Source organism: Micromonospora xinjiangensis (genome assembly GCF_056150165.1).
Genome location: NZ_JAXCFO010000009.1, coordinates 1 through 192185, shown reverse-complemented (window position 1 = coordinate 192185; position 192185 = coordinate 1). Strand labels below are relative to the sequence as shown.

At 73.9% G+C, this 192185-nt stretch carries 182 protein-coding genes, 2 pseudogenes and 1 riboswitch; of the genes and pseudogenes, 45 read left to right on the top strand and 139 right to left on the bottom strand.

The genetic code is table 11. The features are described 5' to 3' along the window. Nucleotides 1-156 precede the first annotated feature (156 nt). Nucleotides 157-1440 carry a tyrosine--tRNA ligase gene (gene tyrS, locus SM573_RS27050; RefSeq protein ID WP_474615096.1) on the bottom strand — a complete coding sequence of 428 codons (1284 nt, stop codon included), beginning with the start codon at nucleotides 1438-1440 and terminating at the stop codon, nucleotides 157-159. A 101-nt stretch (nucleotides 1441-1541) separates the two neighbouring features. Between tyrS and SM573_RS27045 the strand changes: the two genes are divergently transcribed. Next, on the top strand, nucleotides 1542-1928 hold the full coding sequence (locus SM573_RS27045) for a PaaI family thioesterase (RefSeq protein ID WP_474615095.1): 387 nt from the start codon (nucleotides 1542-1544) through the stop codon (nucleotides 1926-1928). A 20-nt stretch (nucleotides 1929-1948) separates the two neighbouring features. On the opposite strand, the gene SM573_RS27040 is transcribed toward SM573_RS27045, so the two are convergent. The 3 genes from SM573_RS27040 to SM573_RS27030 form a co-directional block, all read right to left on the bottom strand. After that, a complete protein-coding gene (locus tag SM573_RS27040; RefSeq protein WP_474615094.1) occupies nucleotides 1949-3274 on the bottom strand; it encodes a hemolysin family protein in 1326 nt (441 codons plus the stop codon). A 133-nt stretch (nucleotides 3275-3407) separates the two neighbouring features. Beyond that, complete coding sequence (locus SM573_RS27035; protein WP_474615093.1) at nucleotides 3408-4064, bottom strand: hypothetical protein; 657 nt, start codon at nucleotides 4062-4064, stop codon at nucleotides 3408-3410. Between the two features lie 128 nt (nucleotides 4065-4192). After that, a complete protein-coding gene (locus SM573_RS27030; RefSeq protein ID WP_474615092.1) occupies nucleotides 4193-4672 on the bottom strand; it encodes a GNAT family N-acetyltransferase in 480 nt (159 codons plus the stop codon). 75 nt (nucleotides 4673-4747) lie between these two features. Between SM573_RS27030 and SM573_RS27025 the strand changes: the two genes are divergently transcribed. Next, nucleotides 4748-5041: a hypothetical protein gene (locus SM573_RS27025; protein ID WP_474617333.1), complete on the top strand. Its 294-nt coding sequence runs from the start codon at nucleotides 4748-4750 to the stop codon at nucleotides 5039-5041. Here the strand turns inward: SM573_RS27025 and SM573_RS27020 are convergent. Beyond that, entirely contained in the window at nucleotides 5011-5487 is a 477-nt protein-coding gene (locus SM573_RS27020; protein WP_474617332.1) for a cyclic nucleotide-binding domain-containing protein, read from the bottom strand. The genes SM573_RS27025 and SM573_RS27020 overlap by 31 nt on opposite strands. 327 nt (nucleotides 5488-5814) lie before the next feature. Here SM573_RS27020 and SM573_RS27015 point away from each other — a divergent pair, with 327 nt between their 5' ends. Together SM573_RS27015 and SM573_RS27010 are read left to right on the top strand one after the other, a co-directional pair. Then, nucleotides 5815-6699 (top strand): universal stress protein, encoded by an 885-nt coding sequence (locus tag SM573_RS27015; protein ID WP_474615089.1) that lies wholly within the window; start codon nucleotides 5815-5817, stop codon nucleotides 6697-6699. A 125-nt stretch (nucleotides 6700-6824) separates the two neighbouring features. Beyond that, nucleotides 6825-7706: a universal stress protein gene (locus tag SM573_RS27010; RefSeq protein WP_474614859.1), complete on the top strand. Its 882-nt coding sequence runs from the start codon at nucleotides 6825-6827 to the stop codon at nucleotides 7704-7706. Nucleotides 7707-7759: 53 nt separating this feature from the next. Here the strand turns inward: SM573_RS27010 and SM573_RS27005 are convergent, their stop codons facing one another. The 5 genes from SM573_RS27005 to SM573_RS26985 form a co-directional block, all read right to left on the bottom strand. Continuing rightward, nucleotides 7760-8383: an FMN reductase gene (locus SM573_RS27005; protein WP_474614858.1), complete on the bottom strand. Its 624-nt coding sequence runs from the start codon at nucleotides 8381-8383 to the stop codon at nucleotides 7760-7762. Next, nucleotides 8380-9519 carry an LLM class flavin-dependent oxidoreductase gene (locus SM573_RS27000; RefSeq protein WP_474614857.1) on the bottom strand — a complete coding sequence of 380 codons (1140 nt, stop codon included), beginning with the start codon at nucleotides 9517-9519 and terminating at the stop codon, nucleotides 8380-8382. The genes SM573_RS27005 and SM573_RS27000 overlap by 4 nt, the downstream gene beginning before the upstream one ends. 161 nt (nucleotides 9520-9680) lie before the next feature. Continuing rightward, complete coding sequence (locus SM573_RS26995; RefSeq protein ID WP_474614856.1) at nucleotides 9681-9947, bottom strand: MoaD/ThiS family protein; 267 nt, start codon at nucleotides 9945-9947, stop codon at nucleotides 9681-9683. A gap of 10 nt (nucleotides 9948-9957) precedes the next feature. Further along, nucleotides 9958-11043, bottom strand: coding sequence for a WD40/YVTN/BNR-like repeat-containing protein (locus tag SM573_RS26990; protein ID WP_474614855.1), 1086 nt, complete (start codon nucleotides 11041-11043; stop codon nucleotides 9958-9960). Between the two features lie 93 nt (nucleotides 11044-11136). Continuing rightward, on the bottom strand, nucleotides 11137-11778 hold the full coding sequence (locus tag SM573_RS26985; protein WP_474614854.1) for a DNA-3-methyladenine glycosylase: 642 nt from the start codon (nucleotides 11776-11778) through the stop codon (nucleotides 11137-11139). A 118-nt stretch (nucleotides 11779-11896) separates the two neighbouring features. Between SM573_RS26985 and SM573_RS26980 the strand changes: the two genes are divergently transcribed. Both SM573_RS26980 and SM573_RS26975 read left to right on the top strand, forming a co-directional pair. Further along, nucleotides 11897-12313: a DNA-binding protein gene (locus SM573_RS26980; RefSeq protein ID WP_474614853.1), complete on the top strand. Its 417-nt coding sequence runs from the start codon at nucleotides 11897-11899 to the stop codon at nucleotides 12311-12313. Nucleotides 12314-12420: 107 nt separating this feature from the next. Next, a complete protein-coding gene (locus tag SM573_RS26975) occupies nucleotides 12421-12774 on the top strand; it encodes an MmcQ/YjbR family DNA-binding protein (RefSeq protein ID WP_474614868.1) in 354 nt (117 codons plus the stop codon). Between the two features lie 74 nt (nucleotides 12775-12848). Here SM573_RS26975 and argH read toward each other — a convergent pair whose 3' ends face one another. The 8 genes from argH to argC all read right to left on the bottom strand — a co-directional run bounded on the left by argH (nucleotide 12849) and on the right by argC (nucleotide 21554). Then, nucleotides 12849-14312 (bottom strand): argininosuccinate lyase, encoded by a 1464-nt coding sequence (gene argH, locus SM573_RS26970; protein ID WP_474614867.1) that lies wholly within the window; start codon nucleotides 14310-14312, stop codon nucleotides 12849-12851. A gap of 213 nt (nucleotides 14313-14525) precedes the next feature. Further along, nucleotides 14526-15728 (bottom strand): argininosuccinate synthase, encoded by a 1203-nt coding sequence (locus SM573_RS26965; protein ID WP_474614852.1) that lies wholly within the window; start codon nucleotides 15726-15728, stop codon nucleotides 14526-14528. Beyond that, complete coding sequence (locus tag SM573_RS26960; protein WP_474614851.1) at nucleotides 15725-16240, bottom strand: arginine repressor; 516 nt, start codon at nucleotides 16238-16240, stop codon at nucleotides 15725-15727. The genes SM573_RS26965 and SM573_RS26960 overlap by 4 nt, the downstream gene beginning before the upstream one ends. Continuing rightward, entirely contained in the window at nucleotides 16237-17214 is a 978-nt protein-coding gene (gene argF, locus SM573_RS26955) for an ornithine carbamoyltransferase (protein WP_474614850.1), read from the bottom strand. Before argF ends, SM573_RS26960 begins: the two co-directional genes overlap by 4 nt. Continuing rightward, the gene (locus tag SM573_RS26950) at nucleotides 17211-18449 is read right to left on the bottom strand and encodes an acetylornithine transaminase (protein ID WP_474614849.1); all 1239 of its coding nucleotides are present in this window, start codon (nucleotides 18447-18449) and stop codon (nucleotides 17211-17213) included. The genes argF and SM573_RS26950 overlap by 4 nt, the downstream gene beginning before the upstream one ends. After that, nucleotides 18446-19387: an acetylglutamate kinase gene (gene argB / locus SM573_RS26945; protein WP_474617331.1), complete on the bottom strand. Its 942-nt coding sequence runs from the start codon at nucleotides 19385-19387 to the stop codon at nucleotides 18446-18448. Before argB ends, SM573_RS26950 begins: the two co-directional genes overlap by 4 nt. Next, complete coding sequence (gene argJ, locus SM573_RS26940; protein ID WP_474614848.1) at nucleotides 19384-20556, bottom strand: bifunctional glutamate N-acetyltransferase/amino-acid acetyltransferase ArgJ; 1173 nt, start codon at nucleotides 20554-20556, stop codon at nucleotides 19384-19386. The genes argB and argJ overlap by 4 nt, the downstream gene beginning before the upstream one ends. Continuing rightward, nucleotides 20553-21554: an N-acetyl-gamma-glutamyl-phosphate reductase gene (gene argC, locus SM573_RS26935; protein ID WP_474617336.1), complete on the bottom strand. Its 1002-nt coding sequence runs from the start codon at nucleotides 21552-21554 to the stop codon at nucleotides 20553-20555. Before argC ends, argJ begins: the two co-directional genes overlap by 4 nt. Before the next feature lie 204 nt (nucleotides 21555-21758). Here argC and SM573_RS26930 point away from each other — a divergent pair, with 204 nt between their 5' ends. After that, on the top strand, nucleotides 21759-23579 hold the full coding sequence (locus SM573_RS26930) for an AfsR/SARP family transcriptional regulator (protein ID WP_474617330.1): 1821 nt from the start codon (nucleotides 21759-21761) through the stop codon (nucleotides 23577-23579). A gap of 167 nt (nucleotides 23580-23746) precedes the next feature. Here the strand turns inward: SM573_RS26930 and SM573_RS26925 are convergent, their stop codons facing one another. From SM573_RS26925 to SM573_RS26915, 3 genes are read right to left on the bottom strand one after another with little or no spacing between them, the layout of a single operon-like run. Further along, the gene (locus SM573_RS26925; protein WP_474617329.1) at nucleotides 23747-25585 is read right to left on the bottom strand and encodes an ABC transporter ATP-binding protein; all 1839 of its coding nucleotides are present in this window, start codon (nucleotides 25583-25585) and stop codon (nucleotides 23747-23749) included. Continuing rightward, the gene (locus SM573_RS26920; protein ID WP_474614845.1) at nucleotides 25582-26121 is read right to left on the bottom strand and encodes a TlpA family protein disulfide reductase; all 540 of its coding nucleotides are present in this window, start codon (nucleotides 26119-26121) and stop codon (nucleotides 25582-25584) included. The genes SM573_RS26925 and SM573_RS26920 overlap by 4 nt, the downstream gene beginning before the upstream one ends. A 26-nt stretch (nucleotides 26122-26147) precedes the next feature. Beyond that, nucleotides 26148-26699 carry a MauE/DoxX family redox-associated membrane protein gene (locus tag SM573_RS26915; RefSeq protein WP_474614844.1) on the bottom strand — a complete coding sequence of 184 codons (552 nt, stop codon included), beginning with the start codon at nucleotides 26697-26699 and terminating at the stop codon, nucleotides 26148-26150. Between the two features lie 162 nt (nucleotides 26700-26861). Between SM573_RS26915 and SM573_RS26910 the strand changes: the two genes are divergently transcribed. Next, nucleotides 26862-27077, top strand: a complete 216-nt coding sequence (locus SM573_RS26910) for a hypothetical protein (RefSeq protein WP_474614843.1) — start codon at nucleotides 26862-26864, stop codon at nucleotides 27075-27077. 102 nt (nucleotides 27078-27179) lie between these two features. On the opposite strand, the gene SM573_RS26905 is transcribed toward SM573_RS26910, so the two are convergent. The 18 genes from SM573_RS26905 to rpe all read right to left on the bottom strand — a co-directional run bounded on the left by SM573_RS26905 (nucleotide 27180) and on the right by rpe (nucleotide 43868). Beyond that, the gene (locus tag SM573_RS26905; protein ID WP_474617328.1) at nucleotides 27180-27641 is read right to left on the bottom strand and encodes a S26 family signal peptidase; all 462 of its coding nucleotides are present in this window, start codon (nucleotides 27639-27641) and stop codon (nucleotides 27180-27182) included. 9 nt (nucleotides 27642-27650) lie between these two features. Next, nucleotides 27651-30230 (bottom strand): phenylalanine--tRNA ligase subunit beta, encoded by a 2580-nt coding sequence (pheT, locus tag SM573_RS26900; protein ID WP_474617327.1) that lies wholly within the window; start codon nucleotides 30228-30230, stop codon nucleotides 27651-27653. A gap of 39 nt (nucleotides 30231-30269) precedes the next feature. Continuing rightward, nucleotides 30270-31340, bottom strand: a complete 1071-nt coding sequence (gene pheS, locus SM573_RS26895) for a phenylalanine--tRNA ligase subunit alpha (RefSeq protein WP_474614840.1) — start codon at nucleotides 31338-31340, stop codon at nucleotides 30270-30272. A gap of 212 nt (nucleotides 31341-31552) precedes the next feature. Beyond that, nucleotides 31553-32356, bottom strand: coding sequence for a TrmH family RNA methyltransferase (locus SM573_RS26890; protein WP_474614839.1), 804 nt, complete (start codon nucleotides 32354-32356; stop codon nucleotides 31553-31555). Nucleotides 32357-32428: 72 nt separating this feature from the next. Beyond that, nucleotides 32429-32821, bottom strand: coding sequence for a 50S ribosomal protein L20 (gene rplT / locus SM573_RS26885; protein WP_474614838.1), 393 nt, complete (start codon nucleotides 32819-32821; stop codon nucleotides 32429-32431). A 32-nt stretch (nucleotides 32822-32853) separates the two neighbouring features. Further along, nucleotides 32854-33048 carry a 50S ribosomal protein L35 gene (gene rpmI, locus SM573_RS26880; RefSeq protein WP_007458415.1) on the bottom strand — a complete coding sequence of 65 codons (195 nt, stop codon included), beginning with the start codon at nucleotides 33046-33048 and terminating at the stop codon, nucleotides 32854-32856. 20 nt (nucleotides 33049-33068) lie between these two features. Next, nucleotides 33069-33671, bottom strand: a complete 603-nt coding sequence (gene infC, locus SM573_RS26875) for a translation initiation factor IF-3 (protein ID WP_358179198.1) — start codon at nucleotides 33669-33671, stop codon at nucleotides 33069-33071. Between the two features lie 715 nt (nucleotides 33672-34386). After that, nucleotides 34387-34860 carry a PH domain-containing protein gene (locus SM573_RS26870; RefSeq protein ID WP_474614837.1) on the bottom strand — a complete coding sequence of 158 codons (474 nt, stop codon included), beginning with the start codon at nucleotides 34858-34860 and terminating at the stop codon, nucleotides 34387-34389. Nucleotides 34861-35002: 142 nt separating this feature from the next. Next, complete coding sequence (locus tag SM573_RS26865; RefSeq protein WP_474614836.1) at nucleotides 35003-36028, bottom strand: DMT family transporter; 1026 nt, start codon at nucleotides 36026-36028, stop codon at nucleotides 35003-35005. A gap of 164 nt (nucleotides 36029-36192) precedes the next feature. Next, nucleotides 36193-37038: an ATP phosphoribosyltransferase gene (gene hisG / locus SM573_RS26860; protein WP_474614835.1), complete on the bottom strand. Its 846-nt coding sequence runs from the start codon at nucleotides 37036-37038 to the stop codon at nucleotides 36193-36195. 47 nt (nucleotides 37039-37085) lie between these two features. Further along, complete coding sequence (locus SM573_RS26855) at nucleotides 37086-37349, bottom strand: phosphoribosyl-ATP diphosphatase (protein WP_120331238.1); 264 nt, start codon at nucleotides 37347-37349, stop codon at nucleotides 37086-37088. Nucleotides 37350-37563: 214 nt separating this feature from the next. Continuing rightward, on the bottom strand, nucleotides 37564-38064 hold the full coding sequence (ribH, locus tag SM573_RS26850) for a 6,7-dimethyl-8-ribityllumazine synthase (protein ID WP_474614834.1): 501 nt from the start codon (nucleotides 38062-38064) through the stop codon (nucleotides 37564-37566). Nucleotides 38065-38066: 2 nt separating this feature from the next. Beyond that, nucleotides 38067-39332: a bifunctional 3,4-dihydroxy-2-butanone-4-phosphate synthase/GTP cyclohydrolase II gene (locus tag SM573_RS26845; protein ID WP_474614833.1), complete on the bottom strand. Its 1266-nt coding sequence runs from the start codon at nucleotides 39330-39332 to the stop codon at nucleotides 38067-38069. Beyond that, the gene (gene pnuC, locus SM573_RS26840) at nucleotides 39329-40027 is read right to left on the bottom strand and encodes a nicotinamide riboside transporter PnuC (protein ID WP_474617326.1); all 699 of its coding nucleotides are present in this window, start codon (nucleotides 40025-40027) and stop codon (nucleotides 39329-39331) included. Before pnuC ends, SM573_RS26845 begins: the two co-directional genes overlap by 4 nt. Next, nucleotides 40027-40746 (bottom strand): riboflavin synthase, encoded by a 720-nt coding sequence (locus SM573_RS26835; RefSeq protein WP_474614831.1) that lies wholly within the window; start codon nucleotides 40744-40746, stop codon nucleotides 40027-40029. The genes pnuC and SM573_RS26835 overlap by 1 nt, the downstream gene beginning before the upstream one ends. 1 nt (nucleotide 40747) lies before the next feature. Further along, nucleotides 40748-41809 (bottom strand): bifunctional diaminohydroxyphosphoribosylaminopyrimidine deaminase/5-amino-6-(5-phosphoribosylamino)uracil reductase RibD, encoded by a 1062-nt coding sequence (ribD, locus tag SM573_RS26830; protein WP_474614830.1) that lies wholly within the window; start codon nucleotides 41807-41809, stop codon nucleotides 40748-40750. 166 nt (nucleotides 41810-41975) lie between these two features. Then, nucleotides 41976-42149, bottom strand: a riboswitch (FMN riboswitch). Nucleotides 42150-42229: 80 nt separating this feature from the next. Beyond that, complete coding sequence (locus tag SM573_RS26825) at nucleotides 42230-43186, bottom strand: response regulator (RefSeq protein WP_474614829.1); 957 nt, start codon at nucleotides 43184-43186, stop codon at nucleotides 42230-42232. Nucleotide 43187: 1 nt separating this feature from the next. After that, the gene (gene rpe / locus SM573_RS26820; protein ID WP_474614828.1) at nucleotides 43188-43868 is read right to left on the bottom strand and encodes a ribulose-phosphate 3-epimerase; all 681 of its coding nucleotides are present in this window, start codon (nucleotides 43866-43868) and stop codon (nucleotides 43188-43190) included. 252 nt (nucleotides 43869-44120) lie between these two features. Here rpe and SM573_RS26815 point away from each other — a divergent pair, with 252 nt between their 5' ends. Together SM573_RS26815 and SM573_RS26810 are read left to right on the top strand one after the other, a co-directional pair. Beyond that, a complete protein-coding gene (locus tag SM573_RS26815) occupies nucleotides 44121-45005 on the top strand; it encodes a septum formation family protein (RefSeq protein WP_474614827.1) in 885 nt (294 codons plus the stop codon). 87 nt (nucleotides 45006-45092) lie between these two features. After that, nucleotides 45093-45980, top strand: a complete 888-nt coding sequence (locus SM573_RS26810) for a septum formation family protein (protein WP_474614826.1) — start codon at nucleotides 45093-45095, stop codon at nucleotides 45978-45980. Between the two features lie 74 nt (nucleotides 45981-46054). Here the strand turns inward: SM573_RS26810 and SM573_RS26805 are convergent, their stop codons facing one another. The 17 genes from SM573_RS26805 to pyrR all read right to left on the bottom strand — a co-directional run bounded on the left by SM573_RS26805 (nucleotide 46055) and on the right by pyrR (nucleotide 66685). Beyond that, nucleotides 46055-47629, bottom strand: a complete 1575-nt coding sequence (locus tag SM573_RS26805; protein ID WP_474614825.1) for an RsmB/NOP family class I SAM-dependent RNA methyltransferase — start codon at nucleotides 47627-47629, stop codon at nucleotides 46055-46057. After that, entirely contained in the window at nucleotides 47626-48552 is a 927-nt protein-coding gene (gene fmt / locus SM573_RS26800; protein ID WP_474614824.1) for a methionyl-tRNA formyltransferase, read from the bottom strand. The genes SM573_RS26805 and fmt overlap by 4 nt, the downstream gene beginning before the upstream one ends. Before the next feature lie 7 nt (nucleotides 48553-48559). Further along, the gene (def, locus tag SM573_RS26795; RefSeq protein ID WP_474614823.1) at nucleotides 48560-49123 is read right to left on the bottom strand and encodes a peptide deformylase; all 564 of its coding nucleotides are present in this window, start codon (nucleotides 49121-49123) and stop codon (nucleotides 48560-48562) included. Nucleotides 49124-49436: 313 nt separating this feature from the next. Beyond that, nucleotides 49437-50420, bottom strand: a complete 984-nt coding sequence (locus SM573_RS26790; RefSeq protein WP_474614822.1) for an AAA family ATPase — start codon at nucleotides 50418-50420, stop codon at nucleotides 49437-49439. A 184-nt stretch (nucleotides 50421-50604) separates the two neighbouring features. Continuing rightward, nucleotides 50605-52764, bottom strand: a complete 2160-nt coding sequence (locus tag SM573_RS26785) for a primosomal protein N' (RefSeq protein WP_474614865.1) — start codon at nucleotides 52762-52764, stop codon at nucleotides 50605-50607. 71 nt (nucleotides 52765-52835) lie between these two features. Further along, nucleotides 52836-54029, bottom strand: a complete 1194-nt coding sequence (gene metK, locus SM573_RS26780; RefSeq protein ID WP_474614821.1) for a methionine adenosyltransferase — start codon at nucleotides 54027-54029, stop codon at nucleotides 52836-52838. A gap of 90 nt (nucleotides 54030-54119) precedes the next feature. Next, on the bottom strand, nucleotides 54120-55325 hold the full coding sequence (coaBC, locus tag SM573_RS26775) for a bifunctional phosphopantothenoylcysteine decarboxylase/phosphopantothenate--cysteine ligase CoaBC (RefSeq protein ID WP_474614820.1): 1206 nt from the start codon (nucleotides 55323-55325) through the stop codon (nucleotides 54120-54122). Nucleotides 55326-55339: 14 nt separating this feature from the next. Then, entirely contained in the window at nucleotides 55340-55606 is a 267-nt protein-coding gene (gene rpoZ, locus SM573_RS26770; RefSeq protein ID WP_013285517.1) for a DNA-directed RNA polymerase subunit omega, read from the bottom strand. A 110-nt stretch (nucleotides 55607-55716) separates the two neighbouring features. Next, entirely contained in the window at nucleotides 55717-56250 is a 534-nt protein-coding gene (locus tag SM573_RS26765; RefSeq protein ID WP_474614819.1) for a nucleoside/nucleotide kinase family protein, read from the bottom strand. A gap of 25 nt (nucleotides 56251-56275) precedes the next feature. Beyond that, nucleotides 56276-56593, bottom strand: coding sequence for an integration host factor, actinobacterial type (gene mihF / locus SM573_RS26760; RefSeq protein WP_007458370.1), 318 nt, complete (start codon nucleotides 56591-56593; stop codon nucleotides 56276-56278). A 174-nt stretch (nucleotides 56594-56767) separates the two neighbouring features. Continuing rightward, the gene (pyrF, locus tag SM573_RS26755; protein WP_474614818.1) at nucleotides 56768-57607 is read right to left on the bottom strand and encodes an orotidine-5'-phosphate decarboxylase; all 840 of its coding nucleotides are present in this window, start codon (nucleotides 57605-57607) and stop codon (nucleotides 56768-56770) included. A 514-nt stretch (nucleotides 57608-58121) separates the two neighbouring features. After that, nucleotides 58122-59141: a quinone-dependent dihydroorotate dehydrogenase gene (locus SM573_RS26750; RefSeq protein ID WP_474614817.1), complete on the bottom strand. Its 1020-nt coding sequence runs from the start codon at nucleotides 59139-59141 to the stop codon at nucleotides 58122-58124. Between the two features lie 103 nt (nucleotides 59142-59244). After that, nucleotides 59245-62616, bottom strand: coding sequence for a carbamoyl-phosphate synthase large subunit (carB, locus tag SM573_RS26745; protein ID WP_474617325.1), 3372 nt, complete (start codon nucleotides 62614-62616; stop codon nucleotides 59245-59247). Then, nucleotides 62616-63788, bottom strand: a complete 1173-nt coding sequence (gene carA, locus SM573_RS26740; protein ID WP_474614815.1) for a glutamine-hydrolyzing carbamoyl-phosphate synthase small subunit — start codon at nucleotides 63786-63788, stop codon at nucleotides 62616-62618. The genes carB and carA overlap by 1 nt, the downstream gene beginning before the upstream one ends. A 55-nt stretch (nucleotides 63789-63843) precedes the next feature. Next, nucleotides 63844-65121 carry a dihydroorotase gene (locus SM573_RS26735; protein ID WP_474614814.1) on the bottom strand — a complete coding sequence of 426 codons (1278 nt, stop codon included), beginning with the start codon at nucleotides 65119-65121 and terminating at the stop codon, nucleotides 63844-63846. Beyond that, the gene (locus SM573_RS26730) at nucleotides 65118-66044 is read right to left on the bottom strand and encodes an aspartate carbamoyltransferase catalytic subunit (RefSeq protein ID WP_474614864.1); all 927 of its coding nucleotides are present in this window, start codon (nucleotides 66042-66044) and stop codon (nucleotides 65118-65120) included. Before SM573_RS26730 ends, SM573_RS26735 begins: the two co-directional genes overlap by 4 nt. Before the next feature lie 59 nt (nucleotides 66045-66103). Then, complete coding sequence (pyrR, locus tag SM573_RS26725) at nucleotides 66104-66685, bottom strand: bifunctional pyr operon transcriptional regulator/uracil phosphoribosyltransferase PyrR (protein ID WP_474614813.1); 582 nt, start codon at nucleotides 66683-66685, stop codon at nucleotides 66104-66106. A gap of 289 nt (nucleotides 66686-66974) precedes the next feature. Between pyrR and bldD the strand changes: the two genes are divergently transcribed. Continuing rightward, nucleotides 66975-67463 (top strand): transcriptional regulator BldD, encoded by a 489-nt coding sequence (bldD, locus tag SM573_RS26720; RefSeq protein WP_013285505.1) that lies wholly within the window; start codon nucleotides 66975-66977, stop codon nucleotides 67461-67463. Nucleotides 67464-67537: 74 nt separating this feature from the next. Here bldD and nusB read toward each other — a convergent pair whose 3' ends face one another. From nusB to SM573_RS26590, 26 genes are all read right to left on the bottom strand, one after another. Next, entirely contained in the window at nucleotides 67538-67948 is a 411-nt protein-coding gene (gene nusB / locus SM573_RS26715; RefSeq protein WP_474614863.1) for a transcription antitermination factor NusB, read from the bottom strand. Nucleotides 67949-67971: 23 nt separating this feature from the next. Further along, nucleotides 67972-68529, bottom strand: coding sequence for an elongation factor P (efp, locus tag SM573_RS26710; protein ID WP_474614812.1), 558 nt, complete (start codon nucleotides 68527-68529; stop codon nucleotides 67972-67974). A 482-nt stretch (nucleotides 68530-69011) separates the two neighbouring features. Then, nucleotides 69012-69449 (bottom strand): type II 3-dehydroquinate dehydratase, encoded by a 438-nt coding sequence (aroQ, locus tag SM573_RS26705; protein WP_474614811.1) that lies wholly within the window; start codon nucleotides 69447-69449, stop codon nucleotides 69012-69014. Continuing rightward, nucleotides 69446-70522, bottom strand: coding sequence for a 3-dehydroquinate synthase (gene aroB, locus SM573_RS26700; RefSeq protein WP_474617324.1), 1077 nt, complete (start codon nucleotides 70520-70522; stop codon nucleotides 69446-69448). The genes aroQ and aroB overlap by 4 nt, the downstream gene beginning before the upstream one ends. 83 nt (nucleotides 70523-70605) lie before the next feature. After that, nucleotides 70606-71133: a shikimate kinase gene (locus SM573_RS26695; protein WP_474614809.1), complete on the bottom strand. Its 528-nt coding sequence runs from the start codon at nucleotides 71131-71133 to the stop codon at nucleotides 70606-70608. Continuing rightward, complete coding sequence (aroC, locus tag SM573_RS26690; RefSeq protein WP_474614808.1) at nucleotides 71130-72308, bottom strand: chorismate synthase; 1179 nt, start codon at nucleotides 72306-72308, stop codon at nucleotides 71130-71132. Before aroC ends, SM573_RS26695 begins: the two co-directional genes overlap by 4 nt. A gap of 118 nt (nucleotides 72309-72426) precedes the next feature. Further along, nucleotides 72427-73347 carry a glycosyltransferase family 2 protein gene (locus SM573_RS26685; RefSeq protein ID WP_474614807.1) on the bottom strand — a complete coding sequence of 307 codons (921 nt, stop codon included), beginning with the start codon at nucleotides 73345-73347 and terminating at the stop codon, nucleotides 72427-72429. Then, nucleotides 73344-73955 carry a glycosyltransferase gene (locus SM573_RS26680; protein ID WP_474614862.1) on the bottom strand — a complete coding sequence of 204 codons (612 nt, stop codon included), beginning with the start codon at nucleotides 73953-73955 and terminating at the stop codon, nucleotides 73344-73346. The genes SM573_RS26685 and SM573_RS26680 overlap by 4 nt, the downstream gene beginning before the upstream one ends. 170 nt (nucleotides 73956-74125) lie before the next feature. Continuing rightward, nucleotides 74126-74605 carry a UDP-N-acetylglucosamine--LPS N-acetylglucosamine transferase gene (locus SM573_RS26675; RefSeq protein WP_474614806.1) on the bottom strand — a complete coding sequence of 160 codons (480 nt, stop codon included), beginning with the start codon at nucleotides 74603-74605 and terminating at the stop codon, nucleotides 74126-74128. 224 nt (nucleotides 74606-74829) lie between these two features. Then, nucleotides 74830-76089, bottom strand: coding sequence for a hypothetical protein (locus tag SM573_RS26670; protein WP_474614805.1), 1260 nt, complete (start codon nucleotides 76087-76089; stop codon nucleotides 74830-74832). Continuing rightward, the gene (locus tag SM573_RS26665; RefSeq protein WP_474614804.1) at nucleotides 76086-76988 is read right to left on the bottom strand and encodes a sulfotransferase domain-containing protein; all 903 of its coding nucleotides are present in this window, start codon (nucleotides 76986-76988) and stop codon (nucleotides 76086-76088) included. The genes SM573_RS26670 and SM573_RS26665 overlap by 4 nt, the downstream gene beginning before the upstream one ends. 7 nt (nucleotides 76989-76995) lie before the next feature. After that, nucleotides 76996-78582, bottom strand: a complete 1587-nt coding sequence (locus SM573_RS26660) for a lipopolysaccharide biosynthesis protein (protein WP_474614803.1) — start codon at nucleotides 78580-78582, stop codon at nucleotides 76996-76998. Beyond that, nucleotides 78579-79946 carry an O-antigen ligase family protein gene (locus SM573_RS26655; RefSeq protein ID WP_474614802.1) on the bottom strand — a complete coding sequence of 456 codons (1368 nt, stop codon included), beginning with the start codon at nucleotides 79944-79946 and terminating at the stop codon, nucleotides 78579-78581. The genes SM573_RS26660 and SM573_RS26655 overlap by 4 nt, the downstream gene beginning before the upstream one ends. 2 nt (nucleotides 79947-79948) lie before the next feature. Then, nucleotides 79949-81559 carry a P-loop NTPase family protein gene (locus SM573_RS26650; RefSeq protein WP_474614801.1) on the bottom strand — a complete coding sequence of 537 codons (1611 nt, stop codon included), beginning with the start codon at nucleotides 81557-81559 and terminating at the stop codon, nucleotides 79949-79951. Then, entirely contained in the window at nucleotides 81552-82118 is a 567-nt protein-coding gene (locus SM573_RS26645; protein ID WP_474614800.1) for an acyltransferase, read from the bottom strand. Before SM573_RS26645 ends, SM573_RS26650 begins: the two co-directional genes overlap by 8 nt. An 82-nt stretch (nucleotides 82119-82200) precedes the next feature. After that, on the bottom strand, nucleotides 82201-84129 hold the full coding sequence (locus tag SM573_RS26640) for a delta-60 repeat domain-containing protein (protein WP_474614861.1): 1929 nt from the start codon (nucleotides 84127-84129) through the stop codon (nucleotides 82201-82203). Nucleotides 84130-84345: 216 nt separating this feature from the next. Further along, complete coding sequence (locus tag SM573_RS26635; protein WP_474617323.1) at nucleotides 84346-86067, bottom strand: glycoside hydrolase; 1722 nt, start codon at nucleotides 86065-86067, stop codon at nucleotides 84346-84348. 133 nt (nucleotides 86068-86200) lie between these two features. After that, complete coding sequence (locus SM573_RS26630; RefSeq protein WP_474614798.1) at nucleotides 86201-87025, bottom strand: shikimate dehydrogenase; 825 nt, start codon at nucleotides 87023-87025, stop codon at nucleotides 86201-86203. Continuing rightward, complete coding sequence (gene mltG, locus SM573_RS26625; protein WP_474614797.1) at nucleotides 87025-88221, bottom strand: endolytic transglycosylase MltG; 1197 nt, start codon at nucleotides 88219-88221, stop codon at nucleotides 87025-87027. Before mltG ends, SM573_RS26630 begins: the two co-directional genes overlap by 1 nt. Continuing rightward, a complete protein-coding gene (ruvX, locus tag SM573_RS26620; protein WP_474614796.1) occupies nucleotides 88221-88679 on the bottom strand; it encodes a Holliday junction resolvase RuvX in 459 nt (152 codons plus the stop codon). Before ruvX ends, mltG begins: the two co-directional genes overlap by 1 nt. Before the next feature lie 73 nt (nucleotides 88680-88752). Then, complete coding sequence (alaS, locus tag SM573_RS26615) at nucleotides 88753-91431, bottom strand: alanine--tRNA ligase (RefSeq protein WP_474614795.1); 2679 nt, start codon at nucleotides 91429-91431, stop codon at nucleotides 88753-88755. Next, a complete protein-coding gene (locus SM573_RS26610) occupies nucleotides 91428-91733 on the bottom strand; it encodes a hypothetical protein (protein WP_474614794.1) in 306 nt (101 codons plus the stop codon). The genes alaS and SM573_RS26610 overlap by 4 nt, the downstream gene beginning before the upstream one ends. A 34-nt stretch (nucleotides 91734-91767) precedes the next feature. After that, the gene (locus SM573_RS26605) at nucleotides 91768-92229 is read right to left on the bottom strand and encodes a DUF948 domain-containing protein (RefSeq protein ID WP_474614793.1); all 462 of its coding nucleotides are present in this window, start codon (nucleotides 92227-92229) and stop codon (nucleotides 91768-91770) included. A 150-nt stretch (nucleotides 92230-92379) separates the two neighbouring features. Then, on the bottom strand, nucleotides 92380-93003 hold the full coding sequence (locus SM573_RS26600) for a hypothetical protein (protein ID WP_474614860.1): 624 nt from the start codon (nucleotides 93001-93003) through the stop codon (nucleotides 92380-92382). 2579 nt (nucleotides 93004-95582) lie between these two features. Then, complete coding sequence (locus SM573_RS26595; RefSeq protein ID WP_474615086.1) at nucleotides 95583-97178, bottom strand: replication-associated recombination protein A; 1596 nt, start codon at nucleotides 97176-97178, stop codon at nucleotides 95583-95585. 74 nt (nucleotides 97179-97252) lie between these two features. Beyond that, nucleotides 97253-97465, bottom strand: coding sequence for a hypothetical protein (locus SM573_RS26590; RefSeq protein ID WP_328853458.1), 213 nt, complete (start codon nucleotides 97463-97465; stop codon nucleotides 97253-97255). Nucleotides 97466-97605: 140 nt separating this feature from the next. Between SM573_RS26590 and SM573_RS26585 the strand changes: the two genes are divergently transcribed. After that, entirely contained in the window at nucleotides 97606-98346 is a 741-nt protein-coding gene (locus SM573_RS26585) for a GNAT family N-acetyltransferase (protein ID WP_474615085.1), read from the top strand. Between the two features lie 118 nt (nucleotides 98347-98464). On the opposite strand, the gene SM573_RS26580 is transcribed toward SM573_RS26585, so the two are convergent. The 4 genes from SM573_RS26580 to aspS form a co-directional block, all read right to left on the bottom strand. After that, the gene (locus SM573_RS26580) at nucleotides 98465-99793 is read right to left on the bottom strand and encodes an MFS transporter (RefSeq protein ID WP_474615084.1); all 1329 of its coding nucleotides are present in this window, start codon (nucleotides 99791-99793) and stop codon (nucleotides 98465-98467) included. Then, a complete protein-coding gene (locus SM573_RS26575) occupies nucleotides 99790-100383 on the bottom strand; it encodes a helix-turn-helix domain-containing protein (protein WP_474617322.1) in 594 nt (197 codons plus the stop codon). The genes SM573_RS26580 and SM573_RS26575 overlap by 4 nt, the downstream gene beginning before the upstream one ends. 85 nt (nucleotides 100384-100468) lie before the next feature. Further along, a complete protein-coding gene (locus SM573_RS26570; RefSeq protein WP_474615082.1) occupies nucleotides 100469-101281 on the bottom strand; it encodes an SDR family oxidoreductase in 813 nt (270 codons plus the stop codon). Nucleotides 101282-101378: 97 nt separating this feature from the next. Next, nucleotides 101379-103184 carry an aspartate--tRNA ligase gene (gene aspS, locus SM573_RS26565; RefSeq protein WP_474615088.1) on the bottom strand — a complete coding sequence of 602 codons (1806 nt, stop codon included), beginning with the start codon at nucleotides 103182-103184 and terminating at the stop codon, nucleotides 101379-101381. Nucleotides 103185-103337: 153 nt separating this feature from the next. Between aspS and SM573_RS26560 the strand changes: the two genes are divergently transcribed. Then, nucleotides 103338-104051, top strand: a complete 714-nt coding sequence (locus SM573_RS26560) for a DUF998 domain-containing protein (RefSeq protein WP_474615081.1) — start codon at nucleotides 103338-103340, stop codon at nucleotides 104049-104051. 83 nt (nucleotides 104052-104134) lie between these two features. On the opposite strand, the gene SM573_RS26555 is transcribed toward SM573_RS26560, so the two are convergent. After that, nucleotides 104135-105181 (bottom strand): S1 family peptidase, encoded by a 1047-nt coding sequence (locus SM573_RS26555; RefSeq protein ID WP_474615080.1) that lies wholly within the window; start codon nucleotides 105179-105181, stop codon nucleotides 104135-104137. A 252-nt stretch (nucleotides 105182-105433) separates the two neighbouring features. Between SM573_RS26555 and SM573_RS26550 the strand changes: the two genes are divergently transcribed. Continuing rightward, nucleotides 105434-106264, top strand: coding sequence for a GDSL-type esterase/lipase family protein (locus tag SM573_RS26550; protein ID WP_474615079.1), 831 nt, complete (start codon nucleotides 105434-105436; stop codon nucleotides 106262-106264). A gap of 44 nt (nucleotides 106265-106308) precedes the next feature. Here SM573_RS26550 and SM573_RS26545 read toward each other — a convergent pair whose 3' ends face one another. Continuing rightward, nucleotides 106309-106785: a winged helix-turn-helix transcriptional regulator gene (locus tag SM573_RS26545; RefSeq protein ID WP_474615078.1), complete on the bottom strand. Its 477-nt coding sequence runs from the start codon at nucleotides 106783-106785 to the stop codon at nucleotides 106309-106311. Between the two features lie 56 nt (nucleotides 106786-106841). Here SM573_RS26545 and SM573_RS26540 point away from each other — a divergent pair, with 56 nt between their 5' ends. Continuing rightward, nucleotides 106842-107357: a PaaI family thioesterase gene (locus SM573_RS26540; protein WP_474615077.1), complete on the top strand. Its 516-nt coding sequence runs from the start codon at nucleotides 106842-106844 to the stop codon at nucleotides 107355-107357. A gap of 85 nt (nucleotides 107358-107442) precedes the next feature. On the opposite strand, the gene hisS is transcribed toward SM573_RS26540, so the two are convergent. Together hisS and SM573_RS26530 are read right to left on the bottom strand one after the other, a co-directional pair. Continuing rightward, on the bottom strand, nucleotides 107443-108771 hold the full coding sequence (gene hisS, locus SM573_RS26535; protein WP_474615076.1) for a histidine--tRNA ligase: 1329 nt from the start codon (nucleotides 108769-108771) through the stop codon (nucleotides 107443-107445). Nucleotides 108772-108826: 55 nt separating this feature from the next. Continuing rightward, the gene (locus tag SM573_RS26530) at nucleotides 108827-109546 is read right to left on the bottom strand and encodes an MBL fold metallo-hydrolase (RefSeq protein ID WP_474615075.1); all 720 of its coding nucleotides are present in this window, start codon (nucleotides 109544-109546) and stop codon (nucleotides 108827-108829) included. A 262-nt stretch (nucleotides 109547-109808) separates the two neighbouring features. On the opposite strand from SM573_RS26530, the gene SM573_RS26525 reads away from it, so the two are divergent. Together SM573_RS26525 and SM573_RS26520 are read left to right on the top strand one after the other, a co-directional pair. After that, on the top strand, nucleotides 109809-110690 hold the full coding sequence (locus tag SM573_RS26525; RefSeq protein ID WP_474615074.1) for a peptidylprolyl isomerase: 882 nt from the start codon (nucleotides 109809-109811) through the stop codon (nucleotides 110688-110690). A 63-nt stretch (nucleotides 110691-110753) separates the two neighbouring features. Next, complete coding sequence (locus SM573_RS26520) at nucleotides 110754-111593, top strand: peptidylprolyl isomerase (protein WP_474615073.1); 840 nt, start codon at nucleotides 110754-110756, stop codon at nucleotides 111591-111593. A 158-nt stretch (nucleotides 111594-111751) separates the two neighbouring features. On the opposite strand, the gene SM573_RS26515 is transcribed toward SM573_RS26520, so the two are convergent. The 9 genes from SM573_RS26515 to SM573_RS26475 form a co-directional block, all read right to left on the bottom strand. After that, nucleotides 111752-114223: a RelA/SpoT family protein gene (locus tag SM573_RS26515; protein ID WP_474615072.1), complete on the bottom strand. Its 2472-nt coding sequence runs from the start codon at nucleotides 114221-114223 to the stop codon at nucleotides 111752-111754. Between the two features lie 192 nt (nucleotides 114224-114415). Next, on the bottom strand, nucleotides 114416-114982 hold the full coding sequence (locus SM573_RS26510; protein WP_474615071.1) for an adenine phosphoribosyltransferase: 567 nt from the start codon (nucleotides 114980-114982) through the stop codon (nucleotides 114416-114418). A 107-nt stretch (nucleotides 114983-115089) separates the two neighbouring features. Further along, entirely contained in the window at nucleotides 115090-116274 is a 1185-nt protein-coding gene (gene secF / locus SM573_RS26505; protein WP_474617321.1) for a protein translocase subunit SecF, read from the bottom strand. A 1-nt stretch (nucleotide 116275) separates the two neighbouring features. Beyond that, nucleotides 116276-118201: a protein translocase subunit SecD gene (secD, locus tag SM573_RS26500; RefSeq protein ID WP_474617320.1), complete on the bottom strand. Its 1926-nt coding sequence runs from the start codon at nucleotides 118199-118201 to the stop codon at nucleotides 116276-116278. 245 nt (nucleotides 118202-118446) lie between these two features. After that, complete coding sequence (gene yajC / locus SM573_RS26495; protein WP_474615068.1) at nucleotides 118447-118785, bottom strand: preprotein translocase subunit YajC; 339 nt, start codon at nucleotides 118783-118785, stop codon at nucleotides 118447-118449. A 136-nt stretch (nucleotides 118786-118921) separates the two neighbouring features. Next, entirely contained in the window at nucleotides 118922-119995 is a 1074-nt protein-coding gene (gene ruvB / locus SM573_RS26490; protein WP_474615067.1) for a Holliday junction branch migration DNA helicase RuvB, read from the bottom strand. After that, nucleotides 119992-120594, bottom strand: coding sequence for a Holliday junction branch migration protein RuvA (gene ruvA / locus SM573_RS26485; protein ID WP_474615066.1), 603 nt, complete (start codon nucleotides 120592-120594; stop codon nucleotides 119992-119994). The genes ruvB and ruvA overlap by 4 nt, the downstream gene beginning before the upstream one ends. Beyond that, nucleotides 120591-121118, bottom strand: a complete 528-nt coding sequence (gene ruvC, locus SM573_RS26480; RefSeq protein WP_474615065.1) for a crossover junction endodeoxyribonuclease RuvC — start codon at nucleotides 121116-121118, stop codon at nucleotides 120591-120593. Before ruvC ends, ruvA begins: the two co-directional genes overlap by 4 nt. 145 nt (nucleotides 121119-121263) lie before the next feature. Then, a complete protein-coding gene (locus SM573_RS26475) occupies nucleotides 121264-121920 on the bottom strand; it encodes a DUF1905 domain-containing protein (RefSeq protein ID WP_474617319.1) in 657 nt (218 codons plus the stop codon). Here SM573_RS26475 and SM573_RS26470 point away from each other — a divergent pair. Continuing rightward, nucleotides 121919-122701 (top strand): 3-hydroxybutyrate dehydrogenase, encoded by a 783-nt coding sequence (locus SM573_RS26470; RefSeq protein WP_474617318.1) that lies wholly within the window; start codon nucleotides 121919-121921, stop codon nucleotides 122699-122701. The two genes, SM573_RS26475 and SM573_RS26470, sit on opposite strands and share 2 nt — an antisense overlap. A 14-nt stretch (nucleotides 122702-122715) precedes the next feature. Continuing rightward, nucleotides 122716-124635 carry a helix-turn-helix domain-containing protein gene (locus tag SM573_RS26465; RefSeq protein WP_474615087.1) on the top strand — a complete coding sequence of 640 codons (1920 nt, stop codon included), beginning with the start codon at nucleotides 122716-122718 and terminating at the stop codon, nucleotides 124633-124635. 128 nt (nucleotides 124636-124763) lie between these two features. Here the strand turns inward: SM573_RS26465 and SM573_RS26460 are convergent, their stop codons facing one another. Together SM573_RS26460 and SM573_RS26455 are read right to left on the bottom strand one after the other, a co-directional pair. After that, nucleotides 124764-125372 (bottom strand): TetR/AcrR family transcriptional regulator, encoded by a 609-nt coding sequence (locus tag SM573_RS26460; protein WP_474617317.1) that lies wholly within the window; start codon nucleotides 125370-125372, stop codon nucleotides 124764-124766. A gap of 11 nt (nucleotides 125373-125383) precedes the next feature. Further along, a complete protein-coding gene (locus tag SM573_RS26455; RefSeq protein WP_474615061.1) occupies nucleotides 125384-126949 on the bottom strand; it encodes an MFS transporter in 1566 nt (521 codons plus the stop codon). A 735-nt stretch (nucleotides 126950-127684) separates the two neighbouring features. On the opposite strand from SM573_RS26455, the gene SM573_RS26450 reads away from it, so the two are divergent. Then, nucleotides 127685-128278, top strand: a complete 594-nt coding sequence (locus tag SM573_RS26450) for a hypothetical protein (RefSeq protein WP_474617316.1) — start codon at nucleotides 127685-127687, stop codon at nucleotides 128276-128278. Nucleotides 128279-128506: 228 nt separating this feature from the next. Here SM573_RS26450 and SM573_RS26445 read toward each other — a convergent pair whose 3' ends face one another. From SM573_RS26445 to dnaE, 9 genes are all read right to left on the bottom strand, one after another. Continuing rightward, nucleotides 128507-129679, bottom strand: a complete 1173-nt coding sequence (locus SM573_RS26445) for an acyltransferase family protein (RefSeq protein WP_474617315.1) — start codon at nucleotides 129677-129679, stop codon at nucleotides 128507-128509. A gap of 55 nt (nucleotides 129680-129734) precedes the next feature. Beyond that, complete coding sequence (locus tag SM573_RS26440; protein WP_474615056.1) at nucleotides 129735-131048, bottom strand: glycosyltransferase 87 family protein; 1314 nt, start codon at nucleotides 131046-131048, stop codon at nucleotides 129735-129737. Between the two features lie 181 nt (nucleotides 131049-131229). Continuing rightward, nucleotides 131230-132243: a branched-chain amino acid ABC transporter permease gene (locus SM573_RS26435; protein WP_474615055.1), complete on the bottom strand. Its 1014-nt coding sequence runs from the start codon at nucleotides 132241-132243 to the stop codon at nucleotides 131230-131232. Then, nucleotides 132240-133121 (bottom strand): branched-chain amino acid ABC transporter permease, encoded by an 882-nt coding sequence (locus SM573_RS26430; protein WP_474615054.1) that lies wholly within the window; start codon nucleotides 133119-133121, stop codon nucleotides 132240-132242. The genes SM573_RS26435 and SM573_RS26430 overlap by 4 nt, the downstream gene beginning before the upstream one ends. After that, nucleotides 133118-134368, bottom strand: coding sequence for an ABC transporter substrate-binding protein (locus tag SM573_RS26425; RefSeq protein WP_474615053.1), 1251 nt, complete (start codon nucleotides 134366-134368; stop codon nucleotides 133118-133120). Before SM573_RS26425 ends, SM573_RS26430 begins: the two co-directional genes overlap by 4 nt. 45 nt (nucleotides 134369-134413) lie before the next feature. Continuing rightward, a complete protein-coding gene (locus tag SM573_RS26420; protein WP_474615052.1) occupies nucleotides 134414-135106 on the bottom strand; it encodes an ABC transporter ATP-binding protein in 693 nt (230 codons plus the stop codon). Further along, a complete protein-coding gene (locus SM573_RS26415; protein ID WP_474615051.1) occupies nucleotides 135093-135854 on the bottom strand; it encodes an ABC transporter ATP-binding protein in 762 nt (253 codons plus the stop codon). The genes SM573_RS26420 and SM573_RS26415 overlap by 14 nt, the downstream gene beginning before the upstream one ends. 280 nt (nucleotides 135855-136134) lie before the next feature. Beyond that, a complete protein-coding gene (locus SM573_RS26410; RefSeq protein WP_474615050.1) occupies nucleotides 136135-137175 on the bottom strand; it encodes an aminotransferase class V-fold PLP-dependent enzyme in 1041 nt (346 codons plus the stop codon). Nucleotides 137176-137386: 211 nt separating this feature from the next. Further along, entirely contained in the window at nucleotides 137387-140920 is a 3534-nt protein-coding gene (gene dnaE, locus SM573_RS26405; protein WP_474615049.1) for a DNA polymerase III subunit alpha, read from the bottom strand. Nucleotides 140921-141358: 438 nt separating this feature from the next. Here dnaE and SM573_RS26400 point away from each other — a divergent pair, with 438 nt between their 5' ends. Both SM573_RS26400 and SM573_RS26395 read left to right on the top strand, forming a co-directional pair. Beyond that, complete coding sequence (locus tag SM573_RS26400; protein WP_474617314.1) at nucleotides 141359-142234, top strand: alpha/beta fold hydrolase; 876 nt, start codon at nucleotides 141359-141361, stop codon at nucleotides 142232-142234. Beyond that, entirely contained in the window at nucleotides 142231-143097 is an 867-nt protein-coding gene (locus tag SM573_RS26395) for a sugar phosphate isomerase/epimerase family protein (protein WP_474615047.1), read from the top strand. The genes SM573_RS26400 and SM573_RS26395 overlap by 4 nt, the downstream gene beginning before the upstream one ends. Nucleotides 143098-143486: 389 nt before the next feature. Here the strand turns inward: SM573_RS26395 and SM573_RS26390 are convergent. Next, a pseudogene (locus SM573_RS26390) lies at nucleotides 143487-144337 on the bottom strand (IS5 family transposase). Nucleotides 144338-144601: 264 nt separating this feature from the next. On the opposite strand from SM573_RS26390, the gene SM573_RS26385 reads away from it, so the two are divergent. From SM573_RS26385 to SM573_RS26355, 7 genes are all read left to right on the top strand, one after another. Continuing rightward, nucleotides 144602-144943: a PadR family transcriptional regulator gene (locus tag SM573_RS26385; RefSeq protein WP_474615046.1), complete on the top strand. Its 342-nt coding sequence runs from the start codon at nucleotides 144602-144604 to the stop codon at nucleotides 144941-144943. Beyond that, nucleotides 144940-145890: a permease prefix domain 1-containing protein gene (locus SM573_RS26380; RefSeq protein WP_474617313.1), complete on the top strand. Its 951-nt coding sequence runs from the start codon at nucleotides 144940-144942 to the stop codon at nucleotides 145888-145890. The genes SM573_RS26385 and SM573_RS26380 overlap by 4 nt, the downstream gene beginning before the upstream one ends. 229 nt (nucleotides 145891-146119) lie before the next feature. Then, nucleotides 146120-146515 (top strand): DoxX family protein, encoded by a 396-nt coding sequence (locus SM573_RS26375; protein WP_474617312.1) that lies wholly within the window; start codon nucleotides 146120-146122, stop codon nucleotides 146513-146515. A 91-nt stretch (nucleotides 146516-146606) separates the two neighbouring features. Further along, nucleotides 146607-147890: a sensor histidine kinase gene (locus SM573_RS26370; protein WP_474615043.1), complete on the top strand. Its 1284-nt coding sequence runs from the start codon at nucleotides 146607-146609 to the stop codon at nucleotides 147888-147890. Further along, nucleotides 147887-148621, top strand: coding sequence for a response regulator (locus SM573_RS26365; RefSeq protein ID WP_474615042.1), 735 nt, complete (start codon nucleotides 147887-147889; stop codon nucleotides 148619-148621). The genes SM573_RS26370 and SM573_RS26365 overlap by 4 nt, the downstream gene beginning before the upstream one ends. Nucleotides 148622-148702: 81 nt before the next feature. Continuing rightward, nucleotides 148703-149596 (top strand): ABC transporter ATP-binding protein, encoded by an 894-nt coding sequence (locus SM573_RS26360; protein ID WP_474615041.1) that lies wholly within the window; start codon nucleotides 148703-148705, stop codon nucleotides 149594-149596. Further along, nucleotides 149593-150654 (top strand): ABC transporter permease, encoded by a 1062-nt coding sequence (locus SM573_RS26355; RefSeq protein WP_474617311.1) that lies wholly within the window; start codon nucleotides 149593-149595, stop codon nucleotides 150652-150654. The genes SM573_RS26360 and SM573_RS26355 overlap by 4 nt, the downstream gene beginning before the upstream one ends. A gap of 66 nt (nucleotides 150655-150720) precedes the next feature. On the opposite strand, the gene SM573_RS26350 is transcribed toward SM573_RS26355, so the two are convergent. The 7 genes from SM573_RS26350 to pgsA form a co-directional block, all read right to left on the bottom strand. After that, complete coding sequence (locus SM573_RS26350; protein WP_474615039.1) at nucleotides 150721-151470, bottom strand: YebC/PmpR family DNA-binding transcriptional regulator; 750 nt, start codon at nucleotides 151468-151470, stop codon at nucleotides 150721-150723. A gap of 322 nt (nucleotides 151471-151792) precedes the next feature. Further along, nucleotides 151793-152401 (bottom strand): pyridoxal 5'-phosphate synthase glutaminase subunit PdxT, encoded by a 609-nt coding sequence (gene pdxT, locus SM573_RS26345; RefSeq protein WP_474615038.1) that lies wholly within the window; start codon nucleotides 152399-152401, stop codon nucleotides 151793-151795. Nucleotides 152402-152465: 64 nt separating this feature from the next. Continuing rightward, the gene (gene pdxS / locus SM573_RS26340; protein ID WP_474617310.1) at nucleotides 152466-153383 is read right to left on the bottom strand and encodes a pyridoxal 5'-phosphate synthase lyase subunit PdxS; all 918 of its coding nucleotides are present in this window, start codon (nucleotides 153381-153383) and stop codon (nucleotides 152466-152468) included. Between the two features lie 200 nt (nucleotides 153384-153583). Then, nucleotides 153584-154087 (bottom strand): hypothetical protein, encoded by a 504-nt coding sequence (locus tag SM573_RS26335; RefSeq protein ID WP_474617309.1) that lies wholly within the window; start codon nucleotides 154085-154087, stop codon nucleotides 153584-153586. A gap of 108 nt (nucleotides 154088-154195) precedes the next feature. After that, nucleotides 154196-155356, bottom strand: a complete 1161-nt coding sequence (locus SM573_RS26330) for a glycosyltransferase family 4 protein (protein ID WP_474617308.1) — start codon at nucleotides 155354-155356, stop codon at nucleotides 154196-154198. A gap of 70 nt (nucleotides 155357-155426) precedes the next feature. Then, on the bottom strand, nucleotides 155427-156359 hold the full coding sequence (locus SM573_RS26325; RefSeq protein ID WP_474615034.1) for a phosphatidylinositol mannoside acyltransferase: 933 nt from the start codon (nucleotides 156357-156359) through the stop codon (nucleotides 155427-155429). Next, nucleotides 156356-156988: a phosphatidylinositol phosphate synthase gene (gene pgsA / locus SM573_RS26320; RefSeq protein ID WP_474615033.1), complete on the bottom strand. Its 633-nt coding sequence runs from the start codon at nucleotides 156986-156988 to the stop codon at nucleotides 156356-156358. Before pgsA ends, SM573_RS26325 begins: the two co-directional genes overlap by 4 nt. 251 nt (nucleotides 156989-157239) lie before the next feature. Here pgsA and SM573_RS26315 point away from each other — a divergent pair, with 251 nt between their 5' ends. After that, on the top strand, nucleotides 157240-159396 hold the full coding sequence (locus SM573_RS26315) for an elongation factor G-like protein EF-G2 (protein WP_474617307.1): 2157 nt from the start codon (nucleotides 157240-157242) through the stop codon (nucleotides 159394-159396). A 108-nt stretch (nucleotides 159397-159504) separates the two neighbouring features. Here SM573_RS26315 and SM573_RS26310 read toward each other — a convergent pair whose 3' ends face one another. Next, nucleotides 159505-160563, bottom strand: a complete 1059-nt coding sequence (locus tag SM573_RS26310; RefSeq protein WP_474617306.1) for an aldo/keto reductase — start codon at nucleotides 160561-160563, stop codon at nucleotides 159505-159507. Between the two features lie 175 nt (nucleotides 160564-160738). On the opposite strand from SM573_RS26310, the gene SM573_RS26305 reads away from it, so the two are divergent. Further along, nucleotides 160739-161266 carry a hypothetical protein gene (locus tag SM573_RS26305; protein ID WP_474617305.1) on the top strand — a complete coding sequence of 176 codons (528 nt, stop codon included), beginning with the start codon at nucleotides 160739-160741 and terminating at the stop codon, nucleotides 161264-161266. Between the two features lie 97 nt (nucleotides 161267-161363). Here SM573_RS26305 and SM573_RS26300 read toward each other — a convergent pair whose 3' ends face one another. Further along, on the bottom strand, nucleotides 161364-161876 hold the full coding sequence (locus tag SM573_RS26300) for an HIT family protein (protein WP_474615060.1): 513 nt from the start codon (nucleotides 161874-161876) through the stop codon (nucleotides 161364-161366). A 211-nt stretch (nucleotides 161877-162087) separates the two neighbouring features. On the opposite strand from SM573_RS26300, the gene SM573_RS26295 reads away from it, so the two are divergent. After that, nucleotides 162088-162825 (top strand): D-Ala-D-Ala carboxypeptidase family metallohydrolase, encoded by a 738-nt coding sequence (locus SM573_RS26295; RefSeq protein WP_474615029.1) that lies wholly within the window; start codon nucleotides 162088-162090, stop codon nucleotides 162823-162825. A gap of 45 nt (nucleotides 162826-162870) precedes the next feature. Here SM573_RS26295 and thrS read toward each other — a convergent pair whose 3' ends face one another. After that, nucleotides 162871-164877 (bottom strand): threonine--tRNA ligase, encoded by a 2007-nt coding sequence (thrS, locus tag SM573_RS26290; RefSeq protein ID WP_474617304.1) that lies wholly within the window; start codon nucleotides 164875-164877, stop codon nucleotides 162871-162873. Between the two features lie 204 nt (nucleotides 164878-165081). On the opposite strand from thrS, the gene SM573_RS26285 reads away from it, so the two are divergent. Beyond that, the gene (locus SM573_RS26285; RefSeq protein WP_474617303.1) at nucleotides 165082-166065 is read left to right on the top strand and encodes a YcnI family protein; all 984 of its coding nucleotides are present in this window, start codon (nucleotides 165082-165084) and stop codon (nucleotides 166063-166065) included. Nucleotides 166066-166149: 84 nt separating this feature from the next. Here SM573_RS26285 and SM573_RS26280 read toward each other — a convergent pair whose 3' ends face one another. After that, nucleotides 166150-167070 carry an ADP-ribosylglycohydrolase family protein gene (locus SM573_RS26280; protein ID WP_474617302.1) on the bottom strand — a complete coding sequence of 307 codons (921 nt, stop codon included), beginning with the start codon at nucleotides 167068-167070 and terminating at the stop codon, nucleotides 166150-166152. A gap of 73 nt (nucleotides 167071-167143) precedes the next feature. Between SM573_RS26280 and SM573_RS26275 the strand changes: the two genes are divergently transcribed. Together SM573_RS26275 and SM573_RS26270 are read left to right on the top strand one after the other, a co-directional pair. Further along, nucleotides 167144-167833 (top strand): response regulator transcription factor, encoded by a 690-nt coding sequence (locus SM573_RS26275; protein WP_474615025.1) that lies wholly within the window; start codon nucleotides 167144-167146, stop codon nucleotides 167831-167833. A 29-nt stretch (nucleotides 167834-167862) separates the two neighbouring features. Continuing rightward, nucleotides 167863-169266 carry a HAMP domain-containing sensor histidine kinase gene (locus tag SM573_RS26270; protein WP_474617301.1) on the top strand — a complete coding sequence of 468 codons (1404 nt, stop codon included), beginning with the start codon at nucleotides 167863-167865 and terminating at the stop codon, nucleotides 169264-169266. A gap of 221 nt (nucleotides 169267-169487) precedes the next feature. On the opposite strand, the gene SM573_RS26265 is transcribed toward SM573_RS26270, so the two are convergent. Together SM573_RS26265 and SM573_RS26260 are read right to left on the bottom strand one after the other, a co-directional pair. Continuing rightward, complete coding sequence (locus SM573_RS26265) at nucleotides 169488-170513, bottom strand: adenosine deaminase (RefSeq protein ID WP_474615023.1); 1026 nt, start codon at nucleotides 170511-170513, stop codon at nucleotides 169488-169490. Then, entirely contained in the window at nucleotides 170510-171304 is a 795-nt protein-coding gene (locus tag SM573_RS26260) for a trans-aconitate 2-methyltransferase (protein ID WP_474617300.1), read from the bottom strand. The genes SM573_RS26265 and SM573_RS26260 overlap by 4 nt, the downstream gene beginning before the upstream one ends. A gap of 86 nt (nucleotides 171305-171390) precedes the next feature. Between SM573_RS26260 and SM573_RS26255 the strand changes: the two genes are divergently transcribed. Both SM573_RS26255 and SM573_RS26250 read left to right on the top strand, forming a co-directional pair. Further along, entirely contained in the window at nucleotides 171391-172374 is a 984-nt protein-coding gene (locus tag SM573_RS26255; protein ID WP_474617299.1) for an aldo/keto reductase, read from the top strand. A gap of 109 nt (nucleotides 172375-172483) precedes the next feature. After that, nucleotides 172484-172681, top strand: a complete 198-nt coding sequence (locus SM573_RS26250) for a hypothetical protein (protein ID WP_474615020.1) — start codon at nucleotides 172484-172486, stop codon at nucleotides 172679-172681. Nucleotides 172682-172830: 149 nt separating this feature from the next. On the opposite strand, the gene SM573_RS26245 is transcribed toward SM573_RS26250, so the two are convergent. The 7 genes from SM573_RS26245 to SM573_RS26215 all read right to left on the bottom strand — a co-directional run bounded on the left by SM573_RS26245 (nucleotide 172831) and on the right by SM573_RS26215 (nucleotide 177163). Then, nucleotides 172831-173034: a cold-shock protein gene (locus SM573_RS26245; protein ID WP_011905669.1), complete on the bottom strand. Its 204-nt coding sequence runs from the start codon at nucleotides 173032-173034 to the stop codon at nucleotides 172831-172833. Nucleotides 173035-173326: 292 nt separating this feature from the next. Continuing rightward, the gene (locus SM573_RS26240) at nucleotides 173327-173587 is read right to left on the bottom strand and encodes a DUF4235 domain-containing protein (protein WP_474617335.1); all 261 of its coding nucleotides are present in this window, start codon (nucleotides 173585-173587) and stop codon (nucleotides 173327-173329) included. Nucleotides 173588-173595: 8 nt separating this feature from the next. Beyond that, on the bottom strand, nucleotides 173596-173937 hold the full coding sequence (locus SM573_RS26235) for a DUF3618 domain-containing protein (protein ID WP_474615019.1): 342 nt from the start codon (nucleotides 173935-173937) through the stop codon (nucleotides 173596-173598). Beyond that, nucleotides 173934-174368 (bottom strand): phage holin family protein, encoded by a 435-nt coding sequence (locus SM573_RS26230; protein ID WP_474615018.1) that lies wholly within the window; start codon nucleotides 174366-174368, stop codon nucleotides 173934-173936. Before SM573_RS26230 ends, SM573_RS26235 begins: the two co-directional genes overlap by 4 nt. A gap of 270 nt (nucleotides 174369-174638) precedes the next feature. Beyond that, entirely contained in the window at nucleotides 174639-175835 is a 1197-nt protein-coding gene (locus SM573_RS26225; protein ID WP_474615017.1) for a mechanosensitive ion channel family protein, read from the bottom strand. A gap of 79 nt (nucleotides 175836-175914) precedes the next feature. Next, nucleotides 175915-176736, bottom strand: a complete 822-nt coding sequence (locus SM573_RS26220; protein ID WP_474615016.1) for a DUF1206 domain-containing protein — start codon at nucleotides 176734-176736, stop codon at nucleotides 175915-175917. 61 nt (nucleotides 176737-176797) lie between these two features. Beyond that, complete coding sequence (locus SM573_RS26215) at nucleotides 176798-177163, bottom strand: hypothetical protein (RefSeq protein ID WP_474615015.1); 366 nt, start codon at nucleotides 177161-177163, stop codon at nucleotides 176798-176800. A gap of 66 nt (nucleotides 177164-177229) precedes the next feature. On the opposite strand from SM573_RS26215, the gene SM573_RS26210 reads away from it, so the two are divergent. Together SM573_RS26210 and SM573_RS26205 are read left to right on the top strand one after the other, a co-directional pair. Then, nucleotides 177230-178456 carry a cysteine desulfurase-like protein gene (locus SM573_RS26210; RefSeq protein WP_474617298.1) on the top strand — a complete coding sequence of 409 codons (1227 nt, stop codon included), beginning with the start codon at nucleotides 177230-177232 and terminating at the stop codon, nucleotides 178454-178456. Continuing rightward, nucleotides 178453-178743: a GNAT family N-acetyltransferase gene (locus tag SM573_RS26205; protein WP_474617297.1), complete on the top strand. Its 291-nt coding sequence runs from the start codon at nucleotides 178453-178455 to the stop codon at nucleotides 178741-178743. The genes SM573_RS26210 and SM573_RS26205 overlap by 4 nt, the downstream gene beginning before the upstream one ends. A gap of 51 nt (nucleotides 178744-178794) precedes the next feature. Here SM573_RS26205 and SM573_RS26200 read toward each other — a convergent pair whose 3' ends face one another. Together SM573_RS26200 and SM573_RS26195 are read right to left on the bottom strand one after the other, a co-directional pair. Continuing rightward, nucleotides 178795-180294: a glycoside hydrolase family 3 protein gene (locus tag SM573_RS26200; protein WP_474615012.1), complete on the bottom strand. Its 1500-nt coding sequence runs from the start codon at nucleotides 180292-180294 to the stop codon at nucleotides 178795-178797. Continuing rightward, complete coding sequence (locus tag SM573_RS26195; RefSeq protein ID WP_474615011.1) at nucleotides 180291-180437, bottom strand: hypothetical protein; 147 nt, start codon at nucleotides 180435-180437, stop codon at nucleotides 180291-180293. Before SM573_RS26195 ends, SM573_RS26200 begins: the two co-directional genes overlap by 4 nt. A gap of 75 nt (nucleotides 180438-180512) precedes the next feature. On the opposite strand from SM573_RS26195, the gene SM573_RS26190 reads away from it, so the two are divergent. The 4 genes from SM573_RS26190 to SM573_RS26175 all read left to right on the top strand — a co-directional run bounded on the left by SM573_RS26190 (nucleotide 180513) and on the right by SM573_RS26175 (nucleotide 184058). Next, nucleotides 180513-180638, top strand: a complete 126-nt coding sequence (locus SM573_RS26190; RefSeq protein ID WP_474617296.1) for a hypothetical protein — start codon at nucleotides 180513-180515, stop codon at nucleotides 180636-180638. A gap of 89 nt (nucleotides 180639-180727) precedes the next feature. After that, nucleotides 180728-181678 (top strand): TIGR03557 family F420-dependent LLM class oxidoreductase, encoded by a 951-nt coding sequence (locus SM573_RS26185; RefSeq protein WP_474615009.1) that lies wholly within the window; start codon nucleotides 180728-180730, stop codon nucleotides 181676-181678. 177 nt (nucleotides 181679-181855) lie between these two features. Continuing rightward, entirely contained in the window at nucleotides 181856-183487 is a 1632-nt protein-coding gene (locus tag SM573_RS26180; RefSeq protein ID WP_474617295.1) for a RecQ family ATP-dependent DNA helicase, read from the top strand. Between the two features lie 67 nt (nucleotides 183488-183554). Further along, the gene (locus SM573_RS26175) at nucleotides 183555-184058 is read left to right on the top strand and encodes a hypothetical protein (RefSeq protein WP_474617294.1); all 504 of its coding nucleotides are present in this window, start codon (nucleotides 183555-183557) and stop codon (nucleotides 184056-184058) included. Nucleotides 184059-184157: 99 nt separating this feature from the next. On the opposite strand, the gene SM573_RS26170 is transcribed toward SM573_RS26175, so the two are convergent. Next, complete coding sequence (locus tag SM573_RS26170) at nucleotides 184158-185714, bottom strand: MFS transporter (RefSeq protein WP_474615006.1); 1557 nt, start codon at nucleotides 185712-185714, stop codon at nucleotides 184158-184160. A 79-nt stretch (nucleotides 185715-185793) separates the two neighbouring features. On the opposite strand from SM573_RS26170, the gene SM573_RS26165 reads away from it, so the two are divergent. Next, on the top strand, nucleotides 185794-186549 hold the full coding sequence (locus SM573_RS26165; protein WP_474615005.1) for a TetR/AcrR family transcriptional regulator: 756 nt from the start codon (nucleotides 185794-185796) through the stop codon (nucleotides 186547-186549). Between the two features lie 38 nt (nucleotides 186550-186587). Continuing rightward, nucleotides 186588-187571 (top strand): AraC-like ligand-binding domain-containing protein, encoded by a 984-nt coding sequence (locus tag SM573_RS26160; protein ID WP_474617293.1) that lies wholly within the window; start codon nucleotides 186588-186590, stop codon nucleotides 187569-187571. A gap of 241 nt (nucleotides 187572-187812) precedes the next feature. Here the strand turns inward: SM573_RS26160 and SM573_RS26155 are convergent, their stop codons facing one another. The 5 genes and pseudogenes from SM573_RS26155 to SM573_RS26135 all read right to left on the bottom strand — a co-directional run. After that, the gene (locus tag SM573_RS26155) at nucleotides 187813-188796 is read right to left on the bottom strand and encodes a DNA topoisomerase IB (RefSeq protein ID WP_474615003.1); all 984 of its coding nucleotides are present in this window, start codon (nucleotides 188794-188796) and stop codon (nucleotides 187813-187815) included. Next, the gene (locus SM573_RS26150; RefSeq protein ID WP_474615002.1) at nucleotides 188780-189733 is read right to left on the bottom strand and encodes a glycosyltransferase family 9 protein; all 954 of its coding nucleotides are present in this window, start codon (nucleotides 189731-189733) and stop codon (nucleotides 188780-188782) included. Before SM573_RS26150 ends, SM573_RS26155 begins: the two co-directional genes overlap by 17 nt. Continuing rightward, on the bottom strand, nucleotides 189730-190428 hold the full coding sequence (locus tag SM573_RS26145; protein ID WP_474617292.1) for an SDR family oxidoreductase: 699 nt from the start codon (nucleotides 190426-190428) through the stop codon (nucleotides 189730-189732). Before SM573_RS26145 ends, SM573_RS26150 begins: the two co-directional genes overlap by 4 nt. Then, nucleotides 190425-191915: a PfkB family carbohydrate kinase gene (locus SM573_RS26140; protein ID WP_474617334.1), complete on the bottom strand. Its 1491-nt coding sequence runs from the start codon at nucleotides 191913-191915 to the stop codon at nucleotides 190425-190427. The genes SM573_RS26145 and SM573_RS26140 overlap by 4 nt, the downstream gene beginning before the upstream one ends. Before the next feature lie 26 nt (nucleotides 191916-191941). Next, a pseudogene (locus tag SM573_RS26135) lies at nucleotides 191942-192185 on the bottom strand (phosphoheptose isomerase); the annotation flags it as partial.

The following is a 192185-nucleotide window of genomic DNA, read 5'->3' as shown; positions in this document are numbered from 1 at the left end:
CAACCCCTCCGACCCGACGGTCATTCCCGCGCTCCGGCCTCCCAGGACCTTCGCCCCGTTTCGTCCGTTCCGCGCTGGCAGAGAGAAAGTTACGCGTCCCGCGGATCGATCGTCAAATCCGCGGGACGCGTCCCGCGTCACACCGTCGACGGACGGCTATCCGCGCAGCTCGACGCCGGCGAACGAGCGCTTGCCGCGGCGCAGCACCAGGTACCGGCCGTGCAGCAGGTCGCTCGTGGACACCGTCGCGTCCACGTCCGCCACCCGGTTGTTGTTGACGTACGCCCCGCCCTCGGCGATCACCCGCCGCGCCTCCTTGAGGCTGGGCACCAGGCCGGAGTCCCGCAGCAGCCCGGCCACGTCGGGCAACTCGTCCAGCTGCACCAGCCCGGCCTCGGTGAGCGCGGCACGCAGCGTCGCCAGGCTCAGCTCGTCGAGCGAGCCCCGCCCGAACAGCGCCTGGCTCGCGGCCACCGCCTGCGCCATCTCCCGCTCGCCGTGCACGAGCGTGGTCAGCTCCTCGGCGAGGGCCCGCTGGGCGAGCCGCGCCGCCGGCCGCTCGGCCGTCGCCTTCGCCAGCTCCTCCAGCTCCTCACGGGAGCGGAAGCTGAAGAAGCGCAGGTAGCGGTCGACGTCCCGGTCATCCACGTTGACCCAGAACTGGTAGAAGGCGTACGGGCTGGTCATCGCCGGGTCGAGCCAGATCGAGCCGCCCTCGGTCTTGCCGAACTTCGTCCCGTCGGACTTCGTCACCAGCGGCGTGGTGAACGCCTGCACCGGGCCGGCGCCGCGACGGCGGATGTAGTCCACACCCGCGGTGATGTTGCCCCACTGGTCGGAGCCGCCGAACTGGAGCTGGCAGCCGTGCCGACGGTGCAGCTCGAAGAAGTCGTTGGCCTGCAACAACTGGTAGCTGAACTCCGTGAAGCTGATCCCGGTCTCGAGGCGCGCCTTCACCACCTCACGGGCCAGCATCCGGTTGACGGGGAAGTGCTTGCCCACGTCCCGCAGGAACTCGACCACCGACATCTCGCCGGTCCAGTCCAGATTGTTGACCAGCTGCGCGGCGTTCTCACCGGTGTACGAGACGAACGGGGCCAGCTGGTCACGGATGCGCTCGACCCAGCCGGCCACCACCTCCGGCGGGTTGAGCGTGCGCTCCGCGCTCTCCTTGGGGTCGCCGATCTGGCCGGTCGCCCCGCCCACGAGCAGCAGCGGCCGGTGCCCGGCGAGCTGGAGGCGGCGGGCGGTCAGGACCTGCATGAGGTGGCCGACGTGCAGGCTCGGGGCGGTCGGGTCGAAGCCGACGTAGAACGCGGCGCTCCCGCCGTCCAGCAGTGCGCGCAGCTCGTCGGGGTCGGTCGAGTCCTGGACCAGACCCCGCCAGAGCAGGTCATCGGTGAGAGAGTCCCGCCGCGGCGGGTGGCTGCTGTCGGTCACGGTCCCCGATTCTCCCCCATGCGGGGCGACGGACCCTACCGGGTTTGCGGGAACACCCCGCTAGGCTGGCCCCACTCAAGATCGAGGAGGCGTACGCACCGATGCCCGAACTGACCGGAGGCTTCGTCAACCTGCTCGGCCTGAAGATCGACGAGGCGACCGCCGACCGGGTGGTCATCCGCTGGCAGGTCCGTCCCGAGCTGCACCAGCCGTTCGGCATCCAGCACGGCGGCGTCTACTGCTCGGTGGTGGAGACCGCGGCCAGCGTGGGCGCCTCGCTCTGGCTGGCCGACCGGGGCACCGTCGTGGGCGTGTCGAACCAGACCGACTTCCTGCGCGCCGTCCGGGACGGCGAGCTGACGGCGGTGGGCACGCCGATTCACCGTGGCCGCAGCCAGCAGCTCTGGCAGGTGGAGATCACCGACGGCGACGAACGGCTGGTCGCCCGCGGCCAGGTCCGCCTGCAGAACCTCTCGCCGGCCGCCTGACCAGACCCCGCGCCCGCGGGTCAGCCGCGCGCCCCGTCGAGGAGCGGCTCGGCCTCGGGGGCGTCCGGCGCCGGGTCGGTGCGGCGGGACAGCCGTACCTCGGCGATGGCCCGCTGGTCGATCCGGGCGACCTCCAGCTGCCAGCCGTCGACGGTGACGTCCTCCCCCGCGACGGTCGGGATGTGCCCGAGGCAGGCGAGCACCAGGCCGGCGATGGTGGTGTAGTCGCCGGCCGGGCGTCCCGGCAGCTCGACGCCCACGGCGGGCAGGTCGTGCACCGGGAAGGTGCCGGGCAGGCGTAGCGAGCCGTCCGGGTCGGTGCGTACCGCCCGCACGTCGCGGTCCGTCTCGTCGTAGATCTCCCCGACGATCTCCTCCAGGATGTCCTCCAGGGTGACGATCCCGTCGACGGCGCCGCGCTCGTCCACGACCAGCGCGATGTGCTGCCGCTCGGCCTTGAACTGACGCAGCGCGTCCACGACGGGCAGCGAGTCGGGCAGCAGCATCGGCGGGCGCACGCACTCGTCGACCGGGCGGTCGTGCGGCACGCCGACGAGGTCCCGCAGGTGGATCACGCCGACCGCGTCGTCCAGGCCGCCGTGGCGGACCACCGGCGCCCGGGAGTGCCCGGTGGCGGCCAGCACCAGCCGGGCGGCCTCGGCGGTCGTCCCGCTGTCGAGGCAGAAGACCTGCAGCCGGGGCACCAGGACGGCCCGCAGCCGCCGGTCGGCGATCTCCACGGCGCCGGCGATGATGGTCTGCTGTTCCTTGGTGAACCCGTGGTTTCCGGAGACGATGTCACGCAGCTCGTCCGGGCTGATCTCGTCGCGCTGCGGGCTCGGGTCGAGTCCCACGAGGCGTACGACGAGGTCGCTGGTGGCGCCGAGCGCCCACACGGCCGGGCGGGTGAGGCCGGCGAGCACGTCCAGCGGCCGGGCCACCAGCAGCGCCCACCGTTCGGCGGACTGCATGGCGATCCGCTTCGGGGCCAGTTCGCCGAAGACGAGAGTGACGAAGGTCAGCGCCAGGGTGACCGCCACGATGGCGACCGGCTCGGCGGCGCCGCCGAGCGCCCCGAGCAGCGGGACCAGCGGCTGGGCGAGCGAGACCGCCGCGGCCGCCGAGGCGAGGAAGCCGGCGAGGGTGATCCCGATCTGGATCGTGGCGAGGAAGCGGTTCGGGTCCTGCGCCAGCCGGGCGAGCACCCGCCCGGATCGGCCGGTGCGCTCCAGCCGCTGGATCTGGCTGTCCCGCAGTGAGACCAGCGCCATCTCGCTGCCGGCGAACACGGCGTTGAGCACGACCAGGACCCCGACCAAGGCCAGTTGGCCCCAGTAGCTCTGCACGCCCGGCTCTCCCTCGCGACCGCGCCGGACGGCCGCCGGCGCCGCCGTCCGGAGGTCCCGGCCGGCGTAGGGCCATCTGTGCCCAGCGATCGGCGCGGCGAATCCTCCGCCCACCGACGAAGGTGAGGCGGTCTCAGGCCGGGTGGGCGACCGGCGGGCTCGGGAGGTCCAGGGCGTACGCGTCGCCCTCGCGGCGGAAGCCGAGCCGGTGGTAGTACGGGGCGACCATGCCGGGCGGGCTGACGACCCGGCGGAAGCCCCGGTCGGTGAAGAGGCGGCTGCGCCGGTAGACGAACTCGCCCGGCGTGAAGTCACGGAACCGCTGGGTCACGTAGTCGAGGTCGATCTGGGCGACGCCGTGCGCCTCGGCGTGCGCGAGCACCACGCCCACCACCTCGTCGGCGCGGACCACGAGGAACGCGGAGCGGTCGGGTGCGTCGGCGGGCGGCACGTCGGGGGGCCAGCGGAAGCCGGGGTTGAACCGGGCGATGTCGGCGGCGTGCACCCGCAGGGTGTGGGCCAGGAACTGGTCGTGCACCCCCACCTCGACCACCTGGTAGGTCTCCTCGTCGTGCCGGGTGACGAGCATCCGGCGCAGGTACCAGATGTTGATCACCGCGAGGACGACGTTCAGGCCGACCATGGGCCAGACCCCCACGGCGCCGTTGTAGCCGATGAGGATCAGGCAGCCGAGCAGGTTCAGCGCGCGCAGCCGCAGGATGCGGGTCTGCAGCAGGGACCAGACCAGCACCCCGGAGCCGACCCAGCCGACGATTTCAAGCCAGTTCACCCCGCGAGGGTAGTGCGCGAGCCGGCCGAGTGCGATCTGCGGGCGGGCGGCGGGCCGCTCGGGTGACGCCCGGGCTTGCCCGCAGCGCCGGCTCCGGCGGCACCGCCCGCCGAGCGCCCGGCGGACCGTCAGGCGGGCAGCTCCAGGACGTACTCCTCGACGTCACGACCGCGGCCGTTCGCGTAGCCGTGGTCCTCACCCCGGATCAGGAAGCCGCACTTGCGCAGCACCGCGAGGGAGCCGAGGTTGTCCTTCGCGGCCCGGGCGTGGACCGGGCGCTGCGGCAGCTCCCCCAGCAGGGCGCCGAGGGCGCGGGTGGCGTAGCCGCGGCCCCAATGCCGCCGGTCGATCCAGTAGCTCACCTCCGTCCGCTCGCCGACCGGGAAGGCGAGCACGTAGCCGACCAGTTGCCCGTCGACGGTCACCGCCCGGGAGACGATGCCGGGGTCGGTGCGGACGCGCCGCCAGTGGTCGGCGAACTCGCGCCGGTCGGCGGGATCCTCGGCGGTGAAGGCGGCCATCCGGATCGCCTCCGGGTCGAGCTGGTGACGGTAGAACTCCGGCAGGTCGTCGTCGCGCACCTCACGCAGGCGCAGCTCAGGGCTCACGCGCCGAGGATAGGCCGAGGGACCGACACTCGGCGGTCGCCGGCGGCCCGGCGCGGCGCGGCCCACAATGAGCGGGTGGGACACGGACGGAAGAAGGCGCCCCGGGGCGGGGCGACGGCGGCCGGGGCGGTCGCCGTGGGCGCGCGGGCGGTGGGTGCCACGGCCCTCGGCGCGCTGGCGGTGTCGGTGCTGGCCGGTGGGGCGGTCGCGGTGGGCGCGTTGGCTGTCGGCCGCCTCGTGATCCGCCGCGCCGTGCTGCGGGAGCTGCGCGTCGGCCGGATCGAGGTCGACGAGCTGGTGATCCACGGGCGGGGGGCGCAGGTGGCGCCCGGGGCGCGTCAGCCGGCCAGCGGCGGGGCCGTCGGGTAGCCGTACGCCTCGAGGAGCCGCCCCCGGGCGGCGTGCAGCCGGTCCACCACCACGCTCATGAACCGGGTGGTGAGCTGGCGGCCGAACGCGTCGTCGGTCTCCATCAGCCGGCGTACGCCCGCCGCCTGGAACTCGACGGCGGTGCTGCGCTCCCCCGCCACCGCGCCGAACTGCCAGCGGTAGGGCGGGAAGAGCCAGGACCAGCCCACCACCCCGCCGGGGCCGATCGCCTCCATCTCCACGTCGCCGCGGCCGGGCACCGCGAAGTCGAGCGTGACGCGTCCGCCGCGGACGAGCCAGAAGCGGTCCGCCGGCTGCTCGGCGCGGAACAGCCGGTGACCGGGGTGCCACACCACGGGCCGGGCGTAGCCGGCGAGCCGTGGCAGCCACGGCTCGGGCAGGCCGGTGAGGAAGGGGTGGGCGCGGAGCACGTCGAGGGTCGTCATCGCGGGGTCCCCCCTCCCTCGCGGCGGCCGCCGGCCGGGATGGCCGGTCCGGCCCGACGCGGGTGCGTTTCCCTCCATTCGACCGCACCGACCGGTGCCGGCGGTAGGGCCGTTGGACCCGGGTCACACGTGAGCGGCGCCGCTGCCCCGGGCGCGGGGTGCGGCGTACGGTCACGCCGTCGCGGCGTGCCGCGACGGCGGACGCGCAGACGCGTGAGGAGACGGGCCGCCGGGACATCCGGGACCAACGGCCCGGGATCCGGGACGGGCGACCCTGACCGGCCGGCGGCCGGCGGGGAAGGCTCGAACCGGACGAAGGAGGTAGTCATGACCATCAACACCGGTGCCCCCGTCGTGGTGGGTGTGGACGGATCCGCCGGCGCCCTGGACGCGGTCCGCGTGGCCGCGCGGGAGGCCGCGTTCCGGCAGCGTCCGCTGCGGATCGTCCACGCGTTCACCTGGCCGTTCACCGGTTCGGCGCTGGTCGCCGCGCCGATCGAGGGGCTGCGGGAGCAGACGGAGGAGTTCGTCACCGAGGCGGTCGCCGAGGCCGGCAAGGTCGCCCCGGAGGTCGCGGTCAGCGGCGTGGTCGTCGACGGCCCCGCGACCCCGGTGCTGGTCGAGGCGTCCCGTGACGCGGCGCTCGTCGTGCTCGGTCACCGCGGCCTGGGCGGCTTCGCCGGGCTGCTGATCGGCTCGGTGACGGTGCAGGTGTCCGCCCGCGCGGAGTGCCCGGTGCTCGTCGTCCGGGGCGAGCCGCGCGCCGACGGCCCGGTCGTGGTGGGCGTGGACGGCTCCGAGCTGTCGATCGAGGCGGTTGGCTTCGCCTACGAGGAGGCGGCCCGCCGGGGCACCTCCCTGGTGGCGGTGCACGCCTGGCTGGACCCGGTGGCGATGCTTCCCGGGGAGGTGCCGGCGGTCGTGGCCGACCTGACGGCGCTCGCCGAGGACGAGCAGCGGGTGCTCGCCGAGTCGGTGGCCGGCTGGGCCGAGCGGTACCCGGAGGTGACGGTGCGGCACAAGCTGGTCCACGGCTCCCCCGCCCCGGCGCTGGTCGAGGAGTCGCGCGACGCCCAGCTGGTGGTGGTCGGCGCGCACGGACGCGGCGCGCTCGGCGGGCTGCTGCTCGGCTCGGTCAGCCACGCCGTCCTGCACCACGCGTCCTCGCCGCTGGCGATCGTCCGGCACCGGCCCACCGCGGACGGTTCCTGACCTGCTGTCCGGCCGTGCCGCCGGCCGGCGGCACGGCCGGACAGCGCCCCCGACCGGCGGGGAACTCCGGCGGACGGGCGCGGACACGTCGACAATGACCTGATCGACCCGTTGGGAGGGCTGGGATGGACCGACCCGTCGTGGTGGGGGTGGACGGATCCGAGGCGAGCCTCGCCGCCGCCGAGGAGGCGGCCCGCACGGCGGTGCAGCGGGACCGCCCGCTGCACCTGGTGCACGGATACCTGCACCCGCTCGGGTACGGCGTGCCGCTCAACCCGTACGACCTGGGCCTGCCGGCGCCGACGGACGCCGCGCAGAAGATGCTGGAGAAGACGGCGGGTGAGCTGGCCGACCGGTGGCCGGGGCTGCGCGTGCAGGTGCGGCAGGTGGCCGGGGGCCCGGCCGCCACGCTCGTCGAGGAGTCACGCCGCGCGGAGCTGGTCGTGGTGGGCAGCCGCGGCCACGGCGGCTTCGCCGGCCTGCTGCTCGGTTCGGTCGGCGCCCAGGTCGCCGCGCACGCGCACTGCCCGGTGCTGGTGGTGCGCCCGGCGCCGCGGCCGGCGCCCGCGCACGGTGCCGTGCTGGTCGGCGTGGACGGCTCGGAATCGGCCGACCTGGCCGTCGGGTACGCCGCCGAGGAGGCGGCCCGACGCGACGTGGAGCTGGTGCTCGTCCGGGTGGCGACCGGACCGGGAACGGACGGCGGCGGGCGGCCCGCCGGGGACGCGGCGACGGCCCCGGGCGACGAGCCGGGGGCACTGCTCGACGCCGCGGTCGCCGCGACCCGGGGCAGCCACCCCGGCCTGACCGTCACCGGTCGGACCGTCCGGGCGGCCTCGGCCGGGCAGGCGCTCGTCGAGGCGAGCCGCGACGCCGGCCTCGTGGTGGTCGGCACCCGTGGGCGGGGCGGCTTCGCCGGCATGCTGCTCGGCTCGGTGAGCCAGGCGCTGGTGCAGCACGCCCACTGCCCGGTGCTCGTCGCCCACCGGTACGACCGGGAGACCTGACCAGGGCCGCACGGCGGGTCGGCCCGGCGGGTCACCGGCGGGCCGACCCGGCGTCACGACTCGCGACCGCCGAGCAGCTCCTCGAAGTTGGTGGTCAGCGCGAACGGGTCGGCGGGCCCGGTGGATGGCGGTCGCCGGTGGACCTGCTCGGCGAGCTCGGCGGCGGCCCGGTCGATCCGGGTGCGCAGACCGGTGTCGGCGGCGCCGCTCGCCCAGTCCTCCGGGGCGGCGAAGACCGAGGTCGGCACCACCACCGCGTGCAGGTACGCGAAGAGCGGCCGCACCGCGTGCTCCAGGGCCAGCGAGTGCCGGGCGGTGCCGCCGGTGGCCGCGATCAGCACCGGCCGGTCCGTCAGGGCGTCCGCCTCGACGAGGTCGAAGAAGGACTTGAACAGCCCGCTGTAGGACGCGTTGAAGATCGGTGTCACCGCGATGATCCCGTCCGCGCCGGTCACCGTGTCGAGCACGGTGCGCAGCGACTCGGGCGCGAAGCCGGTGAGCATGTGGTTCACCACGTCGTGGGCGTGCTCGCGCAGCTCGACGACGCGCAGCTCGACGGTCTCGCCCCGGCCGGCCAGCTCGCCGCTCGTGGCGGCGGCGAGCTGGTCGGCGAGCAGCCGGGTGGACGACGGCTGGCTGAGGCCGGCCGACACCACGGCGAGGGTGCGCGCGGTCATCGGGCACCCTCCGGCGCCCGCCCCGTCACGTCGTCGACGGCGTGGACGGTGCTGTCCGCGCCGCCGCCCGCGGCGGCGACCAGCGAGGCGTGGGTCGGCGCCTCGGGCACGTGCGCCGGGCGGAGCCTGTCGAACTCCTTGCGCAGCACGGGGACGACCTCCTCGCCGAGGATGTCGAGCTGCTCCAGCACGGTCTTCAACGGCAGGCCCGCGTGGTCCATGAGGAACAGCTGCCGCTGGTAGTCGCCGACGTAGTCGCGGAAGCCCAACGTGCGGTCGATGACCTGCTGCGGGCTGCCCACGGTCAGCGGGGTCTCCCGCGTGAACTCCTCCAGCGACGGCCCGTGCCCGTAGACCGGGGCGTTGTCGAAGTACGGCCGGAACTCGCGGACCGCGTCCTGTGAGTTCTTCCGCATGAACACCTGCCCGCCGAGGCCCACGATGGCCTGGTCGGCCGAGCCGTGGCCGTAGTGCTCGAAGCGCTGCCGGTAGAGGCCGATCATCCGCTGCGTGTGCTCCTTGGGCCAGAAGATGTGGTTGGCGAAGAAGCCGTCGCCGTAGTAGGCGGCCTGCTCGGCGATCTCCGGGCTGCGGATCGAGCCGTGCCACACGAATGGCGGGACGCCGTCGAGCGGACGCGGGGTCGAGGTGAACGACTGCAGCGGGGTGCGGAAGCGCCCCTTCCAGTCGACCACGTCCTCACGCCACAGCCGGCGCAGCAGGTCGTAGTTCTCGATGGCCAGCGGGATGCCGTTGCGGATGTCCTGCCCGAACCACGGGTAGACCGGGCCGGTGTTGCCGCGCCCCATCATGAGGTCGACCCGACCGTCGGCCAGGTGCTGCAGCATCGCGTAGTCCTCCGCGATCTTCACCGGGTCGTTGGTCGTGATCAACGTGGTCGACGTGGACAGCAGCAGCCGCTGCGTACGCGCCGCGATGTAGCCGAGCATGGTCGTCGGCGACGAGGGCACGAACGGCGGGTTGTGGTGCTCGCCCGTGGCGAAGACGTCGAGCCCGACCTCCTCGGCCTTGAGCGCGATGGTCACCATCGCCTTGATCCGCTCATGCTCGGTCGGCTCCCGACCGTTGGTGGGGTCGACCGTGACGTCGCCGACGGTGAAGATTCCGAACTGCATGACAGCTCCTCGGGTTGTTGGCCGCGGCCCTGGCGGCCGTACGCCCCCGACAACATATTTGACGAGTCAATAATTCCACACGCACAGGTCTCGGTCGTGGCGGCCGTCACTGCCCCCGACGACCCACACCCGGCCGGGCCATCGTCGCGTTGTCGCCCCGATCAACCACCCGCGACCGAGGGGAGCACCTGCACCTCGGCGCCCTCGGGCACCGGCGCGTCGAGCCCGCCGACATGCCGGCAGTCTTCCCCGTCGACGTAGACATTCACGTAGCGGCGCAACTCGCCCCGCTCGTCGCGGATCCGGCGGGCCAGCCGCGGCCACGACTCGCCGACCGCGTCGAGGACGGCGCGCAGCGAGCCGGCGACGGGCACGGTCAGCCGGCTCTCGCCACCGACCTCGCCCCGCAGCGGCCCGGGAACCAGCACCGTGACCACCTCAGACCTCCGCGGCCCGGACGCAGAGCACGTCGGGCAGGTGCGCGGCGACCGGTGACCACGAGTCGCCCTCGTCCCGGCTGGCGTAGACCTCGCCGGAGCGGGTGCCGAAGTAGACACCGCCGCTCTCGGCGTCGTCGGCGCACATCGCGTCGCGCAGCACCGCGGGGAAGAACGGCGCGGTGGGCAGACCGGCGGTGAGCGGCTCCCAACTGCTCCCCGCGTCGGCCGAGCGGTAGACCCGGCACCGGTGGTCCACCGGCCAGCGCTCGCTGTCGGCGGCCAGCGGGAAGGTGTAGACCGTGCCGGGCCGACCGGGCAGCGTCACGATCGGGAAGCCGAAGTCGCTGGGCAGCCCCTCGGCGATGGACGACCAGGTGCGCCCGTCGTCGTCGGAGCGGTAGACACCGTGGTGGTTCTGCGCGTAGAGCCGGTCGGGATCGCCCGCGTCCCGGGCCACCTTGTGCACGCACTGGCCGAACTCCGGCCACTCGTCGGGCAGGAAGTAGGCGCGGATGCCGGTGTTGCCGGGCGCCCAGGAGGCGCCGCCGTCCTCCGAGCGGTAGACACCACCCGTCGACATGGCGACCACGATCCGGTCGGGGTCGCTCGGGTGCGGCAGCACGGTGTGCACCGCCTGGCCGCCGAAACCGGCGCCCCACTCCGGGCGGTGGGGGTGATCCCAGAGCGGGCGAACCAGCTGGAAGCGGCGTCCGCCGTCGTCGGAGCGCCAGAGCGCGGACGGCTCGCTGCCGGCCCAGACCACGTCCGGCTGGTCGGGGCCCGCGGGGGTGAGCTGCCACACCCGGCCCAGGCTCGCCTCGGTGTCGGCCGGGAAGGCCACCGGGGCCTGCTCCGGCTCCTGCCAGGTGGCCCCCAGATCGTCGCTGGTGGCGACGCTCGGCCCGTAGTGCGAGCTGGTGGTGCTCGCGAGCAGCCGGGGCGTGCTCCGCCGCTTGTCGATGGCGACCGCGTAGACGCCGGTCATCGGGAAGTGCGGGCCGTCGACCCGCCAGGTGCGCCGGCCGTCGGCGCTGGTGGCGAGGAAGAGCCCCTTGTTGGTGCCGATCGCGAGCAACGTGGTCATGTGACCGCCCTCCGGTCGCGGTTGGGTCGGCGTGATTATGGCCACAGCCACCGACAAGATGGCACCCCGCGTGTCGTGGACGGCGTGCCGGGGTCAGCGCCGGGTGCGGGGTACGTGCCGTCGGTAGGCGCTGACCGTGGGGTCACCGACGATCCAGAAACGCCAGGGGACGTCGTGCGCTCCCGTCACCCCGACCCGAGGGCCGGCCGTGACCGTCGACGGTGGCACCGGCTCGGCGGGCGGGCGCAACCGCACCGGCCCGTCGCCGAGCAGGTAGCGCCCGTACACCGTCCGATCGATGCCGAGCGCCGCGCAGAGTCGGGCGGGTCCGCGGGCGAGATCGACGTCCCGGCGTACGGCGGTGCGCCGGGAACGGGCAACGTCGAGGCCCTCGACCACCTCACCGGCCCGCAGCAGCACCGCCGAGGCCTCCCCCTCCGGCCCGGTCACCACGTTCATGCACCAGTGCATGCCGTAGGTGAAGTAGACGTAGGCGTGCCCCGCGGGGCCGAACATGACGCTGTTGCGCGGGGTACGCCCACGGTGCGCGTGCGACGCGGGATCACCGGCAGTGCCGGCGTACGCCTCGACCTCGGTGATCCGCACCGTGACCCCACCGGCGGAGAGCCGGCACCCGAGCAGGCCGCGCGCGGCGGGAACCACGGGACCGGCGAGCAACGCGGCCAGGGCGACCAGGTCGGGATCGGCGGTGTGATCGCCCGCGAGCAGGTCCATGACCTCGACGGTACCCAGAACGTGGCAGGACTCCCCGACCTGCGCACGCCGCGCGCACCCGTCCGGGGGCTTTCAATATTCTGTTGACAACGATCCGTTGAGGCGCTGGGATCGGGGTATGACCCAGCCCGACACGTTCACCACACCCGACCCGGCCCAGGCCCGGGCCCACCGCACGCACGCGGCCCTCGCGCGGATCGCGGAACGGCACGCCGGCACCGACGCCCGCCGGCGCCGCTACGCCCACCCCTACGTGACCGACCCCTGGGAGGCGGTGGCCCTCGTCGCCAGCCTCGCCGCCGGTGGCGCGCAGCTCGAGGACGGGGAGGAGCCGGTCGACGCCGCCGACCTCACCGCCGCCCTCACGCTGCTGCCGCACGTCCGCGCCGAACTCGACGCGCTCGAGGCGGGGCTGCTGACCCTGGCCCGTGACCGGGGGCTCACCTGGCAGGCGATCGCGTTCGGGCTCGGCCTCGGCAGCGCGCAGGCCGCGCAGCAGCGCTTCGACCGGCTCACCGCGCGCGCCGCGGACTGACTGGCCCCGCTCCGCACCCGGGGCCACGCCGACGCCGGTGCGCGTGACGCGCCACCGGCCGGCGTGCGGGGCAGACTGACCGGGAGCCGATGCGACGGGAGGGCATGATGCGGCGCGAGGAGATGCTGGCGTACTGCCTGGCGAAGCCGGGCGCCTGGCTGGACCAGCCGTGGGAGGGCGACGAGGTGGTCAAGGTCGGCAGCCGCATCTTCGCGTTCCTCGGCTCCCCCGACAGCACCCCGACGGTGGGCGTCAAGTGCGGCCCCGACCGGGAGGTCGCCGACGAGTGGCTGCACCGCCACCCGGGCGACGCCGCGGTGATGCCCTACATCGGACGGTCCGGGTGGAACACCCTGCGCCTGGACGGGGGCATCGACGACGACGAGCTGACCGAGGCGGTCGACGCGTCGTACGACGCGGTGGTGGCGAAGCTGCCGAAGCGCGAGCGGCCGGCGGGCTGAGCCGCCCCGCGCCCCGACGAGGGGGCGAACCGGCGACCCGCGCGGCGCCTCCGCGGCGCCGCGCGGGTGCGAGGTCAGCGGGGTACGACCCGCTCGGCGGCCCACTCCCGCCAGCCGGTCAGCTTGTCCGCCGCGGCGGCGAGCTGGTCGGCGACCGGGCCGGGCCCGGTGGAGCCGGGCGTGGTCCGGGCGGCCAGCGCGGAACGGACCGAGAGCACGTCCCGCACCGACGGGTCGAGGTGCGGGCTGACCGCCGCCAGGTCGGCGTCGGAGACCTCGTCCAGGGCGCAGTCACGGGCCACGCAGAGCGCCACCAACCGGCCGGTGATCTCGTGCGCCTCGCGGAACGGGACGCCCCGGCGCACCAGCCAGTCCGCCACCTCGGTGGCCAGCGAGTAACCGACCGGCGCGGCGGCGACGAGGCGGTCGGCGCGTACCGTCATCGTGGAGATCATCCCCGCCAGGGCCGGCAGCAGCAGCTCCAGGGTGTCGACCGCGTCGAAGGCCGGCTCCTTGTCCTCCTGCATGTCCCGGTCGTAGGTCATGGGCAGGCCCTTGAGCATGGTGAGCACGCTCACCAGCCCGCCCACCAGGCGACCGGACTTGCCCCGGGCCAGCTCGGCGATGTCCGCGTTCTTCTTCTGCGGCATGATCGACGAACCGGTGGCGAAGGCGTCGTCCAGCTCCACCCAGCCGAACTCCTGCGACGTCCAGAGCACCACCTCCTCGCCGAGGCGGGACAGGTGCACCCCGACCATCGCGGTGACGAAGAGGAACTCCGCCACGAAGTCCCGGTCGGCGACCGCGTCCATCGAGTTGGCGAACGACGTCCGGAAGCCGAGCTCCTTGGAGACCGCCACCGGATCCAGCGGCAGACCCGACCCGGCGAGCGCACCCGCGCCGAGCGGGCTGATCGCCGCCCGCTCGTCCCAGTCACGCAGCCGCTCCAGGTCCCGCAGCAGCGGCTGCACGTGGGCGAGCAGCCAGTGGCCGAACGTGACCGGCTGCGCGTGCTGCAGGTGGGTCATGCCCGGGGCGGCCGTCTCCACGTGCCGCTCGGCCTGCTCGACCAGCGCCTCGGCCAGCTCGACCAGCCGCGCGGCGACGCCCCGGGCGTGGTCCCGCAGGTACAGCCGCAGGTCCGTCGCCACCTGGTCGTTGCGCGACCGCCCGGCCCGCAGCTTCCCGCCGAGCGTGCCGAGCCGCTCCAGCAGGCCACGCTCCAGCGCCGTGTGCACGTCCTCGTCGTCGACCGTCGGCCGGAACTGCCCGGAGGCGCAGGCCGCCTCCAGGTCGTCCAGCGCGGCGAGGATCTTCCCCAGCTCCTCCGGGTCGAGCAGGCCGGCGCCGGCCAGGACCCGGGCGTGCGCCCGGGAACCGGCGATGTCGTACGGCGCCAGCCGCCAGTCGAACTGCACGCTCACCGACAGCCGCGCGAGGGCCTCCGCGGGACCGCCCGCGAACCGGCCGCCCCACAGGCTCGTCCGGTTGGTGGCGGCGCTGTTCTCGGTCAGGCTCTTGTCGTCCACCGGGCCCATTGTGGCAGTGCTCACCTTTCACTCCCGACTGCGGGGCTCACTCGCTGCGCTCGCTCACTCCTCGCGCTCGCAGTGCTCACCTTTCACTCCCGACTGCGGGGCTCACTCGCTGCGCTCGCTCACTCCTCGCGCTCGCAGTGCTCACCTTTCACTCCCGACTGCGGGGCTCACTCGCTGCGCTCGCTCACTCCTCGCGCTCGCAGTGCTCACCCGTCAGCCGCCCAGCCGGGCGTCCCGCGCCGCCGCCATCTTGCTCGGCAGGCCCCACAGCTGCACGAACCCCTTGGCCAGCGACTGGTCGAAGGTGTCGCCGGTGTCGTAGGTGGCCATGCCGAAGTCGTAGAGGCTCGCCTCGGAGCGCCGCCCGGTGACGGTGGCCCGCCCGCCGTGCAGGGTCAGCCGCACCTCACCGCTGACGTGCTGCTGCGCGTCGTCGATGAACGCGTCCAGCGACCGCTTCAGCGGCGAGAACCACAGGCCGTCGTAGACCAGCTCGCCCCAGCGCTGGTCCACGCCGCGCTTGAACCGGGCCAGGTCCCGCTCCACGGTGACGTTCTCCAGCTCCTGGTGGGCGGTGATGAGCGCGATCGCGCCCGGCGCCTCGTACACCTCGCGGCTCTTGATGCCCACGAGGCGGTCCTCGACCATGTCGAGCCGGCCCACGCCCTGCGCGCCCGCCCGCCGGTTCAGCTCCAGGATCGCCTGGTACGGGGTGACGGTCTCCCCGTCGATCGCGACCGGCACGCCGGCGTCGAAGGTGATGACGACCTCGTCGGCGTCCCGGGGCTCGCTCGGGTCGGACGTGTAGGAGTAGAGGTCCTCGATCGGCCCGTTCCAGATGTCCTCGAGGAAGCCGGTCTCCACCGCGCGGCCCCACAGGTTCTGGTCGATGGAGTACGGGGACTTCGCCGACACGTCGATCGGCAGCCCCTTCTCCTCGGCGAAGGCGATCGCCTTGTCCCGGGTCCAGGCGTAGTCCCGCGCCGGAGCGATGATCTTCAGCTCGGGCGCGAGCGCGCCCAGGCCGACCTCGAACCGCACCTGGTCGTTGCCCTTGCCGGTGCAGCCGTGCGACACGATCGTGCCGCCGTGCTTCTTCGCGGCCGCCACCAGGTGCTTGACGATCAGGGGCCGGGACAGCGCGGAGACCAGCGGGTACCGGTCCATGTAGAGGGCGTTGGCGCGGATCGCCGGCAGGCAGTACTCGGCGGCGAACTCGTCGCGCGCGTCGACCACCTCCGACTCCACGGCGCCGCAGTCGAGCGCGCGCTGCCGGATGGCGTCCAGGTCCTCGCCGCCCTGCCCGACGTCGACCGCGACCGCGATCACCTCGGCGCCGGTCTGCTCGGCCAGGTACGGGATGGCGACGGAGGTGTCCAGCCCTCCGGAGTACGCAAGGACGACCCGCTCGGTCATGGTGTGGTGCTCCCTTCAACGTTCTCTTCCCGGCGGGCCCAGCCGGCGAGCTTCTCGCCGAGCGCGGCCCCGCCGTCGGCCTCGCGGGCCACGACGAGGATGGTGTCGTCGCCGGCGATCGTGCCGACGACCTCGGGCAGGCCCGCTCGGTCCAACGCGCTGGCCAGGTAGTGCGCTGCGCCCGGCGGGGTGCGCAGCACGGCGATGTTGCCGCTGGAGTCGACCCCGTTGAGCAGTTCGTGCAGCAGCCGGACCAGCCGGGCCGGTGCCGCCTCGGCGTCCCGCAGCGGCCGGTGGCCGTCCTCGGGAATCAGGTAGACGCCGCGCCCGTCGCCGCCGCGCACGGTCACCGCGCCGAGCTCCTTCAGGTCCCGGGAGAGGGTGGCCTGGGTGACCTGGATGCCGTCACCGGCGAGCAGGTCGGCGAGTTCGGTCTGCGAGTGGATCGCCTTGTCCCGGATCAGCTCGACGATGCGGGCGTGCCGGGCGGCGCGGGTCAGCGGGGCGGTCATGTGGTCTCCCTGGTCGCGGTGGCGCCCGGCGCCGCCGCGTCCGGGGCCGCGGTGGCGGCCTCGAGGAGGAAGGTGAGCAGCGCCTTCTGGGCGTGCAGCCGATTCTCCGCCTGGTCGAACACCGCGCTCCGCGGGCCGTCGAGCACCTCGTCGGTGATCTCCTCGCCCCGGTGCGCGGGCAGGCAGTGCAGCACGATCGCGTGCGGCGCCGCCTGTGCGAGCAGCTCGGCGTTGACCTGGTACGGCAGGAACGGGGTGAGCCGGTCCAGCCCGTCCTCCTCCTGGCCCATCGACGTCCAGGTGTCCGTGGCCACCACGTCGGCGTCCTTGACCGCCTCGACCGGGTCGGTCAGCACGTTCACCGAGCCGCCGGTGCCCGCGGCGATCTCGGCGGCGCGGGACACCACCGCCGGGTCGGGGCCGAATCCGGCCGGCCCGGCCACCCGCACGTGCATGCCGGCGGTCGCCCCGCCCACCAGGTAGGAGTGGGCCATGTTGTTTGCCGCGTCGCCGACGTACGCGAGGGTGCGGCCGGCGGCCCCGCCGAAGCGCTCCCGGACGGTCAGCAGGTCGGCCAGGATCTGGCAGGGGTGGAAGCCGTCGGTGAGCGCGTTGACCACCGGCACGGTCGCCCCCGTGGCCACCTCGGCGATGCGGTCGTCGCCGTAGGTGCGCAGCACGATCGCCGCCACGTAGCGCGAGAGCACCCGCCCGGCGTCGGCGAGGGTCTCGCCCCGGCCGAAGTGGGTGACCTGGGTGTCCACGACCAGCGGGTGACCACCCAGCTCGGCGATGCCCGCGTCGAAGGAGATCCGGGTGCGCAGGCTCTGCTTGTCGAAGAGCACCGCCACCGACCTCGGCCCGGCCAGCGGCCGGTAGGCGAACCGGTCGGCCTTCATCCGGGCGGCGAGATCCAGCACGGTCGCCTGCTCGGCCGGGGTCAGGTCGTCGTCACGCAGGAAGTGCCGGGTCATCGGGTGGTCTCCGCGGTGGGCGAGGTGGTGGTCGGGGTCGGTGTGGCGGTGCTGGCGGGCGCGGCGGCCGGCGTCGTGGCGTCGAGCGCGCCGGGGAGGGCCGCCAGGAACGCGTCGACCTGCTCGGCCGTGAGGATCAGCGGCGGCGCGAGGCGCACCACGCCCGGCTGCACCGGGTTGGTGAGGAAACCGGCCTCCCGCAACGCCTCGGCGAGCACCGGCGCGACCGGGGCGGTCAGCACCACGCCCAGCAGCAGGCCGGCTCCCCGTACGCCCGCCACCAGCGGGTGCCCGAGCGCCTCGATACCGCGCCGCAGCCGTTCACCGACCCGCTTGACGTGGTCCAGCAGACCCTCGTGGGCGATGGTGCCCACCACCGCGAGCGCCGCGGCGCAGCTGACCGGGTTGCCCCCGAAGGTCGTGCCGTGGGAACCGGGCGTCAGCAGCTCGGCCGCCCGCCCGAAGGCGAGCGTCGCGCCGAGCGGCAGCCCACCGCCGAGCCCCTTGGCCAGCGTGACCACGTCCGGCTCGACGCCCTCCGCCTGGTGGGCGAACCAGTGCCCGGTGCGGCCGATGCCGGTCTGCACCTCGTCGAGCACCAGCAGGGCGCCGTGCCGGTCGGTGACGCGCCGGGCCGCGGCGAGGTAGCCGGCCGGCGGCACGACGACGCCGTTCTCACCCTGGATTGGCTCGAGGATCACCATGGCGGTCGCGTCGGTGACGGCGGCCTCCAGCGCGCTCACGTCGCCGTACTCGACGTGGGTGACCTCGCCGGGCAGCGGGCGGAACGGGTCCGCCTTGGCGGGCTGCCCGGTGAGCGCGAGGGCGCCCATCGTGCGGCCGTGGAAGCCGCCCTTCGTGGCGACCACCCGCGTGCGGCCGGTCAGCCGGGAGAGCTTGAACGCGGCCTCGTTCGCCTCCGCCCCCGAGTTGGCGAAGAAGACCCGGCCGGGGCGCCCGGCCAGGGCGAGCAGCAGCTCGGCCAGGGCCACCGGCGGCTCGGCGACGTACAGGTTGGAGACGTGCCCGAGCGTGGCGACCTGCTGGGACACGGCGGCCACCACGGCCGGGTGGGCGTGCCCGAGGGCGTTGACCGCGATCCCGCCGACGAGGTCGACGTACTCCCGGCCCGCCTCGTCGACCACGACGGCGCCGGAGCCGGAGACCAGCGCCAGCGGCGGGGTGCCGTAGTTGTCCATCATGGACTGGCTCCAGCGCTGCACGAGCGTGCTCACGAGGGCATCACGCCTTCCTTGTTCGCGGCTGCCGGGCTCGCAGGCTCACTCCTCGCGCTCACGACCATGGTGCCGAAGCCGTCCGAGGTGAACACCTCCAGCAGCGTGGAGTGGGCCACCCGGCCGTCGACGACGTGCGCGGCGGGCACTCCCCCGCGCACCGCCCGCAGGCAGGCCTCCATCTTGGGCACCATCCCCGACTCGAGGCGGGGCAGCAGCTTCGCCAGGTCGTCCGCGTCGATCTCGGAGATGAGGCTGGTCGTGTCCGGCCAGTCGGCGTAGAGGCCGGCGACGTCGGTCAGCACCACCAGCTTGCGGGCCTCCAGCGCGACCGCGAGCGCGGCGGCGGCGGTGTCCGCGTTGAGGTTGTGCAGCACCCCGTCGGCGTCCGGCGCGACCGTCGAGATCACCGGGATCCGGCCGGCGGCGATGAGGTCCGTGACCGCCGAGACGTCCACCGACTCCACGTCGCCGACCTGACCGACGTCGACCGGCTCGCCGTCGACGTACGCCGGGCGGCGCACCGCGGTGAACAGCCCGGCGTCCTCGCCGGAGAGACCGACCGCGAACGGGCCGTGCGCGTTGATCAGCCCCACCAGCTCCCGGCCGACCTGACCGACCAGCACCATCCGGACCACGTCCATCGCCTCGGGCGTGGTGACCCGCAGGCCACCCCGGAACTCGCTGGCGATGCCGAGCCGGCCCAGCATGGCCGAGATCTGCGGCCCGCCGCCGTGCACGACGACCGGCTTCAGACCGACGTAGCGCAGGAAGACCATGTCGGCCGCGAACGCGCGCTGCAGCTCGGGATCGACCATGGCGTTGCCGCCGTACTTGACGACGACGGTCGCGCCGGAGAACCGGGCCAGCCACGGCAGCGCCTCGATGAGCGTGGCGGCCTTGGCCTGGGAGCGGGTGAGATCGGCGGAGAGGGTCATGTCGAGTAGGCCGAGTTCTCGTGGACGTACGCGTGGGACAGGTCGTTGGTCCAGACGGTGGCCTCGGCGGAGCCGGCGTGCAGGTCGATCCGGATCGTCACGTCCCGCCCGGACAGGTCGACCTTCGACCGGTCCTCGGCGGCGGCGCCGGAGCGGCACACCCACACCCCGTTCACCGCGACGTCCACGGCGTCGGGATCGAAGGCGGCGGCCGTGGTGCCGACGGCGGCGAGGATGCGCCCCCAGTTCGGGTCGTTGCCGAACAGCGCCGTCTTGACGAGGTTGTTCCGGGCCACGGCGCGACCCACCTCGACCGCGTCGTCCTCGCCGGCCGCGCCGGCCACCTCGATGGCGATCTGCTTCGTGGCGCCCTCCGCGTCGGCGATCAGCTGCTGGGCCAGGTCGTGGCAGGCGGCGGTGACCGCGGCGGTCAGCTCGGCGGGCGTCGGCGTGACGCCGGACGCGCCGCTGGCCAGCAGCAGCACCGTGTCGTTGGTGGACATGCAGCCGTCGGAGTCGATCCGGTCGAAGGTGACCCGGCACGCCTCGCGCAGCGCGGCGTCCAGCGTCTCGGGCCCGGCCACCGCGTCGGTGGTCACCACGCAGAGCATGGTCGCCAGCGCCGGGGCGAGCATGCCCGCGCCCTTGGCCATGCCGCCCACGGTCCAGCCGGCGCCCCGCGTCACTGTCGTCTTCGGCCGGGTGTCCGTCGTCATGATCGCCTCGGCGGCGGGGGCGCCGCCGGAGGGAGACAGCCGGCGTACGGCATCGTCCACGCCGGCTAGCAGCGCGGGCATGGGCAGCCGCTCGCCGATCAGCCCCGTCGAGCAGACCGCCACCTCGCCGGCCCCGATCTCGGAGCCGGGCGCGGCGGCGCTGAGCACGGCGGCGACGTGCTCCGCCGTCGCGTGGGTGTCCTGGAAACCGGCCGGACCGGTGCAGGCGTTCGCGCCGCCGGAGTTGAGCACGACGGCGCGGACCGCGCCGCCCCGGACGACCTGCTGCGTCCAGAGCACCGGCGCCGCCTTCACCCGGTTGGCGGTGAAGACACCGGCCACCGCGGCGTCCGGGCCGTCGTTGACCACCAGGGCCACGTCGGCCGCGCCGCTGGCCTTCAACCCGGCCGCGACACCCGCGGCCCGGAATCCGCGAGGGACGGTGACACTCACGGGGCCACTCCGTACACCGACAGGCCGGTCGTCTCCGGCAGGCCGAACATGAGGTTCGCGTTCTGCACGGCCTGGCCCGCCGCGCCCTTGCCGAGGTTGTCCAACGCGCTGACGACGATCAGCCGGCGGGAGTCGACGTCCACCGTGGCCTGAAGGTGGCAGGAGTTGGAGCCCAGCGTGGCGGCGGTGTGCGGCCAGCGCCCCTCGGGAAGCACGTGCACGAACGGCGCTCCCGCGTACGCCTCGGCGAGCACCGCCTGTGGGTCGACACCGCGCGCCGGCACCGCGGTGACCGTGGCGAGGATCCCGCGCGGCATCGGAGCGAGCACCGGGGTGAAGGAGAGGCTGGTGGCGCCGGTCGCCTGCTTGATCTCGGGGACGTGCTGGTGGGTGCCGACCCGGTAGGGCGACAGGTCCCCCATCACCTCGCTTGCCAGCAGGTGCGCCTTGGGGCCGCGGCCCGCGCCGGAGGTGCCGGAGGCGGCGACCACGACCACGTCGGCCGCGTCGGCGGCGCCGGCGGCGATCAGCGGGGCGAGCGCCAGCGTGATGGCCGCCGCGTAGCAGCCGGTGTTCGCCACGCGGGTGGAGGAGGCGATCAACTCCCGCTGCCCGGGCAGCTCCGGCAGGCCGTAGGTCCACTGCCCGGCGTGGGTGCCGCCGTAGTACTGCGCCCAGTCGTACGGGTCGGCGAGCCGGTGGTCGGCTCCCAGGTCCACGACCCGCACCTCGGGCGGCAGCTGGGCGGCGAGCGCGGCCGACTCGCCGTGCGGCAGCGCGAGGAAGACCAGGTCCGCGTCGGCCAGGGCGTCCGGCCCGGCGGCGCCGAGCACCATGTCCAGCCCGGCGAGCTGCGGGTGCACCACGTCGACGCGGTGCCCGGCCTGGCTGTGCGCGGTGGCGGCGACCAGGTCGAACTCCGGGTGCCCGGCGACCAGGCGCACCAGCTCGCCACCGGCGTAGCCGCTCGCACCCGCGACCGCGACTCGGATCCCCATACTCACCTCCGCATGATTATGCAGTCAGGCTAACAGGGATGATCTCCGTTCGCAAGTTCATGCAGTCCATTGCATGAGAATTAGACATCTCCCGCCACGATGTCACCAGCAGCCCCGGACATCACATGCATCGACTGGCATAATTGGCCGGGCGTGGTGTGGGGCCGCAGGACGGCCGTGGGGGGGCACACAACGGAGGTCGCGTTGGGGCTGACGTTCCAGATCCTCGGCCCGGTGCGTGCGCTGCGCGACGATCGCCCGCTGCGACTTCCCGGCGGCCGCCCGACCGCCCTCCTGGTCACCCTGCTCCTGCACGCGGGAATGGCGGTACCGGTCGAGCGCCTGCGCCAGGAACTATGGGGCGGGCACGCTCCCGCCTCGGCCGTGGCGAACCTCCGTACCCACGCCAGCCAGCTGCGACACCTGCTCACCGGCCCCGACGAACCGGCCCGGCTGCACGCCGAGAACGGCGGCTACCTGCTCCGCGTGGCCCCGGGCGAGGTGGACGCCGCCGAATTCGAGCGGCTGGCCACCGAGGGGCAGGCGGCACACGCCGACGGCTGCCCCGCCGCCGCGGCGCCCCTGCTGGAGCGGGCGCTGGCACTCTGGTCGCCGGTGGAGCCGCCCCCGGCGTACGGGCCGGCGACCGCCGCCGCCTTTGACCGGCTGCGCGAGCGGCGGGCCGCGGTCCGCGAGGCGTACGCGGCCTGCCGGCTCGATCTCGGCGACCGGGGCAGCCCCGCACTGCTCGCCCTGCTCCGGCGGCACCTGACGGAGAACCCGCTGCGCGAGCCGGCGTGGGCGCTGCTGATGACGGCGCAATGCCGGGCCGGCGACCAGGCCGCCGCCGTGACGACCTACCGGGCCGCGTGCCGGGCGCTCGACGGTGAGCTGGGAGTCCCACCCGGGCCGGAACTCACCGAGCTGTACCGGGCCGTCCGGCGGCACGACCCCCGCCTGCTGGGGAGCCGGCCCGCGGCGCGCACGCGGGACCGGCAGGGCGAGGCACCACCGGCACCGGTGCCACACGAGCTGCCCTGCCCCGTGGCGCCCTTCGTCGGCCGCCGTGCCGAGCTGGCGCACCTGCGCGCCGCCCTCGCCGCGGCCCGCGAACACCCCGTCACCGTGGCCGTCTACGGCATGGCCGGCGCCGGCAAGTCCGCTCTCGCCCTGCACGCCGCGGCCCGGGAACTGGAGGCCTTCCCCGACGGCCAGCTCCACCTCGACCTCGGCGGGTCGATCGCCGGGACGCCCCCGACGCCGCTCGAGGTCACGACCCGGGTGCTCCGGTCGTTGCGGGCCACCGCGGGAGTGCCGCCGCCGGCCGGCCTGGCCGAGGCGCGGGCGCGGGTGCGGTCCCTGCTGTTCGACCGTCGGGTGCTGCTGGTGCTCGACAACGTCGCCGACCCCGCCCAGGTCGACGCCCTGCTGCCGGCACGCGGCGGCAGCGCCGTACTGGCCACCAGCCGCTGCCCCGTGCCCGACACCCACGGCCGCCCGCTGCGACTCGCCCCGCTGCCGCCCGCCGACGGGCTCGCGCTGCTGCGGGCCACCGCCGGCGACCGTCGGGTGGACGAGGAGCCGGAAGCCGCCGCGGCCGTCGTCGCGCTCTGCGAGGGCCTGCCGCTGGCGCTGCGGACCGCCGCCCGCCGGCTCGCCGAGTGCCCGCACTGGTCGGTGGCCCGGCTGGCGCGGCTGCTCTCCGACGAGCGCCACCGGCTGGCGGTGACCGGGCTGCGTCCCCGGCTGACGGCCAGCTACCGGCGGCTCGGCTTCGCGGCGCCGGTCTTCCGCCGCCTCGGCGAGGCTCCCACCGGGCCGGTCACCCCGGAGCTGGCCGCCGCGCTCGCCGATGCCCCGACCGACGAGGCGACCCGGGCGTTGGACCGGCTCGTCGCCGACCAGCTCGCCGAACCCGCCGGGCCGGGCCGGTACCGCATCGGGGAGCTGGTCCGGCTCTACGCCGCCGAGGTGGGCGCCGACCCTCCACCGCAGGCCGACGGACCCGCCCGAGCCGGCGGCTGACCCCTTTTCCCCGGCGCCGCCGGAACGCCGGCCGACCGCGCGGGACGACGCCGGATCGCGCCCCGGCGAGCGGAGACAAGCGACGACAAGCGGCGACGAGCGGCGAGAATGACGGGGACCCCGACCGGGCCGGAGCCGCGAGCGCCGGCCGGCCGGGTGCCACGCGCTCACACCGCTGCCGGGCTGTCCCGGTAGCCGCGGGCCTGAAGGGTGAACAGCCGTGCGTACCCGCCACCGGCGGCGAGCAGGTCGTCGTGCGGGCCGGCCTCGGTGACCCGGCCGTCGGCCAGCACCACGATCCTGTCGGCGTCGCGGACCGCGTTCAGCCGGTGGGAGATGAGCAGGCTGGTGCGGCCGCGACGCAGCTCGCGCAGCCGGGTGTGCAGGTCGTGCTCGGCCTCGGCGTCCAGCCCCGAGCTGGGCTCGTCGAGGATGAGCAGGTCCCGCTCGGCCCGCAGGAACCCACGCGCCAGCGCCACCCGCTGCCACTGACCGCCGGAGAGCACCACGCCGGCCTGCGGGTCGTCCCGGTCCGGGCCGTCGAAGAAGATCCGGGTGAGCAGGGTCTCGTAGCCGCGGGGCAGCGCGGTCAGGGTCTCGTGCACACCGGCCTGCCGCGCCGCGGTCCGCAACCGGTCGGGGTCGTCGCGGGCGGCGAGGTCGCCCACCGCGATGTTCTCCGCCGCGGTCAGGTCGTACGGCATGAAGTCCTGGAACACCGCGCCCAGCCGCTCGCGCAGCGCCGCCGGGTCGAACTCGCGCAGGTCGGTCCCGTCCCACCGGATCGTGCCGCGCTCCGGGTCGTAGAACCGGCAGAGCAGCTTGACCAGCGTGCTCTTCCCCGCGCCGTTCAGGCCGACCAGCGCGGTGGTCGAACCGGCCGGCAGGAACAGGTCCACCCCGCGCAGCACCCACGGATGCCGCGGTGAGTAGCGGAACCAGACGTCGCGCAGCTCGATGCCGTGCCGCAACGGCGGGACCGACCGGGCGGTCGCCGGCACCGGCAGGTCGGGCTCCGCCCGGACGACCTGGTCGTAGTGATCGAAGAGGAGCAGCGCCCGGTGGATCGCGCCCAGCTGGCCGACCAGGCTGCCCAGCGCGCCCTGCACACCGGGCACGGCGGCCAGGTAGATCACCACGTCGCCGGGGGTGAGCCGGCCGGCGGCGGCCGAGGCGACGACGTACACCACGCCGGTGCCGGCCACCGCGGCGCCGAGCAGCCCGAGCAGGCCCTGGGCGCGCAGCTCCCGACGGTCCAGCCGCTGCTCCACCCGGTGCATGCCCCGCAGCTCGTCGAGCATCCGGTCGCCGAAGAACCGGCCGAGCCCGAAGAGCCGGACCTCCTTCGCGGCCGGCACACCGACCAGCAGCTGGGCGAAGAACAGATCGCGCCGCTGGAAGTGCTCCAGGTGCAGCACCATCGCGGCCCGCGCGCGGTTGAGCCGCACCTGCAACCAGAGCGTGGGCAACGCGGCGGCCAGCACCAGCAGACCGACCACCGGGCTGAGCGCCAGCAGCACGCCGAGGAAGCCGCTCATGGCGAGCAGACTCTGCACCGCCCCCAGCGCGTTCCCGGTGAGCTGGGTGGGGCCGAGGTGCCCGGTCTGCTGGGCGGCCTGGAGGCGGTCCTGGAACACCGGGTCCTCCAGCCGGACCAGGCCGACGAGACGCAGCACCGCGTCGTGCAGCCGGCGTCGCACCAGCCGGCTGACCGCCCGGTTCCGCTCCTTCTCCACGTACGTCCGCAGGTGGGGCAGGACCACACCGACCGCCGCGGCGACCGCGAGCCCGACCCCGAGCAGCGCCAGCGAGGAGGTGGGCCGCCCACCGGTCAGCCCGTCCAGGACCAGCTTCGTCAGCGCGGCCACGACCACCGGCGTCACCCCGGCGAGGACCGCCAGCAGCAGGTCGGTCGTGGTGCCCGCGGGCGCCGCCCGGCAGGTGAGCCCGAGGGCCGCCCGGGCGTGCCGAGCGGCCCGGCGCGGCGCCAGCCGAGGGCCGGTCACGAGGCCACCGGCAGATCCAACCGGGCGATGCCGAACGCGGTCGACGCCACGATCCCGCGCTCGTCGAGCAGGCCGAAGGCGGGGTATCCCTTGACCCCGAAGGCGAGCGGCAGCGGACCGCTGCCCGGCTCGACGAAGACCGTGGCCAGCCCGGCGAACTGCGCGGCGTACGGCTCGGTGTCCGGGCCCTTCCCGACCACCACGATCCAGACGTGCGCGGGCCCGCCCGGCATCGTCCGCGCCCGGTCGATCAGCAGCGGGATCTGTTCCGCGCAGTGCTCGCAGGCCGGCGAGAGGAACGCCACCAGCGTCATCGGCGGAATGTCGGCACGGGTCCGCAGCTGCCCGTCCACCGTGGACGACACGAAGTCCCCCGGAATCGAACCCACCTCCAGCATCACCTCCGGTGGCTGCGCCTGCCGCTCGCCGAGCAGGTCGGTGTGCTCGCGCAGCCGGCGGATCACACCGAGCAGCAGCACCAGGTTGAGCAGGCCGAGCGCGGCGACGAGGACGACGGCGACGGTCAACAGCGCCATGAGGGTCTCCTTCGGGATGCGGTGGGTCAGCGGCGCCCGGTCGGGCGGGACGCCCGGGCCGGTCCGGGGGCGAAGAGGGTGACCAGGTCGTCGAGGCGCACCACCACGGCGGCGAGCGGGACAGCCGCGCCGGCGGCGACCAGGCCGGCGGCCGGCGAGGGCGGCGCACCGGCGCCGGCCCAGCCGAGCAGGCCGAGCAGCGCCACCCCGATAAGGAAGCCGTTGCGTGCCACGTGCCGCGCACCGACCGGGGCGTCGGCGGCGCCGAAGCAGCGGCAGGCCGGGCGGGCGCCACGGCGCAGCGCGCGGACGATGGCGGCGGTGAGCACGGCGAGCAGCCCGGCGGCGAGCAGTAACCCGGCGGGCGCCGTGCCCGGGACCGCGAGCAGGACGACGACGGCCGCCTCCACGGCGACCGCCAGCCGGGCGATCGGGGGCGCCCAGCGGGCCGGCACGCCGAACTGGCCGACGGAGCCGACGAACCCGGTGAAGGCCGCCCGGGAACGCAGCTTGCCGGCGACCGCGGCGAGGAACACCAGCGCCAGCAGCAGCCGGGCGGCCAACTCCAGCACACGCATCCGTCCGCACCTCCTCGCCGTGGGGAGGCCCACGGTAGGAGCGGGGGATACAGCGCGGATACATCGCCGTCCGCGGGCGTCGCGGTCGGCTGTAGGTGCGGTGTACGGGGCGGCCGTAGCGTCCCGGCATCGATCGACGTCTGTCGGAAGGGAGGTGAACGGATGTTCCGTCGACTGGAGGGGCTCGGCGAGCGCCTGCTCGGTGTGTTCGTGCCGAAGGTGACCGCCGCCGCCGGCTGTCCGCCGGACCCGTGGTGCGCGGTGTGCGGCACGTGCTACTTCAAGCGGTGCAGCTACAGCGGGTCGTGCGCGGTCAACTGTGGCTCGTGCGGCTACTACTGCTCGGCCGGGGCCAGCAGCGTGAGTTCGTTGTGCTGATCCCGCCCGGGCGTGCCGCGCGGCCGGTGACGGCCGCGCGGCGCGTCCGCACGGCGGGCGGCGACGGGCGCGGGGCGGCCGGCGACGGGCGCGCCAGCCGGATCAGGGCCGCAGACGCGGCCGGACGACCACCCCGAGCACGTCCCGTTCGGGGATGTAGCCGCACTCCCGCGAGTCGTAGCTGAACGGCGGGTTGTCGCCGAGGACGACCAGGTGCCCCGCCGGGACCTCCCGCTCCGGCCGCTGCCGCAGCAGCGGCACCCGGTCCACCGGCACCGGATCGCCGGGCACGGCGTGCGCGCGCTTGATGAGCAGGCCCGGCCCGTCGTCGCCGGGCGCAGTGGGGTGGCCGGCGGTCATCGCCGCCGGGGCCACGACCACGACCACGTCGCCGGAGCGGATCCCGGCCAGCGGCACCCGCCGGGCCAGCACCCGGTCACCGGGGCGCAGCGTCGGTTCCATGCTGCGACCCACCACCGACACCAGCATCAGGTGCCGGCGGGCCCAGAGCAGGCCGGCGGCGGCCGCCACGAGCACGGCGGCCACCACCAGCCATCCGAACACCGGCACCGGTCAGGCGCCGCGCAGGGTCGCGCCGAACCGCTCGGCGGCCACGGCGACCGCGGCGTCGCGGGCCGCCACCGCCTCCTCGACCGTGAGCGTCCGGTCCGGCGCGCGGAAGGTCAGCTTGTACGCCAGCGACTTGCGCCCGGCGCCGAGCTGCTCCGAGGTGTAGACGTCGAACAGCCGCACGTCCTCCAGCAGCTCACCCGCCCCCTCGGTGAGCGCACGCTGCACCTGGGCCGCCGGCACGCCCTCGTCCACCACCAGCGCCACGTCGATCAGCGCCGGCGGGAAACCGGAGACCGCCGGAGCCGGCAGCACCGGCGGGGCGGGCAGCAGGTCCAGGTTCAGCTCCATGGCGCTCGTGCGACGGGGCAGCTCCAGCGCGGCGACGACCGTCGGGTGCAGCTCGCCGGCGTGCCCGACCACGGTGCCGTCGACCAACAGCTCGGCGCAGCGGCCGGGGTGCCACGGCGCGTGCGCGGCAGCCCGCACCTCGACCCGGCCCTGCGGGATGCCCGCGGCGGCGAGCACCGACCGGCCGGCCTCGACCGCGTCCGCCCAGCCGGCCGCGCGACCCGCACCCCACCAGCCGGAGAGCTCGATCTCACCGGCCAGCACCGCGGCGACGTGCCGCGGCTGGTCGGGCACCACCGCGTCCGCCGCCGCGAACTCCGCGTCCGTCGGCCGCCGGTCCACGCCCATCGCGGGCGGGCTGCCCGCCCCGGGGCGCGGGTGGAAGACCGCCCCGATCTCGTAGAGCGCGAGGTCGCGGTGGCCCCGGCCGAGGTTGCGCTTGAGCACGCCGAGCAGCGGGCCGAGCAGCGTGGTGCGCAGCAGCGGCTCCTCGTCGGAGAGCGGGTTGGCCAACCGCACGGCGGGCCGGCGCGGGTCGTCGGCCGGCAGCCCCAGCAGGTCGGGCAGCTCGGGCGAGACGAACGGGTGCGCCAGCACCTCGACGTAACCCCGGTCGGCCAACGCCTGCGCGACCGTGCGGCGCCGGCGCTGCTGCCACGTCAGACCACGGCCGGCCGGTGCCGTCGGCAGCACCGACGGCACCCGGTCGTACCCGTCGAGCCGGACCACCTCCTCGACCAGGTCGGCCGGGTCGGTGAGGTCGGGACGCCAGCTCGGCGGTGTGACGGTGAGCGCCACACCCGCGCCGGCCGCCACGGCCACCGACCCCGGGTCCTCGGCGAGCCGGTCGACGCCCTGGGCCACCGTGCAGCCCACCTGCTCCAGCAGGGCGACCACCCGCGCGGGCGGGTAGTCGACGCCGATCCGCCGGGTCGGCAGGTCCGCCGGCAGGGTGATCGGCGTACGCGGCCGGACGTGGTCGATGTCGAGGATCTCCTCGCCCGCGCTGCCGCCGCCGTACTCGGTGAGCAGCCGCACCGCCCGCTCCAGCGCGACCAGCGGCAGGGCCGGGTCGACGCCCCGCTCCCAGCGCTTGGCCGCCTCGCTGAACAGCTTGTGCCGGCGGGCCGTACGCCCCACCATCACCGGGTCCCAGTGGGCGGCCTCGAAGAGGACGTTCGTCGTCCCGGCGACCACCTCGCTGGTCTCGCCACCCATCACGGCGGCGAGCGAGATCGGGATGCCGGCGCCCTCGCCCGCCACAGGGTTCGACAGCCCCGCGTCGCAGATCACCATGTCCTCCGGAGCGAGAACGCGGGTCACGCCGTCCAGTGTGGTCAGCTTCTCCCCCGCCTCGGCCCGGCGGACCACCAGCGCGCCGGCGATCCGGTCGGCGTCGAAGGCGTGCATGGGTTGGCCCAGTTCGAGCATCACGTAGTTGGTGATGTCGACCGGCAGCGAGATGCTGCGGATGCCGGCCGTGGTGAGCCGCCGCTGCATCCACGCGGGCGTGGCCGCGGCCGGATCGACGCCGCGCACCAGGCGGGCGGCGAAGCGGTCGCAGCCCACCGTGTCCCGCACCTCGACCGGGTACGCGGGTTCCGGCGTACCGACGGGGGCGGGCGCGAGACCCGGGTCACGGAACGGCACGCCGAACGCGTGTGACAGCTCCCGGGCCAGGCCGCGCAGGCTCAGCGCGTACCCCCGGTCCGGGGTGATGTCCAGTTCGAGCACGACCTCGTCGAGGCCGACCACCGGCCGGGCGTCGTCACCCGGCTTGGCCGGGCTCTCCTCGGGCAGCACCAGGATGCCGGCGTGGTCGTCACCGATGCCCAGCTCCCGGGCCGAACAGATCATGCCGTTGGAGTTGCGCCCGTACGTCTTGCGCGCGCCGATGGCGAACCCGCCGGGCAGCACACCGCCGGGGAGGATCACGACGACCCGGTCCCCGACGGCGAAGTTGCGGGCCCCGCAGACGATCTCCTGCGGCTCGCCGGTGCCGTTCGCGGCTCCCACGTCGACCCGGACGAACCGGATCGGCTTCTTGAAGCCGGTGAGCTCCTCGATCTCCAGCACCTCACCGACGACCAGCGACCCGGTGACGTTCTCCCGCAGGTCGGCCACCGAGTCGACCTCGATGCCCAGGTCGACCAGGGCCTGCGCCAGGTCGTCGCTGGGCAGGTCGGCGGGGAGGTCGACGTACTCCCGCAGCCAGCTGACAGAAACTCGCATGACTCAGACCACCGTCTCCGTAACTCGTGCCCGCATCGCCTACGCCCCGGCCCCGAGCGCCCGGCTGAACCGGACGTCGCCCTCGAAGAGGTGGCGGATGTCGCTGACCCCGTGCTGGATCATGAGGGTGCGGTCGATGCCCATGCCGAACGCGAAGCCGGAGTAGACCTCCGGGTCGATCCCGCAGGCGCGCAGCACCCGCGGGTTCACCATCCCGCAGCCGCCCCACTCGACCCACTGTGGCCCGTCGCGGTGCTCGGGGAACCACACGTCGAACTCGGCGGACGGCTCGGTGAACGGGAAGTAGTGCGGCCGCCAGCGGGTCTTCGCGCCGGGGCCGAAAATCGCCCGGGCGAAGTGGTCGAGGGTGCCGCGCAGGTGCGCCATCGTGATGCCCTTGTCGACCACCAGGCCCTCCGCCTGGTGGAAGACCGGACTGTGGGTCGCGTCCACCTCGTCGGTCCGGTAGACCCGGCCCGGGCAGATCACGTAGATCGGCGGCTTCCGGCGGAGCATCGTGCGGGTCTGCACGTTCGACGTGTGCGTACGCAGCACCAGGCCGGAGGAGTCCGCCGGCGCCACGTGGAAGGTGTCCATCAGCCCGCGCGCCGGGTGGTCGGCGGGGATGTTCAGCGCGTCGAAGTTGGCCCACTCCAGCTCGGCCTCGGGGCCCTCGGCCACCTCGTAACCCATCCCGATGAACAGGTCGCTGATCTGCTCCATCAGCGTGCTCAGCGGGTGGCGCGCGCCCCGCGGCCGCCGGTCGTACGGCAGCGTCACGTCGACACGTTCGGCGACCAGCACCCGCTCGGCGTGCTCACGCTCCAGCACCTCGGCGCGCGCCGCGTAGGCGGCCTCGATGGCGCGACGGGCCTCGTTGACCCGCTTGCCGGCGTCGGACTTGGCGGCCGGCGGCAGCGCGCCGATCTCCCGGCGCGCCAGCGACACGGGCGCCCGGTCACCCAGGTGGGCGGGGCGCACCGCGGTCAGCGCGTCCGGGTCGGTGGCGGCGGCGAACGCCCTCTCGGCGTCGGCCACGGCCTCGGCCAGTGCGGCCGGGTCGAGCAGGGCGACCTGCTTCGGGTCGTACGGATCGTTGCGGTAGGTCATGGCGTACGGGCACTCCCTCACGGCGGCGCCGGCCCTCACGGGCGGCGAAGCGAGTCTACGGACGCGCGGCTTCGCCGCAGCCCGCCGGTGGGAGGTACGCAGGGAGCAGGGTCAGGCCCGCCGCCCGCCGACACCGGCGGGCTGGCTAAACGAACGCCGTGGCGCGTTCATGGACGGCTGTTCTCCCCGGTCGTGACGTCCGCGCGACCGTCTCACGGTCGGCGCTGTGCTTTCGCTGAAGCGTACAGGCACACGGCCGCGGCCGCAGCCAGGTTCAGGCTCTCGGCGCGTCCGTGCAGCGGCACCCGCACCCGGGCGTCGGCGGCCTCGGTGAGCGCCGGCGGCAGCCCGTGCGCCTCCGAGCCGAACAGCCACGCGGTGGGCGCGGCGAGCCGGCCCGCGTCGGCGAGGTCGTCGAGATCCTCCTCGCCGTAGCCGGTCGTGGCGAGCACCGCGAACCCGGCGGCGCGCAGCGCGGTGACCACCCCGGACGGGTCGACGGCACGGACCACGTCGACGTGGAAGAGGCTGCCGGCGGACGCCCGTACGCACTTGCCGTTGTACGGGTCCACGGCCTCCCCCGCGAAGACGACCGCACCGGCGCCCGCCGCGTCGGCGGTGCGCAGCACGGTGCCGGCGTTGCCCGGGTCGCGGATCTCGGCGAGCACCGCCACCAGCCGGGGCCCGCGGGCGAGCGCCCGCTCCAGCGGCACGTCGAGGTGGCGGCACACCGCCACCAGCCCCTGCGGGGCGACGGTCTCGGCGAGCGCCGCGAGCGCGTCGTCGGTCACCTCGGAGACCGGCACGTCACCGCCGGCGGCCAGGGCGGCCAGCTCGGCGTGACGGTCGAGCGCGGCCGGGGTGCCGAACAGCTCGGTGACCACGCCGGGACGGGCCAGCGCCTCGCGTACGGCCTGCGGGCCCTCGGCGAGGAAACGGCCGCTGGTGTCGCGGTCCCGGCGGCGGTGCAGCCGGCGGGCGGCGACCACCCGGGGCGTACGCGGGGTGAAGAGCATGGTCTCCTCGAGACATGCGCGAGGCGCCCCCCGTCGGGGTCGACGAGGGGCGCCTCGTTCAGGCGCAGGGGATCAGGCGGCCTGGGCGGCAGCGCCGCCGGTGCCCTGGGCCGCGACCGCGGCGCGGGCCACCTCGACGATCGCCGCGAAGGCGGCGGCGTCGTTGACGGCCAGATCGGCCAGGATCTTCCGGTCGACCTCGACACCGGCCAGCTTGAGGCCCTGGATCAGGCGGTTGTAGGTCATCCCGTTGGCGCGGGCGCCCGCGTTGATCCGCTGGATCCAGAGCTGCCGGAAGTCGCCCTTGCGGTCGCGACGGTCCCGGTAGGCGTACTGCATCGAGTGCAGCACCTGCTCCTTGGCCTTGCGGTAGAGCCGGGAGCGCTGACCGCGGTAGCCGCTCGCGGTCTCCAGCAGGGTACGGCGCTTCTTCTGGGCGTTCACAGCCCGCTTGACGCGTGCCATCTCAACTCCTTCTTACGTCAGGGTGGCGCGCGTCAGCGGCCGAGCAGCTTCTTGATGCGCTTCACGTCGGCCTTGGCCAGCACGACGGTGCCGGTCAGCCGGCGGGTCTGGGTGGAGGGCTTCTTCTCCAGGTTGTGGCGGAGGCCGGCCTGCTGGGCAACGATCTTGCCCTTGCCGGTCACCTTGACCCGCTTGCCCATACCCGTGTGGCTCTTCATCTTCGGCATGTGGAACGTCTTCTCCCCTGTTACTCGCCGGTGGTCCCGGCGGGCCCGGCCGCCTCGGCCGGCGGCGCCTCGGCGCCCGTCTCACGCTCGCGCGGTGCGCCGCCGCGGGCCGCCGTGGCGGCCGCCTTGGTGGCGCGGTGCGGCGCGAGCACCATGATCATGTTGCGGCCGTCCTGCTTCGGAGCGGCCTCGACGTACCCCAGCTCCGAGATCTCCGACTCGAGCCGACGGAGGAGCCGGTAGCCCAGCTCCGGTCGACTCTGCTCGCGACCGCGGAACATGATCGTCACCTTGACCTTGTCGCCGGCCTTGAGGAACCGCACCACGTGACCCTTCTTGGTCTCGTAGTCGTGCGGATCGATCTTCGGCCGGAGCTTCATCTCCTTGATGACGGTCTGCTGCTGGTTACGCCGCGCTTCGCGCGCCTTCAGTGCGCTCTCGTACTTGAACTTGCCGAAGTCCATGAGCTTGCACACCGGCGGGCGCGCCATCGGCGCAACCTCGACCAGGTCCAGATCGACGTCCGCGGCCAGCTGAAGGGCGCGCTCCAGCGGGACGATGCCCACCTGCTCACCCTCGGGGCCGACCAGTCGGACCTCACGTGCCCGGATCTGCTCGTTCACGCGTGGTTCGACGCTGATGGGGCCTCCTCGAGTCGAGTTTCTGCTGTGCGCCGACCCCGCGGTTCCCGGGTGGGAACCGATCCGGAAAGCAGAAGGCCCCGGCGCATGCCAGGGCCCGCTCGACCGGTCGGCACGATCACATGATCGCGCATCCGGAGCCGGGGCGTGCCCGGAACCGGGGACCGGACCCGGCCACCGTCGCGGCGACTCGGGTGGGAGCAGGCGCTCCACTTTCATGGCCGCCGCGCACACGCGGACAGCCTGGTCGACTCGACAACACTACACCCTCGGACGACCCACCCCCAAACCGGGACACCCGGGACCAGGCCCCCGGCCGCCGGACCGCCCCGCCGGGGACGCCGGACGGGCGCCCGGGCCGCGCACCACAGGCCCGGGACACCGCGCGGCGCCGCGCCGAGATCCGCGCGGTCTCCAGGAAGTGCGCAGTTTCCACGAAGTTGTCGCTCCCGCCGACGGGAGGCGACAACTTCCCAGATGTTGTGTGGATCTTGGAGGGCATCCAGGAGGTACGGGCGGAGGCGCCGCGGGCGGGGCGGACGAGGCCAGGTCGGGCCCTGGCCCCGGGTCGGTCGCCGGGGCCAGCGGTCCGGGGCCGGTCGCCGGGGTCAGCGGCCCGAGTCGGTCGGTCGCCGGGGTCGGCGGCCCGGGTCGGTCGGTCGCCGGGTCGGCGGCCCGGGTCGGTCGGCCGCCGGGGTCAGCGGCCGGGGGCGTTCTCGGTGAGGCGGGACAGGTGGGCCTGGTGCAGCCGGCGCAGCGCGCGCACTCCCTCGACGGCCAGCTCCTTGTCGGCGGCCTGCAGGGCCACCATCGGCAGCAGGTCGTCGTCGTGCAGCTCCAGACTGGCCCAGGGCGCGCCCCGGTCGAAGCGGACGCCGCGCACGACCTCCCACGGCAGGTCGTACGAGCCGATGATGTTGCGCACCCGGACGCCCCGCGCGTCCGCCTCCACCCGGGGCCGGGTGAAGAGCAGGAAGCCGAGCGCGCCGAAGATGCCGAGGCCGACCATGGCGAGCTGGTCGCCGCGCTGGAAGGTGCCGTAGCCGTCGCCGGTGGCGCCGTGCAGCGAGGTGGCCACCAGGCTGAACACCACCAGCAGCACGATCGCCGACGTCCAGCAGACCACCCGGATGCGCCGGGGGCGGAGACGGATCAGCTCGGGTTCGCTCACCCCACCAGTCTGCCACCCGCCCGGAGCGGGCTCGCCGCCGCCACGCTGCCCGCGCCGTCACCACCCGGCCGGGCCACCGGCGACGAACCGGCGAGGCGCTTGCTCTCCCGCTCGGGCGGCCGGGGCGCCCCGCGTCACGTCGTCATCGGCGGCGGGGGCGACCGCCCGCGACGACGACCGCCGCGAGGGTCAGCGCCGCCCCGGCGAGCACCGCGGGCCGGGCACCCGCCCCGCCCGGCAGCAGCGAGTCCAGCAGCAGCGCCCCGCCGAGCTGGCCGGCCACCAGTGCCAGCCCGGTGCGCAGGACACCCGCCGACCGGACCCCGACCACGAGCCCGGCCACGATGGCCACGCCGAGCACCCCGCCCGTGTAGAGGTACCAGTCGGTCGGCCAGGCCGGGACCGGCCCGGTGAGCGCCCCGGCGAGCGCCGCGACGAGCAGCACCGCCGGGGTGCTGACCGCGAAGTTCACCGCGACGCCGGCGGCGGCGGAGCCGGCCGCGGAGACGCGGCCGTTGAGGGCGGACTGGAGCGCCACGCCGACGCCACCCGCCACGGCGAGCAGGACCAGGCCCACCGCGAGGTCCCCGACCGGCTGGCCGAGCTGGGCCAGGGCCACGGCGGCCACGCCGAGTAGCCCGCCGGCGACCCGGGGGCCGGTGAGGGCGAGCCGGCCGACCGGCGCGAGGCCGGCGCGGTCCACCGCCAGGCCACCGATGCTGCCCCCGGCCACCTGCGCGATGGTGAAGACGGCGACCCCGAGCGCCGGCACCACGTACGCGCCGAGCACCACGATCGCGGCCCCGCCCAGCCCGCCCAGGTAGCTCCACCAGGGCAGGCGAGCGTGGCGCAGCAGCGCGAGCCCGTGGCGCATCGACGGCAGCACGGCGAGCCCGAGCACGACCAGCAGGGTGCCGCCGAGGTTGTTGACCACGGCGGCCAGGGTCGGCTCACCGACCCGGACGCCCAGCTCCCCGTTGGTCGCGCCCTGCGCGGCGGAGGCGACGCCGGCCAGGGCGACGACGGTGAGCGCCGCCCACACCGGCAGCGGCCCGCGCGCCGGACGCGGCGGCGTCGCGGTGACGTCCAACGGCGCGACGGCGGGCGCGGCGGATGGTCCGACCGGCTCCCGACCGTGCACCGCGGCCGCCGACGTCTGGACGGGCACCTCCGGATCCCGGCCGAACCGGGCACCGGGACCCGACGTCGAGGGAGCGGGCCCGGACGGCGACGGCGCCGGACCAGGTCCCGACGGCGAGGACGCCGGACCGGGTACCGACGGCGACGGCGCCGGACCAGGCCCTGCCGGCTCCGGCGCCGCGGGGGACGCCGTCACAGGCGGCAGGCGTGGATGTTGGTGACCAGGATGGCCCGGGCGCCCAGCTCGTACAGCTCGTCCATGATCCGGTGCACGTCGTCGCGGAGCACCATGGCCTGCACCGCGACCCAGCCCTCCCGGTGCAGCGGCGACACGGTGGGCGACTCGATGCCCGGGGTGAGCGAGCTAGCCCGGTCCAGCAGGCCGGCCGGCACGTCGTACGCGAGCATCACGTAGCGGCGGGCCACCAGCACCCCGTGCAACCGGCGGAGCAGCTGCGCGGCCTGCGGGTGGGTGGGCGCGTCGGCGCGGCGTACGAGCACCGCCGACGAGCGCAGCAGCGGCTCGCCGAACACCACCAGGCCGGCCTGGCGCAGGGTGGCGCCGGTCTCGACCACGTCCGCGACCACGTCGGCGACGCCGAGGCGTACGGCGTTCTCGACCGCGCCGTCGAGGCGGATCACGTCCGCCTTCACGCCGAGCTCCGCGAGGTGGCGCTCGACGAGCCCGGGGTACGCGGTGGCGATCCGGTGCCCGCCGAGCCCCGCCACGGAGTCGATGTCGTCCGGGCGGGCGGCGAAGCGGAAGGTGGCCCGGCCGAAGGAGAGGTCGACGACCTCCTCGGCGGGCGCGCCCGAGTCGATCAGGAGGTCGCGGCCGGTGATGCCCAGGTCGAGGTCACCGGAGCCGACGTAGGTGGCGATGTCCTTCGGGCGCAGGTAGAAGAATTCGACGTCGTTGGGCTCGTCCCGGCAGACCAGGTCCTTCGGGTCGGTGCGCTGGCGGTAGCCCGCCTCGCGCAGCATCTGGGCGGCCGGCTCGGCCAGGGTGCCCTTGTTGGGAACGGCGACACGCAGCATGAACGAGTGCTCCTAGCAGTCGGTGTGGAATCGACGACGGATCGCACTCAGAGATGTCGGTAGACGTCCTTCAGCTCGAGCCCGGTGGCGAGCATCAGCACCTGGGTCTGGTAGAGCAGCTGGGAGATCTCCTCGGCGGCCCGCTCCCGGCCCTCGTGCTCGGCGGCCATCCACGACTCGGCCGCCTCCTCGACGACCTTCTTGCCGATGAAGTGCACGCCCCGCTCGAGCGCGGCGACCGTGCCCGAGCCGGGAGTGCCGGCCGCGGCCTTGGCCTGCAGCTCGGCGAACAACTCCTCGAACGTCTTCACGCCGCGATTCTTCCAGCCCGGGGTCGCCGCCGGGGCCGGCGGGGTCCGGAGGATCCCGGGTGTCGGACGGGGCGCGGCGGCCGGCGCACCGGCACCCGGGTTGACGCGACGGTCGTGGACACGGGGTGCGGCGGGTGCGCCCGGCCACGGGAGCACCGCCACAGCCCCGCCACCGGGTCGCAGACCGGCGCGCCGCCGCCCGCCGCCGGACGGCTCAGCCGGCGAAGCCGACGCGGTGGCCGTTGGTGCCGTTGACCGAGCGGACGGCCAGCGCGGCGTCGAGCGCCGCGACGGTCGCGGCCCAGCCCTTGTCCTCGGCGGAGCCGGGCAGCCCCGCCCGGTCGCGGGCCTGCTCGAGGGTGTCCACGGTCAACACCCCGTGGGCGACCGGCTTCCCCTCGTCCAAGGCGACCCGGGTCAGGCCGTCGGTGACCGAGCGGCAGACGTAGTCGAAGTGGGCGGTGGCGCCCCGGACCACCACGCCCAGCGCGACCACCACGTCGCAGCGGCGCGCCAGCGCCTGGGCGACCACCGGGATCTCCACCGACCCGGCGACCCGGGCGACCACGGCCCGCGCCCCGCACGCCTGGGCGGCCGCGACCGCCCGGTCGAGCATGTGGTCGGTCAGCTCGCCGTGCCAGCGCGCCGCCACGACGCCCACCGTCATCCCGGTCGCGTCCACCGGCGCCGCCGCCGGCTCCCCGAATCCCGCCATCGTTACGCTCCGATCCCGTCACCGTTGGGCAGCCGGCCGACCGGCGCCTCGGTGACCTCGTCCAACTGGTCCAACAGGTGCCCCATCCGGTCCCGCTTGGTACGCAGGTACCGCACGTTCTCCGGGTGGGGACGCACCGGCAGCCCCTCGCGGCCGGTGATGGTCAGGCCGTACCCCTCCAGTCCCGCCCGCTTGGCCGGGTTGTTGGTGAGCAGCCGCATCGACCGCACGCCGAGGTCGTAGAGGATCTGCGCGCCGGTGCCGTAGTCGCGGGCGTCGGCCGGCAGGCCGAGGTCCAGGTTGGCGTCCACGGTGTCCCGGCCCAGGTCCTGCAACTGGTACGCCTGGAGCTTGTGCAGTAGGCCGATGCCCCGGCCCTCGTGGCCGCGCATGTAGAGCACCACCCCGCGCCCCTCGCGGGCGACCCGGGCGAGGGCCGCGTCGAGCTGGGGGCCGCAGTCGCAGCGCAGCGAACCGAAGACGTCGCCGGTCAGGCACTCGGAGTGCACCCGGACGAGGACGTCCTGCCCGTCGCCGATCTCGCCGTACACCATCGCCACGTGCTCGGCGGTGTCGTGCGTGGTGCGGTAACCGATCGCGCGGAACACGCCGTGCTCGGTGGGCATCCGGGCGTCGGCGACCTGCTCGACCTGCTTCTCGGTCCGCCGCCGGTACGCGACCAGGTCGGCGATGGTGATCAGCGTCAGCGAGTGCTCGGCGCAGAACTTCTCCAGGTCCGGCACCCGCATCATGGTGCCGTCGTCGTTGACCAGCTCGCACAGCACCCCGGCCGGGCGCAGGCCGGCCAGCCGGGTGAGGTCGACCGCCGCCTCGGTGTGCCCGGGGCGGCGCAGCACCCCGCCCTGACGGGCGCGCAGCGGCACCACGTGCCCGGGGCGGGCCAGGTCCGTCGGACCGGTGGTCGGGTCGGCGAGCAGCCGGATGGTGTGCGCCCGGTCGGCGGCCGAGATCCCGGTGGTCACGCCCTCCCGGGCGTCGACGGTCACCGTGTACGCGGTGCCGCGCCGGTCCTGGTTCGTGTGGTGCATCGGCGGCAGGTCGAGCCGGTCGGCCTCGCTCTCGGTGAGCGGCACGCAGATGTAGCCGGACGTGTACCGCACCATGAACGCGAGCAGCTCCGGCGTGGCCAGCTCGGCCGCGAAGATCAGGTCACCCTCGTTCTCCCGGTCGGCGTCGTCGACCACGACGACGGGCCGGCCGGCGGCGATCTCCTCGATCGCCCGCTCGATGCTCCCAAAGGCGCTCATGCCACAGCCTCCGTGTAGGTCGGCGAGATCGGCGCGCGGACCTGCGAGAGCACCCGGGACGTCCGCCACCAGCTGGCGAAGCCCCAGACGCAGAACGCGCCGTAGATCAGGTACATGGCCGCCGACGGGTAGAACCCGCCGCGCAGCAGCAGCGGCACGCCCACCGCGTCCACCGCGATCCAGATCAGCCAGAACTCGACCCAGCCGCGGGCCATGCCGTACGTGGCCAGGAGGCTGCCGACGAGGATCCACGCGTCCGGCAGCGGCCCCCAGGAGCCGAGCGCGGCCAGCGCGGGATAGGCGGCGGCGGTGCCGAGCACGGCGCCGGCGAGCAGGGCCAGCCGCTCCCGGCCGCTCGCCCAGCGGGGCGCCACGGCGCCGTGGTCGGGCACCGTGCCGAGCCGGCGCGTACGCGACCAGCGCCACCAGCCGTAGACGCTGACCACGAAGAAGAAGACCTGCCGTCCGGCCTGCCCGTACAGGTCGTGGGCCTGCGGGGTGGCGAACGCCCCGCCGAGGAAGACGGTGAACAGCAGCGCGTTGCCGAGCATGCCGACCGGCCACGCCCACACCAACCGGCGCAGGCCGAGCAGCGCGGAGACCAGACCGAAGACGTTGCCGACGATCTCGCGCAGCAGCACCGGCGAGCCACCGATGCTCACCCGGGTCTCCAGCAGCCAGAGCAGCGTGCGCATCAGGCCACCTCACCGGTGGGTGCGACGCCGTCCGCGCCGCCGGCCTCGGCCGGCCCGGCGGTGGGGCCGGCAGCGCCGAGCGGTCCGGCGCCGAGGCCCGCCGCGGCGGTGTCCGGGCCGGTCGTCGCCCGGTCGCCGAGCAGCCGCTCGACGTACTTGGCGAGCACGTCCACCTCGAGGTTCACCGGGTCGCCGGCTCCGCGGGCGCCGAGGGTGGTGAGCTTCAGCGTGGTGGGGATCAGGCCGACCGAGAACCAGTCCCCCCCGACGCCGGCCACGGTCAGGGACACGCCGTCGACGGTGATGGAGCCCTTCTCCACCACGTACCGGGCCAGGTGGGCGGGGAGCCGGAAACGCACCGTCTCCCACTGCGCCGCCGGCTCCCGGGAGAGCACCTCGCCGACGCCGTCGACGTGCCCCTGCACGAGGTGACCGCCGAGGCGGCTACCCAGCGCGGCGGCCCGCTCCAGGTTGACGGGGTCGCCGGGGCGCAGCGCGCCGAGCGCGGAGCGGCGCAGGGTCTCCCCCATCACGTCGGCGGTGAAGACCCCGCCGTCGACGTCCACCACGGTCAGGCAGACGCCGTTGACGGCGATGGAGTCGCCGTGCCGGGCGTCGGTCGTGACCAGCGGGCCACGGACGGCGACCAGCGCGGAGTCGCCGGCGGTGGCCGTCACACCGACGACCTCACCCAGCTCCTCGACGATGCCGGTGAACATGTCAGCCCTCCCTCTTCCGGGGCAGCGCGGTGATCCGCAGATCCGGACCGATCTGCGTAACGTCGATGAGTTCCAGATCGATGGCCTCGGCGATGGTCGTCACACCGGCGTCGACGAGCGCGGCCGGGCCGGCGCCGAGCAGCCGGGGTGCGACGTAGCCGACCACCTTGTCGACGAGCCCGGCGGCCAGGAACGCGCCGGCCAGCCGCGGGCCGCCCTCCAACAGCACGGCCCGCACGCCGCGCTGGTGCAGCGCGGCGAGCAGCGCCGGCAGGTCGACGCCGCCGTCGGGGCCGGCGCCGACCTCCGCCGCGGTGGCGATCCAGGTGCGGGCCGCGCCGTCGCGGACCTTGGCGTCGGCCGGGGTACGGCCCTGGCTGTCCACCACCACCCGCAGGGGCTGACGGATGGCGAGGCTGCCGTCGCGCAGGTTCCGGGCGGTCAGGCGGGGGTCGTCGGCGAGCACGGTGCCCACCCCGACGACCACCGCGTCGACGGTGCCACGCAGCGCGTGCACGTCGATCCGGGCCGCCTCGGAGGTGATCCACATGCTGGTGCCGTCGGCCGCCGCCGACCGGCCGTCGAGCGTCGCGGCGTACTTCCAGATGACGTACGGCCAGCCGCGGCGCATGGAGGTCAGCCAGGCGATGTTGCCCGCCTCCGCCTCGTGGGTGCGTACGCCCAGGTCCACCCGGACCCCGGCGGCGCGCAGGGTGGCCGCGCCGCCCGAGGCCACCGGGTTCGGGTCGGGCACGGCGATCACCACGCGGGAGACGCCGGCCTGGATGAGCGCGAGGCTGCAGGGGCCGGTGCGACCGGTGTGGTCGCAGGGCTCCAGAGTGACGATCGCGGTGCCGCCGCGGGCGCGCTCGCCGGCCTGGGCGAGCGCCACGATCTCGGCGTGCGGCCCACCGGCGTACGCGTGGAAGCCCTCCCCGACGACCTGGCCGTCCGCGTCGAGCAGCACGCAGCCGACCACCGGGTTGGGGCTGGTGGTGCCGAGCCCGCGCGCGGCGAGCTCGATCGCGCGTCGCATCGCCTCGTCCACGGAGACGCCTGCCATTTCGCCCTGCCCTGCCCTCTCACTCGCCGGTCGCGCGCGGGCGGGGCGGGAGGCATCGGCCATGAGGCCGCGGGCATGCGGCGGCGGAGATCCGGGTACGGCGGAGCCGACCCGCAGGGTCGGCCGGGCACGCTGAGCTCAGCGGTCGGCACGACCCGTCCGTCCCGCGCGCTGTCTCCCATCCGGACTGTCTGGGCGCGGAGATCGTCCGCCCCCAACCGTCGGCCCCGGATTCACACCAGGTCCACCGGGCGGCAGAGCCGACCGGGTCGCGGGCTGACCACGGGCTTCGCCGTGGATCACCGCCGGTTCGGAATTACACCGAGTCCCGCCAGCGCGTGGTGGGTACACGGGAAGTCTTACACGCCGACGGGGCCGTGCCGCCACCGAGGCGAGCTACTTCACACCGCGTCCGCCGGGTCAGGTGACCCCGCGCCGCCGGTCCACCGCGACGTACGACCCGGGCTGGCTCTTGGCCACCGACTTCATCTCGCTGGCGACGGCGATCGCCTCCAGCGGGTCGGTGAAACGCTTGTCCGCGTCGGAGAGGGACACCCCGATCGAGAGGGTGACGAGCGCGGCACGCCGGATGTTGCCGCGCCGGTCCTTCAGCTCGACGTAGCCGCGCTCCCGGTCGATCGGGTCGTAGAGCGAGTCGGCCGCGGTCTCGAAGTCCACCACCGCGCGGGAGGTCAGCGGCCGGACCTGCTCCGGGGTGCAGACGATCACGAAGTCGTCGCCGCCGACGTGGCCGAGGAAGGCCGGCGGCAGCCCGATCGAGACCACCGCCCGGTGCAGGCTGCGGGCGAGGGTCGAGATGAAGTCGTCGCCGCGGACGAAGCCGTACCGGTCGTTGACGCTCTTGAACCGGTCGATGTCGACGTAGCCGACGGCGTAGTCGGAGCCGCTGCGCACCCGGTCGGAGATCTCCCGACGGATCCGGCTGTTGCCGGGCAGGCCGGTCAGCGGGGACACCTCCCGGAACTCCTTGTTGCGGCGCAGCGTGGAGCTGACCCGGGCCACCAGCTCGGCGGTGTCGAATGGCTTGACCAGGTAGTCGTCGGCGCCGGCGCTGAGGCCGTGCACCTTGTCCACCGTCATCCCCTTGGCGGTCAGCATGATCACCGGCAGGGCGGAGGTCATCGGGTCGGCACGCAGCCGCCGGGTCAGCTCCAGACCGTCGATGCGGGGCATCATGAGGTCGACCACCGCCAGGTCGGGCCGGTGCCGCTCGATCACCTCGAGCGCCTCCTGGCCGTCGCTGGCGTGGATCACCTCGAAGCCGTGCAGCCGGAGGTTGAACTCGACGAACCGCGCGATGTCCTCGTCGTCGTCGACGACGAGGATGACGTCCGGGCGCTCCCCCGCCGGGTCCACGTCAGGCCCCGGGGGTGGCGCGTTCCGCGAGGGCCCGCAGCCGGCGGACGGCCTCGGCGGGGTCGTCGCCCCCGTAGACGGCGGTGCCGGCCACGAACGCGTCGGCGCCCGCCTCGGCGGCCTGCGCGATGGTGTCGGCCGCGATGCCGCCGTCGACCTCGATCCGCAGCTCCAGGTGGCCGGTCGCCACGTGCCGGCGGGCCGCCCGCACCTTGTCGAGCAGCTGCGGGATGAAGCGCTGCCCGCCGAAGCCCGCCTTGATCGTCATGATCAGCAGCGTGTCGAAGCTCGGCAGCAGCTCCAGGTACGGCTCGATCGGGGTGTCGCGGTCGATCGCCAGCCCCGCCTTCGCGCCGGCCGAGCGGAGGTCCTTCGCCAGCGCCACCGGGTCGTCGCAGGCCTCGGCGTGGAACGTGACGTTGTACGCCCCGGCGTCCGCGTAGCCGGGCGCCCAGCGCCGCGGGTCCTCGATCATCAGGTGCACGTCGAACGGGAGCCGGGTGGCCGCCCGCAGGCTCTGCACCACCGGCAGACCGATGGTCAGGTTCGGCACGAAGTGGTTGTCCATGACGTCGACGTGCAGCCAGTCGGCGGCGTCCTCGACGGCACGGACCTCATCGGCCAGGCGGGCGAAGTCGGCGGCGAGGATGCTCGGCGCGATGATCGGCGGCGGTACGGTCACCGGGTCAGTGTACGAACGTCGCCTCCGGTCGCCGGCGGCACCGCACGATCCGGGACGCCCCGTGACGCGACGGTGACCAGTGGTGCAGAATCGGCCGGTCCGGGTGGGCGAATCCGGACGAGCCGACATCGACGACTGGCCGAACGGCGGGAACCCGGCGAGACTCCAACGGGGACGGTGACGCGACGCCGCGCCCGGCACGTTCCGCCACGGACGAGGCCGGTGGTCACCCGTTCCCGGGAAGGGCGGAGGATGCGACGGTGGCTTGGGGCGCTGGCGGTGGCCGGCGCCGTGACGGTGCTGCTGACCGGTTGCCTGCGACCGCACGGTCCGGACGGCGACCTGGTCGACGACTGGCCCGCCATGCGGGCACCCACGCCCTTCGTCCCCGCCGCCGGGGCCTGCCTGCCCCGCATCACCACGGTCGTGCAGGCCGCCACCTACGAGACGGTGGCCTGCGCGCGCAACCACGTGGCCGAGGTCGTCCACGTCGGCACCTTCACCGCCTCGCCGTCCGCACGGCGGCCGGAGCCCGGCTCCGCGGCGCTGCGCACCGCACGCACCGAGTGCGACCAGCAGGTCCGGGACATGCTCGGCGGCGACTGGCACGGCGCCCGCCTGAGCCTCACCGTCGCGGTGCCCTCCGCGACCGCCTGGGCCGGCGGCGCCCGCTGGTTCCGCTGCGACCTGAGCGAGACCGACAGCATCGACAACACCCGCCCGGTCAACCGCAGCGGAAGCCTGCGCGGGGCGCTGATCGGCGACTCGCCGCTCATCCACCGCTGCTTCGACCCGAAGCTGATCGGCGGAAACCTCAACTACATGGCGCCGGTGCTGTGCAGCGAGCCGCACCGCGCCGAGTTCGTGGGCGTCTACACGGAGCGGAACCTCACCTGGGCGGAGTTCACCGCCGCCGCGGACACGGTGCACCGCCGGTGCATGTCGCTGATCGCCGCCTTCGCGGCGGTGCCCGACAACGCCGACCTGGCCTACCGGACGGGGTCCATCTTCTACCCGCCCTCGAAGCGGGAGTGGGAGGAGGGCGACCGGGGGGTGCGCTGTTTCCTGTGGAGCGACGACCGGAAGCTCACCCGCTCCATGCGGGGCGTCGGGCCGCAGGGACTACCGGCGATCTGAGCGCCGGTACCGTATGCTCCTGCGCCGTGGCGCAACCGGTCGACGATCGCCGGTGGGCGTGACCACGGTCGACGGGGAGGTCGGCGGATGCGACGGTGGTGGACGGCGGCCGTGTGGGGCACCGTGGCGGCACTCGGCCTCGCCGCGTGCGCCCCGGCCGGTCTCGACACGGACCTCACCGACGACTGGGCGGCCCTCGCCGCGGCCGAGGCCTTCGTTCCCGAGGCGGGGGTCTGCCACACCGCCGTGCAGGACGTCGGCTACCTCAGCGCGTACAACCCGGTGGAGTGCGCCCAGCCGCACCGGGTCGAGACGCTGCACGTGGGCACCCTCTCCGGCGCCGACGCGCAGCGGAACACGCCCCCGCCCGCCGGTTCGGCCGGGATGCGCGCCGCGCGGGCCGAGTGCGACCGCGAGGTCAGCAAGGCCGTCGGCGCCGAGTGGCGCACCGGCCGGCTCGGCGTGGCCGTGGTCTTCCCGGCCCCGCAGGCGTGGACCGGCGGGGCCCGTTGGTTCCGCTGCGACGCCAGCGAGATCACCAGCCTCGACGACCCGGGCGTCCGGCAGCGCGAGGGGAGCCTGCGCGACGCGCTGAAGGCCGGCTCGAAGCTGGCGCACACCTGCTTCAACCCGAAGCTGGTCAAGGACGAGATCGAGGAGATGGTGCCGGCGGCCTGCGGGGCGAAGCACCACGCCGAGTTCGTCGGCGTCTACCAGGCGCCCGACATCACGTACGCCGAGTTCAGCCGCACGACGCTCCGTACCCACAAGGCGTGCCGCAAGCTGATCGCCTCGTACGTGAAGGTGCCGGACAACTCCGACCTCCAGTACCGCGCCGGGACGATCTTCTACCACCCCTTCGAGCAGGCGTGGAAGAACGGCGACCGCGGCGTCCAGTGCTTCCTCTGGGTCAGCGACCGCAACCTGACCCGCTCCGTGAAGGGCGCCGGCAGCAAGGGCCTCCCGGTGCGCTGACCCCGCGGCGTCCGCGCCGTGATCCCCGCGCCAGCGAGGATGGCCGTTCCGCGCCGAACGGCCACCACCACGCGTCAGCCGCGGCGGAGCACCGCGAGGAACATGGCGTCGGTGCCGTGCCGGTGCGGCCACAGCTGCACCGTCGGGCCGTCGCCCAGACCGGGCATCCCGGCCGGCAGGAGCGGGCGGGCGTCGACGAAGTCCACCGACACCCCCGACCGCCGGGCCGCCTCGGTCACCGTCACGTGCGTCTCGACCGTGTGCGGCGAGCAGGTCACGTAGGCCACCAGCCCGCCGGGCCGCACGGCGCGCAGCGCCGCACCGAGCAGTTCCCGTTGGAGCCGGGTCAGCGCCGGCAGGTCCGACGGCTGCCGCCGCCACCGGGACTCGGGGCGGCGCCGCAGCGACCCCAGACCGGTGCACGGCGCGTCGACCAGCACCCGGTCGAAGTGGTCCTCGGGCAGCTTCGGGTCCCGGCCCACGGTGCGGCCGTCGGTGTTCAGCACGGTCACCGGCAGGCCCTGGGTGGCCTGGGCGACCAGCCGGGCGCGGTGCTCGGCCACCTCGACGGCGGTCAGCCGGGCGTCGCGCTGGGCGGCGATTGCCCCGAGCAGCCCGGCCTTGCCGCCGGGACCGGCGCACAGGTCCAACCAACGCCCGTCCGGCCCGTCCAGCGGCGCCGCCGCCAGCGCGGCCGCCACCAGCTGGGAGCCCTCGTCCTGGACGTGGGCGCGGCCCTCGGCCACCGCCGCCAGCTCACCCGGTGCCCCGCCGGGCAGGTAGACCGCGTACGGCGAGAAGGCGCCCGGGGCGCCACCCACCTCGTCGGCCAGCTCGGCCGGGTCGACCAGCCCGGGCCGGGCGCACAGGTGCACGGGCGGGCGCTCGTTGTCCTCGATCAACAGGCGGGTGGTCTCGCCGAGGTCACCGCCGAGCGCCTCGGCGAAAGCCCGCACGATCCACTGCGGGTGGCTGTAGGCCAGCGCGAGGTGACCGATCGGGTCGGTGGCCATGTCCGGCGCGAGCCGCTCCACCCAGGCGTCGGCGTCCCGCTCGGCGACCTCCCGCAGCACGGCGTTGGCGAAGCCGGTGGCGCCGGGGCCCACCACCCGCACCAGGTCGACGGTCGAGGAGACCGCGGCGTGCGCCGGCACGCGGGTGTGCAGCAGTTGGTACGCGCCGAGGCGCAGCGCGTCGCGCACCGGCGGGTCGATCCGCTGCACGTCCCGGCCCGCGGCCGCGGTCAGGATCGCGTCGAGGGTGCCGAGGTGACGCAGGGTGCCGTAGGTCAGCTCGGTCGCGAAGGCCGCGTCCCGGCCGATCAGCCCCTCCTCACGCAGGATCGCGGGCAGCACCAGGTTGGCGAACGCGTCGTCGCGGTGCACCGCCGCGACCGCCTGGTACGCCGCGTGCCGCGGCCGGTCCACGGGCGGGCGGCCGCCGCGCGCGCTTCCCCGCGCGCCGCCTTGACGGCGGTCGCCGCTGCGGTCGCCGTGGCGGCGTGCGTCCCGGGGGCCGTCGCCGCGCCGGGGAGCGCCCCGCTCGTCCCCCCGTCGGGCGCGGTCGTCGCGCGACCCGGACGTCGTCGGGCCGCCGGACTGCCCGCTGCGGGCGGCCCGGTCGTCGTGGGCCGGCCCGGGGCTCGTCACGCCAGGTCCTCTCCGGCGGCGACCCGGGCGCCACGCGCCCAGTCGGTCGCCGGCATGGCCCGCTTGCCCGCGACCCGCACCTCACCCAGCCGCACGGGGGTCGTGGCGGTGCCCACCAGCACCCGGGACTTCTCCACCAGCAGCTCCCCCGGCTTCAGGTCGGGGCCGTCCGGCACGGGGGTGACGGGGCCCAGCTTGATCCGCTCACCGCGGAAGGTGCTCCACGGGCCCGGCGCCGGGGTGCAGGCGCGGACCCGCCGGTCCACCGCGAAGGCCGGATCGGTCCAGCGCACCCGGGCGTCCTCCACGGTCAGCTTCGGCGCCAGCGACACCCCGTCGGCCGGCTGCGGCTCGGCCCGCGCCGTGCCGTCCTCGATCGCGTCGAGGACGGCGACCAGTAGACCGGCGCCGGACCCGGCGAGCCGCTCCAGCAGGTCGCCGGAGGTGTCGCCGGGCCGGATCTCGTCGGTCAGGGTGCCGTAGACGGGCCCCGTGTCCAGCCCTTCCTCCAGTTGGAAGACGCTGGCTCCGGTCACCTCGTCGCCGTGCAGCACGGCGTGTTGCACGGGCGCCGCGCCACGCCACGCCGGCAGCAGCGAGAAGTGGAGGTTCACCCAGCCGTGCCGGGGGATCTCCAGCGCGGCCGGCGGCACCAGCGCCCCGTAGGCCACCACCGGCACGCAGTCCGGCGCGAGCGCCCGCAGCCGGTCGAGGAACTCCGGCTCGCGCGGGCGCGCCGGGGTGAGCACCTCGACGCCGTGCTCGTCAGCCCACGCTCCCACCGGGGAGCGGGACAGGCCACGGCCCCGCCCGGCGGGCGCGTCGGGGCGGGTGACCACGGCGACCAGCTCGTGCCGGGAGGCGGCCACGGCGGCCAGGGACGGGACGGCGACGGCCGGCGTGCCGGCGAAGATCACGCGCACGGGCCGGTCACCCGCCCAGACCGAACGGACTGGCGGCCGGGCCGTGCGGGCTGAGCTTGACCACCGGCGGGGCGGCCGCGTCGTACCACTCGGCCTGGCGGATCGCCTTCATGGCCTCCTTGCGCCCGGCCTGGTCGAGCCGGTCGATGAAGAGCACGCCGTCGAGGTGGTCGGTCTCGTGCTGCACGCAGCGGGCCATCAGCCCGGTGCCGACGATCTGGACCGGGTCGCCGTAGCCGTTGAAGCCCTTGGCGATCACGTTCTGCCGGCGCTTGGTGTCGAAGTAGAGGCCGGGAATGGAGAGGCAGCCCTCGGGCCCGTCCTGCTCCTCCTCGTCGGGGAACTCCAGCACCGGGTTGACCAGGTGGCCGAGGACGTCGTCGACGTCGAAGGTGAACACCCGCAGGCCCACCCCGAGCTGCGGAGCGGCCAGGCCGGCGCCGTTCTGCTCACGCATGGTGTCGGTGAGGTCGGCGATGAGCCGGCGCAGCTCGGCGTCGAAGTCGACCACCGGATCGGCCGGCGTGCGCAGCACCGGATCCCCGAACAGACGGATGGGCTGGACGGTCACGCGGGACGACTCCTTCGCGGGATGGATGATCGGGGCCGTACCAGTCTACGGAGTGCCGGGGCGGGCCCCGGCCCGCGTACCGCCATCGGCCGGGACCGGTGTGCCGAGAGTCACCGGCAGGGTCTCGTAGCCACGCAGGGTCAGCCGCCGCGGCGACGGCAGCAGCGCCAAGCCTCGGCAGCGTCCACCGCCGGCCTCCCGCCCGGCGGACCGAGGGACTTCATCACGCCCCCGATCCGGTGCCGCGGCGATCCGGCGCCGGCCCGTGCGCGCGTACGGCGCGGCCGTCACCGGCGCGAGCGCCGCGGGCGGGTCAGGCGCCGTGGCCCGGCTCGCCGGCCAGCACCGCGTCCCCGCCGAGCAGCGCGTGCTCGGGCAGCGGCAGCTGGATGCCGTGCGCGGCCTCCCAGTCGTAGACGAGGCCGGGGCGGACCTGCGCGGCGAAGTAGTCGACCGCGCTCATCCCGCCGACCACCGGCTCGTCGACCTCGGCCACGAGCCGCGCCGGCACCAGGTGGAAGCCGCTCTGCAGGGCGGCGCTGAGCCGCCGGTGCCCGTCCACGACGAAGAAGTACTCGCCGGTGTAGCCGATCCGCAGCGGCTCCAGCGCCTCGTCACCGGCGCCGGCCACCTCGTCCACGAACTCGGAGTCCCACAGCCCGCGCAGGGTCGCGATGTCCTCGGTCGGGTAGACCCGGGCCGGGTCGAGCAGCAGCAATGGCGGCTCGTCGCGCAGCACCTCGGCGCCGAGCTTCCCCTCGTACGCCGCGACGACGTGCTCGATCACCTCGTCGGGGGTGGCCCGGGTGGTGTCGCAGATCAGGTCGTAGTTGCGCAGCCGGGCCTTGTCGACGCCGTAGCGGACCAGGAACCGGCTCCGCTCGCTCTCGCTGCGCTCGCGCAGCTTGGCCTTGGCCTCCTCCAGCGAGGTGTAGCTCTCGGCCGGGCCGGACGGGCGGGCCAGCACCCGGCGGGCCGCCTCACCCGGCTCGGTGATCATGTGCACCTTGAGCGCGTCGGTGAAGAAGTGCCAGGCCAGGCGCGAGTCCATGACGAGGCACTCGCCGGAGGCGGCGATGTCGCGCTGGAGCTGGTCGACGTAGCCGTCGACCGCCTGGTCCAGCTCGGCGTGCAGGTTGAGCTGCAGGGCGGTCATCTGCCGCTCCTGCGCCATCTGCCGGTAGAGGTCACCCACGCTGACCCGGCGCATCCCGAGCCGCTTGGCGATCTCCACCGACACGGTGCTCTTGCCGCTGCCGAGGTCACCGTTGAAGACGATCGACTGACGAACGGTCACGACTGGCCCACCCCTGATCACCGGCTGATCGACATCGTCCTTGGCACGGGCCGGCGCCGTATCGTGGCTGCGCCGCCGTGAGCCCGGCATGACGGGCGATGCTACCACTGTCCCGTCGGCCCCCCGCCGCACGCGGCGTGCGACGCCGGGCCGGGCCCACCCGTCGGAAGACCAGGTCACCGCCTCAGAAGAGGTCGTGCGGGTCGACCTGGAGACGAACCGGGTCGGCGGCCTTCCGCGCGCTGCGCGCCCCCGCCGCGGCGTGCAGCGCGCCCGCCAGCGCCGCCGCCCGGGCGCGCGGGACCCGGACCAGCATCCGCTCGCGCTCGCCGTCGGCCGGCACCGGCCCGAGCACCTCGGCCTCCTCCGGCAGCCGCGCCTCGCCCAACAGGTCCGCCACGGCGGCCGGGAGCCCCGTGACACTGGCCATCCGGACCGCCGGCGGGAAACCCAGCTCACGCCGCTCGGCCAGCTCCCGGGCCGCGAACCAGCCGGCGTCCCAGCGCAGCAGCGCCTGCACCGGGGCGAGCCCGCCGTCGGCGACCACCACCACCCGGCCCCCGGCGCCGGCCGGCCGGGCCAGCGCCGCCGCGGTCAGCCAGCGGCGCAGTGCCTCCTCGCCGGCGCGCAGGTCGGCCCGCGTGAGCAGGGCCCACGAGTCGAGCAGGAGCACGGCCCCGTAGCCGCCCTCGGCGACCGGCTCGGCCCCCGGGGTGGCGATCACCAGACCGGCTCCCGCCGGCACGGTCGCGAGCACCTCGTCCCGGCCCGAGGTGCGTACCGGCACGCCGGGGAACGCCCGCCCCAGCTCCTCGGCCGTCCGCCGGGCGCCGGTGACGGCGGCCCGCAGCCGCCGCCCACCGCACTCCGGGCAGGCGTACGCGGCGGCGACCCGGCCGCACCACCGGCAGGCGGGCGGGGCGCTCGCCGAGGGCAGCCCGAGCGGGCCGGCGCAGTGCGGGCACCGCGCCGGGGTGCGGCAGTCGGCGCAGGAGACCGACGGCAGGTAGCCGCGGCGGGGCACCTGGACCAGCACCGGCAGGTCGGCGCGGAGCGCGTCGCGCGCGGCCGTCCAGGCCAGGCTGGGCAGCCGCGCCGAGGCCGCCCCGGGATCGCGGGCCAGCTGCGGGTCGTCGCCGGTCGGCGCGATGGCCGGGGTACGCGCCCGCAGGGTGGCCCGGTCGGCGACCACCTCGCGCGCCCAGCCGGTCTCCAGCAGCAGCTGCGCCTCGGCGGTGCGGGCGTACCCGCCCACCAGCGCGGCGGCGTCGGCGAGCTGGGCCCGGGTGAGCAGCACCTCCCGGGCGTGCGGGTAGGGAGCCCGCGGCTCGCCGTGCAGGTCGTCGCCGTCGTCCCAGATCGCGACGAGCCCCAGCCGATCGACGGGGGCGAACATCGCGGCGCGGGTGCCGATCACCACGGGCACGTCGCCGCGCCGGGCGGCGAGGAAGGCCCGGTAGCGCCGGGCGGGGCCGAGCGCCGCGGAGAGGCTGACGTGCCGCCCCGGGCCGAGCGCGGCGGCCACCGCGGCGTCGAGCCGGTCGAGGTCCCGGTTGTCGGCGACCACCACGACGGCGCCCCGGCCGCCGGCCACCGTCGCGGCGACCGCCTCGGCGTAGCGGGCTGCCCAGTCCTCCCCGGGCAGCGCCGACCAGACCGCGCGGGGCGCCCGCCCGTCGGCGAGGGCGCGCAGGTAGGCCGGTCCGGCCGGGTAGTCCGGCCACCCGCCCGGTCCCGGCCGGGTGGCGGGCGACCGCGGGGCGGGCGCGGGGGCGGCGCGCTCGGGCAGGACGGCCACGGAGGTCCCGGCCGACGGACCGGACCCGGCCGGCACGGGCGGCGCACCGGACGCCGACGGGCCCGGCCCGTGCGGGGCCGACCCGGACGGGACCGAGCCCGACGGGACCGACCCGGACGGTGCCGGCCCGGACGGAGCCGGCTGGGGCGGCGCACCGGACACCCCCGAGGCCGCTTCGACGGCCGGGACGGCCGACGCGGACGGCCCGGTCACCGCCGGGGCGGCCGTCGCCTCCGGCCGCGGCTCCTTCTCCACCCTCGCGTGCCGAGGGGGGACGGCGAGCCGGAGCACGTCGGCGAGGCTGCCGGCGTACCGGTCGGCGACCGCCCGGGCCAGCCGCGCCACCTCGGGCGAGAGCACCGGCTCCGGCGAGACGACCTTCTCCAGGTAGGCCAGGCGGGGATGGTCCGAGTGCGCGACCCGCTCCAGCAGCCACCCGTCGACGAGCTGCCCGGCGAAGCGGACCTTCACCCGCGCCCCCGGCACCGCCTGCTCGTCGAGCGCGGCCGGGACGAGGTAGTCGAAGGGGCGGTCCAGGTGGGCCAGGGGGACGTCGACGCAGACACGAGCGACCGGCGACCCGTCGGCGGGTCGCCGGTCGCTGCGCCTGGTGCCGGTCAGGCTCCCGCGGCCGACTTGAGGTCGGCGGCCCGGTCGGTGCTCTCCCAGGTCAGGTCGGGCAGTTCCCGGCCGAAGTGGCCGTACGCCGCGGTCTGCTGGTAGATCGGTCGGAGCAGGTTCAGATCCCGGATGATGGCCGCCGGGCGCAGGTCGAAGACCTCGTGGACGGCCTTCTCGATCGAGGTCACCGGCACGGTCTCGGTGCCGAAGGTCTCGATGAAGAGGCTGACCGGGTGCGCCTTGCCGATCGCGTACGCGACCTGCGCCTCGCACCGCTCGGCCAGGCCCGCCGCGACCACGTTCTTGGCGACCCAGCGCATCGCGTACGCGGCCGACCGGTCCACCTTCGACGGGTCCTTGCCGGAGAACGCCCCGCCGCCGTGGCGGGCGTAACCGCCATAGGTGTCGACAATGATCTTGCGGCCGGTCAGGCCGGCGTCACCCATCGGGCCACCGATCTCGAAGCGGCCGGTCGGGTTGACCAGCAGCCGGTAGCCCTCGGTGTCCAGGCCCAGGCTCTCCAGCTCCGGGGCGATGACGTGCTCTCGGATGTCCGGGGTGAGCAGCGAGTCCAGCGAGATGTCCGCGGCGTGCTGGCTCGACACCACGACCGTGTTGAGGCGGACGGGGAGCAGCCCCTCGTACTCGATGGTGACCTGCGTCTTGCCGTCCGGGCGCAGGTAGGGGATCGTGCCGTCCTTGCGTACCGCGGCGAGGCGACGGGCCAGCCGGTGCGCGAGGGCGATGGGCAGCGGCATCAGCTCCGGGGTCTCGGAGCAGGCGAAGCCGAACATCATGCCCTGGTCGCCGGCGCCCTGGGCGTCCAGCGCGCTCTCCGACGCACCGGTACGCAGCTCGAAGGCGTTGTCCACGCCCTGGGCGATGTCCTCCGACTGCGCGCCGATGGAGACGCTCACGCCGCACGAGGCCCCGTCGAAGCCCTTCTTCGACGAGTCGTAGCCGATGTCGAGGATGGTCCGGCGGACGATCGTCGGGATGTCCGCGTACGCCTTGGTGGTGACCTCACCGGCGATGTGCACCTGGCCGGTGGTGATCATGGTTTCCACCGCGACCCGGCTGCGCGGGTCCTCGGCGAGCAACGCGTCGAGGATGCCGTCGCTGATCTGGTCTGCGATCTTGTCCGGGTGGCCTTCCGTGACCGATTCGGACGTGAAGAGGCGGCGTGTCACGGCACTCCTAAGCGTGTGAAAGTCGTTCCGCGGAAGTCTAGTCACCACCGTCGGTGGCGGCGGAGCCGGTCACAGCCCGTCTCACTCTTGTCAGCGACCTGCCAGCCGTGTCACGACGAGGTCCCAGACGCCGTCGGCGAGGTCCTCCTTGGACTGTTCGGGCATCCGGGTGACCGAACCGTCCGCGCCGATGACGGTCGCCGCGTTGGTGTCGGCGCCGAAGACCTTGTCCGCCCCCACCTCGTTGATGACGATGAGGTCGGCCCGCTTCCGGGCGAGCTTGGCCCGGCCGTTGGCCTCGGCGTCGCCGGTCTCCGCCGCGAACACCACCAGCACCTGCTCGGGGCGACGGCGCTGGCCGAGCTCGGCCGCGATGTCCGGGTTGGTGACGAGCTCGATGGTGGGCGCGCTGCCGTCGTCCGCCTTCTTGATTTTGCCAGGCGCGTAGACCGCGGGGCGGAAATCGGCCGGAGCCGCCGCCATCACCACCGCGTCGGCCTCGACGGCCGCCTTGAGCGTGGCCTCCCGCAGCTCCTCGGTGGTGCCCACCCGGACCAGGTCGACGCCGGCGGGGTCGGCGAGGGAGACGTTGGCCGAGATCAGGGTGACCCGGGCGCCGCGCGCCACGGCGGCGCGGGCGAACGCGTAGCCCTGCTTGCCGGAGGAGCGGTTGCCGAGGAAGCGCACCGGGTCCAGCGGCTCGCGGGTGCCGCCGGCGGTGACCACGACGCGCCGGCCGGCCAGGTCGGTGGGGGCGTGGACGCCACGGGCCAGCACGCGCCGGGCGACCCGGAAGATCTCGGCGGGGTCGGGCAGGCGGCCCTTGCCCGTGTCGACGCCGGTGAGCCGGCCGACGGCGGGCTCGATGACCAGTACGCCCCGAGCGCGCAGCGTGGCGACGTTGGCCACGGTGGCGGGGTGCTCCCACATCTCGGTGTGCATGGCGGGCGCCAGCACCACCGGGCAGCGGGCCGTGAGCAGAGTGTTGGTGAGCAGGTCGTCGGCGAGGCCGTGCGCCGCCTTGGCGAGCAGGTCGGCGGTCGTCGGGGCGACAACCACGAGGTCGGCCTGCTGGCCGAGGCGCACGTGCGGCACCTCGTGCACGTCGGACCAGACGTCGTCGGCGACCGGCTGGCCGGAGAGGGCCGCCCAGGTCGGCGCCCCGACGAAGCGGAGCGCCGACGCGGTCGGCACGACCCGGACCCGGTGGCCCGATTCGGTGAAGAGCCGCAGCAGCTCACACGCCTTGTAGGCGGCGATGCCGCCACCGACCCCGAGGACGATCCCGGCGGACATCGCGGTGCGGCGGGTTACGGCTGGTCGGTCGGCTCGGCGGTGAGCAGGCCGGCGTTGATCTCGCGCATGGCGATGGAGAGCGGCTTCTCCTGCGGGGTGGTCTCGACCAGCGGGCCGACGTACTCCAGCAGGCCCTCACCGAGCTGGCTGTAGTACGCGTTGACCTGGCGGGCCCGCTTCGCGGCGAAGATGACCAGGGCGTACTTCGACGTCGTCTTCTCGAGGAGCTCGTCGATCGGCGGGTTGGTGATGCCCTCGGGGTTGGTGGCGATGCTTCCCACGAATAACCTCTGCGTCTGTCGAACCGCGCGGACGCGGTGCTGACTGGCGACCGCGGCCGACTCCGGCGTGAACCGCGGCCGACTCCGGACCGCTCACACGCGGGGGGTTTCTAACCCCGCACGCGCGGGCCGGCCGGAGTCGGATAAGAAGAACCGAACAAGCCTACCAGCTCATCTGCGACGCGATCGGTCAGGTCGTGCGTGAGGGCGAGATCGAAGGCGGCCGTCACGGCCGGGTCCAACCGGCGCCCCGGCGGGCTGAGCAGCACCAGCCGGGCGTCGGAGAGGCGCTCCCGGACGGCCAGGGCGCCCGGGGTGTCGAGCGGCAGCAGCACCGGTTGGCCGGCGGCGAGCCGCGAGCGCAGGGGTTCGGACGGGGTGCCCCGTCGGTGGGGGCCGGCCCGGGACCACTCCAGCAGGCCGCCCTGGGCGATCAGCCGGTCGAACTCGGCGGGGGTCAGGAAGACCTTGTCCACGCCGTCGACCTCGCCGTCGCGCCGCGGCCGGGTGGTCGCCGGCACCGGCCTCCACACGGCGGGCGAGCGCGCCCGGACGAGCTCGACGACACTCTCCCGGCCGGCGCCCGAGGGGCCGGCCAGGACAGTGAGCCGAGCCGCCGGGCGCGTCTCGCCTTCCGTGCTCACTGCTTGTTTCTACACGCTGCCATGCTCAGTTGGCGGCGAACTCTCCAAGCAGTGCCTTGCGCTGCTGCTCGCCGAGGCCACGCAGGCGGCGGCTGTCAGCGATCTTGAGCTTCTCCATGATCTGGGTGGCCCGGATCTTGCCGATGCCCGGCATCGCCTGCAGGACGGCCGACACCTTCAGCTTGCCCACGACGTCGTCGGACTCGGCCCGCTCGAGAACGGCTCCGAGGGTGGTCTTGCCCTGCTTGAGCTGCTCCTTCAGCTCAGCACGGGCCTTGCGGATCTCCGCGGCCTTCTCCAGCGCGGCAGCGCGCTGCTCGGGGGTCAGTGACGGGAGCGGCACCAGTTCTCCTCAGGTCCCTATAGCGACGGGCGGGACGCACCGCCGCATCTGTGAAACGTGGTGTCGCTGTGAACCAAGGGGTCCGTGGTTCCCAGCGCGGGGAAAACTAGCGGTCGCCGGACGTTTCGGCAACGTGGGCGCGCGATGATCTTCGCAAAGTGACCGAGCCGTCAGTCAGCCGGCGGCGGCCAGGACGGCCCGGCAGTCGGCCAGCGCACGGTCCGCGGCGGCGCGCAGCGCGGCCACGTCCGGGCCCGCGCCGAGCACCTCCCGGGAGTACGACGGGAGCACCGCGGGCAGGCTCGCGCCGAAGACCGTACGCAGGTCCGCGGCGCTCGCGCCCTGGGCGCCGAGGCCCGGCGCGAGCAGCGGACCGTTGACCCGGGACAGGTCGTGACCGGTCTCGCCGATCGTCGCGCCGACCACCAGCCCAATGCTGCCGAGCGGCTCCGCACCCGCGTTGAGCTGGGAAATCTCGTCGATTACGGTCTGCGCGACGGTCCGACCGTCGACGGTGCGCGCGTGCTGCACCGCCGGCCCCTCCGGGTTGGAGGTGAGCGCCAGCACGAAGACGCCGCCGCCGTGCTCGGCGGCCAGCTCGAACATGGGGGCCAGTGAACCTACTCCCAGGTAGGGGCTGGCGGTCAGGGCGTCGACATAGAGCGGACTGGATGGATCAAGGTACGCCTCGGCGTACGCGCGGACCGTCGACCCGATGTCGCCGCGCTTGACGTCGAGGAGAACGAGCGAGCCGAGGTCCCGTAACTGTCGGATAGTTGACTCAAGAATCGCGACACCTCGGGCACCGAAACGCTCGAAGAAGGCCGACTGAGGCTTGACCACCGCAACCCGGTCACCGAGGGCGTCCACGACGGTCCGGGCGAACCGGTCGAGGCCGTCGACGTCGTCCGCCAGCCCCCAGCGGGTTAGCAGTCCCGGATGCGGGTCGATCCCCACGCAGAGCGGTCCCCGCTCGGTCACGGCCCGGTGCAACCGGGCGCCGAAGGTCTCCATCCGATCGTCTCCTCTCGCCATCACACTTCCGCACGGCCCGGGCGATCCCCGCCGCCGCGTACGTCTGCCCGCCGGCCCCGTGACCCCGCCGGTCCACCGGCCCGGCCGGGCCCCGCGCGCCGTCCCGCGAACGCCGGCACTCTCCGCCCCCACGGCCGCTCGCGTCCGCTCGCCGCCGGTACGGCCGAGGCCGCCGGACGAGCCGGCCCACACCGCGGCCCACGGCGCTCCCAGAACGGTCCGGAACCCCGTGGCGGTGGTGTGGACCCCGGTCGACCCGTCCCCGGCGCGCAGCAGCCCCCTGGGGGCCTCGGCGCGCCCGGGGACGGGCGGATTGCCCGGGAAGTCGGGACCGCGCGGCGGGACGGACCGTGGGCGTCACCCCCGCCGGCGTGATCCCCCTCCGTCGGCGACGTCGTCGTCCCGCGGGCGCGCGACACCGCGGCAGCGGGCCGGTAGCGTCGATCAGCCGGCGCGGACCGCCCGCCGAGGCCGGCGGTCCGCGTCCGGCCGGTCACCGCGCCGGCGCCGACGTGCGGGCCGCGGCGCGGACCAGCGCCGGACCCCGATAGATGAACCCGGTGTAGAGCTGGACCAGGCTGGCGCCGGCGTCGAGCATCCGCGCCACGTCGTCCGGGTCGAGGAGGCCGCCGACGCCGACCACCGGCAGCCGCCCGCCGGTCTCCCGGTGGACGAACGAGACCACCTCCCGGGCCCGCACCGCGAGCGGCCGGCCGGAGAGGCCACCGGTCTCCGCGCCGCGCGCCCGGTCGGCGGGGGCCAGGCCGTCCCGCGCGAGGGTGGTGTTCGTGGCGATCACCCCGGCCGCGCCGCGGGCCAGGCAGACCTCCAGCAACTCGGCGATCGCCGGCTCGGTCAGGTCCGGGGCGATCTTGACGAGCACCGGCCTCTCCCCCACCAGCGCCGCCAGCAGCGCGTCCAGGTGCGAGCGGTCCTGGAGGGTACGCAGGCCCGGCGTGTTCGGCGAGGAGACGTTGACCGCGAAGTAGTCGCCGTGCCCGCGCAGCGCACGGTACGAGGCGAGGTAGTCCTCGACCGCGTCCTCGAGGGGGGTCACCTTGGACTTGCCGAGCGAGATGCCCAGCGGGACGCCGAGTGGCCGGGGCAGCGCCGCGAGGCGCGCGGCGAGGGCCGCCGCACCGGAGTTGTTGAAGCCCATCCGGTTCACCACGGCCTCGCTGTCGCGCAGCCGGAACAGCCGGGGCCGGGGATTGCCCGGCTGCCCGTGCGCCGTCACCGTGCCCACCTCGACGAAGCCGAAGCCCAGCGCCGGCCAGGCGGGCAGCGCCACGCCGTCCTTGTCCATCCCGGCCGCCAGACCGACCGGGTTGGGGAACTCCACCCCGAACACGGTGCGCGGGGCGCGCACCGCGTAGCGGGCCCGCAGCGCCGCGAGGGCCAGCGGCGCACGGGCCACGGCGGCGAGCCGCCGCAGTGTCCACTCGTGCGCCGCCTCCGCGTCCCCGCCACCGATCCGGAACAGCACCGGACGGACGGCCCGCTCGAACATCACCGCCGCCGCCCCCCGCCAGCCCGGCCGGTGACCCGGGCGCCGCCGGCGGCCACGGCGGGCCGCGAGATCGACGCGTGGGCGAAGCCCGGGCCGACCCGGCGGGTCACTGGGCGGCCCGCAGGGCGGCGTGCAGCTCCTGGAGGGGACGCACGCGCATGTCGCCGCGGATGCGGGCCTCGATGCCCATCACCGCCGCCGCCGCGCCCGGCACCGTGGTGATGCACGGGATGTCCGCGGTGACCGCCGCGCTGCGGATCTCGTAGCCGTCGGAGCGGGCGCTCGCACCGGAGCCCTGCGGGGTGTTGACCACCAGGGCCACGTCGCCGCCGAGGATCATCGAGACGGCGTCCTCGCCCTCGCCGGCCTCGTAGTGCTTGCGGATCTGCTCGCAGGCGATGCCGTGCCGGCGCAGCACCTCGGCGGTGCCGGTCGTGGCGACGATCTCGAAGCCCAGGTCGGCGAGGCGCTTGATCGGGAAGATCATCCCCCGCTTGTCCCGGTTGGCGACCGAGACGAAGATCCGCCCGCCGGTCGGCAGCGAGCCGTACGCGGCCGACTGCGACTTGGCGAAGGCGTGCCCGAAGTTCGTGTCGATGCCCATCACCTCGCCGGTGGACTTCATCTCCGGGCCGAGCAGCGAGTCGATCCCCTTGCCGGCCGGGGTGCGGAAGCGCTTGAACGGCAGCACCGCCTCCTTCACCGCGATCGGCGCGTCCGCCGGCATCGTGCCGCCGTCCCCGGTCGCCGGGAGCAGCCCCTCGGCACGCAGCTCGGCGACGGTGGCGCCGAGCGCGATCCGGGCCGCCGCCTTGGCCAGCGGCACCGCGGTCGCCTTCGAGACGAACGGCACGGTCCGCGACGCGCGCGGGTTCGCCTCCAGCACGTACAGCACGTCGTCCTTCAGCGCGTACTGCACGTTGAGCAGGCCACGCACGCCGATGCCCCGGGCGATCGCCTCGGTGTAGCGGCGGACCTGGGCCAGGTGGGAGCCGGCCAGCGTGATCGGCGGCAGGGCGCAGGACGAGTCACCGGAGTGGATACCCGCCTCCTCGATGTGCTCCATCACACCGCCGAGGTAGACCTCGCCGTCGGCGTCGCAGAGCGCGTCCACGTCGATCTCGATGGCGTCGTCGAGGAACCGGTCGACCAGCACCGGGTGGTTCGGCGAGATGTCGGTGGCCCGTCCGATGTAGTCGCGCAGGGTGGCGTCGTCGTAGACGATCTCCATGCCCCGCCCGCCCAGCACGTAGGACGGACGCACCAGCACCGGGTAGCCGATCTCGTCGGCGATCGCCTTCGCCTCCTCGTACGAGGTGGCCAGCCCGTACGCCGGCGCGCGCAGCCCGGCGCGGGCCAGCAGGGCACCGAACGCGCCCCGCTCCTCGGCGAGGTTGATCGACTCCGGGGAGGTGCCGACCACCGGCACACCGGCGTCCTTGAGTCGCTGCGCCAGCCCCAGTGGGGTCTGACCGCCGAGCTGCACGATCACCCCGACCACACCCGGCCCCCCGGCCGCCCTGCCGGAGGTGTCCTCGGCGTGCCAGACCTCCAGCACGTCCTCGAAGGTCAGCGGCTCGAAGTAGAGCCGGTCGGCGGTGTCGTAGTCGGTGGAGACCGTCTCCGGGTTGCAGTTGACCATGACGGTCTCGTAGCCGCCGGTGCCGGCGCCGCCGGCCGGGGCGGCCCGCAACGCCTGGACGGCGTGCACGCAGGAGTAGTCGAACTCGATGCCCTGGCCGATGCGGTTGGGCCCGGAGCCGAGGATCAACACCTTCGGCCGGGCCGACCCGACGACCTCGGTCTCCGAGTCGTACGACGAGTAGTGGTACGGCGTGGTCGCCTGGAACTCGGCCGCGCAGGTGTCCACCGTCTTGTACACCGGCCGGATGCCGAGCCGGTGCCGCAGCGTCCGTACGCCGTCCTCGGCGGCCAGCTCCGGGCGCAGCGCGGCCAGCTGCCGGTCGGACAGCCCCGCCCGCTTCGCCCGGCGCAGCAGGTCGGCGTCGAGCACCGGCGCGGCGACGATCTCCTCGCGCAGCTCCACCAGGCTCGCGATCTGGTCGAGGAACCACGGGTCGATCCCGCCGGACGCGGCGGCGACCTCCCCGATCGAGGCGCCGAGGCGCAGCGCCCGCTCCACGGTGTAGAGCCGCCCGTCGTGCGGCGTACGCAGCGCCGCGAGGGTGTTCTCCTTCGTGGCGCCCTCCGGGTCCGGCCTGGTCCAGAAACCGGCCGCCGCGGTCTCCATCGAGCGCATCGCCTTGTTCAGCGCCTCGGTGAAGTTCCGCCCGAGGCTCATGGCCTCACCCACCGACTTCATGGTGGTGGTCAGCTCCGCGTCCGCGCCGGGGAACTTCTCGAAGGCGAACCGCGGGATCTTCACGACCACGTAGTCCAGCGTCGGCTCGAACGCCGCCGGCGTCTTCAGCGTGATGTCGTTCGGGATCTCGTCGAGCGTGTAACCGATGGCCAGCTTCGCCGCGATCTTCGCGATCGGGAAGCCGGTCGCCTTCGACGCCAGCGCCGACGAGCGGGAGACCCGCGGGTTCATCTCGATGACCACGATCCGGCCGTCGGCCGGGTTCACCGCGAACTGGATGTTGCAGCCGCCGGTGTCCACCCCGACCTCACGCAGCACCGCGATGCCCAGGTCGCGCAGCTGCTGGTACTCCCGGTCGGTCAGCGTCATGGCGGGCGCCACGGTGACGCTGTCACCGGTGTGCACACCCATCGGGTCGAGGTTCTCGATCGAGCAGACCACCACCACGTTGTCGTGGCGGTCGCGCATCAGTTCGAGCTCGTACTCCTTCCAGCCGAGCACGCTCTCCTCGATGAGCACCTCGTGCACCGGGCTGGCCGCCAGGCCGTCGCCCGCGATGCGCTCCAGGTCCTCCGGGGTGTGCGCCATGCCGGAGCCCAGACCGCCCATCGTGAACGACGGCCGGATCACCACCGGCAGGCCCAGCTCGGCGACGGTCTCCTCGACCTCCGCCATGGAGTGGCAGACCCGGGAGCGCGGCACCAGCGACGACGGGTCCGCCACGCCGAGGCGGGCGCCGGCCTTCGCCACGATGTCCTTGAACAGCTGCCGGTCCTCGCCGCGCCGGATCGCGTCGATGTTCGCGCCGATCAGCTCGACGCCGTACTTCTCCAGCACGCCCGACTCGTGCAGCGCGACCGCGGTGTTCAACGCGGTCTGCCCGCCGAGGGTCGGCAGCACCGCGTCCGGCCGCTCCTTGGCGATGACCAGCTCGACGAACTCCGGCGTGATCGGCTCGACGTACGTGGCGTCGGCGAACTCCGGGTCGGTCATGATGGTGGCCGGGTTGGAGTTGACCAGGCTGACCCGGATCCCCTCGCTGCGCAGCACCCGGCACGCCTGGGTGCCGGAGTAGTCGAACTCGCAGGCCTGCCCGATCACGATCGGGCCGGAGCCGATGACCAGGATGTGCTTGAGGTCGCTCCGCTTCGGCATTACTTTCCGCCTTCGCTGTGGTTCCGGTCGAGGCCACGGCCCTCGATCAACTCGGCGAAGCGGTCGAAGAGGTAGTCCGCGTCGTGCGGGCCGGCCGCCGCCTCCGGGTGGTACTGCACCGTGAACGCGGGCACGTCCTTGGCCCGCAGCCCCTCGACCACGTTGTCGTTGAGGCAGACGTGGGACACCTCGACGCCGCCGAACTCGGTGTCGATCACCTGGTTCGGGACGACCGCCCCCACCCCGGCGCCGGGCACCTGCACCGCGAAGCCGTGGTTGTGGCTCGTCACCTCGACCTTGCCGGTGGCCCGGTCGAGCACCGGCTGGTTGATGCCGCGGTGGCCGTAGCCGAGCTTGTAGGTGCCGAAACCGAGGGCCCGGCCGAGGATCTGGCTGCCGAAGCAGATGCCGAACAGCGGGATCCGCCGGCTCAGCACCTCCCGGGCCAGGGTGACCGGCCCGTCGGCGGTCGCCGGGTCGCCCGGGCCGGGTGAGAAGAAGACCGCGTCGGCGCCGGTGGCGAGCAGGTCGTCGATGGTGGACGAGGCGGGCAGCACGTGCGTGGTGACCCCGCGCGCGGCGAGCCGGCGCGGCACGTTGCGCTTGATGCCCAGGTCCAGCGCGGCGACCGTGAAGCGGTGCGTGCCCTGCGCGGGCACCACGTACGGCTCGGCGGTGGTCACCTCGGCGGAGAGGTCCGCGCCGACCATCTCCGGCGCCTGCCGCACCCGGGCCAGCAGGGCCCGCGGGTCGTCCTCGACGCTGGAGATCCCGACGCGCATCGCGCCCCGCTCGCGCAGGTGCCGGGTCAGCGCCCGGGTGTCCACCCCGCTGATGCCGACCACGCCCTCGGCGGCCAGCCGGTCCTCGAGGCCGCCGGTCGCGCGCCAGTTGGAGCCGATCCGGGCCGGGTCACGCACCACATACCCGGCGACCCAGATCCGCGACGACTCGTCGTCCTCACCGTTGACGCCCGTGTTGCCGATGTGCGGCGCGGTCTGCACCACCACCTGCCGGTGGTACGACGGGTCGGTCAGGGTCTCCTGGTAGCCGGTCATGCCGGTGTTGAAGACCGCCTCGCCGAACGTCTCCCCGACGCTGCCGTACGCCTCGCCCTGGAACGTCCGCCCGTCCTCGAGCACGAGGATCGCGGGCCTGCGCTTGCTGCTCACTGCACTCGCCTTCCGTTCGTGACCGCGGGACTCCGCTCCGCTGCGCTCCTCGCACTCACCGAACTGCCTTTCCGTCCAGGACCGTCGGCACGCCGCGCAGGAAGGTCGCCACGACGCGACCCGGCAGCGTCATGCCGGCGTACGGGGTGTTGCGGCTCAGACTCGCCAGCTCCCCGGGCTCGACGACGCGGCGGGCCGCCGGGTCGACCAGGGTGAGGTTGGCCGGCACGCCGGGTGCCGGGTCGAGGCCGTGGGACTCCAGCCCGGCGATGCGGGCCGGGGTGCGGGACATCCGCTCGGCGATCAGGTCCCAGCGGGGGCCGAGCACGTCGATCGCGATCGACAGCGCCGTCTCCAGACCGAGCATGCCCGGTCGGGCGTACGCCCACTCGCACTCCTTGTCCTCCACGGCGTGCGGGGCGTGGTCGGTGGCGATGATGTCGATCACTCCGTCGGCCAACGCGGCGCGCAGCGCGGCGACGTCCTCGTCGGTACGCAGCGGCGGGTTGACCTTGTACACCGGGTCGTACGTCTCGGCGCGGGCGTCGGTCAGCAACAGGTGGTGCGGGGTCACCTCGGCGGTGACCCGCACGCCACGGGCCTTGGCCTGGCGCAGCACCTCGACGCTGCCGGCGGTGGAGACGTGGCAGACGTGCAGGCGGCTGCCGACGTGCTCGGCGAGCAGCACGTCCCGGGCGATGATCGCCTCTTCGGCCACCGCCGGCCAGCCGGTCAGCCCGAGGCGGGTGGAGACCTCGCCCTCGTGCATCTGGGCGCCCTCGGTGAGCCGGGGCTCCTCGGCGTGCTGCGCGATGATCCCGTCGAACGCCTTGACGTACTCCAGCGCCCGCCGCATCAGCCGCGGGTCGGCCACGCAGTGCCCGTCGTCGGAGAAGATCCGCACCCGGGCCGCGGAGTCGGCCATCGCGCCCAGCTCGGCCAGGCGCTCCCCGGCCAGCCCCACGGTGACCGCGCCGATCGGCTGCACGTCGACCAGCCCGGCCTCCCGGCCGAGCCGCCAGACCTGCTCGACCACGCCGGCCGTGTCCGCCACGGGGGAGGTGTTCGCCATCGCGCAGACGGCCGTGTACCCGCCCAGTGCCGCCGCCCGGGAGCCGGACTCGACGGTCTCGGCGTCCTCCCGCCCCGGCTCGCGCAGGTGGGTGTGCAGGTCGACGAGGCCGGGCAGGGCGACGAGCCCGGCGGCGTCGAGCACGGTGGCGTCGACGGCGGCGAGGTCGGTGCCGGTCTCGGCGACCACCCCGTCGCGGAGCAGCAGGTCGGTCGGCGCGGCGCCGAGCAGGCTGACCCCCTTGATGAGGTAAGCGGTCATGCGTTGTTCCCCCCGAGCAGCAGGTAGAGGACGGCCATCCGCACGGAGACACCGTTGGCGACCTGTTCGACGATGGTGGAGCGGGGCGAGTCGGCGACCTCGGGCGTGATCTCCATACCCCTGTTCATCGGGCCGGGGTGCATGACGATCGCGTGCTCCGGCAGCCGGCGCATCCGCGGCCCGTCCAGCCCGTAGCGGCGGGCGTACTCGCGGGCGGAGGGGAAGTAGGAGTCGGTCATCCGCTCCCGCTGCACCCGCAGCATCATGACCACGTCCGAGGTGGGCAGCACCGCGTCGAGGTCGTAGCAGACGGTGGTGTCGGGCGCGAGCGCGGCCGCGATGTCGACCGGGATCAGGGTGGGCGGCCCGACGAGGGTCACCTTCGCGCCGAGGGTGGAGAGCAGCAGCACGTTGGAGCGGGCCACCCGGCTGTGCAGCACGTCGCCGACGACCGCGACGGACAGGCCGGCGAGCCGCCCCAGCCGGGAGCGCATCGTGTACGCGTCGAGCAGCGCCTGCGTGGGGTGCTCGTGGGTGCCGTCGCCGGCGTTGACCACCGACCCGTCCACCCACTCGGCCAGGCGGTGCGCGGCGCCGGAGGCGGGGTGGCGGACCACCACCGCGTCGGCGCCCATCGCCTGGAGGGTCAGCGCGGTGTCCTTCAGGCTCTCGCCCTTGGCGACGCTGGACCCCTTCGCCGAGAAGTTGATCACGTCGGCGCTGAGCCGCTTCGCCGCGGCCTCGAAGGAGATCCGGGTCCGGGTCGAGTCCTCGTAGAAGAGGTTCACCACCGTCCGCCCGCGCAGCGCCGGCAGCTTCTTCACCTCGCGCCCGGCGACCGCGGCCATCTCGGCGGCGGTGTCCAGGATCCGGGTGGCGGTGGCGGCGTCCAGGTCGGCGCCGGAGAGCAGGTGGCGGATCATGGTGGGCTCCGCCGGCCCCTCGTTCGGGGCCGTGCCGCCCGCGGCCTGCGTTCGTGCGCTCACGCCGCACCCCCGTAGAGCTTGACCCCGTCCGCGCCGTCGATCTCGGCGAGCGTCACCTTCACGCTCTCGGTCAGCGAGGTCGGGATGTTCTTGCCGACGTAGTCGGCCCGGATGGGCAGTTCGCGGTGGCCCCGGTCGACGAGGACTGCGAGCTGCACGGAGGCGGGGCGGCCGAGGTCGCCGAGCGCGTCGAGGGCGGCCCGGACGGTCCGGCCGGAGAAGAGCACGTCGTCGACGAGGATGACGCGCTTGCCGTCGATGCCGCCGGGCGGCAGCTGGGTGGGCCCGATCGCGCGGGTGGCGTGCCGGCGCAGATCGTCGCGGTAGAGAGTGATGTCGAGCACACCAACCGGGACGGTCACGTCCTCGAAGGCACCGATCCGGGCCGCGAGCCGCCGGGCCAGCGGGGCACCCCGGGTGGGGATGCCGAGCAGGACCGTGTCGGCGGCGCCCTGGGTCTTCTCCAGGATCTGGTGGGCGATGCGATCGACCACGCGCTGCAGGTCGGCGCTGGCGAGGATCACCTTCACCGAGGGTTGCCGCGCGGGTGGCGACTGGGCAGCCGGTGGGCAGGCCACGGCGGACCTCCTTCCCCGCCTCACGGGACGGGTCGTTAAAGGACGTCGGACACCTCCGCCGCCGGTCGAAGGACGACCCACGGGGAGGCTTCACGCCACGTTACCAGTGGTCACCGGGTCGGCCGCCGCGGCCCGCTGACCACCGGATCAGCGCGACGAAATGGGGATAACTCCCCCGGTGCTCCCCAACGGTAAGGTCACGAACACTTGACCAGGTGTCGCAATCTGCGTACCGTCACGCTCCGTAGCGAATAGCTGGGAGAACCCCCGCAGCACTGGGAGTGTCCGAATGCCCTCTGAATACGCCAAGTCTCTGGGCGCCCGCCTGCGCTCGATCCGCCAGCAGCAGGGGCTCTCCCTGCAGGGGGTGGAGGAGAAGTCGAACGGGCGGTGGAAGGCCGTGGTGGTCGGCTCGTACGAGCGTGGCGACCGCGCCGTCACGGTGTCCCGCCTGGCCGAGCTGGCCGACTTCTACCGCGTTCCGGTCTCGGAGCTGCTGCCCGACGGCAGTGGGGTACGTCACGAGCCCACCAGCAAGATCGTGCTGGACCTGGAGCGCCTCTACGACGAGGCCTCCGAGGACCTCGCGTACGTCGCCCGCTACGCGCGGGCCATCCAGCAGCAGCGCGGCGACTACAACGGCCGGGTGCTGTCGATCCGCGCCGACGACCTGCGCGCCCTCGCCATCGTGTACGACGCCTCGCCGTCCGGTCTGATCGAGCGGCTCACCGAGCACGGTGTGCTGGTCGCCGACCCGCGCGCGTTCTTCGCCTCCTGAGGAGCCTGCACCACGAAGGGCCCGTGCCGTACGGCACGGGCCCTTCGCCGTCGTCTCGGTGCGGCGGCCGCCGGTCAGCGGGTGGCGTACTCGGCGATCCGGCCGAGCACCCCGTTGAGGAAGCGCGGGGAGTCGTCGGTCGACATCTGCCGGGCCAGTTCGACCGCCTCGCTGATCGCCACCGCGTCGTCGATCTCGTCGACGTAGAGGAGTTCGTAGACGGCGATCCGGGCCAGGTTGCGGTCGACCGTGGGCATCCGGTCCAGCGTCCAGCCCTCGGCGTAGCTGGCGATCAGCTCGTCGATCCGGTCGAGGTGGGCGCCGACCCCCTCGACCAGGCCCACCGCGTAGCCCAGGTGCTCCGGGTGGGGCCGCTCGATCCGCTCCAGGTAGCCGGCCAGCACCTCCACCGGGGGGCGGTTGCGCAGGTCGGCCTCGAAGAGCACGTCGAGCGCCCGCTTGCGCGCCTTGCGGCGCGCGGGCATCTGCTGCTTGGGTCCCTCGGCCATCAGGCGCGGCCGAGGTAACGGCCGTCCCGGGTGTCGACCTTGATCTTCTCACCGGTGGTGATGAACAGCGGCACCTGGACGGTGGCCCCGGTCTCGACCGTGGCCGGCTTGTTGCCACCGGTGGAGCGGTCGCCCTGCAGACCCGGCTCGGTGTACGTGACCTCGAGCACGACGCTGGTCGGCAGCTCGACGTAGAGCGGGACGCTCTCGTGGGTGGCGACGATCGCCTCGGCCTCGGGCAGGAGGTAGTTGGCCGCCTCGCCGACGGTGCCGCCGGGAACGGTGATCTGGTCGTACGTCTCCAGGTCCATGAAGACGTAGTCCTCGCCGTCGGCGTAGAGGTACTGCATCGTGCGCTTGTCGACGGTCGCGGTCTCGACCTTGGTGCCCGCGTTGAAGGTCTTGTCGACCACCTTGCCGGAGAGCACGTTCTTCAGCGTGGTACGCACGAACGCACCACCCTTACCGGGCTTGACGTGCTGGAACTCGACAACGGACCAGAGTTCCCCGTCGAGGTTGAGTACCAGGCCGTTCTTCAGGTCGTTGGTGGTGGCCATTTCCTGCCTTGATCATCAATTGGCGGACAGACCTGGAAAGTCTACTAGTCCGCCGGCGGTCCGCTCTGCGTCCACCCGGCCCTCGTCGGCAGGGCCGGGCCCACGACCTCGCTTTACCGCCCCTCCGCCGCCCGGGGGGCGCGCGACGAGCCCGTGGACCCACCCACCGGTCGGCCCCCGCCACCCGTCGGCCGGACCGTGACCACCGTCACGTTCCGTATCGCCCCAGCCTCCCCCGACGACACCTCGCCGCCCACTTTGCCCTGCACCCCGATCTGCACCGATCACTCTCCGCGGGGGCAAGTCGATCAATTCCGCACGCGGTCCGCACGGAATCGGCAGCTCAGGATGGTGGTGCAGATGAGGCGGCAGAGCAGAGGCACGCGGAGGGGATGGCCGGGCCGGCGCGGCGGAGCACCGAGGGTGAACACCGCCCCGATCACGTTCGGTGACGGGCGGCAGGGGGGTGGCCCGGTGGCCGGTCAGCGGGCGGCGGGGAGGGTCGCGAGGTGGTGCAGCGCCAGGCGGTAGCCGTCGACGCCGAGCCCGGCGATCACGCCGGTCGCCACGGCGGTGACCACCGAGTGGTGCCGGAACGCCTCGCGGGCGTGGACGTTGGAGATGTGCACCTCGACCAGCGGCCCGCGCAGCATGGCGCAGGCGTCCCGGACGGCGATCGAGTAGTGCGACCAGGCGGCCGGGTTCAGCACCACGGCGGCGCCCTCGTCGGCGGCGGCGTGCAGCCAGCCGAGCATCTCGTGCTCGGCGTCGGTCTGCCGCACGGTCACGTCGAGGCCGAGTTCCCGGCCGGTCGACTCGCACAGCGCCACCAGGTCCGCGTAGGTGGTGGCGCCGTAGACGTCCGGCTCGCGGGTGCCGAGGCGGCCCAGGTTCGGCCCGTTCAGCACGTACACCTTCACCGCGCCACCTCGCGGTAGGCGGCGTGCAGCAGCGCGTCGTCGGGCCCCTCCAGGATCGCGGGCCGGGCCAGCCCGTCCAGGATCACGAAACGCAGCTTGTCCCCGCGGGCCTTCTTGTCCACCCGCATCGTGGCGAGCAGCTCCGGCCACGCCTCGGCCCGGTACCCCGTGGGCAGGCCCAGCGCGGCCACGGCGGTGCGGTGGCGGCGGGCGGTGGCCTCGTCGAGCCGGCCGGCCAGCCGGGCCAGCGTGCCCGCGTAGACCAGGCCGACGGCGACCGCGTGCCCGTGCCGCCAGCGGTAGCCCTCCACCTTCTCGATGGCGTGCGCCAGGGTGTGGCCGTAGTTGAGCACCTCGCGCACCCCGGACTCGCGCAGATCGCCGGAGACCACGTCGGCCTTGACGCGGATCGCCCGCTCGATCAGCTCCCGGGCCACCGCGCCCGCCGGGTCGACCGCGGCCGTCGGGTCCCGCTCTACCAGCTCCAGAATCTCCGGGTCGGCGATGAAGCCGCACTTGACCACCTCGGCCATCCCGGCGGCCAGCTCGGCTGGCGGCAGGCTGTCCAGGGTGGACAGGTCGCAGACCACCCCGGCGGGCGGGTGGAACGCCCCGACCAGGTTCTTGCCCGCCGCGGTGTTGATGCCGGTCTTGCCACCCACCGCGGCGTCCACCATGCCGAGCAGCGAGGTCGCCACCGGCACCCAGCGCACGCCGCGCAGCAAGCAGGCCGCCACGAAGCCGGCCAGGTCCGTGACGGCACCCCCGCCGACCCCGACCACCGCGTCGTCGCGGGTGAACCCGGCCTCCCCCAGCCGGTCCCAGCAGGCGGCGGCCACCTCGATCCGCTTGCCCGCCTCGGCGTCGGGCACCTCGATGAGCAGCGGCCGGACGCCGGCGGCACGCAGCCGCTCCGCGAGGGCGTCGGTCAGCGCCTTGAGCGCGGGCGTGTGCAGCAGCGCCACCCGGGTGGCGCCGGGCAGCAGCCGCGGCGGCGAGTCGAGCAGGTCGCGTCCCACCAGCACGTCGTACGGCCGCTCGCCGCCGACCGGGATCCGGGTCACCTCGTCCATCGCCGGCAGCCTAGTCCAGCCGACGCGCCACGGGCGGCGACGTCCACCAGGTGGGTCGGGTCAACGGGCCGGTCAACGGTCGGTCAGCCCTTGAGCAGGGCGACGATCTCGGCGGCGATCTCCTCCGGGGCACGGCCGTCGGTGACCACCGTCGCCGTGGCCACCTCGGCGTAGAGGGGGCGCCGCTGGTCCATCAGGTGCTTGAGCGTGGCGCGGGGGTTGATGGCCAGCAGCGGGCGGCCGGCGCCCAGGCCCACCCGCTTCACCGCGTCGGTCAGCTCGACCGACAGGTGCACCACGGTGTGCCCGACCAGGGCCGCGCGCGTCTCCTCGGCGAGCACCGCGCCGCCGCCGAGGGCGAGCACACCCGCGCAGCCGGCGAGCGCGGCGGCCACGGCGGCGCGTTCGAGCGTACGGAAGTGGGCCTCACCCTCGTCGATGAAGATCTCCGGGATGGGCTTGCCGGCCATCCGCTCGATGTCCAGGTCGGTGTCGCGGAACTCGACGCCGAGCGCGTCGGCGAGGGCCCGGCCCACGGTGGTCTTGCCCGAGCCCGGCGCGCCGACCAGCACGCAGACCGGCCGGGTCGGTCGGGCGTCGGGCGCGCTCACCGGATCACCAGCGCGTCGAGGTAGCCGGCGAGGTTGCGGCGGATCTCGGCGACGGAGTCACCGCCGAACTTCTCCATGGTCGCCTCGGCCAGCACCAGGGCGACCATGGCCTCGGCCACCACCGCCGCGGCGGGCACCGCGCAGACGTCCGAGCGCTGGTTGATCGCGGTGGCCGGCTCGCCGGTGGTGACGTCCACGGTGGCCAGGGCCCGGTTCAGCGAGGAGATCGGCTTCATGGCGGCCCTGACCCGCAGCGGTTCGCCGGTCGTGATGCCACCCTCCAGGCCGCCGGCCCGGTCGGTGACCCGTCGTACGCCGGTGGCGGAGGGAATGATCTCGTCGTGCGCCACCGAGCCCCGGGAGCGGGCCTGCTGCCAGCCGTCGCCGATTTCCACGCCCTTGATCGCCTGGATGGACATCAGGGCGGTGGCGAGGCGGGCGTCCAGCTTGCGGTCCCACTGGACGTGGCTACCCAGCCCCGGCGGCACTCCGTACGCCAGCACCTCGACCACGCCACCCAGGGTGTCGGCGGCCTTCCGCGCGGCGTCGACCTCGGCGACCATCCGGGCGCTGGCCTCCGGGTCGAGGCAGCGCAGCGGGTCGGCGTCGATCCGCTGCGCGTCCTCGGGGCGCGGACGCAGGCCGGGCTTGGCCGCGACCGGGCCCAGTTCCACCACGTGCGAGACGATCTCGATGCCGAGGGTCTGCTTCACCAGCGCCTTCGCGACGGTGCCCACCGCGACGCGGGCGGCGGTCTCCCGGGCGCTGGCCCGCTCCAGGATCGGGCGGGCGTCGGTGTGCCCGTACTTCTGCATGCCGGCGAGGTCGGCGTGGCCGGGACGGGGACGGGTGAGGGGCGCGTTGCGGGCCTGCCCCTCCAGCTCCGCCGGGTCGACCGGGTCGGCCGCCATGACGGTGCGCCACTTGGGCCACTCCGAGTTGCCCACCCGGACCGCGACGGGGCTGCCGATCGTGACGCCGTGGCGCAGGCCGCCGATGATCTCCACCTCGTCCTGCTCGAACGACATCCGGGCGCCCCGGCCGTAGCCGAGCCGACGACGAGCCAGCTCGGCGGAGATCTCGCCGGTGGTCACCTCCACCCCGGCGGGCACCCCCTCCAGCAGCGCGACGAGGGCGGGTCCGTGCGATTCACCTGCGGTCAGCCAGCGCAACACAGCGGCAAGTCTGTCACGCCGGGTGCGCGCTGCGGTGCGGTGCCCGGCCCGTCCCGCCCTGCGGACGGCGACGTCCGGCACCCGGCCGGAGCGGCCGGTGCCGCCCCGGCCGGCCGGCTCAGATCCCCCGGCCCCGCTTGTGCAGCGTGCGCAGCACCGCGTCGGCGCGGACGACCCGGCCGGCCACCGCGAGCGCCAGGTAGGCCCGCGGCTCGCGGGGGTTGCTGCGCAGCGTGCGGCGGGCCCACCGCACCGCGCCGCGCCGGTCGCCGGAGGCGGCCCGGGCGAAGGCGATCTGCCCGGTCACCCGCGCCTCGCCGGCCGGCTGGCCGGTGAACTCCGGATAGCGCTCCAGGAGCCACTGCAACGCCGCGGAGATGGTGTCCCAGCGCTGCGCGAAGTAGGACCGCTTGTGCCAGCGGACCAGCACGTACGGCGTGCGCAGGTTGACCAGCGGCGCGCTGCGGGCGGCCCGGAGCAGGAACTCGTAGTCCTCCGCGTAGCTGCCCGGGATCTCCTCGTCGACCAGCCCGAACCCGTCGCGGAGCGCGGCGGCCCGGATCAGGAACGTGGACGGGTGCAGCTCGGTCATCCGGTCGCGCAGCAGGTCGGCGAGGGTCACGCGCTCCTTGTCGAGGACCCGGTCGACGGTGTGCCCGTCGTAGCTCACCCGGATGCCGCAGCTCGCGAACTCGGCGTCCGGCGTGGCGGCGAGCGCCGCGACCTGGGCGGCGAGCTTGCCGGGCAACCACTCGTCGTCGTCGTCGCAGAAGGCGATCAGCTCCCCCTCGGCGGCCAGGGTGCCGGTGTTCCGCGCTCCGGCCAGCCCCGGCGTGCGCTCGTTGCGGATCACCCGGACCAGCCGGTCGGGTCCGGACAGCTCGGTCAGCGACCGGTCCGGCTCGGACTGGTCGTAGACCACGACGACCTCGATGACGCCGGGGTGCTCCTGGGCGAGGGCGGCCCGCACCGCGGCGCGCAGCAGCTCCGGCCGGTCGCGGGTGGGCACCACCACGCTCACCGTGGGGACAGGGCTCACCGGTCACGCTCCTCGTCACGCTTCGGCCGGCCCCACGCCCGCCACCAGGGCCGCCGGCGGGATGCCGCCGCGACCAACTCGTCCACGATCTGCCCCACCCGGGCCACGGCGGCCCGCTGCGCGTCGTGCGCCTCGGCGTCGGCGGCGACCGCGAACCGGGTCGGGTCGGCCAGCCCACTGTTGAGCGCCTCCCGCAGCTCCTCACGCGACTCGCAGAGCGCGATCATGCCGGCCGCGCCGAGCCGGCGGGCGAAGAGCTGCTGGTGGTCGTCGACGTGCTCGCCGCGGGCCGGGTCCCGGGGGACCACGATCGGCAGGTGGCCGTGGCGGCGGGCCTCCAGGATCGTCGCCGGGCCGCCGTGACAGACCACCAGGTCGGCGCCGGCCATGGCGGCCTGGAGCGCGTCGTGGCCGAGGAACGGCACCGCGCCGGGCACGCCGGGAGCGCGGGTGTGGCCGTGCTGGACGGTCACGCCGACGCGGCCGGCGGCCTCCACGTGCCACTCCTCCAGCCAGCTCAGCAGGCGGTCGAACGGGTGCTTGTCGGTGCCGACGGCGACGAGCAGCTGGAGCCGGGCGGCCTCGGCGCGGTCCCGTTGCCGGGGCACCCACGTCGGCTCCGGCCGGTTCGCGGCCCGGTCTGCCGGGTGCGGCGCCGGCCGAGCCCCGGCCGGCCGGTGCGCCGGTGCGCCGCTCGGCTCGGGGCGGTGCGTCGGCGCGGCGGCCGCGCTCGCGTCGGGTCGGTGCGCCGGCGCCGTGCCGGTGCTCGCGTCCCCGCTCACAGCAGCGTCCCCACGACGGTCGCCTCCGGGTACTGCCGCCGCTGCTCGTCCCACTGCACGAGCATGGCGGAGAGGAACGGCCGGCAGAGCCGGGCGGTGAGGGTCGGGGTGTCGATGCGGTCGTAGACCTCGATGTAGACGGTCGGTACGCGGCGCAGCCGGGCCAGCACCACGAACGGCACGGCGACCCCCGCGCCGGTCGTGACGACCGCGGCGACCCGACGGCGGCGCAGCACGCGCCAGGCGAGCAGCGTGTTGCGCAGCAGGTTGGGGATGTTGCGGGTGGTCGGGTGGTGCGCCGGCACCAGCTCCTCACCGGCGAGCAGCGACACGGCCTCGGGCGTGTCGAAGGTGACCCAGCACCGGCGGCGGTTCTCGTACCAGGGCCGCAGTGCCAGCAGTTGGGCCAGGTGCCCGCCGCTGGATCCGACCAGCAGCAGGACCGGAGGCCCTCCGTCCTCGATGTTCGCGTCCACGCGACTCCCCACAAGTTCGCTTGGAATTTCGGTCGGCGCCACGCAGAAGCAGACCACACGCCGCCCGGATGGTGAATAGGGCGACCGGATGATCAGTCGATCTTCCGACTGGGCCGTGGGACTCGCCGGACGATCGGCGATCCATCGACCGCCATCACGACCAGCAATTCTTTCGTCACTCTGCGCCGACGGTCAACGCCCGTCGGCGCGGCGGCACGCCCGGATCAGGAGCTATGTCGTTTCTCGACGACGTCCAGCAGAGCCGGATGCAGCGCCTCGTTCCAGCCCGCCCCGGCGTCGGCCAGCCGCCACGTACGCAGCCACATCTCCAGCAGGTAGGCCTCCGCCACCGCCCGGCGCTGCGCCGGCCCCAGGCCGAGCAGGTCACCGTACCGACCGAGCTGCGCGTCGACCGCCCGCGCGGCGACCGAGGCCGGCTCGCCGCGCAGCACCAGGGCCCGCTGGAACGCGTCGTGCGCCAGGTCGAAGCCGAGCGGCACGTCCGGTCCACTATGCTCCCAGTCCCACGCGACCAGCTCGCCGGCGTGCCGGCCCAGGTTCCACGGAACCCAGTCGCCGTGCCAGTGCCCGAACTCCAGCTCCGTGCCGCCGTGCCGCCGGCCCAGCGCGGCGACGGCGTCGACCGCCCGCCGGCCCGCCGGCTCGGTGGCCGCCGCCCGCTCCGCCTCGGCGGCCAGCCGGGCGAGGAACGACGAGCCGGCGAGCGGCCGCGGCGCCGCCGCCGGCCGGCCCCGCCGGGCCACCGCGAGCAGCGCGCCGATCCGCGGCGACTCGGTGACCGGCACCCCGCGTACCCGGGGCGGCAACGGCTCCACCACCGCCACCACCTGCCCGGCCCACTCGACCTCGGCGAGCAGCCGGGGCGTCGCCGGATGGTCGGGCACCCCGGCCAGCCGGGCCAGCTCGCGCAGCGCGGCCGCCTCGGCGGTCACCAGCGCCCGGGTCGCGCCGTTCCAGCCGATCTTCGCGTATCCCCGGGGGCGTCCGTCGGCGGTGAACAGCTGGAGGGTGGGCTTGTGGTTCGGGTCCGGCGGGCGTACGCCGCACCCGGCGTGCAGCGGCCCGCCACCCAGCGCCTCGGCGAGCCGCTCGGCCAGCAGCAGCTCGCCCGCGGCGGCGCCGGCCGGCACCGAGACGGTGAGGGTGGGGAAGGCGGGCCCCGCCGCGCCGACCCGCGACAGCCCGCCGAGCGCGGCCCGTACCGCGCGCACCCGCGGCGGCCGCAGCGCGTTGTACGCCAGCAGCGCCGCCGCGGTGGCGCGGGGCGCGCCGAGCGGCAGCAGGAACCGGGCCCGGGAGACCGACGGGACGACCGCGTAGCGGGCCGTCACGCGATGGCCGGCCGGCGCCGCGCCGCCGACGGTCAGGGCGACCCGCTCGTCCCCGAAGACCGCCCGGGTCACCCACCCCAGCCCGTCCGTGCGCGACCGGGGATCGTCCGCGGCGGTGACCGGGGCCGTCACGCCGAGCCGTCCGACCAGTCGAGGCGCAGGCCGAGCCGCTGCCGCAGCGCGTCGTTGTACGGCCGGTAGTACGCCGTGAGCTCCGCCCGCACCGCCGGGTCCAACGGCGAGGAGCGCCGGTCGTTGTAGACCTTGAAGTTCGGCAGCTCGAACGGGGGCAGCCCGAGGAAGTCCAGGGTCCGCCGGTAGGTCCCCCGGGCGTCCCGGTAGAGGTCCTCGCTCGGCAGGAAGAGGAACTGGTCCCGGTCGAAGCGCTCCAGCCAGGGCTCCAGGTGCTCCAGGTAGCGCCCCCGCGCCCGGTAGCTGTACCAGTCGTAGCGCTCGCTGTGGTACTCCGGCTCGGCGATCAGCCGCTCCCGCTCCCCCGCCGTCCGCTCCTCCTCGGCGGCGAGCGCGTCGGGGAAGTCCAGCGGCTCGATGTCGTGCGTGCGCCGCTCCTTCCAGTGCGAGTACGCCCGCTCCACCGGATCGCGGAGCAGCACGATCAGCCGCACCGACGGCATGAGCGCGGCGACCCGCTGCGCGGCGAGCGGGTGGAACATGTACAGCGGGGCGGCCTCGCCCACGCGTACCGGCCCGCCGTGCCGGCTCTCCAGGGCCGCCCGCTGCCGCTGCGTCGGGAAGTGCGAGCGGTACCAGGCCTCCCCCCGGCGCCAGTGCTCCTCGAAGTAGTGCGAGGCCTTCGTGTTCCACGCCGGGAAGAGGCGCGGCACCAGCGGGTGCTGGATCAGGTAGTTCCACAGCGAGGTGGTGCCGCCCCGCTTGGTGCCGATGATGAGGAAGTCGGGCAGCGGCCGGCGGTCGCTGGTCCGCACCCCGTAGTCGACCAGGGACTCCCTCACCCGGTTGGTCACCTGGGTCGGCACGAGCTGCTTCACCCGGTCACGGATGGACGGCACGACGGCCTCACCTGCCCTTCGTCGCCGGAGCCGGAACGGCGGCGTCCGGCGCCCCGTCCCGCCCACGGATCTGTCCCATGGTCACCCGGATGCGTCGTCGCACCCGGGGCAGCGTCAACATGGCGACGCAACCGGTCGCCAGCACGGCCAGCGCCACCGCGAGGCCGGGAATGCCCCGCCCGGCGGCGAGCAGGCCGACCAGCGCGGTGAGCTCCACCCCGGCGACCGTCGCGGCCGCGGCGCGCAGCAGCGCCGCGTCGACCAGCGGCTGGCCGACCACCGCCCGGGCGAAGCCGGCCGCCGTGAGGTTCTCGGTGACGATCCCCGCCGCCCAGGCGAGCGCGGCGCCCGTGGCGCCGTGCGCCGGAATCAGCCACAGCCCCAGCGACACGGTCACCAGCAGGCCGGCCAGAGCGGCGGTCAGGTGCAGTCCGCTGCGCCCGCCCATCAGCAGCAGGCTCTGCACGTTGCCCACACCCGTGTTCACGAGCATGGCCAGGGCGAGCACCGTCATCGCCGTCGCGCCGGCGTGGAACTCGGGGCCGAAGAGCTGGAGGAAGGCCGGCCCGAAGACGGCCAGGAGCAGGTAGACGGGCCAGGACAGCACCAGCGCCCAGGTGGTGAGCTGGCGGTGCACCGCCGCGGCGGCGGCCCGCTCGCCGCGCCCGAGCAGCCGGGACAGCTGCGGCGACACCGCCACCCGCAGCCCCTGCATGGCGAGCTGACCGGCCAGGATGTAGCGGCCGACCGCGCCGAAGACGCCCGCGTCGGCCTGCCCGGCGAGCACCGACGTGAGCAGTACGCCGACCCACATGCTGCCCGCGTCGATCGCCGCCGAGGCGGCGCGGGGCAACGCGAAACGCCAGAACGTCGACCAGTCCGCCCGCTCCGGCCGCAGCGTGGCGCCGCGGCCGAGGCCGAGCGGGCCCGCGACCAGGGCGAGGCAGACCAGCAGGGCCACCGCGGCCGGCACCAGCCAGCCGCTCATGCCGAGCACCAGGCCGCCGCCGGCCAGGGCGGCGGCGCCCACGAGCACCGGGCGGGCGACCGGGAGGAGGAAGAACTGCACGCCGACGTACGCCCGGATCGGCCGTACGCAGCGCAGCGCGGCCAGCAGCAACGTCATCCCGACCACCACCGGCACGGCGGCGAAGGTCACCGCCAGCAGGGGCGGACCGGCGGAGCCGGACCCGCCCAGCAGCCGGGGCGCGAGCGCGCCGGAGGCGGCCGTCCCGACGGCGGCGACCACGACCGCGACGGCCAGCGGGGGAATCAGCGCCACCGGGAGCACCCGGGCGGCGTCCCCGCGCGCCCCGGTGCGCCGACGCGGCAGCGCCCACATCAGACCGGTCTCCGCGCCCAACGTGCAGATCGCCGTGGCGACGGTGACCACCCCGATGGCGGCGAAGAAGGCGCCGGAACCCACCGTGCCGTAACCACGGGTGATCACCACGGCCAGGACGAAGCCGAACAGGCCGCTCGTCGCGGCGCCGACCAGCCCGGCCGCGCCGCTGCGGGCGCTGCGCCGTGCCTCCACCGCGCCGTCCGCGCCACCACCCGGACCCTGCTCCCGGTCGATCCCGACCGCCGTCATGCCGGCACCGCCTCGTTACGGGGAGCGGGCAGCGCCGCGCCCGGTGGCCCCGCCCCCCGCTCCCGCGCGGTCAGCACCATGGCGGCGGCGACCGCGAAGAACGCGACGGCGAGGTTCTGGTTGGCCATGCCGTAGAACGGAATCTGCACCAGGCAGACCACCGGCACCACGGCCAGCCACTGGCCGGGCGCCGACGTGGCCCGGCCGCAGATCACGGCGGCGGCCACGAACCAGGCCAGGAAACAGAGCAGCGCGGGCACCCCGTGGCTGAACAGCACCATCCAGAACTGCCCCTGCGTGCCGATGGGCGCCTCCGCCGACACGGTGTCCACGTTCACCGGCGCGCCGTACCCGAGCCAGGGCGAGTCCCGCACCCGGCGCAGCACCTCCAGGTAGAGCGACAGCCGGTCGGTGTTGGTGTCACTGGACTCGACCCGCCTGTTGATCAGCTCGGTGATCGGGATGAACAGGGTGGCCAGCGCCCCGATGACCACCACACCGACCAGCGAGGCGGCCACCCGGACGTTGCCCCGCAGGCTGGCCCGGACGCCGAGCACGGCCAGACCGACACCGAGGCTCAGGAACATCGCGCGGTTGAGGGTGAGGAACGCGGGCGGCAGCGACAGCGGCAACGACACGAGCAGCAGCCACCGCAGCAGGCCGGGGCGGCGCAGCATCGTGTAGGCGACCACGCAGGGCAGCGTGATGGCGTACGCGCTGCCGTAGTTGTTGGTGTAGGCGAACGGCGCCGCCGGCCGGTAGATCGGGTTGAGCGAGCGGGCGCTGTACTCCGCGGTGCTCAGGTGGACCATGTCCTGGATGAACGGCGTGCGGGCCACCCCGCCCGGCAGGAGCATCTCCACCGGGGTGGTCATCGCCAGCCGCGGCGCGACCACCGCGAGCCAGCCGAGCACCACGAGACCGAACCAGAACATGGCCAACGGGGTGAGCACGGGCAGCAGGTCGGCGCGTTCGCGGGCGGCGGCGTAGACGTACACCCCGGCGACGAGCGCGGTGACGTAGAACGACAGCCGCAGCGCGAAGGTCAGCACCGACGACGCCGACTGCACCTGGGTGGCGCTCACCGCGACGATGGCCAGGAAGAGCAGCCAGATCCCCGCCGCCGGCGGCAGCGGCACCCGGCCCCGGGTCAGCAGCAGGGCCAGCAGCAGCGCCCCGAGCAGCGGCCAGCCCAGGTAGAACGCGCCGGCCACCCACCAGAGCGGCACCAGGCCGAACATCACCGTCAGCGGCCAGAGCGGCAGCCGCGGCGGCGGGGGTACCGGCGGGAGGTCGAGCGGGCCCACCGGTCGCGGATCCTCCCCGGCGGGTTCGCTGGTCGCCGGGGCGCGGGTGGTGCCCACGGTCAGCCCCAGCCGCTGCGGGTGAGCACGAAACCGAGCGGGTTCACCCCGGCCGCGCGCAGTCGTTCGACCAGGCGGCGCAGGTCGCTCTGCCGGGTGCGGTCCCGCTCGACCACGACCACCGCGGTGCCCTGGCGGGCGATCGCCACGCCGCGCTCGTCCGCCTCGGACGGCGGGGCGTTGTAGAGCACCAATCCATGGTCGGCGCCCTGCCGCCAGCTGCCGAAGCGGACGCTGCCGATGCCCACCGTCACCTCGTCGGGGCTGACCGTCCGACCCTTCTCGGTACGGCCGGAGGAGACCCGGGGCAGGGTGATGGTGGCGTCGGGGTCGCTCGACGGGCGGGCCGCGGGCGGGTGCGGTGACGGGCGGCGGGCCGCCGCGGCCTCCGCCGTCGAACCGCTCGCCACCGGGGTACCCGCAGGGCGGGGCTTCGGCACGATCGGCCTGCTCTGCTCGGTCACCGCCGGAAGCCGCCCCCGGTCGGCGAGCACCGCGGTGCGCAGCTGCTCGACCCGGCCGTTGTCGTCGGCCACGAACACCTCCCGCCCGTCGGCGGCCAGCGCCACCGCCAGCCCGGCGGTGAGCGCCGTGGGGTCCTCCCGGGCGGTCAGCAGGGCGACCCGGGCCGGCTGTCGGACCCGCTCGGCGATGGCCATCGCCACGTACCGCACGTCGGCGTCGACCGGGCGTCGCCGGCCGTGGAACCGCTGCCGCCGGACGGTGCCGAGCATCGGCAGGCCGGTGGCGTCGCGGGCGTCCGCGACCGAACGGATCCGCCGGTCCACCGACTCCCAGACGTACGCGAGCACCACGCCGACGAGCAGCCCGCCCAGCAGCCCGGCGACCGCGAAGAGGGGCCGGTGCCCGGCGGAGGAGACCAGCGCCCGCTCGGCGGTCTGGGTGACCCAGCCGGGGTTGACGTCCACCGCCGCGATCTCGGTACGGGCGGCGTTGAGCTGGGTCAGCTGGTTGTTGATCCCGGCGAGTTCGGCCACGGCGGCGTCGGCGGCACCCGTGCCGCGCGCGGTGTTCGCGCGGCGCTGCGCGGCGGTCTGCTGCTCGACGACCTTGGCGATGCTCTCGTCGTAGGAGCGCAGCATCTCGGTGCGCTGCCGCTCGTACATGGCACGCCGCACGTCGAGGTACGCCTCGGCGGCCAGGTTGACGGTCTGCACCGCGCGTTCCGCGTCCGACGACTGGTAGACGAAGCGGAGGATCTGCCCGCCCGTGGGGACCTCCACCTCCAGCGCGTCCCGGATGTCGCGCGGGTCGCCGCCCACGGAGTCGGCGAGCCGCTGCACCACCTCGGTGCCCGTGGCGATGCCGCTCTCGACGTTCATGTTCACCGCGCGGTCGGCCGCCGCGCCACTCGGGGTGAACGCGTCGGTGACCACCGGCCGGACCGCCACGACCGCGCTGGCGGTCACCTGCGAGGGCACCAGCACCAGGTAGCCGAGCGCGACGACCAGGCCGAACGCGGCCGCCCCGCCGACCAGCCGCACCCGGTGCAGCGGTACGCGGAGCAGGTCGGTCAGGGTGACGGTGCGGCCCGAGCCGTCGCGGGAGGCGGCGTCGGCGGCGGGCCAGGAGCTGGGCGTTGCGTCAGTCATTGAACTTCTTCACCGTCTGTTGTGGATTGCCGACGACCACGACGCCGGGCGGCACGTCGGTGCGCACCACGGTGGCGGCGCCGACCACGGAGTCGCGGCCGATCCGCACCCCCTTGAGCACCAGCGCGTGTGCCCCGATCCAGACGTTCTCCTCGACGACGATCGGGGCTCGGGTGGCCGGCGTCGGCGGATCGTGCCGCTGGCCGGGAGGCAGGTTGTGGAAGTCGTTGTCCAGCAGCTCGCAGTCCGACAGCAGGCACCGGTCGCCCACGGTGACCGAGGTCCAGGTGCCGATCCAGGTGGCGTTCAACAGGCAGTCCGCGCCCACCCGCACCTCACCGGGCCCGGCGAAGCGGACCAGCTTGTTGAGGCGCGTACGGTCGCCGATGCTCACCCGCACCCCGCGGCGCAGGCGGATCCGCCCGCGGATCTCCACGTCCCGACCCAGGGTGAGCCCTCGGTAGCGGAGCCGGTACCAGCCACGTTTCAGCGCGAAGACCGCACGCACCAGGCGCGCGCCGCGCAAGCCACCGGCGCCGACCAACGAGCCCTCCCCCATGTGTCCGCCGGGCCGGCGACGGTCGCCCGCCGCCGGCCCGAGGTGAACAATCTACCGATGTTCGGTTACGAACGGTCAGCCGTCACTGCACCGAGAAGAACGTCGACGGGGTCGACCAGCTCAGCCCCGGCGCCGCCGTGGCGATCACCGTAGCGCCCGACCCGTTCACCGCCGGCGTCGCGGTCGGGTCGAACGGGACGCTGCGCAGCGTCCCGTCGGTGGCCCCGTAGACGATCCGGCCGCCCACCCACGCCATGCCGCGCACGGTCGACCACGTCACCCCGCTCGTCGGCAGGGTGAACTCGGTGGCGCCGAGGTAGTTGCCGTCGATCTCGAAGTAGCGGTAGTAGAGACCGCTGGCCCCGGAGCGGGTGTAGTAGAGCCGCCCGTCGAGGAAGAAGGCCCCGGTCATCGCCGCCGGGTTGAACCAGTCGTTGTAGCCGGAGGCCTCCCACGGTGCGCCGATGGCGCCGCCGTTGAACATCGAGATGTCGATCCGGCTGCCGGTGGGGGTGCCGGAGACCGTGTGCGACCAGTAGATCCGGTCGGAGACCCGCCACGTCGCGCCGGCGCCGGTGTAGTTGGGCTGGCTGACCGTGGTCGGCGTGCCGATGCTCGTGCTGTCGAACGGCACCTTCGCCAGCGTCGCCGAGCCGGTGCCGAGGTAGAGGTTGCCCGTGGTCGCGGTGGGCGGGTTCTTCGGGGTGATGGTGCGCCCGCCGGCGAGCGGGAACATGCCGAGCCGGCCGTGGTACTCGTCGCCCATGCCGTCCGAGTTGTGCCCGAAGTAGAGGCCGTCGGAGCCGCGCCACAGCACCGGCACCGAGGAGCCCCAGTTGCTGGCGCCGGACGGCAGGGCCGAGCCGCCGCTGCGCCGCGGGTTCCAGCTGACCGGCATGCCGGTGGCCGGGGTGACGGCGGCGATGCCGAGCCGGTCGATGGCGCCCGAGCCGGCGCGGTCGCTGGCGTTGGGGTTGTTCAACCAGCGGAAGTGCCCGCCGAGGTAGATCACGTTGTCGGCGACCTCGACCGAGGTGATGGTGTCGTTGCCGGTGAAGTCGACCCAGGTCGCGATCTGGCCGGTGCCACGGGCGGCGGTCTCGAACCGGACGAGCGCGTCGCAGTACGCGGCCGGCCAGCCGCTGCCGCCGTTGCTGCCCACCACGAACCAGCTGCCGTCGCCGCCGAACTTCACGTCCTGCACGTAGTGCACGAACGTCGCGGGGTCGGCGCAGGGGGCCACGTACTTCTCGGTGCTCCAGTCGATCACCTCGGGCGTGCCCGACAGGTCGACGAGGCCGATCTGGTTGCGCGACAGCCCGTTGAGGGTGAGGAAGTTGCCGCCGACGACCAGGGTCTGGCCGTTGGGCGAGACGTCGATGGCCCAGACGTACGGCGCGGTGCCGTGCCGCCCGGTGGCGATGTTGATGTTGAAGTTCGGGTCGATGGCGCCGGTGGTGGCGTTGAGCCGGGCCAGGCCGGCGTGCGCGGTACCGTTGAGCCAGTTGAACGCGCCGGCGACGTAGAGCCAGTTGTCGTGCAGCACCAGGTCGCGGACGGTGCCGCCGTCGGAGCGGCCCACCCAGCTGTCGACGATCGCACCGGTCGTCGGGTTGAGCGCCACCAGGTTCTTGCGGGCGACGCCGTTGACGTTCTTGAAGGCGCCGCCGACGATGACCGTGCCGCCCGGGCCCGCGACCAGCGTGTTCACGGCGCCGTCGAGCACCGGCAGGAAGGTCGTGGAGATCGCCCCGGTGGTGCGGTCGTAGGCGAAGAGGTAACGCTGGGTGGTCCACGCGGCGCTGGCGGTCCGCCGGATCTGGGTGAAGCTGCCGCCGACGTAGACCATGTTGCCGACCTGTGCGAAGGCGCGAGTCTCGCCGTCCCTGGCGTGCGGCGTGGTGTCGGCCGGATTCGCGGACACCAGGGTCGCCGTCTGCGGGGCGGGCACCACGGCCGCGCTGGACGCGGTCGGCACGGCCGCCACCGCGGCGACGGTGGTCAGCGCCACCGCCCCCGCCCAGGTGCGAAGTCTTCCGGCGGTGCGCCGACGGAACGGGAGTTTGGGCACGCTACGCCTCCAAGATGGATGAGAACTCGCGTAGCCTGCCTTGCGAACCGGGGTGGGCGATATCCGCCGATTGGCCGGTCAGTGAATCCGCTAGCTGACAGATCCCCGCGAAGTCGGGGATCCGACACCGGCCGGCGACGTCGCGTCACCGGCGCGTCACCGTGTCGCGCCACCCCCTCGGGTCGGCTGCCGCAGGTAGCTGTCCTGGCCGGCGCGGGTGAAGCCGGCCAGCGCCGCCGCGTCGTGGTTCATCGTCATGTTGCAGGTGGCCGTGGTGGTGGTCATGCCCGGGGAGTTGAAGTAGATCGCCGCCTTGATCTTCGGGTGCGCCTTGAGCGCCGCCGGGAACTCCTCGAACCACCGCCGCTTCGCGTCCGGGTCGGCCGCGTCGAAGTTGGTGCCGAACTCGGCGAGCATCCGCGGCTTGCCGGCGCCGATGCCGTGCTCGTCGAGCCACCGGTAGAAGCCGCCCACCGTGGTGCTCGGGCTCTTCCACGTCCGGCTGCCGTTGCAGACGTGGAAGTTGTACGGGTCGTACGCCACCCAGTCGACGTAGCGGTCGCCGGGGTAGAGACCGGCGTACCGGTCGTAGTGCCCGGACCAGCCCATCATCGTCCAGACCCACACCGCGTTGTGCGCTCCGGCCGCCGCGAACCGGTCGTGCACGTGCCGCCAGGCGCGGACGAACTCGGCGTCGCTGCCCTTGGCCGGCTCGTCCTCGGGCTCGTGGTCGAAGCCGAGGAAGACCGGGACCCCGGTGTCCCCGATCCGGCCCGCCACCGCGTCGATGGTCGCGTCGTACCGGCCACTGTAGACGTCCGCCCAGGTCAGCACCGTTCCGGTGGAGAAGATCCGGGACTCCCAGGCGAAGAACATCAACCGACCCTCACGCATCTGCTCCCGCTCGTAGACGTCCGGGAAGGCGCCGTTGCTGCCGGTGTTGGAGAAGTCGTGGTAGCGGTGCACGATGTCGAACCGGCGTCCGACCTGCTCCTCCACCTCGGCGACCGCCCGGCCGTGGTCCCAGCCGTCCGCGGCGCTGGTCGGGGAGTACATGCCCCACCAGGCCCCGCAGGAGGGGACGAGCTTCGCCGACACGTCGCCGCAGCGGCCCGACCCCGACCCCACCGAGGTGCTCGGCGTCGGCCTCGGGGAGGTCCGGGTGGGGCTGGCCGTCGGCGAGGGCCTCGACGGCGCGCTGGGTGACGCGCTCGGTGTCGACGACGGCGCCGGGCGGGCCGAGGTGGGAGCCGGCGCCGGGCTCGCCCCGACGTCGTACGTGAGGAGCAGGCGGGGGCGCAGCTGCGGGTCACGGTTCTCGGTGGCGGCCCAGTAGATCCGAGTGTCCAGGCCGGTCTGCGCGAGCGAGACCGTGTAGGTGCCGTTGCCGGTCACCAGCGCCGAGATGTCCCACTCGTTGAAGCCCGGCCGCACCCCGGTGACCGTGTCCAACGCCGGCCCGGGGGCGGCCGGGGCCGGGCGGGATGCCCGGGCGTCGACGGTCGAGGCGTGCGCGGTCACCGTCGCCGCGAACGTCTGCCAGGCGTGCACCCGCAGGGTGGCCCGGACGTTGACCGCGGTGGCCGGCAGCGTGGTCACCGCGAACCGCACGACGGCGTCCCGCCCGCCGCGGGGATTCCCGTCGCAGGGCGCCGGGCAGGTGGCCAGTGTGGTCTTGGCCGCGTTGTCCCCGTCCTGCGGCACCGTCGTCGCCGTGGTGTCCGCGGTCGCGGTGATCGACAGGTCGTCCGCCGCCAGCAGCGGCATCATCGTCGCCACGATGCCGGCCACCGCCGAGACGCCGACGACGCCGAGCGCGAGGGCCTTGCGCCGCGGGCCTCGGCTGCGGGGAAGGCGGTGCTGTCCGTGCCTGCTCACGGGAAACTCCCTGTGTCCGGTGCGGTAACGGAGAGCAGCGTATCGACGGCCAACCGGTGTCGGGCGGAAGTCAGGGCGACCTAAGCGCTTCTTAATCGTCGGCTAAGACGGCACCCGGCCGGCGGTGGTGACCTCACCCCCGGCGGGCGGCGTCGAGCGCCGCGGCCATCGCCGCGCGCGGGGCGGGTACGCCGGTGAACTGCTCGAACTGCCCGACCGCCTGGGCGAGGAGCAGGTCGAGGCCGGACACCACGGGGCAGCCCGCCGCCGTGGCGGCGGCGGCCAGCGGGGTCGGCCACGGGTCGTAGAGGGCGTCGAACAGCACCGTCGCCGGCCGCCAGGAGCCCGCCTCCGCGAGCGGGTCGGCGACCCCCTTCGGCACGGTGGACACCACGACGTCGGCGCCCAGGTGGGCGCCCGCCTCCACCCAGGCCGCCCCGGCCATTGGCACGCCGACCGCGCCGGCCACCGGGCGCAGCGCCTCGACGGCGGCCCCCCGGCGGGCCACCACGGTCACCGTCCGCACGCCGAGGCGGGCCGCCGCGGCCAGCGCCGCCCGCGCGGTGCCGCCCGCGCCGAGCACGGTCATCGCGGCGCCCGGCACCACGCCGGCACCGGCGAGCACCTCGACCATCCCGGCCACGTCGGTGTTGTCGGCGTACCAGGAGCCGTCCGGGCGGCGTACCAGCGTGTTGGCCGCGCCGACCGCCACCGCGACCGGTGAGGCGGCGTCGGCCACGGCGAGCGCCGCCTCCTTGCCCGGCATGGTCACCGACAGCCCGGCCCACTCCGGGCCCAGGCCGGCGACCAGGCCCGGCAGCTCCGACTCGGCGCACTCGATCCGGGTGTACGACCACCCGTCCAGCCCCGCCGCCGCGTAACCGGCGTTGTGGATCACCGGGGAGAGGGAGTGCCCGATCGGCTTGCCGAGCACAGCCGCGCGCCGTCGCTGCGCCATCAGATGATCCCGGCCTCCCGGGCCTTGGCCTCGTTACGCTGGTGCTCCTCGTAGGTCTCCGCGAACTCGGAGTGCCCCTCCTTGTCGATGGCCACGAAGAACAGCCACTTGCCGGCGGGCGGGTCCATCGCTCCCGCCATGGCCTCCTTGCCCGGATTGTTGATCGGGGTCGGCGGCAGCCCGCGCAGCTTGCGGTTGTACGGGTTCTTCGGGTCGTCGAGCTCGGCGTCGGTCATGTCCTTGGAGGCCTTGGTCGGCTTTCCGATCAGCTCCAGGTAGTAGTTGACCGTGACGTCCATCTCCAGGCAGTTGCACTGGAAGTCGCCGTAGACGCGGTTGTAGGCGACCCGGGCGACCTTGCCGAGATCGTCCTTGTTGCCCGCCTCCGCCTGCGCCAGCGAGGCGACGATCAGCGCCTCGTACGGCGAGATGCCGCCGCGCTCCTTCTGCACCCGGTCCGCGAACTCCATCTGCCCGGTGACGGTGAGGAAGTTGTCCACCATCAGCTTGAGGATGCTCTCGGCGGTGGCCTTCGGCGGGATCTCGTAGGTGTCCGGGTAGAGGAAGCCCTCGATCGACGGCGTGACCTTCTTCTTGTCGCTGCGCGTGAACCACCAGTCCGGCACGCCGAGCGCGGCCGGGTCCTTCGCCGCGGCCTCGAAGTCCTTCACCGGGATCTTGGTCTTCTCGGAGAGCAGCTTGTAGATGTTCTTGGCGGTGCGGCCCTCCGGGATCGTGATCCCGTTGACGATCCGGTTCTTCAGGTCGAGCATCGCGGTGACCGCGTGCTCGCCGCTCATCTGCTTGCGCAGCTTGTAGAGGCCCGGCTGGATGTTCTTGCTGCGCGAGTTCGCCTCCGCCGCCTCGATGAACGCCTTGGGGCTCTTCACCACGTCCGCCGCGTAGAGCGCGTCCGCCATGTCGGCGATCAGCGCGCCCTGCTTGATCTCGACGTTGACCTCACCGGTGCCGGCACCGTCGTAGTCGGGCGTGACGAAGTAGTTCTGGATCCGGTCGAAGCCGTAGAAGGCTCCGCCACCGATGCCACCGAGGAGGACCAGGGCGAGCAGCAACGCCAGGATGCTCTTGCTCCGACCGCCGCCCTTGCCGTTCCGTTTGCGCACGTATCCGCGTCGGTGTCGGCCCTTCTCCCCCCGCTCCGCCTCGTCGAAGCCCAGGTCGAGATCGTCGATCATTACGTCCGCCTCCGCTGCGCATCCAGCCAGCTCTGCAGAATCTCCACCGCGGCGGCCTGATCGACCACCGCGCGTTGGCGCTTGCCTCGGACGCCACGCTCGGCCAGCCTACGAGATGCCACGACCGTTGACATCCTCTCGTCGGTGAGCGTCACCGGCACCGGAGCTATCACATCGGCCAGCCGGTCGGCGTACGCCTTCACGTGGATCGCGGCCGGCCCGTGCCGGCCGGCGAGGTCGACGGGGAGGCCCACGACCACCTCGACCGCCTCGTGCTCCGCCACCAGGGCGGCGAGTTCGACCAGGTCACTGGGGGTGGCGTCGGGCGCGGCCGTCCGGTCACGGGCCACGGTGACCAGTGGGGTCGCCAACACGCCGTGCGGGTCGGAACGGGCGACGCCGATCCGCACCTGCCCGACGTCCACGCCCAGGCGCACGCCCCGCGACAGCTCGGTCACCGGGTGTCACCTCGCCGGAACGCGCGAACCGGGGTGGGTCCGACGACCCACCCCGGTTCCCGATGGTCGCCCATCACGCTTCGGCGATCGCCTTCTCGACGGTGAGTAGCAGGTTCGGGGCCTCGGCCGCCGGCAGGCCGCCACCCTGGGCCAGGTCGGGGCTGCCGCCGCCACGGCCCGAGAAGGCCGCCTTCACCAGATCCGACGCGGCCAGACCGCGGGAGCGGGCCGCCTGGTTCACCGCCACCACCAGCGAGGCCTTGCCGTTGCCGCGGGCCGCCACCGCGACCACCGCGGGCCGCGCCGGGTCGATCTTGCCGCGGATCTCCTGGGCGAGCGTCCGCACGTCGTTGCCGGCCGCACCCTCGGGCGCCTCGGTGCCGACGTACGCGACCCCGCGCACGTCCTTCGCCTGCGCGGCCAGCGCGCTCGCCCCGCCCAGCACCAGCTGGGCACGGAGCTTCTCCAGCTCCTTCTCCGCGTCGCGCAGCTGCGTGACGGTCTGCTCCACCCGGTCGGCGACCTGCTCGGACGGCACCCGGTAGAGCTCGGCGAGGCGGGAGACCAGCAGGTGCTCCCGGGCCAGGAAGTTGAACGCGTCCATCCCGACGAGCGCCTCGACCCGGCGTACGCCGGAGCCGATGGACGACTCGGAGAGGATCTTCACGAGGCCGAGCTGCGCGGAGCGCGCCACGTGCGTGCCACCGCACAGCTCCCGGGCGTAGTCGCCGACCTCGACGACCCGTACCTGCTCGCCGTACTTCTCACCGAAGAGCGCCATCGCGCCGATCCGCCGCGCCTCGTCGAGCGAGGTGATGAAGGCGTGCACCTCCAGGTCGGCGAGGAGCACCTCGTTGACCTGCTGCTCCACGTCCCGCAGCACGCTCGGCGCCACCCCCGTGGGGGTGTTGAAGTCGAAGCGCAGCCGACCGGGCGCGTTCAGCGAACCGGCCTGCGTGGCCGACTCGCCCAGGAAGTTGCGCATGGTCTGGTGCACCAGGTGGGTCGCGGTGTGCGAGCGGGAGATGGCCCGTCGGCGGCTGGTGTCGATCTCGGCGTAGGCACCCTCGCCGGGGCGCACCTCGCCCCGGACCACCCGCGCCCGGTGCACGATCAGACCGGGCACCGGCTGCTGGACGTCGAGCACCTCCAGCTGACCGCCGCCGACCGTGATCATGCCCTGGTCGGGCTGCTGTCCGCCGCCCTCGGCGTAGAACGGGGTGGTGTCGAGCACCAGCTCGACCGTCTCCCCCTCCACGGCCGCGCCCAGCGGGCCGCCCGCGCCGAGCAGCGCCCGGATCCGCGACTCGCGGGTCACCTCGGTGTAGCCGGTGAACTCCACCGGACCCCCCGCGTCGAGCACCGCCCGGTACGCCGACAGGTCGGTGTGCCCGGTCTTGCGGGCCTGCGCGTCGGCCTTCGCCCGCGCCCGCTGGTCGGCCATGAGCCGGCGGAAGCCCTCCGCGTCCACCTGCAGGCCCTGCTCGGCCGCGATCTCCAGCGTCAGGTCGATCGGGAAGCCGTACGTGTCGTGCAGCTGGAACGCCTTCTCACCGGAGAGGGCCGTCCCGCCCGCGCCCCGGGTCTCGGCGATCGCCACGTCCAGGATCGTGGTGCCGGCGCGCAGCGTGGACAGGAACGCGTCCTCCTCCGCGTACGCGTAGGAGGCGATCCGGTCGAAGTCGGCGGCCAGCTCCGGGTAGGACGGGGCCATGCAGTCCCGGGCCACCGGCAGCAGCTCGGGGAGCGCCCGCTCCTGCCAGCCGAGCAGCCGCACCGACCGGATCGCCCGACGCATGATCCGCCGCAGCACGTAACCACGGCCCTCGTTCGACGGGGTGACACCGTCGCCGATCAGCATCAGCGCGGTACGCACGTGGTCGGCGATCACCCGCAGCCGCACGTCGTCGGGGTGCGACTCGTTGGCCGCGTGCCCGGAGCGCGCACCGTACCGCTTGCCCGTCAGCTCGGCGGCCCGGTCCAGGGTCGGCCGGATCTCGTCGATCTCGTAGAGGTTGTCGACGCCCTGCAGGATCGAGGACATGCGCTCCAGGCCCATGCCGGTGTCGATGTTCTTCGCCGGCAGCTCACCGAGGATCGGGAAGTCCTCCTTGCCGATGCCCGGCCCCCGCTCGTACTGCATGAAGACGAGGTTCCAGAACTCGAGGTAGCGGTCCTCGTCCACCTCCGGCCCGCCCTCGCGGCCGTACTCCGGACCCCGGTCGTAGTAGAGCTCCGAGCACGGGCCGCACGGCCCGGGGATGCCCATCGACCAGAAGTTGTCCTTCTTGCCCCGGCGCACGATGCGGTCCGCCGGCATGCCGATGCGGCGCCAGATCTCGTACGCCTCGTCGTCGTCGAGGTAGACCGTCGCCCAGATCCGCTCCGGGTCGAGCCCGAAGCCGCCCTGGTCCTGCGGCTTGGTGACCAGGTCCCAGGCGAGCGGGATCGCCCCCTCCTTGAAGTAGTCACCGAAGGAGAAGTTGCCGTTCATCTGGAAGAACGTGCCGTGCCGGCTGGTCTTGCCGACCTCGTCGATGTCGGGCGTCCGGATGCACTTCTGCACGCTGACGGCCCGCTGGTAGGGCGGGGTCTGCTGCCCCAGGAAGTAGGGGACGAACTGCACCATGCCGGCGTTGACGAACAGCAGGTTCGGGTCGCTGATGGCGGGCAGCGGAGCGGACGGCACCACGGCGTGGCCGTTCGCCTCGAAGTGGGCGAGGTACCGCCGCTTGATCTCCGCCGTCTTCATCGCTGGTGTTCCTCCGGAAAGATCTCTCGGTCGCCGATCCGCGGATCCTCCCGCAGGTCGGAGAACTGGTCGTCGAACGCCTCGCCCTGGGCGAACGCCTGGTGAATCTCCTGCTCGCGCTCGGCCATCCCGACCTGGACGTCCTCCACGAAGCTACGCAGCGACTCGACCAGGCCGCCAGCAGATTGTGACAGCGTGCTCGCGATGCCGGCCGGGGTGTACGACTGTGCGGTGCGGGTCACCTTGCGGACCACCACCACGCCGACGGCCAGCCCGATGCCCAGCCAGAACAAACGTCTCATGTTCCCTCGTACCTCCCGGTCTCGCCCGGGGCGCTCAGCGCTCGCCGCGCCGGGCGGCCCGCCGCTGCTGCTTGATGGCGTCACGCACGTCACGCTCGGTCTCCGCGTGCCGGCGGGCCGCGGCCGCCTTCCGGACGCCGTAACCGAAGGCCGCGACCTTCACCAGCGGGTTCGCCGCGGCGGCGGAGACCACGGCGACCAGGTTGGCGACGTTGGCGGTGACGTTCTGGGCGTGGCCGGTCATCGTGTCGACCTTGGCGAGCTGGAGGTTGACGCCGTCGAGGGAGGTCTGCACCTGCTCCAGGGTGGTGTTGACGTTCTTCACCGTGGTGTTCACGTCGCCGAGCAGCGGGCCCGTCCGGTCGTTCAGGTCGTTGATCATCCGGGTGGTGGCGTCGACGGTGTGCCGCAGCCGCAGGATGGGCAGGGTCAGGATCAACACCAGCATCGCGAACGCGATCGCCGCGATCAGCGCCGCGACCTCCAAAATGCCCACGCCTGTCCTCCTCTAGCAGTTGCACCGAACCGGACTTTCCCGGAACGCACCACCGTCCGTGCCCACACCGCCGCTGCACGACCGTCGCCGGTCAGCGGGAACAGGCGGGCCTGCCAGCCCCAGACCCTACCGTCCGTGATGGAAATCGGCTCACGACGGTGAGGGTGTCGGCTCGCCCAGTGGGTCTCCGGTCAGCGACGGGAGCAGATCCTCCCCGGGCAGTGACGGTTCGGTGCTGGGCAACGGCCTGGTCCGCTCGTCGTCGATCGCGTTGCGGACCTTCACCGACACCAACGAGCCGGTGCACGTCTCCGCAGCGGCCGACGGGTCGGGAGACGGCACGATGGCCGGTTCGCCGTCGACCGGTGGCGGCACGCAGGCCGGGGCGCGTACCCAGAGGTCGAGCGTCAGCTCGTCCTTGCGCCAGCAGGTGTAGCTGCCCTTCTCCTCCTGTTCCGGGCACCGGGCCACCTTCCACGGCCGCCAGCCGTCCTGCCGCAGCGCGTCCTCGTAGACCTTGACGGTCTCCTCCGGCGACTTCTCCGAGGTGAGGGTGCGTTCGCGCAGCCGGCAGTCGAGCAGGCACCAGCGGCTGCCGCTGACGTCGTCGACCGTCTTCACCGCCGCCCACCCCGGCACGTTCAACTCGTCGAGCGAGTCGAAGACCGGGTCGCGACTGAGCGTACGGAAGCCGAAGTAGGCGGGCACGGCACCGAGCAGGACCACACTGACCAGCGCCAGGGCGAGCATCCGCAGCCGGCGGCGCTCACGCATCTGCCGGCGCAGCTCGGACCGCGCGCCGCGCAACCCACCGGCGCCACCGGCCTGCGCGTCCTCCTCGTCCTGCGCGCGCCGCAGGTGCGGCGGCTCCACCGGATCGGTCGCCGCAGCGTCCGCTTCCGGGAGGGGCGGGGGCACGACGGCGGCGGCACGGGCGGCCACGGGCGGCTCCGGCGGGCGGCCGGGGCCGGGGACCGGTGAGACACCGGAGGGTTCCGGCCGGCCGGGCTCCCGCTGCGGCGGCAGGGCCCGGCCGGCGACTCGGTCGTCGGGGCCCGGCCGGCCCGGGGCAGACGCGCGAGCGGCCGCGGTCGGGGGTCTGCCCTGTTCGCCCGTGGCGTCGGTGGCACGGCCGGGACCGTCGGGGCCGGGGCGACCCGGGGGGACGGCACCACTCAGCGGCGGCAGGTCGGGACGGGCGGCACCACGGGCCGGACCCTCCGGACCCGCCACGGGCGGCACCCCACCCGGACGGGCGGCACCACGAGCCGGACCCTCCGGACCCGCCACGGGCGGCACCCCACCCGGACGGGCGGCACCACGAGCCGGACCCTCCGGACCCGCCACGGGCGGCACCGGGCCGGGGCGGGCCGCACCACGAGCCGGACCGTCCGGACCGGACCCCGGCCGCGGTTCGGTACCGGGGCGTGGCGCGCGGCCCGGCCGGGCCGGCCCGGCGGGACCTCCGGAGGTCGGTTCGGAACCGGGCCGCGGCACGGCACGGCCGGTGCCGGTCGGGCCGGCGAGGCTTCCCGTGGTGGGGTCGGCCGACGCTTGCCGGCCGGCTCGGGCGGTCGGGGGCTCGTCGAGCGGCCGCTGCGGCGCCGCGCCTCGGCGGCCGGTCGGCTCCTCCTGTGCCGGGTCGCCGGGCAGTCCGTGACGGCCACCGGTCGCGCCGTCGGCGGGCCCGGGAACGCGGGGACCGGTCGGCTGCTCGCCGGTCGGATCCCCGCCCGGCGGCCTGGTCCGGCGACCGGCCCCGCGCGGGGCCGGCGGGTCCTGACCCGGTGGGACGAGGCCCGGGGCGGGCCGCCGGCCGGTGGACCGGTCCGGGGCCGCCGGTGGCGGCGCCGAGGCCGCACCGGCTCGGTTGATCACAGGCAGCTTCGGGTCGGTGTGCGGCGGCCGGCCCGCCTGTCGCAGCCAGTCGGCGGGGCGCTCGGGGCGCTCGCCCCGGCCGGGCGCGGCGGGGTCGGTCTCGTCCGTGGCGGCACGACGACGCCCCGCACGCCTGCCGCCCTCGTCCAGCTCCTCGGCACGACGGCGACCGGGGGCCTCCGCCCCACCCGTCGCACGACGACGGCCCGGGTCGGGCTCCGCCGGGTCGGCGGGACCGGGACGACCGTGCGCGGTGACGTCGGTGTCCTCGACGGCGCGGCGGCGACGCCCGCCGTCCCGCCCGGAGACCGCGTCCCCACCCGGGCTCGCGGGCATCGGCGAGCCGGCCACCGGCGCGGCCGTCGGCTGGTCGGGGTCGGCGGCACGTCGGCGACCGCCCGACGACGGACGGTCGCCGAGGGGCCCGGAGGCGGCGGGGTTCTCGGGGTCGAGGCCGGCACGGCGGCGCGCGCCGGCGCGACGGCCGCGCTCCGCGGGCCCGTCGGCGTGGAGCCCGTCGGGGGCGACGGGCTGCGCACCGACCGGCGGCAGGCCGGGGGAACCGGGCCCGGCGACCGGGCCGTGCTCGGTGGGGTCGACGGGCACGCCCTCGCCGGGGCGCGCGACGGCCCGCCCACCCGCGGGCACGCTCCCGGTCGACAGAGTCTGCTCGGCGGCGCTCCGGCGGCCGGGCGACGGCCGGCGGCTCGCCGGTGGGCCCGACGTCGGGTGCGGCGCCGGGCCGGCGGGCGGATGTCCGGTGGGGCCACCCGAGGTCGGACCCGCGGCGGCGGACCGCTCGGGACGACCGCCGGGCCGGGCGCCGGTCGGCTCGGCCACGGGCGGGGCGTCCGGTGATCCCGCCGGCCCACCCGGAACCGGGCGTGGCCGCGGGCCGGCGGCCGACCGGGCCGCGGGCGGGACACCCTGCGGGCCGGCGGGGCCACCCGGGGTCGGGTGCGGACCGGGGCCGGAGGTCGGGTGCGGACCGGGGCCGGGCACCGCGGCGGCACCCCGCCGGCCCGGCTGGGGCGGCGCGGCGCCGGGAACGCCGGCGACGCCCGGCGGCGGCGCGGGTGGCCGCTGCTCCGGGCGGCGCGCGGCGGGCGGCGCCTCGGGCGCGCCGGGCCACGGCCCGTCGGCCGGACGCCGGGCGCCCGTGTCGGGGCCGCCACGGCGTACGGGGGGCGCGGCGGGCGGCATCGGGGCGCCCGCGGGTGGCGGGGTGTCCGGGCCGGGGTGGCCGGGCGTCAGGGGCGCGCCGCCCCGCGGTACCGGTCCCGGCTCTCCGCCCTCGGGCCCCAGCTCGGCGCGTTGCTGCTTGGCCGACCGGAGGTCGTCGATCCAGCCGAACTCCTCGCCGACCACCGGTTCCTCCGGCGCGGCCTCGGCCCGGTTCCGCCCCCAGCGGCGGCCCTTGGCGCGGGAATCACGCCGCTCGTCCGGGCCGTCCTCCGGTCGCTCACCACGGGATCTCACTGCTGCCCCTCCTCGGCGGCACCGCTGCCGCCCTCCTGTGCCGCGCCGGCGCCACGCGGGCCCGCCGACCGGTCGCCGTTGACCGCCGCGGCCAGCGGGACCGGGTCCGCCGCCGAACCCGCCGGTCGCTCCCCCGGGGCGTCCGCCCGTGCCGTCGACGCGCGCCTGCCCGGCTCCGCCGGTGGCTCCGGCGTCTCGGGGCGGGCCGCCGGGGCGGGCAGGCCCCGCACGATCCGGCGCAGCAGCGGCACCCGGGCGGCCACCGCGCGCTCCGCGCCGTGCTGGCTGGGCTGGTAGTAGTCGGTGCCCACCAGGTCGTCGGGCACGTACTGCTGGGTGACCACGCCGCGCTGGTCGTCGTGCGGGTAGCGGTAACCGGCGCCGTGGCCGAGACCGCGGGCGCCCGCGTAGTGCGCGTCGCGCAGCCCTCGCGGGACGGGGCCGCCCCGTCCGGCGCGTACGTCGGCGATCGCCGCGCCGATCGCGGTGGTCGCCGAGTTGGACTTCGGGGCGGTGGCCATGTGGATCACCGCCTGGGCGAGGTTGAGCTGCGCCTCCGGCAGACCCACGTACTCCACCGCGTGGGCGGCCGCGGTGGCGACGCTCAGCGCGCCCGGATCGGCCATGCCCACGTCCTCGCTCGCGAAGATCACCAGGCGGCGCGCGATGAACCGGGCGTCCTCGCCGGCCACCAGCATCCGGGCCAGCCAGTGCAGCGCCGCGTCCACGTCCGAGCCGCGCATGCTCTTGATGAACGCGCTGATCACGTCGTAGTGCGCGTCGCCGTCGCGGTCGTAACGGACCGCCGCGACGTCCACCGCCTGCTCGGCGGTGGCCAGGTCGATCCGCCCGGTGCCCAGCGCGGTGGCCGAGGCCGCGGCGGCCTCGAGGGCGGTGAGCGCCTTGCGGACGTCGCCGGCGGCCAGCCGCACGAGGTGCTCCTCGGCCTGCGGCTCCAGGGTGAGCGCGCCGCCGAGGCCGCGCTCGTCGGCGACCGCCCGGCGCAGCAGGCCGCGGACCGCGTCGTCGTCGAGCGGCTGGAGGGTGAGCAGCACGCACCGCGACAGCAGCGGCGAGATCACCGAGAAGTACGGGTTCTCGGTGGTGGCCGCGAGCAGCGTGACGGTGCGGTCCTCGACCGCGGCGAGCAGCGAGTCCTGCTGGGTCTTGCTGAAGCGGTGCACCTCGTCGATGAAGAGCACGGTCTGCGGGCCGCCGCTGCGGCGCTGGCGGCGCGCGGTCTCGATGACGGCGCGCACGTCCTTCACGCCGGCCGAGAGCGCGGACATCGCGACGAACCTGCGATCGGTGGCCCGCGCGACGAGGTGCGCGATGGTGGTCTTGCCGCTGCCGGGCGGCCCCCACAGGATGACCGACATGGGCGCGCCGCCGGACACCAGTTGCCGCAGCGGGGCCCCCGGTGCGAGCAGGTGCTCCTGCCCGACCAGTTCGTCCAGGGTCGCCGGGCGCATCCGGACGGGCAGGGGCGAATCCGGCCCCACCGCGGTGAACCCGTCGGCGACACCGGAGCCCGCGGGGGCGCTGGGCGCTCCGGCGGGCTCGCCGAGGGAGAAGAGGGCGTCGGACTCCATCACGAGAACAGTACCGGGCCGGGACCGCGACGCCGGAATCACGCCGCGGCCCAGCCCTGGGTGATCGGTTCCGGTCAGCCGCGGCCCGGTCGCCGGCCGTAGTACCAGCGGCCACGGCCGCTGCCGCCCGGTCCCCGGCCGACGCCCGCCAGGTAGAGCGCGAGCAGCAGCAGGCCGATCAGCACGAGGGTGTTCCAGTTGAACAGGTCCGGCGCGCCGAAGTTGGTGTTCATCAGGTCGAGGAGCAGGGCGAATCCGAATACGATCGCCGCGAGAATGGCGAGCATGTCGTTCCTCCGGTGGGGGTTCCCGTCAGGTCGGCACGGGATGTACCCGATCGGTCCCGTCGCCAATCTCCACCGTGGACGCGGCGGCCCGAAGGGGCACCGGCGGACGGGTCCGCACCGGTGGCTCCTAGGGTGAGGGCATGATCATCGCCGACCAGGTGCTCGAGGGTCGGGCCGCCGTCCTGGCCGCCACCGGAGGCCACCCGTACGCCCGGCACTCCCTGTGGCGCGACAGCGCGCCGCGCGGCTACCGGCGCGACGGCACGGTGGTGTGGCTGCTGCCCGCCCGGCAGGGTCCCGCCGCGGCGGCGCTCGGCGCGGCGGGGGCCGCGCTGGACGTCTGCGCCGCGCTGGTGGCCGAGGGGGCGCTCGGCGCCGGCGACTGGCTGCACCTGCCCCGCTTCGACGCGACCGGGCCGGCCGGTCCACTGCGGGTGGCGAAGCACGAGGACTGGGACTTCCTCTGGACCACCACCCCGCCTCCGGAGCAGCCGGGCGAGGAGCGGGTCGTACGCCTCACCGAGGCCGATCACCCGGCGCTCACCGCGCTCATCGACGAGGCGTTTCCCACCACCACGTCGCGGCCGGGTGACCCCCGGGTCGTCGACTGGTACGGCATCCGTGACGGCGACCGGCTCGTGGCCTGCGGGGCGGACCGCAGCCGCGGCGAGGTCGGCTTCCTCGCCGGGCTGACCGTCGCCCCGGCCGCACGCGGGCGCGGCCTGGGCGCGGCGCTCACCGCCGGGATGACCCGCACGCTGCTCGCCCGGTACGACCACGCCGCGCTCGGTGTCTACACCACGAACGTCGGGGCGATCCGCCTCTACCGGCGGCTCGGCTTCACCAACACCGTGACCCGCAGTTCCGTGCTGCTGGGCTGAGCGACACGGACCGCCCGCCGTCCGCGTCCCGCACCGTGCGGCGCGGCGGCCGGAGCGCCACGCGGGCGAGCTTCGGGGGGCCGGCGGACGCCCGCCCCCCGCGGATACCCTCCGGTCCTCAGCCCACCGAGCCGGCCACCGGGGCGGCGTCGCCCGCGGGGGTCGACGGTGGCGTGGGCCCGGAGGTGTCCGGCGTGTCCGCCGCACCGGCGGCGCCTCGGCCGGCGCGCCAGGCGGGCAGGTAGAGCGGGGCGGCGACGGCCAGCACCACCGCGCCGACCAGCATCGCGGCGCGCACACTCACCGCGTCGGCGAGCGCGGTGAGCCCCACGGCGCCGATCGCGAACCCGGGCTGGCCCATCATGGAGTTCAGCGAGATCACGCTGGTCCGGTACGGGCCGTCGACCTGGCGGTGCAGCAGGCCCATGTGCAGCGGGTTGGACGCACCGTGCACCGTGTAGCAGGCGAGGTAGGCCACCAGCACACCGACCGGGCCGGCGAAGAGCCCCATCCCGACGACGGTGCCGCCCTGCAGGACGCGCAGCAGGGCGGCGCTGGGCGCGGCGCCGAGCGAGCGCAGCAGCAGCGGGGTGAGCGCCGCTCCGGCCGCCTGGGCCAGCCAGGCCGCGGAGCTCGCCGGGCCGAGCAGCGCCGCGGCCCGCTCGCCGTCGCCGACGACCTCGGCGAGGCGGACGGGCAGCAGCGACTCGAAGGTCACCATGCCGAAGCCCCAGAACAGCTCGACCGCCACCAGGGCGAGCAGCACCCGGGACCGGCGCAGCAGGCCGATCGCCTGCCCGACCATCCGGGGCGCCTCGGCGACCGACGCCCGCAGCGCACCCGCACCCCTCGCCCGGCGGACCTCGCGCAGCAGCACCAGCAGCACGACGAGGGCCACCACCTGCAGCGCACCGGCCGCCAGGACCGGCACGGTGAGCGCGCTGACCGGCCCCATCGGACCGAGCGCGACCAGCCCGCCGCCGAGCAGGGCGCCGGCGCCGATGGCGAGGCCGATGACGGTGCCCGCGTGGCCGAGGCCCGCCTCGTACTTCGCTTCCGGGTCGGCGGCCAGGGTCGCGTCGACGTACCAGGATTCGAGCGGACCGCTGTCCAGCGCGCGGAAGACCCCTTGCAGGGCCCAGACCAGGAAGAACAGGGCGAACGAGTCGGCCACCGCGAAGAGGGCGAGCGAGGCGAGGTTGAGCGCCCACGCGGCCACCAGCACCGGCTTGCGGCCGAGCGCGTCGGCGAGCCCGGCCGTGGGCAGCTCCAGCGCGAGCACGACGATCCCCTGGGCCACGGAGACCAGGCCGATCTGCGAGAGCGAGAGCCCCCGCTCCTGCATCAGCAGGATCATCACCGGGATCATGAGGCCCGTGGGGAGCCAGCGCAGGCCGTGCAGCACCAGGAAGCGGTGGCGCACCTGGGCCACGCTCAGGGCGCTCACCTCTCCCCCACCCGCGGGAAGGCGGACAGGAAGACGTGCACCTGCCGGGCGTCCGGCCCGTCCGGCGGCGGGCCCTCGTGGTAGCGCATCAGCACCTGCCACAGCTCGTCGTTGAGCGCCCGGAGCCGGGCCGGGTCGAGCGTCAGGACCATGTCGCTCAGCGCGGCGGCGTCGCGCCAGTCGCGTGGCTGGTCGTCGGCGACGGCCAGCCACGCTTCCGCCTGCTCGGCCATGAGCCGCACCTGGTTGGTCTCGATCCACCGCACCGCCGCCCGCGCGTCGGGGTCGTCGTCGAAGTCGGTGGGCTCGAAGTTGCTGATGTCGTGCACCGCCCGCCACCAGCGCTGCCGGCCGGTGCCGAGGTCAGGGTCCTCCTCGACGAGCCCGACCTCGGCGAGCTGCCGCAGGTGGTAGCTGGTCGCCCCGGTGTTCGTGTCGAGCCTGCCGGCCAGGGTGGTGGCCGTCGCGGGGCCGTCCACCCGGAGCAGGCCGAGCAGCCGCATCCGCAGCGGGTGGGCCAGGACGCGGATCTGCCGCGCGTCGACCTGGACGGTGCGCGGCTCGTTCGGCGCGGGGGGTGAGGTCTCCATACATGCACAATAACTGTGCACACTTCCTATGCACAATAGTTGTGCGTAGGAAGTGTGCACCGACGGAGGGTCGGCGAGCGGCCGGTCAGGCGGCGAGGAGTTCGCGCACGCCGCGCAGGCGGGTCCGCAGCAGCCCCGCGGCGCGGGTGGAGTCCAGGCGTACGTCGGTGGGGCGCGGCAGGCCGGATTCGGCGCCCGTGCCGGTCTTCAGGCCGGTGGCGTCGAGCCCTTCGTGGCGGGCCACCAGCCGGCCGAGGTCGGCACGGCTGACCGCGTCCGGGCCGGCCACGTTCAGCGGGCCGGCGTAGTCCGAGTCGACCAGCTCGCAGACGGCCGCGGCGAGATCGACGACGTCGACGGGGCAGCGCAGCTCGTCGGTGAACAGGACCGCCCGCCCGGCGAGGGCGTCCCGGCAGAGCTGGATCTGCTTGCTCCCCTCCCCCACGATCAGCGAGGTGCGGACGAGCACGGCGGCCGGGTCGATGGCCCGCACGGCGGTCTCGGCCGCCGCCTTCGCCGCACCGTAGGGGAAGACCGGGGTGGGCGGCTCGTCGTCGCCGTACGGCCGGTCGCGACCGGCGTGCAGCGCGTCGCTGGAGAGGTGCACCAGCCGGGCGCCCACCTCCGCGGCCGCGTACGCGACGTGCGCCGCGCCGTCGGCGGTGACCGCCCAGTCGCCGTACCGGTAGGGGGTGCCGACGACCGCGGTCGGCCGCACCCGGGCGACCAGCGCGCGCACGGCGGCGCGGTCGGTCACGTCGAGCCGGTGCGCCTCGACCCCGGCCACCCCGACGGCGCCCGAGTGGTAGGTCCCCACCACCTGGCGTCCGGCCGCGACGGCCCGCCGGCACACCGCACCGCCGAGAAACCCGCTGGCGCCCACGACGAGAACGGTCACGCCGCCCCTCCTCAACCCGGTGACCAAGAGGTCCGCGTCACCCGGACCCCGCGATCATGGCGCAGACCTCTTGATCGACCAGAGCTGACCGGGTGGGTCAGGTGGGGTCGGAGACCGGGGCCGCGGGGCCGGCCGTGCCCGCGTGCGGCGCCGCCTGCGGCTTCGGCTTGGCGTCGATGCCCGCCTCGGCGCGCTGCTGCGCGGTGATCGGCGTCGGCGCGCCGGTCAGCGGGTCGAAGCCACCCCGGGTCTTCGGGAACGCGATCACCTCGCGGATCGAGTCCGCGCCGGCGAGCAGCATGCAGACCCGGTCCCAGCCGAAGGCGATGCCGCCGTGCGGCGGCGGGCCGTACTTGAACGCGTCCAGCAGGAAGCCGAACTTGTCCTGCGCCTCCTCCGGCGTGATGCCGAGCAGGTCGAAGACCCGCCGCTGCACGTCGCCCCGGTGGATACGGATCGAGCCGCCACCGATCTCGTTGCCGTTGCAGACGATGTCGTACGCGTACGCCAGGGCCCGGTCGGGAGCCTCCTCGAACCGGTCCACCCACTCGGCGTTCGGGGACGTGAACGGGTGGTGCACGGCCGTCCAGCCACCCTCGTCGTCGCGCTCGAACATCGGCGCGTCGACGACCCAGCAGAACGCCCACGCGCTCTCGTCGATCAGACCGGCCCGCTTGGCGATCTCCACCCGGGCCGCGCCGAGCAACTCCTGCGCCTCACGGGTGTTCGTGCTGGCCGCGAAGAAGATCGCGTCGCCGGGCTTCGCGCCGACCGCGTCGGCCAGCCCCGCCAGGTGCGCCTCGGAGAGGTTCTTCGCCACCGGGCCGCGCGCCTCGCCGGTCTCCGCGTCCAGCACCACGTACGCGAGGCCGCGCGCGCCGCGCGCCTTCGCCCAGTCCTGCCAGCCGTCCAGCTCCTTGCGGGTCTGGCTCGCGCCGCCGGGCATCACCACCGCGCCGACGTAGCCGCCGGCGTCGATCGCGCCCGCGAAGACGCGGAACTCGGTCCCCCGCAGGTAGTCGGTCAGCTCGGTCAGCTCGACGCCGTAGCGCAGGTCGGGCTTGTCGGAGCCGTACCGGGCCATCGCGTCATGCCAGGTGATCCGCGGGATCGGCCGGGGGATCTCGTAGCCGGCCAGGTCCGACCAGAGCTCCGAGACGATCGCCTCGCCGAGGTCGATCACATCGTCCTCGGTGACGAAGGACATCTCGATGTCGAGCTGGGTGAACTCCGGCTGCCGGTCGGCGCGGAAGTCCTCGTCCCGGTAGCAGCGGGCGATCTGGTAGTAGCGCTCCATGCCGCCGACCATCAGCAGCTGCTTGAACAGCTGCGGCGACTGCGGCAGGGCGTACCAGCTGCCGGGCTGCAGGCGTACCGGCACCAGGAAGTCGCGGGCGCCCTCGGGCGTCGAGCGGGTCAGCGTCGGGGTCTCGATCTCCAGGAAGTCCCGCTCGTGCAGCACCTTGCGAGCCAGCTGGTTGGCCCGGGACCGCAGCCGCACGGCCTTCGCGGGCCCGCTGCGGCGCAGGTCCAGGTAGCGGTAGCGCAGGCGTACGTCATCGCCGGCCTCGACCTGGTCGTCCACCGGCAGCGGCAGCGGCGCGGCCTCCGAGAGCACCTCCAGCTCGGCGGCGGTGACCTCGACCTCGCCGGTGGGCAGGTCCGGGTTCTCGTTGCCCTCGGGGCGGCGGGTCACCTCGCCGGTGACCTTCACGCAGAACTCGTTGCGCAGCGCGTGCGCGTCCTCCTCGCGGAAGACGACCTGGACCACGCCGGACCCGTCGCGCAGGTCGACGAAGATGACGCCGCCGTGGTCGCGCCGGCGGGCCACCCAGCCGGCGAGCGTCACCGTCGAGCCGGCGTCCGCGGCGCGCAGGCTTCCGGCATTATGGGTACGGATCACGGCTGGCAACTCCTCATCGTGGAACAGTCCTCACCGGCATTCTGTCAGGGGCGACGCTCGTTCCTCCGGGCACCCGGCACGCCGGGGCGAATCGCTGGTGGGCGAGGCGCCGAACGCCGCTCGGCGAGCTCCCGCGTTGGCTACCGTGACCGGATGCGCGTCGTACCGACGTGGGCCGTCGCCGCCGCGGCGGCGGCACCCGTGCTGCTGGTGACCGGATGGACGGTCGCGGGTGCGCGCCAGCCGAGCGGCTACGACCCGATCCGGGACACGATCAGCGAGCTGGCCGGGCATGACGCCACCGACCCCTGGATCATGATCGGCTGTTTCGTGCTGCTCGGCTCCTGCTACGTGGCGATCGCCGCCGTGCTGCACGCGGCCTGCCTGCCCAGCCGCTTCCTGCTCGCCGTCGGCGGGGTGGCCACGATCGCACTCATCGCCTTCCCCCGGCCGACCGTGGGCGGCTCCCTCGGCCACGGCATCGTGGCGACGGTGGCCGTCCTCGCCCTGGCGCTCTGGCCCGCCGGCGCGGCGCTGCGGCTGCCGCGGGGCCCGGTGGCCGGGCCCGTCGCCCAGCCGCCCTGGGCGTTCCGGCGGGCGGTGGGGCTGACCGTCACCGTCGTTCTGCTGGGTCTCTTCGGCTGGTTCGCGTTCGAGGTGACCGGCGGGTCACGCACCGGCCTGGCCGAGCGGGTGACGGCGGTCGCCGTCGCGCTCTGGCCGCTGCTGGCGGTCCTGTCCGCCCGCCGGGCGCACCGCGCCCCGGCCGCCGACGCCGCACCGCCCGTCGGTCCCGGGGGAGCCGTGCCGGAGGGGCCGACCAGCCCGGCGCACGGCCCGGCTCCGCGCCGCCGTCGGCTTCCCTGACCTGACCGCTCCCTCGCCGGCCGTCCCCGGGAAGGCGACGCGGGCCGCCGGACGAATCCGGCGGCCCGCTCGCGGGGTGGGGATCAGAAGACGCTGACGCCGTAGCGGCTGAGCGCCTCGGTCACCGGCTGGAAGTAGGTGGTGCCGCCGGTGCGGCAGTTGCCGCTGCCGCCGGAGGTCAGACCCAGCGCGGTGCCGCCGCTGAACAGCGAGCCGCCGCTGTCGCCCGGCTCGGCGCAGACGTTGGTGCGGATCAGGCCGGAGACGCTGCCCTCGGCGTAGTTGACCGTGGCGTTGAGGGCGGTCACCGAGCCGCTGCGCAGGCCCGTGGTGCTGCCGGAGCGCTGCACGGACTGGCCGACGTAGGCGTTGCCGGCGCCGGTGATGTCGCGGTAGCTGCCGTTGTAGAGGTAGACGTTGCCGGCCGCGTTCGCCGAGTTGTTGTGGCGGACGATGCCGTAGTCGTTACCCGGGAAGCTGGTGCCGGTGCGGGTGCCCAGCAGGCTGGTCTGGGCGGAGTTCGAGTACCAGCTCGACGAGATGTTGGTGCAGTGCCCCGCGGTCAGGAAGTAGTAGGTGCTGCCGCTGCGGACGTTGAAGCCGAGCGAGCAGCGGCCGCCGCCGCCCGCGTAGATGGCCTGCCCGCCGGAGATTCGGGTGCTCAGCACGCCGGCCTCGGACTCGACCCGCAGCGCGCCGTTGGCCCGCGCGGCGGCGGCCTTGACCCGCTCCAGCTTGGCGCCGGTCACGGTGCTGTCCACGGAGATGACGACCTGGTTGGTGACCGGGTCGGTCCACCAGGCGGTGCCCGGGATCTTCACGCTGCGCTCCAGGTCGGACGTCACCCGGGCCAGCTCGGACGCGCCGCGCTGGACGAACCGCGGGGTGGCGCCGGCGGCGCGGACCTCGCGGGCGGCGGCCTCGTCGGTCACGGTGACGACCATCTTGCCGCTGGCGTCGGCGTACGAGCCGGCGGAGCGCGCGCCGAGCCGCTCGGCGAGGGTGGCCGCCGAGTCGGGGGACGCCGCGGGAGCGGCCTGGGCGGGTGCGCCGATCAGCGAACCGACGACCAGGGTTCCGGCCACGGCGACGGTGGCGGCGCGGCGGAGTGTGGACCTCGTGGGTCGCATGCAACAACCTCCAGGGAGGGGGCGACGGCCCGCACCGGGAGTGGCGAGGGCCCGGGAAGGTCCGGCCGAACTGGGGGAACCGGCCGGACTCACTGAAGTATTCACATGCTTAAGATCCTAAGCAAGACCCGGTTTGCCCTTTTCGCCCCGACGACGGCGGTCACCGGACGGAAACATTGTGGACACAGATGGTCGTCTATACCATCTGCTCACCGCCCCGTCACTGTCGGCAACCGCGATCCGGAGGCCACCATGTCCCCCATCCGGCGCCTGCTCGTCCCGCTCGCCGCCCTCACCGCGCTCACCCTGCTCCCCGCCACGCCCGCCGTCGCCGATCCCGGCCCGCCACCGACCGCCATGGCGAGCCTCGGCGACTCGATCACCCGCGGCTTCAACGCCTGCGGCTGGTACGTCGACTGCACGTCCCGGTCGTTCAGCACCGGCGACAACTCCGCGGTCAACAGCCACTACCTGCGCATCCGCGCCGTCAACCCGGCCATCAACGGCCGCAACCACAACGACGCCCGCTCCGGCGCCAAGTCGGCCGACATGGCCGGGCAGGCCGCCACGGCGGTCGGCCAGGGCGTCGGCTACGTCACGATGCTGATCGGCGCCAACGACGCGTGCACCAGCTCGGAGTCGAGCATGACGCCGGTGGGCACCTTCCGGGCCAACATCGACGCGGCCCTGAACCGGCTGCGGTCCGGCCTGCCCGGCGCCCGGGTGCTGGTGATCAGCATCCCGGACATCCACCGGCTCTGGTTCGTGGGCAAGGACAGCGGCAGCGCTCGCACGGCCTGGTCGCTCTTCGGCATCTGCCAGTCGATGCTGGCCAACCCGACCTCCACGGCGCCCGCGGACGTGGACCGGCGCGACCGCGTACGCCAGCGGGTCATGGACTACAACACCCAGCTCGCCCGGGCCTGCGCCGCGTACGGCCCGAACTGCGACTTCGACGACAACGCGGTGTTCGGTTACCCGTTCAGCCTCAACCAGCTCTCCGGTTGGGACTACTTCCACCCGAACGCGGCCGGCCAGCAGGTCCTGGCCAGCGTCTCGTACGCCGCCGGCTTCGGCTGGTGACGCCCGGTGGGCGGGGCGAGACGTCCCGCCCACCGGCCCGCCCGTCAGCCGGCGCGGCGGCGCGCCCCCGGGCCCGGCCGGGGCACCACGTCGCGCACCGATCCCACCCGGTGCCCCCCGTCGCAGCGCAGCTCGACCCGGACCTCGGCGCCACAGTCCCGGTGCCCGACGCTCAGCGGCGACCCGTCCGGGTCGGCGAGGTAGCGGTCGCCCCAGCCGAGCACGGCGACGAGCACCGGCCAGAGGTCCAGGCCCATCTCGGTCAGCCGGTACTCGTGCCGCACCCGGCTCCCCGGCTCCCGGTACGGCTCGCGACGCAGCACGCCCCGCTCCACCAGGCCGGCCAGGCGGTTGGTGAGCACCTGACGCGGGATGCCGGTGCGCACGCGCATGTCGTCGAAGCGGCGGACGCCGTTGAACACCTCCCGGAGCACCACGAGGGTCCACCGCTCGCCGAGGATCTCCATCGCGCGGGCGATCGTGCAGTTCTCCACCGACCAGTCCAGCGCCTCGGGTCTCATGCCGACCAGGCTAGGTCTTGTTGACAGACTCAGCAACGCGCTGCGAGGCTGAGTCCATGACGCAGACGCAGGAACCGGCGCGCAGCCGTACCTTCTCCTGGGCCGACCCCGCCGAGAACGCCGCGCAGCTCGGCCGGCGAAGCGGCCTGGAGACCCTCCGGGCGATGCTCGCCGGCGAGCTGTCCGCCCCGCCCGTGATGCACCTGCTCGACATGTCCCGGATGACGGCCGAGGAGGGGCGGGTCACCGTCGAGCTGGTGCCGCGCGAGTTCCACTACAACCCGCTCGGCACCGTCCACGGCGGGATCATCTCCACCCTGCTCGACACCGCCGCCGGCTGCGCCGTGCACACCACCCTGCCGGTCGGGGTCGGCTACACCTCGCTGGACCTCAACGTGAAGTTCCTGCGCCCGGTCACCGTCGACTCCGGCACCCTGCTCTGCGAGGGCACGGTGCTCCAGCGCGGCCGCCGCACCGCGCTCGCGGAGGCACGCGTCACCGACGCCCGGTCACGCCTGATCGCCCACGCCACCAGCACCTGCCTGATCTACCCGATCACGCCCGCGCCCTGACCCCCGCGATCCGCGCGGCCGGCCGGGGCCGTCGCCCCCTTCCCCGGGGCGCGCCGTGCGAGATCGCGGGGAGTCGAGGTGCGGGTCAGCTCACCACGGGCTTCAGGTCAGCGGGGGGCGGGGCCCACGAATCCGCCGTCGCGGGAGTCTGGTCACCGGAGCGGATGTCCTTCACCTCGTCGCCCGCGCCCTCCGCGCCCGGGAACCAGACGTACGGGATGCGCCGCCGCTCGGCGTAGCGGATCTGCTTGCCGAACTTGGCGGCGCTCGGCGACACCTCCGTCGGGATGCCCCGCCGGCGCAGCGCGTCCGCCACCCGGTCGCTGGCCGCCCGCTGCTCCTCGGTGGTCACCGCGACCAGCACGCACGTCGGCACGTCCCGCGAGACCGACAGCCCGCCGGTGCCGAAGAGCAGGCCGAGCAGGCGGGTGACGCCGATGGAGATGCCCACCCCGGGGAAGCGGACCGAGCCCGAGCTGGCCAGGTTGTCGTACCGGCCGCCGGAGCAGATCGACCCGTACCGCTCGTAGCCGCGCAGCTGGGTCTCGTAGACGGTGCCGGTGTAGTAATCCAGGCCACGGGCGATGCGCAGGTCGGCCACGCAGAGCCCCGGGGAGTGCGCCGCGGCGGTCTCCACCACCCGCACCAGCTCCTCGATCCCCTCGTCGAGCAGCGGGTCGCTCACCCCGAGGGCGCGCACGGCGTCGGCGAAGGACGCGTCCGGGGCGGAGATCTCGGCGAGGGCCAGGCACGCCTTGGCCTGCGCCTCGCTCGCCCCGGCGGTCTGGGCCAGCAGCTCGGCCACCTTCGCCGGACCGATCTTGTCGAGCTTGTCCACCGCCCGCAGCGCCGCCTCGGGGTCGGTCAGCCCGATGCCCCGGTAGAAGCCCTCACAGATCTTGCGGTTGTTGACCTGGATCCGGACCTCCGGGATCGGCAGCGAGCGCAGCGCGTCCCCGATCACCAGCGGCATCTCCGCCTCGTGGTGCGAGGCGAGCGTGTCCCGGTCGACGATGTCGATGTCGGCCTGGACGAACTCGCGGTAGCGGCCCTCCTGCGGCCGCTCACCCCGCCACACCTTCTGGATCTGGTAGCGGCGGAACGGGAACTGCAGCTTGCCGGCGTTCTCCAGCACGTACCGGGCGAACGGCACGGTCAGGTCGAAGTGCAGGCCGAGCGCGTCGTCACCGCTCGGGCCCTGGTCGTCGGCGTGCAGCCGCCGGATCACGTAGACCTCCTTGGAGGTCTCCCCCTTGCGCAGCAGCTGGTCCAGCGGCTCGACGGCCCGGGTCTCCAGCGGCGCGAAACCGTACAGCTCGAAGGTGCCGCGGATCCGGTCGAGCACGTACTGCTCGATCATCCGCTGCGACGGCGTCCACTCCGGGAAGCCGGAGATGGGCGTGGGCTTGCTCATGACGTACTCCTTGGGTGCCGCGCGGGCCGCGCGGTGAGCTCGTGGGTCGCGGTGGCTACAGACCGCGGGTGGGCACGGCCGGGCGCGCGTCGCCGGACCCCGACACCTCGACGAGGTACGGGTTGGTCGCGCGCTCGCGGCCGATGGTGGTGGTGGGGCCGTGGCCGGGCAGGACGACGGTGTCGTCGGCCAGCGGGAGGATCTTGTCCCGCAGGCTGGCCAGCATGGCGGGCATGCTGCCGCCCGGCAGGTCGGTGCGACCGATCGAGCCCGCGAAGAGCACGTCGCCGGAGAGGCAGATCTCGTCGGCCTCCCAGCGCGAGCCGGCACCGGGCATCCGGAACAGCACCGACCCGCCGGTATGGCCGGGCGCGTGGTCGACCGTGATCTCCAGGCCGGCCAGGGTGAGGGTGGCGCCGTCGGTCAGCTCGGCGACGTCCTCCGGCTCCGAGTAGGGCAGCCGGCCCCCGAAGAGCGCGGTGAGGTCCGCCGACAGGCCCTTCGCCGGGTCGGCCAGCATCTCGCGGTCGCCCGGGTGGACGTAGGCGGTGATGTCCCGCGCCCCGCAGACCGGCGCGACGGAGAAGGTGTGGTCGAGGTGGCCGTGGGTGAGCAGCACGGCGGCCGGGTGCAGGCGGTGCTCGGCGAGCACGGCGTCGAGCCGGTCGAGGACGCCGATGCCGGGGTCGACGACCACGCACTGCTCCCCCGGCGCCGTGGCGACCACGTAGCAGTTGGTGCCGAAGGCGTCGGCGGGAAAGCCGGCCACGAGCACGTCCGCTCCCCTTCCGTCGAGCTGCGGAACTCCTGTCAGCAGCCTAACGGGCGGCGCGACCGCATTCGGCGGACCCATGCGTCCCGCCACCCCCGACCGGCGCAGTGATGCGCCCCGATAGGCCCAGCCAGGACCTCGTACACCACATTCACAGCCGGTGGCCGTACACTCTGGCGGGCGTGTGGCGTGGCGCACTGCCCCACACGGGCGCGCGGCGCCTCGCGGCGCCGGTGACGACCAGGGTAGAGGAAGGGGAGCACGGGTGGCTTCCAGCAGGGACCGGCAGCGCAAACTGGCGCGGGCCAAGCTCGACCGGCAGATGGCCCGTCGGGCGGCGCGGGTCAGGCGCCGGCGGCAGATCCAGGCCGGGGTGGGCGCCGCCGTGGTGCTCGCGCTGATCGTGGTCGGGTCGGCGTGGGCGCTCGGCGCCTTCGACTCCGAGCCGAAGGAGAACACCGCCGCCGACGAGGTCTGCCTCTGGACCCCGCAGGACGCCTCCGCCAACGCCAACCTCAAGGACGTGGGCACCCCGGAGAGCAAGAACCTGCCCACCGACGGCACCCGGGCGATGACGGTGACCACCAACCAGGGCGGTCCGATCACCGCCGAGCTCGACCTGGCCGCGGCCCCGTGCGCCGGCGCGAGCATCGCCCACCTGGCGAGCCGGTCCTTCTACGACAACACCACGTGTCACGAGATCACCGCCGAGGGCGCGCTGCGCTGCGGCGACCCGAGCGGCACCGGCCTGGGCGGCCCGACCTACTCGTTCTACAACGAGAACCTGCCGGACGCCCCGGAGCCGAGCCCGTCGGCCAGCCCGGCCGAGAAGCGGCCGGCGGCGTACCCGAAGGGCACGGTCGCCATGATCGGCAACCCGCCGGGCGCCAACGGCAGCCAGTTCCTGCTCTTCTTCAAGGACTACGACCCGGCCCAGCCCAGCTACCCGATCGTCGGGAAGGTCACCGGCGGGCTCGACGTCCTCGAGAAGATCGGCCGCCTGCCGACCGTGGACAATGGGTCGGGGGCCAAGGTCAAGCCCCAGACCGACGTGGTGATCCAGAGCCTGACCGTCGGCGAGCCGGGCACCGGCGCGGCGACGCCGAGCGGTTCGGCCACCCCTTCGGCCAGCCCGAACGCCGGCTGACCGCGGCACCCACCCAACGCAGGCACCCACCGCGCCAGACAGACAGTCCAGGAGGATCCAGGCGTGACGTCCACCAGAGAGCGGCAGCGCGCGGCGGCACGCGCCCGGCTCGAGAAGGAGATGGCCGAGCGCGCGGCCCGCGCCCGCAAGCGCCGGCAGACCCAGGCGATCGTCGGGGCGGGCCTCGTCCTGCTGCTCGTGGTGGCCGGCACCGTCTGGCTGGCCACCAGCCTGGGTGGCGACGACGAGACCACCGGCACCGACACGGCGGCACAGGGCCTCTCCCAGTGCCCCTACGTCGAGATCCCCGCCGACCAGCGGATCAAGGAGATCAAGGACGTCGGCGTGCCGTCCAACCAGCAGTCCAACACCGGTGTCCAGACGATGACGATCGACACCAACCTGGGCCAGATCACCGCGAAGGTCGACCGGTCCCTGGTGCCGTGCACCGCGGGCAGCTTCACCCACCTGGCGGAGAAGAACTTCTTCGACAACACCAAGTGCCACCGACTGGTCACCCAGGGCATCAAGGTGCTCCAGTGCGGCGACCCGAGCGCCACCGGCAAGGGCTGGCGGGACACCGACGGCACCGGCGGCCCGAGCTACCGCATGGCCGAGGAGAACCTGCCGACCGACAAGCGTCCCCCCTACCCGGAGGGCGTGATCGCGATGGCCAACTCCGGCCAGCCGGGCAGCACGGGCAGCCAGTTCTTCATCGTCTACGGCGACTCGCCGCTGGACCCGAACTACACCGTGCTCGGCACCATCACCGGCGGTCTGGACATCGTGAAGGACGTGGCCAACGCGGGTGACGACGGGGCCTTCGCCCAGCAGGCCGGTGGGGGTCACCCGAAGAAGGAGATTGTCATCAACGACCTCACGATGAGCGCGCCGCAGGGCTGAGCCCTCCCCGCGCAGACGAACAGTGCCCGCCGGTCGACGACCGGCGGGCACTGTCGTTGTCGGGTGGTCGGTGGTCGCCGGGGCGGCTCCGGATTGCCACGTGCTCAGGTCGCCACGTGCTCAGGTCGCCCGGGGTGCTCCGGCTTCCGTCGGCCTGCTCAGGCTCCCGAGGTGACCCGGTAGGCGTCGAAGACGCCGTCGACCTTCCGTACGGCGGCCAGCAGGTGCCCGAGGTGCTTGGGGTCGGCCATCTCGAAGCTGAACCGGCTCACCGCCACCCGGTCACGGGTGGTGGTCACCGTCGCGGAGAGGATGTTGACCCGCTCGTCGGAGAGCACCCGGGTGACGTCGGCGAGCAGCTTGTGCCGGTCGAGCGCCTCGACCTGGATGGCGACGAGGAACGTCGAGGCGGAGGTGAGCTTCCAGCTCACCTCGACCACCCGCTCGCTCTGCGCCTTGAGGTCCTCGGCGTTGGCACAGTCGTCCCGGTGCACGCTCACCCCGCCGGACCGGGTGACGAAGCCGAAGACCGCGTCCGGCGGCACCGGGGTGCAGCAGCGGGCCAGCTTGATCCACACGTCGCTGACCCCGCGGACGACCACACCCGGGTCGTGGCTGCTGGCCCGGCTGCGCGGCGGACGGGTGGCGACGGCGGTCTCGGCGATGTCCTCCGCCGCGCCCTCCTCACCCCCGTACGAGGCCATCAGCTTCTGCACCACCGACTGGGCGCTGACCTGGCTGTCGCCGACCGCCGCGTAGAGCGACGCGACGTCGGCGAGGTGCAGGTCCCGGGCGATCGCCATGAGCGCGTCCGAGGTGAGCATCCGCTGCAACGGCATGCCCTGCTTGCGCATCGCCTTGACGATCGCGTCCTTGCCGGCCTCGATCGCCTCCTCGCGGCGCTCCTTGTTGAAGTACTGGCGGATCTTCGTGCGGGCGCGCGGGCTCTTGACGAAGCCCAGCCAGTCCTGTGTGGGGCCGGCCGTGTCGGACTTCGACGTGAAGATCTCGATCACGTCGCCGTTGGAGAGCGTCGACTCCAGCGGCACCAGCTTGCCGTTGACCCGGGCGCCGATGCACTTGTGCCCGACCTCGGTGTGCACCGCGTACGCGAAGTCGACCGGCGTCGACCCGGTCGGCAGGGGGATGACGTCACCCTTCGGGGTGAAGACGTACACCTCCTGGCTCGACAGATCGAAGCGCAGCGCGTCGAGGAACTCGCTGGGGTCGGCCGCCTCCCGCTGCCAGTCGAGCAGCTGCCGCAGCCACGTCATCTCGTCGATGTGGGCCGGCGGGCCGACGATCTGCGTGCCCTTCTGCTCCTTGTACTTCCAGTGCGCGGCAATGCCGAACTCGGCCGTGCGGTGCATCGCGTAGGTGCGGATCTGCATCTCCACCGGCTTGCCGGTGGGCCCGATGACCGTCGTGTGCAACGACTGGTACATGTTGAACTTGGGCATGGCGATGTAGTCCTTGAACCGGCCCGGCACCGGCTGCCAGTTGGCGTGGATGACGCCCAGCGCCGCGTAGCAGTCGCGCACCGTGTCGACCAGGATCCGCACCCCGACCAGGTCGTAGATGTCGTTGAAGTCGCGCCCCCGCACGATCATCTTCTGGTAGATCGAGTAGAGGTGCTTCGGCCGGCCGGTGGTCTCCGCCTTGATCTTGGCGGCCTTGAGGTCGGTCGACACCTTCTGGGTCACCTGGCGCAGCAGCGCCTCGCGCTGCGGCTGGTGCTCACCGATCAGGCGGTTGATCTCCTCGAACCGCTTCGGGAACAGCGTGCCGAAGGCCAGATCCTCCAGCTCCCACTTGATGGTGTTCATACCGAGGCGGTGGGCCAGCGGGGCGAGGATCTCCAGCGTCTCCTTGGCCTTCTGCTCCTGCTTGGGCCGCGGCAGGAAGGTCAGGGTACGCATGTTGTGCAGCCGGTCGGCGAGCTTGATGACGAGCACCCGCGGGTCCTTCGCCATGGCGACCACCATCTTGCGGATGGTCTCGGCCTTCGCCGCGTCACCCAGCTTCACCTTGTCGAGCTTGGTGACGCCGTCCACCAGCAGCGCGACCTCGCCGCCGAAGTCGGCACGCATCTGGTCGAGGGTGTACTCGGTGTCCTCGATGGTGTCGTGCAGCAGCGCCGCGACCAGCGTCGTGGTGTCCATCCCGAGGTTGGCCAGGATGGTGGCCACGGCCAGCGGGTGCGTGATGTACGGGTCTCCCGACTTGCGGTACTGCCCGGAGTGCCAGCGGGCCGCGGTGTCGAAGGCGCGCTGGAGCAGCCGGACGTCGGCCTTGGGGTGGTTCTCCCGGTGCATCGCGATGAGCGGCTCGAGCACCTCGCTGACCTGGGAGGTCTGCCACGGCGCGTTGAACCGCGCCAACCGGGCGCGCACCCGGCGGCCGGTGGGGGCGCTGGCCAGGGCGAACCCGGCGCTCGGCACCGGCTCCCCCGGCGCGTCGCCCCGCAACGGGACCACCACGTTCTCGGCGGGCCGGGCCGCGCCGGAACGGACGGCCTCGACCGGACCGGCCAGACCGTTGCCAGAGCCCGTCACCCGGGCCGTCGCGTCACCGTTCCGGTCGGTCACCGAGCCGTCCGCGTCGCCTGTCGGGTGCACCGTGCCCTCCATCGGAGGGACGACATCGTGGGACACCGGCCTCCTCACCGCTCGCCGGAATCACGCCGACCGTGGGGCCGGCCTGGTCTCGCGCCGCCGGACGGATCACCGCCGGCGTCAGCAAAGGGCAATGCTACCCGCACGGACGGTCCCCTGCCGCTCCGCCGGACGGACCGCGCCGGGTCCGTCCGACGGCCGTCGGGGTCAAACGGTCAGCAGGGCATGAACGGGACGCGGGGCGAGCCTCTCCCGGGCGCCCAGGAAGCTCAGCTCCAGCAGCACCGTGAAGCCGGCCACCGTGCCGCCGGCCCGCTCGACCAGGTCCAGCGTCGCCGCCGCGGTGCCACCGGTGGCGAGCACGTCGTCGACCACCAGGACCCGGTGGCCGGCGGTGAACGCGTCCTGGTGCACCTCGAGGGTCGCCTCGCCGTACTCCAGGGCGTAGGAGGCCGAGTACGCCGCCCGCGGGAGCTTGCCCGCCTTGCGTACCGGCACGACGCCGACCCCGGTCGCGTAGGCGATGGCCGCCGCGATCACGAAGCCGCGCGCCTCGATGCCCACCACGGCGTCGAACGAGTCACGCCCGTGGTACGCCACGATCCCGTCGATCACCTCGCGGAAGGTGTCCCCGTCGGCGAAGAGCGGCATCAGGTCCTTGAACACGACACCCGGCTTGGGGAAGTCCGGCACGTCCAGCACCCGGCCTGCCACCAGCCGAGCCATCTCCGTACCGCTGTCCCCGCGCACCTCGGCGCTGTGGGTCTCCGTCACGGCGGTTCCCGTCTCCCTTCCGACGACGACGGCGTCCTGCTTGCTGCTCGCACAGCATGCAGGACGCCGTCAGGTGCGTTCCTACCGGGTCGGGCCCGGCCGCCCGGTCAGCGCCGCTTCGCGCCGCCCGGCCGGTTTCCGCCACCGCCGCTCGGCCGCCCGCCGCGGGCGCCGGTCGGCCGCTTGCCCGCCGGACGGGCGCCCACCTTCGGGGCGGCACCGGCCAGCGCGGCGGCCTCCGCGTCGACGGGCTCCCCGCCCGCGGCCGGACGCGGGGTGCCCTTCGGGGTCAGCTCGCCACGGGCGATCGCCCCGCGCCGGGCCAGGACGCGCTTCGTGTGCGCCTGGATGCGCGGCTCGAAGTCCTTGAGCGTGGCCAGCACGGGGGTGGCGAAGAAGACCGAGGAGCAGACCGCGACGAGCATGCCGACGAAGAGCACCAGACCCAGGTCCTGCAGGGTGACCGCGCCGAGCGGGACACCGATGAAGAGCAGACCACCGACGGGCAGCAGCGCCACGAGACTGGTGTTGATCGACCGCATGAGGGTCTGGTTGATCGCGAGGTTGGCGGCCTCGCCGTACGTCTGGTTGTTGCTCGCCGTGATGCCCCGGGTGTTCTCCTGGACCTTGTCGAACACCACGACGACGTCGTAGAGCGCGAAGCCCAGGATGGTGAGGAAACCGATGATCGTCGACGGGGTCACCTCGAACCCGACAAGCGAGTAGACGCCGGCCGTGAGGACGAGGTTGAGCAGCAGGGAGGAGACCGCGCCGACGGCCATCCGCCACTCGAACCGGATGATCAGGTAGAGCATCACCAGCGCGATGAAGATGACCAGACCGAGCACGGCGCGCTCGGTGTACTGGCCACCCCAGGCCGCGCTGACCTGGTTGGCGCTGATCTGGTCCTCGTTGAGGCTGAACTCCTGCGCCAGCCCCGACTTGACGGCGTTGGCCTCCTCCGAGTCGAGCACGGCGGTGCGGAACTCGTAGAACTCGCCGCCCGCGCCGCCGACCCGCTGGGCCGACTCGACCCTCGCGCCGCCGGCCTCGTCACCGAGGATGGTGTTGACCCGCTCCTCCGCCTGGTTCAGCGTGCCGACGCTCGCCGGCACCTGGAAGGAGTTGCCGCCCTCGAACTCGATGCCCAGGGTGAAGCCCCGGAAGATGAAGCTCAACAACGCGACGAGCACCAGGGCACTGGCGAGCGAGAACCAGAGCTTGCGCCTGCCGATGATGTTGAGACCGGCCTCGCCCCGGTAGAGGCGGGTGGCCAGACCGCTGCGGGCCATGTCAGGCCTCCTTCACACGGGACGGGCGGTTGGTTGCCTGCTCGGCCTCGGCCGCGTGCAGGACGCGGCCCAGGCCGCTGACCCGGGGCGACAGGAAGGCCTGCGTGCGGGCGAACATCGTCATGATCGGATGCCGGAACAGGAACACCACGACCAGGTCGAGAATCGTCGCGAGGCCGAGGGCGAAGGCGAAGCCCTTCACCGTGCCGACCGAGACGATGTAGAGCACCACCGCCGCGAGGATCGAGATCGCGTTGGCGGAGATGATCGTCCGGCGGGCGCGGGCCCAGGCGCGCGGCACGGCGCTGCGCGGGCTGCGACCCTCCCGGATCTCGTCCTTCAACCGCTCGAAGTAGATGACGAACGAGTCCGCGGCGACACCGAGCGAGACGATGAAGCCGGCGATGCCGGCGAGGGTCAGGGTGAAGCCGATCTGCCGCCCGAGCACGATCAGCGCGCCGAAGACCAGCAGCGCGGAGAGCACCAGGCTCAGGAAGATCACCGAGCCGAGCAGGCGGTAGTAGAAGAACGCGTAGATGATGACCAGCAGCATGCCGATGCCGGCCGCGAGCAGACCGGCCCGCAGGTGGCTGGCGCCCAGGGTGGCGGAGACGTTCTGCTGCTCCTGCGGCTCGAAGGTCGCCGGCAGGGCGCCGTAGCGCAGCTGGCTCGCCAGGGTGCTGGCGTCCTTCTGGGTGAAGCTGCCGGTGATCTGCGAGTCGCCGGTGAGCACGCCCTGGATCTCGGGCGAGGAGACGATCTCGTTGTCCAGCACCACGGCCACGCGGCACTTGCCGTCCTGGCCGAGGGCGGAGGCGTCACACGCGTTGCCCTCGTTGTTGAACGCCTCGCGGGTCAGGTTGGTCCACTTGTCCTGGCCGCCACCGGTGAAGTTGAGGCTCACGACCCAGGAGTTGGTCTGGTCCATGACGGCGCTGGCGTCGTCCACGTCGGTGCCGAGCACCTTCGCCTGGTCGAGCAGGTACTTCGCGGCGCCGCCCTCACAGGCCACCGCCTGCTGGTTCGGGTCCGAGATCGACCCCGGCGGACGCTTGTCGAGCTGGGCGCAGCCGATGGTCGGCACGTTGAACTGCATCTGCGCCGGCAGGACCGCGACCTCCTCCGGGGTCAGCGTGCCGAACGGCTTCAGCTTGTCGGCCAGCGACGGGTCGGTCGTGAGGTCCGCCGGGCCCTGCAGCCCGTTCGCGGCCGACCAGGCGGCCGCGCCGACCTTCTGCTCGACGGCCTTGCGCTGCTCCTCGATACCGGGGGCCGGCGCGGCGCTGGCGCTCGCCGAGGGCGACGCGCTCGGCGACGCCGACGCGGAGGGGCTCGGGGAGGCGCTGGTGCTCGGCGTCGGCGCCATGCCGCCCTGACCGCCCGACGGCGAGGCGGTCGCCTTCGCGGACGGGCTGCCCGACGGCGTCGCGCTCGCGCTGCCCGACGGGCTCGCGCTGCCCGACGGGCTCGGGGTGGCGCTGCCGGAGGGGGTCGGCGTCGCGGCCGGGGCGGGGACGGCACCGCTGCCGTCAGCGGCCTTGAGCACCTTGCGGAAACGCAGCTCGGCCGGGGTGCCCACGTTGGTCAGGTCGCGGTTCTCGCCGGGCAGGGAGATCACGATGTTCCGGTTGCCCTCGGTGACCACCTCGGCCTCGGCCACGCCGAACGCGTTGACCCGGTTCTCGATGATCTGGCGGGCCTCCTCGAGGTTCTCCGCCGTCGGCGCCTCACCGTTGACACTGTTCTTCGCCTCGAGTGTCAGCCGGGTGCCGCCGATCAGGTCCAGGCCGAGCCGGGGCTCGAGCCGGTCCGTGAAGCTGCCCTTGGCGCCTCCCGTGAAGAACACCAAAAGATAGAGGACCACGAAGATGCCCGCCAGCACGGCCAACTGCCGGCCGGGGCGCATCTGTCCCTGAGGTGGTGCCACGGCTGTCCTGTCTCCCTGTAACGGTCACGCCGCCGCGGGCGGCGACGGGTCGGCCGGGGCACCGGCCGACGGGTCCACCCGGGCCGCCCACGGGACAGGCGGCACCGCGCTCCGGCGGACGGCGCGGGGCGCCGACCGGGTCCCGGAGCCGTGCCGACGCCCGGCGTCGACCCGACTATCCAGTTTTCACGTCCCGACCGCGGCCCGACCCGAGCGGCGGACGAGCCGCTCGGACAGGCGGCGGGTCACTCCTTGACGGTGTCCGCGTCCTCGGTGGCCGGCGTGGCCGGAAGCTCGGCCCGCGTCACCACCCGGGCGATGGCCGGACGGGCGTACCGGGTCTGCACGCCGGGGGCGACCTCGAGCAGCACGGTCTCGTCGTCGACACCGGTGACGGTGCCGTAGAGCCCGCCGATCGTCACGACCTCGTCGCCGGGGGAGAGCGCGGACTGCATCGCCTCCGCCTCCTTACGGCGCCGCTGCTGGGGGCGGATCATCATGAAGTACATGACGCCGAAGAGCAGCACGATCATCAGGATCGGCATCAGGCTGCCCGACCCGCCTGCGGATTGTGCGTAATGCACGATGTTGACCTTCCCATTGGCCCCCACGCCCGGCGCGGACGCCGGAGCGGAAGCGGATTTTCACATCCTGTACAGACCGCGGCGAGTCTAATCCCTGCACCTGGGAACGCCGAATGCGGCACAGATCACGTTCGGATCACGGCTGATCGGGCGCTGTCGAGAACAGATCGGGCACGGGAGGGGTATCGGCACCAAATGTACCATTCGGTGGCGTACGCCCCAGGTGACGCCAGGCAGCCTCCGTGGCCACCCGCCCGCGGGGCGTACGGGCCAGCAGACCGGCCCGGACCAGGAACGGCTCACAGACCTCCTCGACCGTGTCCGGCTGCTCCCCCACCGCCACCGCGAGGGTGGAGAGGCCGACCGGCCCACCCCGGAACGAGTCGACGAGCGCGGTGAGCACCGCGCGGTCCAGCCGGTCGAGGCCGAGCGCGTCGACGTCGTACACGGTCAGCGCCGCGCGCGCCGTCTCCAGCGTGACCACACCGTCGGCCCGGACCTCCGCGAAGTCCCGCACCCGGCGCAGCAGCCGGTTGGCGATGCGGGGCGTCCCCCGGGAGCGCCCGGCGATCTCGGCGGCGCCGTCATCGGTGATCGGCACGCCCAGGATCCGCGCCGAACGGTGCAGCAGCGACTCCAGGTCCGCCGGGGAGTAGAAGTCGAGGTGGGCGACGAAGCCGAAGCGGTCCCGCATGGGGCCGGTCAGCAGGCCGGAGCGGGTGGTCGCGCCGACCAGGGTGAACGGCTCCACGTCCAGCGGGATGGCGGTGGCGCCCGGCCCCTTGCCGACCACCACGTCGACCCGGAAGTCCTCCATCGCGCTGTAGAGCAGCTCCTCCGCCGGCTTGGCGATGCGGTGGATCTCGTCGATGAAGAGCACGTCGCCCTCGCCGAGGCTGGTCAGGATGGCGGCGAGGTCACCGGAGCGCTCGATGGCGGGGCCACTCGTCACACGGATGCCGGAGCCCAGCTCGGCGGCGACGATGTTGGCGAGGGTGGTCTTGCCCAGGCCGGGCGGCCCGGAGAGCAGAATGTGGTCCGGTGGGCTACCCCGCCGCATCGCGCCCTTGAGCAGCAGGTCGAGCTGGTCGCGGACGCGGTGCTGAGCGATGAACTCGTCCAACCGCTTCGGCCGGACGCTGGCCTCCGCGTCCCGTTCCGCCTCGTTGACGTACGCCGAGACCAGGCCGCCGTCGTCCGGACCCGTCATCGAGTGCGGCCCAGCAGCCGGATGGCCTGCTTGAGCAGGACCGGAACGGGCGGGGTCGGCCCGTCGACGGTCTCCGCGACGGCGGCCACCGCCTGGTCGGCCTGGGCGGCCGTCCAGCCGAGCCCGACGAGCGCCTGACGCACCTGCTCGGGCCAGGCGCCGCCGGTCACGCCGGCCGCGCCGTCGGCGCCCACCGGCACCGGGCCGATCCGGTCACGCAACTCCAGCACCAGGCGCTCGGCGCCCTTCTTGCCGATGCCGGGCACCCGGGTCAGGGCCGCGGTGTCGGCGTTGGCGATCGCCTTGCGGACCGCGTCGGGGGTGTGGACCGCGAGCACCGCCTGGGCGAGGCGGGGCCCGACCCCGCTGGCGGTCTGCAGCAGCTCGAAGAGCTGCTTGGCATCGTCGTCGGCGAAGCCGTAGAGGGTGAGCGAATCCTCCCGGACGACGAGGCTGGTGGCCAGCCGGGCGGGCTGGCCCACGCGCAGCTCGGCGAGGGTGCCCGGCGCGCAGTGGACGGCTAGGCCCACGCCGCCGACCTCGATGACGGCCTGGTCGGGGCCGGTCGCGGTCACCACGCCGCGCACGCTGGCGATCATCTGACTCCTCCTCGTCGGGCCCGGTCGGCGGCGGCGGCCAGTTTGGACCGGGTGCCGCCCCGCCAGATGTGGCAGATGGCCAGGGCCAGGGCGTCCGCCGCGTCGGCCGGTCGGGGCGGCTCGGGCAGCCGCAGCAGCCGGGTGACCATGGCCGTCATCTGCGCCTTGTCGGCCTGACCGGAGCCGGTCACGGCCGCCTTCACCTCGCTCGGGGTGTACGTCTGCACGGGCAGCCCGGCGCGCGCGCCGGCGAGCACGGCGATCCCGCTGGCCTGGGCGGTGCCCATCACGGTACGGACGTTGTGCTGGCTGAACACGCGCTCCACGGCCACGCTCTCGGGGCGGTGCTCGGCCACCAGCTCGGTGAGCGACCGGTCGAGGTGCAGCAGGCGGACGGGCAGCTCGTCGGCCGGGTCGGTGTAGACCACGTAGTAGGCGACCAGGGTGCACGCCCGGCCGGGCATGCCCTCGACCACGCCCACGCCGCAGCGGGTCAGCCCCGGGTCGACGCCGAGCACGCGCACGCCGCCTCCTCCCCCAGCCGCCAGCAGTACGTGTGTTCGACACCCTACCGATGCTCTCGAACAGGCGCTCCACGGGACACGCCGGTTGACACCGACCCGGGTGCGGCCCATGATCCCGCGGCCCGCGCCGTCCCGCTCCGCGCGGTCACCACCGTGCGGGGTCCACCGCGATCACCACGCTCACCCGGTCGCCGTCGTCCTTGCCGCCCCGGATCCGAGCCGGCACGGCGAGCAGCCAGTCGCCCTGGCGCCCACGCCAGACGCTCGTCGCCCAGGTCCGGCCGTCCACGGTGGCGGTCACCGGGACACGCCCGAACGGACCGGCCGTCTCCGGCGCGTGTTCGGCGGGCACCGGTGCGAACACCCAGCCACCGGGCCCCGACCAGCGGAACAGGGTGCTCTCGAAGGCCGCGCCGTCCCGGGCCGGGCACGCGCTTGCGGGGCGCGCCCCGCCGCGGCGCCGCGCGCCACCACGCTGACCCGCGCCGCCCTGACCGGATTCGCCGTGACCCGCGCCGCCCCGACCGGCCCGGTCCGCACCGGCGCCTCGGGTGCGCCGCGCTCCCGTCGCCTCCGCCACGTCACCGCCCCCTCTTCCCGCCGGCACGACGCCCGCGACCACCGACCCGACCGGCACTCTGCCATCCCCCACCGACACCTCTCCGCCGGCGGCGAGCACCCGCCGCGCCGTGCCGGGGGCACCCCGCCACGGCGCCCGCGATCCCCCACACACCTTGGGGGCCGAGTATGTGTCGCGACCCCATGTGCGCCCGGCCACACAACTCGTAACTTTGTGCGCCATGACGGCAGAACCCGTGGCGGTCCCCCACGTCGTGAACGTCGACCTCACCGGTCGGACCGCCCTGGTCACCGGGGGCGGCAGCGGCATCGGTCGCGCCTGTGCCCTGCGGCTGGCGGCGGCCGGAGCGGCCGTCCTCGTGGTGGACCGCAACGTCGAGGCGGCGAAGGCGGTGGCCGCCGAGGCGGGCGGCCGGGCCGAGGGGATCGACCTCGCGGACGCCGAGGCGGTGGACCGGCTCGACACGGACGTGGACATCGTGGTGAACAACGCCGGGCTGCAGCACGTCGCCCCGGTGCCGGACTTCCCCACCGAACGCTTCTCCCACCTGCACCGGGTCATGGTGGAGGCGCCGTTCCTGATCATCCGGCGCGCCCTGCCGCACATGTACGCCCGCGGCTGGGGGCGGATCATCAACATCTCCTCCGTCCACGGGCTGCGGGCCTCGCCGTACAAGGCGGCGTACGTCTCCGCGAAGCACGCCCTCGAAGGGCTGTCGAAGGTGGTGGCGCTGGAGGGCGCGGCGCACGGTGTCACGGCCAACTGCATCAACCCTGCGTACGTCCGCACGGCCCTGGTGGAGAGCCAGATCGCCGACCAGGCGGTTACCCACGGGATCCCCGAGTCCGAGGTCGTCGAGAAGATCATGCTGGCCCGCGCGGCGATCAAGCGGCTGATCGAGCCGGAGGAGGTCGCGGAGTTGGTGGCGTACCTCTGCACCCCACCCGCGGCCTTCATCACCGGCGCGTCGATCGCCCTCGACGGGGGCTGGACGGCGAACTAGTGGCCCCGCGCACAATGGGCGTCATGTCCTCGCCGGTGGAGTTCCTCGAACTGCTCGCCCGGGAAGCGGCGGCGGTGGAGTTCGAGGGGCCGCTGGTGGCCGCCCGCGCCGCCGGCCTCCCCGCCGACCAGCTCGCCGAGCTGGAGCAGGCGAAGACCGTGGCGTTGCGGGTCCGCGCGCTGCTGGAGCGCCGGCGCCGCCGGGAGATCGAGCTCTCCGGGTTGTACGACACGGCGAGCGACCTCGCCGGCCTGCGCGACCTGGACGACGTGCTGCGCGCCATCGTGCACCGGGCGCGGAACCTGCTCGGCGCGGACGTCGCCTACATGACCCTCAACGACGACGAGCGCGGCGACACCTACATGCGGGTCACCGACGGCTCGGTGTCCGCCCGGTTCCAGCGGCTGCGCCTGCCGATGGGCGCCGGTCTCGGCGGCCTGGTGGCCCAGTCGGGGGCGCCCTACGTGACGGCGAACTACGCCGAGGACGAACGCTTCCACCACACCGGCGAGATCGACGCCGGGGTGGGCGAGGAGGGGCTGGTGGCCATCCTCGGGGTGCCGCTGCGACTCGGATCGACCTCGATCGGCGTGCTCTACGCGGCCAACCGGTCGGCCCGGCCGTTCGCCCGGGAGGAGGTCTCGCTGCTGGTCACGCTCGCCGCGCACGCGGCGGTGGCCATCGACACGGCCCGGCTGCTCACCGAGACCCGCTCGGCGCTGGCCGAGCTGTCGGCGGCGAACACGACCATCCGGGCGCACAGCAGCTCGGTGGAGCGGGCCGCGTCCGCGCACGACCGGATGACCGCCCTGGTGCTGCGCGGCGGCGGCGTGGAGGACGTCGCGGCCGCGGTGACCGAGGTGCTCGGCGGCGCCCTGCTCGCGCTCGACGCCGAGGGGCGGCTGTTGGCGCGCGTCGGCGAGATCGACGAGCCGGACCGGGCGGACATCGTCGAGGCGGTCGCCGCGTCCCGCACCGAGGGGCGCAGCGTGCGCCGGGGGTCCCTCTGGTACGCCGCCGTGGTGGCCGGCGCGGAGAACCTGGGCGCGCTGGTGCTGCGCCCGGACGAGGAGCTCGTCGACGCCGACCAGCGGATCCTGGAGCGGGCCGCCCTGGTGACGGCGCTGCTGCTGCTCTTCCGGCGCACGGTGGCCGAGGCGGAGGGGCGGGTCCGTGGGGAGCTGCTGGACGACCTGCTCGCCCGGCCGCTGCGCGACACCGACGCGCTGCGCAGCCGCGCCCGGCGCCTCGGGGTGGACCTGGACGCCCCGCACGTGCTCGTGGCCGTCGGTGACGACGCGATCGCCGCGACCGGCTCGGCGCGGCAGCGGGTGCTCTCCTGGGCCACCACGTACGCCTCGACGCGCGGTGGTCTGGCCGCGGCGCGCGACGGCCGTGTGGTGCTCATGCTCCCGGGTCAGGACGCCGGCGGCAGCGCGCGGGCGGTGGCCCGGGACCTGTCCCGCGTGACCGGGCGGCCGGTGACCGCCGGGGCGAGCGGCCCGTCGACCGGGCCCGGGTCGCTGGCCACCGCGTTCCGGGAGGCCGACCGCTGCCTCACGGCGCTCGGGGCGCTCGGCCGGGCCGGCCAGGGGGCGAGCACGGCGGAGCTGGGCTTCGTGGGGCTGCTGCTCGGCGCGGTCGGCGACGGTGGCGACCGGGACGTGGAGCGCTTCCTCACGGCGACGGTGGGGCCGGTGGTCGACTACGACGCGCGGCGGGGCACCGCGCTCGTGCGGACGCTGGAGGCGTACTTCGGCGTCGGGGGGAGCCTGGCCCGGGCCGCCGAGCAGCTGCACGTGCACGTCAACACGGTGACCCAACGGTTGGAGCGGGTCGGGCAGCTGCTCGGCGCGGACTGGCAGAAGCCCGAGCGGGCGTTGGAGGTGCAGCTCGCACTGCGCCTGCACCGCCTGCGTACACCCGCCGGCTGAGCCACCGGCCGGGCCGCCGCTGCGGGCCGGCGCTCCGGTCGGGCCGCGCTGCTGGTCAGGCAGCGCTTTGGGTGACGCCGCGCCATCGGTGAGGCCGCGCCACCGGGCACGGCCACCGGACGGCGGCGTCAGCGGGCGCGGATGCCCTCCAGCACGGCGTCGACCACCCGTTCGGGCAACACCTGGTCGTCGAGCTCCGGATGCCAGCGCAGCACCCGCTGGATCAGCATCGGGCCGGTCAGCAGCGCCAGCGCGAGCTCGACGTCGAGGTCCTCCCGCAGCTCGCCGCTGCGGACACCGCGCTGGAGCACCTCCCGCACCCGGGCCCGACGGGGCTCGATGACGCCCTGGTACAGCTCGTACCGGTCCTTCTTGCGGTTCACCTCGGGCAACAGACAGGGAAAGATCTTCTCGGCGCGCGGGTCGGCGTTGCGCCCGACCCCGCCGAGCAGCAGCACCAGGTCGTCGCGAACCGAATGGCCGGCCGGCTCCGGCGGGACTCCCTTGAGGATTCCCAGCGCGTCCCGCAGCAGCGCGTCCTTGCCCGGCCAGCGGCGGTAGATGGTCGCCTTGCCCACCCCCGCGCGGCTGGCGATCGCCTCGATCGAGAGCGCCTCGATCGTGCTGCCCTCGGCGAGCAGGTCGAGGGTGGCATCGATGATCGCCTCGTCGGCGCGGGTGCTCCGCGGCCGCCCGGGCGACCGCGGAGCATCAGCAGGGGACGTCATGTCGGACATTGTCGCCGAACCTATGCGGTGCCGGCCAACTCCGGCTCGGTCACGGTGACGTCCCGCACCGGAGCCGAGGGCTTGCCCGGCAGCCAGCGCAGCGCCACGACGATGCCGAGCGCGGCCACCAGCGCCGAGAGCGCGGCCGCCCAGTGCATGGCGGTGAGGAAGGACTCGTTGGCCGCCGCGAGCAGCTTCGGCGCCGCCGGCCCGAGCTGGCCCGCCACGGCGTACGCCCCGGAGATCGACTCGTTCGCCGTGTCCCGGGCCTGGGCCGGCAGGCCCGCCAGGGCCGACTCGACGTCGGCGCGGTAGACCGCGGAGAGCACCGATCCGAGCACCGCCACGCCGAGCGCGCCGCCGACCTGGCGGATCGTGTTGCTGACCGCCGAGCCGACACCGGCCTTCTCCCGGGGCAGAGCCGACATGATCGACTCGGTGGCGGGCGGCATGATGTTGGCCATCCCGATGCCCTGGATGAAGTAGAAGACCAGCACGACCCAGATCGGGGTCGCCGCGTCGATGAAGGCGAACGCGCCCAGCGACAGCACGGTCAGCGCGAGGCCGACCGCCGCGACCGCCTTGCCGCCGTACCGCCGGACCATCGCCGCGCTACGCGGAGCGAAGATCAGCTGGGCGCCGGCGAAGGGCAGGAAGAGCAGGCCGGTCTCCAGCGGGCTGTAGCCGCGGACCAGTTGCAGGTAGAAGGAGCCGAAGAAGAGCACGCCCATCGCGGCGAAGAAGATCAGGCCGACGATGGCGACCGGTGCGGCGAACTGGGGCACCTTGAACAGCCGGACGTCCAGCGAAGGGTGCTCGCTGCGCCGCTCCACCGCCACGAACCACGCGAGCACCGCCAGGCCGCCCACGATCGCGGCCCACACCAGCGGCCGACCGAAGCCGTGCTCACCGCCGTCGATGATGCCGTACGTCAGCGCGACCAGACCCACGACGGACAGCACCACGCCGAACACGTCGACCCGGCCCGGGTTCGGGTCCCGCGACTCGGGGACCAGCAGGCTCACGAGGACCACACCGAGCACGATCACCGGCACGTTGATCAGGAAGACGGAGCCCCACCAGTAGTTCTCCAGCAGCGCGCCACCGAGGACCGGGCCGATGGCCACGGCGAGACCGACCGCGCCGGCCCAGACGCCGATCGCCCGGCCGCGCTCCCGGGGGTCGAAGACGTTCGAGATGATCGAGAGCGTCGCCGGCATGATCGCCGCGCCGCCGATGCCCATGAGGGCGCGGGCCGCGATCAGCTGTCCGGGGCTCTGGGCGTACGCGGACGCCAGCGAGGACAGGCCGAAGAGCACCAGGCCGATGAGCAGGAAGCGCTTGCGTCCGGCCCGGTCGCCGAGCACACCGAAGGTGAAGAGCAACCCGGCGAAGACCAGGGTGTACGAGTTGATCGCCCACTCCAGCTCGCCCTGGCTGGCACCCAGGCCGTGCACCGGGTCGGCGAGCGTACGCAGGGCGACGTTCAGAATCGTGTTGTCGAGGACGACCACGAGGAGGCTGATCACCAGCACTCCCAGGATCGCCCACCTCCTCGGGTGGCCTGTGTTGTCGCGGATCTCCATGTCCGGTTCCCCCCGGTTGCGCGCCCGCACAAATACGATACGGGACAGACTCGAAACGTCCGTCAGCCTACGACCGCAATTAACGATACGGAACCGATCCGTATCGTATGTGTCCGGCGTCACCCGCCGGCGCCGCCGTTGACCCACTGGTTCGGCGTCTCAAGATCCCCGCAGCTACCGGGAAGGTGCGGCCTCATCGGGCCGGTGAGGCAACGACATCCCTGAAGTTGCGCGATCTTGTGGTCTGCGGCGTGTGTCCGGTTCGGGATCTGGCGGTCGATACCCGGGTGGCCCGGTCTGGGCGGTTTCGGGGTGTGACCGGCGGCATCCGGGGGGTGGAATCGGTGGCGGGGTGGGGGCGTTGAACACCCCTGACGATCGAGGTAGCAGCCCCGGGCAGCCGATCAAGGGCCGCTCGAACCCGGGCTGCCGGACCCCGGAATGACGGCGGACGCCCGGTCGTTGCACACCAACCCCGGCGCGGTCCCGGGCCATCGAGGCCGACGGCCGGACCACCCCGGGAATGACGGCCGGCCCCCGGTCGTTGCACACCATCCCGGCGCGGTGAGGCCCCGGCCTCCCGACCGCCGAACCCCGGATATCGCGTGAACCCCCGGTTCGCGTGCCCAGAGACTTTCCCCCCTTGTTGTTCTGAGCGCCTGCTGGTGCTCGCGCCCGCACCCCCACCGTCCCCCCGGACGGCAGCCGGGCGCCTGACCCCCAAGGAGCTTTCCCATGAACACGATCATGCGTAAGAGCGTCCTCGGTATCGCTGGTCTCGCCTTCGCCGGTGGCATCATCGGCGGCCCCGTCGCCGCCCACGCCGCCACCCCCACCCCCGAGGTGAAGCCCGTCGCGGTGGTGCAGGCCGACAAGCCGGGCGTGGACACCAGCAAGCTGATCCCCCACGGCACCCAGGGCGCGCAGTCGCACATCGACCTCAACGACGAGCAGATCGCGAACGCCAAGGCGATCATCGCGGCGACGAAGAAGTCCGGCCTGGACGAGCGGGCCGCGGTCATCTCCATCGCCACCAGCCTGCAGGAGTCGAAGCTGGAGAACCTCGGTCACCTGGGTGACCGCAACGACCACGACTCGCTGGGCCTGTTCCAACAGCGCCCGTCCTCGGGTTGGGGCACGCCGGAGCAGATCACCGATCCGGAGTACTCCACGATGGCGTTTCTGAAGGGTCTGAAGCAGGTCGACGGGTGGCAGGACATGCCGCTGACCGACGCCGCGCAGACCGTGCAGGTGTCGGCGTACCCGGACGCCTACGCCCAGTGGGAACAGCAGGCCGCCGACCTCGTCGCCCAGCACTGGAACAGCTGACAACCCGCACAACCACAACCACAACCGCACACTGACACTGCTGGCCGGCACCCGAACCCGGGTGCCGGCCAGCGGCATGTCCAGGCGTCCACACCGACCGGCGGAGGGCCGGCCGACGACGTCTCCGGCGTTCCGCCGCGAGCCGACCCGACACTGCGAGATCCGCCCGGCCCCGGCGGGTCCCGCACGGGGGCCAGGGCCCCACTCAGGCCACGACCCCGTACGGCCTCAGGAGGTCGTCGTGCGCACCTGGCGCAGCGACGCGCTCAGCTGCCGCTTCATCCACCGGGCGGCGGGCCGCTCGACGAACCGGTGGATCAGCCAGGCGGCGACGAGCAGGCCGGCGATCAGCGCGGTGATCAGGACCCACGGCGACACGTGCGTCTGGAGCCGGTCGATGACGGCGAGCCCGACCGTCTGGTGGATGAGGTAGAGCGGGTAGGTCAGGGCGCCCGCCGTCGCGACCCAACCGGCCTTCACCCAGGCGAAGTGGTTCAGGGCCACCGCCGCCATGATGAGGAAGAGGACGGTCACGATGACCGCGGTCGGCGCGAAGGCGACGTCACGGGCCTTGGCGAGCCCGGGCAGTCGGGTGATCGCGATCAGCCAGGAGAGGCCGACGATCGACCACAGCAGCAGGTTCGAGCCGAACCGGTGGATGAGGTAGAGGGCGATACCCGCGATGAAGTAGCTCGAGTGGCCGGCCGCGACGACCGTGGTGAGACCGGTGTTGCCGAGCTTCGGCAGGACCAGTGAGGCGATGGTCCAGATGGCGCAGAAGGCGACGACCCGGCGGTAGGTGAGACCGCGCACGACGACCACGGCGAAGAGGACGTAGAAGATCATCTCGACGGTGAGCGTCCAGTACGACAGGTCGAGGTGCGGGATGCCGAGGAACTCCTGCATCATCGTCAGGTTCGCGACCACGTCGCGGGCCGGGACCTCACGGTCGCCGATCGGCACGGCCATGAGCACGCCGGCCGACAGCAGGACGGCCAGCCAGTAGGCCGGGTAGAGCCGCACGACGCGGGAGACGAAGAAGTCACCGAGGGATCGGCCCCACGTGCTCATGCAGATCACGAAGCCGCTGATGATGAAGAAGAGCTGCACCCCGAGGAAGCCGTACTTCGCGGCGCCGTGCACCGGGCCGAAGATGGCGCCGGCCGAGGGCTGCTCCCACGCCCCGATCTTGTCGCCGACCAGGTGGTACCCGACGACCATGAGAGCCGCGGCGAGGCGCAGGCCGTCGAGGACCAGCAGGCGCGGCCGCCGGCCGGTCCCCGAGCCCTCGGTGGCCGGCGCCGCCGGACCCGTCTGCGACGGCAGTTCGGTACGGGTCGCGGGGTACTTCGGCTCCGTCGGCAGCGCGGCCGTCGCGCGTTCGTCCATCGCCTGCGTCATCGACGCCTCCTGAGGGTCGTGGCGGTTCCGAACCGGGGTCGGCAGTAGCGAATGATCATGATTGGGCGACGCCGGCGGCCGGCACGGACGTCCGGCCGGCACGGTGCCGCAGGTACAGCCACAGCGCGGCGAGCACGAAGAGCACCAGCACCGGCGGCACGTAGGGATCGACCGCGAACCGCTGGAGCAGCCCGTCCAGGTGGCCCGCCTTCCAGATCAGGCCCCGGGGGACAAGCTCGCCCCTCCACCGACCCGGCCAGAGGAGGAACGGCAGAATCGCGCCGACCGCGACGGCACCGGTGACGACGCGCGCCACGACGCCCTGCGCGCGACGCACCAGGTCGACGAGCACGACGGCCATCGGCCCGATCCAGACCCAGTAGTGCGACCAGCTGACCGGCGAGATGAGGAGCATGGTGAGGGCCACGATCACGAAGGCCATGGCCTCCTCGCCCTGCCGCTGGAGCGCCGTCGCGAGGGCGAGGCCGGCCACCGCGACGACGACCACGGAGAGCATCCACCAGACGGTGTTCGCCTGGTCCGTCTCCAGCACTCGCGCGACGAAGCCCTGGAGCGACTGGTTGCCGCCGTAGCGCGGGCCGGAGGTCATCAGCACCCGGCTCGAGTCGAACGCCCGGCCGGCCAGCCAGTAGTCGAAGGAGCCGTGCGGCTGGATGATCGCGCCCAGGATCGTGAGCACGACGAACGTGCCCGCCGCCACGAAGGCGGCCCGGATCCGTCGCGTGAGCAGCAGGTAGACGACGAAGAGGCCGGGCAGCAGCTTGGTGGCGGTCGCGGCGCCGATGCCGATGCCCTTGAACCGGCTGCGGTCGGAGAGCGCGAGGTCCGCCACGACCAGGAGCATGACGAAGATGTTGATCTGGCCGAGGTCGAAGTTGCGGTGCAGCGGCTCGGTCCACAGCAGCACCCCGCCGATGGCGGCGACGAGGCCGAGACGACCGGGGGTGCCCTCGTACCGGAGGATCTTGGTGGTGAACCACAGGACGGCGAGCATGGCCAGCATGCCCAGCCCGCTCCACAGGTAGAGGGCGACACGGTCGTCGAACCAGGTCAGCGGGACCAGGAACGGCAGCGTGACGGGCGGATAGGTGTAGGGCAGGTTCAGCGTCGTGTACCCGAGCTGGTAGACCGGCTGCCCCTCCAGGAACGCGTGGGCCGCGCCGAGGTACATGTTGAAGTCCGTCGCGCGGAACGGGAAGTCGCGCACGAAGGCGACGTAGGCCGCCAGCGAGACGCCGAGCACGACCAGACCGGGGACGAGGAGCCAGTTCGGCAGGACGGTCCGCGGCCGAGCGGCTTGATCTGCCGGCACGTCGGCGGCGAACCGGCGGATACGCTGGATGACCATAGTGGCCTGGATCCTAGTCGGGTTTCCGTTTCGGTGTGTAACGGCCCCACCCGTGTTTCGTTACTTACGGTATTCGTGCCGTCGCTCACCGTAGGAGTGCGGACGGTTTGTCTCCACCGGCCGGAGGCGACCACGAGCGGCGCGGGGCCGCCCTGACTGGTCGCCTCCGGCGCTCGCCGGTTCACTTCCGGCGGGCGGCCCAGCGCCGGACGAGGTCGGCCGCGGTCCCCCAGATGCCGCGCCGGAACAGCAGCACGACGAGGACGAAGATGCCGCCGGTGACCAGCCCGATCGCCTCGAAGCCGGAGAACGACAGCCAGTCCTCCAGCCGTACGACGAGGGCCGCGCCGAGCACCCCGCCCCAGAGCGTGCCGATCCCGCCCAGCACCACGACGATGACCGCCTTGCCGGAGGTCGTCCAGTGCAGCACGTCGAGGGAGACGAAGCGGTGCCCGACCGCGAAGAGTCCGCCGCCCAGCCCGGCGATGAAGCCGGAGAGCACGAACGCGGTCAGCTTGTAGCGGTGCACGGGATACCCCAGCGCCCGCGCACGGGCCGGATTGTCCCGGATCCCGACGAGCACCCGGCCGAACGGCGAGTGCACGATCCGCCACGCGGCCGCCAGGCCGAGCAGCACCACCGGCAGGATGGCGTAGTAGAAGTAGTAGTCGTCGCTCAGGTCCAGCCCGAACAACTCCCGCGGCACGCCCTGCAGACCGTTCTCGCCCCGGGTGACCGAGCGCCACTCGTTGGCCACGTAGTAGACCATCTGCGCGAACGCGAGGGTCACCATCGCGAAGTAGATGCCGGTCCGCTTCACCGCCAGGTAGCCGATCGGCACGGCGAGCGCCGCGGCGGCGAGCGCCCCGGTCAGCACGGCGGCGGGGAACGGCAGGCCGGCGTGGATCGCGACGAGCCCCGTGACGTACGCGGAGGTGCCCCAGAACGCGGCGTGCCCGAAGGACATCAGCCCGGTGAAGCCGAGCAGCAGGTCCACGGCCACCGCGAAGAGCGCCCAGCAGAGGATGTCCACGGCCACCGCCGGGTAGAGCCCGTTGGGCAGCCAGAGCGCGGCGGCGAGGCCGACACCGAGCAGCGCGTACCGGACCCAGCCGGGCGCGCGGGAGACCGCGACCAGGCCGGACGGCGGCGCCGGGCGGCCCGCCTCGGCCGGGGTGTCGACGGTGCTGGTCATGCCGGCGCCTCCTCACGGCCGAAGAGCCCGGCCGGGCGCCAGAGCAGCACGACGGCCATCACGATGAACACGATCGTCTGGGAGACGATCGGGAAGTCCGAGAGGTACGCCTCGCCCCAGGCCTGCACGAGACCGATGCCGAAGCCGGCGGCCACCGATCCGAAGATCGAGCCCAGCCCGCCGATGACCACCACCGCGAAGACCACGATGATGAGGTCGGCGCCCATCAGCGGGTTCACGGCCCGCATCGGGGCGGCGAGCACGCCGGCGAGACCGGCGAGCGCGATGCCGAAGCCGAAGACGGGGGTCACCCAGCGCCCGACGTCGATGCCGAACGCCCGGGTGAGCTCCGGCCGTTCGGTGGCGGCGCGGACGACCATGCCCACCCGGGTCCGGGTCAGCACCCACCACACCGCGACGCAGACCAGCACGGCGAAACCGAGGATGAAGACCCGGTACGTCGGGAAGTCGAAGAGCCCGAAGTCGACCGAGCCGCTCAGGGCGGAGGGGGTGGCGTACGGGCTGGACTGGACGCCGTACCGCAGCTTCACCAGGTCCTGGAGGATCAGCGTGAGGCCGAACGTGAGCAGGAAGTTGTAGAGCGGGTCGAGGCGGGTGAGCCGGTGGATGAACGCGCGCTCCAGGGCCATGCCGACCAGCCCCAGACCGACCGGCATGATCACCAGCGCCGCCCAGAACGGCACGCCCGCCTCGGTGAGCAGCACGTACGCCCCGAACGCGCCGAGCATGTAGAAGGCGCCGTGGGCGAAGTTCACCACCCGCAGCATGCCGAAGATGACGGCGAGCCCGAGGGCGAGCAGGGCGTAGAACGCCCCGCTCACCAACCCGTTGAACGTGTTCTGCAGGAAGCCTGTCACAGCGTGCAGTCCGGGGACGGGGCGGCGAACGCCTCCGCCGCCGGAATGGTCTTCAGCACCTTCACGTAGTCCCACGGCTCGGTGACCTCGGCCTGCGGCTTGACCTGGGCCAGGTACGCGTCGTGCACGACCCGGTGGTCCTCGGCACGGATCTTGCCGTTGCGCAGGAAGACGTCCTCGACCGTCTTGCCCTCCAGCGCCTCGACGATGGTGTCGGCGTCGTCGGTGCCGGCCGCCTGCACCGCCTCCAGGTACTGGGTGGCGGCCGAGTAGTTGGCGGCGTGCGCGAACGTCGGACGGGCACCCGTCTCCTTCTGGAACCGGTCGGCGAACTCGCGGTTGCGCGCGTCGAAGTTCCAGTACCAGGCGTCGGTGTACGTGGTGCCGGCCAGCGCCGCCGGGGTCAGCGAGTGGATGTCGGTGAGGAACATGAGCCCCACCGCCAGGCCGACGCCCTTGTCGCGCAGCTTGAACTCGTTGTACTGCTTGACGACGTTCACCAGCTCGGCGCCGGCCTGCATGGTGCCGAGCACGTCCGGCTTCGGGTCGAGGGTCGGCGCCTTGAGCAGGAACGTGGAGTAGTCACCGGTGGTGTTCGGGAAGGGCGCGGCGTCCCGACCGACCACCTTGCCGCCGGCGGCCTCGATCGCGCGGGAGAAGCTCTTCTCCATGTCCTGGCCGAACTGGTAGTTCGGGTAGAGCACGTACCAGTTCTTGGCGCCCTGCTCGGTGGTGCTCCGGCCGGTGCCGTTGGCCAGCATGTACGTGTCGTACGCGTAGTGGAACGTGTACTTGTTGCACTTCGCGCCGGTGAGCGTGGTGGTCGCCGCGCCGATGTTGAAGTAGAGCTTCTGCTTCTCCTTCGCCACGTCGGCCACCTTCTCCGCGGCCGACGAGGTGGGCACGTCGAGGATGAGGTCGACGCCCTTGCGGTCGTACATCTCGGCGGCCTTGGTGTTGGCGATGTCCGGCTTGTTCTGGTGGTCGGCGGTCTCCACGGTGATGTTCTTCGTCACCGCCCGATCGCCGTGCTTGGCCTTGAAGTCGGCCACCGCCATCTCCACGGCCGTGACCGAGTTCTTGCCGGAGAGCTCGGAGTACGCGCCGGACTGGTCGTTCAGCACGCCCAACACGATCTTGTCGCCGGTCAGCCTCTGGTCGCCCCCCGACTGGGGGCCACCGCCGCCGCAGCCGGCGGCCAGCAGCACCACGGCCGACGCCGCGGCCACACCCACGGTCCTACGCATGCCTTTTCCCTCCATCCGCGCGTGACGCGCGGGTCAGCTCCGACATCAGATCCCGAGGTACGACAGCAGCTCGCGCTCCCGCGAGCGCACCTCGGAGTTGTCCATCGCCTCCACCACGCGCCCCTCGGCCAGCAGGTAGTGCCGGTCGGCGACGCCGGTGGCGAAGTGCAGGTTCTGCTCGACCAGGAGCACGGTCACCCCGTGGCGCTTGGCCTCGCGCAGCAGGTCGCCGACCTGCTGCACCAGCAGCGGGGAGAGCCCCTCGGTGGGTTCGTCGCAGAGCAGCAGCCGGGCGCCCATGCGCAGCACCCGGGCCAGGGCGAGCATCTGCTGCTCGCCGCCGGAGAGGTGCGTGGCCGCCGAGTCCCGCCGGGAGTAGAGGGCGGGGAACGCCTCGTACACCCGCTCCAGGGACCACGGATCGGGCCCGACGGTCGGCGGGAGCGTGAGGTTCTCGGCGACGCTCAGCGTGGCGTAGCTGCCGCGGTCGTCCGGCACCCAGCCGAGCCCGAGGCGCGCCCGCCGGTGCGCTGGTAGCCGGCCGACGTCCCGGCCGTCCAGCTCCACCGTGCCGCGCTGCCCCGTGTGCAGGCCCATGACGCAGCGCAGCAGCGTCGACTTGCCGGCGCCGTTGCGCCCGACCAGCGTGACGACCTCGCCCGCGCCGACGTCGAGGCTCGCGTCCCGCAGCACCCGCGCCTCGCCGTACCAGGCGGACAGGTTCTCAATGCGCAGCATCGGCGGCTCCCAGGTAGGCGGTGATGACCCGCTCGTCGGCGCGGACCTCGTCGTACGGGCCCTCGACGAGGACCTTGCCGGCCTGGAGCACGGTGACGGTGTCGGCGAGCCGGCCGACCACGCTCATGTTGTGCTCGACCATCACCACCGTCCGGCCCGCACGCACCCGGGCGATCAGCTCGACGGTCCGGTCGACGTCCTCCAGACCCATGCCGGCGGTCGGCTCGTCGAGCAGCAGCACCTTCGGGTCCAGCGCGAGCGCGATGGCCAGTTCGAGGGCCCGCTTGCGCCCGTACGCCAGCGCCTCGGCGGGCGCCCGGGCGAGTTCGGTGAGCCCGACCATGTCGAGCAGGTCGGCGGCCCGGTCGTGGTAGCGGCGCATCAGCTTCGCCGAACGCCAGAACCGCCAGCCCAGGCCGCTCGGCGACTGGAGCGCCAGCTCCACGTGCTCCTGTGCGGTGAGCTGGGGGAAGAGGCTGGTGATCTGGAAGGAGCGGGCCACACCGAGACGGGCCACCTGCTCCGGAGGCAGCCCGGTGACGTCCCGCCCGGCCAGCTCGATGCGCCCTCCGGTGGGGCGTAGGAACCCGGTGAGCAGGTTGAACAGGGTGGTCTTGCCGGCGCCGTTGGGGCCCACGAGGGCGTGGACGCTCTCGGGCGCGACGTCGAGGTCGACGCCGTCCACCGCCCGGAAGCCCCGGAAGTCGCGGGTCAGCCCGCGAGCCGACAGGAGCGCTTGCCCGGCCATCGCCATGTCCTCCGACGTCTCTCGGCGACGGTCGGATGGGTGACCGTGGTCACATGGCCGTCGCGTTCAGGAAACGTACGGCCGGCCACACGGGTCGATCCATGTCGATGGTCCACATATTCCCATGTGTCGAACCGGGTGCGGACACCACCCGGGGCGGTGGCGGCACCGAGGCGACAGGGTCACCTCCAACGACTGACACGCGTCGATGCGGGCTCACATGTGTGGCACCCACGGGGCCGGGCGCCCGTCCGGCGGGCCGCCGGACGGGCGGGACCGGTCAGCCCCGCAGGGCGTCGAGGGCCAGATCGACGTCCGCCTCCGTGGTGTAGAGGTGGAACGAGGCTCGCACCCGACCGGCGCGGACCGCGGCCCGCACGCCGGCCCGGGCAAGCTTCTCCTGCGCGCCGGGCACCTCGACGGTCACGATGGCGCTCTCCCCCGGCGGTCGGCCGAGCCCGGTGAGCAGCCGGTTGGCCAGCGCCACGTCGTGCGCGCGGACCGCCGGCAGCCCGACCTCCAACAGCAGGTCCAGCGCCGGAGCCAGGCCGACCCAGTTGAACCAGGCCGGGGAGATGTCGAACCGGCGGGCGTCGTCGGCCAGCCGCAGCGGCGGACCGTAGTAGGAGTCGTGCGGGTCGTCGCCGGCGTACCAGCCGGCGGCGTCGGGCCGCATGCGGTCGCGCATCTCCGGCGCGAGGTAGGCCAGGGCGACGCCGCGCGGCCCCATCAGCCACTTGTACGCCGCGGCCACGACCACGTCGGCGCGCGAACCGTCGAACGGCAGCCAGCCGGCGGCCTGGGTGGCGTCGACCGCGACGAGCGCGCCGTGCGCCCGGGCCGCGGCCACGATGTCGTCGTACGGGGCGATGGTGCCGTCGGCGGACTGCACGAGGCTGAACGCCACCAGGTCGGTGTCGGCGTCGATCGCGTCGACGAGCTTCGCGAGCGGCACGGTGCGCACCTCGACCCCGCGCACGGCCTGCGCCAGCCACGGAAAGAGGTTCGAGGTGAACTCGACCTCGGGCACCACGACGGTGGCGCCGGCCGGCAGTGCCGCCGCCACGGGCGCGAGCAGCTGGGAGGCGCTGGCGCCGATCGCCACGTCCCGCGCGGGCACGCCCCCGATCAGCTGGGCGAAGGCGACACGGGACCGGTCGACGGACTCGCCCCACCCTTCCCAGGATGTCCGCCCGACCCGCCAGTCGGCCAACGCGTCCTGCAACGCGGTCCAGGCCGGCTCGGGCGGCAGCCCGTAGCTCGCGGTGTTCAGCCAGCCGGGCTCCGGCTGCCACAGCTTCTGCGCCTCGTCGAGTTCCATGCGTTCGACGCTAGCCAGACCGGCGTCCCCCGTGGACGGCCAATCCGCCGTCGGCGGCCCGCGCCGCCCGCGGAGCCCAGCCACCGCGACCGCGGTACCACGCGGCACCGCCGCGGCGCGAGATCACGCTGGTTTACGGAAGTAGTGGCCTCGACCCGGTGCGGAGGCACCTACTTCCCTGAACCAGCGGCGCCACCAGCGCGTGGACTCGTCAGCTGACGTTCGCGGGGCCGAGGACGCTCTTCAGGTCGGCCATGAGCGCCGTGGTGGCGGCCACCCGGAACGGGCCGAGGCGCAGCGTGGTCGTCTTGCTGCCGTTGAGCAGCTTGACGTGCACCTCGGCGTCGCCCGGGTGCAGCACCAGGGTCTCCTTGAGGCGCTCGACCAGCGGCGGCGTGCAGCGGGTGACCGGGATGGTGAGCGTGACCGGCTTGTTCGCCGCGCTGGCACTGACGTCCGGCATGGACATGTCCATCGCCATGATGCGCGGGGTGTCGTCGCGGCGGTCGACCCGCCCCTTGACCACCACGATCGCGTCCTCGGCGATGTACTGCCCGATGACCTCGTAGGTGTTGGGGAAGAACAGCGTCTCCACTCCACCGGCGAGGTCTTCGAGGGTGGCCGACGCCCAGGCCCGGCCCTGCTTGGTGACCCGGCGCTGCACGCCGGAGAGGATCCCGGCGAGGGTGACCACCGCCCCGTCGGGCACGGCGCCCTCCTCGGCGAGCGCGGCGATGGTGGTGTCCGCCGCCGCGTTGAGGATGTGCTCCAGGCCGAACAGCGGGTGGTCGGAGACGTAGAGGCCGAGCATCTCGCGTTCGAAGGCGAGCTTGTCCCGCTTGTCCCACTCCCCCTCGCCGATCACCGGCATCACCGTGGTGCTGGTGCCCTTGTCGGCTTCGCCGAAGCCCGCGCCGAAGAGGTCGTACTGGCCGACGGCCTCCTTGCGCTTCACGTCCGCGTACGCGTCGATGGCGTCTGCGTGCACGGCGAGCAGGCCCTTGCGCGGGTGCCCCATCGAGTCGAACGCGCCGGCCTTGATCAGCGATTCGATGGTCTTCTTGTTGCAGACCACCGCGTCCACCTTGGACAGGAAGTCGTAGAAGTCGGTGTAGGAGCCCTTCTCCTCGCGGCAGCGCATGATGGCCGCCACCACGTTCGCGCCGACGTTGCGGATCGCCGCCAGGCCGAAGCGGATGTCCCTGCCGACCGGGGTGAACGGCCCGGCGGAGGTGTTCACGTCCGGCGGCAGCACCTGGATGCCCATCCGGCGGCACTCCGACAGGTAGAGCGCCATCTTGTCCTTGTCGTCGCCCACCGAGGTGAGCAGCGCGGCCATGTACTCGGCCGGGTAGTTCGCCTTGAGGTACGCGGTCCAGTACGACACGAGGCCGTAGCCGGCGGTGTGCGCCTTGTTGAACGCGTAGTCGGCGAAGGGGACGAGGATGTCCCACAGTGTCTGGATGGCCTCGTCGGAGTAGCCGTTGGCCCGCATGCCGTCGCGGAACGGCACGAACTCCTTGTCGAGGACCTCCTTCTTCTTCTTGCCCATGGCCCGGCGCAGCAGGTCGGCCTGGCCGAGGCTGTAGCCGGCGAGCTTCTGCGCGGCGCGCTGCACCTGCTCCTGGTAGACGATCAGGCCGTAGGTGGGACCGAGGATCTCCTCCAGGGGCTCGGCCAGCTCCGGGTGGATCGGGGTGATCTCCTGGAGCCCGTTCTTGCGCAGCGCGTAGTTGGTGTGCGAGTTGGCGCCCATGGGGCCGGGCCGGTAGAGGGCGAGGACGGCGGAGATGTCCTCGAAGTTGTCGGGCTTCATGAGCCGCAGCAGCGAGCGCATCGGCCCGCCGTCGAGCTGGAAGACGCCGAGCGTGTCGCCCCGGGCCAGCAGCTCGTACGTCGGCTTGTCGTCGAGCGGGAGCTGGAGCAGGTCGACCGTGCGGCCGTGGTTGCTCTCGATGTTCTTCAGCGCGTCGTCGATGATCGTCAGATTGCGCAGGCCGAGGAAGTCCATCTTCAGCAGCCCGAGCGACTCGCACGTCGGGTAGTCGAACTGCGTGATGATGGCCCCGTCGGCGTCCCGCCGCATCAGCGGGATGTGCTCGATGATCGGCTCGGCGGACATGATGACGCCGGCGGCGTGCACGCCGGTCTGCCGGATCAGCCCCTCGATGCCGCGCGCGGTGTCGATGACCTTCTTGACGTCCGGGTCCGACTCGTACAGGCCGCGGATCTCGCCGGCCTCCGCGTAGCGCGGGTGCTTCGGGTCGAAGATGCCCGACAGCGGGATGTCCTTGCCCATCACGGCGGGCGGCATCGCCTTGGTGATCCGGTCGCCCACCGCGTACGGGTAGCCCAGCACCCGGGCCGAATCCTTGATCGCGGCCTTCGCCTTGATCGTGCCGAAGGTGGCGATCTGCGCGACCTTGTCCTCGCCCCACTTCTCGGTGACGTACTTGATGACCTCGCCGCGCCGGCGCTCGTCGAAGTCGATGTCGACGTCCGGCATCGAGACCCGCTCCGGGTTCAGGAAGCGCTCGAAGATCAGGCCGTGCGGCAACGGGTCGAGGTCGGTGATGCCCAGGGCGTACGCCACGAGCGAGCCGGCGGCCGAGCCACGGCCCGGGCCCACGGCGATCCCCTGGCTCTTCGCCCACTGGATGAAGTCGGCGACCACGAGGAAGTACGACGGGAAGCCCATCTGGATGATGACGCCCAGCTCGTACTCGGCCTGCTTGAGGTGGGTCTCCGGCACGCCCCCGGGGAACCGCCGCTGGAGGCCCTTGAAGGTCTCCTTGCGGAACCAGGACTCCTCGGTCTCCCCCTCCGGGACCGGGAAGCGGGGCATGAGGTTGCGGAACTCGAACATGCCGGCCGGGTCGACCTTCTCGGCCACCAGCAGCGTGTTGCGGCAGCCCTCCAGCCAGATCTCGGACGAGTCGACGGCGCGCATCTCGTCGGCGGACTTGATGTAGTAGCCGCTGCCGTCGAACCTGAACCGGTTCGGGTCGCTGACGTTCGCCGCGGTCTGCACGCAGAGCAGCACGTCGTGCGCCTCGGCCTGCGCCTCGTGGGTGTAGTGGGAGTCGTTGGTGACCACCGGGGGGATGTCGAGCTTGCGGCTGATGTCGAGCAGCCCGTCACGGACCCGGCGCTCGATGTCGATGCCGTGGTCCATGATCTCCAGGAAGTAGTTCTCCTTGCCGAAGATCTCCTGGTACCTCGCGGCGGCCTTCAGCGCCTCGTCGTACTGGCCCAGCCGCAGCCGGGTCTGCACCTCGCCCGATGGGCAGCCGGTGGTGGCCATCAGCCCGTCGGCGTTCTCCGCGAGCAGCTCGGCGTCCATCCGCGGCCACTTGACGAAGAACCCCTCGGTGTACGACCGGCTGGTGAGCTTGAAGAGGTTGTGCAGGCCGACCTTGTTCCGCGCCCAGATGGTCATGTGGGTGTAGCCGCCGCTGCCGGAGACGTCGTCGCTCTTCTGCTCGGGCCGGCCCCACCGCACCCGCTGCTTGTGGAAGCGGGACTCCGGCGCCACGTACGCCTCGATGCCGAGGATCGGCTTGACCCCGGCGGCCATCGCCTGCTTGTAGAAGTCGTTCGCGCCGTGCATGTTGCCGTGGTCGGTCATCGCGACCGCCGGCATGCCCTGCCGGCTGACCTCGGCGAACAGGTCCTTGAGCCGGGCCGCTCCGTCGAGCATCGAGTACTCGGTGTGTACGTGCAGATGCGCGAACGAATCGCCCATGCGTGGCGCCCCCCAGCTGTGGATCTTGCGCGGTCGGAGCCGACCGGGACCCACCCTACCGAGGTCAACTCCGGGGCTCCACCGTCCGCGCCGAGACCCGTGGCCTTCGTCTCGCTCACGAAAGCCACTCCGGTCCCAAATGAGCCAGAGACCGAACTCCGATCGCTTCAGCTTGCGGCGGCCGATCTGAGTGTGCTCACATGAGCAGCCTCGATAAGCCGTTGTTACGTCACGTCGCGGCGCCTCTCCCTTGATCGTGTCGATTAGCCGTTATTCGCGGTCCCAAAGGAGGCGGGCTCCGGTATCCGGTCGAGCCCGCTCACGCTCCGTCTCAGGCGTACCGGGTTCCGTGGCGGGTATGGGGGCGGGGCACCGGGGAGTGCGCCACCCCACCGGTCGAAACCGGTCACCAACCTGGCCAGCACGGAGGGGCGTCACGTGGTACAGAATGCCGGCATCCGCCACCACCGGGCGACCGTGGAGGGTGTCGCCCACCATTACCTCACCGCGGGCGACGGCCCGATCCTGCTTCTCATCCATGGATTTCCGCAGACCTCCCGCGAGTGGATGCCCCTCATCGCGCGGCTGGCTACCCGATTCCGGGTGATCGCGCCTGATCTGCGCGGCCTGGGTGGCTTCCCCGGGCCGGCGCAGGGCTACGACAAAGCCACCCTCGCCGCCGACCTGCACGGCATCGTCGAGCAGGCGGGACCCGGCGGTCCGGTGCTGATCTGCGGGCACGACCTGGGCGCGTACGTCGGCTTCGCGTACGCGCTGCGCTACCGGGACGAGGTCGCCGGTCTTGTCACCGTCGACGCACCACTGCCCGGCACGGAGCTGGGCGACAGCCTCGCCGCCAACCCCCGTACCTGGCACATTCCGTTCCACTCGAACGTGGACGTGGCGCACCTGCTGATCAGTGGGCGGGAGCGTGAGTACATCGACTACTTCGTCTCGTCCCGCATCTACGACCGGTCCGCGATCAGCGCGGAGGACATCGACGCCTACGCCGCCGCGTACCGGGCACCCGGTGCGCTCCGTGCCGGTCTGGAGATGTACCGGGCGCTCGGCCAGGACAGCGCGGACAACCGGGCGGCGCTGGCCGAGGGCCGGCTGGACATCCCGGTCGTGGTGGTCGCGAGCGGGGTGACCGCCGTGCCGTCGGCATTGGAGGCGATGGCCTCCGAGATCGCCGTAAACGCCCGGGTGGAGATCATCTCTGAGGCCGGGCACTGGATTCCCGAGGAGAAGCCCGACGACCTGGCGGCGGTCATCACCAGCCTGGTCGACCCGGACGTGGCGGGTGCACGGTGACCGGACGGATGGTGGAGCTGATCTTCTGGCCCGGCAGCCTTGCCGGGCGCGGGTTGCCGGCGGTCCTGGAAGCCGCCCGGGCCGGCGGGTTCACCGCCGTCGCGCTCAGTCCGCCGATGATCCAAGATCTGTTGGATGGCGGACGCGACCCGGCGCAGCTCTCCGCCGAGGTCGCCGGCCACGGCGTACGCCTGGCCCAACTCGACGGCGCGACCAGCTGGGCACCTGTCTGGTACGGCTCCGACATGGCTGCCCCGCTGCGGGAACGGTTCAACTTTTCCGACACCCAGATTCTCGACCTGGCCGAGGCCGCCGGCATGGACTCGATCCTCGCCGCCGGAGCGTTCGACCGCGGCGCCGTACCGGCAGACGATCTTGTCGCCGCCTTCGCGGCGTTCTGCGACCGGGCCGCCGAGCGGGGCATCCGGGTCGAACTGGAGTTCGTGCCGTTCTGGGGAATTCCGGACCTGGCGTCCGCCTGGGACATCGTCCGTCGCGCCGACCGACCGAACGGCACCCTGATGATCGACAGCTGGCACCTGCTCAAGGGCTCCGCCGACCCTCGGGCTGCCCTCGACCTGCTACCCGACATTCCGGGCGACCGGCTCACCGGACTGCAGTTGGCCGACGCGCTCAGCGCACCGCAGGCCGAGACGCTCTACGGCGAGGGCCGGTTCCGTCGTTTTCCCGGTGACGGCGAACTGCCGTTGGATCCGCTCACCCGGCTGTTGGTGGACAAGGGTGGCCTGGTCCGGGTTGGTGCCGAGGTGTTCGGCGCGGCCATCGACGACCTGGACAGCCCGACGGCGGGCGTCCGGGCGGCGACCACGGTCAACGCGGCCCTGGAACGCGCCGGTTCCTGATCCGCCATCCCAGCAGCCGGGGACGCGGCCCACAAATCCGTCCTTCTCCGGTGCCGACCCCGATTCCCGCCCCGACTTGGGCCATTTAATCGGTAATCCGCGCCACCGGAACCGTTCGGTACTGGAGCTCGTGACTCCAAGCCTCCTTCTGGGACGCTGAAATCGTCCCGGCTGTCTCTCGATCGTTTGCGAGCGGCCAGGAAGACGATCGACGGTGAGCATCGGCAACAGTCCGACGCACGTTGACCTGGCGTACGTCGACGAGGATTACGGGCTCGCCGAAGACACGCAGGGCGTCACCGGCACACGTGATAACCCTCAGCCACACCGCTGCGCGGAGGGGCAGTGTCGATTGAGAGCGTTTCGTCCTAGGCCGTGTCTTCAAAGCTTTACAACCACTGCAGTAGCGCGGCGATGGTGACCGTGGCCCGGTAAGACGTGGCGGTCTTGTCGTAACGAGTCGCGACGCTGCGGCACTGCTTGAGCCGATTGAAGCAGCGTTCGACGACGTTGCGGCGCTTGTAGAGCTGCTTGTCGAACGCCGGTGGCCGGCCGCCTCGGCTGCCTCGTCGGCGGCGGTTGGCTTGCTGGTCGGCGCGTTCGGGGATCGTGTGCCCGATGCCTCGCCGGCGCAGGTCGGCCCTGATCGCTTTGGTGCTGTAGCCCTTGTCGGCGATGACGTGCTCCGGTCGGACCCGAGGCCGGCCAGGGCCCGAGCGTCCGACCCGGATGGCGGCCATGACGTGGGTGAAGCGGGTGCAGTCGTTGACGTTGCCGCCGGAGAGCACAAACGCCAACGTGCGGCCGAGGCCGTCGCAGGCGAGGTGAATCTTGGTGGTCAGTCCACCTCGAGATCGACCGAGGGCGTGATCCTGTGGTTCGTCCGTTTCGTAGGTCCCCCTTTAGCGCCCGCGGCATGCTGGTGGGCGCGCACGATGGTCGAGTCCACCGACACCAACCAGTCGATGTCCCCAGCCGCGTCCGCGTCGGCCTGGACCCCGGCGAGCATCCGCTCGAACGTCCCATCAAGCGCCCACCTGCGGAAACGGGTATAGATTGACTGCCACGATCCGTAGCGGGCGGGCACGTCCCGCCACGCCGCCCCGGCCCGGATCTTCCACACGATCCCGTTGAGCACCCGCCGGTCATCAGCCCGCGGCCGACCACCGGTCACCGCCGACGGCAGGTACCGCGACAGCGCTTCCCACTCGACGTCAGACAACTCGTAGCGACGACCCACGCGCTACATCATCCGACACCAAGATCCTTTGAAGACACCGCCTAGCGAGGGGCGCGCACGCAAGGAGCTGCCGACCGCGGACCGCGATCAGGGAACGACCGCCTCAGAAAGCGCACCCACAGTTCCCGGCACCGATCGACGCCCTCGAACACGGCACGCCCGACTTTCCTGGCGCTCCAGAGAATCAGCAACGGGCGATGGTTGAGACCTGCACGACGATGTGGCGGTGGACAACAGTGTGTGCCACACAGTATGGTGTGACGCATGGGCAGCGACGAGACACTCCGGATCCACCTCCAGGAGCTACGTCGGGGCACTGTCGTGGTGGCGAGCCTGATCGCGCTGCGTCGTCCCGACTACGGCTACGCACTGCTGCAACGGCTCACCGGGCACGGCTTTCCGGTGGACGCGAACACGCTCTACCCGCTGCTGCGCCGCCTGGAGGAACAGGGGCTGCTGACCAGCGAGTGGAACACCGAGGAGAGCCGGCCGCGCAAGTTCTACCGGACCAGCGACGAGGGCGAGACGGTGCTCCGCCGGCTCCTCGACGACCTGGCCGCCGTACAGACATCCCTCACCACGCTGATCGAAGGAGTGCAGCGATGACCTCTCTGACCGACCGCTACCTCGCCGCCACCCTGCGGGCGGTGCCCGCCGCCCGCCGCGAGGAGATCGCGACCGAGCTGCGCGGCTCGATCGAGGACATGATCGACGGCCGGCGGGCCGAGGGGCGCGACGCCGAGACGGCCGAACGCGAGGTCCTCACCGAGCTGGGCAACCCGGCACAGCTCGCCGCCCGCTACGCCGACCGTCGCCTCCAGCTCATCGGCCCCACCTACTACCTGGCCTGGGAACGGCTCATGAAGCTGCTGCTCAGCTTCGTCCCAGCCCTGGTCGGGATCATCGTCGGCCTGCTGGACGCCACCGACGGGGAGAACCCGGGTGGCGCGGTCGGCGCGGGCGTCGCCACCGCGCTGGAGGTCGCCATCCAGATCGCCTTCTGGGTCACCCTGGTCTTCGCGGTGCTCGAGCGGACCAACACCAGCCTGAACCTGCCGGCGTGGACCGTCGACCAGCTCCCCGAGGACAACGTCAACCGGCAGATCAGCCTGGTCGACGTGGCCGCGGCGATCGGCTGGCTGGTGCTGTTCATCGCGTACCTGCCGATCCAGCACTTCCACTCGTTCGTCCCGACCGACGACGGGGAGAACCTGCCGATCCTCGACCCGGCGCTGTGGAGCTTCTGGCTGCCGTTCCTGATCGCCGTGCTCGTCGCCACCGTCGGCCTGGAGATCGCCAAGTACCGGGCCGGGCGGTGGACGTGGCCGCTCGTCGCCGTGAACGCGGTGCTCGACCTCGCCTTCGCGGTGCCGGTGATCTGGCTGATGTCGACCGACCGGCTGCTCAACCCCGACTTCGTGAACCGTTGGGAGTGGCTCGGGCGCGCGGAGAACCTGAACACCGTCGCCACGATCGTGGTGGTCGGCACGGTCCTGGTCACGCTCTGGGACATCGCCGACAGCGCGATCAAGGCGTACCGCAACCGGCACTGACCGCACGAGCGTCGCGGCCCGGCACCCCTTCGGGTGCCGGGCCGCGACCATGCGACGTCCGCGGGGCCGGCGACCAACCCGCGCGGCTCGACCGCGGCGGTGACGCGGACCACACCACGGGGCTGTCACGGCGGCCGGGGCACCGGCATCTCCATGAGCGTCGGAACCCGCGCGGACGAATCGCGTCGGCGCGGACGGCCCCTGCCCCGCCAGTCGCAAGGAGAACGCCGTGAACCTCACACTGCACACCGTGCTGTGGATCGTCGCCGGGTTGCTCGCCGCCGTCCTGCTGGTCAGCACCTCGAAGATGTTCGTGCCCCGGGAGAAGATCGCGTCGGTGGGCCACCCCGGCGAATGGGTCATGGACTTCAGCCCCACCGCCCTGCGGGTCATCGGCACCCTCGAACTCCTCGCCGCGGCGGGTCTGATCCTGCCCGCCGCGCTCGGCGTCGCGCCGGTGCTGGTGCCGGTGACCGCCACCTGCGTGGCGGCGCTGTTCCTGGGTGCGGCCACGGTGCGCCTGCGCCGGGGCGAGCGGGCGACGATCCTGGCCGACCTGGTCTATCTCGCCCTGGCCGTCTTCGTGGCCTGGGGTCGCTTCGGCCCCGAGCCCTTCGCCGGCTGACCCGGCCGTCACACCCCACCGCGCCCTCGCGGCGCCCGCCCCGGCCGTGCGCCGGGACGGCGACGGCCGCCGGGGTGTCATCCTTGACCAGGTGAACACCCCGACGCGCGACGACGCCTGGCACCGCCCCGGCCCCACGCCGGAGCAGCGCCGCCTCGACCTCTACGCCGGGCTCGCCGTGACCGTGCTGGCCCTGTTCAGCCTGACGCTGACCCGCAGCACGGGCGCCTTCCTGCTCGGGCCGCCGCCGTCCGGGCCGGAACAGCTCTTCTGGACCGTGGCGGTGACGCTGCCGCTGATCTGGCGACGACGCTTCCCGACCACCACCACCCTGGTCGTCTCGGCCACCTACATCGCCGCCCAGGCCCGCTCCGCCCCGGAGACGCAGCTCTCCTCGTACGCCCTCTTCGCCGCCATCTACGCGCTCGGCGCCTGGGGCCCGGACCGGCGGCTGTCCCGACGGGTGCGCGTCGGCGTCATCGTCACCATGTTCGCCTGGCTCGGCGTCTACTACGCGGTCACCGTCGGCAGCATCCCGGAGGACGCGTTCGCCGACGCGGTCGGGCCGGTGCCGCCGGTGCTCGCCGCCATCGTGAGCGGGGTGCTGGTCAACGGGCTCTTCTTCGGCTTCGCGTACTTCTTCGGGGAGACCGCCTGGCTGGCCGCCCGGCGGCAGCACGAGCTGGCCGAGCAGGCGGCGGAGCTGCGCCGGTCGCAGGCCGAGGCGCGCGGCCGGGCGGTGATGGGTGAGCGGGTACGGATCGCGCGTGAGCTGCACGACGTGGTCGCCCACCACGTCTCCGTGATGGGGGTGCAGGCCTCGGCCTGCCGGCGGGTCTTCGACCGGGACCCGGGCAAGGCCCGCACGGCGCTGACCGCCATCGAGGAGACCGCCCGCACCGCCGTGGACGAGCTGCGCCGTATGCTCGGCGTCCTGCGCGCGGGCGAGGGCACGCCGGAGCGCGTCGAGCCACCGGCCGGGATCGACCGGGTCGCCGCGGTGGTCGAGCGGGCACGCGACGCCGGGCTGCGGGCCACCTTCGGCGTGTACGGGGACGCGGTGCCGCTCCCCGAGTCCGTGTCCCAGGCGGTGTACCGGGTCGTCCAGGAAGGGGTCACCAACGTGCTCAAGCACGCCAGCGGGGCGAGCGCCCTCGACGTGCGCCTGCGGTACCTGGCCACGGAGGTCGAGGTCGACGTGACCGACGACGGGCGGCCGACCCGCCCGCCGAACCCGGACGGCATGGGCCTGGTCGGCATGCGCGAGCGGGTCGCCACCCACGACGGCGTGCTGGAGGCCGGTCCCCGCTCCGGCGGCGGCTGGCGGGTACGCGCCCGCTTCCCCGTACCCGTGCCCGTGGCGGAGCCGGCATGAGCGGGCCGTACGCCGACGGGGCCGCAGCGGGCGGCACGGCCGCGACGGACCGCCCGATCCGCGTACTCCTCGCCGACGACCAGCACCTGGTGCGCACCGGGTTCCGCGTCATCCTCGAGGTCGAGGACGACATCGAGGTCGTCGGTGAGGCGGCCGACGGCGAGCGTGCCGTGAGCATGACCCGGGCGCTGCACCCCGACGTGGTGCTCATGGACGTGGAGATGCCCGGGGTCGACGGTCTGGAGGCCACCCGGCGGATCGCCGAGGGCGGCGCGCCCGCCGGTCCCGCCGTGCTGATGCTCACCACCTTCGACCGGGACGACTACCTCTTCGCCGCGCTCCGCGCCGGGGCGAGCGGTTTCCTGCTCAAGAACGGCACCCCGGAGGCGTTGGTCGAGGCCATCCGGGTGGTGGCCCGCGGGGACGGGCTACTCGCCCCGGAGATCACCCGACGGGTGATCGCCACCTTCGCCCGCCCCGGCGACGCGTCCGGCCCGGGCGCCGCGGCGGCGGGCGCGGCGGCGCTGGACGAGCTGACCCCCCGGGAGCGCGAGGTCCTGGTGCTGCTGGCCCGGGGCGCCAGCAACGCGGAGATCGCCACCGACCTGCACCTCGGCGAGGCGACGGTGAAGACGCACGTGAGCCGGGTGCTGGCCAAGCTGGGCCTGCGCGACCGGGTCCAGGCGGTGGTCTTCGCGTACGAGCACGGAGTGGTGCGCCCCGGCGGCTGACCGTCTCCGCCGTGCGGGGGACCCCGCTTTTCCACCTGGCGACGGACGGCGTCCGATGCCCGGCGATCTAGCGTGGCCGACGTGACGAGTGTGCTCCGCCTGGACGGTATCGACCGCAGCTTCGGCGACCGTCAGGCGCTCAAGAACGTCTCCTTCGACGTGACGGCCGGCCGGATGACCGGCTTCGTCGGCGGCAACGGCGCCGGCAAGACCACCACGATGCGGATCATTCTCGGCGTGCTCGCCGCCGACGCCGGCCAGGTGACCTGGCAGGGCGCGCCGCTGACCCCGCAGGTCCGGGGACGCTTCGGCTACATGCCGGAGGAACGCGGCCTCTACCCGAAGATGAGCGCCCGGGAGCAGGTGGTCTACCTGGGTCGGCTGCACGGCATGAGCGCCGCCGCGGCGAGGCGCGCCACGGACGCGCTGCTGGAGCGGGTGGGCCTCGCCGAGCGCGGCGACGACCTGCTGGAAACCCTGTCGCTGGGCAACCAGCAACGCGCCCAGATCGCCGCGGCGCTGGTGCACGACCCCGACGTGCTCGTGCTCGACGAGCCGTTCTCCGGCCTCGACCCGCTCGCCGTGGACACGGTCCTCGGCGTGCTGCGCGAGCGGGCCGCCGCCGGCGCCCCGGTGCTCTTCTCCAGCCACCAGCTCGACGTGGTCGAGCGGCTCTGCGACGACCTGGTCATCATCGCCAACGGGGTGGTCCGCGCGGCCGGCAGTCGCGAGCAGCTGCGGCGCACGTACACCTCGCCGCGCTTCGAGCTGGTCGTGGAGGCCGACGCCGGCTGGCTGCGGGACCAGCCCGGGGTGACGCTGGTCGACCTGGACGGCGCCCGCGCCGTGTTCGACCTCGCGCCCGGCGCCGACGAGCAGCCGGTGCTGCACGCCGCGCTGGCGCGCGGGCCGGTACGCGCGTTCCGGCCGGTCAGCCCCTCCCTCACCGAGATCTTCCGAGAGGTCGCCCAGTGAACACCATGCAGGCCACCCGCCTCGTCGCCGCTCGGGAGATCCGGGTCAAGCTGCGCGACCGGACCTTCCTGTTCAGCACCCTGTTCTTCCTGCTGATCGCCGCCGCGGCGACCGTCCTGCCGCCGCTGCTCTCCGGCGGACCGTCCACGGTGGCGGTCACCGAGCAGGCCGCCGGCCCGCTGCGCGAGGCCGGCCTGGAGGTGCGGACGGTCCCCGACGACCGCGCCGCCGAGCAGGCCGTCCGCGACGGCGACGTGGACGCGGCCGTCGTCTCCGGCCCGGCCGTGCTCGCCATGGACGACGCCCCCGACGACGTGGTGAACGCGCTGAGCACCCAACCCCCGGTCCGGCTGCTGGACCCCGACGCCGTGGACCCGGTGGCGGCGTTCCTGGTGCCGTTCGCCTTCGCGTTCATCTTCTTCGTGACGTCCCAGGCGTTCGGCGTGCAGATCGCGCAGAGCATCGTGGAGGAGAAGCAGACCCGGATCGTGGAGATCCTCGTGTCCGCCGTGCCGGTCCGGGCGCTGCTCGCCGGCAAGATGGTCGCGGGCACACTGCTGGCCCTCGGACAGATCGTGCTGGTGGGCCTCGTCGCGGTGGTGGGCATGGCCTTCGGCGACAGCGGCGGCCTGCTCCGGCTGCTCGGCCCGGCCATCGGCTGGTTCGTGCCGTTCTTCCTGCTCGGCTTCGTGCTGATCGCGGCCATGTGGGCGGCGGCCGGGGCGCTGGTCAACCGGCAGGAGGACATCGCCGGGGTGTCGACGCCGGTGCAGTTGGCGGTGATGCTGCCGTTCTTCGCGGTGGTCTTCCTCAACGACAACGCCACGGCCATGACGGTCCTGTCCTACCTGCCGTTCTCCGCGCCGACGGCGATGCCGCTGCGGCTGTTCACCCAGGACGCCGCCGCCTGGGAGCCGCTGGTGGCGCTGGCCCTGCTGCTGGTCACGGCCGCCGCGTTCCTGCTCGCCGGCGCCCGCGTGTACGAGGGCGCGCTGCTGCGCACCAACGGTCGCACCTCGATCCGGACCGCGTGGCGCACCCGGGAGACCGTCGCCTGAGCGTCCCGAGCGCGGCACCCCGCCGGAGTGGGCGGGGTGCCGCGCTCGACGTCGGTCACGGCCGGCTCAGCCGACCGCCGCCATGATCTCGTCGCTGACGTCGAAGTTCGCGTAGACGTTCTGCACGTCGTCGCAGTCCTCGAGCACGTCGATGAGCTTGAAGATCTTGCGGGCGCCGTCCTCGTCGAGCGGGACGTTGACGCTCGGGATCAGCGAGGACTCGGCCGACTCGTACTCGATGCCGGCGTCCTGCAGCGCGGTGCGCACCGCGATGAGGTCACTCGGCTCCGAGACCACCTCGAACGCCTCACCGAGGTCGTTGACCTCCTCGGCGCCGGCGTCGAGGACGGCCATCATCACGTCGTCCTCGGTGGTGCCCGCCTTGGGGACGATCACCACGCCCTTGCGGGAGAACATGTACGACACGGAGCCGGCGTCGGCGAACGACCCGCCGTTGCGGGTCAGCGCCGTGCGCACCTCGGTCGCCGCCCGGTTGCGGTTGTCGGTCAGGCACTCGATCAGCAGCGCGACGCCGTTCGGGCCGTAGCCCTCGTACATGATCGTCTGGTAGTCGGCGCCGCCCGCCTCCAGGCCGGAGCCGCGCTTGACCGCGCGGTCGATGTTGTCGTTCGGGACCGAGTTCTTCTTCGCCTTCTGGATGGCGTCGTAGAGGGTCGGGTTGCCGGCGGGGTCACCGCCGCCGGTCCGGGCGGCCACCTCGACGTTCTTGATCAGCTTGGCGAACATCTTGCCGCGCTTGGCGTCGATGACGGCCTTCTTGTGCTTGGTGGTCGCCCACTTTGAGTGGCCGGACATCTGCTACCTCCGTGTGTCGTTCCACGCCTGCGTCGACTGCCACGCCGATCAAATGCCGCATCCGGCGATCCGGCGGCCGGTCGGCTCCCGCGGGAGACGCCACGCGGGCGGATGGCCCTGCCGAACCGCGGCAATCCTACCGAGCCCGGGCCCGGTCATGTCACACCCGGTCACCACGCCGGGCGGCGCCGGGCCACGGCGCACCCACCACACAACGCCGGCCGACCGGGATTCATGCCCGCCGGGCCGGAGTCGGCCCCCGGTGGCGGGCCGGACCCGCCCCCGGGTCACCGCCCGCTTCCCGGCCCTGAGCCGCGGCCGGTCAGGCGGCGGCCCGGACCAGGTCCACGAAGTAGCGGTGCAGCCGCCGGTCGCCGGTCAGCTCCGGGTGGAAGGACGTGGCCAGCAGGTTGCCCTGGCGTACCGCCACGATGCGCCCGGCCGCCGGCCCGTCGTCGACCCGGCCGAGCACCTCGACGCCGTCACCGACCCGCTCGACCCAGGGCGCCCGGATGAACACCGCGTGGAACGGCTCACCGGCCACCCCGTCGATCCGCACCGGCGCCTCGAACGAGTCGACCTGCCGCCCGAACGCGTTGCGTCGGACGGTCATGGCGATGCCGTCGAAGCCGCGCTGGTCCGGCCGTCCGTCGAGCACCTCGGTGGCAAGCATGATCATGCCGGCGCAGGAGCCGTAGACCGGCATCCCGTCGGCGATCCGCTTGTCGATGGGCTCCCGCAGCGCGAAGACGTCGACCAGTCTGCTGATGGTGGTGGACTCGCCGCCCGGGATCACCAGCCCGTCGACGTCGTCCAGTTCCCGCGTCCGACGCACCGGGCGGGCCTGCGCGCCCGCCGCCGCCAGCGCCGCCACGTGCTCGCGTACGTCGCCCTGGAGGGCGAGCACGCCGATGACGGGCCCGTCGCTCATCGCAGCGCTCCTCTCCCGCGTCCACCCGACGAGGGGCCTCGACGCGCGGGGCTCCACCGTGCCGTCACCAGCCGCGCTCGGCCAGGCGGTGGTGCTGCGGGATCTCGTCGACGTTGATGCCGACCATGGCCTCACCGAGGCCCCGGGAGACCTTGGCCAGCACGTCCGGGTCGTCGTGGAAGGTGGTCGCCTTGACGATCGCGGCGGCCCGTTGGGCGGGGTTGCCGGACTTGAAGATGCCCGAGCCGACGAAGACGCCCTCGGCGCCGAGCTGCATCATCATGGCGGCGTCGGCCGGGGTGGCGATGCCCCCGGCGGTGAACAGCACCACGGGCAGCTTGCCGGTCTCGGCGACCTCCTTGACCAGCTCGTACGGGGCCTGGAGCTCCTTGGCCGCCACGTACAGCTCGTCGGCCGGCAGCGAGCCGAGCCGGCGGATCTCCTGGCGGATCTTCCGCATGTGGGTGGTGGCGTTCGAGACGTCACCGGTGCCCGCCTCACCCTTGGAACGGATCATCGCCGCGCCCTCGGTGATGCGGCGCAGCGCCTCGCCCAGGTTGGTCGCCCCGCACACGAACGGGACGGTGAACGCCCACTTGTCGATGTGGTTGCTGTAGTCGGCGGGGGTGAGCACCTCGGACTCGTCGACGTAGTCGACGCCGAGCGCCTGGAGGATCTGCGCCTCCACGAAGTGCCCGATGCGGGCCTTGGCCATCACCGGGATGGAGACGGCGTCGATGATCCCCTGGATCATGTCGGGGTCGCTCATCCGGGCCACGCCACCCTGCGCGCGGATGTCCGCCGGCACCCGCTCGAGCGCCATGACGGCGACGGCGCCCGCGTCCTCGGCGATCTTCGCCTGCTCGGCGTCGACCACGTCCATGATCACGCCGCCCTTGAGCATCTCGGCCATGCCGCGCTTGACGCGGGCGGTGCCGACGACGGGGCCGGCGCTCGTCTGCGGAGAGGTGGTTTCAGACACGACTCATCGCTCCTCGGCGTGCTCGGGAGGTGGTGACAGCGAAAGGCTACGTCCGGGGCAACGCCGCTCCGACAGCCAATCAGACCCCTGGTGGCCTGCCCTGTGGCACCCGTCACCCCGGCCGGCGGCAGCGATCCTGACATCGCTGTTCGCCCCCTGGTGTCCACGGTTGGGCGGATCGTGCCGGATCGTGGAGAGGGTCAGCCCGTCGGGACGTCGGCGGGCACCGTGAGCGTCGGGTCGTCGATGTCGAAGTAGCGCGGCCACTCCCGGCCGCGCCCCATCCGCAACAGGCGTACGAGGGGACGGCCCCGCGCCGCGCGGGCGTCCCGGACCAGGTCGGTGTGCACCTGCCGGGCCAGGGCGAGGCGGCGGCTGGCCGCGATGACCGCCTCGCAGTCCGGGTCGGTCGGGTCCAGCTGCACCGCCCGCAGCTGGCGCGTCAGGTCGTTCTCGGCGGCCTCCCGCTCGTCGGGATGGGCGTCGAGCGCGATGCGCGCGGCCGCGTACAGCTCGACGCCGTACCGCCGCTCGGCGAGCACCGCGGCCGCGGCGGCGCGGCGCAGCAGGTGGGCGTCGAGGGCCCGGGCCGCCAACTCCGCACGGGCGTGCAGCCGTTGCACCCGACCGGCGGTCCAGACCAGGTACGCCGAGACGAACCCGACGACCACGGTCGCACCCACCGCCCACCACATGCCCGGCATCGTAGTGCCGCTCCCCTTCCGCCCCGCTGGGCCGGCCCGGTGCCGCGGACCGCATCACGCCGGGGCACCGGCCGCCCACGCCCGCCGTGCAGGTCGGCGAGGACGGGCTCAGCCCAGCCCGACCCACTCCTCGTCGATGACGCGCCCGTCGGTGGCCTCGATCGCCGCCGCGTACACCTCGAGCACCCGCCGGGCGACCACCGGCCAGTCGAAGTGCGCCACCACCTGGTCACCGCAGGCGGTCAGGGTGGCGCGGGCCGACGGGTCGTCGAGCAGCTCGACCACCGCGTCGCGCAGTGCCTCCACGTTCCCCGTCGGAAAGAGCCGACCGGCCCGGCCGCCGTCCAGGACCCGGCGGAACGCGTCCAGGTCGCTGGCCACCACCGTGGTGCCAGCGGCCAGCGCCTCGGTGAGGATCATCCCGAACGACTCGCCCCCCGTGTTCGGCGCCACGTAGAGGTGCGCGCTGCGCAGCATGCGCGCCTTGTCCGCCTCCGAGACCAGGCCCAGGAACGTGACCCGCTCGCGCAGCGCCGGCGGGAACTGGCCGAACAGATCGTCCGCGTCGCCCGGGCCGGCGACCAGCAGCCGCAGCCCCGGTCGGCGCGGCGCCAGGTCGACGAAGGCGTCCCGCAGCACCGGGAAGCCCTTGCGCGGCTCGGTGAACCGGCCCAGGAAGCCGAGCGTGCCACCGCTGCCCGGCGCGCACTCCCCCGGCCATCCCGGCAGCGGGTCGGCGTCGGCGAACTTGGCGACGGCCACCCCGTTCGGGATCTCCACGGCGCCACCGTCGAGGTGCTCGACCTGCACCTTGCGGGCCAGCGCGCTGACGGCGATCCGGGCGGTGATGCGTTCCAGCACGATCTGGAGCACACCCTGCGCGGCGGCCAGCGCGCGGGACCTGGTGATCGCGGTGTGGAAGGTGGCCACCACCGGGCCGCGGGCGGAGAGGACCGCGAGCAGCGACAGGCTCAACGTCAGCGGCTCGTGCACGTGCAGCACGTCGAAGTCACCGCGGGTGATCCAGCGTCTGACCCGGGCCGTGGAGACCGGGCCGAACGCGATCCGCGCCACCGAGCCGTTGTAGGGCAGCGGGACCGCCCGGCCGGCCGGCACCACGTACGGCGGCAGCGGGGAGTCCTCGTCGGCCGGGGCGAGCACGCTGACCTCGTGGCCGAGCGCGATCAGCGCCTCGGCGAGGTCCATGACGTGGTTCTGCACCCCGCCCGGCACGTCGAAGGAGTACGGGCACACGATGCCGATCCGCACGTCACCGCCCTCTGTCCGCGCTCGCCGGACCACGTTCGGCCGTACCGCCCACGCGCACCGCGCCTCCCCCTCAGACCTGTCCGGCTGTCGGTGTGGGCCGCGAGGCGCCCGCCGCCGGGCCCCGCTGGTCGAGCCACAACCGTTGCAGCATGTGCCAGTCCTCCGGGTGCCGCGCGACGCCCGCCGCCAACTCGTCGGCGATGCGCTGGGTCAGGACGCGCACGCGCTGGTCGAGCGGCCCCTCGTCGGGTGCGGGCACCGGGATCGGGCCCTCGATCGACGCGCACGCGCGGGACGGCTCGAACCAGAGGGAGGCGACGTAGAGCGGCGCCCCGGTGCGCAGGGCGAGCAGCGCCGGCCCGGCCGGCATCCGCGCGCGGGCGCCGAAGAAGTCCACGTCGATCCCGCGGGCGGAGAGGTCCCGGTCGGCGAGCAGCGGCACCACGGCCCCGGCGCGCAGCCGGTCGACCAGCACGTCGAACGCCGGCCGCTCGCCGCCGTGGGTGGGCAGGATCTCCATGCCGAGGCGCTGCCGGAAGGCGAGGAACCGCTCGTAGACGCCCTCCGGCTTCAGCCGCTCGGCGACGGTGGTGATCGGCCAACCCTTGGCGGCCACCCAGGCCCCCGCGGCGTCCCAGTTGCCGGCGTGCGGCAGCGCGATCACCACGCCCCGGCCGGCGGCCACGGCGGCGGCGAGCTCCTGCTCACCGTCGAGCCGGAAGCCGGCCAGGATCTGCTCGCGGCTCAGCGACGGCAGCCGGAAGGCCTCCATCCAGTAGCGGGCGTACGAGCGCATCCCCCGCCGGACCAGCTCGTCCAGCTCGGCCTCGGGCAGCTCCGGCCCGACGACCCGGCGCAGGTTCGCCCGCAGTCGGGCCGTCCCCCCGCCGCCGCGCCGGGACGCGCGGTCGGCGCCGGCCCGGAACGCCGCGGCCACGACGGGCCGTGGCAGCGCACGGACGACCCGCCAGCCCGCGACGTAGCCGAGCTCGGTGAGATTCACCCGTTTCCACCCGGCGCGGGGAGCTGCTGGGCCTGCCGGTACACGTGCCGCATCCGCTGGCCGACCGTGAAGATCGACACGGCGGCCAGCAGCCAGAGCGCGATCTGCAGCGCCATCGGCACGCCGAGCCCGGTGAGCAGGCCGCCGACGCCGACGATGAGCAGCCGTTCGGTGCGTTCGGCGATGCCCACGTTGCAGGTCATGCCGAGGCCCTCGGCCCGCGCCTTGACGTAGGAGACGAGCGCGCCGGCGGCGAGGCAGAGCAGCGCGGCGGCGACGCCGGCGTGGTCGCCCTCGGTGGCCAGCCAGTACGCGACCGCGCCGAAGACGGCGCTGTCGGCGACCCGGTCCATGCTCGAGTCGAGGAACGCGCCGAACCGGGTGGAGCCGCCGCTCATCCGGGCCATCGTGCCGTCGAGCAGGTCGGTGAGCGCGAAGACCGTGACGATCAACGCGCCGGCGACCAGGTCGCCGCGCGCGCCGAAGCCGAGGGCGCCGACGAGCACGCCGACGGTGCCGGTCACGGTGACCGCGTTGGGGGTGACGCCTGCCCGGAGCAGGGCGCGTGCGAGGGGCTCGACGACGCGGGTCATCCCCGCTCGGGCCGACACTTGGAAGATCTTCGCCATGGCGGTCCCACGATAACGGTCCACCGAGGTGCGGCGATACGGCCGGTCAGCGCGGCGTGCCCGGGAGGCTTGTGCGCGCCCCGCAACGGGTGTCTGATCGGGTCAGGAAAGGTGACCCAGCTCACCCGCTCACCCGTCCGAGTTCCCGCTGTGCAGCAGACCACCGGAGGATATCGCCGCGCACCCGCCCCGGGCCGCTGTCCCGTCAGCGCGGCGGTCGCCACCACCACCGGCTGAGGGAGGTGCGCCCCATGGCGCAGAAGAGTCAGGAGAAGGGTGTCACCGGCGGCGCGCCGGTGGTGACCGAGCCCGGCAGGGTTCGCAACGTCGTGCTCGTCGGGCACTCCGGCGTCGGCAAGACGACCCTGGTCGAGGCGCTGCTCGCGGCGAGCGGCACCGTCGGGCGCGCCGGCACCGTCGTCGACGGCACCACCGTCTGCGATAACGACCCCGCCGCCGTACGCCAGCAGCGTTCGGTGAGCCTGGCCTGCGCGCCGCTGCTGCACGACGGCGTCAAGGTCAACCTGCTGGACACCCCCGGCTACGCCGACTTCGTCGGCGAGCTGCGCGCCGGGCTGCGGGCCGCCGACGCCGCCCTCTTCGTCGTCTCGGCGGTCGACGGGATGGACGCGGCCACCGCGGCGCTGTGGGAGGAGTGCGCCGCCGTGGACATGCCGCGCGCGGTCGCCGTCTCCCGGCTGGACCACCCGCGCGCCGACTTCGACGAGACGGTGGCGCTCTGCCAGCGGGTCTTCGGGGACAACGTGCTCCCGCTCTACCTCCCCATGCTGGGCGACGACGGGGTGTCCACCGTCGGGCTGCTCGGGCTGATCACCCGCCGGGTCTTCGACTACACCCAGGGCCTGCCCGCCGACGTCCGGGAGCCCGACCCGGAGCACCTGCCCGCCATCGCCGAGGCCCGCGACGAGCTGATCGAGGGGATCATCGCCGAGAGCGAGGACGAGTCGCTCATGGACCGCTACCTCGAGGGTGAGGAGATCGGCACCGACGTGCTGATCGACGACCTGGAGAAGGCGGTCGCCCGCGGTCACTTCTACCCCGTGGTGCCGGTCTGTTCGGAGACCGAGGTCGGGCTGGACGCGCTGCTGGAGGTGCTCACGGCCGCCTTCCCGTCGCCGCTGGAGCACGAGCTGCCGGTGGTCACCGGGGTCGACGGCTCGCCGTGTCCGCCGCTGGCCTGCGACCCGGACGGGCCGCTGGTCGCCGAGGTGGTCAAGACCACCATCGACCGGCACGTCGGGCGCGTCTCGCTGGTGCGGGTCTTCTCCGGCACGCTTCGGCCCGACCAGGCCGTGCACGTCTCCGGGCACGGGCTGGCCGAGCGCGGGCACCCCGACCACGACGCCGACGAGCGGGTGGGACGCGTCTACACGCCGCTGGGCGCCGCGCTGCGCGAGGTGCCCGCCTGCGTCGCCGGGGACATCTGCGCGATCACCAAGTCGGGGAGCGCGGAGACCGGTGACACGATCTCCGCGAAGGACGACCCGATGCTGGTCGCACCCTGGGAGATGCCCGAGCCGCTGCTGCCCGTGGCGATCGTCGCGAAGACCCGCTCGGACGAGGACGCCCTCGCCCGCAACCTGGCCCGCCTGGTGGCCGGGGATCCGACCCTGCGGCTGGAGCGCAACGCGGAGACGCACCAGCTGGTGCTCTGGTGCATGGGCGAGGCACACGCCGACGTGGTGCTGGACCGGCTGCGCGCGGGCGGCGTCGAGTTGGAGACCGAGCCCGTGCGGGTCGCCCTGCGGGAGACCTTCACCGCCGCGGCCAAGGGCCACGGCCGCCACGTCAAGCAGTCCGGCGGCCACGGCCAGTACGCCGTCTGCGACATCGAGGTCGAGCCCCTGCCCCGCGGCGCCGGTTTCGAGTTCGTCGACCGGGTGGTGGGCGGCGCCGTCCCGCACAACTACATCCCGTCCGTGGAGAAGGGCGTACGCGCCCAGATGGAGCGGGGTCTCGTCGCCGGCTACCCGGTGGTGGACCTGCGGGTCACCCTCTTCGACGGCAAGGCGCACAGCGTCGACTCCTCCGACGCGGCCTTCCAGACCGCCGGCGCGCTCGCCCTGCGCGACGCGGCCGAGCGGGGCGCCCCGACGCTGCTGGAGCCCATCGACGAGGTGACGATCCGGGTGCCGGACTCCTCGGTGGGCGCGGTGATGGGCGACCTCTCCGGCCGGCGCGGCCGGGTGCTGGGCACCGAACCGGACCCGGACAGCGAGGGGCGGACGCTGGTGCGCGCCGAGGTGCCCGCCACCGAGCTGCTCCGCTACGCGGTGGAGCTGCGCTCGATGACCGCCGGCACCGGCACCTTCCGCCGCGCCTTCGTCCGCCACGACCCGATGCCCCCACACCTGGCCGACCAGATCCGCAAGGAACACACCCCCTAGCCCCGCGGCTTTCTCGACGATCACGCAGTCGTGGTCGCGGAGGCAACGGGCAGGTGCCCACATTCCGTCAACCACAACTGCGTGATCGACGGAGGCTGCCCGGCGCGGTCAGGGGTGGGTCGCGGGGCTGGTGGGGCTCGGCCAGCCGGGGTGGTCGGCGTCGTGCAGGGCGGCGCGGCGCAGGGCGGCGAGCTGCCGCTCCACCTCGGCGAAGTGGTCCGGGGCGAGGGGGCCGTGTCGCAGCGCGGCGGCGTTCTCCTCGACCTGGGCCACGGTGCGACAGCCGGGGATCGGGATCGTCCGCCCGCTGCGCGCCCAGATCCAGCCGATCGCGCCCTGGGCCAGGGTGCGCCCGTCGGCGGTCAGCGCCTCCCGCACGGCGGCCACCCGGCGCAGCCACTCCGGCGCCGGCCGGCCGCCGCGGAACCACTCCAGCCAGCCCGGGGTGAGCCCGCGGACGTCGTCGCGGGGCAGCGTCGTGCCCGCCGTGTACTTGCCGGTGAGCAGCCCCATCCCGAGCGGACCCCGGTTGACGCTGGCCAGGTCGTACTTGTCGCACACGGCGAGCAGGTCGGGGGCGTCCCGGAGCACCGAGAGGGCGTGCTGCACGGCGGTCGCGCCGGCGGCGCCGTGCCCGAACGCCTCGGCCCGGTCGGGGCGGTCGGTGCTCCACCCGTACGCCCGGATCAGCCCCTCGGCGACCAGCTCCTCCAGCGTGCCGATCAGCGGTTCGACGCGCGGCACCGGCAGGTCGGCGAGGTGCAGCTGGTAGAGGTCGATGCGGTCGGTGCCCAGCCGGCGCAGCGAGGCGGTGACGGCCCGGCGCAGGTACGCCGGTGACGCGTCCTCCCCGGTCGCCTGCCGGGTGGCCTCGTCGAAGGTGTAGCCCCACTTGGTGGCGATCACCGCCTCGTCGCGCCGCCCAGTGAGCGCCCGGCCGAGGACCCGCTCGCCGTGCCCCGCCCCGTACGTGTCGGCGGTGTCGAAGAGCGTGACGCCCAGGTCGAGGGCGCGACGGACGGCCCGGACGGACTCCTCGTCGTCGACCGCGCCCCAGCCGAGCGGCTGGCTACCCTCCGCCCACGGGCCGCCGATCGCCCAGCAGCCCATGCCGAGGGCGCTGACCTCGATTCCGCTGCGGCCCAACGTCCGTGTCGTGAGTGCCACCGGCAGATCGTGCCACCTGAAGCCCGCCCGAACACAGCACGTACCGGAAAGAGTGGGCGCGGCGACCCAGCGTCACGGTCCGTTCGACGGCGGGTGGGTGGGGCGGGGCGCGGAACGTGACGACGCGGCGCGCTGACCGGCCGCACGGCGGGTCACCGGGCGCCGGGCACCACCGGTGCCCGACCGGCGGCGGGGCGGGCGCTACGGCATGATCGACGCCATGCGGCGGCTCGGCGTGGACATCGGCGGCGTCATCATCCAACCGGCGGACGACGACGCGGACACCTCGTTCTTCGGCGACCACCACCTCCGGACGCCGCCGGTCCCGGGCGCGTTCGACGCGCTCGCCGTGCTGGCCGGCGGCTTCGACGAGGTGCACCTGGTCAGCAAGTGCGGCGAGGAGACCGAGCGGCGGACCCGCGCGTGGCTCGCGCACCACGACTTCCACACCCGCACCGGCGTTCCGGCCGACCGGGTGCACTTCTGCCGTACCCGTCCGGCGAAGGCACCGATCGCCCGGCGGTTGGGCCTGACCCACTTCGTCGACGACAAGCTGGAGGTGCTCGGCTACCTCGACTCGGTGCCGCACCGCTACCTCTTCCACCCCCGACCGGCGGAGGTGGCCGCGCACGCCGCGCACCTGCCGGACGTACACCGGGTGGAGAGCTGGCCGGAGCTGGTCGCCGCCCTGCGCGCCGGCTGACGACGCCGCGCGGGGCCGCGCGGCGCCCGCCGGGCGCCTGCCGAGGCGGCGAGCGGCCGCCGGCGGCGCGGGTGCCGGGGCGGAGGGCGGCGCCCGGTCAGGACGGCCAGGCGCGGGCGAGCAGCTCGCGGGTGTCGCCGAGCAGCTGCGGCAGGACCTTCGTCCGGCCGATCACCGGCATGAAGTTGGCGTCACCGCCCCACCGCGGCACCACGTGCTGGTGCAGGTGCGCGGCGATGCCGGCGCCGGCCACGCCGCCCTGGTTCATGCCCAGGTTGAAGCCGTGGGCGTTGCTGACCTTGCGGATGACCCGCATGGCGGTCTGGGTGAAGGCGGCCAGCTCGTGGGTCTCCCCCTCGTCCAGGTCGGTGTAGTCGGCCACGTGCCGGTAGGGGCAGACCAGCAGGTGGCCGGGGTTGTAGGGGTAGAGGTTGAGCACGGCGTACACCCGCTGGCCGCGCGCCACCACCAGGCTCTCCTCCGGCGGCGCCTGCGGGGCACGGCAGAACGGGCAGCCGGTCGGCTTCTCGTAGCCCTCGGCCGGGCGGTCGTCGCCGGAGATGTAGGTCATCCGGTGCGGCGTCCAGAGCCGCTCCAGGCCGTCGGCCATCCCGCCGCTGTCCGTGTGCCGTTCCGCCCCAGTCACACCGGCGATCCTACGGACTCACCCGGGGGGCGTGCGGGCTGCACCCGACGTCCGGCCCGCGAGCGGAATGTCCGCTGTTCAGGAACGCGTCAAACGGAAGTTGTTGACGGAACGGATCCTAGATCTGAAACTTCCATTCATTCATGTTCTTACATGTGTTGATGAGGAGCTTCCTGTGATCCGACGAATCGCCACCTTCCTCGCGGCCATCGCGCTGACCGTCGTCAGCACGGTGGCCGGCGTCACGCTCACCGCCGGGGCGGCGCACGCCGACGGCTGCTACACCTGGGGCCGCACCCTGTCCGAGGGCATGTCCGGCGAGGACGTACGGCAGTTGCAGATCCGGGTCGCCGGCTACCCGGGCTACGGCGCCGTACTCACCATCGACGGGGCGTACGGGCCGGCCACCCGCGCGGCGGTGAGCCGCTTCCAGCAGGCGTACGGCCTCGCGGCCGACGGCATCGCGGGCCCGCAGACGTTCAACCGGATCTACGCGTTGCAGGACGACGACTGCACCCCGGTCAACTTCAGCTACGCCGAGTTCAACGACTGCAACAGCGACTGGTCCGGCGGGGCGGTCTCGGCCAGCACCGCCCGCTACAACGCCCGGGTGTCGATGTGGAAGCTCCAGGCGATGCGGCACGCCCTGGGCGACCAGCAGATCGTCGTGACCAGCGCCTTCCGCAGCCACGCCTGCAACAGCGCCGTCGGCGGCTCCTCGACCAGCCGGCACCTCTACGGCGACGCCGTCGACCTGGGCGCCGGGCCGCACTCGCTGTGCCGGCTGGCCCAGCAGGCCCGCAACCACGGCTTCAACGAGATCCTCGGCCCCGGCTACCCCGACCACAACGACCACACCCACGTCGCCCACAAGTCCAGCCGGACGTGGTCGGCGCCGAACTGCGGCATCTGATCGCCGGGCGGCCCCTGCCGCCGAGGGGCGGCAGGGGTTCCCGGGTCACTCCTGCGCGGACGGGCCGATGTTGGTACGGGAGGAGACCACGTCGAGCACGTGCGCCACCGCCTCGGCGATCGGCACCCCGTTGCGCTGGGAGCCGTCGCGGTAGCGGAACGAGACGGTGCCCGCCGCCACGTCGTCGTCGCCGGCGATCACCATGAACGGGATCTTCTGCTGCTGCGCCGTGCGGATCTTCTTCTGCATCCGGTCATCGCCCGCGTCGACCTGGGCGCGGATCCCCTCGGCCCGCAGCGCGGCCACGAAGCCGTGCAGGTAGTCCGTGTGGTCCTCGCGGATCGGGATGCCGACCACCTGCACCGGCGCCAGCCAGGCCGGGAACGCCCCCGCGTAGTGCTCGGTGAGCACCCCGAAGAACCGCTCGATCGACCCGAAGAGCGCCCGGTGGATCATCACGGGCCGCTGGCGGGTGCCGTCGGCGGCCTGGTACTCCAGCCCGAACCGCTCCGGCTGGTTGAAGTCCACCTGGATCGTCGACATCTGCCAGGTCCGGCCGATGGCGTCCTTCGCCTGCACCGAGATCTTCGGACCGTAGAAGGCCGCACCGCCCGGGTCGGGCACCAGGTCCAGGCCGGACTGCTCGGCGGCGGTGCGCAGCGCCTCGGTGGCCTCGGTCCAGTCCTCGTCGCTGCCGATGAACTTCGGCGAGTCGTCCCGGGTGGACAGCTCCAGGTAGAAGTCGTCCAGGCCGTAGTCGCGCAGCAGGTCCAGCACGAAGGTCAGCAGCGTGCTCAGCTCACCCGGCATCTGCTCCCGGGTGCAGTAGATGTGCGAGTCGTCCTGGGTGAGCCCGCGCACCCGGGTGAGGCCGTGCACCACACCCGACTTCTCGTACCGGTAGACCGTGCCGAACTCGAACAGCCGCAGCGGCAGCTCCCGGTAGGACCGCCCGCGCGCCCTGAAGATCAGGTTGTGCATCGGGCAGTTCATCGCCTTGAGGTAGTAGTCCGCGCCCTCCAGCTGCATGGGCGGGAACATGGTGTCCGCGTAGTACGGCAGGTGGCCCGAGGTCTCGAAGAGGTGGGCCTTGGTGATGTGCGGGGTGTTGACGAACTCGTAGCCCGCGTCCTCGTGCCGGCGCCGCGAGTAGTTCTCCATCTCCCGGCGGATGATGCCGCCCTTGGGGTGGAAGACCGCGAGGCCCGAACCGATCTCGTCGGGGAAGCTGAACAGGTCCAGGTCCGCGCCGAGCTTGCGGTGGTCGCGCCGGGCGGCCTCCTCCAGCAGCCTCAGGTACGCCTTCAGCTCGTCCCGGGTCGGCCACGCGGTGCCGTACACCCGCTGCAGCTGCGGGTTCTTCTCGGACCCCCGCCAGTAGGCCGCGGCCGAGCGCATCAGCTTGAACGCCCCGATCAGCCGGGTGTTCGGCAGGTGCGGGCCACGGCACAGGTCCGACCAGCAGACCTTCTCCTCGTTCGCGGCGAGGTTGTCGTAGATGGTCAGCTCCCCGCCACCGACCTCCATCACCTCGGAGGAGTCCAGCCCCTCCCCCTTGACGTCGATCAGCTCCAGCTTGAACGGCTCGGCGGCCAGCTCGGCCCGCGCCTCGTCCAGGCTGCCGAACCGCCGCCGCCGGAACCGCTGGCCGGACTTGATGATCTCCTGCATCCGCTTCTCGAGCTTCGCCAGGTCGTCCGGCTGGAACGGCTTGTCGACCGCGAAGTCGTAGTAGAAGCCGTTCTCGATGGGCGGGCCGATGCCGAGCTTCGCCTCGGGGAAGACGTCCTGGACGGCCTGGGCGAGCACGTGGGCGGTCGAGTGGCGCAGCACGTTCAACCCGTCCGGCGAGTCGAGGGCGACCGGCTCGACCTCGGTGTCGGTCGCCGGACGCCAGTCCAGGTCGTGCAGCTGGCCCTCGGGGTCGCGCACCACGACGATCGCCTTCGGGCCGGTCATGGGCAGCTCGGCCGCGGCCACCGCGTCGGCCGCCGTCGTCCCGGCGGCGACGACGACGGGGTCGGCCACGGCGGGGGTACGGGGTGCGGACACGGTGACTCCTCGCAGCAGACGGCACAGAACGGGCCGGTGTGGCCCCCGCCGATGCTATCGGTCCCCCCACCCGCGCCGACCGCCGACGCCTCGGCACCCGGGGTACCGACCCCGACGCCGTTGAACCTTTCGCGCCCGCGAGCCGAACTACCCGGTGTGGCCGGAGACCGGTGCCGGCCGTGTGGACACGGATGGGGACGCGACATGGCGATGACCCGAGGGGATGGTCGGCGTCGGGCCGGGGTGGTCGCCGCCCTGGCGGGCGCCGCGGTGCTGGCCTGGCCCGGCGGCGCACAGGCGGCGGAGGTGACGACCACGCCGGGTCAGGCCCGGCAGGGCGACGCGGTACGGCTGGAGTTCGTGGTGCCCGAGGAGCGACCCGGCACCCGGACCCGGCAGATCGAGGTTCGGTTGCCGGCGGAGGCCCCGATCGCCGAGGTCTACCCGATGTCGGTGCCCGGGTGGGCGCCCCGGATCACCTCCCGCACCCTGGACGAACCGGTGGCCGGCATGCACTCGACCGGGGTGAGCACGGTCACCACCGCGGTGACCTGGATCCGCGTCGACGGGGCCGAGCCCGGCCCGGCCCGGCTGCCGCTCTCCATGGGCCCGCTGCCCCGCACCGAGCGGCTCGTCTTCCCGGTGATCCAGACGTACGGCGACGGCACCGTGGTGCGGTGGGCCGACCAGGCCGGCGCGCACCGGGCCCCGGTGCTCACCCTCCTCCCCGCCGCCCCGGCGCCGGCCGACGGCGCGGCCGGGCACGCGGGGCACGGCGGCGCCCCGGGGGCCGGCACGGGAGCCGAGGCCGGCGGCGGGTCGGTCGGCGCGGGCCCGGCGAGCGGCGCGGGCACCGCCGGCGCCGCGCCGGGCGACCGGGGCGACGGTGGCACGGGCGCGGTGGGCAACGCCGACGCGCTGCTGGCGGCGGGCCTGCTCGCGGGGCTCGGCGGCGGCGCGGTCATCGGCTGGCTCGCGAGCCGCTGGCGCCGCCGCGCCGACGACCGGGAGGGCGGCCCCGACGGTGAGCGCACCGGCACGGACGGACCCGGCGACGTCGCCGGCGAGGAGCCCGCGAGCGGCACACCCGGTGGCGCTCCCGGGGAGCCGGCGGACCGGGAGCGCGACGCCGGCCGGCCCGGGTCCGCCCCCGCCCTGAGCCATTCGGGTGCGGCGAGCGCGGAGTGACGCCCGATCCACCCGGACGAGCGGCGACCAGCTCCCCGACCACGCGGACGCACCTCGGTCAGCCGACCTACCGGTGATCCCGGCTCAGGGAAGCCAGGCGGGCAGGGGCTCCCGGGCGGCCACCCAGTCGCTCGGCACTCCGCCCGGGGTGCCCACGCCGGCGTACGCGGCCACCACGCCCCCGGCGATCGCGGCGGTGGTGTCGACGTCGCCGCCCGCCTCGACGCACGCCCGGATGGCGGCCGGATAGTCGTCCAGGTGGGTGGCGGCGACCCACAGCGTGAAGCCCACCGTGTCCTGCGCGGTGACCCGGGACCCGTTGCCGAGCGCCGCCACAACCCGCGACAGCGGGTGGCCGAGCAGCTCGCCCGCGCGGCGTACCCGCCGGTGCACCTCGGTGGCCGGGTCGACCGCGGCGGCGACCCCGGCGAGCAGGCGGTTCGCCCGAGGGCGGTCCCCGTCGAGGCGACCCCGGGCCGCCAGCGCCGCGGCGACCGCCACCGCGACCGCCCCGGCGATCCCCTCCGGGTGCGCGTGGGTCACCTCGGCCGACGCGCGGGCCTCGGCCGCCGCCCGGGAGGTCGAGTCGGCGAAGTACGCCCCGACCGGCCCCACCCGCATGGCGGCCCCGTTTCCGCAGGAGCCCTGCCCGCCGAAGGCGGACGCGGCCGCGACCGGCCAGGGCGTGCCGGTGCGGATCAGCCGCAGGATGCTCACGGCGCCCGGTCCGTACCCCCGGTAGGGCTCGGCCCGCTCGGCGAACGCGAGCGCCAGCCGGTCCCGGTCGATCCGGCCCGACTCGGCCAGCTCGGCCACCACCGAGCACGCCATCTCGGTGTCGTCGGTCCACTCCCACGGGGCCGGCGGCAGCCGCCCGGCGGTCAGATCCTCCGGGTGCCGGCCGGGGACGAAGAACTGCGAACCGAGCCCGTCGCCGACGGACAGGCCGGCGAGGCTGTCCCGGGCGAGCGCGAGGCGGGCGTCGGCGAAGAGCGTGAAGGACATCGTTGTACCAGCTTGCCCGGTTCCCAGGTGCGCCGCAACGCGATCAACTTGCCAGGCCAAGTACGGTCTGGGGGTGGCCACCGTCCTCCTGGTCGAAGACGATCACGTCGTCCGCGGCGCGATGCTGCGTTCCCTCGCGGATCGGGGGCACGCCGTGCACGCCGTGGGCACGGCGCTGGACGCACTGCGCCGGGTCGCCGCCGAGACGCCCGACCTGGTGGTGCTCGACCTCGGCCTGCCCGACCTGGACGGCTCGGACGCGCTGCGCATGCTGCGCGGCATCACCGACGTGCCGATCATCATCGCCACGGCCCGCGACGACGAGCAGTCGGTGGTCCGGCTGCTCCGCGCCGGCGCCGACGACTACATGGTCAAGCCGTTCACCGGCGCGCACCTCGACGCCCGGATCACCACGGTGCTGCGGCGCGTGGGCCGGGCCAGCCGCGCCGTCCAGCCCGCCGTGCACGTGGTGGGCGGGCTCCGGGTGGACGTCGGCGAGCGCAGCGCCCATCTCGACGGGGAGCCGCTGGCGCTGACCCGCAAGGAATTCGACCTGCTGGCGTATCTCGCCGCACGTCCCGGGCGGGTAGTGTCCCGCCGGGAACTCTTGGAGGAGGTATGGCGGCAGCCGTCGGTCGGCGAGGATCAGACCATCGACGTACATCTCTACTGGCTGCGCCGCAAAATGGGCGAGTCCGCGGCGAAGCCGCGCTACCTGCGCACCGTGCGGGGGGTCGGCTTCCGGCTGGTGGCGCCGGACTGAGGAGCACGCTGGCCCTGCTCACGGCCGGCGTGTGCGCGCTCGTCGCGCTCGCCTTCCTGGTCCCGCTCGCGCTCAGCCTCGGCGACCGGGCGCGGGAGGAGGTGATCGCCGACGCGGCCCGCCGTAGCGCGCTGGTCACCGGCGCGCTCGCCGTCAGCACCGAGCCGGCGGTGATCGAACGGGCGGTGGCGGCCAGCGGCGACGACCCGGCCACCCGTCCGGTGGTGCACGGGCTCGACGGTGGCACCGGCGCCGGCCGGGCCGCGGGCGCCGACCTCGACCGCGCCCGCGCCGAGCGGCAGTCGCTCGTCGTCGACGTGGCCGGCGGCGTGGCCCGCCTCGACCCGGTGGTGCTCGGTGACCGGGTCGCGGTCGTCGAGGTCTTCGTGCCCGACGACGCCCTGGACGCCGGGGCCGGTCGCCGCCTGTTGCTGCTCGGCGCGGTCGGGGTGGTGCTGGTCGGCGCCGCGGTCGTGGTGGTCGACCGGGTCGCCACCCGGACGGTCTACGCGGCCCGCGGGCTGGTCGAGGGGGCGCTGGCGATCGGCGACGGTGACCTGGCGGCCCGGGTGGAGCCGACCGGCCCGCGGGAGCTGGCCGAGGCCGGGCACGCGTTCAACCGGATGGCCGAGCACCTCGTGGCGGCCCGCACGGACGAGCGGGAGCTCGTCGCCGACCTGTCGCACCGGCTGCGGACGCCGCTGACCGTGCTCCGGCTCGACGCCGAGGCGCTGGAGTCCGACGACACCAGCGTCGGCACGTTCAGCCAGGCCGAGCTGGACCGGCGGCGCGGCATCCGGCGGATCCGGCAGGCGATCGTCACCCTCGAGGGCGAGATCGACGTGCTGATCAAGACCACCCGCAAGGCGGTGGCGCACGAGACCGGGCCGGCCATGTGCGACGTCAGCGAGGTGGTCCGGGACCGGATGGTGTTCTGGTCGGCGCTGGCCGGCGACCAGAACCGGCCGCACCGGGTGTTCGGGGCGCAGCTGCGCATTCCCGCGCCGGTGCCGCGCGCGGAGCTGGCCGCCGCGCTGGACGCGGTGATCGGCAACGTGTTCCGCTACACCCCGCAGGGCACCGCGTTCGAGGTGGCCGTCTCCCGCCGCGACGGGTACGTGGCGATCCGCATCGACGACGCCGGCCCGGGCATCGCCGACCCCGACCGGGCGCTGCGCCGCGGGGCCAGCGACCGGGGCTCCACGGGCCTGGGCCTGGACATCGCCAAGCGGGTCGCGTTGCAGGCCAACGGCTCGGTGAGCATCGACCGGGCCCACCTGGGCGGGGCGAGTGTGGTGATGCTGCTCGCCGACCCGGAGGCGAGCCCCCGGCAGGTCAACCGGTTCGGGCTGGTGGGCCGGATGGCACGGGAGGCCCGTGAGCAGAGCGGCGGGGGCCGCCGCTGGCCCCGCCAGCGGCCCAGCGGGCGCTGACGGTCGCGCTCGCGCGCCCGGTTGTGGGCGGGCGCAAGTCTTCCTTAGATCCGCATTAACGGCGGTGGTGGCCGCGCCGGCAGCTGACAGGATCTCGGTACGAACCCATCAGTTCCACCGGCGGGCGCGTCGCGCACCCACTCCGCCGGTGGGGCAGTGCGCGCGGCGGGAGAACGGTCCCCCCACACCAGCTCCCGCCGCGCGCCCTCACCCCGGTCGGTTCAGCGCCCGGTGGCGGCCAGGTAGGCGTCGATCTCCGCGGTGATGCGCTGCTTGCCCGCGGGGTCCAGGAACGAGGCGGTCACCGCGTCGCGGGCCAGCGCGGCGATCCCCTCCGGTCCGACGCCGAGCAGGCGGGCCGCGACGGCGTACTCGTCGTTGAGGGTGGTGCCGAACATCGGCGGGTCGTCGCTGTTGATGGTGACCAGCAACCCCGCCTCGACGAGCCGGGGCAGCGGGTGCTCGTCGAGGCCGGCCACGGCCCGGGTGCGTACGTTCGAGGTGGGGCAGACCTCCATGGCGATACGGTGCTCCGCCAGGTACGCCAGCAGCTCCGGGTCCTGCGCCGCGGAGATGCCGTGGCCGATCCGCTCCGCGCCGAGGTCGCGCAGCGCGTCCCAGATGGTCTGCGGGCCGGTGGTCTCCCCGGCGTGCGGCACCGAGCGCAGCCCCGCCGCGCGGGCCTGGTCGAAGTACGGCTTGAACTGCGGCCGGGGCACCCCGATCTCGGGACCGCCCAGCCCGAAGCTGATCAGCCCGTCCGGGCGCTGCTCCAGCGCGATGCGCAGCGTCTCCTCCGCCGAGGCCAGACCGGCCTCGCCGGGGATGTCGAAGCACCACCGCAGCTCGATGCCGAAGTCGGCCTCGGCCCGCTTGCGCGCGTCCTCGATCGCCTCGCAGAACGCGGGTGCGGGGATGCCCCGCCGCACGTGCGAGTAGGGGGTGATGGTCAGCTCGGCGTACCGGACCTGCTGGCGGGCCAGCTCGCGGGCCACCTCGTGGGTGAGGATCCAGACGTCCTCGGGGTCGCGGATCAGGTCCACGACGCTGAGGTAGACCTCGATGAAGTGGGCGAAGTCGCGGAACGCGAAGTAGTCGACCAGCGCGGCCGGGTCGGCCGGCACCGGGGTGCGCCCCTCGTGGCGGGCGGCCAGCTCGGCGACGATCCGGGGCGAGGCGGAGCCCACGTGGTGCACGTGCAGCTCCACCTTGGGCAGTCCGGCGATGAAGGTGGGCAGGTCGGTCACTGGTTCTCCTCGGCACGGGCGCCGGCGCGGGCGACGACGAAGACGCGGCGGAACGGGAAGTACACCTGGCCGTGGTGCGCCGGGTACGCCTCGGTGAGCCGTACCTCCAGCTCGGCACGGAAGTCGGCCCACCGGGTGGCGTCCAGGGCCGCGCGGACCGGCCGCAGGGCGGTGCCCTCCATCCACGCGAGCACGGGGTGCGCGGCGTCGGCGCGGGCCGGGAGCAGGTGCACGTAGGTAGTCTCCCAGGCGTCCACCGCGCAGCCCGCACCGGTCAGCAGCGCCGCGTAGTCGGCCGGGTCGTCGACCGGGGCCGGTCGCAGCAGCGGCAGCAGCTCGTCCCGCCAGGCGGGCCGCGACGCGACCTCCCGCAGGGCGCGGTGCGACGGCGCGGCGAAGTTCCCCGGCACCTGCACGCCGAGCCAGGCGCCGGCCGACAGCTGCCGCGCCCAGCGCCCGAGCAGCTCGCGGTGACCGGGCACCCACTGGAGCACCGCGTTGGTGACCACCACGTCGACGTCCGCGTCGGGCCGCCAGTCGCGGACGTCGCCGACGTGGAACTGGGCCGGCGTGTCGAGCGCGATGGCCCGCTCGATCATCTCCGGCGAGGAGTCCAGCCCGACCACCCGGCTGCCCGGCCACCGCCCGGTCAGGGTGGCGGTGAGCTGGCCGGGGCCGCAGCCGAGGTCGACGACCGTGCGCGGCCGCTCGGCCCCGATCCGGGCCACCAGGTCGTGGAACGGCCGGGACCGCTCGTCGCCGTAGCGCAGGTACGTCGCCGGATCCCACATGAGCGTGCCTCCCAAACCGTACGTACGTCTTGTTTACCGTACGGCCCCGTGCCCGCCGCGGCAAGCCGCTCACTAGGCTCGACGGCATGGAGCAGCGCACCTTCACCCGACTCGAACGCACCGTCGGGGTCGTCGGCCTCGGCGCCTGGCAGCTCGGCGCCGACTGGGGCACGGTCACCGAGGACGACGCCATGGCGGTCCTGACCGCCGCGGTCGACGCCGGGGTCACCTTCCTGGACACCGCCGACGTCTACGGCGACGGCCGCAGCGAACAGCTCATCGGCCGCTTCCTGCGGTCCCGCCCGGACGCCGGGCTGACCGTCGCCACGAAGATGGGCCGCCGCGTCGAGCAGCGACCGGAGGCCTACACCCTCGCGCACTTCCGCGAGTGGACCGACCGCTCGCGGGCCAACCTCGGCATGGACACACTGGACCTGGTGCAGCTGCACTGCCCGCCCACCGCCGTCTTCGCCGACGACTCGGTCTTCGACGCCCTCGACACGCTGGTCGCCGAGGAGGCCATCGCCGGCTACGGGGTCAGCGTGGAGACCGCCGACCAGGCGCTGACCGCGATCGCCCGCCCGGGCGTCGCGAGCGTCCAGATCATCCTCAACGCGCTGCGGCACAAGCCCCTCGAACGGGTGCTGCCCGCCGCCTCCGCCGCCGGCGTCGGCATCATCGCCCGGGTGCCGCTGGCCAGCGGCCTGCTCTCCGGCCGGTACGACGAGAACACCACGTTCGGCCCCGACGACCACCGGACGTACAACCGGCACGGCGAGGCGTTCGACGTCGGCGAGACGTTCTCCGGTGTCGACTTCGACCTGGGCCTCGCGGCCGTGCGCCGGCTCGCGCCGCTGGTCGACGCCGGGACCACCATGGCGCAGTTCGCGCTGCGCTGGGTGCTGGACCAGCCCGGGGTCACCGTGGTCATCCCCGGCGCCCGCGACGCCGAGCAGGCCCGGCGCAACGTCGCGGCGGCCGAGCTGCCATCGCTGTCCGACGCACAGCTGGCGGGCGTGCGCGAGGTCTACGACGAGCTGATCCGCCCGCAGGTGCACGACCGGTGGTGACCCGCCCGCCGGATGGCCCCGCCCCCGCACCGCGGACGCGGGGCGGGCGGCGGACCGGCCGGGGCGTGGTGGGTCACCGGCGCCCGGCGGCCCGGGAAGGGGGTACGCGATGAGGGGCTGGTTCCTGCTCACGCTCGGCCTGCTGGCCGTGGTGATCGGTGCCGTCTGGACGGTCCAGGGCCTGGGCTACGTCGAGGGCAGCGTGATGACGGGCGAGCGGATCTGGGTGGTGGTCGGCCCGGTCGTGATGCTGGCCGGGCTCGTGGCGATCGTGGTGGGGCTGCGCGCCCGTCGCCGGCGCCCCTGACGCGCCGGACACCGCTCGGGATCGCCCCGCACGCCGGTGGACACCGGGCGAGAAAGCGGAGAACCCCGCGTCCCGGACGGGACGCGGGGTTCCACTGTCGATCCGAAGGTGGATCAGCCCACTGGCCGGCCGGGGCCGGCCGGCACTGCTCAGAGGGGGCGGACCTGCTCAGCCTGCGGGCCCTTCTGGCCCTGAGCGATCTCGAACTCCACCCGCTGGTTCTCCTCCAGCGTGCGGTAGCCGCTGGTCTGGATGGCCGAGAAGTGGACGAACACGTCAGCACCCCCGCCGTCGACGGTGATGAAGCCGAAGCCCTTGTCAGCGTTGAACCACTTCACGGTTCCCTGCGCCATGTGTATCTCCTTCTAAAACTGGCGGCCGAGCACGCCGTGCGGCCGATTGGCCGTTTTCGAGCAGCGGCGCCTGAGGCGGCCCCCGGTGAAGGAGACTTCTCTCAACCCACGCCATCTCGCAACAGCGGGGAACAGCAAACCACGTACGCAAAAACTCTGCACAGTCTACCCGACGAAATTCTCCGACATGTGACCTGACGGATGTCCTCGATCCGCTGGGTGGGCGCTTACCGCCGTGCGAAAGGCCCCCTCGCCGTCGATACGGGAGGGGGCCTCGCACGCCGAATGTGGATCAGTCGGGCCACCGCCCGGTGAGGCGGCGTACGCTCACCGCGCCGCCCCGGTCCACCGCCGCCCGGACGACCGCGAAGATGGCTCCCTGCAACGCGGCGGCCGCGAGGATCTCCCCCCAGCCGCGGTCCTCGTCGGTGGCGCTGGGCGCGTCGCCGTCGCCCGCGGTCATCTTCCACACCTGACGGAAGATCGCGCCGGCGACCGTGCCGGCGGCGATGCCGAGCAGCACCCCGACCGGCTTGTACGCGGCCCTGCCGATGGCCCTGCTCACCGTCGCCTCCCTCGAAGGATCAGCAGCACGACCGCGGTGGCGACCGCGCCCGCCGCGACCACCACCAGGGGCGCCGGACTGCGCCGCGCCAGCTCACCCCTGCGGTGCGCCTGCGCGCGGGCCTCCTCGGCCCGGCGCGCCGCCTGCCCGCGCACCCGGGCCACGGTCTGCGCGGCCTGCTCCCGCATCCGCTGGCGCGCCTGGTCGGCGGATCCCCTCAGCCGGGCCTTGACGTCGGCCTTGGCGGCCAGCGCCTCCATCGTCTCGCCCAGCTCGACCCGGGTCCGCCGGATCTCCTCCCGCAGCGCCTCGGTGTCGACGCGCCCGTTGCCCGTCATGACCGTCCCCTGTCCTTCACCGCGGCGGCGAGGACGTCCACGTCCGCCCGTACGCTGCGGACGGTGGCCGCGGGGACCGGCGGGACCGCGCGGCTGACCTGCTGCTTGCCGACCAGGGCCAGGATGCCGGCCAGCAGGAAGAGACCGACCGCGATGATCAGCGCGGCGGCCCAGGCCGGCAGCACCAGGTCCAGCAGCAGGATCGCGGTGACGACCAGCGCACCGAGGCCGTAGAACGCCAGTGCTCCGCCGCCGCCGAAGAGGCCGATGCCGATGCCGGCGTGCTTGCCCTTCTGGGTCAACTCCGCCCGGGCCAGCGCCAGCTCGTCCCGCACCAGGCGGGAGATCTGCTCCGTGGCCCGCTGCACCAGCTCGGCGGTGGAGGGCTCGCTCCCGTTGCGGGATGTGCGGGCGTTCGCCACGTCAGCCATGCTGTCCTCCTTTCGTCATCACCGCGCTGTATGCCCGGAGTCGCCGTTCGCCAATCCTGGGCGCGCCGCGCCCGGAACGCGAAGAGACGTCCGGCAGCAGGTCCCCGGTAGCCACCGGGTCAAACCTCCCGGATCGGGCGACTCCCGTGCCCGGCCGGCGTACTCCTCCGCCACGGAGAACGCCCGCACCCACCCGGAGGACACGTCGGGGGCACGCGTCGGCCCCGGCCGCGAGGGCCGGGGCCGGCAAGCATCCGCCGGGCGGAGCGGTCAGCGGCGCGCCTCCACGGGCTCGTCGGGGCCCACGAACGCCTCGCTGCGGGCGTCGCCGTCGTCGCTGCCGCCGAAGAGCCGCGCGTCGTCGGGCACCTCGCCGTCGGCCAACCGCCCGGCCGGGCGGCGCGGCTGCACCCACTGCCACGGCAGGTCGCTGCGGGCGTCGCCGAGTTCGGTGCGGACGCGGGGCATCGCGGTCGGGCGCTGGTCGCGCACCCAGGCCACCAGGTGCTCCCGGACCAGGCAGCGCAGATCCCACAGGCTGCCCGCGTCGGCGGCGCTGACCAGCGCGCGGATCCGGACCGTGCCCCCGGTCGCGTCGGTCACCTGGAGCACGCAGACGCGACCGTCCCACAGCTCGGTGCTCTCCACGAGGCGGCGCAGCTCCTCCCGCATCGCCTGCACCGGGACGGCCCAGTCCACGTCGAACTCGGCCGTGCCGAGCACCGCGGCCTCCGTACGCGTCCAGTTCTGGAACGGCTTGCTGGTGAAGTACGAGGTCGGCAGGATCAGCCGCCGGTCGTCCCAGATCTGCACCACCACGTAGCTGAGGGTCAGCTCCTCGATGCGGCCCCACTCCCCCTCGACGACCACCACGTCGTCCAGCCGCACCGCGTCGCTGAACGCGAGTTGGAGCCCGGCGAAGACGTTGCCGAGCAGGCTCTGCGCGGCGAGCGCCGCGACGACACCGGCCACACCCGCGCTGGTCAGCACACCGGCCCCGACGCCCCGCACGCTGGGGAACGTCATGAGCATGACCCCGAGGGTCAGGATCACGATCACCGCGATGGTCAGCCGGCGCAGCATCACGACCTGGGTGCGCACCCGTCGGGCGTGCCGGTTGTCCGGCACGTCGACCCGGAACCGGGCCAGCGCCGTGTCCTCGGTGACCACGAGCAGCGCGGCGACCAGCCACGCCACGCTGGCGATGACCGCGAGCACCAGCACGTGCAGCAGGGCCTGCCGCCACGGCGTGCCGACGGCGTAGCCGGTGGTGAACCGCACGGCGAACTGGACCGCCACCACGGTGGCGGCTACCTGGAACGGGCGGTGGGCGTGGTCGGTGAGTTCCGTCATCAGCCGCGAACGGCGGCCGAGCCGGCGGGTCACCCGGTGCACCACCGTGGTGACCAGGATGGCGATCGCCGCCGCGGCGAGCGCGGCGGCGACGGTCTCGAGATAGTGCTGCACAGACTTCCTCCCTGAGTTCCGGGCACTTTCCGGGCACGACGGCGATCCGGACGGCCACGCCCGGATCTCGTCGACCGGGTCAGACCCGGCGGTAGCGGGACTGGAGGAAGCAGAAGGCGCCGAAGGCGATGATGCCGAGGGCGACCAGGGTCAGGAGCACGGTCCCGTACGACTGCTCACGCAGCGTGTGCAGCGCCGCGTCCAGCCCGCGAGCCTTGCCCGGGTCGTAGTTGACGGCGGCCACGATCACGAGCACGCCGGCGATGGCGTACGCGACGCCCTTGGCCGTGTAGCCGGCGACGCCCAGCCGGCGGGAGAGCCGCCGGACGCGCGGGCTCATCTCGCCGCGCCGGAGGTGCTTCTCGAAGCGCTTCACCAGCCCGTAGACGACCAGGCCGACACCGATCGCGGCGAGCACCAGCCCGGCCAGACCCACCAGCCACCGGCCACCGGCGGACTCCATGGCCCGCCCGGTGAGCGCCTCCTGCTGGTCGGCGCTGTTCGAGCCGGCGTCGGCGAACACCTTGTACGCCGTCCAGGCGAAGTAGAGGTAGACGAGGGTCCGACCGGCCGAGGCGAGGCGTTCCCACGTCCGTTCCCGGCCCCGCTCGGCGCGGTGCCCGCCGGCCGCCTCCAGCGCCTGCCACAGCGCCATCGCGAGCAGCCCGACGGCGGTGGCCACGACCAGGACCTTGCCCAGCGGCTGGGCGGCCAGGGTGCGCAGCGCGCCCGACTGGTCGCCGTCGTCGGCGGACCTGCCGAACGCGATCTGCAGCGCCAGCCAGCCGAAGAGCAGATGCACGACCCCGTAGCCGACGAAGCCGGCCCGGGTGAGGACTTCCAGCCACCGGCTGTCCGCGGTGCGGGCGGCGGTGGCTTCGGCGTTGTGGGTCAGTGACATGGAGGCCACAGTCTCCGCACGCGGTGATCGTCAAACGTGGCCGCCGCCTCCGGCGGGCGGATCAGCCGCCGGAGCCCTGCGAGACGCGGATCTTGATCTCCTGGTCGGTGACGCTGTCGAGCGTGACCGCCAGGCCGCCCACCTCGGCCGCCTGCTGGCCCGTGAGCAGGGTGACCTGCTCGCCGGCCACCTCGACGGTCACCTGGTCGCCCTCGACGCCGACGAGCTTGGCCTCGACGCCGAGGATGCTGGCGCTCGCGTCGACGCCGCGCTGGAAGGTGACCGTGCAGGAGCCCGCGATGCTGCAGTCGGTGTCGGCGCCCTCGGAGCTGCAGCCGGCGAGCAGCGCGACGCCGAGCGCCAGGCCGGCCAGCACGCCGGCGGCGCGGCGGGTGGGGGTCTGCGGGAAGGTACCGGGTCGCTTCATCACCCCGACAAGGGTACGAGACGCCCGCCAGGAGACCCAACCGCGAGGAGAGCTAGGGTCGGCGCCATGCCGTTCGACGTCACCCGGGTCCGTGCCGCCTACCCCGCCCTGGCCGAGGGCTTCGTCCACTTCGACGGTGCCGGGGGCACCCAGACCGCGGGGCCGGTGATCGACGCGGTCGCCGGGGCGATGCGCAGCGCGGTCAGTAACCGCAGCAGCGCGTACCGCCCGGGCCGGCGGGCGCTGGAGCTCGTGGCGGACGCCCGTTCGGCGGTGGCCGACCTGGTGGGCGGCGAGCCGGCGGGGGTGGTGCTCGGGCCGAGCGCCACGGCGCTGCTCTACACCCTGGCGCGTACCCTCGGCGCGACCTGGCGCCCCGGCGACGAGGTGGTGCTCTCCCGCCTCGACCACGACGCGAACGTCCGGCCGTGGGTGCAGGCCGCCGAGGTGGCCGGCGCGACCGTGCGCTGGGCCGATTTCGACCGGGGCACCGGCGACCTGCCCGTCGACCAGTACACCGAGCTGGTCACCGAGCGCACGCGGCTGGTGGCGGTGACCGCCGGCTCCAACGCGACCGGCACCGCGCCGGACGTGCCGGCGATCGCGAAGATCGCGCACGCGGCCGGGGCCCTCGTCTGCGTGGACGGGGTGCACTCGGTGCCGCACGCCCCGACCGATCTGGCGACGCTCGGCGCGGACGTGCTGGTCACCAGCGCCTACAAGTGGTCGGGGCCGCACCTGGCCGCCATGGTGGGCGACCCGCGACGGTGGGCCGCGCTGCGCCCCGCGAAGCTGATCCCCTCCTCCGACGCCGTGCCGGAGCGTTTCGAGTACGGCACGCCCAGCTTCCCGCTGCTCGCCGGGGTGGCCGCCGCCGTGGACCACCTCGCCACGCTGGACCCGGCCGCCACCGGCGACCGGCGCGCCCGCCTCCGGGCCGGGCTGAGCGCCGCACAGGCGCACGAGGAGGCGCTGCTGGACCGGCTCCTCGCCGGGCTCGCCGCGCTGGACGGCGTCACCGTCTACGGCTCCCCCGCCCGGCGCTGGCCCACGGTCTCGTTCCGCGTCGCCGGGTTGACGCCGGCCCGCACCCAGGCGGAGCTCGGCGAGGCCGGCTTCTGCCTGTCGGCGGGCGACTACTACGCCTACGAGTACTTCACCGCCATGGGGCTGCGCGACACCGGTGGCGCGGTGCGGGCCAGCGTCTACCACTACAACACCGCCGACGAGGTGGACCGCTTGCTCGGCGAACTCGACCGGCTGGTCGCCCTCGGGCGGACAATGGTCGGGTGAGCAGCCTGGTCGAGGACGATCCCGCGAAGCGCCGGTTCGAGATCCTGGTCGACGACGCGCTGGCGGGGTTCGCCGCGTACGAGACCCGGGGCGGGGACGTGCTGGTCTTCACGCGCACCGAGATCGACCCCCGGTTCCGGGACATGGGCGTCGGCGCGGAGCTGGTGCGCCGGACGCTCGACCAGGTGCGCGAGCGCGGCGGGCGGGTGGTGCCGCGATGCTCGTTCATGGCCGGCTTCATCGACCGCCACCCCGAGTACGCCGACCTGGTGACCGACGCGCCCTGACCCACCGTCGCGCGCCGACGGGGCAGGCCCTCCCCGCCCGCCCGGCGGCGGTCAGCGGGCGCCGGCGAGCAGCTCGGCGGCGGCGTGGCCGGCGGCCCGGGTGGCGCCGTGGGTGGCGACGTGCACCGCCCCGGTGACCAGCTCGGGCACACCGAGTTCGACCACGACGGCGTCCGGGCGGGCGGTCAGCGCGCGGGTCACGGCGGCCCGCATCCAGTCGTGGCGGTGCAGGTCGCGGACGACCAGCACGACGGGCCGGCCGCCGGCCCCCGCGGTGGGGTCGGCCGGCACGTCCGGCTCGGCGTACCGGTGGGTGGTGGTGCCGGGCAGCAGCGCGGTGAGCGGTCCCCCGATGCCCCACGGGGTCTCCGCCCCGATCGCGATGTTGCGCGGCGGCTCGAACTCGACCACGTACGCGGCACCGGCCAGCGGCAGGGCCCGGACGCCGGCCGCCGTGGTGGTGACCCGCAGCGCGCGCCGCGCGGCGGCCAACCCGACGTCCGACGTGTCGGCGGGCAGGCCGTGCCGGGCGGGTCGGGCGGCCCGGGCGGCGGCGGTCCACGCGGCGAGCTGGCCCACCCGCTTGGCGGCCTCGGCGAGCCGCTCCTCCGGCAGCTCGCCGGAGAGCACCGCGGCCACGATGGCGTCCCGCAGCTCGCGGGCGTCCTCCTCGCCGGCCCGTTCCCCGCCGATGCAGATCGCGTCCGCGCCGGCGGCGAGCGCCCGGACCGTGGCGCCGGCGAAGCCGTAGCGGTCGGCGACCGCCCGCATCTCGACGGCGTCGGTGACCACCACGCCGGAGAAGCCCAGCTCGTCGCGGAGCAGCCCGCCCAGGATGCCGGGACTCAGGGTGGCGGGCAGCTCCGGATCCAGCGCGGGCACCAGCAGGTGCCCGGTCATCACCGCCTGTGCCCCGGCGGCCACGGCGGCGCGGAACGGGGCCAGCTCGGTGGCGTCCAGCCGGTCTCGGCCACCGCTGATCAGCGGCAGGTCGTGGTGGGAGTCCACCCGGGTGTCGCCGTGGCCGGGGAAGTGCTTGGCGCACGCCGCGACGCCGCCGGCCTGGAGGCCCCGGACCCAGGCGGCGGTGTGCCGGGCCACCAGCCCGGGATCCGCGCCGAAGGACCGTACGCCGATGACCGGGTTGGCCGGGTTGGAGTTGACGTCGGCGTCCGGCGCGTAGTCGAGGGTGACGCCGAGGCTCGCCAGGTCGTTGCCGAGGTCGCGGGCCACCGCCTCGGTGAGGTCCGGGTCGTCCACCGCGCCAAGCGCGAAGTTGCCCGGCCGGGAGCTGCCCCGCACCGACTCGATCCGGGTGACGTCCCCGGCCTCCTCGTCGATCGCCACGATCACGTCGGGACGCTCCGCGCGCAGCGCCGCGGTCAGCGCGGCCACCTGGGCGTGGTCGCGCACGTTGCGGGCGAAGAGCACCACCGAGCCGAGCCCTTCGCCCAGCCACCGGCAGACCCAGTCCGGCGGGGTGGTGCCGACGAAACCGGGCTGGAGGACGGCGGCCGCCAGCGCGGCCAGGTGACCCTCGGGAAGGCTCATGCCGACGCCTCCCACCGGTCGGCGTCCCCGGCGGGCGCCTGCGCGCCGTGCCGGGCCGTCCGCTCGCTGCGCTCGCTCATGCGGCCCCCGTACCCCCACTTCTCCGCGCCAGGGCGGCCCGCCCGGTCGGGCGGTGCTGCCATGGTCACACCGCGCCACCAAATAGTCAATAAACCTTACAGTTGCTCGACCGGGCGACCGTGGGCAGAGTGCGGGGCATGGATTCCACGCTGCTGGCCGACGCGACCAGCCCGGCCGACATCCCCGGCGTACGACTGCTCGGGCTCGTGGTGGGCGGCCTGCTGCTGCTCGCCGCGATCCGGGCGATGTTCGGGCGCCGCTGAGTCCGTCCCCGGCGCGGGCACCGGTGTGCCGTTCCCGGCACCGGGGTACCGCTCCCCTCGTTGACCCGGTGACGTCACGAGGGGGTTCCATGAAGATCGGATATTTTCTGTCCACGGAGGAGTACAGCCCGGCCGAGCTGCTGGACCAGGCGCGCGGCGCGGAGCGGGCCGGCTTCGAGGCGCTCTGGATCTCCGACCACTACCACCCCTGGGTGGACGCACAGGGCCAGAGTCCCTTCGTCTGGTCGGTGATCGGGGCACTCAGCCAGGTCTGCCGGCTGCCGGTGACCACGGCGGTGACCTGCCCGACCGTCCGGATCCACCCGGCGGTCCTCGCCCAGGCGGCGGCGACCAGCGCCGTGCTGCACTCGGGCCGCTTCGTGCTCGGGGTCGGCAGCGGCGAGGCGCTCAACGAGCACATCCTCGGCGACGCCTGGCCGCAGGCCGACGTCCGGCTGGAGATGCTGGAAGAGGCGATCGAGGTGATGCGGGAGCTGTGGCGCGGGGAGTTCGTCAACCACCACGGCAAGCACTACACCGTCGAGCACGCCCGGATCTACACGCTGCCGGACGCCCCGCCGCCGATCTACATCTCCGGCTTCGGCCCGAAGGCCGTCGACCTGGCCGCCCGGCTCGGCGACGGCTACATCAGCACCATGCCCGACGCCGACCTGGTGCGCCGGTTCCGCGAGGGCGGCGGCGGTGACAAGCCGTGCCAGGCCGGCTTCAAGGCCGCCTACGCCGACAGCGAGGACGAGGGGATGCGGCTCGCGTACGAGCGGTGGCCCAACTCCGGCGTGCCGGGCGAGCTGTCCCAGGTGCTGCCGTCCCCGCGCCACTTCGAGCAGGCCGCGCAGCTGGTGAAGCCGGAGATGATGAAGGAGTCGTTCGTCTGCGGCAACAGCGCCGAGGCGCACGTGGAGATGATCGAGCAGTACGCGAAGGCCGGCTTCGACGAGGTCTACGTGGCCAACACCGGCCCCCACTACCAGGGCCTGTTCGACCTCTACGAGCGGGAGATCCTCCCCCGCTACCAGTGATCCCGGCGGGCCCCGTCCCGCCCGCGCCCCGCGACCCCGCGGTGTCGGCCCCCGGTGGTGCTGCCCACGGCGCCCCCGGGGCCGGAGCCGCGGGCCCACGGCGGACGGAGTCCCCGACGACGCCGACCCGAGGGAGACGGTTTCGTCGGTGATCGCCTCGGGTACCTCCGGCCCTCGATGAACCTGACCCGGCACTCGACGACCCTGCGCCGCGCGGCCCGCAGCCTGTTCGGCTGGACCGCGCTGCGGCCCAACCAACTGGCCGCCATGCGCGCGGTGATGAAACGACGCGACGCCCTGGTGGTGCTCCCCACCGGCGCCGGCAAGTCGGCGATCTACCAGATCCCGGCCAGCCTGATCCCCGGACCGACCGTGGTGATCTCCCCCCTGCTCGCCCTCCAACAGGACCAGATCGCGGCTCTCAACGAGCGCCAACGACCCGAGCTGCGGGCCGTCCGCATCAGCTCGCACGAGAGCCCGGCCCAGCGGGCCGAGGCCATCGAGGAGCTGCGGGCCGGCCGGGCGGAGTTCCTGTTCATCACCCCGGAGCAGCTCGCCGACCCGGACCGGATGGCCGAGGTCCGCTCGCTGAAGCCGGCACTGGTGGCGGTTGACGAGGCGCACTGCATCTCGGCGTGGGGGCACGACTTCCGACCCGACTACCTGGCGCTCGGTCACCTCGTGGAGGGGATCGGTCGACCGCCCGTCGTGGCGCTGACCGCCACCGCCTCGCCGCCGGTCCGCGACGACATCATCGCCCGGCTGCGACTGCGCGACCCGGAGGTGGTGATCTCCGGGCTGGACCGGCCGAACCTCTTCGTCGAGGTCGCGTACTGCGCCACCGAGGACTACCGCTGGCGGCGACTGATCGCGCTGCTGCGCGCGGACGAGCGCCCGGGCATCATCTACGTCCCCACCCGCCGCGCCGCCGAGGACCTGGCCGCCCGGCTCACCGACGCGGGCTTCCCATCGCGCTACTACCACGGCGGAATGCCGGCCGGGGCGCGGGCCGACCTGCACGAGGCGTTCCTCGCCGACCAGGTTCCGATCATGGTGGCCACGTCCGCGTTCGGCATGGGCATCGACAAGCCGAACATCGCCTGGGTGGTGCACATGGCGCTGCCCGACTCGCCGGACAGCTACTTCCAGGAGATCGGCCGGGCCGGCCGCGACGGCGCACCGGCCCGGGTGCTGCTGCTCTGGCAGGCCGAGGACGTCGGCCTGCGCCGCTTCTTCAGCGGCGGCCTGCCCGACACCGGCGAGCTGCGTGATCTGGCGGCGCTGCTGCGGGCGGAGCCCCGCACCCGCAAGGAGCTGCGGGAGCTGACCGGGCTCGGCCCGCGCAAGCTCGGCCAGCACCTGTCCCTGCTGGAGCAGGTCGGCGCCGCCGAGCCACGGGCCAAGGGGCGGATCGGGGTGCCCCGCTACGCGCCGACCCCGGTGGACGCCGCGGCGGCGGCCCTGACCGAGGCGGAGCGCCAGCAGACGCTCACCCGGTCCCGCACCGACATGATGAGGGCGTTCGCGGAGACCACGGGTTGCCGGGGGCAGGCGCTGCTCGCGTACTTCGGCGAGCAGATGACCGAGGTGTGCGGGCACTGCGACAACTGCCACGCCGGCACCAGCACGCCGGACGACGGCGCGGTCGGGCCGTTCCCGGTGCACAGCCAGGTCCGGCACCCGGAGTGGGGGCCGGGTCTCGTGCTGAGCTACGAGGAGGACCGGATGACGGTTCTCTTCGACGAGGTGGGGTACAAGACACTGTCCGTACGCGTGGTGTCCGAACAGGACCTGTTGACGCTGGACTAGCCTGAGCCCGGCGCGCGCCCCGGCGCGCGCCGACGTGCACTGACAGACAGGCGGAAGGGACGTTGCCGTGATCGAACAGCCGGCGTACACCGGATTCGGCTTCTCCGACGGTGAGTGGGGGCTGCTGGTCGGGCTGCCGCAGTCGGTGCTGACCGCGGCGAGCGCCGCGGAGTCCGACGGCACGCGCCGCACCATGGCCGAGAACGCCGCCGGGCTGGAGACCATCGCCGCCGGCCGCGAGTCGGCCAGCCCGCTGGTCGCCGCGGTGGCCGGCGAGGTCGTGACGCGGGTGGGCGACCCGGAGGCCGGTGAGGAGCTGCCGGTCATCTCCCCCGACGACCCGCGGGCGCTGATCGAGGACGTGCTCGCCCGGGCCGGAGAGGCCGCGTCGCTGCTCGCCGCCCGGGTCGACGAGGGCGAGGCCGGGGCGTACAAGCACTGGCTCGTGGAGATCGCCGAGCAGGTCGTCGTGGCGGCGTCCAGCGGCGGTGTGCTCGGGCTCGGCGGCGAGACGGTCAGCGACTCCGAGCGCCGCTTCCGCGACCGCCTGGCCCAGGTCCTGAACGACTGATCCCCGGTATCCCCGCGATCGCGCGCCTGGTGGCCCGGCCATGCGCGCCCTCCGCCACATCTCGGCGGCCGAGCCCGTGCGATCGCGGGGGCGGGGGGGTCAGCGCGTGGCGGCCGGGTCGCGGGTCGGGGTCGGGGTGGCGGCGGGGTCCGGCCTCGCTCCGCGCAGTGTGGTCACGGTCAGCGCGGCGGCGACGAGCATGAGCAGCCCGGCGGTGGCGGCGGCCAGGTGCAGGCCGTCGGTGAACGCGTCCACGGCGGCGGCCCGTACGGCGGCGCCCGCCTGCCCGGGCAGCTCCCCGGCGACCGCCAGCGCCCCGGCCAGCGTCTCCCGGGTGGCGGCCACCGCGTCGGCGGGCAGACCGCCGGGGAGCCCGTCGACCACCTCGCGCCGGTAGAGCGCGCCGCCCACGCTGCCGAGCACCGCCATGCCGAGCGCGCCGCCGAGTTCGCTGCCCGACTCGGTCAAGGCCGAGGCCATTCCGGCGCGCTCCGGGGGCGCGGCGCCGAGCACCAGCTCGGTGACCAGTGACATCACGACCACCAGCCCGGCCGCGTAGACGCTGGCGCCGAGCAGCAGGGTGAGCAGGCCGTCCTCGGCCGGCACCCGGGTGAGCACCACGAAGCCGGCGGCCGCGACGACGAACCCCGCGCCGATGAGCCACGCCCGGTCGATCCGCCGGGCCAGGGCGGCCGCGGCCGGCGCGATCCCGCCGACGACCACGGACGGCACCAGGCTCCACAGTGCCGCGCGCAGCGGGCTGAACCCGAGCACCGACTGGAGGTGCTGGGTGGTGAAGATGGCGAACCCGACCATGGCGAACATGGCCACGACGTTGACGCCGAGGGCCCCGCCGACCGCCCGGCGGCGGACCAGGGTGAGGTCGACCATGGGGTACGCGAGCCGGCGCTGCCTGCGGACGAAGACCGCCGCGACCACGAGCCCCGCGGCGATGGCGAGCGCGTGCCGGAGCGCCCAGCCGTCCCGGGCCAGCTCCTTGACGCCGTAGATCACCGGCAGGAGCGCGGCCAGCGACAGCACCGAGCTGAGCAGGTCGAAACGCCCGGCGCGCGGGTTACGGAACTCCGGCACCAGCGCCGGCGCGAGCAGGAGCAGCAGGACCATCGCGGGCAGGTTGATCAGGAAGATCGATCCCCACCAGAAGTGTTCGAGCAGGACGCCGCTGAGGACCGGGCCGATGGCGATGCCGCCGGTCAGGGCCGCCGTCCAGATGGCGATCGCGGTGCCGCGCTGCTTCTCGTCGTGGAACATGTTGCGGACCAGCGCCAGCGTCGACGGCATCAGGGTGGCGCCGCCCACACCGAGCAGCGCCCGGGCCGCGATCAACGTGCCGGCGCTGTCGGCGTACGCGGCGAGCACCGACGCCGCGCCGAACGCGACGGCTCCGCAGAGCAACAGCCGGCGCCGACCGATCCGGTCGCCGAGGGCGCCCATCGTGATGAGCAGCCCCGCGAGGACGAAGCCGTAGATGTCGAAGATCCAGAGCTGTTCGGTGCTGGTCGGGCGCAGCTCGGCGCTGAGGAAGGGAACGGCGAAGTAGAGGACCGAGACGTCCATCGAGACCAGGAGCAGCGGCAGCATCAGCACGCTGAAGCCGATCCACTCGCGGCGACCGGCGCGGGATGTCGAGGGCATGGGGACTCCTTCTGCGTACGCTATACGCGTTACTGCGTAGACCATACGCAGAACTAGGATGTGCCGGCAAGGAGGAACCGTGGACCCGACAGCAGACGAGGCGCTCCCCCCGGCCATCGAGGCGGCCTGGGGGCTGCGTGAGCGCGCCCCGAAAGGACCCCGCCCCGGGCTGACCCTGGCGGGCATCGTCGCGGCCGGGGTGGCGGTCGCCGACGCGGAGGGCCTCGCCGCCGTGTCGATGAGCCGCGTCGCCAAGGAGCTGGGCGCGGCGACCATGGCGCTCTACCGGTACGTCGGCGCCAAGGAGGAACTGCTCACGCTCATGGTCGACGCCGCCTACGGTGAGCCGCCCGCGCCGGACGGATCCGGGCCGCGGTGGCGCGCCGGCCTGTCCCGGTGGGCGTGGGCCGAACGCGAGGCCATGCAGCGCCACCCCTGGGTGGTCCGGGTCCCCATCAGCGGCCCGCCGGTCACCCCCCACCAGCTCAGCTGGCTCGACGCCGGCCTGCGCTGCCTGCACGGCACCGGCCTGACCGAGGCCGAGAAGATGTCGGTGATGCTGCTGCTCACCGGCTACGTGCGCACCGAGGCGCTGCTCACCACGCAGCTCCTCGACGCGGCACAGGCCGCCGGTCGGGACCCCGGCCAGGTCATGCCGTCGTACGGCCGGCTGGTCGCCCGGCTGGCTGATCCGGCGCGCTATTCGGCGCTGCACGCGGTGCTCGCCGCCGGCGTGCTCGGGCAGGACGACGACCCCGACGACGAGTTCGCGTTCGGCCTCGACCGGGTGCTGGACGGCGTCGAGGCGCTGGTGCGTACCCGCACGGCCCGCTGACCGGGACGGCCGACGATGGGCGAGGAAGGATCGGGGCGATGACGGGCCTCCGGGTCGAGACACTGGACACGAGCGTGGTGGCACCGGCGGACCGCTTCCCCCTCTGGGTGGAGATGGCCGCACGGGTGTCCGCCCCGGTCGCCTTCACCAGCGACCACGCCGCCGACTTCCAGGGCCGCGCCCGGATGATCGACCTCGGCGGCATCGGGCTCACCCGCTTCCGCTACCAGTCCCTGGTCGGCCGGCGTACGCCCCGGCTGATCCGCCAGGCCGACCCGGAGGTCTACCAGATCGCCCTGGCCATGGGCGGGACCTGCGCGATCAGCGCCCGCCGACGGGACACCTCCGTCCCGGTGGGCGACTTCACGCTTGTCGACTGGGGTCGCCCGCACGACCTGTCGCACCTCGGCGAGGCCGACGGCCGGGTCCCCGCGGCCTCGGTGACCGCCGTCATCCCCCGCTCGCTGCTGCCGCTGAGCGCCGACAAGGTCGACCGGCTCACCGCGGCTCGCCTGTCCGGGACGGAAGGGGTCGGCGCGCTGCTGGCGCAGCACCTGCACCGCGTCACCCGGTATCCGGAGGAGTTCCGCGCGGGTGACGTGCCGTACCTGGCCGACGTCACGCTGAGCCTGGTCTCCGCCCTGCTCGCCCGCCACCTCGACGCCTGCGACGAGCTGCCGGCCGAGGTGCGCCAGCGGGAACTCCTCGCCCGGGTCCGTGACTTCCTCGAGCGGCACCTCGACGACCCGGACCTGAGCCCGCAGGCCGTGGCGGACGCGCACCACATCTCGCTGCGGACGCTGCACCGCCTCTTCGAGTCCGAGGAGGAGACCGTGGCCGGAGCCATCCGGCGGCGCCGGCTGGAGCGTTGCCGGCGCGACCTGGCCGACCCGCTGCTGCGGCACCGGCCGGTCCACCTCATCGCGCGCCGCTGGGGCTTCACCGACCGGGCCCACTTCAGCCGCGCCTTCCGCGCCGCCTACGGCGTGGGGCCTCAGGCGTACCGCGCGGGAGGGCACTGACGCCGCGTTCAGGAATGGCGCGGGGAGTCAACCGTACGGCGCGGACGGTCAATTCGGGGCCGGCAGACTTGCCGGAAGCGGCCGACCTGTCCGAGCCATCGGCGGGTTCCGGCCGGCCATCGGGGGACCGTGGCGTGGCACCCGCCACCGGCAGCGCCGGGCGGGTGCCGCCTCGGTTGCCCCCACACGTCTGGGGCTCCGGCCCCGTCGCCTCTCCCCCCAGGACCGGCGACGGGGCCGGTCAGGCCTCCTCAAGCAGCTCCAGCACCGCCCGTTCGGCCTTCTCGCGGGGCGTACGGTGGTCCACCGTCACCACCACCCCGTCGTGGTAGAGGTCGACGACCCGCGGGTCCACGTAGGACGTGCGGGCCACCGTCGGGGTGTTGCCGAGCAGCTCGGCCACCTCCCGCATCACCGCCGCCACGGCCCGCTTGCGCGCGGTCGCGGAACGGGCCGGCTCCGCCGCGGCCAGCTCGATCGCGGCCCGCACCGTGGCGTGCCAGGTGCGGAAGTCCTTCGCGGTCATCTCCCCGCCGCTGGCGGCGCGCAGGTACTCGTTGACCTCGTCGGCGCGTACGTCCCGCCAGTCGCGGCCGTCCCAGTAGCCGAAGAGCCGTTCGGCGCCGCGCCGACGCCGGCGCAGGTTGACGAGCACCCGGCACAGCTCCGGGTCGTCGATGCGACGCACCTGCTCGATCCCGCCCTTCGCGGGGAACTCGAACACCACGCACCCACCCCGGGAGCGGGCGTGCTCGGGTCGCAGGGTGGACACCCCGAACGTCGGGTCGTCGCCGGCCGCGTACTGGTCACTGCCGACCCGGAACATGCCCATGTCCAGCAGCCGGGTCACGGTGGCGAGCACCCGGTCCCGGTTCAGGCCGCGTCCGCCGAGGTCCTGGTCGACCCGCGTACGCAACGTCGGCAGCCGGCGGGCCACCTCCAGGACGTGGTCGAACTTCGCCTCGTCCCGCTTCTCCCGCCACACCGGGTGGTAGAGGTACTGCTTGCGGCCGGCCGCGTCGACGCCGGTGGCCTGGATGTGCCCGTTCGGGTACGGACAGATCCACACGTCCCGCCACGCGGGCGGGATCACCAGGGCGCGCAGCCGGGCCAGCTGGTCCGGGTCGCGCACCGGCTCGCCGCCCGGGTCCAGGAAGAGCCAGCCCTTGCCGCGCCGCCGGCGCCCGTACCCCGGCCGGCCCGGATCGCTACGCCGCAACCGCACCGGACTCCCGCACCACCCGTTCCACCTCGTCCACGGCGGCCGACACCTCGTCGACCCCGAGGGCCGTCAATGACGGGTGGCTTCCTACCCCGTCCCAGCTGGGCCAATCCCTCTCCCCGGCCCAGATCACACGGTGCCGGGGCCGGCCCGGCGGCGGACCCCAGCGCTGCGGCGGGACCGGCCCGAAGAGCACCACGGAGGGCGTGCCGTAGCCGGTCGCCAGGTGGGCCACCCCGGTGTCCCCGCTCACCACCACCCGGGCGTACGCCACGAGCGCCGCCAGCGTCCCCAGATCGGTCCTGCCGGCCAGGACCGCGTCGCCGGGCAGCCCGGCGGCGGCAGCCACCCCGGCGACCAGCTCCCGCTCGTCGGACGAGCCGGTCAGCACCACCCGGTGCCCCCGCTCGGCGAGCCGTCGGGCCAGGGCCGCGAAGCGGTCGGCGGGCCAGCGCTTCGCGGCGATCTTCGAGCCGGCGTGCACCACGGTGGCGCCCGTCGGCACCTCCCCCACCGGAGGCCGGGCCAGCGCCAGGTCGGACGCGTCGGCGGGGATGCCGTACCAGCGCAGCAGCCGGCACCAGCGCTCCACCTCGTGCTCGGACTCGTCCCACTGCGGCCCGTCGGTGAACCGGGCCTCGGGGTTGGCGAAGGCGAGCAGCCGTCCGGGCCGGGCGGCGGCGAGCGCCCGGTGCGACCGGGGCCCCCGCCCGTGCAGGTTCACCGCGAGGATGGGCGGCGGACCGGGCCAGCGGGCCCGGTCGGGCTCCGGGGTGTCGACCAGCCGGTCGACGCCGCCGACCAGGTCGACGAGCGGCGCCAGCCAGGCCGGCGCGGCGAGCACCAGCTCCCGGTCGGGGTGGGCGGCCCGCAGCGCGCGCAGCGCCGGCACGGCGGTGGCCAGGTCGCCGACGCCCAGCGCGCGCAGCACGAGGATCACGGGTAGGACGACTCCTGCTGGGCGCAGACCACCATCTCCCGTACCGCGCAGCCGGGCGGCTGGGCGAGCGCGAACATGACCGCGGCCGCGGTGTCGGCCGGGTCGTTGAGCACCGCGTCCGGGCCCGGCCGGTAGCGCTCGTCGCGCTCGTCGAAGAAGGCGGTGCGCATCCCACCCGGGACGAGCAGGGTGACGCCGACCGTGCCGGCCAGCTCGGCGGCGAGGGCGCGGGTGAAGCCGACCACCCCGAACTTCGACGCGCAGTACGCCGTGGCGTCACTGACCGCCTTCACGCCGAGCGTCGAGGCCACGGTGACGATGGTCCCCCGCGACGCCTCCAGGTAGGGCAGGGCGGCCCGGACCACCGCGGCGGTGGCGAGCAGGTTCACCGCGACGATCCGTTCCCAGGTCTCCGCCGGGACGTCCGCGAGCCGCCCCGGCACGTCCACCCCCGCGGCGGTGACGACCGCGTCCAGGCCGCCCGAGCGCTCGGCGAGCTGCCGGGTGGCCGCCTCGGCGGCCCGCGTGTCCGCGAGGTCGCACTCGACCCAGGGCACCCCGTCGCCGGGCGCCTGCCGGTCGATCACCAACGGGCGTCCACCGGAGCGGGCGACCGCGGCGACCACGGCCGCGCCCAGGCCGCTCGAACCGCCGGTGATCAGGACGGTGGATCCGCCTCCCTGCGCGCCGGTCACCGCGCCCCCTCCACGGCCGGGGCCGCCGCGCCGGCGGCCCAGTCGGTCCCGGGGAACCGGGCGGCGGCGCCGTACGCACCGGCGAGCCGCCCACCGCCCCGGGCGGCGGCGATCATGTCGGTGGTCGAGCGTCCCTCCAGGTACGGCACGACGACCGTGTGCCCGCCCCACCGGCGCAGGATCTCCGCCTCCGGCAGGGCCGGCACGTCCCCGGCGCCGGTGGCGTAGTCGCCGCCCTTGACCCAGATGTCCGGGCGCAGCCAGGACAGTGTGGCGTGCGGCGTCGGCTCGTCGAAGATCATCACCGCGTCGACGCAGCTCAACGCGGCCAGCAGCCGGCTGCGGTCGCCCTGCGGGACGACCGGCCGGTCCGGCCCCTTCAACCCGGCCACGCTCGCGTCGGAGTTCAGGCAGACGACGAGACAGTCACCGAGCTTCCGGGCCGCCTGCAACGTCGCCACGTGACCGGCGTGCAGCAGGTCGAAACAGCCGCCCGTGGCGACCACCGTCCCGCCGGCGGCCCGGACCTCGGCGAGCAGCGCGGCCACCGCGGCTACACCGATCCGCTCCGCACCCGGGCCGGAGACCGCGCCCGCCTCCGGACGCACCGGCGGCGGCAGCGCCGTCGCCACTCCCCCGGCCGCCACGTACGCGGACGCCTCGGCGACCGCCTCCTGCACCGCCTCGGACACCAGCGCACCCCGGGCGAGGGCGAGACTCGCGGACGCCGCGAACCGGTCCCCGGCCCCGCAGGTGTCCCCCTCGGCGGTCGCCGGGGACGGCACCATCAGCGGCGTCGAGTCGGTGTGGCACAGCAGCGCGCCGTCGCCGCCGAGGGTCACGGCGACCGCGCCCGCCCGCCACCGGCGGCGCAGCCCCTGGGCGCCGCGGGAGGCGGTGGCCAGGCGGGTCGCTCCGGGCAGCGCCGGCACCAGCTCGCGCGCCTCGGACTCGTTCGGCGTCGCCAGCTGCACGCCCGGCACCGCGGCCGGCCCCCGCGGATGGGGATCCCACACCACCGGCGCCCGGGTCGCGGCGAGGGCCGCGCGCAGCGCCGGCTGCCGGGCCACCCCCCGGCCGTAGTCGCTGACCAGGACGGCGGAGGCGCCCGCGATCACCCGCAGCACCGCCTCGGTCGGCTCACCGGGCTCGCCCTGCGGGCCGCCCCGGTCATGGCGCAGCAGCACCCGGCCACCGGCCCGCAGCCGGATCTTCTCCGGCGTGGCACCGGCCAGCGGGAGCGCGTACACCTGCACCCCGGCCGCGGTGAGCAGCGCGCTCAGCCGGGCCGCGCCGGGGTCGTCGGCGAGGGCCGTCACCAGCACCACCTCGGCGCCCTGCGCGGCGGCGAAGACCGCGGCCAGGCCGGCGCCGCCGGGCCGGTCGACGAATCCGGTCTCGTCGAGCACCGGCACCGGGGAGTCCGGACAGAGCCGGTTGACCACCCCCTCCACGTCCCGGTCGAGCAGGGTGTCACCGACCACCACCACGGGTCCCGTCACGTTTCCCCTCCTCATCCTGTCGCCTGCACCTGCTGACCGGGGCCGCCGTCCCACACCACCTCCACGCCGGTGCTCACCCCGGCCGCCGGGGACGGCGCGCCCGGCCCGCGGGAACCACCCGCCGACGCGGCCAGCGCGGCGGGCAGGGCCTGCTCGACGTACTCGCAGAGCAGGTGGGTGGAGACCAGGTGCAGCTCCTGTACGACCTGGCTGTCGGTGGAGGTGACGGCGAGGACGTCGTCGCAGAGTTCGGCG

What these genes read in the sequence shown, in the direction of transcription:
- SM573_RS27045 (WP_474615095.1), top strand. Translation starts at nt 1,542, where the DNA reads ATGCCCGAACTGACCGGAGGCTTCGTCAACCTGCTCGGCCTGAAGATC.
- SM573_RS27020 (WP_474617332.1), bottom strand. Translation starts at nt 5,487, where the DNA reads ATGACGACCCTCGACGTGCTCCGCGCCCACCCCTTCCTCACCGGCCTG.
- SM573_RS27015 (WP_474615089.1), top strand. Translation starts at nt 5,815, where the DNA reads ATGACCATCAACACCGGTGCCCCCGTCGTGGTGGGTGTGGACGGATCC.
- SM573_RS27010 (WP_474614859.1), top strand. Translation starts at nt 6,825, where the DNA reads ATGGACCGACCCGTCGTGGTGGGGGTGGACGGATCCGAGGCGAGCCTC.
- SM573_RS27005 (WP_474614858.1), bottom strand. Translation starts at nt 8,383, where the DNA reads ATGACCGCGCGCACCCTCGCCGTGGTGTCGGCCGGCCTCAGCCAGCCG.
- SM573_RS27000 (WP_474614857.1), bottom strand. Translation starts at nt 9,519, where the DNA reads ATGCAGTTCGGAATCTTCACCGTCGGCGACGTCACGGTCGACCCCACC.
- SM573_RS26990 (WP_474614855.1), bottom strand. Translation starts at nt 11,043, where the DNA reads ATGACCACGTTGCTCGCGATCGGCACCAACAAGGGGCTCTTCCTCGCC.
- SM573_RS26985 (WP_474614854.1), bottom strand. Translation starts at nt 11,778, where the DNA reads ATGGACCTGCTCGCGGGCGATCACACCGCCGATCCCGACCTGGTCGCC.
- SM573_RS26980 (WP_474614853.1), top strand. Translation starts at nt 11,897, where the DNA reads ATGACCCAGCCCGACACGTTCACCACACCCGACCCGGCCCAGGCCCGG.
- SM573_RS26975 (WP_474614868.1), top strand. Translation starts at nt 12,421, where the DNA reads ATGCGGCGCGAGGAGATGCTGGCGTACTGCCTGGCGAAGCCGGGCGCC.
- argH (WP_474614867.1), bottom strand. Translation starts at nt 14,312, where the DNA reads ATGGGCCCGGTGGACGACAAGAGCCTGACCGAGAACAGCGCCGCCACC.
- SM573_RS26965 (WP_474614852.1), bottom strand. Translation starts at nt 15,728, where the DNA reads ATGACCGAGCGGGTCGTCCTTGCGTACTCCGGAGGGCTGGACACCTCC.
- SM573_RS26960 (WP_474614851.1), bottom strand. Translation starts at nt 16,240, where the DNA reads ATGACCGCCCCGCTGACCCGCGCCGCCCGGCACGCCCGCATCGTCGAG.
- argF (WP_474614850.1), bottom strand. Translation starts at nt 17,214, where the DNA reads ATGACCCGGCACTTCCTGCGTGACGACGACCTGACCCCGGCCGAGCAG.
- argB (WP_474617331.1), bottom strand. Translation starts at nt 19,387, where the DNA reads ATGACCCTCTCCGCCGATCTCACCCGCTCCCAGGCCAAGGCCGCCACG.
- argC (WP_474617336.1), bottom strand. Translation starts at nt 21,554, where the DNA reads ATGGGGATCCGAGTCGCGGTCGCGGGTGCGAGCGGCTACGCCGGTGGC.
- SM573_RS26920 (WP_474614845.1), bottom strand. Translation starts at nt 26,121, where the DNA reads ATGGCGCTGTTGACCGTCGCCGTCGTCCTCGTCGCCGCGCTCGGCCTG.
- SM573_RS26915 (WP_474614844.1), bottom strand. Translation starts at nt 26,699, where the DNA reads ATGCGTGTGCTGGAGTTGGCCGCCCGGCTGCTGCTGGCGCTGGTGTTC.
- SM573_RS26910 (WP_474614843.1), top strand. Translation starts at nt 26,862, where the DNA reads ATGTTCCGTCGACTGGAGGGGCTCGGCGAGCGCCTGCTCGGTGTGTTC.
- pheT (WP_474617327.1), bottom strand. Translation starts at nt 30,230, where the DNA reads ATGCGAGTTTCTGTCAGCTGGCTGCGGGAGTACGTCGACCTCCCCGCC.
- pheS (WP_474614840.1), bottom strand. Translation starts at nt 31,340, where the DNA reads ATGACCTACCGCAACGATCCGTACGACCCGAAGCAGGTCGCCCTGCTC.
- SM573_RS26890 (WP_474614839.1), bottom strand. Translation starts at nt 32,356, where the DNA reads ATGCTCTTCACCCCGCGTACGCCCCGGGTGGTCGCCGCCCGCCGGCTG.
- rplT (WP_474614838.1), bottom strand. Translation starts at nt 32,821, where the DNA reads ATGGCACGCGTCAAGCGGGCTGTGAACGCCCAGAAGAAGCGCCGTACC.
- rpmI (WP_007458415.1), bottom strand. Translation starts at nt 33,048, where the DNA reads ATGCCGAAGATGAAGAGCCACACGGGTATGGGCAAGCGGGTCAAGGTG.
- hisG (WP_474614835.1), bottom strand. Translation starts at nt 37,038, where the DNA reads ATGCTGCGTGTCGCCGTTCCCAACAAGGGCACCCTGGCCGAGCCGGCC.
- ribH (WP_474614834.1), bottom strand. Translation starts at nt 38,064, where the DNA reads ATGGCGGGATTCGGGGAGCCGGCGGCGGCGCCGGTGGACGCGACCGGG.
- SM573_RS26845 (WP_474614833.1), bottom strand. Translation starts at nt 39,332, where the DNA reads ATGAGCGCCTTTGGGAGCATCGAGCGGGCGATCGAGGAGATCGCCGCC.
- pnuC (WP_474617326.1), bottom strand. Translation starts at nt 40,027, where the DNA reads ATGCGCACGCTGCTCTGGCTGCTGGAGACCCGGGTGAGCATCGGTGGC.
- SM573_RS26835 (WP_474614831.1), bottom strand. Translation starts at nt 40,746, where the DNA reads ATGTTCACCGGCATCGTCGAGGAGCTGGGTGAGGTCGTCGGTGTGACG.
- ribD (WP_474614830.1), bottom strand. Translation starts at nt 41,809, where the DNA reads ATGGCAGGCGTCTCCGTGGACGAGGCGATGCGACGCGCGATCGAGCTC.
- SM573_RS26815 (WP_474614827.1), top strand. Translation starts at nt 44,121, where the DNA reads ATGCGACGGTGGCTTGGGGCGCTGGCGGTGGCCGGCGCCGTGACGGTG.
- SM573_RS26810 (WP_474614826.1), top strand. Translation starts at nt 45,093, where the DNA reads ATGCGACGGTGGTGGACGGCGGCCGTGTGGGGCACCGTGGCGGCACTC.
- coaBC (WP_474614820.1), bottom strand. Translation starts at nt 55,325, where the DNA reads ATGTCCGCCGGGATCGTCCTCGGGGTCGGTGGCGGCATCGCCGCCTAC.
- pyrF (WP_474614818.1), bottom strand. Translation starts at nt 57,607, where the DNA reads ATGGAGACCTTCGGCGCCCGGTTGCACCGGGCCGTGACCGAGCGGGGA.
- carB (WP_474617325.1), bottom strand. Translation starts at nt 62,616, where the DNA reads ATGCCGAAGCGGAGCGACCTCAAGCACATCCTGGTCATCGGCTCCGGC.
- SM573_RS26735 (WP_474614814.1), bottom strand. Translation starts at nt 65,121, where the DNA reads ATGACCGCTTACCTCATCAAGGGGGTCAGCCTGCTCGGCGCCGCGCCG.
- SM573_RS26730 (WP_474614864.1), bottom strand. Translation starts at nt 66,044, where the DNA reads ATGATCCGCCACCTGCTCTCCGGCGCCGACCTGGACGCCGCCACCGCC.
- bldD (WP_013285505.1), top strand. Translation starts at nt 66,975, where the DNA reads ATGCCCTCTGAATACGCCAAGTCTCTGGGCGCCCGCCTGCGCTCGATC.
- nusB (WP_474614863.1), bottom strand. Translation starts at nt 67,948, where the DNA reads ATGCCCGCGCGCCGCAAGGCGCGCAAGCGGGCGCTCGACGTGCTCTTC.
- efp (WP_474614812.1), bottom strand. Translation starts at nt 68,529, where the DNA reads ATGGCCACCACCAACGACCTGAAGAACGGCCTGGTACTCAACCTCGAC.
- aroB (WP_474617324.1), bottom strand. Translation starts at nt 70,522, where the DNA reads ATGGACGAGGTGACCCGGATCCCGGTCGGCGGCGAGCGGCCGTACGAC.
- SM573_RS26660 (WP_474614803.1), bottom strand. Translation starts at nt 78,582, where the DNA reads ATGACGGCGGTCGGGATCGACCGGGAGCAGGGTCCGGGTGGTGGCGCG.
- SM573_RS26650 (WP_474614801.1), bottom strand. Translation starts at nt 81,559, where the DNA reads ATGACTGACGCAACGCCCAGCTCCTGGCCCGCCGCCGACGCCGCCTCC.
- SM573_RS26645 (WP_474614800.1), bottom strand. Translation starts at nt 82,118, where the DNA reads ATGGGGGAGGGCTCGTTGGTCGGCGCCGGTGGCTTGCGCGGCGCGCGC.
- SM573_RS26630 (WP_474614798.1), bottom strand. Translation starts at nt 87,025, where the DNA reads ATGGCGCAGCGACGGCGCGCGGCTGTGCTCGGCAAGCCGATCGGGCAC.
- mltG (WP_474614797.1), bottom strand. Translation starts at nt 88,221, where the DNA reads ATGATCGACGATCTCGACCTGGGCTTCGACGAGGCGGAGCGGGGGGAG.
- alaS (WP_474614795.1), bottom strand. Translation starts at nt 91,431, where the DNA reads ATGAAGACGGCGGAGATCAAGCGGCGGTACCTCGCCCACTTCGAGGCG.
- SM573_RS26610 (WP_474614794.1), bottom strand. Translation starts at nt 91,733, where the DNA reads ATGAGACGTTTGTTCTGGCTGGGCATCGGGCTGGCCGTCGGCGTGGTG.
- SM573_RS26600 (WP_474614860.1), bottom strand. Translation starts at nt 93,003, where the DNA reads ATGCGTGAGCGCCGCCGGCTGCGGATGCTCGCCCTGGCGCTGGTCAGT.
- SM573_RS26595 (WP_474615086.1), bottom strand. Translation starts at nt 97,178, where the DNA reads ATGGAGTCCGACGCCCTCTTCTCCCTCGGCGAGCCCGCCGGAGCGCCC.
- SM573_RS26590 (WP_328853458.1), bottom strand. Translation starts at nt 97,465, where the DNA reads ATGCTCGCCATTCTCGCGGCGATCGTATTCGGATTCGCCCTGCTCCTC.
- SM573_RS26585 (WP_474615085.1), top strand. Translation starts at nt 97,606, where the DNA reads ATGATCATCGCCGACCAGGTGCTCGAGGGTCGGGCCGCCGTCCTGGCC.
- SM573_RS26575 (WP_474617322.1), bottom strand. Translation starts at nt 100,383, where the DNA reads ATGGAGACCTCACCCCCCGCGCCGAACGAGCCGCGCACCGTCCAGGTC.
- SM573_RS26560 (WP_474615081.1), top strand. Translation starts at nt 103,338, where the DNA reads ATGCGCGTCGTACCGACGTGGGCCGTCGCCGCCGCGGCGGCGGCACCC.
- SM573_RS26555 (WP_474615080.1), bottom strand. Translation starts at nt 105,181, where the DNA reads ATGCGACCCACGAGGTCCACACTCCGCCGCGCCGCCACCGTCGCCGTG.
- SM573_RS26550 (WP_474615079.1), top strand. Translation starts at nt 105,434, where the DNA reads ATGTCCCCCATCCGGCGCCTGCTCGTCCCGCTCGCCGCCCTCACCGCG.
- SM573_RS26545 (WP_474615078.1), bottom strand. Translation starts at nt 106,785, where the DNA reads ATGAGACCCGAGGCGCTGGACTGGTCGGTGGAGAACTGCACGATCGCC.
- SM573_RS26540 (WP_474615077.1), top strand. Translation starts at nt 106,842, where the DNA reads ATGACGCAGACGCAGGAACCGGCGCGCAGCCGTACCTTCTCCTGGGCC.
- hisS (WP_474615076.1), bottom strand. Translation starts at nt 108,771, where the DNA reads ATGAGCAAGCCCACGCCCATCTCCGGCTTCCCGGAGTGGACGCCGTCG.
- SM573_RS26515 (WP_474615072.1), bottom strand. Translation starts at nt 114,223, where the DNA reads ATGGAGGGCACGGTGCACCCGACAGGCGACGCGGACGGCTCGGTGACC.
- secF (WP_474617321.1), bottom strand. Translation starts at nt 116,274, where the DNA reads ATGGCCCGCAGCGGTCTGGCCACCCGCCTCTACCGGGGCGAGGCCGGT.
- ruvB (WP_474615067.1), bottom strand. Translation starts at nt 119,995, where the DNA reads ATGACGGGTCCGGACGACGGCGGCCTGGTCTCGGCGTACGTCAACGAG.
- ruvA (WP_474615066.1), bottom strand. Translation starts at nt 120,594, where the DNA reads ATGATCGCCAGCGTGCGCGGCGTGGTGACCGCGACCGGCCCCGACCAG.
- SM573_RS26470 (WP_474617318.1), top strand. Translation starts at nt 121,919, where the DNA reads ATGACGGCAGAACCCGTGGCGGTCCCCCACGTCGTGAACGTCGACCTC.
- SM573_RS26475 (WP_474617319.1), bottom strand. Translation starts at nt 121,920, where the DNA reads ATGGCGCACAAAGTTACGAGTTGTGTGGCCGGGCGCACATGGGGTCGC.
- SM573_RS26465 (WP_474615087.1), top strand. Translation starts at nt 122,716, where the DNA reads ATGGGCGTCATGTCCTCGCCGGTGGAGTTCCTCGAACTGCTCGCCCGG.
- SM573_RS26460 (WP_474617317.1), bottom strand. Translation starts at nt 125,372, where the DNA reads ATGTCCGACATGACGTCCCCTGCTGATGCTCCGCGGTCGCCCGGGCGG.
- SM573_RS26455 (WP_474615061.1), bottom strand. Translation starts at nt 126,949, where the DNA reads ATGGAGATCCGCGACAACACAGGCCACCCGAGGAGGTGGGCGATCCTG.
- SM573_RS26450 (WP_474617316.1), top strand. Translation starts at nt 127,685, where the DNA reads ATGAACACGATCATGCGTAAGAGCGTCCTCGGTATCGCTGGTCTCGCC.
- SM573_RS26445 (WP_474617315.1), bottom strand. Translation starts at nt 129,679, where the DNA reads ATGACGCAGGCGATGGACGAACGCGCGACGGCCGCGCTGCCGACGGAG.
- SM573_RS26440 (WP_474615056.1), bottom strand. Translation starts at nt 131,048, where the DNA reads ATGGTCATCCAGCGTATCCGCCGGTTCGCCGCCGACGTGCCGGCAGAT.
- SM573_RS26435 (WP_474615055.1), bottom strand. Translation starts at nt 132,243, where the DNA reads ATGACCAGCACCGTCGACACCCCGGCCGAGGCGGGCCGCCCGGCGCCG.
- SM573_RS26425 (WP_474615053.1), bottom strand. Translation starts at nt 134,368, where the DNA reads ATGCGTAGGACCGTGGGTGTGGCCGCGGCGTCGGCCGTGGTGCTGCTG.
- SM573_RS26420 (WP_474615052.1), bottom strand. Translation starts at nt 135,106, where the DNA reads ATGCTGCGCATTGAGAACCTGTCCGCCTGGTACGGCGAGGCGCGGGTG.
- SM573_RS26415 (WP_474615051.1), bottom strand. Translation starts at nt 135,854, where the DNA reads ATGGCCGGGCAAGCGCTCCTGTCGGCTCGCGGGCTGACCCGCGACTTC.
- SM573_RS26410 (WP_474615050.1), bottom strand. Translation starts at nt 137,175, where the DNA reads ATGGAACTCGACGAGGCGCAGAAGCTGTGGCAGCCGGAGCCCGGCTGG.
- dnaE (WP_474615049.1), bottom strand. Translation starts at nt 140,920, where the DNA reads ATGGGCGATTCGTTCGCGCATCTGCACGTACACACCGAGTACTCGATG.
- SM573_RS26385 (WP_474615046.1), top strand. Translation starts at nt 144,602, where the DNA reads ATGGGCAGCGACGAGACACTCCGGATCCACCTCCAGGAGCTACGTCGG.
- SM573_RS26380 (WP_474617313.1), top strand. Translation starts at nt 144,940, where the DNA reads ATGACCTCTCTGACCGACCGCTACCTCGCCGCCACCCTGCGGGCGGTG.
- SM573_RS26365 (WP_474615042.1), top strand. Translation starts at nt 147,887, where the DNA reads ATGAGCGGGCCGTACGCCGACGGGGCCGCAGCGGGCGGCACGGCCGCG.
- SM573_RS26350 (WP_474615039.1), bottom strand. Translation starts at nt 151,470, where the DNA reads ATGTCCGGCCACTCAAAGTGGGCGACCACCAAGCACAAGAAGGCCGTC.
- pdxT (WP_474615038.1), bottom strand. Translation starts at nt 152,401, where the DNA reads ATGAGCGACGGGCCCGTCATCGGCGTGCTCGCCCTCCAGGGCGACGTA.
- SM573_RS26335 (WP_474617309.1), bottom strand. Translation starts at nt 154,087, where the DNA reads ATGCCGGGCATGTGGTGGGCGGTGGGTGCGACCGTGGTCGTCGGGTTC.
- pgsA (WP_474615033.1), bottom strand. Translation starts at nt 156,988, where the DNA reads ATGGCGAAGATCTTCCAAGTGTCGGCCCGAGCGGGGATGACCCGCGTC.
- SM573_RS26315 (WP_474617307.1), top strand. Translation starts at nt 157,240, where the DNA reads ATGGCGCAGAAGAGTCAGGAGAAGGGTGTCACCGGCGGCGCGCCGGTG.
- SM573_RS26300 (WP_474615060.1), bottom strand. Translation starts at nt 161,876, where the DNA reads ATGGCCGACGGCCTGGAGCGGCTCTGGACGCCGCACCGGATGACCTAC.
- SM573_RS26285 (WP_474617303.1), top strand. Translation starts at nt 165,082, where the DNA reads ATGGCGATGACCCGAGGGGATGGTCGGCGTCGGGCCGGGGTGGTCGCC.
- SM573_RS26280 (WP_474617302.1), bottom strand. Translation starts at nt 167,070, where the DNA reads ATGTCCTTCACGCTCTTCGCCGACGCCCGCCTCGCGCTCGCCCGGGAC.
- SM573_RS26260 (WP_474617300.1), bottom strand. Translation starts at nt 171,304, where the DNA reads ATGTGGGATCCGGCGACGTACCTGCGCTACGGCGACGAGCGGTCCCGG.
- SM573_RS26255 (WP_474617299.1), top strand. Translation starts at nt 171,391, where the DNA reads ATGGAGCAGCGCACCTTCACCCGACTCGAACGCACCGTCGGGGTCGTC.
- SM573_RS26250 (WP_474615020.1), top strand. Translation starts at nt 172,484, where the DNA reads ATGAGGGGCTGGTTCCTGCTCACGCTCGGCCTGCTGGCCGTGGTGATC.
- SM573_RS26245 (WP_011905669.1), bottom strand. Translation starts at nt 173,034, where the DNA reads ATGGCGCAGGGAACCGTGAAGTGGTTCAACGCTGACAAGGGCTTCGGC.
- SM573_RS26235 (WP_474615019.1), bottom strand. Translation starts at nt 173,937, where the DNA reads ATGACGGGCAACGGGCGCGTCGACACCGAGGCGCTGCGGGAGGAGATC.
- SM573_RS26230 (WP_474615018.1), bottom strand. Translation starts at nt 174,368, where the DNA reads ATGGCTGACGTGGCGAACGCCCGCACATCCCGCAACGGGAGCGAGCCC.
- SM573_RS26220 (WP_474615016.1), bottom strand. Translation starts at nt 176,736, where the DNA reads ATGTCACTGACCCACAACGCCGAAGCCACCGCCGCCCGCACCGCGGAC.
- SM573_RS26215 (WP_474615015.1), bottom strand. Translation starts at nt 177,163, where the DNA reads ATGAAGCGACCCGGTACCTTCCCGCAGACCCCCACCCGCCGCGCCGCC.
- SM573_RS26210 (WP_474617298.1), top strand. Translation starts at nt 177,230, where the DNA reads ATGCCGTTCGACGTCACCCGGGTCCGTGCCGCCTACCCCGCCCTGGCC.
- SM573_RS26200 (WP_474615012.1), bottom strand. Translation starts at nt 180,294, where the DNA reads ATGAGCCTTCCCGAGGGTCACCTGGCCGCGCTGGCGGCCGCCGTCCTC.
- SM573_RS26195 (WP_474615011.1), bottom strand. Translation starts at nt 180,437, where the DNA reads ATGGCAGCACCGCCCGACCGGGCGGGCCGCCCTGGCGCGGAGAAGTGG.
- SM573_RS26190 (WP_474617296.1), top strand. Translation starts at nt 180,513, where the DNA reads ATGGATTCCACGCTGCTGGCCGACGCGACCAGCCCGGCCGACATCCCC.
- SM573_RS26185 (WP_474615009.1), top strand. Translation starts at nt 180,728, where the DNA reads ATGAAGATCGGATATTTTCTGTCCACGGAGGAGTACAGCCCGGCCGAG.
- SM573_RS26180 (WP_474617295.1), top strand. Translation starts at nt 181,856, where the DNA reads ATGAACCTGACCCGGCACTCGACGACCCTGCGCCGCGCGGCCCGCAGC.
- SM573_RS26170 (WP_474615006.1), bottom strand. Translation starts at nt 185,714, where the DNA reads ATGCCCTCGACATCCCGCGCCGGTCGCCGCGAGTGGATCGGCTTCAGC.
- SM573_RS26160 (WP_474617293.1), top strand. Translation starts at nt 186,588, where the DNA reads ATGACGGGCCTCCGGGTCGAGACACTGGACACGAGCGTGGTGGCACCG.